Source organism: Rothia sp. P7208, from assembly GCF_048512915.1.
Classification (GTDB): Bacteria; Actinomycetota; Actinomycetes; order Actinomycetales; family Micrococcaceae; genus Rothia.
Genome location: NZ_JBLXXW010000002.1, coordinates 115,343 through 285,913, shown reverse-complemented (window position 1 = coordinate 285,913; position 170,571 = coordinate 115,343). Strand labels below are relative to the sequence as shown.

At 48.1% G+C, this 170,571-nt stretch carries 142 protein-coding genes, 7 tRNA genes, 1 other RNA gene and 3 pseudogenes (1 of these 153 running past the window's edge); 111 read left to right on the top strand and 42 right to left on the bottom strand.

Features of this window, described 5'->3' with window-relative positions; genetic code table 11:
* Nucleotides 1–39 precede the first annotated feature (39 nt).
* Nucleotides 40–552, bottom strand: a complete 513-nt coding sequence (locus tag ACN084_RS04530; protein ID WP_419101540.1) for an Rv3235 family protein — start codon at nt 550–552, stop codon at nt 40–42.
* A gap of 49 nt (nt 553–601) precedes the next feature.
* The gene (locus tag ACN084_RS04525) at nt 602–1,417 is read right to left on the bottom strand and encodes a LysM peptidoglycan-binding domain-containing protein (RefSeq protein WP_419106029.1); all 816 of its coding nucleotides are present in this window, start codon (nt 1,415–1,417) and stop codon (nt 602–604) included.
* Between the two features lie 153 nt (nt 1,418–1,570).
* Here ACN084_RS04525 and ACN084_RS04520 point away from each other — a divergent pair, with 153 nt between their 5' ends.
* Nucleotides 1,571–2,122 (top strand): hypothetical protein, encoded by a 552-nt coding sequence (locus ACN084_RS04520; protein WP_419101538.1) that lies wholly within the window; start codon nt 1,571–1,573, stop codon nt 2,120–2,122.
* Nucleotides 2,123–2,125: 3 nt separating this feature from the next.
* Here the strand turns inward: ACN084_RS04520 and ACN084_RS04515 are convergent, their stop codons facing one another.
* Nucleotides 2,126–2,350, bottom strand: coding sequence for a helix-turn-helix domain-containing protein (locus ACN084_RS04515; RefSeq protein WP_419101537.1), 225 nt, complete (start codon nt 2,348–2,350; stop codon nt 2,126–2,128).
* Between the two features lie 238 nt (nt 2,351–2,588).
* On the opposite strand from ACN084_RS04515, the gene ACN084_RS04510 reads away from it, so the two are divergent.
* The 3 genes from ACN084_RS04510 to ACN084_RS04500 are packed head-to-tail and all read left to right on the top strand — an operon-like array spanning nt 2,589 to nt 6,196.
* Nucleotides 2,589–3,227: an SAF domain-containing protein gene (locus ACN084_RS04510; RefSeq protein ID WP_419106028.1), complete on the top strand. Its 639-nt coding sequence runs from the start codon at nt 2,589–2,591 to the stop codon at nt 3,225–3,227.
* An 8-nt stretch (nt 3,228–3,235) separates the two neighbouring features.
* Nucleotides 3,236–4,606: an AAA family ATPase gene (locus ACN084_RS04505; RefSeq protein WP_419106027.1), complete on the top strand. Its 1,371-nt coding sequence runs from the start codon at nt 3,236–3,238 to the stop codon at nt 4,604–4,606.
* Between the two features lie 60 nt (nt 4,607–4,666).
* Nucleotides 4,667–6,196, top strand: a complete 1,530-nt coding sequence (locus ACN084_RS04500; RefSeq protein ID WP_419106026.1) for a sensor histidine kinase — start codon at nt 4,667–4,669, stop codon at nt 6,194–6,196.
* A 114-nt stretch (nt 6,197–6,310) separates the two neighbouring features.
* Here ACN084_RS04500 and ACN084_RS04495 read toward each other — a convergent pair whose 3' ends face one another.
* Nucleotides 6,311–6,559, bottom strand: a complete 249-nt coding sequence (locus tag ACN084_RS04495) for a WhiB family transcriptional regulator (RefSeq protein WP_419101533.1) — start codon at nt 6,557–6,559, stop codon at nt 6,311–6,313.
* A gap of 264 nt (nt 6,560–6,823) precedes the next feature.
* Here ACN084_RS04495 and ACN084_RS04490 point away from each other — a divergent pair, with 264 nt between their 5' ends.
* Entirely contained in the window at nt 6,824–7,186 is a 363-nt protein-coding gene (locus tag ACN084_RS04490) for a hypothetical protein (protein ID WP_419106025.1), read from the top strand.
* Here the strand turns inward: ACN084_RS04490 and ACN084_RS04485 are convergent.
* The gene (locus ACN084_RS04485) at nt 7,170–10,916 is read right to left on the bottom strand and encodes an FtsK/SpoIIIE domain-containing protein (RefSeq protein ID WP_419106024.1); all 3,747 of its coding nucleotides are present in this window, start codon (nt 10,914–10,916) and stop codon (nt 7,170–7,172) included. The genes ACN084_RS04490 and ACN084_RS04485 overlap by 17 nt on opposite strands.
* Before the next feature lie 364 nt (nt 10,917–11,280).
* Here ACN084_RS04485 and glf point away from each other — a divergent pair, with 364 nt between their 5' ends.
* From glf to ssrA, 15 genes are all read left to right on the top strand, one after another.
* Nucleotides 11,281–12,468, top strand: coding sequence for a UDP-galactopyranose mutase (gene glf / locus ACN084_RS04480; RefSeq protein ID WP_419101530.1), 1,188 nt, complete (start codon nt 11,281–11,283; stop codon nt 12,466–12,468).
* Nucleotides 12,469–12,471: 3 nt separating this feature from the next.
* Entirely contained in the window at nt 12,472–14,487 is a 2,016-nt protein-coding gene (locus tag ACN084_RS04475) for a glycosyltransferase (protein ID WP_419106023.1), read from the top strand.
* Nucleotides 14,484–15,368: an ABC transporter permease gene (locus tag ACN084_RS04470; protein WP_419101528.1), complete on the top strand. Its 885-nt coding sequence runs from the start codon at nt 14,484–14,486 to the stop codon at nt 15,366–15,368. The genes ACN084_RS04475 and ACN084_RS04470 overlap by 4 nt, the downstream gene beginning before the upstream one ends.
* 6 nt (nt 15,369–15,374) lie before the next feature.
* The gene (locus ACN084_RS04465; RefSeq protein WP_419106022.1) at nt 15,375–16,157 is read left to right on the top strand and encodes an ABC transporter ATP-binding protein; all 783 of its coding nucleotides are present in this window, start codon (nt 15,375–15,377) and stop codon (nt 16,155–16,157) included.
* A 346-nt stretch (nt 16,158–16,503) separates the two neighbouring features.
* The gene (locus ACN084_RS04460; RefSeq protein ID WP_419106021.1) at nt 16,504–17,748 is read left to right on the top strand and encodes a CpaF family protein; all 1,245 of its coding nucleotides are present in this window, start codon (nt 16,504–16,506) and stop codon (nt 17,746–17,748) included.
* A gap of 9 nt (nt 17,749–17,757) precedes the next feature.
* Entirely contained in the window at nt 17,758–18,615 is an 858-nt protein-coding gene (locus ACN084_RS04455; protein WP_419106020.1) for a type II secretion system F family protein, read from the top strand.
* Nucleotides 18,612–19,541 carry a type II secretion system F family protein gene (locus ACN084_RS04450; RefSeq protein ID WP_419106019.1) on the top strand — a complete coding sequence of 310 codons (930 nt, stop codon included), beginning with the start codon at nt 18,612–18,614 and terminating at the stop codon, nt 19,539–19,541. The genes ACN084_RS04455 and ACN084_RS04450 overlap by 4 nt, the downstream gene beginning before the upstream one ends.
* Nucleotides 19,542–19,587: 46 nt before the next feature.
* The gene (locus tag ACN084_RS04445) at nt 19,588–19,794 is read left to right on the top strand and encodes a hypothetical protein (RefSeq protein WP_419101523.1); all 207 of its coding nucleotides are present in this window, start codon (nt 19,588–19,590) and stop codon (nt 19,792–19,794) included.
* 16 nt (nt 19,795–19,810) lie between these two features.
* A complete protein-coding gene (locus tag ACN084_RS04440; RefSeq protein ID WP_419106018.1) occupies nt 19,811–20,266 on the top strand; it encodes a TadE/TadG family type IV pilus assembly protein in 456 nt (151 codons plus the stop codon).
* Between the two features lie 3 nt (nt 20,267–20,269).
* Nucleotides 20,270–20,725 carry a pilus assembly protein gene (locus ACN084_RS04435; protein WP_419106017.1) on the top strand — a complete coding sequence of 152 codons (456 nt, stop codon included), beginning with the start codon at nt 20,270–20,272 and terminating at the stop codon, nt 20,723–20,725.
* Entirely contained in the window at nt 20,722–21,198 is a 477-nt protein-coding gene (locus ACN084_RS04430) for a pilus assembly protein TadG-related protein (RefSeq protein WP_419106016.1), read from the top strand. Before ACN084_RS04435 ends, ACN084_RS04430 begins: the two co-directional genes overlap by 4 nt.
* Nucleotides 21,199–21,240: 42 nt before the next feature.
* Nucleotides 21,241–22,353: a peptide chain release factor 2 gene (gene prfB / locus ACN084_RS04425; protein WP_419106015.1), complete on the top strand. Its 1,113-nt coding sequence runs from the start codon at nt 21,241–21,243 to the stop codon at nt 22,351–22,353.
* 15 nt (nt 22,354–22,368) lie between these two features.
* Nucleotides 22,369–22,860, top strand: coding sequence for an SsrA-binding protein SmpB (smpB, locus tag ACN084_RS04420; RefSeq protein WP_419101518.1), 492 nt, complete (start codon nt 22,369–22,371; stop codon nt 22,858–22,860).
* Between the two features lie 36 nt (nt 22,861–22,896).
* Nucleotides 22,897–23,397, top strand: a complete 501-nt coding sequence (locus ACN084_RS04415; protein WP_419103648.1) for a DUF4190 domain-containing protein — start codon at nt 22,897–22,899, stop codon at nt 23,395–23,397.
* 127 nt (nt 23,398–23,524) lie between these two features.
* Nucleotides 23,525–23,899: a transfer-messenger RNA gene (gene ssrA / locus ACN084_RS04410) on the top strand.
* Between the two features lie 1,208 nt (nt 23,900–25,107).
* On the opposite strand, the gene ACN084_RS04405 is transcribed toward ssrA, so the two are convergent.
* The 5 genes from ACN084_RS04405 to ACN084_RS04385 form a co-directional block, all read right to left on the bottom strand.
* Nucleotides 25,108–25,953 (bottom strand): hypothetical protein, encoded by an 846-nt coding sequence (locus ACN084_RS04405; protein WP_419106014.1) that lies wholly within the window; start codon nt 25,951–25,953, stop codon nt 25,108–25,110.
* Nucleotides 25,950–27,377 (bottom strand): AAA family ATPase, encoded by a 1,428-nt coding sequence (locus tag ACN084_RS04400; protein WP_419106013.1) that lies wholly within the window; start codon nt 27,375–27,377, stop codon nt 25,950–25,952. The genes ACN084_RS04405 and ACN084_RS04400 overlap by 4 nt, the downstream gene beginning before the upstream one ends.
* Before the next feature lie 832 nt (nt 27,378–28,209).
* Complete coding sequence (locus ACN084_RS04395) at nt 28,210–29,139, bottom strand: YDG/SRA domain-containing protein (RefSeq protein ID WP_419106012.1); 930 nt, start codon at nt 29,137–29,139, stop codon at nt 28,210–28,212.
* A 1,240-nt stretch (nt 29,140–30,379) separates the two neighbouring features.
* Nucleotides 30,380–31,114 carry an ABC transporter permease gene (locus ACN084_RS04390; RefSeq protein WP_419106011.1) on the bottom strand — a complete coding sequence of 245 codons (735 nt, stop codon included), beginning with the start codon at nt 31,112–31,114 and terminating at the stop codon, nt 30,380–30,382.
* Nucleotides 31,089–31,814, bottom strand: coding sequence for an ABC transporter ATP-binding protein (locus ACN084_RS04385; protein WP_419106010.1), 726 nt, complete (start codon nt 31,812–31,814; stop codon nt 31,089–31,091). Before ACN084_RS04385 ends, ACN084_RS04390 begins: the two co-directional genes overlap by 26 nt.
* A 27-nt stretch (nt 31,815–31,841) precedes the next feature.
* Here ACN084_RS04385 and ACN084_RS04380 point away from each other — a divergent pair, with 27 nt between their 5' ends.
* Nucleotides 31,842–32,069 (top strand): hypothetical protein, encoded by a 228-nt coding sequence (locus ACN084_RS04380; protein WP_419106009.1) that lies wholly within the window; start codon nt 31,842–31,844, stop codon nt 32,067–32,069.
* Nucleotides 32,070–33,060: 991 nt separating this feature from the next.
* Here ACN084_RS04380 and ACN084_RS04375 read toward each other — a convergent pair.
* Together ACN084_RS04375 and ACN084_RS04370 are read right to left on the bottom strand one after the other, a co-directional pair.
* Complete coding sequence (locus ACN084_RS04375; protein WP_419106008.1) at nt 33,061–34,386, bottom strand: type II restriction enzyme; 1,326 nt, start codon at nt 34,384–34,386, stop codon at nt 33,061–33,063.
* Nucleotides 34,379–35,308 carry a DNA adenine methylase gene (locus ACN084_RS04370; protein WP_419106007.1) on the bottom strand — a complete coding sequence of 310 codons (930 nt, stop codon included), beginning with the start codon at nt 35,306–35,308 and terminating at the stop codon, nt 34,379–34,381. Before ACN084_RS04370 ends, ACN084_RS04375 begins: the two co-directional genes overlap by 8 nt.
* Nucleotides 35,309–36,687: 1,379 nt before the next feature.
* Between ACN084_RS04370 and ACN084_RS04365 the strand changes: the two genes are divergently transcribed.
* On the top strand, nt 36,688–37,215 hold the full coding sequence (locus ACN084_RS04365) for a hypothetical protein (protein ID WP_419106006.1): 528 nt from the start codon (nt 36,688–36,690) through the stop codon (nt 37,213–37,215).
* Between the two features lie 106 nt (nt 37,216–37,321).
* Here ACN084_RS04365 and hisN read toward each other — a convergent pair whose 3' ends face one another.
* The 4 genes from hisN to ACN084_RS04345 form a co-directional block, all read right to left on the bottom strand.
* A complete protein-coding gene (hisN, locus tag ACN084_RS04360; RefSeq protein WP_419106005.1) occupies nt 37,322–38,113 on the bottom strand; it encodes a histidinol-phosphatase in 792 nt (263 codons plus the stop codon).
* Between the two features lie 29 nt (nt 38,114–38,142).
* Nucleotides 38,143–39,243: a ribosome small subunit-dependent GTPase A gene (rsgA, locus tag ACN084_RS04355; protein WP_419106004.1), complete on the bottom strand. Its 1,101-nt coding sequence runs from the start codon at nt 39,241–39,243 to the stop codon at nt 38,143–38,145.
* Nucleotides 39,236–40,618 (bottom strand): 3-phosphoshikimate 1-carboxyvinyltransferase, encoded by a 1,383-nt coding sequence (aroA, locus tag ACN084_RS04350; protein WP_419106003.1) that lies wholly within the window; start codon nt 40,616–40,618, stop codon nt 39,236–39,238. Before aroA ends, rsgA begins: the two co-directional genes overlap by 8 nt.
* Before the next feature lie 202 nt (nt 40,619–40,820).
* Nucleotides 40,821–41,333, bottom strand: coding sequence for a DoxX family protein (locus tag ACN084_RS04345; RefSeq protein WP_419101503.1), 513 nt, complete (start codon nt 41,331–41,333; stop codon nt 40,821–40,823).
* Between the two features lie 130 nt (nt 41,334–41,463).
* Here ACN084_RS04345 and ACN084_RS04340 point away from each other — a divergent pair, with 130 nt between their 5' ends.
* A complete protein-coding gene (locus ACN084_RS04340) occupies nt 41,464–42,144 on the top strand; it encodes a sigma-70 family RNA polymerase sigma factor (protein ID WP_419106002.1) in 681 nt (226 codons plus the stop codon).
* Nucleotide 42,145: 1 nt separating this feature from the next.
* On the top strand, nt 42,146–42,415 hold the full coding sequence (gene rsrA / locus ACN084_RS04335) for a mycothiol system anti-sigma-R factor (RefSeq protein ID WP_419101501.1): 270 nt from the start codon (nt 42,146–42,148) through the stop codon (nt 42,413–42,415).
* A gap of 91 nt (nt 42,416–42,506) precedes the next feature.
* Here rsrA and ACN084_RS04330 read toward each other — a convergent pair whose 3' ends face one another.
* The 3 genes from ACN084_RS04330 to ACN084_RS04320 form a co-directional block, all read right to left on the bottom strand.
* Nucleotides 42,507–42,581, bottom strand: coding sequence for a 50S ribosomal protein bL37 (locus ACN084_RS04330; protein ID WP_095343185.1), 75 nt, complete (start codon nt 42,579–42,581; stop codon nt 42,507–42,509).
* A gap of 190 nt (nt 42,582–42,771) precedes the next feature.
* The gene (locus ACN084_RS04325; protein ID WP_419101500.1) at nt 42,772–43,371 is read right to left on the bottom strand and encodes a GDSL-type esterase/lipase family protein; all 600 of its coding nucleotides are present in this window, start codon (nt 43,369–43,371) and stop codon (nt 42,772–42,774) included.
* 234 nt (nt 43,372–43,605) lie between these two features.
* Nucleotides 43,606–47,319: a multifunctional oxoglutarate decarboxylase/oxoglutarate dehydrogenase thiamine pyrophosphate-binding subunit/dihydrolipoyllysine-residue succinyltransferase subunit gene (locus ACN084_RS04320; RefSeq protein ID WP_419106001.1), complete on the bottom strand. Its 3,714-nt coding sequence runs from the start codon at nt 47,317–47,319 to the stop codon at nt 43,606–43,608.
* A gap of 344 nt (nt 47,320–47,663) precedes the next feature.
* Between ACN084_RS04320 and ACN084_RS04315 the strand changes: the two genes are divergently transcribed.
* The 6 genes from ACN084_RS04315 (at nt 47,664) to ACN084_RS04290 (ending at nt 53,231) form a co-directional block, all read left to right on the top strand.
* Entirely contained in the window at nt 47,664–47,810 is a 147-nt protein-coding gene (locus tag ACN084_RS04315) for a hypothetical protein (RefSeq protein ID WP_419101498.1), read from the top strand.
* Nucleotides 47,811–47,812: 2 nt separating this feature from the next.
* Complete coding sequence (locus tag ACN084_RS04310) at nt 47,813–49,159, top strand: hemolysin family protein (RefSeq protein WP_419101497.1); 1,347 nt, start codon at nt 47,813–47,815, stop codon at nt 49,157–49,159.
* The gene (locus ACN084_RS04305; protein ID WP_419106000.1) at nt 49,159–50,235 is read left to right on the top strand and encodes a hemolysin family protein; all 1,077 of its coding nucleotides are present in this window, start codon (nt 49,159–49,161) and stop codon (nt 50,233–50,235) included. Before ACN084_RS04310 ends, ACN084_RS04305 begins: the two co-directional genes overlap by 1 nt.
* Before the next feature lie 179 nt (nt 50,236–50,414).
* Entirely contained in the window at nt 50,415–51,473 is a 1,059-nt protein-coding gene (locus tag ACN084_RS04300; RefSeq protein WP_419105999.1) for a metal ABC transporter solute-binding protein, Zn/Mn family, read from the top strand.
* A 4-nt stretch (nt 51,474–51,477) separates the two neighbouring features.
* Nucleotides 51,478–52,332, top strand: coding sequence for a metal ABC transporter ATP-binding protein (locus ACN084_RS04295; protein WP_419101494.1), 855 nt, complete (start codon nt 51,478–51,480; stop codon nt 52,330–52,332).
* Complete coding sequence (locus ACN084_RS04290) at nt 52,329–53,231, top strand: metal ABC transporter permease (protein ID WP_419101493.1); 903 nt, start codon at nt 52,329–52,331, stop codon at nt 53,229–53,231. Before ACN084_RS04295 ends, ACN084_RS04290 begins: the two co-directional genes overlap by 4 nt.
* Nucleotides 53,232–53,255: 24 nt before the next feature.
* Here the strand turns inward: ACN084_RS04290 and ACN084_RS04285 are convergent, their stop codons facing one another.
* Complete coding sequence (locus ACN084_RS04285) at nt 53,256–53,681, bottom strand: Fur family transcriptional regulator (RefSeq protein WP_419101492.1); 426 nt, start codon at nt 53,679–53,681, stop codon at nt 53,256–53,258.
* A 139-nt stretch (nt 53,682–53,820) separates the two neighbouring features.
* On the opposite strand from ACN084_RS04285, the gene ACN084_RS04280 reads away from it, so the two are divergent.
* The gene (locus ACN084_RS04280; protein ID WP_419105998.1) at nt 53,821–54,474 is read left to right on the top strand and encodes an MBL fold metallo-hydrolase; all 654 of its coding nucleotides are present in this window, start codon (nt 53,821–53,823) and stop codon (nt 54,472–54,474) included.
* A gap of 38 nt (nt 54,475–54,512) precedes the next feature.
* Entirely contained in the window at nt 54,513–54,911 is a 399-nt protein-coding gene (locus tag ACN084_RS04275) for an HIT family protein (protein WP_419105997.1), read from the top strand.
* 88 nt (nt 54,912–54,999) lie between these two features.
* On the opposite strand, the gene hrpA is transcribed toward ACN084_RS04275, so the two are convergent.
* Together hrpA and ACN084_RS04265 are read right to left on the bottom strand one after the other, a co-directional pair.
* Nucleotides 55,000–59,250: an ATP-dependent RNA helicase HrpA gene (gene hrpA / locus ACN084_RS04270; RefSeq protein WP_419105996.1), complete on the bottom strand. Its 4,251-nt coding sequence runs from the start codon at nt 59,248–59,250 to the stop codon at nt 55,000–55,002.
* 142 nt (nt 59,251–59,392) lie between these two features.
* Nucleotides 59,393–59,465 (bottom strand) — tRNA-Arg (locus ACN084_RS04265).
* A 203-nt stretch (nt 59,466–59,668) separates the two neighbouring features.
* Between ACN084_RS04265 and argS the strand changes: the two genes are divergently transcribed.
* The 8 genes from argS to ACN084_RS04225 all read left to right on the top strand — a co-directional run bounded on the left by argS (nt 59,669) and on the right by ACN084_RS04225 (nt 70,897).
* Nucleotides 59,669–61,330 carry an arginine--tRNA ligase gene (gene argS / locus ACN084_RS04260; RefSeq protein WP_419105995.1) on the top strand — a complete coding sequence of 554 codons (1,662 nt, stop codon included), beginning with the start codon at nt 59,669–59,671 and terminating at the stop codon, nt 61,328–61,330.
* Nucleotide 61,331: 1 nt separating this feature from the next.
* A complete protein-coding gene (gene lysA / locus ACN084_RS04255) occupies nt 61,332–62,819 on the top strand; it encodes a diaminopimelate decarboxylase (RefSeq protein ID WP_419105994.1) in 1,488 nt (495 codons plus the stop codon).
* A 187-nt stretch (nt 62,820–63,006) separates the two neighbouring features.
* On the top strand, nt 63,007–64,287 hold the full coding sequence (locus ACN084_RS04250) for a homoserine dehydrogenase (RefSeq protein WP_419106040.1): 1,281 nt from the start codon (nt 63,007–63,009) through the stop codon (nt 64,285–64,287).
* Nucleotides 64,288–64,323: 36 nt separating this feature from the next.
* Nucleotides 64,324–65,337 (top strand): homoserine kinase, encoded by a 1,014-nt coding sequence (gene thrB / locus ACN084_RS04245; protein ID WP_419105993.1) that lies wholly within the window; start codon nt 64,324–64,326, stop codon nt 65,335–65,337.
* A 302-nt stretch (nt 65,338–65,639) separates the two neighbouring features.
* Entirely contained in the window at nt 65,640–67,736 is a 2,097-nt protein-coding gene (gene rho / locus ACN084_RS04240; RefSeq protein ID WP_419106039.1) for a transcription termination factor Rho, read from the top strand.
* Between the two features lie 118 nt (nt 67,737–67,854).
* Nucleotides 67,855–68,934, top strand: coding sequence for a peptide chain release factor 1 (gene prfA / locus ACN084_RS04235; RefSeq protein WP_419101483.1), 1,080 nt, complete (start codon nt 67,855–67,857; stop codon nt 68,932–68,934).
* A 4-nt stretch (nt 68,935–68,938) separates the two neighbouring features.
* Nucleotides 68,939–69,853 carry a peptide chain release factor N(5)-glutamine methyltransferase gene (prmC, locus tag ACN084_RS04230; protein WP_419105992.1) on the top strand — a complete coding sequence of 305 codons (915 nt, stop codon included), beginning with the start codon at nt 68,939–68,941 and terminating at the stop codon, nt 69,851–69,853.
* 45 nt (nt 69,854–69,898) lie between these two features.
* Nucleotides 69,899–70,897, top strand: coding sequence for an L-threonylcarbamoyladenylate synthase (locus ACN084_RS04225; protein WP_419105991.1), 999 nt, complete (start codon nt 69,899–69,901; stop codon nt 70,895–70,897).
* 87 nt (nt 70,898–70,984) lie between these two features.
* Here ACN084_RS04225 and ACN084_RS04220 read toward each other — a convergent pair whose 3' ends face one another.
* Nucleotides 70,985–71,980, bottom strand: coding sequence for an NAD-dependent epimerase/dehydratase family protein (locus tag ACN084_RS04220; protein ID WP_419105990.1), 996 nt, complete (start codon nt 71,978–71,980; stop codon nt 70,985–70,987).
* A gap of 257 nt (nt 71,981–72,237) precedes the next feature.
* Here ACN084_RS04220 and ACN084_RS04215 point away from each other — a divergent pair, with 257 nt between their 5' ends.
* The 13 genes from ACN084_RS04215 (at nt 72,238) to ACN084_RS04155 (ending at nt 84,959) form a co-directional block, all read left to right on the top strand.
* Complete coding sequence (locus ACN084_RS04215; RefSeq protein ID WP_419105989.1) at nt 72,238–74,118, top strand: glycosyltransferase; 1,881 nt, start codon at nt 72,238–72,240, stop codon at nt 74,116–74,118.
* A complete protein-coding gene (locus ACN084_RS04210) occupies nt 74,115–75,965 on the top strand; it encodes a polysaccharide biosynthesis protein (protein ID WP_419105988.1) in 1,851 nt (616 codons plus the stop codon). Before ACN084_RS04215 ends, ACN084_RS04210 begins: the two co-directional genes overlap by 4 nt.
* A 45-nt stretch (nt 75,966–76,010) precedes the next feature.
* The gene (locus ACN084_RS04205) at nt 76,011–77,063 is read left to right on the top strand and encodes an MraY family glycosyltransferase (protein WP_419105987.1); all 1,053 of its coding nucleotides are present in this window, start codon (nt 76,011–76,013) and stop codon (nt 77,061–77,063) included.
* A 28-nt stretch (nt 77,064–77,091) separates the two neighbouring features.
* Nucleotides 77,092–77,457, top strand: coding sequence for a hypothetical protein (locus ACN084_RS04200; protein ID WP_419101476.1), 366 nt, complete (start codon nt 77,092–77,094; stop codon nt 77,455–77,457).
* Between the two features lie 35 nt (nt 77,458–77,492).
* Nucleotides 77,493–77,747, top strand: a complete 255-nt coding sequence (locus tag ACN084_RS04195; RefSeq protein WP_419101475.1) for a hypothetical protein — start codon at nt 77,493–77,495, stop codon at nt 77,745–77,747.
* 94 nt (nt 77,748–77,841) lie between these two features.
* Nucleotides 77,842–78,633, top strand: coding sequence for a F0F1 ATP synthase subunit A (gene atpB / locus ACN084_RS04190; RefSeq protein ID WP_419101474.1), 792 nt, complete (start codon nt 77,842–77,844; stop codon nt 78,631–78,633).
* Nucleotides 78,634–78,762: 129 nt separating this feature from the next.
* Nucleotides 78,763–78,972, top strand: a complete 210-nt coding sequence (gene atpE, locus ACN084_RS04185; protein ID WP_419101473.1) for an ATP synthase F0 subunit C — start codon at nt 78,763–78,765, stop codon at nt 78,970–78,972.
* A gap of 48 nt (nt 78,973–79,020) precedes the next feature.
* Nucleotides 79,021–79,575, top strand: a complete 555-nt coding sequence (locus tag ACN084_RS04180) for a F0F1 ATP synthase subunit B (protein WP_419101472.1) — start codon at nt 79,021–79,023, stop codon at nt 79,573–79,575.
* Complete coding sequence (locus tag ACN084_RS04175; protein ID WP_419105986.1) at nt 79,575–80,390, top strand: F0F1 ATP synthase subunit delta; 816 nt, start codon at nt 79,575–79,577, stop codon at nt 80,388–80,390. The genes ACN084_RS04180 and ACN084_RS04175 overlap by 1 nt, the downstream gene beginning before the upstream one ends.
* 162 nt (nt 80,391–80,552) lie before the next feature.
* A complete protein-coding gene (gene atpA, locus ACN084_RS04170) occupies nt 80,553–82,178 on the top strand; it encodes a F0F1 ATP synthase subunit alpha (RefSeq protein WP_419106038.1) in 1,626 nt (541 codons plus the stop codon).
* A gap of 79 nt (nt 82,179–82,257) precedes the next feature.
* Nucleotides 82,258–83,190 (top strand): F0F1 ATP synthase subunit gamma, encoded by a 933-nt coding sequence (locus ACN084_RS04165; RefSeq protein WP_419105985.1) that lies wholly within the window; start codon nt 82,258–82,260, stop codon nt 83,188–83,190.
* Nucleotides 83,191–83,235: 45 nt separating this feature from the next.
* Entirely contained in the window at nt 83,236–84,699 is a 1,464-nt protein-coding gene (atpD, locus tag ACN084_RS04160; protein WP_419101469.1) for a F0F1 ATP synthase subunit beta, read from the top strand.
* Nucleotides 84,699–84,959 carry a F0F1 ATP synthase subunit epsilon gene (locus tag ACN084_RS04155; RefSeq protein ID WP_419101468.1) on the top strand — a complete coding sequence of 87 codons (261 nt, stop codon included), beginning with the start codon at nt 84,699–84,701 and terminating at the stop codon, nt 84,957–84,959. The genes atpD and ACN084_RS04155 overlap by 1 nt, the downstream gene beginning before the upstream one ends.
* Before the next feature lie 148 nt (nt 84,960–85,107).
* On the opposite strand, the gene nucS is transcribed toward ACN084_RS04155, so the two are convergent.
* Nucleotides 85,108–85,827, bottom strand: a complete 720-nt coding sequence (gene nucS, locus ACN084_RS04150) for an endonuclease NucS (protein WP_419105984.1) — start codon at nt 85,825–85,827, stop codon at nt 85,108–85,110.
* A 92-nt stretch (nt 85,828–85,919) separates the two neighbouring features.
* Between nucS and ACN084_RS04145 the strand changes: the two genes are divergently transcribed.
* A complete protein-coding gene (locus ACN084_RS04145; protein ID WP_419101466.1) occupies nt 85,920–86,252 on the top strand; it encodes an ATP/GTP-binding protein in 333 nt (110 codons plus the stop codon).
* A gap of 93 nt (nt 86,253–86,345) precedes the next feature.
* On the opposite strand, the gene ACN084_RS04140 is transcribed toward ACN084_RS04145, so the two are convergent.
* Complete coding sequence (locus ACN084_RS04140; RefSeq protein ID WP_419105983.1) at nt 86,346–87,614, bottom strand: AI-2E family transporter; 1,269 nt, start codon at nt 87,612–87,614, stop codon at nt 86,346–86,348.
* A 161-nt stretch (nt 87,615–87,775) separates the two neighbouring features.
* Here ACN084_RS04140 and ACN084_RS04135 point away from each other — a divergent pair, with 161 nt between their 5' ends.
* The 6 genes from ACN084_RS04135 (at nt 87,776) to ACN084_RS04110 (ending at nt 95,226) form a co-directional block, all read left to right on the top strand.
* Nucleotides 87,776–88,702 carry a tetratricopeptide repeat protein gene (locus ACN084_RS04135; RefSeq protein ID WP_419105982.1) on the top strand — a complete coding sequence of 309 codons (927 nt, stop codon included), beginning with the start codon at nt 87,776–87,778 and terminating at the stop codon, nt 88,700–88,702.
* Nucleotides 88,703–88,881: 179 nt separating this feature from the next.
* On the top strand, nt 88,882–89,751 hold the full coding sequence (locus ACN084_RS04130) for an ABC transporter ATP-binding protein (protein WP_419105981.1): 870 nt from the start codon (nt 88,882–88,884) through the stop codon (nt 89,749–89,751).
* Nucleotides 89,727–91,322 (top strand): hypothetical protein, encoded by a 1,596-nt coding sequence (locus ACN084_RS04125; protein WP_419105980.1) that lies wholly within the window; start codon nt 89,727–89,729, stop codon nt 91,320–91,322. Before ACN084_RS04130 ends, ACN084_RS04125 begins: the two co-directional genes overlap by 25 nt.
* 60 nt (nt 91,323–91,382) lie before the next feature.
* On the top strand, nt 91,383–91,679 hold the full coding sequence (locus ACN084_RS04120) for a DUF3039 domain-containing protein (protein WP_419101461.1): 297 nt from the start codon (nt 91,383–91,385) through the stop codon (nt 91,677–91,679).
* 178 nt (nt 91,680–91,857) lie between these two features.
* Nucleotides 91,858–93,279, top strand: coding sequence for a hypothetical protein (locus ACN084_RS04115; RefSeq protein ID WP_419105979.1), 1,422 nt, complete (start codon nt 91,858–91,860; stop codon nt 93,277–93,279).
* A gap of 150 nt (nt 93,280–93,429) precedes the next feature.
* Complete coding sequence (locus ACN084_RS04110; protein ID WP_419103896.1) at nt 93,430–95,226, top strand: DEAD/DEAH box helicase; 1,797 nt, start codon at nt 93,430–93,432, stop codon at nt 95,224–95,226.
* A gap of 142 nt (nt 95,227–95,368) precedes the next feature.
* Here the strand turns inward: ACN084_RS04110 and ACN084_RS04105 are convergent, their stop codons facing one another.
* Nucleotides 95,369–95,992, bottom strand: coding sequence for an isochorismatase family protein (locus ACN084_RS04105; RefSeq protein WP_419101458.1), 624 nt, complete (start codon nt 95,990–95,992; stop codon nt 95,369–95,371).
* A gap of 110 nt (nt 95,993–96,102) precedes the next feature.
* On the bottom strand, nt 96,103–97,368 hold the full coding sequence (locus tag ACN084_RS04100; RefSeq protein WP_419106037.1) for a nicotinate phosphoribosyltransferase: 1,266 nt from the start codon (nt 97,366–97,368) through the stop codon (nt 96,103–96,105).
* A 267-nt stretch (nt 97,369–97,635) separates the two neighbouring features.
* On the opposite strand from ACN084_RS04100, the gene clpS reads away from it, so the two are divergent.
* The 7 genes from clpS (at nt 97,636) to ACN084_RS04065 (ending at nt 102,753) form a co-directional block, all read left to right on the top strand.
* Nucleotides 97,636–97,929: an ATP-dependent Clp protease adapter ClpS gene (gene clpS / locus ACN084_RS04095; protein ID WP_419101457.1), complete on the top strand. Its 294-nt coding sequence runs from the start codon at nt 97,636–97,638 to the stop codon at nt 97,927–97,929.
* Nucleotide 97,930: 1 nt separating this feature from the next.
* Nucleotides 97,931–98,494, top strand: coding sequence for a DUF2017 domain-containing protein (locus ACN084_RS04090; protein ID WP_419105978.1), 564 nt, complete (start codon nt 97,931–97,933; stop codon nt 98,492–98,494).
* Between the two features lie 98 nt (nt 98,495–98,592).
* Nucleotides 98,593–99,552 (top strand): glutamate racemase, encoded by a 960-nt coding sequence (murI, locus tag ACN084_RS04085; protein WP_419106036.1) that lies wholly within the window; start codon nt 98,593–98,595, stop codon nt 99,550–99,552.
* Nucleotides 99,553–99,564: 12 nt separating this feature from the next.
* Nucleotides 99,565–100,413: an MBL fold metallo-hydrolase gene (locus ACN084_RS04080; RefSeq protein ID WP_419103894.1), complete on the top strand. Its 849-nt coding sequence runs from the start codon at nt 99,565–99,567 to the stop codon at nt 100,411–100,413.
* Between the two features lie 41 nt (nt 100,414–100,454).
* The gene (gene rph, locus ACN084_RS04075) at nt 100,455–101,183 is read left to right on the top strand and encodes a ribonuclease PH (RefSeq protein WP_419101453.1); all 729 of its coding nucleotides are present in this window, start codon (nt 100,455–100,457) and stop codon (nt 101,181–101,183) included.
* A gap of 2 nt (nt 101,184–101,185) precedes the next feature.
* Nucleotides 101,186–101,839 carry an RdgB/HAM1 family non-canonical purine NTP pyrophosphatase gene (gene rdgB / locus ACN084_RS04070; RefSeq protein WP_419105977.1) on the top strand — a complete coding sequence of 218 codons (654 nt, stop codon included), beginning with the start codon at nt 101,186–101,188 and terminating at the stop codon, nt 101,837–101,839.
* A 32-nt stretch (nt 101,840–101,871) separates the two neighbouring features.
* Entirely contained in the window at nt 101,872–102,753 is an 882-nt protein-coding gene (locus tag ACN084_RS04065; protein ID WP_419105976.1) for a phosphotransferase, read from the top strand.
* A 118-nt stretch (nt 102,754–102,871) separates the two neighbouring features.
* Here ACN084_RS04065 and ACN084_RS04060 read toward each other — a convergent pair whose 3' ends face one another.
* Nucleotides 102,872–104,014 carry an ADP-ribosylglycohydrolase family protein gene (locus ACN084_RS04060; RefSeq protein WP_419105975.1) on the bottom strand — a complete coding sequence of 381 codons (1,143 nt, stop codon included), beginning with the start codon at nt 104,012–104,014 and terminating at the stop codon, nt 102,872–102,874.
* A 92-nt stretch (nt 104,015–104,106) separates the two neighbouring features.
* Between ACN084_RS04060 and ACN084_RS04055 the strand changes: the two genes are divergently transcribed.
* The 3 genes from ACN084_RS04055 to ACN084_RS04045 are packed head-to-tail and all read left to right on the top strand — an operon-like array spanning nt 104,107 to nt 109,773.
* On the top strand, nt 104,107–105,264 hold the full coding sequence (locus ACN084_RS04055) for a metallophosphoesterase family protein (RefSeq protein ID WP_419105974.1): 1,158 nt from the start codon (nt 104,107–104,109) through the stop codon (nt 105,262–105,264).
* Between the two features lie 2 nt (nt 105,265–105,266).
* Nucleotides 105,267–108,440: an AAA family ATPase gene (locus tag ACN084_RS04050; protein WP_419105973.1), complete on the top strand. Its 3,174-nt coding sequence runs from the start codon at nt 105,267–105,269 to the stop codon at nt 108,438–108,440.
* On the top strand, nt 108,421–109,773 hold the full coding sequence (locus tag ACN084_RS04045; protein ID WP_419105972.1) for a hypothetical protein: 1,353 nt from the start codon (nt 108,421–108,423) through the stop codon (nt 109,771–109,773). The genes ACN084_RS04050 and ACN084_RS04045 overlap by 20 nt, the downstream gene beginning before the upstream one ends.
* Before the next feature lie 97 nt (nt 109,774–109,870).
* Here the strand turns inward: ACN084_RS04045 and ACN084_RS04040 are convergent, their stop codons facing one another.
* From ACN084_RS04040 to bcp, 6 genes are all read right to left on the bottom strand, one after another.
* Entirely contained in the window at nt 109,871–110,668 is a 798-nt protein-coding gene (locus ACN084_RS04040; RefSeq protein ID WP_419105971.1) for an alpha/beta fold hydrolase, read from the bottom strand.
* A 114-nt stretch (nt 110,669–110,782) separates the two neighbouring features.
* A complete protein-coding gene (locus ACN084_RS04035; protein ID WP_419105970.1) occupies nt 110,783–111,898 on the bottom strand; it encodes a YihY/virulence factor BrkB family protein in 1,116 nt (371 codons plus the stop codon).
* Between the two features lie 228 nt (nt 111,899–112,126).
* Nucleotides 112,127–113,620: a malate:quinone oxidoreductase gene (locus tag ACN084_RS04030; protein ID WP_419106035.1), complete on the bottom strand. Its 1,494-nt coding sequence runs from the start codon at nt 113,618–113,620 to the stop codon at nt 112,127–112,129.
* A gap of 159 nt (nt 113,621–113,779) precedes the next feature.
* Nucleotides 113,780–115,624, bottom strand: a complete 1,845-nt coding sequence (locus ACN084_RS04025) for an ABC transporter substrate-binding protein (RefSeq protein ID WP_419105969.1) — start codon at nt 115,622–115,624, stop codon at nt 113,780–113,782.
* Nucleotides 115,625–115,737: 113 nt separating this feature from the next.
* A tRNA-Leu gene (locus ACN084_RS04020) sits at nt 115,738–115,819 on the bottom strand.
* Nucleotides 115,820–115,926: 107 nt separating this feature from the next.
* Complete coding sequence (gene bcp, locus ACN084_RS04015; protein WP_419101443.1) at nt 115,927–116,403, bottom strand: thioredoxin-dependent thiol peroxidase; 477 nt, start codon at nt 116,401–116,403, stop codon at nt 115,927–115,929.
* Between the two features lie 341 nt (nt 116,404–116,744).
* On the opposite strand from bcp, the gene ACN084_RS04010 reads away from it, so the two are divergent.
* The 3 genes from ACN084_RS04010 to ACN084_RS04000 all read left to right on the top strand — a co-directional run bounded on the left by ACN084_RS04010 (nt 116,745) and on the right by ACN084_RS04000 (nt 117,770).
* Nucleotides 116,745–117,365, top strand: coding sequence for a MarR family winged helix-turn-helix transcriptional regulator (locus tag ACN084_RS04010; protein WP_419101442.1), 621 nt, complete (start codon nt 116,745–116,747; stop codon nt 117,363–117,365).
* A gap of 98 nt (nt 117,366–117,463) precedes the next feature.
* Nucleotides 117,464–117,539: transfer RNA gene (locus ACN084_RS04005), tRNA-Lys, on the top strand.
* 155 nt (nt 117,540–117,694) lie between these two features.
* Nucleotides 117,695–117,770, top strand: a tRNA-Lys gene (locus ACN084_RS04000).
* Between the two features lie 88 nt (nt 117,771–117,858).
* Here ACN084_RS04000 and ACN084_RS03995 read toward each other — a convergent pair.
* Complete coding sequence (locus tag ACN084_RS03995) at nt 117,859–118,314, bottom strand: hypothetical protein (protein WP_419101441.1); 456 nt, start codon at nt 118,312–118,314, stop codon at nt 117,859–117,861.
* 447 nt (nt 118,315–118,761) lie between these two features.
* Between ACN084_RS03995 and ACN084_RS03990 the strand changes: the two genes are divergently transcribed.
* The 5 genes from ACN084_RS03990 to metG all read left to right on the top strand — a co-directional run bounded on the left by ACN084_RS03990 (nt 118,762) and on the right by metG (nt 125,825).
* On the top strand, nt 118,762–120,594 hold the full coding sequence (locus ACN084_RS03990; RefSeq protein ID WP_419105968.1) for an acetolactate synthase large subunit: 1,833 nt from the start codon (nt 118,762–118,764) through the stop codon (nt 120,592–120,594).
* A gap of 3 nt (nt 120,595–120,597) precedes the next feature.
* Nucleotides 120,598–121,107 carry an acetolactate synthase small subunit gene (ilvN, locus tag ACN084_RS03985; protein WP_419101439.1) on the top strand — a complete coding sequence of 170 codons (510 nt, stop codon included), beginning with the start codon at nt 120,598–120,600 and terminating at the stop codon, nt 121,105–121,107.
* Between the two features lie 101 nt (nt 121,108–121,208).
* Entirely contained in the window at nt 121,209–122,237 is a 1,029-nt protein-coding gene (gene ilvC / locus ACN084_RS03980) for a ketol-acid reductoisomerase (protein WP_419105967.1), read from the top strand.
* 297 nt (nt 122,238–122,534) lie between these two features.
* A complete protein-coding gene (gene serA / locus ACN084_RS03975; protein ID WP_419105966.1) occupies nt 122,535–124,130 on the top strand; it encodes a phosphoglycerate dehydrogenase in 1,596 nt (531 codons plus the stop codon).
* A gap of 156 nt (nt 124,131–124,286) precedes the next feature.
* Nucleotides 124,287–125,825: a methionine--tRNA ligase gene (metG, locus tag ACN084_RS03970; protein WP_419105965.1), complete on the top strand. Its 1,539-nt coding sequence runs from the start codon at nt 124,287–124,289 to the stop codon at nt 125,823–125,825.
* A gap of 86 nt (nt 125,826–125,911) precedes the next feature.
* Here the strand turns inward: metG and ACN084_RS03965 are convergent, their stop codons facing one another.
* Nucleotides 125,912–126,979, bottom strand: coding sequence for a hypothetical protein (locus tag ACN084_RS03965; protein ID WP_419105964.1), 1,068 nt, complete (start codon nt 126,977–126,979; stop codon nt 125,912–125,914).
* Between the two features lie 101 nt (nt 126,980–127,080).
* Between ACN084_RS03965 and ACN084_RS03960 the strand changes: the two genes are divergently transcribed.
* From ACN084_RS03960 to ACN084_RS03940, 5 genes and pseudogenes are all read left to right on the top strand, one after another.
* Nucleotides 127,081–128,055 (top strand): hypothetical protein, encoded by a 975-nt coding sequence (locus ACN084_RS03960; RefSeq protein WP_419105963.1) that lies wholly within the window; start codon nt 127,081–127,083, stop codon nt 128,053–128,055.
* A 103-nt stretch (nt 128,056–128,158) separates the two neighbouring features.
* Nucleotides 128,159–129,598, top strand: a complete 1,440-nt coding sequence (gene thrC, locus ACN084_RS03955) for a threonine synthase (RefSeq protein ID WP_419105962.1) — start codon at nt 128,159–128,161, stop codon at nt 129,596–129,598.
* 108 nt (nt 129,599–129,706) lie between these two features.
* Nucleotides 129,707–130,771 (top strand): 3-isopropylmalate dehydrogenase, encoded by a 1,065-nt coding sequence (locus ACN084_RS03950; protein ID WP_419105961.1) that lies wholly within the window; start codon nt 129,707–129,709, stop codon nt 130,769–130,771.
* A gap of 158 nt (nt 130,772–130,929) precedes the next feature.
* Nucleotides 130,930–132,030 (top strand): branched-chain amino acid aminotransferase, encoded by a 1,101-nt coding sequence (locus tag ACN084_RS03945; protein WP_419105960.1) that lies wholly within the window; start codon nt 130,930–130,932, stop codon nt 132,028–132,030.
* 252 nt (nt 132,031–132,282) lie between these two features.
* A pseudogene (locus tag ACN084_RS03940) lies at nt 132,283–133,365 on the top strand (pentapeptide repeat-containing protein); the annotation flags it as partial.
* On the opposite strand, the pseudogene ACN084_RS03935 reads toward ACN084_RS03940, so the two are convergent.
* A pseudogene (locus ACN084_RS03935) lies at nt 133,303–133,431 on the bottom strand (hypothetical protein); the annotation flags it as partial. The pseudogenes ACN084_RS03940 and ACN084_RS03935 overlap by 63 nt on opposite strands.
* Here ACN084_RS03935 and ACN084_RS03930 point away from each other — a divergent pair.
* From ACN084_RS03930 to ACN084_RS03885, 10 genes and pseudogenes are all read left to right on the top strand, one after another.
* A pseudogene (locus tag ACN084_RS03930) lies at nt 133,378–133,719 on the top strand (pentapeptide repeat-containing protein); the annotation flags it as partial. The pseudogenes ACN084_RS03935 and ACN084_RS03930 overlap by 54 nt on opposite strands.
* 348 nt (nt 133,720–134,067) lie before the next feature.
* Nucleotides 134,068–135,387: a pentapeptide repeat-containing protein gene (locus tag ACN084_RS03925; RefSeq protein WP_419105959.1), complete on the top strand. Its 1,320-nt coding sequence runs from the start codon at nt 134,068–134,070 to the stop codon at nt 135,385–135,387.
* Between the two features lie 40 nt (nt 135,388–135,427).
* The gene (locus ACN084_RS03920; RefSeq protein WP_419105958.1) at nt 135,428–136,201 is read left to right on the top strand and encodes a fumarylacetoacetate hydrolase family protein; all 774 of its coding nucleotides are present in this window, start codon (nt 135,428–135,430) and stop codon (nt 136,199–136,201) included.
* Between the two features lie 64 nt (nt 136,202–136,265).
* Nucleotides 136,266–137,783 (top strand): glutamate--tRNA ligase, encoded by a 1,518-nt coding sequence (gene gltX / locus ACN084_RS03915; RefSeq protein ID WP_419105957.1) that lies wholly within the window; start codon nt 136,266–136,268, stop codon nt 137,781–137,783.
* A gap of 220 nt (nt 137,784–138,003) precedes the next feature.
* A tRNA-Gln gene (locus ACN084_RS03910) sits at nt 138,004–138,075 on the top strand.
* Nucleotides 138,076–138,110: 35 nt separating this feature from the next.
* A tRNA-Glu gene (locus tag ACN084_RS03905) sits at nt 138,111–138,183 on the top strand.
* Between the two features lie 160 nt (nt 138,184–138,343).
* Nucleotides 138,344–138,416 (top strand) — tRNA-Glu (locus ACN084_RS03900).
* Between the two features lie 115 nt (nt 138,417–138,531).
* Nucleotides 138,532–140,289 carry a dynamin family protein gene (locus ACN084_RS03895; protein ID WP_419105956.1) on the top strand — a complete coding sequence of 586 codons (1,758 nt, stop codon included), beginning with the start codon at nt 138,532–138,534 and terminating at the stop codon, nt 140,287–140,289.
* Between the two features lie 3 nt (nt 140,290–140,292).
* Nucleotides 140,293–142,008: a dynamin family protein gene (locus tag ACN084_RS03890; RefSeq protein WP_419105955.1), complete on the top strand. Its 1,716-nt coding sequence runs from the start codon at nt 140,293–140,295 to the stop codon at nt 142,006–142,008.
* Between the two features lie 18 nt (nt 142,009–142,026).
* A complete protein-coding gene (locus ACN084_RS03885) occupies nt 142,027–142,689 on the top strand; it encodes a GNAT family N-acetyltransferase (RefSeq protein ID WP_419105954.1) in 663 nt (220 codons plus the stop codon).
* 118 nt (nt 142,690–142,807) lie between these two features.
* Here the strand turns inward: ACN084_RS03885 and ACN084_RS03880 are convergent, their stop codons facing one another.
* A complete protein-coding gene (locus ACN084_RS03880) occupies nt 142,808–143,545 on the bottom strand; it encodes an IclR family transcriptional regulator (protein ID WP_419101421.1) in 738 nt (245 codons plus the stop codon).
* A gap of 216 nt (nt 143,546–143,761) precedes the next feature.
* Here ACN084_RS03880 and leuC point away from each other — a divergent pair, with 216 nt between their 5' ends.
* The 6 genes from leuC (at nt 143,762) to ACN084_RS03850 (ending at nt 150,569) form a co-directional block, all read left to right on the top strand.
* Complete coding sequence (leuC, locus tag ACN084_RS03875; protein ID WP_419105953.1) at nt 143,762–145,195, top strand: 3-isopropylmalate dehydratase large subunit; 1,434 nt, start codon at nt 143,762–143,764, stop codon at nt 145,193–145,195.
* A gap of 66 nt (nt 145,196–145,261) precedes the next feature.
* Nucleotides 145,262–145,849: a 3-isopropylmalate dehydratase small subunit gene (gene leuD / locus ACN084_RS03870; protein WP_419105952.1), complete on the top strand. Its 588-nt coding sequence runs from the start codon at nt 145,262–145,264 to the stop codon at nt 145,847–145,849.
* A gap of 316 nt (nt 145,850–146,165) precedes the next feature.
* Nucleotides 146,166–147,488, top strand: coding sequence for a UDP-N-acetylglucosamine 1-carboxyvinyltransferase (gene murA / locus ACN084_RS03865; RefSeq protein WP_419105951.1), 1,323 nt, complete (start codon nt 146,166–146,168; stop codon nt 147,486–147,488).
* A gap of 1 nt (nt 147,489) precedes the next feature.
* The gene (locus ACN084_RS03860; protein ID WP_419105950.1) at nt 147,490–148,269 is read left to right on the top strand and encodes a lysophospholipid acyltransferase family protein; all 780 of its coding nucleotides are present in this window, start codon (nt 147,490–147,492) and stop codon (nt 148,267–148,269) included.
* A gap of 7 nt (nt 148,270–148,276) precedes the next feature.
* Nucleotides 148,277–149,362 carry an NAD(P)H-dependent glycerol-3-phosphate dehydrogenase gene (locus ACN084_RS03855; RefSeq protein ID WP_419105949.1) on the top strand — a complete coding sequence of 362 codons (1,086 nt, stop codon included), beginning with the start codon at nt 148,277–148,279 and terminating at the stop codon, nt 149,360–149,362.
* A 55-nt stretch (nt 149,363–149,417) separates the two neighbouring features.
* Nucleotides 149,418–150,569 (top strand): D-alanine--D-alanine ligase family protein, encoded by a 1,152-nt coding sequence (locus tag ACN084_RS03850; protein WP_419101415.1) that lies wholly within the window; start codon nt 149,418–149,420, stop codon nt 150,567–150,569.
* An 87-nt stretch (nt 150,570–150,656) separates the two neighbouring features.
* On the opposite strand, the gene ACN084_RS03845 is transcribed toward ACN084_RS03850, so the two are convergent.
* Entirely contained in the window at nt 150,657–151,184 is a 528-nt protein-coding gene (locus ACN084_RS03845; protein ID WP_419101414.1) for a DUF3515 domain-containing protein, read from the bottom strand.
* Between the two features lie 120 nt (nt 151,185–151,304).
* Between ACN084_RS03845 and ACN084_RS03840 the strand changes: the two genes are divergently transcribed.
* The 10 genes from ACN084_RS03840 (at nt 151,305) to mutM (ending at nt 160,783) form a co-directional block, all read left to right on the top strand.
* On the top strand, nt 151,305–152,375 hold the full coding sequence (locus ACN084_RS03840) for a hypothetical protein (RefSeq protein ID WP_419105948.1): 1,071 nt from the start codon (nt 151,305–151,307) through the stop codon (nt 152,373–152,375).
* Nucleotides 152,372–153,442 (top strand): thiamine-phosphate kinase, encoded by a 1,071-nt coding sequence (locus ACN084_RS03835; RefSeq protein WP_419105947.1) that lies wholly within the window; start codon nt 152,372–152,374, stop codon nt 153,440–153,442. Before ACN084_RS03840 ends, ACN084_RS03835 begins: the two co-directional genes overlap by 4 nt.
* A gap of 96 nt (nt 153,443–153,538) precedes the next feature.
* Nucleotides 153,539–154,420 (top strand): DAK2 domain-containing protein, encoded by an 882-nt coding sequence (locus tag ACN084_RS03830; RefSeq protein WP_419101411.1) that lies wholly within the window; start codon nt 153,539–153,541, stop codon nt 154,418–154,420.
* Nucleotides 154,417–157,029 carry an ATP-dependent DNA helicase RecG gene (locus ACN084_RS03825; RefSeq protein WP_419105946.1) on the top strand — a complete coding sequence of 871 codons (2,613 nt, stop codon included), beginning with the start codon at nt 154,417–154,419 and terminating at the stop codon, nt 157,027–157,029. The genes ACN084_RS03830 and ACN084_RS03825 overlap by 4 nt, the downstream gene beginning before the upstream one ends.
* Before the next feature lie 65 nt (nt 157,030–157,094).
* Complete coding sequence (gene rsmD / locus ACN084_RS03820; RefSeq protein WP_419105945.1) at nt 157,095–157,664, top strand: 16S rRNA (guanine(966)-N(2))-methyltransferase RsmD; 570 nt, start codon at nt 157,095–157,097, stop codon at nt 157,662–157,664.
* A 50-nt stretch (nt 157,665–157,714) separates the two neighbouring features.
* A complete protein-coding gene (coaD, locus tag ACN084_RS03815) occupies nt 157,715–158,200 on the top strand; it encodes a pantetheine-phosphate adenylyltransferase (RefSeq protein WP_419101408.1) in 486 nt (161 codons plus the stop codon).
* Between the two features lie 183 nt (nt 158,201–158,383).
* Nucleotides 158,384–158,863, top strand: a complete 480-nt coding sequence (locus tag ACN084_RS03810; RefSeq protein WP_419101407.1) for a YceD family protein — start codon at nt 158,384–158,386, stop codon at nt 158,861–158,863.
* Between the two features lie 37 nt (nt 158,864–158,900).
* Nucleotides 158,901–159,104: a 50S ribosomal protein L32 gene (gene rpmF, locus ACN084_RS03805; RefSeq protein ID WP_419101406.1), complete on the top strand. Its 204-nt coding sequence runs from the start codon at nt 158,901–158,903 to the stop codon at nt 159,102–159,104.
* A 7-nt stretch (nt 159,105–159,111) separates the two neighbouring features.
* Nucleotides 159,112–159,810: a ribonuclease III gene (gene rnc / locus ACN084_RS03800; RefSeq protein WP_419101405.1), complete on the top strand. Its 699-nt coding sequence runs from the start codon at nt 159,112–159,114 to the stop codon at nt 159,808–159,810.
* A complete protein-coding gene (mutM, locus tag ACN084_RS03795; protein ID WP_419105944.1) occupies nt 159,803–160,783 on the top strand; it encodes a bifunctional DNA-formamidopyrimidine glycosylase/DNA-(apurinic or apyrimidinic site) lyase in 981 nt (326 codons plus the stop codon). The genes rnc and mutM overlap by 8 nt, the downstream gene beginning before the upstream one ends.
* Nucleotides 160,784–160,820: 37 nt before the next feature.
* Here mutM and ACN084_RS03790 read toward each other — a convergent pair whose 3' ends face one another.
* From ACN084_RS03790 to ACN084_RS03780, 3 genes are all read right to left on the bottom strand, one after another.
* Nucleotides 160,821–161,891, bottom strand: a complete 1,071-nt coding sequence (locus ACN084_RS03790; RefSeq protein WP_419105943.1) for an NAD-dependent epimerase/dehydratase family protein — start codon at nt 161,889–161,891, stop codon at nt 160,821–160,823.
* Complete coding sequence (locus ACN084_RS03785; RefSeq protein ID WP_419105942.1) at nt 161,885–164,569, bottom strand: alpha/beta fold hydrolase; 2,685 nt, start codon at nt 164,567–164,569, stop codon at nt 161,885–161,887. Before ACN084_RS03785 ends, ACN084_RS03790 begins: the two co-directional genes overlap by 7 nt.
* 120 nt (nt 164,570–164,689) lie before the next feature.
* Nucleotides 164,690–165,721, bottom strand: coding sequence for a 3-oxoacyl-ACP synthase III (locus tag ACN084_RS03780; RefSeq protein ID WP_419105941.1), 1,032 nt, complete (start codon nt 165,719–165,721; stop codon nt 164,690–164,692).
* A 208-nt stretch (nt 165,722–165,929) separates the two neighbouring features.
* On the opposite strand from ACN084_RS03780, the gene smc reads away from it, so the two are divergent.
* Complete coding sequence (gene smc / locus ACN084_RS03775) at nt 165,930–169,427, top strand: chromosome segregation protein SMC (protein WP_419105940.1); 3,498 nt, start codon at nt 165,930–165,932, stop codon at nt 169,425–169,427.
* A gap of 70 nt (nt 169,428–169,497) precedes the next feature.
* Nucleotides 169,498–170,571, top strand: the 5' portion of a protein-coding gene (locus tag ACN084_RS03770; protein ID WP_419105939.1) for an MFS transporter. It continues 291 nt past the right edge of the window; 1,074 of the gene's 1,365 nt are visible here — the first part of the coding sequence; its start codon is at nt 169,498–169,500; its stop codon lies off the right edge, out of view.

Here is a 170,571-nt window from a genome sequence, read left to right as displayed (position 1 = left end):
TTTTTCGACTTTTTTCTAAAAAACCCCCCACCACTTGTTTTATGCAATTTCTAGAGCTGTGATTTTCCATTTGGAAAAAACTTTTTCCACTTTCATGGCTATGGCTCGTACTCGTGTCAGATCTTCCATGATGAGACACACTTCAAAGGTATCTGTCCGTACTTTTTGTGCTTTAGCACGTCGGGGTTTAGGTAGTTGTGTTTTAGGTGTAGCAAAAGGCTTGATACGTGTTCTGGTGTTCTGCTGCCGTAGGAGCTGTTGGGTGAGCTGCGCTCTTTGCGTCACTCGTTGATAGCATTCTTGGCTAAGCCAGCGCGCAATGTGTTGCGGTGGTCGGCGCCCTGCAAAGACTTCAAGGATTGCAACGCTAATACCTGCACACATAATCTCGATAGCTTTACATTCTGCGTTACTTGGATGAACAGGTTTTTTAGGGCGGAAGTTGATGTTTTCTTCTTGAGCTAAGGCCTGTCGGAAACGTTCGTATTCTTCTGCTGAGATGACGGTAAAGCGTTGTTGGTTTGGCGTGGATTCGGGGTGGTGGATGGCCATGATATGTCCTTATATCGTCGTTGGTATATAGGTGTAAGGTGGGGTGCTTTTAGATGCTGGGAAGAACGAGTATTTCTCCGGGGTATATGGGTGCTTCATAACCGCGTAGGTGTTCTTGATTATGTTGGTAGATGCGGTAGCTATACTCCATGGTGTTACGAGGCGTTGCTTCTTCTCCTAAATATGTTTGTGCAATGCTCCAAAGAGTGTCTCCTTTGCGAACAACATAATCTTTTGAATCGCTTTTAGGTTCTGCATTTCTTGTCGAGGTGGTGACACCAAAGAGCGGTGTGAGCGGGACATACTCTTTTTCTGACGTTGAGAGTACGACATGGTGCAAAGGGCTATTTTGGGTGTGGTGGACAGAAGACGTTTTTTCTGGCGAATAGTGTTGGGAAGTCTTTGAGGTAAAGAGTGTCGTCAACGGTGCACTAACTGGTTCGTGCTCTAGAGGTTTTAGATGGTCTTGTTCTACACAGGTGATAGCGGTTGCTGTCGGGTTGGGGGAATATGCCTGTGCAGGAGTGCATATAATGCTGACACCAAGAAGCGCTAGTGAACAATTTTTGAGACAAGTAGGTATCCACGATGGAAGGTTGAGATACCGTTGATGAGTTTTCTGCTGGATACGGTATGAACGCAGAATACAGAAGATACTGGTGCACCACCAAAGAAGAACTAAACCACTTAGACAAAGGACGAGTTGAAGATATAGATAATCACTGCGTGTTGGCTTTGTCGTGGCTAGTGCTAGAAGAGAACAACAAATACTGCATGCTGCCAGGAGAGGTGTTCCAACGCTCAGAAGGTAATCAGTTTTTGAACAGCTCGTTGGAAGCTTAACTAATGTTCTCGCTTGATACATAAAAACCTCTTATCATGTCGTTTGATGTTGTTTGATACATCTAGATAGAGTATGTACTGTTTTTATGCAAAAAGTAAAGAGTTTTAAATAATTTTTCATAGAAAATAGAAAAATAATCTCATGTAACATCGAAGATGGGATATACAAGTATCAATGGAAAAAATTTTTAGAGATTATGAAGCACAGCTCGACTCTCTGCGACAGCAAGAGCTAGAATCTTCTGCGCATGAATTGCAACGTGCAGAATTTGCGAAAGTCCAGCAACTAGATCGTTTAGCGGCTCAACAAGGAAAAAATATTCGTATTTGCTGCAGCTCATCTATCTCATGGAACGCTGAACTTGAGACTGTCGGTAACGGCTGGGTGCAGCTACGCTCGGGTACAGAAAATATACTCCTGCCCCTGCGTTCTATTATGTGGTGGGAAGGAGGCAACCATCATGCGCAGGTCGATACCGGAACTCTGATGCGGAAACTTAACTTTTCTTATGCGTTTCGAGCGCTCAGCATAGCTAGAACACCCCTACGTATTTTTCATCGCGATTTTGTGACAACAACTGAAGGGACGATTGAAAAAGTAGGACTCGATTTTATCGAGGTAGCCTTACACCCCTTAGACGGGCAATATCGTTCAAGACACATTACAGGTATGCGAACCGTTGGGTTAGAGAATATTGGGGCAGCCTGTTCTCTGCGCAGTGCGTAGGGATTAAAATGATGAGGCTATCTGGTGATGTTCAATAGCTTGTTCAGTCTTCTTATACGCTTGAGCAATATATTCTTCGAGTTTGACGTCTTCGACTCTCCATTGGCCTCGTCCACCAATTTGTATGGCAGGAAGTTCGCCTGAGCGTACGATAGCGCGTGCCTGAGCTAAGGAAATATTGAGGATTTCTCCAACTTCTGTCAGTGTATAAAAACGTTGCTTAACCATAGAAGTATCCTTGTTGACGTTTGAAGAAGGTGATAGTTGTTCATTACTATAACCCCTTATTCGTGTTCTTTGATAGTAAACGTTCAGATATGTTGCCTTTTGACTGACACAAGGAGCTTTATCCACAGTTTCATAGTAAAGAAATGAAACTTTCGCTTTTGAGATGCTAAGAATCTGAAAATTCAGTAGGCTGTTATCCGAATCCCAAAACCTCCTAGAGAACTGATAGAACTCCCGCATGAAAACAGACCCAAAAGCTTCTAAAACACTTACTTCACGCCTACAAAAACCCGGTTTCAAAGACCCGAAGCTGCTGATTGGGCTCTTCCTCATTCTGCTCTCGCTCACAGGAGTTATCGCCGTCGTCAACATATCAAACCAAACAAAGCCCTATTGGGTCACCACCCGAGAAATCTATGTCGGAGAAGAAATCACCGAAAAAGACCTCAAAAAAGTAGACGTTCGCCTCAGCGAAGCATCCTCACAATATCTCTCTACCGACGAAAACGGGTCAGCGCATATCGCAACCCAATTTATTGGTGCTCATCAGCTCGTCCCTAAAAACTCTCTAGGAGAAGCTGAACAAAATGACCGTAAGAAAACAGCCATCGTTCTTGACGCCACCGTCGCATCAGGGTACAAAGCCGGAGATCTAGTAGACGTTTGGGTTTCCTCGAAAAACGAAAACGGTAACGGATACGCAACCCCCGTGCGTCTCATGGAACAAGCTGAAATTGCCCGTATCAATAGTGAAGATTCCGTTCTCGGGTCAACCGGAAAGACTGCACTGCAACTACTTGTGAGCGAAGACGTCTTATCCTCTATCCTTCACGCCACATCTAACGACAGCAAAATATCGTTAGTTCCATCTTTCTAGGAAAAACTATGAATATCCCCGTAGTCGTTTTAGGTGATACCGCTGGACAATACATCCAAGCAATCGAACGTCAACGTGGCGCCATCAGCGTTGTGCGACACGTTCAAGAGCTCAGTGACCTCATCGGCATCGCACACAGCGGTATTGCACGTGTTGCCCTGCTCGTCAGCGGATATGAAGATCTCACCGCATCTTTAGTGCATCAGCTCTCCGAAGCTCAGGTCATCACCCTCATCATCGTAGACCCCGGAGAAAGCCGCCATATTGCCGGGGCGCATACCATCAGCTCTCTAACCGAAACACAAGAACTTCTCAAACATATTGAGCACATCACCTCTACAGAAGACCACAAAACACACAATAACAACCACATAGAGACTGAAAAAACCCAGATAACTTCTCAACACAGAACTGAAGAAGAACCCCAACCACAAGCCTTACACCATGCAAAAATTCTTACCGTCTGGGGTGGAGCAGGCTCACCCGGGCGATCAATAATTGCCACAAACCTCGCAGCCTATGCAACCCAAAAAGAAGAAAAAGTATGTCTTATCGATGCTGACACCTACGCCCCAGCTGTGAGCGCGCTCTTAGGAATGTTAGAAGATTATTCTGGCTTAGCGCAGCTATGTCACCTTGCTGATAGAACAACACTAGAGGCAGAAAATATTCACGAAATCATAAGTACCATCAAAATTGAAGGAGGATACCTCGACGTCGTCACCGGAATTACCCGCAGCGACCGCTGGCCAGAAATCCGCTCTCAAGCTTTTGAACTGTTGCTCACAACCCTGCGCAAGAACTATGACCTCATCATTATTGACACAGGATTCTGCCTAGAAGAAGATGAAGAAATTACCTTTGACGGGGTAGCACCAAGTCGTAACGCCGCAACCCACGTCGCCTTAGAATCTGCAGACAAAATTATTCTGCTTGGTAGCGCTGATGTACTAGGAATCCCCAGACTCTTACGTTCATACGAAGAACTTCAAGACTTCCAACAACGACGGAATCTCGAAACCGCCACCGATATATGGGTCAACAAAGTTCGCTCAACCTCAGTTGGAAATCATCCTGAAGAAAAAATATTACAAGCATGGCAACGATTTGGCCCTGAAAAACCTATCAAAGGTTTCATCCCCTACGAACCGGCTATCGTCGATAAATGCTCTCTCTCCGGAAAAACCGTTGTTGAACTATCCTCACAATCTCCTATAACGCAATCAATACGCACCATGCTATCGGAACTGAGTACACCTGAAGAAAGCTCTAAAAAAGATAAGAATCAGGAAGAACCTACACTAGTCAGTGTTAAGCGCCATGACGACAGTCCCGAACCTCCGAAAAAACGGTGGTGGAGGAAGAAAAACTCCACCTAACAGGTGGTATCGTCATGTGTGTAGATAACCAAGACGAGCTGCACATCAAGGGGCAGAAGAATGCTTAGAGAAGCCACCATCTATTCTGAGAACCTTAGTCCACGAGACTCTGAATGGCTACATTTACTTCTTGGCGACTGGCAGATTATCGCTGATGCTGCACACGGAGACCTCGTCCTGTGGTTACCTCAAAATATAGAACCGCCACATCAATTCATGAGCGTGGCGCAAGTACGTCCCTCCACCGTACATACACTGTTTCACCGCGATATGGTGAACAAAGCAATGTATGAAGACCTCATCCCTCATGCAGAGAAAGCATGGCTTCATAAAACTGTCGAAAAATTTTCTCATGTGCTTCCAGAAACTGGTACGCGAACCAACACCTGTATGGTGCCTCTTGTGCGAGAAGAACGTGTTATCGCCCTATTGACCGTTCACACTGAGCTATTTGATGCGCGTATTCCGCCCAAAGTTGAATTGATGTGTCAAAAGTTTTCTATGGATCTTTTACAAATGGTGACTCGCGGTGCGTGGCCCGAGTTTACAGCCCCCGTAGGAAGTTCTCGTGGCAACCCACGAGTTAGTGACGGGGTGATTACTCTTGATGCCGAAGGAAAAGTACTTTTTGCGTCCCCCAACGCCGCCTCAACCTATAAAAGACTAGGCTTAGAAGAAGAACTAGAAGACACGCGTCTTGTCGATAAAACACGAGAACTCATTCCTTGTAGCGAAAAAGCAGACGAAACTCTTCCCCTAGTGCTGACGGGCAGAATGCCATGGCGTGGTGAGGTACGAGCAAACAATACAAGCGTGACTTTTCGTGCAATTCCGTTCCGGCGTCCTACCGCACTTGGCGAAGAACGATACGGCGCAGTGCTGCTATGCCGTGACGTTACGGAACTGCGCCGGCGTGAATTAGAGATGATGACCAAAGACGCCACCATCCGAGAAATACACCATCGTGTTAAAAATAATCTTCAAACAGTTTCTGCTTTACTCCGTTTGCAATCTCGTCGCATGCACACCGAAGAAGCTAAACAAGGTCTTGAAGAAGCTATGAGACGAGTAGCAACTATCGCGTTAGTACATGAGACTCTTTCTCAAGGGCTGACTCAAAGCGTAGATTTTGATGAACTAATTCAGCGTCAATTTCGTTTTGCCGCAGAACTCGCATCTCCCGGACAAGAAGTACGAACCGTCCTTGAAGGAACTTTTGGAGAACTGCCGAGCCAATTCGCCACCCCACTAGCGCTCATTATCAACGAAATTGTTGCTAACGCTGTTGAACATGGATTAGCTGGTCAGGCGGGAACTGTCACCCTCCGTGGGGAGAGGGGACATAACAAAGCCCATGAAGATACTTTAAAAATTACGATTACTGATGACGGTATTGGTATGGGAGATAGGAGTATTCCAGCCTCAGACAATGCAGGTTCTTTAACGATTAGCAATGATGAGGGACTTGGTATGCAAATTGTTCGTACTCTTGTCGCAAGCGAATTGAACGGATCTATCCGTTGGCGTTCAGCTGAGCCAAGAGGCACTGAGGTCATTATCGATGCAGTCCTTATCGACGCAGGTGCATAGCCTGCCATCGCCCAATGGGGGGGAGCAGTCCTTTGAGATCCTCATAAAAAACGAGGTTTCTTATCTCTAATCAATGATTAGAGATAAGAAACCTCGCTACTAGATGCGGTATGTTTAGGAAGCCCTACGAGCTCGGGCGACACGTCGTTTAATGGCACGGCGCTCGTCTTCGCTTGTTCCACCCCACACACCAGAATCCTGGCTAGTTTCGATGGCCCACTGCAAACAGGTGTCCATAACCGTGCAGTTGCGGCACACCGTTTTAGCTTCTTCAATTTGGAGAAGAGCCGGACCACTATTTCCTACGGGAAAAAAGAGTTCCGGGTCTTTTTCCAAACAAGCAGCACGGCTACGCCAATCCATGAGCACGTTCTCCTTATAGACCTGAAGCACCCAACTAAGAGTTCAATGATGCTTCTACAACAAATCAAGGCCCCTAACGTTAGGGGCCATATCAAACCTCAATAAGGTTCGCACGTAATGAACTCATAGACAAGAGTTTTAACCGGAAAAATGTCAATAAAACTTGAGTGTTCTATCACAGAGCGTAAAAGGGGCTCTTCTGAGGGACCTAAAACTGAGATAGGATATCATCCGGTTAATAGTTCTATAACGCAAGGAGCCCTGATGCTAGAACATCACGCACCAGCAGCTGTTAAAACAGTTTCAGCGCTGGTCTTTTTTCAAGCTCTATGCATCAGCATATACGCCATATTACTGACTGTCTTTGCAACAAACCTTACCATTGGGTTACCTCTGACTCTTTGCTTCATTGCTATTGCAGGGTGCCTTGGATGGAGCGCTTACGCACTTCTACAGGCTCGTAGATATGCTCGTTCGATGATTCTTGTATGGCAACTATTTATCATCATTATTGCGGTTCAAGCCGTTATTGCTTCGGGGCATATCCTCGCTCTTTTAACAGTTCTAACTGCTGGGATAAACACCATCTTATTATTTAGCTCTACGGTGTCTAAGTATCTTCAGTAGCCAGAGGCAACTGGCAACAGAACTGTTGGTAAGGTTCTATAATCACTGCTCTACCTGGAGGTATCTTGCCCTCTGTCATAACGTTATAGGGTAGTCGTAGTTGCGGGTAGAACTGTAGCTCAGCATGTCCCTGCGGCTGTAGAAGTATGCCTTGTTTCGCCGTTTTACACGCTAATGCTAATGGCGTATGAGACCAACGAGGTTCTGCACTATAAACACAGAACATATGCTGAGCTTGAGCACTAAAATCTATCAGTATGTTCTGTGCTTCTGCGCTAAGGTATTGGGCGTCATCAACAAAAAGAATAAGCTGCTTTGGCTCTGATATTTTTTCTAAAAGTTCCTTAACCTCTTGAACAGACCCCACTTTTTGCCCATGAATGAGCAAACTATCATAGTCTCGGTTGCTATTGTGGAGCACCCTGAGCGCATTTGTTTTTCCACTGCGAACACCCCCGACAATAGGAGTGTATTGTCCGGATTCTATTGCAATAGATACAGCATCTTGCGTAGTGCTCATACCAACAGCTAGGTGCTTATTATCTGGATAATGGGAAGAATCCTTGAGACCCTCTTCCCATCGTTCCCAACAGATATGCTCCGGAACCTGCGTAAATAATGGTCTTGCTATAGGAAGTTCTTGTTCTAATTCTTCATAAGAACAATAGGAGGGGTAGAACAACCCTGCTTTGACGTTTTCTGCTCCTTTGATACGGTGCAGTGCTTCGCCTTCTACCGTGAACTGTTCAGAACCTGGTACGGGGTAATGGCGTTGGTGAGCACGTAACGGATCGTGTTCAACAGTGTGTGCCGAATACAAGGACGTACGTGCAATGCTAGAGAATCTGCCCTTTAACATCTGATGTGCAGTGACTAATACTGTACGTTGCGGTGTCTGCTCGAGCAATAGTGCAAGAATGAGATTTTCTAAGGACCGTTCGCGAGTATAATTTTCGAGCCAAAGGTCAAGTGCGTCAAAGAGGATGACTTGCGGACTATCCTGAGGTGGATGTTTCATAAGATATTCGATAATATGGCGCAAAAATTCTGGGTCATAAGGGCTTGTCAAAACTGTAAAACGTGGTGTCGTTCCTTGTCCTTGAAGTGCTTTCATCTTTTCATAAAAGCGTGTATCTGCCGTAAACACGTAGAGTTCAGCACCCATCTGTGCACCTTGTCTGAGGAAAGAATAAAGATGCCTTTCTTTTTCATCAGGTGCTCCGATAAGAGCATAAGTTCCTTCCTCCGAACAAAACTGTAATCTATGGTGTGCCCCTTGAGCAGGGAGCTCTAATATTCCAGCAAAATATTCCTGAGGGCGAGAACTCTTGTAATGCAGACTATGTTTTTCGGGGCTTGGAAGAATGGGGCTAGTGAAAGTTTTCTCATCTTCAAGATTTTTTAGATAGCTACGGAGTATCGTGTCTTCATCATGGCTTTGTTCGGCAGGGAATGGATACTGATATGAAGAGCCAACATATTGAATATGTAGGGGTGGTTTCGGAGCGCTCGCCGGAACGTCAATAGATACCCCTTGAAATGGCAGCAGCTGTTCGTCTGCCTGGTAAATAAACCCTGCACCTGGTGTTGAAGTTGATATTTTTGATGCTGCATCACTATTAATAAGACTCATGGATTCTTGCGCCGACGAAACGCGAAGACACAATGTGGTCGTGATGTTTGCTCGAATATCTGATGCAACACTTCCTTGCGGTCTTTGGGTTGCGAGAATGAGATGAACACCTAAAGAACGCCCAATAGTAGCAAGAGTAACGATATGCGCATGAGCCTCTGGGTGGGCGTCTATGAGCATTTTGTACTCATCAATAACGATGATAAGTTCTGGAAGTAGCTGAGAACTTGGATCATATTGGCCGATGTAATCGCTATAGGAACTAACACCTAACGTTGCAAAGTATTCTTCTCGGCGTTGTAGCTCCGCCCGTATGAAAAGAAATGCTCTTTGCACGCTAGATGAGTCAAGATCTGTTAAAAAAGCTCTTGTATGCGGTATCTGCGCAAACGGGCTAAAAGTACTTCCCCCTTTGAAATCGATGAGGATAAGCCCAAGACGTTCTGGAGCATAGCGGTAGACCATTGATAGGAGCAAAGCCCGCAGCAAATGTGATTTTCCAGAACCTGTGGTTCCTGCAATAAGCCAATGCGGACCATCCTGATTGAGCCCTAGGTAATGTTCTTTTCCGTCAACAACTCCGATAAGTACTTCAATCTCTAAGGGAATTCCTCCCTCAGCTGTTTTATTCGTGGAATTTACCTGTGTAAAGAGAGGGAAAGACTCAATACTGCTAGATGAGATTTGACGTTTATATTGTGTATGTTGTTGCAATTGTCTGCTAATAGAGTTTGCGAAGGACTGGATGCTCATCTGGTTGGCAAGTACTGTTATAGCTTGCTGGTCGTGTTCTGGTAATTGTCGGGAGAAACAGTTCGGGACATATACCGTTAGTAGCGGAGTATAGGGGCTTTCTTGTCGCAGAGTAATGCTTTTTTCTGAGGTATATGGGGTCGGCGAGAGGGTCTTTTCCGTAGTGCAGATGAAGAGATAATTTTTTTCTTTTTGCACACGATACGGTTGTTCTGACGAATAAATTGCAATAACCCACGGTCTATGAGGGGTCTTGGTGTCTGTATCTGCTATCAGCGTCAGTGCTTTTAATAGTGCATATTCTTCAGGATATTCGTGAATAAACTCTGGTGTGAAAACAATGGCGTGTTTGTGTTGAGAGCATATTTGTATGAGTAACGAACGTAGAGTTCCTGCCGCGGTATGCGTATAGATATGGACGGTATCTTCTTCGTGGTATCTCAAAAAGAACCCGATATCATGCATAAAAGGTAAGCGTGTTAGTGGTGCGCTCTTGTGAGTTAGTGCTGCGTAACGCTGAGTTTTTCCGATGCACAAGATTCTTGGCTGATGTTCAGGACGATAACCAGGACATCCTGCATGATGGACATTATTAGATTGTTTTGCATCTTCTTGTGCTTTGTTTTGTATAAATTCACGGTATTGCGTGTTTTCGTGTCTGCTCTTGACCCAATGCACACCCATGAGCACAGAAGTCGCGGCTGAAAAGAGCAGAAAAATCCATGTATGCATTAACCACGCGATGAGTACTCCAATCGCTAATGGCAGGAGAGTCATCAATGCGCGTTGCAGAGTATGCTTGGCAGTTACTGGTGGCGTGATTTCAAGAGGAGCGAGAATCTCGGGTGTGAGAGTACTATGCCTGCACGATAAATCTTGAGTTAGTACACAGAATGAATTACCAATCCGGAACGGGGTATTTAGAGATAACGGGATGGCTGGGCGAGATTGGTTATGAAAAAATAGCTGTGTAGGCGAAATCGTTATTTTCCCGTGATGCGGGGATAGAGCCATATCTTTGATAGTGATATCGCAATCAGAACGTCCTATAATGTATGTGCCACGTGTTAAGGGGTATATCATGCCGCAGTCTGGTCCGTTTTCGACACAAAGATAACAGATAATCTTTGATGGGTGAAGAGTCTTTTCCGGCTGAGTGCCTAGGATAGTTCCAGAAGGCAATGAACTAATATCAGCAACTTTTGAGAGAGCAATATTGTGAAGATATAGTGGCGGTACCTGCGAGAACTGTTCTAGAACGGTTTGTAATGACGCCCCACGTGTGTCTTCGGTAGTTTCAACATAGATAGGGGTATACGTGCCACTGATGTGGTGATATATCAAGAAAAAGCGCTCCATAGGTTCATTAGAGCTGCTGACACCAGAAGGGCTCAATAGCCCATCATAATATGTGGATAACTAAGGTCGTATCGGAGAATTTCCTGAAAGTTTTCCCCAAAAATAAGACACATTTTGATGTACACACCACTTTTTGACGGAATAATCATTTTCAAGTGAATGAACCACTACGCGAACACGAGAGATACAATAGAAATTCAGGTAGTTTGTTTACTGAATGTTTTTGTTGATATGTCTTTTAATAAAAGCATCATAAGAACCACCCGTTGTAGCGCTGTTGAGGGCTACGCCAAGATAATAAAGAAAGCTTGAGCGGCTCATAACTCAAGCGAGAAGTACAGGAGTATTTGTGAACGCTGATCTTGTTGTCGTAGGTTCAGGTCTTTTCGGACTGACAATCGCAGAGCAAGCCGCTACTGAATTGGGACTGAAGGTTGCGCTTCTGGACCGTCGTTCTCACATTGGCGGTAATGCATACAGCGAAAAAGAAGAGCGCACTGGCATTGAAGTACACCGATATGGTGCGCACCTATTCCACACCTCAAATGAACGTGTTTGGGAATACGTCAACCGTTTTACAAAGTTCACGGATTATAAACACCGCGTATACGCACAGCATAAGGGCATCGTTTACCCCCTACCTATCAACCTAGGAACCATCAACCAGTTCTTCAACGCCGCATACTCTCCCACAGAAGCTAAGGCTCTCATCCAAGAACAAGCTGGAGAATTTGCTGGAACAGACCCTCAAAATCTTAACGATAAAGGTATTTCCTTGATTGGCCGCCCTCTATACGAGGCATTTGTTAAGCACTACACTGCAAAACAGTGGCAGACTTCCCCCGAGGAACTCCCCGCGTCTATTATTTCTCGTCTTCCTGTGCGTTATAACTACGATAACCGCTACTTTAGCGATAAATATGAAGGTCTTCCTGTAGACGGTTATGCTGCATGGTTAGAGCGTATGGCAGCACATCCAAATATTGAGGTTCACCTGAACACGGACTTTTTTGAAGACGGACATGAGTACTCCCGTTCAAAAGTTCTTGGGCAGATTCCTGTTGTCTACACTGGCCCTGTCGACCGATATTTCGATTACGCAGAAGGTGATTTGTCCTGGCGTACTATTGATTTGGAAGAAGAAGTCCTCGAAATGGAAGATTTCCAAGGCTGCGCTGTCATGAACTACTCCGATGAAGACGTTCCCTACACCCGTATCCACGAGTTCCGCCACTTCCATCCGGAACGTGACTACACCAAAGATGCAACCGTCATCATGCGTGAATTTTCTCGTTTTGCAGAAAAAGGCGACGAACCGTATTACCCCGTTAATACTGACAACGATCGTCAAAAGCTTCTTGCCTACCGTGATCTCGCTGCGGGGGAGAAGAGCGTACTCTTCGGAGGACGTCTTGGAACTTACAAGTACCTTGATATGCACATGGCTATTGGCTCTGCACTATCCATGTTTGATAACAAAATTAGACCTCACTTCGAAAAAGGCCAGAAGATTGTTTCTGGCGGAGTCGAGGTATAAATGATGAGCACTGAAACTGTAACGATGAAGACCCTACAACGTGTCATCTTCCCAGAACGAGACCAGACCGATACGATTCCGCTATACGTAGATTCTGGTATCGCAACCGGCGTGCAACTTTCACACGTCTCAGGGGCACTTACCTCGAACGATTCCTTAGATACCGTAAAAACAACAGAACGTACCGATTCTGCGCATCTCGGTTCTCAGGTATCAGAAACTCAGATTGAGGATTTTATCGGTCGCGGTTCTACCTTGATTCGTTCTGGAACACGACTTTCTTTCGCCACCTACTTCAATGCTTTCCCCGCTTCTTATTGGAAACGTTGGACGCCTCTGACCTCTGTGCGTTTGCAAACTCGTACGAACGGTACTGGAACTATCGTTGTGTATAAGTCCAATGCACGCGGGTCTATTCAGCGTGTTGATTCAAAGAGCCTTTCTGGTAAAGAAACTACAGAATTCGATTTGACGCTTAAACCCTTTGGTGACGGCGGCTGGTACTGGTTCGAGCTTATTGCTAGCGGTGAAGATAACCTGATTCTTCACTCTGCTCAGTGGTTAGGTGAAGATAACGGTAAAACTGCAGGGAAAATTACTTTGCAGATTACCACTATGAATAAACAAGACTTCTGCCTAGATAACCTACGTCTGCTGGCAAAAAATCCAGAAGTTTTGGAAAACCTTCAAGAAATTCTTATCGTTGACCAAGGTAGCCAAAAACTTCAAGATGCTGAAGGCTTTGAAGAAGTTGCAGCGCAGCTTCCTGGAAAACTGCGCATCATTAATCAAGGTAACTTGGGCGGCTCTGGTGGTTTTGCTCGCGGCATGTATGAAGCAGTAGAAAACGGTAGCGACTACGCCCTTCTACTAGATGACGACGTCGTCGTTGAACCAGAATCTATTATTCGTCTACTCACTTTTGCCGACATGTGCCGTAAACCTACTATTGTGGGTGGACACATGTTTGACCTCTACAACCGTACGGTCTTACACACCTTCGGTGAAGTCGTAAACCGCTACCGTTTCCAACCCTCATTACCTCACGCAGATCAGTTCCTTGGACATGACTTCTTGCACGGTAGCTTACGCAACACCCCATGGTTGCATCGACGAACCGACGTCGATTACAACGGTTGGTGGATGGACCTTATCCCAACGCAAGTCATCAAAGAAATTGGTCTTTCTCTACCCATCTTCATCAAATGGGATGATGTGGAGTACGGTCTAAGAGCTAAAGAAGCTGGATACCACACTGTATCTCTACCTGGTGCAGCTGTTTGGCACGTCTCATGGGCAGATAAAGATGATCTTGTTGGTTGGCAGGCATACTTCCACATTCGTAACCGCATCATCACTTCATTGCTTCACTCACCTTATGAGCGTGGAGGAAAGCTCTTACAAGAATCTTCGTTTGCGGATGTGAAACATCTTATTTCGATGCAGTACTTTACCGAGCATGGAAGAATTATGGCTTTACGCGATATTCTTCAAGGCCCCGAACAGCTACATACGATTTTGTCTGAGCGTCTTCCCCAGATTCGTGAACTTGTACAACAGTACTCGGATGCACAATTCAAAGAAGACATCGAGTCCTTCCCCGAACCAAAGATGCATAAGCCTCCGCGTAACGGCCGCGGTTTTGCGCCACCATCGTATAAGAGCTTAGTTCCTTGGGCTGTTAAAACCCTTGCAAAGCAGATTGTCAAACCGGTTGAAGATACATATAAGAACCGCCCACAGGCACATATTGCTCACCTCGATAACCGTTGGTGGCGTATGTCCCAGTATGATTCTGTTTTGGTTTCTAACGCAGAAGGTTCTGCCGTTTCATGGTATAAACGTGACCCGCAGCAGTTGCGCTCTAAACTTGTTGAATCAACAAAACTGACGGCACAGATTCTTAAGAGCTGGCCTCAGCTACGTCAGCAATACCGCGCAGCTGCTACTGAATTGACTTCTTTTGAGTCATGGAAGAAAACGTTTGATCAACATACTGAATCTGAAATTACTCGATGAAAAAACTTGCTGATATTCCTTTAAGCGTTCCGGGCTCAGGTCGCGGTCTACGCGATATACCATCCCATAAATATCTTCTTAAACTTCTTGTTGATAAGGAGATTCAGGTTCGTTATCGCGGATCTGTGTTAGGTATTTTATGGTCGTACATTAAACCTGCCGTGCAGTTTAGTGTGTTCTATATTGCCCTTGGCGTGTTCTTGGGCCTAGAACGAGGAATGCACAACTACGCCATCTACCTCTTTTCTGGAATGGTGATTATTAACTTCTTCTCCGAGGGGTTTAGTAATGGTGCGCGGGCGCTCATCGCTAATGGTGCTTTGATTAAAAAGATTTACCTACCGCGTGAGTTGTTCTCTGTTTCAACAGTTTGGGTGGCACTAATACATTTTGTTCCGCAAGTGGTAGTGCTTTTAGTAGCCTGTTTTTTTGCAGGCTGGTCACCAGATGTGAAACAGCTCGGCGCGGTTATCGTCGCCACGATTATCATTATGATTTTCTCTTCGGGGCTGGGGCTGATTTTCGGCGTTGCCAATGTTTTCTTTAGAGATTCTGAAAACATCGTTGATATGTTATTGATGATTGCAACGTGGATTTCTCCTGTGCTGTATTCGTGGACGATGGTGCGTGACACTCTTTATCCATGGGTCATTAACCTTTACTTGCTGAACCCTGTGACTATTGCTGTAGAGCTTTATCACTATGCTTTTTGGATGCCAACTCTTGATGAAACAGAGCTGGCATCTTCGGTTGCTGCACAGATTCCACCTCATCTACTGACGTTTTGGACGCCTGTAGCGATTTTAGTGTCGTTGTTCTTCTTGTGGCTGGGAGATATTTTCTTCCGTCGTTGTGAAGGCAACTTCGCTCAGGAGCTCTGATTATTGATGAAAGTTAAAAAGTTTGACTTACCTCCAGTCAACCCTCACGGCACTGTAGTCATCCGCATTGATAGGCTTATCAAACGTTTTGTGCTGCGTCATACGCGTTCCATGAAAGAAGCTTTTATTTGGCTTGTCAGCGGACGTAAAGGTGACCTGAACGAAAAGTTTAATGCCGTCAACGAAGTGACCTTCGATATTCGTGAGGGGGAGCGTGTTGCCTTATTAGGTAAAAACGGTTCTGGAAAATCTACCATGCTTAAGCTGATATCTGGTGTGATGGTTCCTGATTCTGGCCGGGTGCTGACTCGTGGACGTATCGCAGGACTGATTGAAGTAGGCGCAGGTTTTCACCCTGACTTGACCGGACGCGATAACGTCTACTTGAATGCCGCTATCCTTGGTATGAGCAAAGACGAAATTACCGAAAAATTTGCCTCTATTGAAGAGTTCGCAGAAATTGGTGATTTTATGGATACTGAAGTGAAGTTTTATTCTTCAGGCATGTATCTTCGACTTGCTTTTGCGGTAGCAGTACACACAGATCCAGAAATTTTCTTAGTTGATGAGATTCTTGCTGTTGGTGATGAAAAATTCCAGAAGAAGTGTCTGGAACGTATCCGCCAGTTGTGTTTGGCGGGAAAGACTCTCGTTGTGGTGAGCCACGAGCTAGATATGATTTCAAAGATTTGTGATCGTGGCATCATCATGGACGGTGGACATATGGTTTTTGACGGGCCTGTTGACGATGCCGTGAAGATTATGCGCGGTGAGAGTCTCGACTCCTAAACAATAATTTCATCTTGTGATAGATATTCATGCGGGTAACCTCGGGCAGGTTACCCGCATGTTTGCGTTATGGCAAGGGATAACGTTTTATTACTTCTTGTGGGGTGTTCTGTAGACAACTTAACATGTTTATTTCTTGAAAGAACTCTTGACTAGCATTTTCATTAAATGTTTAGTGAAAATTAGTGGGCTATTTGGGTGAAAACATATGCTCCAAGGTGCCCAAAAGTCTTCAACTTATCCACAAAAATAATATTTAGTTGAAATAAAAATGTTGTAGATTTAGATTTTTTATGTCTGAACTGATGTTTAGGCTAACCACTGCCATACAAACGCAAAGAAAACCATGCACCTAACACAACAACGCAACTCAGGGCATCAAATCCTTGAAGACGATGTTCGAGAGCTCATCCGTGAAAGTGGAATTGACCCTCTCAACAACACCCAACAAGCGCATCAACTCATCGATCAAGCTCTTAACGCTTACGAAACACGCATGGTTCGTGGAACTCTCCCACGCATTGAAGACTTGACGAACGCACGACAATGGCTCATCCACCAAATCTGTGGGTTTGGTGCGCTACAGCCATACCTTGAAGACCCCAGCGTTGAAGAAATTTGGATTAACTCTCCCAGCGAAATTTTTGTTGCTCGAGCAGGCGAATCTGAACTAACCGGAATAACACTCAATAGTGAACAAATTCGCTCTCTCGTAGAACGCATGCTCAAAATATCTGGACGCAGGCTAGACCTCAGCACACCCTTCGTCGACGCCTCATTGCCCGACGGTAGCCGCCTGCACGTGGTTATTCCCGACATCACCAAGAAACATTGGAACGTCAACATCCGAAAATTTATTGCGCGCGCTAGAAGCCTCAACGACCTGGTCCGTTTGGGGTCATTGAACGCCGCTGCCGCTCGATTCCTCGATGCGGCTGTCGCCAGCGGACTGAACATTCTCGTCTCCGGTGCAACGCAAGCAGGGAAAACAACCATGCTTAACTGTCTTTGCTCAAGCATTGGAGCACGAGAACGCGTCATCACCTGCGAAGAAATCTTTGAACTCAACGTCCCACTACGAGACGTCGTTGGGATGCAATGTCGGCAAGCTAACCTCGAAGGAAAAGGCGAAATACACCTACGTAGGCTCGTCAAAGAAGCGCTACGTATGCGCCCTGACCGGCTACTCATCGGAGAGGTCCGTGAAGCAGAATCCCTCGACATGCTTATCGCACTAAACTCTGGTCTACCAGGTATGTGTACCATCCACGCTAATTCTGCACGAGATGCCGTCACCAAAATGTGCACTCTACCCCTTCTTGCAGGCGAAAATATCTCCTCGCAATTTGTGGTTCCAACCGTTGCATCCTGTTTTGACCTCGTTGTGCACTGCACAAGAACGCGCCGCGGTCAACGCCACGTTCAAGAAATTATTGCGCTAGGAAATCGCGTAGAAAACGGGATTATCGAAACAAGCACTATTTTTAAACGAGACGGAGAAGACTTCACCTTATACGCATCTGAACTACCTGCAGTAGAAAAGTTTGCTCAACAGGGTTACACCTTTGAGAACGTACTAGGGCAAAGCTAAGGGAGTCTCATGAACATTATTTTGGGTTTGACCTTAGGCATTGGGGTATTCCTCATCTGGCTATCCTGTTGGGAACAACCAGCCAAAGAACCACGAAAAAATACTTTTGACTCAAAAATAAGACTTTTACTTCACCAAGCAGACGTACACCGAGTCTCCGCAAAAATGTTCTACCTTATTAGCATATGCTTTGCACTGTTTCTGGGGCTTGTGATTTTTGCGCTGACTGCACTATATAACCTTGCACTATTGAGCACCTGCCTAGGATGTATAGCACCATGGATGATGATTCGTCAGCGAGCAAAGAAACGTGTAGCTCTCATGCGAGAACTCTGGCCCGACGTCGTAGACCATCTACGCTCTGCCATCCGTGCAGGACTCTCCCTGCCAGAGGCTCTGATGCAACTCCAATACCGTGGACCAGAAGAACTCCGTCCAGCCTTCGAACAATTCTCTGCTGACTATCGTTCTACTGGCGAGTTCGTCGCATCCCTTAACCGACTCAAAGAACGACTCTCAGACCCCACCGCAGATAACATCGTCGAAGCGCTCAAAGTAACACGAGAAGTTGGAGGCACCGACCTCAGCAAACTTCTAGGAACCCTCAGCGAATTCTTACGAGAAAACGCCCGAACCCGATCCGAACTTGAAGCCCGACAGTCATGGACCATCAACGCCGCAAAACTTGCTGTCGCAGCACCCTGGGTCGTACTCTGCCTCATGGCAACCCAACCAGGAACCGTCCATATTTACAATAGCTTTTCTGGATTTATGGTCATGCTTAGTGGGCTTATCATCTCAATTATTGCCTACCGTCTTATGCTCAAACTTGGCGAGCTACCCGAAGAGAAAAGAGTCCTCGTATGAGCATCCTCCTCATACTCAGCCTGATCTTAGCCGCCGGCCTTTGGCTCGTAGGAGATGCACTCTATCGAGGGCGCACAACAGACTTTAGCGATCGTATCGCCCCGCAACTCAAAGCCATCGAGATGAAAACCCAGCACCTCCACGCGAGAAACCAACATCTAGGCCTCATCAGCGGCAGCGTTGAACTCATCCGACCCATATCCCAATCCATACAGCAACGTTTCAACTCGTCAACCGCCAACAGCGTAGCCTTACAAAAACGCCTTATTCACAGTGGCAGTTCCATGGACGTCACAACCTTTAGAGCTGAACAACTCGTATGGGCAACTACGGCACTTTTATTGAGCATACTCATCTTTGGTACGGGTGCATTACGAGGAAATATAGACTTTATCGCAGCCTTCTTGCTCTCCATCTTTTGCGCCATCACCGGATTCCTTGCAAGAGATTGGTGGCTGACTCAAAACATCAAACAACGAGAATCCCAAATGATTGCAGAGTTCCCAGCCCTTGCCGAACTCATGGCACTATCGGTTACCGCAGGAGAATCAGCCCTCGGCGCCATCGAACGAGTCTGCAACTGTTCTTCTGGTGAACTTGCGACAGAGTTCCAAAAGATTCTCTCCCAAATGCGCTCAGGAGACAGCCTCGTGAACGCCCTTCAAGATTTTTCGCAGCGTACTTCTTTACCACCGCTATCACGTTTTGTGGACGGTATCGTCGTCGCCATTGAACGAGGAACACCACTGGCTGATGTTCTTCGAGCACAAGCACAAGACGTACGCGACAACGCAAAAAGAGAGTTAATGGAAATTGCAGGGAAAAAAGAGATTGCCATGATGGCACCCATTATTTTCTTCATTTTGCCATTGACGGTTGTTTTCGCGATTTTCCCAGGACTATCGCTTATCAACCTCAACTTCTAAAAAACACGGGTCTCTACGACCAAAAAACTACCTAAGGAGAATACCCATGAAAGAGCTCATCCAAAAAATTCTTGCCACCGTTACCGCATTTATCTGGACTTTACAAGCTAAAACAGAAGAAGAACGTGGAGACGTCCCCGGCTGGGTGATGATCACGATGATGACCGCAATCCTTGTTGCCGCGCTGCTCGTCGTCGCAAAAGATGCGTTGCTGAACATGTTCAACAACGCTATCGGAATGATTGGTCAATAAGCGTGAGCTTAAGCTGATGAGCACAAAAGAACTCAGATTCTTTCACACCCCGTTGAGGCAGCATCCTTTGTCCAAAGAAAAAATACGCAACACTACAGAAGACGGTAACGCCACCGCAGAATTTGTGATGGTTAGTTCTCTTGCTGTCTTGTTCTTTGCGCTGGTATTGCAAATAACCTTTGCGATTTATACTCGCAATATTTTGATTGATGCTGCCTCAACAGGTGCACGATATGGCGCCCTCCTCGATCGTAACTACTCTGACGGTGCACAACGCACACGAGACATCATCGCCTCTGAACTTCCAACCGCGTACTCATCAGAGGTGAGTTATCAACTCGTTACGGTAGATGGGTATCAGACTCTCGAAATTCGTGTGCATGGTGCCCTGCCGGTCGTAGGTCCTTTCGGGTTTGAACACGGTATTGATGTAGCGGCACACGCAATAGTTCCTACACCAGAAGGAACATAAAAGATGAACGCATCTTCTTGCCTTAAAGCCACCATCACAAAGTTCATTCAAAAGAACACAAGAGAAGACGGCAACGCCTTGATCGAATTCGTGGGATTAAGCGTCATGCTCTTTATCCCTACCGTCTATTTTCTTCTCACCGTCTTTACCCTACATTCTGGTGCTCTAGCAGCCTCTTCCATCTCTGCACAACTGGGGCAGACCATTCATGATGCAGGTGGAAAAGAGCTCAACCCTAGAGCCTTACGCAATATTGCAGAACTTGTAGGGAAAGACTATAACCTCAACGGTGAACAAATACACTTTCAACTAAGTTGTGCGAATGACTGCCACAGCCAACAACGGATTGATGTAACAGCTAGTGTGGACGTCCAACTACCTTTGATGCCCTTACTTGATGTTGGTTCTATTGCAACGATGAATTCCACAAGCTCTGTATGGATAGGAAAATACCGTTGATAAGAAAACCACACGATGCCATTAGCTTCTCTACACCCGCACATAAGGAACAAGAGCAGGGGAGTATCATGCTCTTGCTGATTGGGTTATGTCTAGTCCTTCTACTCATTGCCTCTGTTACTGCTGGAATTAGCGCCGTATATGTAGAACATAAAAAATTGCAAGTTCTTGCGGACCGCACTAGCTCTGCCGCTGCACAAGAGATTAGAGCGTTACATCGTGGTGGGGTAAAACCTCGAGTCCTTCTGAACGACGCCTCTGTGCAAGAGAGTGCACAAAATTTTCTTCGAGAAAGTTCTGCATACACACAATTTGAGGCCTTGATACTCTCCTCACCAACAGGAGCATCTACACCCGAGACCGCCCTTGTGACCTTGCGTGCACGGGTTAAACTCCCTCTTGTGAGCGTTGTCGTCCCTGAAGGAGTAGAAATAAGTGCAACAAGTTCTGCTCGTAGCCGTCTAGAACAGTAAACATACAGCAGAATTATTGTTTTTCAGTTAGGCTTAAGAGTCATGGCTTCATTAGATTTTTCTGCAGAGATTAAAACATTACGCTCAACCTACGCATCAATTGCCGAGGTGAGCGATATTAACGCGCTCAAAAACTCTATCGCAGAGCTATCTGAAGCAGCAGGCGCGCCCGACTTATGGGACTCCCCAGAAAAAGCGCAAAAAGTAACCTCACAATTATCACATAAACAATCTGAACTAGAACGTCTAGAACGTCTTCACTCACGCATCGACGACCTTGAAGCCCTCGTCGAACTTGCTGAAGAAGAAGACGAACCAACTATGCTTGACGACGCGCAAACAGAGCTAGAAGATATTCAACAAAAACTTGCTGATCTCGAAGTCGTCACGCTGCTCTCCGGCGAATACGACCAGCGTGAAGCAGTCGTCACGATTCGCTCCGGCGCAGGAGGAGTAGACGCAGCAGACTTCGCTCAAATGCTTCAACGAATGTACCTTCGCTGGGCTGAGAAAAACGGGTTTACCACCCAAATACTCGACACCTCCTACGCAGAAGAGGCCGGCATCAAATCAACAACGTTTGAAGTGCAAGCACCCTTTGCCTACGGCAAACTCTCGGTAGAAGCAGGTACACACCGACTCGTACGCATCTCCCCATTTGATCACCAAGGACGTCGTCAAACATCGTTCGCCGCGGTAGAAGTTATTCCACTCATCGAACAAACCGACTATATTGACATTCCCGACTCCGACATTAAGATTGATGTATTCCGTAGCTCTGGGCCCGGCGGGCAATCTGTTAACACAACAGACTCCGCTGTTCGCCTCACTCATATCCCTACGGGCATCGTTGTCTCCATGCAAAATGAGAAATCTCAGCTTCAAAACAAAGCTGAAGCTTTACGCGTTCTTCAATCCCGACTCTTGTTACTGAAAAAAGAACAAGAAGACGCAAAGAAGAAAGAACTCGCAGGAGACGTCAAAGCAACATGGGGTGACCAAATGCGCTCCTATGTTCTGAACCCCTTCCAAATGGTCAAAGACCTCAGAACAAACTACGAAGAAGGTAACCCCAGCGCCGTATTCGATGGAAAGTTAGAAGGCTTTATCGATGCGGGTATTCGATGGCGCGCTACCGAACGCGCAGAAGGATAGGAGGTGAACATTTAGATGGCGAAGAAAAAGAAAAGCTCAGGGGCAGACCCAAATAACCATGTCATTGCCTCAAACCGTCGAGCTACACACAACTACAACATCATTGATACTTATGAAGCCGGCATTGTATTGTTAGGTACAGAAGTGAAATCATTGCGTGACGGCGGAGCATCTATTGTCGATGGTTTCTGCCAGATGTACGGCAACGAACTCTGGTTAGAAGGCGTCAACATTGCCGAATACGGACGTGGCTCATGGACGAACCACGCCGCGAAACGGCGACGAAAACTCCTCATGCACCGCAGTGAAATCAACAGAATTGACCAAAAACTTCGTGAAACAGGGTATGCAGTAATTCCACTGAAACTCTACTTCACAAAGGGCAAGGTCAAAGTCTCTATCGCGTTAGCAACCGGTAAACGTGAGTACGACAAACGTCAAGCGCTACGAGAGAAACAAGACAGTCTCGAAGCACGTCGAGCTATGCGATACAAAAACCTCGGATAGCTGAACAAACACATAACAAAAAACGGGAGAACAATTATGTCTGAAAATCCTTATGGCAACACCCCTCAGCCTGAGCAAAACCCACACAACGGGTACAACAACCAAGCACCCCAAGGCGGATACCAGATGCCTCAGCCTAACGCGTACGCACCTATGCCCGGGCAGAAAGTACCCGGCGAAGGAATGTCACTTGCCGCTCTAATTCTCGGTATTCTCGGCTTCTTGAGCGGATGGCTCGTCATCGGCGGTCTACTGGGCCTCATCGCCCTCATCCTAGGTATTATGGCGTTGCGTAAGCTCAAGCCATACCCCATGGCTGGACGCGGCAAAGCAATCGCCGGCATCATCTTGGGTGTGCTCTCTATTCTTGCTGCTATTGTGATGGCATTCTTCTGGAGTGTGGCTATCAACATCGGTTTTGAAGCAGCAGAACACTGCAAAGAATACCAAGACAACCCCACCCAGCTAGAACAGTGCATCACCGATTACACTGATTCAAAGTCCAAAGGCATTGAGGTAGAAATTTCTAACTCCTAAACCTTTGCTAAACACTCAACCTATAGTGTAGGATGGTGTTTCCATGAGTGAATGGTCCTGTAGTGTGATTTAGGCTCACACCAGCAGATAACTTTCACTTCATGGAGTTCTTTGACAAAAGAATATTGGGGATGATCGGTTTCGACGACGTGAGTTGAGACAGGTGAAGCGTGCCGAGGATGTAGCGGATACTCGTTAATACCCGCTGCAAAAAATAAGTGCAAAAACTAATAACCGCACTGACTTCGCACTCGCTGCCTAAGCGCGAGTCCAGTCTGCTAGCCTGAGCTTGCCTTAAGCTCAGAGTTTCTAGTATCAGCTTTATAAGGCCACTGCTTCACTTCCTCGTCGTAGGGGAGTGAAGGACTTTTATACGAATAGGTTTGGCGGTATATGTGTTTACGCAAGTACCGAAGCCGAAAACACCGAAGCGTAAACTGCGCACGGAGAAGCCCTGACAAGGCCACGTCGGACCGGGGTTCGATTCCCCGCATCTCCACTCTAAGCCCTGCTATCGTAATGGTAGCGGGGCTTAAGTCTTTTGGTAGGGTCTCGCGACATTTCCCCTATTTTTTCTGCTTAGTTTAGGTTTTCTTTTGTTATTCTGATGTGTTTGTGCTCTGGAACCCTAGATCCTCATTAACACTAATAAGGTCATTACTGGGTACAAAACACAAAAATAGCTTCTTATGGTGGCATTGTCATGCTGTTATTACCAAACTACCATGCATAGATTATCTCCAATATAAAGAACCATACCTACTTATGTGTCTTCTGAACTCTGCTAATGTTATTTTCATGTAGTATAGCTTGTCTCGGAATCGTTATTAAAGTGAGGTTTCTAGGTTTTTAGAAACTGAGCGTCTTATTCTTAGTTCTTGGTATTGTTGACGAATCTAAGTGAATTTATAAATATCCTTGACTGGATGATAGGTGTGAGTTATGTTTCTGGGGCAGTGCGGCATCTTGGCATTAGGTTTTTTATCATTGAAGCGGTGCATGAAAATATTTGCCACATTTTGAAGATCTTGGCATACGCTTGACCTGATCGGGTGCTCTGACTAATTATCGTGGCTACAAGAAACAATCGGCTTTATTCACCACTACGCTTTGGGTAATGTATGTATTCTCACGCTAAGTGAATACCGTATCAGCTACGGGAGCTTGCTGCGTCAAACTAGCTGGAAACTCAGAACGGCCTGTAAGGCCTTCTAGATACGGTGAGTGTACGTTACCGGACCTGTCTATTCAGAATATCTCCAGCAATTATGTGAAATAAGTCATTATCTACTTATCTCAGTGTTACGGAAACGTTGGGTTGTATCGAGAGGACACCAGCTGATAATAAATCACGTTTGAGAACATGTGATTCCCGTAAGCTTAGCACTTGTCACGTTTACTCTAAAAGGCGCCAGTTTAACTACTACCGATAATTGAATTTATATTCAAAATTTCTTATGCACGTAGTTTTCGTATATTTAAGTTATTAAGGTTTTATCGCGTTATAGAATAATGTTATTCTATTCAATATTTTTTTAATTTTGGTGTTACTGTCTGCTATGAGAGTCCTCGGTGTTTATTAAGTTCTATCCGTTAATAAACTTGATAAGCTCCGAGGAAAGCACTCATTCTGTTATTGGGATATTGTTCATGTAAGCTTAGTCTAAGAAAATGCTAGATTGCCAACCGGTCAACGAAAAATTCGCATCTCTAATGGTGGCTATAGCCTCTCGCCCAGGCTTTAATTTGTGAGAACCAATCCATTTTATCTAACATATCCTTATCAATTTTTTCGATAAAACTATCTTTTAAATCTTTTAATTTGGCGCCTTTTTTTAGAGAAGGTCCTAGAGCCTTAATAATTAGAGAAGATCCTAGAGCATGCATGAAATCATGATCTCCTACAATACTGTAGTGGTCATTATTCTCCAATATTTCGAGTAGTTTATCCTCATGGCAAGACCCAGAATCATGGAGCTTGAGGTGTCGTAGGAGGGACTCTAACGTTAGTGGAGTTTCTATCTGGTAAAAGCATTTGCTGTAAGTTTCTTTATCGGATTGCGGCAATTTATTTTTGCAGGCTATACGGATTACGGCAAGGTGCGCAGCATCAGTCACTGCCTTTTCTCTATATTCAGCCGCCTTATTCATTTTGTCCTGATGGTTTTTTAGATTGCTATCCTCGTCCAGTCTGCATGCAAGTGAATCATCGAATTTCTTACTATATATTCTAAGTATATCCATAAAGATATCGTGCCCTTTACTATAAAATATATTATTTGAAGAAAACGGTAAATCTTTATCACAAATAAAGTCGTAATCACTATCCATTAAAAAACCAAAAGGTCTATCATAATGGATTTGTTCCTTATCCTGAATCATCTTTAGAATTTCTTGTTTACCATTTGCAGCAATAACTTCCATACCTTCCAACTCATGATTGCGAAGTATTTCTACATCCTCTTTGCCTTCAACGAAAAGAAATATTCTTTCTCTCGAATAATCAAACAGAAAATCAAGCTTAGTTAAAATGTTTTCGGGTTTTCTTTCTGTCATCGCACCGTTCCCTTAGGCCCATCCAACCTAATCATGTGCTTACGATAGCCAGAGACTATGTCGGGAGAGTGTGTGGCAATGATAAAATTGAAATTGGCTAAATCAGCAATATGTTTAACATCCTTTACAAATTTTTCTTGCCAAGCGACATGAAGTGAGATTTCAGGCTCGTCTATCAAAACAAGAGAATTTTCTTTTACGTTGAAAAGTAGGTCCGTATAGAGGATGATTTCATGCTGTTCTCCTGACGATAGCGAAGTCAATGGAATCTTGCGGTTCTCTATGGACTGATCCCATATTTCAATGCCTTCTTCTTCTGTGATCTTAATTTTCTTATCGAAGAGTTTGTCTTTGAGTAACTCTCCGAGTAATGTAATTCTGTCAAGTATCGAATCGAATACTGCTAATTTCTTTTCTGTATCCTCTAGGTATAGTGAAATAACATTACGTTGCCATGGCTCCCACTCCGTGCCACTTTTGAGGACATCACTGTCGAGGACAGAAATATCTTCCTTTACTGACATAACTTCGGCAAGCTGATTTCTCTTTGTGTTTTGCTCAGCTATTTTCTTCCGTAATACCTCTTCATTATTTCCAGCGTTCACGCGAACTTGAATATCTAAAATTCGACCCGGAAATTTTCTATCCAGTTCTTGTGTGAGATTGGAACTCTGCTTTTGCGCTTCCAGTATGCGATCTCTAATCGTGTGAGATTGTTGCACAATCTCCATTTGTGAGAGGCTAGAATTACGAGGTGAGAATTTTACAGGACGAGATCTCGATGCATCAATATAATGTAATCGTTGTGTCTTAATGATGTAAACCTCACGATCTTTTAATTCGTCCTTGATATTCTGTAATATCCGGGGGTCGTCAAAAGAACTGCGTAATTCAAGGCTGATGATTCCTTCCTCCTCGAGGAGTTTCTCCAATCGTTTGGAGTAGGGTCTACGCCTCGTAAGGGGACCCTCGGTTATTCTCTCGAATTCTCGAATTTCTCCATCTCTAACATCCTCCCATAGAGATCCATCGATGTGGCGCCAATGACCTGTCTCTGCCACAGAATACACCCGTTCGTGCATATTAGAGCTAGTCTTCAACGGATCCTTGCCTGGTTTAGAGAGTTTTATCTTCAGAGGGCGAAGCTCAAGGCCGTCTGCTGTTTTCATTAGGTCATTTTCTTGTCGAACCACAGTCAGGCAAAGGTCATCGCTATACTTTATAGACACCTCTTCAAAAGGGAGGTAAACTAACTGATCAAGGATCAACTCACTTGTAGCTTTAATGATCTCAAGTACTTTAGTTTTACCGATTCCGTTTTTTCCGTGTATAATTAAGAATCTGTCTTCAATATGGATATCGTAATCCCATTTACCGAATAGCCTTTTGATGCTTACTTGTTGAAATCTTGTTTCTGTACTCATGGAAGATATTATATATCTTTTTACTAAAAAAGTATCTGTTTTGTTGATCTAAGATTCATGCTATAGCCCCGTTGTATTCTACTACAGTAGAACATGTATTCTTCGAATGGATTATCTTTATTCTTGTATTTACTGAATAAGAATGGTCGACTTTAGCGAGATGGATATAGATAATAATTGTAGATATAGTGCAAAGCAAAATACGACTATGACTATCCTTGTATCTCGGATTCTAAAACTGATTAAAATTCTTAGAACTAGAGGGATGTATTGCTGTTAATAGAAAAATTGTATAAGAGGGGTGCGTTTGACGTCTCGTTGTTTGGGTGATATTGCCGCAAACTGGGCGGATCTATTACTGCGTATGAACAGAAGCCTACGAAGAGTCGGGGCAAAATTGTTATTATTATGGGAATAATACCTCATGATAACAATATATTAAGTGGTGGATAACCCCTATGCGCACAGGTATCGACACTTGTCCCCCGTTTCACATAATAGGGAATCGTTAAACTTTTTTAGTAGGGTTTCTCGTTTTGTAAGCATTGTCTAGGTTTTTAGAGGGATTATATTTCCATGTTTAAAGAACCTTGGTGTGATGGTTATATCACCATCACTGATAGAAATTTTGTCTATGAAGTAGCCAAAGAACAGGTCGTGTGTTTTCGTAGAAGACACAGATAATGGTTCCGTTGTTACTATGTCCTCCAAATATGAATTGATAGGAATTGCTAATTCATATAATTAGAAGTAAGATAACCTTAAATCTTAAATTTAGTTTTTTAGAATATCTTGCTAATAATAAACCATTAATTGATCTGCTGTTACTTATCTAAAACTCACGTTTAAACTTATTCTCCTGAAAAACTACCAGTCCCATGCCAACTGATTTTATAAAATTGCAAACATCCTTAGTTGGCAGGTATGGCAAACACACTGTGCAACTCTTCACCTTATCTGAAAGAAACCGGCTATAATCAAGAAGCTGAGCTACCGCTTGGCGCACAGAATTACGATCAGCACTGGATTTCATTTCAAAGAGCTCGCCTTCAGTAATATCGAAGGTGTCAGAGTGTAACTGACCTCTTTCTCCTGGAGGACGAATAGACAGGCGTTTAACCTCGTGGCCTATATTTCTTAAGTAGTTTTCTACATCTTTCATTAAAGAAGCTTCACGTCGAGCACGTAAGCCACTATCTTCTACCGGCATGCTCTCGTAGGCTGATACTTTATTATCCTCAACATCGACAATATTAACTACGCCTGGAAGGATTTTGCCGTTTTTATCCTTTTGCTCTGGCGCAGAGAATAAAGAACCTGCCGAATCTATAGCTACCAAATGAAAAACAATAACTTTTCGAAGGTTTCCTGTGCTATCAGGTACTTTTTCTTCGACGTGATAAGGCTCCGTTTTGTCAATCCTGTATTCCCCAACGTAACGATGCTGCTTCTCTCCTGGTCGTGAGGCATCAACAGTCTCGAAGAGGCGAAGTGCACACCCCTTCTCAATGTGGTTTAAAATCGCCTTATTGCCTCTCGTGAACTTCTGGTCTCCTTGTTGACCTTCGCCTGTGTAGTAGTAAAAATCACCGTCGGCGCCGTCAAAGTTGTAACCGTGTTTCCTTGCGCTAGTAAGGTCACTATAAAGCATAATATTTTTACTTTTTCGAGATGGCTGTATTCCGCCTTGTGTAGCGCCACCGTACTCAGTGGCTACTTCTCTACGCGTAACAATAGTACCTAGTTCTATACTCCATGGCATAAGATAATTGTAACCCATCTGCCTAAAATTACGAGTTGTGTTTCATAAATGAATTTACGGAAGAATAAAGATCAATACCTTATCCGTATCCTAAAATGGGAAGTTTCAACAATTTTATCTAGATATACTTTTAGTTTATACATAAGAGTATAAGAGTGTCTACCTGAAGGCTGTGTATATGCAAGTAAAGACGACTGTATAAGTGCCACATAAAAATGAGTACCAGTGGAGGTACCCTAAAAAAATAATTATTCTATAATAGGATATTAGATATTTTTTATTATTCATGAGGTAAATAGTCTGCATGCTATTTATAGATAATAATTATGCGTGTCAAATATTTCCCGTTCAACCAATTACACCAATTAGATTCTGGTATTATTATACTAATACCTGAATTTTGCGTGGATGGAGATTTATCCTTTGTTTTCAAGACACTTTAGGTGTTTTATTAAAATTAAGCGGGGGGGGGATATTGCTGACTATGGGAGGTTCTTTCAGCCACTTGATCGCCATTTGCTACACCCTTTTCCCACCTCTCTAGGGTTCCGTCTTTCATCCTGTAGACGGTGTCTACCTGCAAATGAGGTATTCATTGTGGGCGACCACGACAATACATGTTGTGGTTTTTGCGATGTGGTCAAATACGTTAGTTGTTCGTTACCGGTGAAGTAGAAAATGAAGTTTGATGATTGCAGGACGAAACTGATGGCTTTGAGCCGGCGTATAATGCCCCTCCCCTCGAGGAAGATTGAGCCGAGTTTGCGATTTTTCTAGTAGATATTCCTCAATGCTCGGATTCTCGTAAGAAACCGGGATCGTCACAAGATCGCACTTGGAAAAGATCTATCAGGTAGTCATTTCGTCGCCATAGATGGAGAGAAACGGATTTAAACTTTATGAGATATTGATCCTTCACTGGATTGGGAGCATTTCATTCTGTTCAATTGTCCAATGAAGGTGGCGGAAACTCCTATCTGAGTGAAGTCAATCGGTTGGGTATTACCCCACCTTGACCCAGCAAATAAAAATCAGGACAAAAAATAACAGCCTGCTGGATAAGAAAGATAAACGCTTCCAATCCCACATCTGTATCACCTCGAAGCGATGGAGGACTTCTCGAATCCGGTAAGCTACGTCCTCCCACCGTAAGGCCTCATACACTCGGCAGATTCTGGTCCTCACTTACAGATACGGACTATCTACCTAACACTTGATGAAGAACCCAACGGAATTAGATTTATGCCTTCCATCGTAGGTATGCGGCAGTTGATATTGCGCCTAGAAGCACCACTAAGACCGCCGCAGACTCCAACAGAACACCACCGGAAACGGCATGAGCCGCTGGATCCCAAGCTGCCCTGAGCAGGAGATTGAGCCGATAGAGCGGGTTTATCTGAGCAATCGTCTTGAGATATTCTGGCATTATTTGCAGAGGAAGCGTGGCATCACTCAAAAGCATCAGGGGAGTAAATATTGCCATGCCTACGGCTGAGAATTTGGCGGTTTCGTCGAATAGCGCTCCGAAGGTGAATCCGAATACCAGGGCAACGATTACTGTTCCAAGGAAAGCTGGAATGAAAGACCACAGCGCTGGAGGGGTAATATCAAAAACAAAATAGGCTAAGAGCAGTATCAGCATGAAAGAGAGCACAGAAACGAGAAATACTTTGAGCACAAGAACACACATCACTCTGAACATACTCACTGGCGTTACTGATAGGCGACGATATATCCCACGCTCTCGTTCTGAAACTACTTGGTTGGCAACGTTGAACACACCGGTAGCAAACAAAATAATGACACAAAACCCTGGAATATAGGCAGTAAAGAAATCTAGGCCGCCATAAGAAGCATCTTTGTAAATTGATCCAAATATTCCGAAGCTTATAGCAGGCATTATCACGCTAAATAAGAGGTAAAGCGGTTGCCGAAGGTAAATTTTCAGTTCAATCTTGAGCTGCTCGAGAAGCATGAGCGGACCTCGATTCCTGTGCGATACGTATGTAGAGACTATTCAAATCTGGTGCGCCGGTTTGCTCAAGGAGAGAATCAATCTGACCCGCGTAACGAAGCTTACCGCGGTCTAAATGTACTAAATGGGTACAATTCTCTTGAACCTCAGACATATAATGCGATGAGACCAGAACCAGTCGCCCGCGGCAGAGGTCACGTAGTGTGGTCCAGAAATCGAGGCGGGCAAGCGGGTCTAGACCTGTAGTGGGTTCGTCAAGAACCACTACGGCGGGGTCATTGAGAAAGGCTAGGGCAAGGTTGACTTTCTGTTGCATACCGCCAGAGAGCGCACCGTATCGTTTATTAATGAACGGACGCATGTCAAGAAGATCAACAAGATCATCAATGGGCAGTACCGGCCCTGAATAGTAAGTGGAGAATAAGCGCAACAGCTCTAAGGCTGTGGCTGATTCGTAGAAGTTGTTTTTCTGTAAGACGACACCAATTTTCTCTTTCAACGGAGCGCTTGATAGTTCTGCAGAGAGGTCAATTTTCCCCTCGCTTGGTTGCTGAATCCCCATTATTATCTCAAGGAGCGTTGTTTTTCCGCTACCGTTATGCCCGATGACCGCGACAGTCGCATCAGTAGGCGTTGAGAAGGAGACTGAGTCCAGTGCTTTGACGGAGCCGAAGCTTTTCGATAGGTTTTGAATGTCCATTCGACCAGTAATCTCTTAGGTGTTGGTTTGCCGACGGAAAAAAGAAGGCAGACCGGACGGTTTGCTGTTGTACCAGCTGTGGATATGAACGTTGCAGGAAGAAATCAAGACTCAGCAAAGCAACTATTGCATAAAGAAAAGCCCGATGAAGCAGCAGCTTCGAAGGGGCGTCATCATCTTGTCAAGTTCTACGACTTCGATACCGGCGAAAGCGTCAGAGGCTCATGGCAGTTTCCTTTAGCTAGATTTGGATAATGCAAAGTGCATTTACCCCTCGGAGGGGTGGCGCTTTCAACCGACTCCGGCAATCTTATAATAGTGCAAAATATCTCATTTTTGTAGTTTTAATCGACTATCTCGGCACTATCTAGTTTTTGAAGTGGCTAGGACCCTCCACGATCCGCCATTGGTACGATGGAGATTCTGAGTGTGTTTCGCACTTGCAATTATCGCTTGGAACGGTCCATTCGGTTTTGCCTTGATTGCCTGTTCTACATACTGGTATCGAATACGGTCGTAAATTCCTAGCTTTACGGCGTCTTTCTGGAACTAGGGGGGATAGTCATAGTGTCTATACTTTGTATTTGTTCTTGCTGAACTTATGTTGACTGGTAGTTAAGGTGTGCTTGAAAAGGGGAATGCCAGTTGTAATATAGCTGATGGCTGTTAGGCGTATGCTTAGAATAAATAGTTTTTCCATAAGTGTCAGAGCATTAATGAGTATCTCCTAGTCTGCCGGAGACTACAGCTTTTTATTTTTCCGAGAGGGTAAATAATGAGCTCGAACACGAGCATAATATTTTAGGAATCGGTGAGATGGATATTCCTTGCAGTGTCCTTTTCTGGATGGTTCCAGTTTCTGAATATATAGGATATTTAAATATAATAATATCTGTGTAAAATAATGTATTTAGTGCTTAGTTGATTTCATTACTAACGCCTAGCGTGAACCGTGTTCAACTTGCTATACCCCAATAGGCAGCGAAAGAATCTTCTGTCAATGCGCTTTAATAAATTTAAATAATCCTGTGGTGTATGATAGTTTACTTAAATTATTGTTTGTGGCAGCTTGGCAAGCTTGCTCTGGAAACATAGATACTTGGGGAATGAAGAGAATACACTCGAAACTTTATTCTTCCTGGAAAAGGTAGTTTGTGCCGAGAAGAGTAAAGTCGATGATAGTATACAAAATATATTATATATTAAGTATGAAAGTCTATGTTATAGGCGGTTCCTACTGGATATTTTATCTATCATCGTTAAGAGATAGTATCCATTCAAGCCAAGAGACCACACTTGAAGCTCTACGAGTAACTGTGCTACTGAAGGGTTCGCAAACATTAAGTTTTATCATGAGATCTTCAATATAAGGTTTATCAGGAACGGTCCCCTTGTTTATAACTACCTTAAATAAATTATGGAATATTTTGTGGCGTAGAATCAAACCTACATAGGCAAGTTGTCTCTCTTTGTAATCTAATTTAAGGATTTTATGAGCAACTTCTGTTAAGTGAATTTTGCCTGGAACTAAACGTTCAAATAGTCCTAGATAAATTCCTGCTGAAGAATAATAATTAGCTTGACGCTGTACTGTTCCCATAAACTCAGTGACTTCATCTGTCGTCATAATATTATTATCAGCGGTATTTAAACGTTCCGCTAAAGCTATAATCCTTTTGAATTTATCTGCTTGGATAAAAGGGATTTGTGTGGTTCTGTGATCGTCGCTAATAGTTGGTTCTGTGTCCTGCCAAGTGCTGATGAGATCTTTCATCGTGATTTTGTTGTCTTTGAAAGTATAGGCTTGAGTATCTACAAGCTCTATAGAGGAAAAAGAGTTGGGATCAGTGAACTTATACTCGTGCAGATAGTATGTCATATTAACATACTGAGAAAACACTAATCTAATAGGTTTTTTTACTATTGACAGATATTTTCTATAAGGGAAATAAAGTTGTCTCACATTAAAATTGTCGTGCTGAATATTTTTAGCTTCCATGATGCAGATAGAATTTTGAGATTCAAATCCTCCATCTATCTCAAGCTGTGCACCATTGATACGGAGGTATTGGCTCTTTGCGACATTCCCTAAACCTTTAAGATTTACGTTAAAACCAAAATTTCCAGTTCCCATGCGCCCATTGAATGTTTGTGTTAGATTCTGTCCTTCTTCTCCCAAGAATCTCTCTAACGTATGAGATGCTAAAAGAGCATTAATAGCATTTGACTCACTTGTAATATTCTCTACACGTAAAGTTTCATAATCTGGTAGAGAAATCGAAACTGGTTTGGTATCTGTTAGTTCAGTAGAAAATTTTTCATATAGATCAAATCTTCCTATAGCATATGAACTTCTAGATAGCGGTAATATATTTAGGCCTCGTTCTTTAAGGGGTTCTGCTACCGACTCAGATGTATCAAATTTCGTCATTAAGCGTGGTTCACGGAATTTTCTTATGTCATCTGCTTTGATCTCGTAAATACCTCCATTTTTGGTATATTTTTCAATTTGAGGGTATTTTTTGAGTATTTCTAACCATGCAGAATCAATTTTACTAATAGTCTTAGCCACTTATTAGCACTTCCTTTACCACACCTCGTTTATCACTACGAGAGTTGATAGCACGTTTTGCATAGACTGTCTCAATAGTAAAATCTTTATATAGTTCTCGAATTGCTTCGCAATCGCTATTCGATTCTAGAAATCCTATGCCCTGGTCTCGTAACTTTAAACATTCATCCCGTAACCGTACTTGCTCATTATAATCAAATCCTCCTTGAGTGTAACTAGTAAAGGAAGAAGTCGCAGTTACGGGCATATACGGAGGATCTAGATATACGAAAGAACCTTCTGGGAGCTCCTTTAAAGAATCTGAAAAATCACCTTGGCGAATATCAATATTGGCTTGGCTTAAATATGAATGTAAAGCACGTATGCCTATTTCATTAACAATATTAGGATTTTTATATTGCCCATAAGGTACATTGAGCTGCCCGGACGCATTTACTCGAAAAAGCCCGTTATAACAAGTCTTATTTAAATAAATCATACGCGCAGCACGCTCTACAGGGGATAACTTTTTAAAGTGAGATGTTCTATCTAATCCACGGATTGAGTAATACCATTCGCTGCCTAAGATAGTGTTTTGTTCTTTATGGTATCTGAGTATTTCAATAATATCGTCTGGGTTATCTCTGATAACTTTATAGACGTTAACCAACTCGTTGTTCCAATCATTAATACGAGCACGCTGTGGTTGCCTATTTAACAGGACTGCTCCACCGCCAACGAATGGTTCAACGTACATTGTATATTTTTTAGGTATCCTTTTGTCTATTTCATCAAGTAGCTGACGTTTACCTCCAACCCATTTCAAGATGGGTTTTACGGATTTATTTTTTTCCAAAGTATCTCTTTCGCCCTGGTGATTGCGGTTACTAACTGTGTGCTTGTAGACTTGAGCTTTCTCCATGATAGTTGAAGTTGTCGCCATGCGTAGATAATATCTGTAAGAGTTTCTCTAGCTATTATGAGTTAGATGCCGTTGGCAGCAGGAGACAGGAAAAAGAACTAAACCAGCAAGACTTATACGCTAAGAATCGAATTCTGCATTTAAGGCCAAAACTTAATTCCTGTTTTGAACAAAAACCTTGTTTTTATTGTATGATTCCCCACTCTCTAGCAAGGGTTCTGTCTTCCATTCTGCAGGTGGTATTTACCTGGTAAGTGAGGCGTCTGCCATGGGTGACCATGATGATGCAGGCGTTGTGTTTTGTGATGGGGTCGAAAAGTGTTAGCTGATTATCAACGGTGAGGTGAGTGATGAGGGCTAACGATTATAGGATGGATCCGACGTTTTGGGTAGGTGTGTTTTCTTTCTAATTGAAGCTGTTGAGCTCTGTGCCTTTGGTATAGACGCCTCCGCCTGTAAGTTGTTGTAATCCCGCAGATAAGGATGAGCAGTATAGATTCGCTGGGGCCGGAGTCGCCAAAGAAAACGATAAATTCTTCTTGGTAGGCGGTGACCTCCACCGGATTGAGCTCGCGAAGACGATAGTACTGGTTTGCTGGTTCGTTGTGCTTGAGCGTGAATGAACCGAGTCGATGAGGCGGTTATGCTTAGTAACTGAAATGATCTATCGGAATCGAAAGAACAGCCTAACGTCTATAAGCCGGTTCTATTTGAGGATAACGAAGAGGACGATGCTATAAATATGTCTACCAAGTAAAATGCATGAGCTTATGTAGGACTAACGTCACTCCTCACGATTCCTAAATGCCAAGAAGTACATGACAGAAGAACATAGACCCATACCTAAAGAAATCATAACAACCTTTGGTAAATGAAGATTCTCTATCTCCTGACTCACTACCAAGAAAAGGCAGGAAAGGGAAAAGACAAGTAAAAAAGCGCCGATGCTCTGAATACGAATACTTTTCACAATAAACCTCTCTGTTTACTGATTGTTCATCTCGACAGGCGTCTGCCTTGACTGCTCCGCCCTGTCTTTAACTAGACCGGTAAAATCCTATATTTGCCAGCAATAACATACCCTTGAAGAGTTTTACCAGGATACGCAGTAAATTCTTGTAGCGTCTTGTTGCTTGTTAGGTATGACGTTCTCAGAACATCATCTGGTTGCCATGTTCTAAATATAGAATATCGTTCCAAGTTTCCAGCCATCAATAGGTATAGCAAAAATCTTGGGGGGGGGGAGAGAGAGGGAGAGAACTGTTATCAGGATTCATCTGACCAGATAAAACTTCGTCTAGTTCTGGTTTGCTGGTTATGGAGTGTGGTTAAATGGTTTCAAAGAAAAATGATTGCTAGACGACTTAGCGTACATGTCGGAAAGCAGGGGAAGGGCACTGATGAACGTAGCTACCGACCAGAACACACCACAACCTGAGAATACTGTTCCACCAGTACCGGTAGAGCCTGTGTATGGTGCACCACGGTTAGGTGATGTGCCCGAAGAATACCAAGTACCAGAACAATACCGGCGCCCCTACGGTGCGCACCCTGCGGACAAGCGCGGAATCTCATACTTTCCGGCCGTAGTATCGCTCACCAGTGGTGTTTTTGCGCTGGTGCTAACCTTTATGCTTCTTGGTGCAAGCGGTCTAGCTTATATTCCGTGCATCGTTGCAACTATCTATGCAACGATTGCGTTTAAACGGTCTAAGCAGCGTCCGCAAACAGCATATTATCGAAGCAAATCAAAACTTTACGCGAACCTTGGGTTAGGGTTCGCCATCCTTTCAGCGATTTGTACGACCATCTTTTTGATTGTCTTCCCAGAGCTAGGAAACCTTGACCCAGACTGCGATAACGTCGAGCCTGGTAGCGTGGACGAAATTATTTGCGAAAGCTATGACGACTCGTCACAAGACCTATAACCTCATATACATAAAGAACACCTGCTGTTCTCCCATCAACGAGAGGGTAACAGCAGGTGTTCTTTTTACCCATGGTGTACATGTGTTAGAACGTATTGTCTAAAGACTATTGTGTACCTAAATATTTCAACGCCTCATCATGTAAGAGAGAGTTCGTCGCCATCGCATTACCACCAAACGGGCCGTCAACACCTTCTAAAGAGGTAAACCGCCCACCAGCTTCTTGCACAATAGGCACAAGCGCCGCCATATCATAGAGGTTGAGTTCTGGTTCGGCAGCAATATCGACAGCGCCCTCGGCAACCATACAATACGACCAAAAATCACCATAAGCGCGGGTACGCCACACCGTATCAGTAAGTTCAAGGAACTTTTCGCGTTTGCCGGCTTCTTTCCACCCCGTCATCGAAGAATACGAGAACGACGCATCGGCAAGAGTCGACACTTGCGACACTTTAATCGGGGTAGCCTTCGCTAACGAACGCCCCGTATACGCACCTGTACCGCGTGCAGCCCACCAGCGTCGTTGCAATGCAGGTGCAGAAACAACACCAACTACCGGTTCACCCTGATCAATCAGAGCAATCAGTGTCGCCCATACTGGCACCCCACGCACAAAGTTCTTTGTCCCATCAATAGGATCAACAACCCACTGGCGAGGAGAAGAACCAGTCTGCCCAAATTCTTCACCCAGAACAGCATCACGAGTGCGCACACGAGAAAGCTGAGAACGAATCAGCTGCTCTGCTTCACGGTCTGCGTCGGTTACCGGTGTAAGGTCAGGTTTTGTCTCAACGGTAAAATCATGAGCCTGAAAACGTGACAGCGTCAACCTATCGACACTATCGGCGAGGATATGCGCTAAACGCAAATCGTCAGTATAAGAAACATTAGCCATAAAAATTCTGTCTTTCTGAGAAGAAACTGTTAGTACACAACACCAAGTTCTTTATCGGCGTTTGCAGAAGAATCTTCTGCAACACCAAGAAGCTTCCGAAGAGACTCAAGGCGAGCCTCACCCGCCTCACCAGCATGCCCCTGTTGGACGTATTCTGCTATAGCGCACTCTGTAGCATCATAACCGTGGGTGCAACCTTTAGGGCAGTGGGCGCTCGCTGGCGATAAATCTTCAAAGGCCGACACAATATTTTCAGCGGGAATATGTGCCAACCCGAAAGAGCGAATACCGGGGGTATCAATAATCCACGTACCTTCTGAAGAATGTGAAGGTCGTAATGCTAAAGCTGAGGATGAGGTATGTCGCCCTCGCCCTGTGACCGCGTTAACATGCCCAGTGTCTCGCTGGGCGCCGGTGAGAGCATTAACAAGTGTAGATTTACCGACACCAGAATGACCCAAAAGCACGGAGACATGTTCGTCTAAAACCTGTGTGAGAGGTTCAATCAACGTTGTATCGAGTCCTTGGGCGTTTTCTTCGCTAGGTGCTAGACCATCAGAAGAGCCTGAAAGCATAATCTTTAATGAGGTGTGAGCGTAGTAGTCAAGAATTTCTTGCGGATGCTTCACATCAGTTTTTGTGATGCACAGGATGGGTGTGATACCTGCATCGAATGCGGCAACAATAGAACGGTCAATAAAGCCTGTGCGAGGTTCGGGGTTTGCTGCTGCAACAACAATAATGAGTTGGGTGGCATTTGCGACCACAACTCGCTCATAGGGGTCTGTGTCGTCTGCGCTACGACGTAGTACGGTGTCGCGTTCTTCAATGCGAACAAGACGTGCGAGTGTCCCTTCACGGCCGGAGGTATCACCGACGAGGGCAACCCTGTCGCCTACAACGATCGCTTGACGGTGTAATTGTTTAGCTCGTACTGCAAGTACTGAACGTTCTTGTGTGGTGCCTTCATCAACTATGGCGGTGTACCGTCCACGGTCTACGGTGATGATACGACCAATCATCGCGTCCTCATATTTGGGGCGTTCTTTGGTACGTGGGCGGGAACCCTTTTTATTGGGGCGGATACGTACCGCATGTTCATCCCAGCTCGTGCGGTAATCTTTAGCCATTGCGCTTCACCTCCTGGGCAAATTCTTCAAGCATGTTGTGCCACATGGACGCAAAGTCGGGGAGTGTTTTTGCTGTGGTCTGGATGTTGTGCACTTGCGTACCTTTAACCGCTAACCCAAAGATTGCGCCGGCTGTTGCCATACGGTGGTCGTCATAGCTGTGGATGAGCGCAGGCTCATGGACGGGTGCGTGGATGCGTATTCCGTCGGGTAGTTCTGTTGCAGAACCACCAGCACGGTTAATTTCGGTGACGAGAGCTGCTAACCGGTCGGTTTCATGACCTCTTAGGTGTGCAATACCGTGTAGCGCGCTTGTTCCCGGACGAAGTGCACACAGCGCGGCAACTGTGGGTGCTAGTTCACCGGCATGTGATAGGTCAATTGTTAGTTCAGAGTGATCGTTGGCAATAAAATGTGGTGTGCCTTGGGCGATGAGGGTGCCTTCCTGAAGCCTTGTTTTTGCACCAAAGAGGGGAAGAATTTCTTGCCAGTGCGCCCCCACTTGGGTCGTTTTGTCAGGCCAATGCGGGATAGCAACCTGTGTGCCGAGAACTGCTGCTGCAGCGAGGAAAGGCCCAGCATTAGAAAGGTCTGGTTCGATGAGAACATCAAAACCTGCAAATGATCCTGCTTTAACAATCCATGTTGCTGGTTCTTGGTATTCGACGTTAACACCAACATTTTTGAGGGTTTCAACGGTCATTTGAATATGAGGTATTGATGGAAGCGAAGCACCGGAGTGTTCAAGACGTAACCCGTGAGCGAAACGGCATGCGACAAGGAGTAATGCGGAGACAAATTGTGAAGAGGAGGAGGCGTCGATACGGAGGTCTTGTTCGTAAATATTTCCGGTAGCGTGCACGGTAAAAGGTAACGCGTTAGTGCCGTTGTCTTCTACTCTGACGCCAAGAGAGCGTAACGCTTCGATAACAGGTGCCATGGGGCGTTTGCGTGCATGCGGGTCACCGTCAAAAGAGAAAGAGCCAGATAGTAGCGCAGCTAATGGTGGAACAAAACGCATGACGGTGCCGGCTAAACCGACATCAATATTTTTGTGGCAGGGTGTAAGGCAAGAAAAGTTGATGGGGGTGACGTGCAAGTCTGGGCCGAAAGGGGAGTCTGTTGCAATTTCTTCGAATTTGGCGCCTAATTGTTCGAGTGCCGCAATCATCAGTGCGGAGTCACGAGAATGAAGGGGCGCTCGAAGAGTGCTGGGGGAGTCTGCTATTGCTGATAGAAGGAGGTAACGGTTGGTAAGAGATTTAGAACCGGGGATGGCAACGGTTGCTTGGGCGTGCGGATGAGAACCACCGTAGGGGGCGTTCCAGATATGAGGAGATTCTGAAGACGTACCGGGGATGTTTTTCTCAGTCACAGACACACTTTCGTTCACAATTGTTGATAGAAGAATAACTCATGCTATCGATGGGGCTGGTGATATTCTTCAAACCTGTCTTCACCATTCTACGCAGGTTCATGCTAAATACCACTGCCTGTTGAACGGGGCGGATGTTCGTTTAACGGAATGTACCTCGCCTACGGTGAGGCGAGGTACATTTTATGAAAAAGTTTAGAGTTTAGTTGTTGAGGAATTCTTCGGTGCGTTCACGAACATCAGCAGAAATCTTTTCAGATTTCTTTGCCATTTTTTCGCTGAGCTGGTTGGCCCGCCATGCGAGGGAGGGGTTACCATCGCGGTCTACTGCTGCAATAGCGATAGCACCAAGAAGAGAACCATTGGTGAGTGCGTGGCGCCGGCGAGAAGCACGTTCTTCTGAAGAGTTTGCTTCTGTTGCTTGGTATTCAACATATGCGTTAAGGATGCCGGTGCCCAGAAGAGTCACGGAGGATAGGCGAGGGAACTTGCCGAGAGCGAAAAGAGTTCCAGCAACAACCTGTGTTCCTGCAATGACCTGTCCAACTAGTTTTTCTTGACCTTTGAATGACTCTAGCTGAGGAACAGCTTTGGAGCTGAGCTCAAGAGCACGGTTGAGGTGTACGGTTGAGTCTGCATCACGTAAACGCTCAACACCGGAGATGATGAAGCTTGATGCCAAAAGTGGGCGTGCAAGGCGACGTACAAAAGACATTTTTCCTCCTTGGAGCGGAATTATTTCCGAGTTTTGCTAAAAGTCTGTCATAACGATACTAAGCACACGAAGTGATATACCTGCTAAATGACGCGCATAAAAATAATGTTCCGTCATAAAGTGACTCGATATGCTAGAAAAGAGACAAAAGAGCAACACACTCAGAAAGTCATTGATGAACACGCCCATAACACCAGAAGCGACAGCTTCTCCACCTCCTCCTAGCGAGGGGAATCTTCAAGAGCATAAGGTACGCTTTGAACGAGAAGCCATGATGTATGTGGACCAGCTGTATGCTGCCGCTTTACGCATGTCACGAAATCCTGCTGACGCTGAAGACCTCGTACAAGAAACGTACGCTAAAGCTTTCTCTTCTTTCCATCAATACGCTGATGGCACCAATCTAAAAGCCTGGTTATATCGTATTCTGACCAATACGTATATTAACTTGTACCGCAAACGCCAGCGTGAACCGTATCAGACGCACAGTGACACTATTGAAGACTGGCAACTTGCAAAGGCTAGCTCTCACCAGTCAACGGGTCTGCTCTCTGCAGAAGCACAAGCTCTAGAACACCTGCCAGATAGTGCCGTGATTACCGCATTACAAAACCTGCCAGAAGATTTTCGTATGGCGGTGTACTACTCCGATGTGGAGGGTTTCTCCTACAAAGAGATATCGGAGATTATGAATACTCCCGTGGGAACAGTGATGTCTCGTTTGCACCGTGGACGTAAACTCCTGCGAGACTCTCTCGCCGAATATGCCCATAGCCAAGGTTTAAAGACCCCCACTCAAAAGGAAGCATAAGATGTCTCACTCTTCTTGTTCCGAAAAACTCACTAGAATTTACGAATACCTTGATGGCGCTCTTTCCTGCGAAGATTTGCAAGAACTGCAAAATCATTTAGCAGAATGCCACGATTGTGCACAAGAATACGATCTTGAGTGCGTGATTCGTTCTGTGGTGAAACGTTCTTGCCGGCAGAGCGCACCGTCTGATTTAAAAGCTCGTATTCTAGGGACTATCAATAACCTCAAACAGGGGCATATCCTTGAATGCTCCGAAAAATCTGAATAGAATCCGCGCGAAAGTGGTATCTGCTGTGTCAGCTTAAACGACAGCTCCTCAGCTTGTAATAAGCTGAGGAGCTGAAAAGTATCAAGGTACCTTATGCGTTGGGGCGCTTACCGTGGTTTGCGCCGCCCTTACGACGGTCCTTGCGCTTACGACCGCGCTTGCTCATGAGAGCCTCCTTATAAAAGTTCAACACAAATGATTTAAGAAAATCTTGTGTTTATGTCCTGTCTCAACAAGAGACACCGTTTTCTATTTTGGCATACTCCACCGCTAAATGCACCTCAGACGAAGAATGTTCTTAAGGAAAAGAACATCACATATTCTCTCAAGAGGCAAAAGCGGGGGTATAACGTGGTTTAGATAGGTTCTGGTAGTTGCAACCAGTTATACCAGCCACGATGGAGGACAAGCCACGCAATAAGACCGTAACCAGACTGCCCGGGGCGCCCGTCATTAGCCGCTAAGTCATTACGCCACTGCTCATGGTGCAAAAGTGGGTTAAAAGTATCAACGTAGACGTGATTGCGGCGGGTCACAACATCAGCATACGCAGCGTTGAGGTCGGCGATACGACGGTTACGTTCAGTATCTAAGGATGGAGGAGGGCCTACAACCAAAACCTTCACATTGTTTTGGGAAGCCATATCTACCATATTTGCCAAGTTCAAACGGCTTCGCGCACTTGTAATATCAAGGTCGATATCGTAGGTAGAAGGTGCAATCACCAAACGGTTATCTGCACCTTGAGCAAAACGACGGCTAGCTTCATCAAACCAACGTGCGTTAAGCAGTTCAGAACCTTCCCCAGGGGCAGCAAGGTTATATGCAGAAACCTTTGCAGTGTGCTGAGGTGTGCGGGCAAGAACACGACCAAACCAGCCCAGCGCACGCGGATCGCCTACGCCAGCTAAGAGGTCGTCACCAACGGCAACTAATCGAATATTTCGCTGATCCACAAGAATCTTTCTGTCAAAACTATGGGCGTAAACCTCTTTAGAGGTTCACTTTCTTGTTACTAAGAATAAACTCTATACGCACTTCTGTGTTCTAAATAGAGGTGAGTTGAGAAAAAGAACCTGAAAAAGAACAAAAATGCCACCAGAAAATACTATTCTGATGGCATTTTTGCTACTTATCCGCAGGCTTCAGAACACACCTTGAGGACGTGTCTCATCGACTGACAGATATGTTTAGCTGTCAAAAACATCTTCGATGAGGCTATCAAGCTCCGCCGTATGGCGTTTACCTGTACCAGCAGCAGGAGCCGCAGCAGCTGGACGAGAAGCCAACCGCATACGATACCCAATCTCTGGCAACAGGTATAACGCTATAAACGGCCATTGACCCTGATTAGCTGGTTCATCTTGAGCCCACACAATATCTTCTGCCTGAGAATACTGAGCTAATTGAGCCTGAATCTCTTCTAACGGCAAAGGATAGAGCTGTTCTACACGAATAATTGCAGTGGTGCGGTCTGCCCGTCGGGCACGTTCTGCTTCAAGATCGTAATAGAGACGTCCACTGACAAACACCACACGCTTAACATCCTGAGGACTCAACCCTGCAGTATCTGCTAAGACCGGCTGGAAGCTACCCTGCGTGAAATCTTCCACCGAAGAGTTCGCTGCCTTGAGACGCAATAGCTGTTTTGGCGTGAAGACAACAAGCGGTTTATGCGGGCGAGATAGTGCATGACGCCGTAATAGGTGGAAGTACGAAGCAGGTGTTGAAGGAATAGCCACCGTCATATTGTTCTCTGCACAAAGTTGCAAATAACGTTCTTGACGTGCCGAAGAATGATCTGGGCCTTGACCTTCAAAACCGTGCGGTAGAAGTAATACGAGTGAAGAACGCTGCGCCCACTTCTGCTCTGCAGAGCTAACAAACTCATCAATAATGGTTTGTGCACCATTAGCGAAGTCACCAAATTGGGCTTCCCAGACTACTAAGGAATCAGGGCGTTCTACCGAATAACCGTACTCAAAACCAAGAACTCCGTATTCGGAGAGCAGAGAATTATAGATGCTAAAACGTCCTTGGGTGCTGGACAGATGCTGTAGTGGGTTCCATTCACTATCGTTGTGCACATCATGTAAGACAGTGTGTCGTTGTACGAAAGTGCCACGCTGAACATCTTGACCAGACATGCGCACATCAACGCCATCTAACAACAATGAACCAAAAGCTGCCAGCTCACCAAAGCCCCAGTTAATACCACCGTCTGTAGCCATCGCTTGACGCTGTTCCATCAGCTTTTTGAGCTTCTTATGAGGGGTGAAACCTTCGGGGAAAGCGACAAAAGACGCACCAATACGTTCAATGACTTCAGTGCTAACAGCGGTTGAGCCCGGTACACGAACATCATCTTCACTTTGTTGAGCGGCGGGGCGTTCAATATTAGATACTGCTGCCGCATCAGCAGTGACCAAAGGCGTTGTGGACGCTAACGCTGCGTGAGTTTCCGTGAAAATTTGTTCGAGAAGGTCTTGATAATCTTTACGTACTCGTTCGGCTTCGTCATGGGAGATATCTCCACGTCCAACAAGAGCTTCTGTGTAGAGTTTACGGGTCGACTCATGAGAATTAATCTCGTGGTAGAGCTTAGGCTGAGTCATTGACGGGTCATCAGCTTCGTTATGTCCACGACGACGGTAACAGATGAGGTCGATAACAACATCTTTATGGAACATCTGGCGGTATTCAAAAGCCATTTGTCCGGCACGAACTACCGCTTCAGGGTCGTCTGCATTGACGTGGAAAATAGGTGCTTGGACCATGCGAGCAATATCCGTTGAGTAGGTGGCAGTACGTCCATCATCAGGCGAGGTGGTAAAACCAATCTGATTATTAACAACGATATGAACCGTGCCGCCTGTGGTATACCCCTGAAGCTGGGACATCTGTAGTGTCTCCATCACAACACCTTGACCAGCAAATGCAGCGTCACCGTGCACGAGAATAGGTAGCACCGGGAAACCTGTGATGCCGTGTTCTTCAAGAACATCTTGTTTTGCTCGGACGATGCCTTCAAGTACCGTATTTGCGGCTTCAAGGTGTGAAGGGTTGGCTGCTAAATAGACTTGCGTTTGGTTACCGTCGTCAGAGCTGAAAATACCTTCGGTGCCGAGGTGATATTTGACGTCACCGGAGCTGCCGCTGAGACGAGGATCAAGCTCCCCATCAAACTCACGGAAAATTTGTGCGTAGGACTTTCCAGCAATATTTGCGAGAACGTTGAGGCGTCCACGGTGTGCCATGCCGATACCAACACCAGAGAGTCCGGCGTTGGCGGCTTCGGAGATGACAGAATCTAGCAGAGGAATGAGTGACTCTCCACCTTCGAGAGAGAAACGCTTCTGCCCAAGGTATTTGGTTTGAAGGAACGTTTCGAATGCTTCTGCTGCGTTGAGCTTCGCAAGAACACGGAACTGTTCTTCTCGTGATGGTTTGGTGTACCCGTGCTCAAGGTGGTCTTGGAACCAATGACGCTCTTGTGGGTTCTCGATGTGCATATACTCAACCGCCATCGTGGAGCAATACGCTTCGCGGAGGAGGTGGAGAATGGTTCGTAGAGTGAGCGAATCCTTGTCGCCAAAACCGCCTGTTGGCCAGATACGGTCAAGATCCCAAAGAGTGAGACCGTAATTTTCGATGCGTAGGTCGGGGTGTGAGAGCATCTCATAGCCGAGCGGGTTAGTTTGGGCGATGAGGTGTCCGCGTACACGGTATGCGTGGATGAGTTGCTGAATACGAGCAACTTTAGATACTTCCGCTGAAGGGTCTACTTGGTTATCTACTGCCCAACGAACTGGTTCAAAGGGGATGCGGAGGTCTTCAAAGATTTGGTCGTAGAATCCGTCTCCGCCGAGCAGATAGTGTTCAATCTGTCGTAGGAATTCACCTGATCCGGCACCTTGAATAACGCGGTGATCATAGGTGGAGGTAAGGGTCAAAATTTTAGAGACGCCGTGTTGGGCGATAGTCTTTTCTGATGAGCCGCGGTACTCGGCAGGGTAATCGAGTGCACCAGCTGCAATAATGCATGCTTGGCCCTTGGAAAGACGTGGCACAGAATGGACTGTTCCAATACCGCCGGGGTTTGTCAATGAGATGGTTGTGCCTTGAAAATCTTGGACGCTTAGTTGCCCGTTACGACCTCGTTTGACGATGTCGTCATAGGCTTCCCAAAATTCGCTGAAGCTAAGTTCTTCGGCGCCTTTGACGTTGGGTACGACGAGGTTTCGTGAGCCGTCAGGGCGAGGAATATCGATGGCTAAACCAAAATTAATATGTGCTGGGTGGATAGCAACAGGCTTACCTTTATCGTTCGTTCCGTAGAGGACGTTCATTGAAGGTAACGCAACAGCGGCTCGGATAACGGCATAACCGATGATGTGCGTGAAAGAAATTTTTCCGCCACGAGTTCTTTTAAGGTACTCGTTAATGGCCAGACGGTTATCAATCAGAAGCTTTGCTGGCACTGCTCGAACCGTCGTTGCAGTTGGGACGCTTAGCGATTCTTCCATCGTGGTGACAACTGCTTTTGCTGGTCCTCGCAAAGGAACTTCTTTGTCCTCTTTGGGGGCGTCGTTTGCAGGTTCAGTTGTTGTCTTATGGGGGAGTTTTTTAGTTGCTTGAGGTGTGGGACGGGAAGCAGCTGGTGCTGGTGTTGTAGCACGTTGTGTGGGGTGAGATGGTGTAGCGGCAGGAGCTTGTGCTACTGGTTTTTGAGTTGTTTGAGCTGGGGTGGTGTTCGTTTGTTCAGCCTGCATTGCCTGAAAAATAGGCCACCAGCTTTGTGATACTGAGTTTTTATCGTGCTGGTATTGTTCAAACAACTCTTCTACGAGCCATTCGTTGCCAGCAAATTCTTCGGGCACGTGGTGCTCTGGCAGTGTGGGCACAGTCTCTACGCCTCTTCCATAAGTGTCATGTTTCATACAGAGCAGCGAGAGCCTCGCGCTAAAACCTCAAAGGTTTTGAAGTGTCAGTGGTGGTTTCTCACTGTTGTATTGTGGGATGCTTACACCACCAAAAACCTTGGCGGTGTGTGCTTCAACTCAGTTTAGTAATTTTTTACCTGAACTTTCCACCTTGACGCTAATCATTTCGCAATAAAATGTGAACTGGTGCATATTGAACGTGTATGTATGCTCTGTTTCCTCAAGTAGATAGCTACCTCTCACTTTGAAACAGAATGGATGTTCTCAACAATCTTAAGACAACTGCTTTGGTAGAATCTTGTGTCATGGACGAACCTTCTAGTTATCGCCATAGATATATGACCGACGTTTTCACGCTGGAATATAACACTATGAGCGACCAATATTTTAAAGCCCATCATCTGGCCCTACTATCTCAAAGCGCCCGTGCAATGAAGCCGGTGGTGCGTTAGAGATGGAGTGGATATTACTCTTACTAGGGCTTCTACTAATCCTTGGTACAGGTTTCTTTGTTGCCGTAGAATTTTCCCTCGTTGCGCTGGACCAATCCACCGTACAAAAAGAAATCGATAGCGGTGATTCTGGAGGCGAAAAAGTACTCCGTTGCCTCAAATCGCTTTCTACACAGCTTTCAAGCTGTCAGATTGGTATCACCATCACGACACTGCTTACCGGTTACACACTTGACTACGCGATGAAGAGCCTCGTTGTTGACACCATTTCATCGTGGGGATTACCTGATAGCCTGGCAAATATTCTCACACTCATTTTTGCGATGGCCATTGCCACCTTACTTTCGATGATTCTCGGCGAACTCATCCCCAAGAACCTCGCCATCGCCGAAGCCTACAAAGTGGCTCGCGCATTAGCCCCCGCACAACTAGTTTTCACCAAAATCATCTCGCCTTTCGTGCGGTTGATGAACGGCTCTGCCAATAAAATTCTTCACCTCTTTGGGATGGAAGCGAAAGAAGAACTTTCTGGCGCTCGCTCACCTGAAGAACTTTCTTCTATGGTGCGACGTTCAGCTGAACAAGGCGTATTGGATTCTGACACTGCGCGATTTGTTGATAAAACTCTTTCATTTGCTGAACTCACCGCTGCAGACGTGATGACACCACGACGTAAAGTCGTCATGCTAGAAGACGTTGCTAGTGTTGCTGACGTCGTCAAAGCTGCACGCGAAACAGGATACTCGCGTTTTCCTCTCTATCGAGGAGACCAAGATAATGTTGTGGGTGTTGTTCACATTAAACGTGCGGTAAGTGTTCCTCTTGAAATTCGTGAAACTCTGCAAGCGGGAACTTTGATGGAAGATATACTTCAAGTTCCTGAGACTGTTCATCTAGATTCTTTACTGTTACAGCTACGCAATGGTGCACTCCAGTTAGCTATCGTCTTAGACGAATATGGGGGAACCGCTGGCATGGCTACCTTAGAAGACCTCATCGAAGAGATCGTTGGAGAAGTATCTGACGAACATGAGCTTCTTGAAACCGAAGACAGACCGCTCATGCTCAGTAACGGAGACTGGTTGTTCTCGGGGCTACTTCGACCGGACGAACTCAACGAGTATATTAACATTCTCCATATCGAGGACGACGCCTCCTACGAAACGATGGGCGGATATGTGATGGATCGTCTGGGGCGTATCCCCAAGGTGGGAGATAGTCTTGCTGTCGAGCAGGGCTCTTTTAAAATTGAGGCGATGGAACAGCGGCGAGTAGACCGGATTCGTTTTATCCCGCAAGATTCCTACCGTGAAACTACTTTGGCAGCTGCTAACGAGGGTAAAAAATAATGAATGATATTACCGCAATGTTGCTTTTAGTACTGCTTCTAGCTGGTAACGCTTTCTTTGTTGCCGGTGAATTTGCGATTATGTCTACCCGTCGTTCTCAGGTAGAGCCCTTAGCGCAAGCTGGTAATAAGCGAGCGCAAACGGTCCTTTATGCGTTAGAAAACGTTTCCTTGATGTTGGCAACCTGTCAGCTGGGTATTACTGTTTGTTCGTTGTTGATTCTTAACGTTTCTGAGCCTGCTTTGCACCATATGGTTGCTGGCCCGTTGGAGCATTGGGGTGTTCCTCTTGCTGTGGCGGATACTTTAGGGTTTTTGCTTGCTTTGGTGTTGGTGACGTTTTTGCATGTGATTCTTGGTGAAATGGTTCCTAAGAATGCTGCGGTGTCGTTGGCGGCTGAGGGGGTAGCTTTGTGGATTGCTCCACCTTTGGTATGGTTTTCAAAGCTTTTTGGGCCTATTGTCTGGTTTTTAAATAGCATTGCAGACCGTGCGCTTAAGGCGATGAAGGTTGAGCCGAAGGACGAGGTATCTTCTACTTTTACGTTGGATGAGTTGCAGAATATTGTTGCAGAGTCGACGGCTGAAGGAACTGTTGCTGACGGTTCGGGTGTGCTTTCTGGGGCGTTAGAGTTTTCTGAGAAGAAGGTTTCGGAGATTATGATTCTGCCTTCTACTGTTGTGACGTTACCTCGTTCGAGTACTCCTGAAGATATTGAGCGCGCTGTTGCTCATACTGGTTATTCTCGGTTTTTGATTGAATCGTCAGAGGGTGGCCCGTATCTGGGGTATGTGCATGTTAAAGATGCGTTGTCAGTGGTGGGGGAGCGCCGTAAGGAGGCTATACCGTGGGGGTCTATTCGGCCGATGTCGGTTGTTCCTCCGTCGATGGAAATTGATGATGCTCTTGCTGTGATGCAACGTAAGAGCTGTCATGTGGCACATGTTGCGACTCCAGATAGGGAGTCGTGTGGTGTGTTGTTCTTGGAAGATGTTTTAGAACAGCTTGTAGGTGAGATTAGAGATACGACTCAGGAACATGTGCGTAAGCGTGATATGTCTTCGCGTCGTTCGTAAGTTGGTATAAAAGTTTAAGGGGTAGACCAGTAGTGGTTTACCCCTTTTGCTATATGTTGGTGAGGGGTGTGGGAGTAAAAGTGATGTAGTACTCGTTGTGATGAGCAATGTTTAGCTGATAATAGAGTATGCTAAATGAGAACCATTTTCAGAGGTTTATAGAGTTTGGAGCTTTCACTATGAAAAAGTTTTTGACAGGAATGGCATTTCTTTCTATTGCGTCACTTAGTTTGAGCGCGTGCTCAAACACCGTCGAAAAGAATGAAGAGTCGGCGAAGAACTCCGAAAAAGGCGTTATTAAAGTTGTGACGAGCACTGATGTGTATGCAAATATTGTTGAGAGTATTGGTGGGGATACTGTCGAGGTAACTCCTCTTATTAACTCAACGAGCGAGGATCCTCATTCTTATGAGGCAACTAGTGCTGACCGTTTGAGTGTTAAAGATGCGCAGTTGGTGGTGCTTAACGGTGGTGGCTACGATCAGTTCCTTGAAAATATGGCTGGTCAAGATGATAAAGATCAGAAAGTGCTGAATGCTGTTGAGATTTCTGGTCTTCATAAAGATGATGAACACGGCGACGACCACGAACACGGCGACGACCACGAACACGGCGATGACCACGCCCACGAACACGGCGACGAGCATGACCACGAACACGGCGACGAGCATGACCACGAACACGGCGACGAGCACGGACACCATCACCACCATCACGGGGACTTTAACGAGCACGTCTGGTATGACTTTGTGGCCATGCAAAAACTTGCGGGAGCTATCGCAGAAGACCTCGCAGAAGAAGCACCCGAGCACGCTGAACAATACCGCCAAGCAGCCGGAAAATTTAAATCAGAGTTGGGAGAACTCATCTCACAAACTCGAGGAATTAATGCTGAAGGCAAAAAATATATTGCAACAGAACCTGTCCCCGGATACCTACTCACCATGGCAGGATTCTCTGACGCAACACCTTCAGAACTAACCTCAGCTGTAGAATCCGGTAGCGACATTGCACCATTAATCATGAACCAGGTTAAAGAAGAACTCCAAGAAAAACAGGTTGGATTCTTCGCCTATAATGAACAGACCTCTTCACCACAAACAGAAGAACTGCTCAAAGACGCTCAGGAAGCACAGATTCCTCATGTATCATTCACCGAAACCCTACCTGAAGGGAAAGACTACCTAGGTTGGATGAAAGAAAACATTGAGAACATCAAAGAATCGCTAACTTCCTAAAAATATGCACAACAACATCACAAAGTCCGCCTCTAAGACTGCTATCACCATTCGCGGAGGCGGACTTTCCTACGGGCAAAGAACTCTCTGGAAAGACCTTGACCTCACAGTTGAACAAGGAGAATACTTTGCAGTACTTGGACCCAACGGCTCCGGAAAATCAACATTCCTCAAAGTTGTTTTGGGACTAGAAATCCTCAGCCAAGGAAAAATCAGCATCCTTGGTTCCCCAGCACGCACCGGACACCCCGGCGTCGGATATATTCCACAACAAAAAATGATGCCGGCACACACCCCGTTACGTGCCCGTGACGTTGTTCGTTTAGGTATCGACGGGCACCGTTGGGGAATACTGACCCACGGGCGGCGAAAAGTACAAGCACGAGTCGAAGAACTTTTAGAAGCTGTCGGCGCAGAAGAATACGCAAACGTTCCCGTAGGATTACTCTCTGGCGGTGAGCAACAACGTATCCGCATAGCCCAAGCACTCGCACATAACCCAAAAATTCTTCTCGCCGATGAAGCCCTACTTTCTCTTGACTTAAACCATCAATACGCTGTTGCTGAACTCATCCACCAATATAATCGCCAACAGCAAGGGACTGTCATTTTCGTAACCCACGAAATAAACCCCATTATTGATCATGTTGATAGGGTCCTCTACCTTGCTAACGGGCGTTTTACGATTGGAACAGTCGAAGAAGTCATGCGCAGTGAAGTGCTGACCAACCTCTATCAGACTCCGGTGAGCGTCATCAAAACAAATGGACGATATATCGTCGTTGGTGGAGAAAACCATGCGCCAGGGGCAACCGTTGAAGAACACACCCATTGCACTAACTCGGGAGAACTTTCATGATCACCACTCTTGCATATAGTTCCTCCCTGTTCTCACAAATCTTTGTTTTCGACAGGTATGGAGAACTGGTTGAACTGCTCATGCCTTCTATTCTGGCAGGTGCAGTACTAGGACTCATTGGAGGGTTTGTTGGCACCTTCGTCATGATGCGTGACCACGCATTCGCCGTTCACGGTATCGCTGAAATGTCATTCGCCGGTGCAGCGCTGTTTCTCCTGCTGGGATATAACGTCGTCACCGGATCTCTTGTTGGCTCAGTGCTCTCTGCCTTATTGATGGGCGTACTCGGTTCGAAAACACATAGTACAAACTCCGTTATTGGTGCATTGATGCCATTTGGGTTAGGAATGGGCATCTTATTTTTGTCCTTATACCCTGGACGTTCTGGTAACAAGTTTTCTCTTCTGACCGGACAAATTGTTTCTGTTGATGAGTCACAACTGAACTACATGATAGTGGGCGCCATCTTTATTATCGGTATTCTTATTGCTATCTGGAGGCCTCTCACCTTTGCTTCTTTAGACCCTGACGTTGCTCGTGCTAAAGGCGTACCACTGCAATTTTTGTCAATGGTTTTTATGCTAGTTTTAGGAGTCGCAGTTGCTCTATCTGTGCAGATTGTAGGGTCTCTACTGGTGCTAGCGCTACTGATTACTCCTGCTGCTGCAGCTTTGCAACTAAGCGCTAACCCGTTAAAAGCGTTAGCATTATCTATTCTTTTTGCCGAGATATCTATTGTTGGTGGCATTATGCTTGCGCTTGCTGGCTCTTTACCGATTAGCCCATACGTTACAAGCATTTCCTTTATCTTGTATCTCGTCAGCCGTGCTATCAGCGCAGTACGCCGCCGTTATAGTGGCTCTGGACGTAGAACCGTGAGCGTACCATCACGGGTATAAATATCGTATAAAACGAGAACTCTGCTAGGGGAGGTCTTTCTTCTGGCATGAGGAACAAACACCGGTTACTTCAATAACATGGTCGATATCTGTATAACCGTATTGTGCACCGACAGCTGTGGCCCAATCCTCAATAGAAGGCGCTTCTAACTCAACTGCAGCGCCGCAACGGCGGCAGAGTAAATGATGATGGTGATGTTCTACTTCGCATTTACGGTAGATAGATTCTCCATCTTCGGTTTTGAGTACGTCCACCTCACCGTATTCTGCTAAAGATTGCAAAATACGGTACGTTGTTGCTAAAGAAACAGACTCTTGACGTGAGACCATGAGCATATGTAATTCTTGCGCTGAGATAAAATCATCTAAGCCCTCTAACGTTGCTTTAACAATGCGACGCTGCTTTGTATTACGCACCTCAGGTTTAGCGGTCTGAGATTCAGCCATCATGCTCTAGCCCTTCATATCACCGAAAATATACTTTCAACACCTTACACTAGGGGATATAGATACGCTATATTACGATATTTATCCCCATCTCTAGAATAATCTGAGAGACTATAAAGCACACTCATATTAGGGTGGATACATGAAACTTACGAAATACACTCATTCTTGTGTTCGTCTTGAACACGAAGGAAAAACACTAGTTCTTGACCCCGGAAACTTCTCGGAAGTACCTGAAGCTCTCGAGGGCGCCGACTATTTATTGATTACCCACGGGCATCCTGACCATTATGACCCTGAACGTGTTGACCCTTATCTTCAAGAACATCCTGAGGTGCGTATCTACGCGCCGGCGCCTGTTGCAGAACAGATGTCTCGCACCCTACCTAACTCCCAGATACAGGCTGTAGCTGGTGCAGAAAGCATCACTCTTGACGGTTTTAATATCAAAACATTTGGTGGTCAGCATGCGTTGATTCATCCGCTCATCCCAATGATTCCCAACGTTGGGTACTTTATCAACGATAACTTATACCACCCCGGTGACAATTTTGTTGTTCCTGATGGAGTCAACGTTAAAACGCTCCTTGTTCCGATCCACGCACCGTGGAATAAAATTGGTGAGGTTATTGACTTTGTGGCTTCAGTACGTGCTCCACGTGCCTACCAAATTCATGATTCTTTGTTAGCAGATTCTGGCCGAACCATGATTGGCACACACACGAAGAACTTTGCCGCACGGTATGGAACAGAATTTTCGTTACTTGAACCCAAAGAGAGTGTAGAAATCTCCTAAAGTTTTGACGAACTGCTCAAAGAAAGGCAGAACACCTGATGACCACCATCTTTACAAAAATTATGACCGGCGAACTACCTGGACACATCGTCTATGAAGATGACCAATGCGCAGCATTTTTGACGATTGAACCAGTGAACCCTGGACATACGCTGGTCGTTCCTCGAGAAGAAATAAACCATTGGGTCGACTTGCCCGATGGTCTACGTAACCATCTTTTTGCTGTGGCACAGAAAATTGCACAAGCTCAACGTACAGTATTTGACTCAGAACGTAGCGCCTTGATGATTGCTGGTTTTGAAGTTCCGCATACTCACCTTCACGTATACCCTGCCAATAGCATGGCAGACTTCTCACCCGAAGCTATCCAACGTGACGTTCCGCCAGAAGAACTAGGACAACATGCACAGTCCTTACGTGAGGCCTTAGCAGAATAACTCACGTCCATATGCTGTGGGGTGTGGGTAAAACTGACACTAGTTTTACCCACACCCCACAGCACGAACCGGTACAACCGTGGATGAGCTAGTTTCGAGAGGATTTTTCTAACGCCTCACGTAAAGCTTTTTTGATACGTTTTTCGGAGACCGTATATGCTGTGCCCAAATTTTGTGCAAAGAAACTGATGCGTAGCTCTTCGGTCATCCAACCAACATCTTTTAACTCTTGGGTAACGTGCGTACCAGCTGGTAAAGATTTAACTGCCTCATCATAGGCATCTTCGAGTTCTTGTACAATGAGCATCTGCTGATGATCTCGATGTAGCTGAGACCCCAACTTTTCAAGACGGCGTGAAATACCTTGAAGATAGCGCGGAATATGCGCTAAATGCTGATACCCCGTTTGAGCGACAAACCCCGGGTAAACAAGATTCTCCTGCTGAGATTTCATATCGCTCACAGCATGGATGACCGATAAAGAGGTAGCCTTCTTTAACATTTTCTGTACAGCAGTAGACTCACGAAGAATATCCGCAACAAGCTTCGTAACCTCAAAGACAGTATCTATTAAATCGGCTCGTACACGATCATAAAGTATCTGATACTCAGCTTTCGTCCATGGCGGGTTTTCTGGGGTGAGATAATCGATAGCAGCTGCTAAACAATCTTGAACCAACTGATCTACCGAACCATGCGGATTCTGGGTAAAAATCAGTTTCTCCTGATGCGAAAGATGATCGCTAACATAACGAACTACCGACGGTAACTCAAGACTTAGAAGCCGTATGACCGCTTGACGTTGTGAGGAGCAGGCCTCCACCTCCTGTGAAAAAATCTGCAAACCAACGCTCTTGTGCTGATCGGTAAGAGCCGGATACCCCGTAACCTGTTGGGTTGCAATAGTGCGAGTTATTGTTCGCGGAAAATCTTCTTCTGGCCAGTGCAACAGACCTGAACGTTCACGAACTGAACTATCAGAAGCTGTCGAATCTCCTTGGCTCTCAGCGCCAGCTTTCTTCTGTGGCGATGGCTTGGGCACTGAAGACTGTGCAACCGTATGAGCCGTTTTGCCTAGAGCAGTAAGTGCCGAAATATCCTCAACACTAGCTCCTAATGACTGGGCTAACGCGTTTCGTACCTGTTCATGAAGAGAGCTTTGCAAAGCAAGAAGATCTTTTCCTTCTCCTACGATAACGTTCTGATGATTACGCACCTGGAACGTGAAACGTAGATGTTCAGGTATCTTCTGCTGATCAAAGTCTTCGGGCTGCACAGGCACTGAACGCAACTGTTTAAGACACCGCGCCACGGACTGGTCAAAAACATCTTCTATCGGAGAAAAATCTTCGTCTAAAAGTTTTATGACCTGGCGAGCAACGTCTGGTGCTGGAACAAAATTCTTGCGAATCTGTTTTGGTAATGAACGAATTAATGCTGTGACGAGTTCTTCACGAAGACCGGGAATAAGCCATTGGAAAGGTTCTGGGGTGAGCTGGTTCAAAAAGAGTAACGGTATCTGCACCGCAATACCATCAGTATGCGCAGATGATGCCGTATCGACGGGGTGAGGGGCGTACTCATATCGTAAATCGAGGTGTAGCTCACCACCGTCTGTGGTAACGGTCCACGTTCGGGGGAACTGGCTTTCATCGTAATCGGCTGCTTCTTGGTCAATGAGGTGGTCAGTCGAAAAATCGAGAAGGTGTTCGTTGCGAGTACGTTCTTCTTTCCACCACCGATCAAAATGTCGTGCTGAGACCACATGGGCAGGAATACGCTGGTTGTAGAAATCAAAGAGAGCTTGGTCATCGACACGTAAATCTCGTCGTCGAAGACGAGTCTCTAACTCTTCAATATCGGCTAAAGCACGCTGATTGCGTTTGAAGAAACGATGTCGTGTCTTCCAGTCGCCTTCAACAAGTGCTGAGCGAATAAATATCTCGCGACATAATTCTGGGTCAATACGAGAGTACTGAACTTTACGGTCAGCAATAATAGGCAACCCCAGTAATGTTACTTTCTCGTGAGCGAGGACGGCACCAGCAGCAGCCGACCAATGAGGGTCATCATATTGTCGTTTAACGAGGTGCGAGCCGACTTCTTCCGCCCATTCTGGGGATATTTTGGCGTTGGTTCGAGCCCATAGTTTTGATGTTTCTACAAGTTCTGCACCAACCACCCATTCTGGTTTTTTTGAGAATAGTGACGAAGCAGGGAAAATATGGAAACGTGTTCCTCTGACTCCACGATATTCTCCGCGTGTGCGCTCATCTTTTAACCCGATATGAGAGAGCAAACCCGAAAGAACACTCTTGTGCAAATTCTCTTCATGCGCTGCCGGCTCAATGATGCGCCCAGCGCTGACCTTAATCTTTGCTTCTTGGGCAATATCGCGTAGCTGCGCAAAGAGATCTTGCCATTCTCGAACTCTTAAAAAGTTGATATGTTCGCGGTGACAAAGCTTTCTAAACTGTGATGAGGAAAGTTCTTCTTGCTGCTCATGCAGATACTGCCATAACAGTAAGAAACTGGAAAAATCAGAGTTATCGTCGACAAAACGGCGGTGGAAAGTATCTGCTTGTGCGCGTTGTTCGTAGGGACGTTCTCGAGGGTCTTGAATGGTCAATGCAGCAGCAAGAACCATCATCTCTTTAGCACATCCACGTTTTTGAGCTTCAACTATCATACGGCTCAAACGCGGGTCTAAAGGAAGCTTAGACATGGCACGCCCAATAGCGGTCAGTGGTGAGGAACCACGACGTCGGCTATGAGAATGTTTCATGCTTAATGCGCCGAGCTCTCTCAATAAGGCGACGCCGTCGTTGATGGCTCGATTCTCAGGTTTCTGCACAAATGGGAAACGCTCAATATCCCCAATGGACTGAACTACACCCATAGCGCTCATATTGAGGATGACGGCGGCGAGGTTAGTGCGTAGAATCTCGGGGTCTGTGAATTCTGGGCGTGAAAGAAAATCCTCTTCAGAGTAGAGACGTATCGCAATACCGGCACTGGTACGGCCACTACGACCAGAACGCTGCCGTGCACTTGCCTGAGAGATTCTTTCAATCGGTAGACGCTGAACTTTGGTGCGTGCTGAGTATCGTGAGATTCTTGCCGTGCCCGTATCAATCACATAGGTGATACCCGGTACTGTTAGCGATGTCTCTGCTACGTTTGTTGCCAGTACAATACGAGGTTTTGAACCGGTACGGAAAATACGATTTTGCTCTGTTAAAGAGAGCCGAGCATATAACGGTAAAACTTCGTAGCGGGGCAGTTGAGGGGTGTTACGGATAAGCTGTTCAATAGCTTCTTGAGCATCTCGAATCTCTCGTTCTCCGGCGAAAAAGATGAGGATATCCCCGTTCCCTTCACGTGATAGCTCAACGATGCCGTCGAGAATACCGTCGATAGGGTCTCTATCTTCTGTTGCTAGGTCTTCGGAGTCTTCGTCAGGGTGTTCTGCCTCTTCCGATAACGGGCGATACCTGATTTCAACAGGGTAGGTTCTTCCCGAGACTTCGATAATTGGTGGCGCATGAGGGGGTAGCTCGTCGTCGGCGCTGAGCTCTTCTGCACAAAAGTGTCGGCTAAAACGTTCTGGGTCAATAGTTGCCGAGGTGATAATCACCTTCAAATCTGGCCGTTTGGGAAGAATCTGTTTGAGATACCCGAGGATAAAATCGATGTTAAGACTACGTTCGTGCGCCTCGTCGATGATGATAACAGAATACTTTGTTAGCAGCTTATCGTGATGTATCTCTGCAAGGAGGATACCGTCAGTCATTAATTTGATGGCAGAAGTATCGCTCACCTGTGAGGTGAAACGTACCTGATAACCGACGGTGTGACCGAGCTCTTCACCTAACTCTTCGGCGATACGCTCTGCTACCGAGCGCGCTGCAATACGTCGTGGTTGAGTATGCCCAATCATGCCGTATTCTGCTAATCCCATTTCTAAACAAATTTTAGGTAGCTGAGTTGTTTTACCTGAACCAGTTTCACCAGCAACAATCACAACTTGGTGAGAGCGAATGGCATCGATGATTTCTTGTCGTTGCGTACAAACTGGAAGGTCTGCAGGGTAGGTGATACTTTCTGATGCAATAACTCGCCGCGGCTTTGGCGGCTGCTTTGCCCCCTGCGATGATGAACGGCGGGAACGCCGTGTATTCTTTGGGGCACCAGATTTACTTGTACCGCGAGATGAACGATGAACGTTCTTGTGTGACTCTTGTGCCGATGAGCTGCTCATACGGGTCGGGGCGTGATGAATAGTAGCGGCAAGAGCGCTTAAAGAAGGGGCTTGAGGCGAAGTTTTTTTCTCAGACATGGGTACGCAACTTTAGGTGATGTTCACAGTGGGGCGGTAGAAGCCGTAATGGCTTTGTTCTTTGTAACCTTGATTCTTTGTAACGATGAATCACGTCGAATAGTTTTTTGTGGTGGCGAGGTATCTTTGGGGAAGAAAAAAGTGCCCCCGAAAGGATTCGAACCTTCGACACCCAGCTCCGGAAACTGGTGCTCTATCCACTGAGCTACGGGGGCACGGTGCTACATCGTCTACGGACGATGGATGCAACGACTATCCACGATACCAGAAGCACCCGAGGAAGACGATATTTGCGATGAACAATTTAGGTGCAATATCAACAACACAAAACATCTAAAAGTGGGGAGGAGACGCCGAATCTACGATTTACCCTATAGAGAAACTTGGCTCACCGATACTTTTAGGTAAACTTATCAGCATGACACCTGAAGAACTCTCAACGGCAATTGCACAAATCCTCTCTAACACCGTTAACGCTGGTGAACTAACCCTCAACGGTGAAGAGCAACTTCCCACTGTTAAAGTGGAACGACCAAAGAACCGTGAACACGGCGACTGGGCGACCAATATCGCTCTGCAACTTGCTAAAAAAGTGGGTAAAAATCCTCGAGAAGTTGCACAGATTCTTGCTCAACCCATATCAGATATTTCAGGTGTCGCATCAGTAGACATCGCAGGCCCTGGATTCTTAAACATTGTCCTCGAAGCAGGTGCCGCAGGAGAACTTGCACGCACCATCGTCACAGCTGGAGAAGCCTTCGGACACAACGACACCCTCGCCGGAAAAACCATTAACCTCGAATATGTTTCCGCTAACCCCACTGGACCTATCCATCTTGGTGGTACCCGTTGGGCTGCGGTAGGAGATTCTCTTGCACGTATTCTTGAAGCTCAAGGCGCAAACGTTGTACGAGAATACTACTTCAACGATCACGGCAACCAGATTAACCGTTTCGCACGTTCCCTTCTTGCTTCCGCACGGAACGAACCTGCACCCGAAGACGGTTACGGTGGAAACTACATCTCTGAAATTGCTCAGGACATTCTCAAAACTCGTCCTCATGCTCTTGAGAGTGAAGACCCCCAAGAAGTGTTCCGCGCTGAAGGCGTCGAACTCATGTTCTCCCAAATCAAACGCTCTCTGAAAGAGTTTGGTGTGGAATTTGATGTGTTCTTCCACGAGAACTCCCTCTTCGAATCTGGAAAAGTCGATGAGCTCCTCGAAAAGCTCAAAGAATCATCAAACCTGTACTTTGCTGATGGTGCATGGTGGCTCAAATCTACCGATTACGGTGACGATAAAGATCGCGTCGTCATCAAATCTGACGGGAACGCCGCCTATATCGCCGGAGATATCGCCTACTTCCAAGATAAGATTCACCGTGCACAAAACCCCGCAGACATCGCCATTTACATGCTTGGTGCAGACCATCACGGGTACACTGCACGTCTTAAAGCTGCTGCCGCCGCACTTGGCGATGATCCACGTCGCGTCGAAGTGATGATTGGTCAGCTCGTCAATCTCGTCAAAGATGGAAAACCTGTACGTATGTCTAAACGTGCCGGAACCATCGTTACCCTTGAAGACCTCGTCGAAGCAGTTGGAGTAGACGCCGCACGCTACACACTGACACGATACTCTGTAGATTCAAACATTGATATTGACCTTGATCTACTCACCAAGCAGAGCAACGAAAACCCCGTATTCTACGTTCAATACGCACACGCTCGTACCTGCGCTGTCGCACGTAACGCAGAACTTGCTGGGGTGAACACCGACCTCTTTGACCCGCAAGCGCTTGACTCTGAACTCGACGCTCAGCTCCTTGGCGTGCTCGGAGAATACGGTAACACCGTCAAAGAAGCAGCGCTCTTCCGCGAACCTCACCGTGTAGCACGTTACGTTGAAACATTGGCTGGAACATACCACCGCTGGTACGGTGCTTCACGTGTCGCACCACGTGGTGACGAAGAAATTACCGCCGTACATAGCAGTCGCTTGCTCCTTAACAACGCCACCGCACAGGTGCTTCACAATGCGTTATACCTGCTGGGTGTAACCGCACCAGAAAGAATGTAACGTGAGCGACCAAACACCTCTCTACGCGCCGTCATGGTTACAAGTGCCCGAACACCCAGAAGTTCTTGAACCTACCATTTGGGAGCAAAACTTTTCACGGGCAGAATCTGGCGAACTACTCGTCGACGGAACACCGGTTGAACAGCTGCGTGAACGTTTTGGCACCCCACAATACGTTTTTTCGGAGTCTGTTTTTCGTCGGCGCGCTCGCACCTTTAGAGTTGCTTTTGAGCAAGCTTTTGAAGCAGTCGGGGCGCCGGTATCTATCTACTATGCTGGTAAGTCTTTTCTATGTAGCGCTGTTGCTCACTGGGCAGATGACGAAGGGCTTTACCTTGATACTGCTTCGGGCGGGGAACTCGCTTTAGCTATCCGTGCCGGTGTGCCGGCACATAAAGTTGCTTTACACGGTAATAACAAGTCTGACGCTGAGATTCGTCGTGCTCTAGAGTACGGTGTTGGTCGTATCGTCGCTGATTCTGTGCCTGAAGTTCAGCAGATTGCTCGGATTGCTGAGTCGATGGGTGTTATTGCGCCGGTACTTTTGCGTTTGACTCCTGGTGTTCATGCCTCAACTCATGATTTCATTGCAACCGCACACGAAGATCAAAAATTTGGTCAGTCGTTGGTGTCTGGGACAGCTGAACTGAGCGGGTTAGATTCGCAGACGTTAACCGGTTTGGGTATCGGTCAAGAAGATTCTTATGCCACGGTTGCAGCGGTGTTAGCTCATCAAAGCCAACACCTTGATTTTCGTGGTGTGCATTGCCATATTGGGTCGCAAATTTTTGAGGCAGATGGTTTTATCGCTGCTGCCACAAAGGTGCTTGAATATATGCAATATCTGAATCAGCATCTAGGTATCAACCTTGCTGAGCTTGACTTAGGTGGTGGTTACGGTATTGGGTACACCTGCTCAGATACTCCGCGTGAAGCTGCACATATTGCTCAAGAACTAGCAGATTCTATTGCGCAAACGTGTGAGCGTCTGTCGATGGCTATTCCTCATATGAGTTTTGAACCGGGACGTTCTATTTCTGGTCCTTCTGGAATGACTTTATACACGGTAGGAACGGTCAAAGACGTTGCTGTTGAAGACGAGAATGGTCAGACGCGTGTCCGCCGGTATGTGTCGGTAGACGGCGGTATGAGTGATAACGCTCGTCCAGTCTTGTATGAAGCAGACTATACGGCAGTTTTAGCGAATCGTGCTCCCATGGGGGAGCAGGTGCTTTCTCGTGTGGTCGGTAAGCATTGCGAATCGGGAGATGTTGTGGTGCGTTATGTTTATCTTCCGCAAGATATCCGTGCCGGCGACATGTTGGCTGTTCCGGCAACTGGCGCGTATTGCTATGCGTTGAGCTCAAACTACAACTATTTGACGCGTCCGCCGGTGGTTTCTACAGCGACTGATCGAGAGCCTTCTGTGATTGTTCGCGGTCAAAGCGAAGATGAGATGCTTTCTTATGATGTAGGAATAACACAATAGTTGATGTTGATTCATATAACGACATAAAAGAACGCACTGCCGTAACGCTTGGATATCTCTAAGCTAAGGCGTGCGTTCTTTTGTAGAACCTGCAAGAATAACGATAGTTGATGAGCGCTTCTCTCCTGTGATGGGGGAAGGAGACGATACACCCCTTATCCATAGAAAGATTGGTGAGTTGTACCCGATGAAAAAGATTAAGGTAGCCCTTTTAGGAGCGGGTACTGTTGGTTCTCAAGTTGCTCGTATTCTTTTAGAGGACGCTGTTTCCTTAGGACAGCGTATCGGCGCTGATATTGAGCTTATTGGTATTGCTGTACGTGACGTAACGAGTTCTCGTGATTGGAATGCTCCTGCATCGTTGTATACAACTGATGCGGAATCATTGATTGACGCTGCGGATGTTGTGATTGAGCTTACCGGCGGTATCGAACCGGCGCGTACTCGTATTCTTCGTGCTCTTAACGCTGGTAAGTCTGTGGTCTCTGGCAACAAGGCTTTATTGGCGCAGCATGGTGCTGAGCTTCAAGCAGCAGCGAAGGCTAGCGGTGCTCAGCTTTCGTATGAGGCAGCTGTTGCTGGTGCTATCCCTATTCTGCGTCCGTTACGTGATTCTCTTGCGGGGGATCAGATTCAACGTGTTTTGGGCATTATGAATGGGACGACTAACTATATTCTTGACCAGATGGATACCACTGGGGCGCAATTTTCTGATGCTTTAGCGCAGGCGCAAAAGCTTGGTTATGCAGAGGCTGATCCGACGGCTGATGTTGAAGGTCTTGATGCTGCTGCTAAGGCTGCAATTGTGGCGTCGTTGGCGTTTCATTCTGAGTTTACGCTGGCAGATGTACATTGTGAGGGTATTAGTGCTATCACTGCGGAGGACGTTCAGGCTGCCGCATTAGATGGGTATGTTATTAAACTTTTGGCTATTTGTGAGCGTCAAGGTGAGGGGATTAATATTCGTGTTAGTCCTACGCTTGTTCCGCGTGAGCATCCCTTAGCGTCTGTGCATGATGCGTATAATGCGGTGTTTGTTCAGGCTCGTGACGCCGGTGAGCTGATGTTTTATGGGCCTGGTGCAGGCGGTGCTCCGACTGCCTCTGCCGTGTTAGGTGATTTTGTGTCGTTAGCGCGACGTATGGTTCTTGGAGGAGCAGGCGTCCCAGAGTCTACCTATGCTGGTTTGTGTGCTGTTGGTATGGACGAGGTGGTGACTCGTTTCGCTATTGGTTTGCGGGTTGAAGATAAGCTCGGTGTTCTGGCTAATGTTTCGCGTATTTTTGCTGAGCATGGGGTTTCGTTGCAGGCTGTGCGTCAGGTGAAAGATCGTTCGGGGGATTCTGCGGTGATTCGTTTGGTTACTCACCGTGCAAGTGATATTTCGGTACGCCGGACGATGGCTGTTGTGGATTCTCTTGAGAGTGTTCGCGAGATTATTTCTGTTGTGGCGGTAGAAGGGGAGTAATTTTTCCTTGTGTGCTGTTGTTTTTGTGGAGAAAGTATGACTTCTATGCCTGTTTCTTCTGGTATTTCACGTGGTTTCGTGGCGGATTATATTCCGGTGGGTCGGCGCGTTAGTGTTCGTGTTCCTGCTACGAGCGCTAACTTGGGCCCGGGCTATGACTCGTTGGGTGTGGCATTGTGTCATTACGATGAGTTGGAGGTGACTCGCATTTCTGAGGGCTTAGAATTTGATATTTGTGGTGCTGGTTCTCAGAGTGTGCCTCGTGATAGTTCTCATCTAGTGGTTCGTGCGATGATGAGGCTGTGGGAGGCTGTCGGTTTAGAGGGGTTGCCTGGCCTTCATCTTCGGGCGCAGAATAATATTCCTCATTCTCGGGGTTTGGGCTCTTCTGCTGCTGCCATTGTTTCTGGTGTGTATGCGGCTAATGCGTTGTTGCCTGAGTCTTTGCGTAAGGGTGCTGCCGAACTTTTGACGATTTGTTCGGATATGGAGGGGCACCCCGATAATGTTGCTCCTTGTTTAGAGGGTAATTTTGCGTTGTCGTATGGAGAGTTGGGGCAGTGGCATACGTTGAATGTTGCTGTGCATGAAGAAATTTTTCCGGTGGCTGCGATTCCAGAGTATGAGGTGTCTACTGCTAGTGTTCGGGTGTTGATTCCGGAGGTTGTGAGCCATCGTGATGCTGCGGTAAATTCTGCGCGTACGGGGTTATTGACTCAATCTTTGCATGCTTATCCGGAGCATCTTTTTGCGGCGACCGAGGATTTGTTGCATCAGCAGTATCGTGCTGATGCGATGCGTCCGTCGTATGAATTGGTGTGTTTTTTGCGTGAGCGTGGGTACTGTGCGGTGATTTCTGGTGCTGGACCAACGGTGATGGTTTTGGGCCGTTCGATGTCGGAGCGTAGCGAGGTGATGGATGCTATTGCTGAGGGCCTTGAGCGTTCTGATATTGGCGAATATGGGTCAGAAAAGCTTTTTTGGCGTGTATTACCTGTAGATATTGATCGAGAAGGTGCTATAGTTACTGGAGAAGAAACCGTTATCTGACCTCTTATGGTGAAGAAAAATGGTGTTTCTTTGACACAAGGCGGGATAGCTAAGAAGCAGCTATTTCGTGTTTTATGTTGTAAAGTGCTGATATTTTGTAATGGAAGACTTTACGATTCGTATGCGTTTTCAAGCATGTGCATAGCCGTGCGCTTGGACGTCTAACTTTCACATGACATTCTCTTGAGAAACTCTTTTCCTTGTTTTCTTGGAATATTGTGTCTGCCCTATCACCAACTTTTTCGATGTCGGTGTGTGGTGTGTGCGGATGCATGTGGGTTAACTATTCACTGGGCTATCTGATGTCTGGTCTGGCACTTATTCTGTTGTGCCGATCATTACCGAATCTTATTTCGAATATCGAGGGGGAAGGAACCTTCTTGGCTGAAACTACCGACCGTACCGCTGGTGCGGAGGAAACTAAATCGCCGTCTTTGAGCACTCTCAAACTTACTCAGCTTCAATCTCTAGCAGTACAGCTAGGTATTACGGGTGCACGACGTATGCGTAAATCTAATCTTGTTGAAGCTATTTCTAACCATCAGCGTGGTGGTGCAATGGCTGAGCGCGAAGAGCAAAGTGCTGAATCTCAAGAGCAGAAACCTGCTAAAGCTCAAAAAACTACTCGTAAGCGTACCGTCCGTGGTGCAAAGAAGGTTGAGGAATCTTCTGCTGCTGAGGTAGAGACTTCTAGCGAAGCGGGTGAAGCAGATTCTGCTCAGCTGTCAAAGAGCGAGAAGAGCGAAAAGAAAACTACACGTCGTCGTTCTTCCAGTAACGCTCAGGAGAAGAGCCTTTCACCGTCTTCTGAAGAATCTTCAGCTCAGGAGCAAGAGAATGGGGAGGCGGGGGAGTCTGAGAAGACTACTCGCCGTACTCGTACTCGTACTGATCGTCGCCGTAAGGGTTCTGAGCAGAAGCATGATGAGAAGAAGAATGTTTCTTCTGAAGAGGTAGAGAATACTTCTGCTGAGGATGTTTCTGTTGCTGATGAGAGTTCAGAACGTTTTGAGGATGATGAGCGTCCTCAGCGTAAGCGTACTCGTAATCGTCATGACCGTAACGACCGTGACCGTGAGCGTGGAGACCGTGACCGTAACGACCGCGGCGAGCGCGAAAATTCACATGGTCCTGATGAAGACCGCCGTGGACGCAACCGAAACAACCGACGCGAACGCCAAAACGAACGTCGCAACCGAAACAACCGACGCCATCACAATGATTACGACGAACCAGAAATCAGCGAAGACGATGTACTCGTTCCTGTCGCCGGTATCTTAGACGTCCTCGAAAACTATGCGTTTGTACGTACCTCCGGATACCTCCCCGGACCTTCCGATGTGTATGTCTCTTTGAACCAAGTCAAACGATACGGGCTACGTAAAGGCGATGCTATCGTCGGTGCTATCCGCGCTCCTCGTGAAAACGATAAGCACAACAACCGTCAAAAGTTTAACGCGCTACTACAGCTGACCTCTATCAACGGTCTTGACCCTGAAACTTCAAAGAACCGTCGTGACTTTAGCAAACTTACCCCGCTATACCCTCAAGAACGTCTACGTCTTGAAACCGATGCGAAGAAACTGGGCACCCGTGTGGTTGACCTCATCGCACCGATTGGTAAAGGCCAGCGTGGATTGATTGTCTCACCTCCTAAAGCAGGTAAGACTCTCATGCTTCAGTCCATCGCTAATGCGATTACGACTAATAACCCTGAAGTTCACTTGATGATGGTGCTTGTTGATGAACGTCCTGAAGAGGTCACCGACATGCAGCGCACTGTCAAGGGTGAAGTGATTGCTTCGACCTTTGACCGTCCCGCAGATGACCACACAACCGTTGCTGAACTCGCTATTGAACGCGCAAAGCGCCTTGTTGAACAGGGCCTGGATGTTGTCGTTCTACTTGACTCGATGACTCGTTTGGGACGTGCATACAACCTTTCAGCGCCGACTTCTGGTCGTATCCTCTCTGGCGGTGTAGACTCTGCGGCACTGTACCCACCTAAGAAATTCTTTGGTGCAGCACGCAACATTGAAGAAGGCGGCTCCTTGACCATTCTTGCCACCGCATTGGTTGAGACTGGTTCTAAGATGGATGAAGTCATCTTCGAAGAGTTCAAAGGTACTGGCAACATGGAGTTACGTCTATCTCGTCAGCTGGCAGATAAGCGAATCTTCCCTGCGGTGGATGTTACCTCTTCGGGTACTCGCCGTGAAGAGAATCTTCTTTCACCAGAAGAAATTAAGATTATGTGGCGTTTGCGTCGTGTTCTTGCTGGTCTGGAACAAGAGCAGGCTCTTGGCGTGCTCACCTCAAAGCTACGCGAAACCCAATCAAATGTTGAGTTCCTTTTGACCGTTCAAAAGTCCGGTTTGGGAACGAATACAGGAGACTAGAGATAGTTGGTGTGTGCCGTCTTTCGATGAGACGGCACACACGTATCATATCGACCACTATTATTTGCACTAAAAGTCGAGGGATGGACGCTCTCGCGGATAGTAAAGAAGGCATATTTTGTACGAAATTCAGTCTCTGCTTGATGAGCATGCTGATCTTCAGAAACAACTAGCAGACCCAGCAGTTCACGCAGATCAGGGTAAAGCCCGTAAACTGGGGCGACGCTATTCTGAGTTGAACGGTATCGTTGAGGCTTATCATCGTGTCAACACTTTGACTGAAGACTTGCAAGCAGCTCAAGAAATGGCTTCCGAAGACCCAGACTTCGCTGAAGAAGTCCCTGTTCTACAACAACAACTTGACGAGGCCTCCGAAAAATTACACCGTCTTCTCATTCCTCGTGACCCTGACGATGGACGTAACGTCATCCTTGAAGTCAAAGGCGGAGAAGGCGGAGACGAAGCAAGTCTTTTCGCTGCAGACTTGTTACGCATGTATTCTCGTTATGCTGAGTCTAAGGGTTGGAAGACAGAGATTATTTCTTCGACGAGCACCGACGTCGGCGGTTATAAAGATGTTCAGGTTGCTATTAAAGGGCAGTCAACAGACCCTGCAGAGGGCGTTTGGGCACATCTCAAGTACGAAGGCGGTGTGCACCGTGTTCAGCGTGTTCCCGCTACTGAGTCTCAAGGACGTATTCACACTTCAGCTGCCGGTGTTTTGGTATTCCCTGAAGTGGATGAGCCTGAAGAAATTGAGATTAACCAGAATGATTTGAAGATTGACGTGTATCGTTCTTCTGGTCCTGGTGGTCAGTCAGTGAACACAACAGACTCTGCTGTGCGTATTACTCACTTGCCTACTGGCATTGTGGTAGCTATGCAGAATGAGAAGTCTCAGATTCAAAACCGTGAAGCGGCGATGCGTGTGTTGCGTGCTCGTCTTCTGGCATGGCAGCAAGAACAGATTGATGCTGAGAATGCTGAAAAGCGTCATTCTCAGGTGCGTACCATGGATCGTTCTGAACGTATCCGCACCTATAACTTCCCTGAGAACCGTATTGCTGATCACCGTACTGGATATAAGTCCTATAACCTTGATGCGGTACTTAACGGAGACCTCGAAGCGGTAGTTCAGTCTGCTATTGCCATGGACGAGGCGGCTCGTTTGGAGCAGTTAGGTCAGGAAGAGAACTAGATTCTTGAGTTCAGAGTTTATGCTTATGCCCGATGAGGAGCTTGATTCCGCTCTTCGTCGGGCATCGGCGCACTTAGCAGAAGCTGGAATTGATCAGGCTGAGGCTGATGCTCAGCTACTTGTAGCGCATCTTCTGGAACAAGAAACCGGAGAGGTTATTTCTCGCGGGAGAGTTCAAGCCTTAGCGTTAGTGGGTGCGTCTGTTCCTGTCGGATACGAGAAACTGGTGTCTTTACGGGCTGAGCGGATTCCGTTGCAGCATCTTACCGGTGTTGCGTATTTCCGTTCTCTTAAATTGTCTGTTGGGCCTGGTGTTTTTATTCCTCGTCCTGAAACAGAACTTCTTGTCGAACACGCTTTAGGGCGTGTGGATAGGTTACGTTCTGTTATAGATTCTCCTATCCGTATTCTTGATTTGTGTACTGGTTCTGGTGCTATTGCGGCGGCTTTGGCAACAGAACGACATCATGTAGATGTGACAGCTGTTGAGCTGAGCGATTTGGCGTATGCTTGGGCGGAGCGTAATCTTCAAGGAACGGGCGTTCGCTTGGTGCAAGCTGATGCCAGAGATGCTCTCGAGGGAGAAGAGGGGAGTTACGATATTGTTGTTAGTAATCCTCCGTATATCCCTGAGAACGCTATTCCGTGTGATGTGGAAGTCCGTGAACACGACCCTCATATGGCGCTTTATGGTGGTAGTGAGGACGGTATGAGAATTCCGCGGGCTATTGCCTCTCGGGCTTTTGAACTTCTGAAGCCTGGTGGGTATTGCATCATGGAGCATGCTCAGACTCAGCGTGAGGTGATGGTTGAGACTTTTGAGTCTTTAGGGTTCAACGCTATTGAATCTATTGACGATTTAGCCTCTCGTGCACGACATACTGCCGGTGAGAAACCGAATTATTCGCAGAATAATTAAGAGAATATCCGTAGAGTTCTTTGAGAACATGAGAGAATAAACCACGTGAAAGCTACCCTGTATTCAACCGATACCGAACAGAACCGTACTGAGGCGCTTGCTGCTGCTCAGAAAGCTATTAAAGAGAAGAAAACGATTGTTCTTCCTACCGATACCGTGTATGGTATCGGTGCTGATGCGTTTTCTCCTGAAGCGGTTACTAAGTTACTCTCTGCTAAGGGGCGTTCACGGCGTATGCCTCCGCCGGTGTTGATTTATAGTTCTTCTGTTTTACCTGGCCTTGCTGATGAGCTCTCTGCTAATGCTTCTGCTTTGGCAGAAGCGTTTTGGCCCGGTGCACTCACCATTATTTGTTACTCTCAGCCGTCTTTGAACTGGGATTTGGGGGATACTCAAGGAACTGTCGCTCTTCGTGTTCCTGACGATGAGGTTGCTATTGATGTGCTTCGTTTAACGGGCCCGTTAGCGGTGTCTTCTGCGAATAAGACAGGTCGTCCTGCCGCGGTGGACGCGCAAGAAGCTTTAGACCAGTTAGGTGACGATGTTGAGCTAATTCTTGATGCTGGTTCTCGTGCTCTTAACAGTGAGGGTGCTGAGCATACTGTTCCGGTGGCTTCTACTATTGTGGATTGCACGGGGGAGCAGGCTGTCGTTGTTCGTGAGGGTGCTATTTCTCTTGATGCTTTACGTGAAGTTGTTCCGGAGATTGTCACGAAAGCTGAGTTAGAGTCTCGTAGCCAGTTGAAAGATCCTCAGGAGAATCATGATGAATTCTCTGAACTTGATGATGACTTTTTAGAGCCTGATGAGTCGTCGGATACTCCTAGTTATCGTCAAGCACCAGTGCCGGCTTCGGGTAGTTTACATGAACGTCTTGTTTCGGAGTCTTCACCGGTATCTGGTATTGATCAGCGTCGTTCTTTGGCTCAGCCGGTGCGTTCTGTCCGTCAGCCGTTAGATACAACTGTGACGAAGCCGTTGAGTACTGCTCAGGCTCATTCGTTGGTGTTTGACGGTGTCGAAGACGAGGATTCAACAGAATAATCTGTTGTACTTATAAAAGTATGGGGGGCTTCTCACCAAGGTAACCAAGGTGAGAAGCCCCCCCATACTTATGGGTTTTTATGGCATTTAAGAGGAGTGGTATTTTCGGTCCTTTTTACGTCCGAGGGCAAGATGAGCGCTTCTGAGGACTTCTTGGATTCTTGGTTCTGGAAGGAGCCCATGATTTCGTGCCCAAGAGTCATCTATTCTTTGTCCGAACCACATGACTTCTACACGGCGTACAGTGCCTTGAAAACGGTCGTCTAAAAGGCGTGAGAAAGCGTAGCCGCTTCTAATGATGCCTTGGCATAGTTGATGAGGTAGGGTGAATGGGCGTCGTCGACCAGCATCAATGAGAACGGAGGAGCAGGTGCTTCCTTCCCACGGCTGAACAACGATTGCTGGTAGTCGTTGAGGGAATTGACCGACCATGGACACGAATTCTGCTAATGCGTAGGATGATGAAACAGGTGAGGATTGCTGACCTGTTCCGGCAACTGAGCCGAGGAATGAAGACGCAATTTTTGCAAAGGATTCTGTGGTTTTACGTCCTGAGCCTTGCACACTGGTTGCACGGATAATACATATTTCTGGTGTGCGAGCGTGTTGTTGTGATTCTTCTAAGAGCATGAGGAGTACTTTTTCTCCGAGTGCTTTTGAGAAAGAATATGCCGAGAAGGGTGAGGTTTTGATTTCGTTGTTGAGTACGGGGGAGGAACCTTGTACTGCGGCAGATGACATGTGAAGTATTCTTTTGACACCGGTACGTTGGGCTGCAATAGCGATAACTGCTGGTAGCAGGGCGTTGGCTCCGATGAGAGGTGCTAACTCTTGTTGGTGTGGGGCAGCTAATCCTGATGCGTTAATGACGACGTCTGCTCCAGCAAAAGAATCAGCCAGAGAGTTGATGATTCCTTCGAGCCTATAGGCTTCTTTGATGAGTGCTTGCGGATTTGTCTGTGATGTTGCAAGACGAGGAGCTTCGATAGGGTCGCTGTCGATACCGTCTGCTTGTAGACGTGCAATAATAGACGACCCGACGAATCCGCTTGCTCCAATAACTTTCCAGCTTGCCTCAGCCACAATGTCCCCTTTCTAGACCCGTCGATAAGGTTAATGACGGGCTGATATACCTAACATAATCATAAGTGGTGCAAAATCACTAACAGACACAGCAACCTTTTAGGTATCTTATGGGTGATAAAAGGGGTATCACCGTCTGATGTTCAGTAAACTAGCTAGAGTTGTTCAATACTGATAAGTAGAGGGCATCGACGATTTGAGCTCTTAGCAGGTGCTTAGAGTTGTATGAATCCTAGAAAGGTTATGGTCTAGAGGTAATGTCGCATCTTCATAGCTCCCAACGAGTACCTAACTCAGCGACGAGTTCTCAGGACCATATTGTAGCGGTCGTTGTGACCTATAACAGGTTGGATCTTCTGCGTATGACCATGGAGGGAATACGACAGGGTGCTTGCCGTCCTGATTGTGTTGTGGTGGTAAATAATGATTCTACTGATGGGACGGCTGCATATTTAGATAACCTTGAATATGACATTCCTTTAGATATTATTCATTTATCTAAAAATACTGGTGGCGCTGGTGGCTTTGCTGTTGGTATTGATCGTGCGTTGTTTACTCATCAGGCAGATTTGGTGTGGGTGATGGACGACGATACTCAGCCTTTAGAAAATACTCTTTTAGCCAGTTATCGTGCGTGGCGTGATTATTCGGTGATTCGTTCGGAACGCCCTGCTTTTGTTGCTTCTCGTGTGGTGTGGAAGAACGGTCTTGACCATCCGATGAATACGATGCGTACCATGTTTGGGGCTACTCGTCGTCAACATCAGTTGGCGCAAAAAGTGGGTGGGCGTCCAATTCGTTCTGGGTCTTTTGTGTCGTTGCTCATGGACGCTGCTGTGATGCGTCGTGTGGGGTTGCCTTGGGCTGATTTTTTCATCTGGAATGATGATTTTGAGTATTCTACGCGTTTGGCTCATCATCGGCATGCTATTGCTGTGGCTGATTCTGTGGTGGTTCACCATACTAAGACTTTCGGCACAACAGATGCTGACCCCGGGAAACGTTTTTATAATGATGTGCGTAATAAGATATGGGTGTTTACACGTTGTCGTACGCTCACTCCTTTAGAAAAAGTGCTGTACAGCGGTTCTACGGTAAGACTATGGTGTAGTACTTTATTGCGTACTTCAAAGAAAAAAAAGTACGCCGGCTATTTCTATCATGGTATTAAAAGTTCTTTGAAGCCTTTTCGTTCTAATCAGGACGTGCTTGCTGGGGCGTATGATTTTTCAGATGTTCGTCAGCAGTGTGTGTCGTGTTCTTCGCCTGAGCAGAAGTTTTCGGTGTTGATGAGCACTTATTCTCGTGATGATGCACGTTTCCTTGACTGTGCTATTGCCTCAAATACGATTGAGCAGAATCGAGCTCCTGATGAGTTTGTTTTGGTCAAAGATGGTGTTCTAACACCTGAGCTAGATGAGGTAATTGAGCGTTGGTGTGCTCGTTCTCGAAAAGGTGAGGTGTGTCCGATTAAGGTGGTTTCCTTACCTCGTAATGCGGGTCTTGCAAATGCTTTGAATGAGGGGCTTAAAGAGTGTTCCTATGATGTAGTGGCTCGTGCTGATGCTGACGATATTTCTTTACCGCATCGTTTTGAACGTCAGCTTCCTGAGTTGGTTGGCAAGAATGTTGCGGTGCTTGGTTCGTCGATGTTTGAAGTATCTTTGGATGCTTCTTATATTGAGTCTGAACGGCATGCTGTTCTTGGTTCTGAGCAGATTCGTTCTGCTTTTGCTCATCGAAATCCGATGTTTCATCCTACGGTGATTTTTCGTAAGTCTGCAGTGGAGGCTGTTGGGGGTTATGAGGAAGTCCCCGGAGCTGAGGATTATTGGTTATGGAGCCGTATGAATGCTGCTGGCTTTGTGTTCCAGAATATTGCTGATTCTTTGGTGAAATATCGTACTGGTGCTGGTGTATATACCCGTCGTGGTGGTGTGGGTGCTTTTACTAAGGATGTGAAAGTGCAACAGACTCTTTATAACGGCGGTATGATTAACAAGACTGATTTTGTGACGAATTTAGGTGTTCGTCTAGTGTATCGTTTTGTTCCTGTTGGATTACGTAAAAAGGCTTTTCGGTCGTTGATTGGTAGCGGGCAGGCTGATAATAACCTGCGGAAGGAAAAATGTTCATGACGGATATGTCCAGTGATATGGTGCATGATTCTTCTGCATGCCTTGAGCACGCCCATAAACAGCGGTGGATTTATTACCGTATGGCCTTGGACGCTGGTGCTTGGATTGCTGCTTTATTCATTGGGTTCTTCTTGAGGTATGGAAGTTTTGAGCTGATTAACCCATTCGGTTTTTCTGTCGTTGCTGTGATAGCTCTAAGTATTCAGCTTGGATTTGGGTATGCCGTTGGTTTGTACAGTAATCGTTTACCGTATGGTTCTTTTGCAGAGACGAAGCTTCTGGGGTATACCGTTTTATCTGCTGTGGTAGTTATTCAGGCTGTTCTTATTCAGTTTTCGTGGCATATTGGTGTGCCTCGCTCAGCAATATTAATTGTTGCGCCTTTTGCTCTGATTATTATGTCAGTGTTCCGTTATTTTAAGAGGATGCTTCAGGAATATCAGAATCGTTCGCCTGTTGATAAGGCAGTTCCTGTGATTGTGTATGGTGCAGGTTTTCTTGGGCAACAATTAGTGACGAACCTGTTATCGGACCCGAGCTCTCTCTACCATCCTGTTGCACTTGTTGATGATGATCCTTCGTTACGTAATCATCGTATTCAGGGTATTCCTATTCGAGGAACCCGTGAAGATCTTCGTCATTTGGTGACGAGGCTTGGCGCATCTGCCGTTATTTGTGCAAAGAAAGAATTGCCGCTGGGGTATCAGACGGTTGCGGAGGAGATGCGAAGTTTGGGTGTGGATTTTTTGCATTATGCTGGAGTGACGGCTGGAATGAATGGGAATCTCCATTATGAATACCCTTTAATGAGAAATCCTGAGCTTGAAATAGATCGTAGAATTATTGAGTCTGTACGCGGAAAAGTTGATTATAACGTTGATCGCCAGGACATTTTTCAATATTTACAGGGTAAGCGTGTTCTTGTAACTGGTGCTGGCGGGTCTATTGGATCTGAGCTGTGCCGTCAGATTATGGAGTATGAGCCAGAAAAATTAATCATGCTCGATCGTGATGAGACGTTGCTTTTAGAGGCCCTTTATGGAATTAAATATTCTGGTTCTCTAGCTGATGACGGTATCGTGATTGCTGATATTCGTGACGTTGAGGCTGTGAACAAGGCTTTTGAAGAACATCGTCCACATGTGGTTTTTCATGTTGCTGCGTTGAAGCATGTGGCTGCTCTTGAGTCGAATCCGAAAGAGGGCTGGAAGACTAACGTTCAAGGAACACTTAACATTCTTGAAGCTGCATCTAAAGTAGAGGTTGATGTTTTTGTGAATATCTCTACTGATAAAGCTGCTGACCCGAAGAGTGCTTTGGGACAGTCTAAGCGTACAGCTGAAAGACTGTGTAGCTGGTACGGGAAAACTACCGGAAAAAAATATGTTTCCGTTCGTTTTGGAAATGTTTTTGGTTCCAGAGGTTCTGTTAAACCGCTATTTATGAAACAGATTTGTAATAGTAAGCCTTTAACGGTGACAGACCCTAAAGCCACCCGATTTTTCATGTTGGTTGATGACGCATGTGCGTTGGTCCTTCTTGCTGGTGCCTTGGGCAATAGTGGCGAAGTTCTCGTTCTGGATATGGGACAGCCTGTTCCCATCGAGAAAATTGCTCGGCAAATACTTGATGTGTATAAGCGCCCTGATCTTGATATTCAATACACCGGGTTGCGGGACGGCGAAAAGTTAGAGGAAGTTCTTTTTAGTAAAGAAGAGAAAAACGTTTCGAACGAGAAGAACAAACATATTTCTCATGCTCATGTTCCGCCGTTTGCACCAGCAGATTTAGACTATGCGCAATGGTGTCAAAACTATATTGATCACCGTGGGTATGGGCGAAAATAGGATGACCTGTTATCCTCTCGTGCCTTTTCAGAATGGGGTGTTGTCGTGGAAAACATTATGATGTGGGTTCCTGCCTTCGTCGCTTTTATGGTGAGTCTTTTCTTGCCACGGGCAATTATTCCTTTGCTGAAAAAATGGAACATGGTGGATATTCCAACTGAACGTTCTTCGCATCACCGTCAGACATTGAGGGGGATGGGTATTGCCGCTGCTGCTGGCACCTGTATCGCTTATACTCTCGCGATTGTTTTCGGCATGATTTCTATCGACCGTTCTGTTGCACTTTCTGTTTTGGCGGGAATGCTTGGTTCAGTAATTCTTGGTTGGCTCGAAGATTATCGAGGCGTTCCTATTCTTTGGCGTTTTGGTATTCAACTTGCTATCGGCGTGGTAGTGACATCTTTGCTGACCTATTCTTTGCATACATCGTGGGTGTGGGTTCCTCTAGCGGTTTTGGCCATTGCCGCTTATATCAACGTTGCAAACTTTATGGACGGCCTGAACGGTATTTCTGGGTTGCACGGTTTTATTGTTGGCGGATTTTATGCTTATGCCGGTTGGGTGAATGATCTCAATTGGTTGTTTATTGGTGGGTCTGCTTTATCACTGGCGTATTTAGCATTTTTACCGTGGAATCTTAGAAGTGTAAATAATGTTTTCTTGGGGGATTCTGGTTCTTACTTTTTAGGTGGTTCTATTGCGTCAATGGCTGTTGGCGCTTTTCTCTCTGGAGTGTATTTAGAGTATTTGTTATCTCCTGTTTTGGTGTATTTGGTAGATACGGGTGTGACTCTTTGGTTGCGTATCTATCGTAGAGAGAAGTGGTATTGCCCTCACCGTCAGCATGCTTATCAGCGTTTAACGGATGTTGGGTTGTCTCATGTTCAGAGTGCTTTAGTCGTTTCGTTGTTGACTATTTTTATTTCAGTGCTTGCTATTGTGACGTTGCCGTATGAAACTCAGGAAGCTATCTGGGCTGGTTTGTTGACTTTTGTGTTGCTTGGTGTGTATTTGTTTTCTCCGCAGTTGATTAGGAAGTTTAAAAAAGAATCTCGTGAGGAGATTCAAGAGCAGGGTTCTGTTCATGAACAAAAGTAGCTCTGTCTGGAAAAACATTTTCTTTTCGGTGAGTAAAATTGTTATTCCAGTAACGATCACAGGTATTATGGTGGGAGCACTTATTCAAGGGCGCTGGGGTTTTCTAGCTTTTTTGGTAGGTAGTCTCATCGTTCATATATGGTTTAGCGTAGATGTTCTTGTGGCTCATCGTGCTGAACGTGTTTCGATGGCAAACGTGGCACGCCAAATGGTGGTGTGTTACGTCATTAAAGTAATGATTGGTGCAATGTTGCTACTGGTTGTTCCTTTGCCGCAAACGATGACGAATGGTTGGATGTTATCTGGCGCTTTGATGGTTACGTTGGTGTGGTTAGTGATGACAATGAAGAGCATTATGGCAATGCGCATTTTGTATTTTGCTGATCATGATTGAGGTAAATGTCGGAATAAGTGTGAAGGAAATGAAGAGTGAGTAAGGCACAGAATCCTTGGTGGCGTGGCGATAAAAAGCTTCGTACTACGGGAGAGCTTGTTGCAGGTGGCGGAATTGCTGGGGCAATCATGACTTTGCTCTATGTCATATTGGGTATTGCTATCTGGAGTTTGGTAGGCTTTGTGCTGGATCACTTTTTAGGAACTCGATGGTTAGTTTTTGCTGGTGCCTTGGTAGGTGCTTCCGGAGGGTTCTACCTCGTTTGGTATCACATGACGAACCGTGGCTAGCTACCTCATTGAGTCACACATTATTTTTCAATAACATAATTTATATGTACACGGTCATTTTGACTAAATACTTTGATGCAAGAAAGGACTTGCCTTGATCGTAAACGGGCTTGTTACCGCCGCGGGATATGTTCCTCCCACGGTTGAAGATACTCATCTTCCCGATATTTTCACGATTGGTTCGTTTGGTTTCGGCAAGCAGATGCTGCTGGTGATACTTTCCGTTGTCATCGTTGCAGCATTTTTTATGCATGCAGGTCGCAAGCGTGCGATGGTTCCTGGACGTGAACAATTCATTGCAGAGAGTGGTTATCTTTTTATTCGGAACTCTCTAGCAAAAGAACTCATCGGTGCTCAGGCATATAAGCCCTTTGTTCCTTTGCTTTTTACTGCTTTTTTCTTCATCTTAGTTAATAACCTGTTTGGTTCTATTCCTGGTATTCAGCTACCTCCGATGTCTCACGCCGGTGCAGCCTATGTGATGGCAGGCTTCGCATGGTTTACATGGGTTGGTGTAGGTATTAAGCGCAAGGGCTTTGGGGCTTTCTTTAAAGATCTCACCATGCCTTCTGGTGTTCCTCCCATTCTTTATATCATTCTTGTGCCGATTGAGTTCCTCTCAAATCTTCTGATTCGTCCTGTTACACACGCGCTTCGTCTTTTTGCGACGATGTTCGGTGGGCATATGGCAATTTTGGTTGCTGCTTCTTTGACTCAGTACCTCATTGTTGAGGTGGGGGGATTTGGTTCTCTTGCAGCTATCGGTTCTGGTGCTCTTGGTTTGTTCTTCTACTTCCTTGAATTGATGATTCAGTGCATTCAGGCGTACATCTTCACGTTGCTTCTAGCTGTCTATCTTCAGGGTTCAGTTTCAGAAGGACACTAAAAAAGTTTTCTCAAGTTCATCAAGAGCTTGAAGGATATAGCATCCCGTAACATGCGGGTAATCACCACATAATCAAAACTCTGCTCGTTGAAACAAGAACACAAACGAGCACTGTTGAAAGGAAACAACATGGCAATCGCAGGCTCCCTGAGTGTTATCGGCTACGGTCTTGCATCTATCGGTGGCGGTATTGGCGTTGGTCTAATCTTCGCTGCTTACATGACTAGCGTTGCTCGTCAGCCTGAGTCACAGCGCACTCTTCAGCCAATGCTCTTCATGGGCTTCGCTTTGGTTGAAGCACTTGCAGTTTTGGGTCTCATTCTCGCGTTCATTATGTAATAAAGGCTCACGCCTTATTCTCTAATCTATAGAACAGGAATTTTCCCTATGTCATATTTGATGGCTGCTGGAGAGGAGCACAGCGTTAGCCCTCTCTTCCCGAGCGTTTGGGAAATGGTCATTGTCTTCATCGGGTTCCTGATCCTCCTCCTCATCGTTACCAAATACGTTATCCCGATGTTCGAAGAGATCTATCAGGAACGTAAAGAGGCTATTGAGGGCGGTCTTGCTAAAGCTGAAAAAGCTCAGGCAGAAGCGGCCGCAGCACGCGAAGAGTACAACCAACAGCTTGAAAGCGCTCGTTTGGAAGCACAGAAGATTCGCGAAGAAGCTCGTACTGAGGGTGAAGCAATTCTTGCTGAGTTCAAAGAACGTGCAACTGTTGAGGCTCAGCGCATTACCGATAATGCACAGAAGACTATCGAAGCCGAACGTGTAGCTGCTCTAGTTTCTCTTCGCTCTGAGGTAGGAACTTTGGCAACATCTTTGGCTGGCAAAATTGTTGGCGAATCCCTTAACGATGATGAGCGATCAGCTCGTGTAGTAGATCGTTTTCTTGCTGACCTTGAAACCGAGCAGCAGAACGCAGGTGTAGCTCGGTAATGGCAGGAGTATCTACTGAATCACTGAAGAAGGTGGAAGCGGTTCTTACTGCACAGCGTGCAGTAAGTCCTGACTATCTTGCTAAAGAGCTGTTTGCTGTTGTTGACGTCTTAGACGCTGATGGCGGTCTGCGACGCGCTCTGACCGACCCTTCTCGTAGTGAACAAGCACGCGAAGGAATTGTTCAGAAAGTATTTCGCGGTAAGGTCTCAGAGTCAGCACTGAACGTTTTTGTAGCGGCTGCAACTGCACGTTGGTCTGCTGAACGTGATTTAGCTGATGCTCTCGAGCATGTGGCTGTTGATGCAACAGCTCAAGCTGCAGAGGTACGCGCAGGCGCCAACACTTTGGAGACGGTTCTTGATGAACTACTCACTTTCATCAACACTTTGAATTCTTCTGCACAAGCACAGATCGCTCTTACCGACGACCGTGCACTACCAGAAGCAAAGAAAAAACTTGCCCTCACTCTTGCTGGTTCTCCAGCAACAGCTGAAGGCCAGTTGTTGATTGAACGTGTGAGCGTCGCACCTCGCGGAATGACACCTGCACGTTTGGCAGAAAAATTCGTTGAAATTATCGTCAAACGTCAAAAACGCTCGGTTGCACGTGTTGTATCAGCCCGACCTCTAACCGACGCACACATCGAAAAGTTGCGCCGTGGGCTTTCACAAGCCTATGGACAAGAACTGAAGCTAGACATCACCGTTGATCCTCAGGTAATAGGTGGACTCAAGGTTCAAGTTGGAGACGAGATTCTTGACGGCACCGTCCAGTCACGTCTGAACGAGCTCAACCGCTCTATCGTTGCCTAAGACTACGGATTGCATACGCAATAGTGATTTAGCAGATACAGATGGAAGGTGCGTTTCTTCTCACCATGGTGGTTAGAAGAACGTGCCAACCGTAAAGCAAGTTTCGGTTTTCACCCACAACCTGTGGGGGAGAACCACACATTAGGAGAGCAGGGACAAAAGATGGCCGATTTGACCATCAACGCCGACGACGTCCGTAACGCGCTAAACGAGTTTGCAGCGTCTTACGAACCCGGCAAAGTAGAACGAGTAGAGGTGGGTCGAGTATCGTCAGCATCTGACGGTATCGCCCGCATTGAGGGTCTTCCCTCCGTCATGGCTAATGAGTTGCTTCGTTTTGAAGACGGCACTCTTGGCTTGGCGCAGAACCTAGACACCCGCGATATTGGTGCTATTATCCTTGGCGATTTCACCGGTATCGAAGAAGGACAAGAAGTACACCGCACCGGTGAAGTTCTTTCCGTACCCGTAGGCGACGCATACCTTGGTCGTGTTGTTGATCCTCTGGGTAACCCCATCGACGACATGGGACCTATCGAAGCTGAAGGTCGCCGTGCGCTAGAACTACAGGCACCTGGTGTTACCCAGCGTAAGTCTGTGCACGAACCATTGCAGACCGGTCTTAAGGCTATTGACGCAATGATTCCTATCGGTCGCGGACAGCGTCAGCTCATCATTGGTGACCGCCAGACCGGTAAGACCGCTATCGCCGTCGACACCATTTTGAACCAGAAAGCTAACTGGGAATCTGGCGATCCTCAAAAGCAGGTTCGTTGTATCTATGTAGCTGTCGGTCAGAAAGCATCGACTATCGCTGCAGTACGTAGCACCCTTGAAGCACGCGGCGCTTTGGAATATACCACGATCGTTGCTTCTCCTGCATCTGATGCAGCAGGCTTCAAGTACCTAGCACCTTACACCGGTTCTGCTATTGGTCAGCACTGGATGTACGGTGGCAAGCACGTTTTGATTATCTTTGACGACTTGTCAAAGCAGGCAGAAGCATACCGTTCTGTTTCCTTGCTTCTACGCCGCCCACCAGGACGTGAAGCATACCCCGGCGACGTCTTCTACTTGCACTCTCGTTTGCTCGAGCGTTGCGCAAAGCTCTCTGACGAGCTAGGCGCTGGTTCGATGACTGGTTTCCCCATCATCGAAACCAAAGCAAATGACGTCTCCGCGTTCATTCCTACGAACGTTATTTCCATTACCGACGGACAGATCTTCTTGCAGTCTGACCTCTTCAACGCAAACCAGCGTCCTGCAGTTGACGTAGGTATCTCGGTTTCTCGTGTGGGTGGTGCCGCACAGACCAAGGCCATGAAGAAAGTCTCCGGTACTCTCAAACTCGACCTTGCACAGTTCCGCGCAATGGAAGCTTTCGCAATGTTCGCTTCTGACTTGGACGATGCGTCCAAACAGCAGCTCACTCGCGGTGCTCGTTTGACGGAGCTTTTGCGTCAGCCTCAGTACACCCCGTACGCGGTTGAAGAGCAGGTTGTTTCTATCTGGGCAGGTACGAACGGATACCTTGATGACGTTGAGGTCTCTGACGTACTCCGTTTTGAGAAAGAGTTCATCGACTACCTCCGTCGTTCCACTGGCGTCTTGACCGCTATTAGCGAGTCCGGAAAGCTTGAAGACGGCACTGTAGCTGCATTGAAGAATGCGGTTGCTGAGGTCAAGCGTAACTTTTCCTCTGAAGGTACTAGCCACCTCGTAGACGCTGGTCATGAGGAGCATAAGCCAGTATCTGATGCGGACGTATCTCAGGAAACCATCGGTTAGCGATAATCCTGATGTGGTTGTGCTGTTCTGAGCCTAACAGCGTAGAACAGCACAACTGTTAGGACTGAAAGGAAGCTCTATGGGAGCCCAAATTAGGGTTTACCGCCAGAAGATTAATTCGACGTCGTCGATGAAAAAAATCTTCAAGGCGATGGAGATGATCGCGACCTCTCGTATCAATAAGGCACGTAAGAGCGCAGATGCTGCAAGCCCTTATGCTGCTGCTTTGACAAAGGCTGTTACTGCTATTGCTACTCAGCACCCCATTCAACACCCGTTGTTGACTGATACGTCTGTTAAGCATCGTCGTTCAGCTATTTTGGTGATGACGAGTGACCGTGGCTTAGCTGGATCATACTCTTCATCCGTTTTGAAAAAAGCGGAGGGTCTGATTGAGAAGTTGCGTAGCGAAGGTCGCGAGGTTCAGCTTTACCTTGTTGGCCGTAAAGCAAAATCATATTTTGAATTCCGTGAACGCCCGTATGAGCGTGCATGGGAGGGTAACACTGATAACCCTAACGTCGAAATGGCTGTTGAAATGCGTGAAGCTTTGCTTGATGCATATTCACGTCCTTTTGAAGAGGGCGGCGTCGATGAATTGCATATCGTGTACACCGAATTTTTGTCGATGGTAACTCAGGAAACAAAGATTCTTCGTCTACTACCGATTGCTGTTAAAGAAGCACGTCGTATGGGTGAAGAAATTGTTCCAGGTGTTCGCCTTGATGAAGAGCAATTTGAACAGGATGCTATGTTCGAGTTTGAACCTAGCCCTCAGGAAGTGCTGGACGCGTTGATGCCTCGTTATGTGGCGTCTCGTCTGTACGCCTGCTTATTGCAAGCTGCTGCTAGTGAACTTGCTTCTCGCCAGCGTGCGATGAAGTCTGCTGGTGATAACGCAGATGAACTTGTCAAGAAGTACACTCGTTTGATGAACAACGCTCGTCAGGCTGAGATTACTAACGAGATTTCTGAGATTGTCGGTGGCGCTGACGCCCTCGCCGCATCTTAGCAGAAGACCAACCAATAACTTTCTCTTATTAGGTAAGTGAGAACTATGACCTCCACTGTAAATGAATCGGCAGCTACGCCGACTCAGGGCGCTACTGGCCGCATCGTGCGCGTCATCGGCCCTGTTGTCGACGTTGAGTTTCCTGCCGGTCAGGTACCGGATATTTACAATGCGCTCACCGCTGATTTAACTCTCGGTGGCACTACTACTACGATTACTTTCGAGACCGCTCAGCACTTGGGCGACTCTATTATCCGCGCAATTTCTTTGAAGCAGACCGACGGTTTGGTGCGTGGACAGGCTGTTGTTGACACTGGAGCACCTATTTCTGTTCCTGTGGGTGACGGTGTGAAAGGACACATCTTCAACGTTCTCGGTGACGCTCTTGACGTCGATAACTCCGAGATTAAGGCTGACACTTACTGGCCTATTCACCGTACTGCTCCTGGCTTCGCAGAACTTGAAGGTTCTACCGAAATGCTTGAGACCGGTATTAAGTCCATTGACTTGCTGACCCCTTATATTAAGGGCGGTAAGATTGGTCTGTTCGGTGGTGCGGGCGTTGGTAAGACCGTTTTGATTCAGGAAATGATTACCCGTGTGGCTCGTAACTTCGGTGGTACTTCTGTATTCACCGGTGTGGGTGAGCGTACTCGTGAGGGTAACGACCTCTGGGTTGAGATGGAAGAAGCCGGCGTTCTTAAAGACACCGCGCTTGTGTTCGGTCAGATGGATGAGCCTCCGGGAACTCGTCTTCGTGTGGCTTTGACTGGTTTGACCATGGCGGAATACTTCCGCGATGTGAAGAATCAGGACGTTCTGCTCTTCATCGACAACATCTTCCGTTTCACTCAGGCAGGTTCTGAGGTATCCACCCTTCTCGGTCGTATGCCTTCTGCTGTGGGTTACCAGCCTAACCTTGCTGATGAGATGGGCTTGTTGCAGGAGCGTATTACCTCAACTCGTGGTCACTCTATTACCTCTATGCAGGCTATTTATGTTCCTGCGGATGACTACACTGACCCTGCTCCAGCGACAACCTTCGCTCACTTGGATGCAACAACTGAGCTTTCTCGTGAGATTGCTTCTCGTGGTCTGTACCCTGCTATTGACCCGCTTTCTTCAACCTCACGTATTTTGGATCCGCAGTACATCGGTAACGAACACTACGATACTGCTATCCGTGTGAAGGCTATTCTTCAGGAGAACAAGGAACTTCAGGACATCATCGCGATTCTTGGTGTGGACGAACTTTCTGAAGAGCAGAAGGTTGTTGTTTCTCGTGCACGCCGTATTGAGCAGTTCCTCTCTCAGAACACTTACACTGCGAAGCAGTTTACTGGTGTTGAGGGTTCAACTGTTCCTTTGAAGGACACCATTGAGTCCTTCCAGATGATTTGCAACGGCGATGTAGACCACATCCCTGAGCAGGCGTTCTACAACATTGGTGGTATGGACGATGTCTTCCGCCGCTACGAGGAAATCAAGGCACAGACTGGAGCCAAGTAATGACGGCACTAAAAGTCGAGGTTGTATCTCGTGAACACCGTGTGTGGGAGGGCGAGGCGAAATATGTTCGTGCTCGCACTGTCACCGGTGATTTGGGTATCCTTCCGGGGCATATCCCGACGTGTGTTCTTCTTGCTGAAGATGGTGAGCTGTACATTGAGCCGGTTTCTGGTGAGCCGATGACGACCACTCTTCAAGAGGGGTTTTTGACGGTTTCTAATGACCGCGTCACTATTGCTGCTAAGCACGCGAAGGTCTAAATAAACCTCATATGAGAAGAGGTGTTTGTTTCTTCTCCTTCTGTTCAGAAGGGTGAAGAAGCAAACACCTCTTGTTTTTAATGGTGGTGCTCTAACACTGTGAGTCTAAGAGCATGATGAATTTTTATATGGTGTTATATTTTGGGGTTTAGAAGAGTCGGTTTTCTGATTGGTCTACTCCGCGCATGGCGTCGTAGTCGAGGCTGATACAGCGGATACCGCGGTCTTCTGCGAGGGTTCTCGCTTGCGGTTTGATGCGTTGAGCTGCGAATACACCTTTGACGGGGGCAAGTAGCGGGTCACGATTGAGTAGTTCGAGGTATCGGGTGAGCTGTTCAACACCGTCGATGTCGCCTACACGTTTGAGTTCTACGGCAATGGATGCGCCGTTGGCGTCTCGTGCCATGATGTCAACAGGGCCGATAGCGGTGGGGTATTCTCTGCGGACGAGAGTATATCCGGCACCGAGGGTTTCGATTTGTTCGGCAAGGAGGCGTTGTAGATCGGATTCGACGCCGTCTTTGACGAGTCCGGGGTCGATGCCGAGGTCGTGGGAGAGTTCTCCGATGACCTCGTAGATTTTGATGAGAAGACGGTCGTCGCTTTTGGCTGCTTGTACCGTCCATAATTGTTGTATTTCGGGGTCTGCCAGTTCGGTGAATTGGCTGCTTTGGGTGAGTTTTTCTCCCTCTAGGACGTGCATATTGACCGGTGGGTTCATCCAGTTCAGGGGCTTATAGGAGCCTCCGTCGGAGTGGATGAGTACCGAGCCGTCATTTTTGAGCATGAGTAGGCGTGTGGCACGGGGGAGGTGGGCACGTAATCTGCCCTCATAATCTACGGAACATTCTGCTATAACAAGTCGCACGCACATAACTCTAACAGTTTGTGTGGGCGCTGGGTGTCGATTCTGTGGGCGTGTATTTGAGTGTGAGCCGGATATGTACGATAGTAGTATTTATGTCCCGCAATTCTTCTCGTCGCCGTAATGGCAATTCTGGCCGTGCTCCTAGTAAGTGGCAGCGTGCCGCTGTTTCTTCTGGCCGTGATATTTCGAGGATTCTTGATCCGTCTCCGACGGTTGAGGTCGCTTCAGATGGTCACTGGTATGTGCAGTATATGCCTGCGGTAAATGCTCGCAAGAATTATATTTGTCCTGAATGTGGGCGAACTATTAGCCCCGGTGTTGCACATTTGGTGGTGTGGCAAGAAAATCATCTTTTTGGTAAGGCTCAGGCTATTGCTGAGCGTCGGCATTGGCATCAGCGGTGTTGGCAGACTCGTCGCCGTTGATATTTTAGGTGTAATCCTGCAATAGAACGGGGTGTGGGGTATGAAGAATCGTTCTTCATACCCCACACCCCGTTGTATTGGTGTTATACGGTTTTAGTTTTTGTCTTGTCTCGGTACGAGTATTTCTTGAACGAGGATGAGACAAGACGCCGCAACAGGGATGCCGATGAGTGCACCGAGTACGCTCCAGAGGCTTCCGCCTGCAGCCACTGCAATGATGGCGATACCGCCGGGGACTGCAACAGCTTTAGACATGATGCGCGGTGAGATGAAGTACGCTTCAACTTGTAGGTAGATGAAGTAGCAGATAGCGAATGCTAGAGAGACTTGCCATCCAGCGGTGAGCGAGAATACGGAGACGATAATTCCTGCGGAGACTCCACCAATAAGGGGGATAAAGGCAAGGATGACGACGATGAGTGAGAAAAGCTCGGGGAAAGGAACCCCTACGATGAGCATGACGGTTAGCGCAAAAGTGCCGTTGAGTAAGGCTACGGCTGCTTGCCCGAGAACATAGTTACCAACGGATTCGGTGATTTTGTCGGTGAGTTTGCTGACGGTTTCACGTTTTGAGGCGGGAGTGAGTCGAACAAACCATGCTTTCATCAGGGGTAGTGATGAGAGGAAGTAGAGGCTCAAGAAGAGCACAATAATTGTTCCGGTAAGAATGTTGGCAACGGTTGAGCCAGCGTTGACGAGGGTGTTGAAGAAGGAACTGACAACGTTGGAGTCTGAGGTGAGTCCTTGGAATGTTTTTGATACTTCGTTTGTGACCCAGTTACGTATACCAAATTTTTCGTCGATGGAGGTGAAAAATGGTGAGTTGAGGAAGTCTGCGAAGTCGTTGGGGAAAGAATTGACGAATTGGATGGTCTGTCGCGCAATTTTTGGGACGACCCATGAGATGAGTCCGACAACGATGAGGGCGAAGGTGACGACGACGGCGGGTACGGCGGCTGCACGTGGAAGGCCGAGACTTTCTAGCTTGCGTACGGCGGGGTCGAGTCCGAGGGCGATAAAGAGCGCCCCAACAATCCAGCCGGCGAGTGGACCGATATTGGTGAGGAAGTAGAGTGCTAGTAGTGCTGCACCGACACCGACGGTTAGGAGGAAGCCGACACGAACAGGGTTAGCGATAGCGATAGCGGGCGCTTCGAAGGTGTTGGGTGAAGAGTCGGTTTCTTCTGCCGTGTTTTCGATGGTGTCGATGCTAGTTTCTTCTGTTAACGTTTCGGGTTCTTCTGGTGGTTCAAAGCGTGGGCGAGGTTGTGGGCTGGGTAAGCCTACGCATTTATTTTTGCATTGGTTGAGTTTTTCTTTGAGATGTTTGAAAGTTTTCTCGACTGCAGATTCTTTGGTCATAATTTTTTTATTTTCATCTTGATATACGGTGTATCTGAGACAACTTTATACCTTATTCCTGAGAGTAGGATTCAGCCGACGGCTAGAAACACTGCTTTATGACGAGAAAAAACGGTAGATTTTAGATAACGCAACATTCTTTTATTTGTAGGAGGTAAGCTGTGGCTTCTTCTCATGAACCTTTTATTCCGTCCTCGGTACGTCGTGCACCTGACTTATCTCAGTTGGCTCAGCAACCGGCTTCTGCTGAGTCTTCTGCACCTGCTGGTGATACTGCGGTGAGTTACCGGTATGAGGTTACCAGTGGCGAGGATTTTCAGAAGTATGTTCAGATGTCTTCGCAAGGTGCTGTTATTTTTGTGCTGTGGTCTGCACAGTCTGCCGCTTCGGAGCAGACGTTGCGTGCCGTTGAGGAGGTTGTAAATTCTGCTGGCGGTAATTTGTTGTTGGCGTCGGTGGATGTGGGTGCTCACCCTGAGATTGCTCAGGCGTTTCAGGTGCAGAGCGTTCCGGCAGGTGTAGCAGTTCTTGCGGGGCGTCCGGCACCTTTGTTTAACGCTCCGATTGATACCGCGCAGGCGACAGAGCTGTTACAACAGGTTCTTCAGATTGCTGCAGAGCACCAGTTACCGGGTGGTTTCGCTCCTTCGGCGGGTGAGGTTGCCGAGAAGCCTTTACCTCCGTTACATCAAGAGGCGTTAGATGCTATTGATCGTGGTGATTATGCTTCTGCTCAGCAAGCGTATCAGCGTGCTTTAGCCGAGAACCCAGGGGATAAGGACGCTAAGCTGGGGTTGTCTCAGGTGAATCTGCTATCGCGGGTGTCTGCTTATGATACGGTGCAGGTGCGTGCTCAGGCGGCGCAAGAGCCGTTGAATGTTGATGCGGCGTTGGCTGTTGCTGACCTTGATATTTCGGGTGGGCATGTTGAGGATGCGTTTAACCGTCTTATTAACGTGTTTAAACAGGTGGATGCCTCTGCTCAGAACACGGTGCGTGAGCGTCTGGTAGAGCTTTTTGATGTGGTTGGTTCTGCTGATCCTCGTGTGGTTAAAGCGCGCACTGCTTTAATGACCGCCCTCTTCTAAAAGAGAGCGCCACACACCGCCTAACCGCTTGCACTGGTATGGTGTTGGGCACATAGTATAAGCGACGAATATTTGCTGTGGTTGACAAGAACACCTAGACTGTGAACCACAGCATTTATTATTTTAACTGTTAGATGATGTGCCGAAATAGTATGCGCTCGCAACGAGAGGAACGCTTCATGACAGATCAGATTCCGTGGAATACACCTTCTCAACCAGACACCGAAGAACGCGACCTTGCCCAAGTGAGTGAACAGATTCCAACACCAGAGCATTCTGCTCCGTCACAGTCCATGGCGTTGAGCTTACGCCATCTGGTCAAAGAATACCGAGACAAGGTGGCTGTAGACGGTATTAATCTGGACGTTCCTCGTGGCTCTTTCTTTGGGCTGGTGGGACGTAACGGTGCTGGTAAAACGACCACTCTGAACATGGCAACAGGGTTGTTGCGTCCTACCGCTGGAACAGCGCATATTGGCACAATAAACATTTGGGAAGACCCTATTGCCGCTAAAAAGCAGGTGGGTGTTCTTCCTGATGGTGTGCGTCTTTTTGATAAGCTCACCGGCGAACAACTTTTATATTATGCGGGCATGCTACATGGGTTAGACCGTCAGACGGTTAAAGAACGTAGTGCCGACCTGTTGAACGTCCTTGAAATGGGTGATGCTGGTGGGCGTCGCGTATGCGATTATTCTGCTGGTATGACAAAGAAAATTGGGTTAGGGTGCGCGCTGATTCACGCCCCTTCACTTCTGATTCTTGATGAGCCGTTTGAGGCGGTAGACCCTGTTTCTGCGTCGAACATTCAGGATATTTTGCGCGGGTATATCCAATCGGGTGGAACGATTGTGCTCTCGTCACATGTGATGGATTTGGTGGGTCGCCTATGCGACCATGTGGCAGTGATGAACGAGGGACGTATCGTTGCCTCTGGCACGTTAGATGATGTGTGTGCTGGCAAGACTTTAGAAGAGCGGTTCATTGAACTAGTTGGTGGACGTGTTGTTTCGGAGGGAATCTCATGGTTAAAGTCCTCCTCAAACTAAAATGGGCAGATTTTCTTGCCTCTTTTAAACGTAATACGTGGGCTATCGTTGGCACCGTTATTGCCTTGCTCTATGGGTCTGGTCTTCTTGCCTTATGGGCTTTTGCGTCACTGACAGCCGGCACAGAATCACCCCAACAGCAGATATGGGCGCTGTGCTTTGGTGTGGTGTTTAGCCTTATCTGGCTGGTGGTGCCCTTGTTCTTTGCATGGGTTGATAATGCGCTTGACCTCGATAAGCTTGCCCCGTACCCGTTGTCGGCACGAGATATTCAATGGGCGCAACTGTGGGGCAACCTCATAGGTGTTCCCGGCTTTTTAACGGCTCTTGCCACGCTCGTAACTGCTGGTGCTTTCATTCATCAGCCGTTAGTGTTGGTCAGCTATATTTTGTGTGCTCCGGTGGGGCTACTGTTGATGATGATGATTTCTCGCCTGATTAATATGGTGGGTCAGCGTATTTACCAGAATCGTATGCTGCGTAACGTGATGTCGGTAGTCACGGTTATTCTGATGATTTGTTTAGTCCCGTTTCTTATGCTGATTGCTGGTGCTGTGGCGTCTATCTGGGATTATCTTCCGACCATTTTTAACATTTTGGCGTGGAGCCCGCTGGGCGTTATATGGGCTGTTCCTGGTGATGTTCTTGACGGCGCATGGGGGATAGCTGCCGGTCGTTGTGCTCTGACTGCTGTGTATGTTGTGGCTGGTTGGACGCTGTGGAATAAGTTACTCACCCATGAGATGGAATATTTGGGTGCTTCAACAGCGCAAACCGGTACGCGCACTAAAGAAGCAGGTAATATCGGTATTTTTGCGCATTTTCCAGCTCATGCACGTTGGGCTGTTGCTGCTCGCACCATACATTCTTTCTTCACCGATTCTCGCATGAGTGCATTTTTGGTGATTCCGCCTGCATTCTATGTGTTGATGACTTTTGGTGAAGCGTTCTCAGCTTCTGCCGGCAGGGATAGTGGCGCTTTTTCTGATATTGGGCCATTGTTTATTACGTTGATGATAGGCTCTACGTTCTATTATTTGGTGGCGTATGATGATTCTGCATTGGCCACGCATCTTATTTCTCCACTGAGCGGAAAAGATGACCGCTGGGGCCGTTTCTATGGTTTGAGCGTTCTCTTCTTACCGATTCTGCTCTTCTGTTTAACATTTTTCTTATGGTATCGTGGCGCTAGTTTTGTGGAGTTCTTTGCTCTTGCTGGTGGTTCTGTTGGTGCTTTTTGTACGGCTGCTGCTATTAGCTCATTATTTGATGTGACGTTGCCGCCGCCGACTCCGCCACCTGGTTCTGGTCCGTTCAAAACACCGCAGAATACGGGTGGTGCTGGTTTGGTTCTGGCACGTTTAGGTGTCTCGTTATTGACTTTTGCGGCGCTGATACCAACCTTTGTGCTGTACGGTGTCTACTTGTTAACGGGGCAGGAGGTATGGGCATGGTGCACGGGCGCAGTGTCACTGGTGTATGGTGCGCTATGCGTGTGGTGTGTGATGAGTGTGAGCGCTCGCCGGTATGAGCGTCATGCTCCTGAGTGTTTTGCTCAGTTGAAGCGGTAACATACTTTTCTTTTGTGTAGTATGTGGTTATTGATGTATTGCTGTTTGTGAGGAGGAGAGATGTCTTCTATTCCTGGAGTTGAAGATCCTTTTGCGCCGGATACGCGTGGTGGCACTGCGTTGTTGGAGCGTGAGCTGACGGAGACTGTTGAGCCGGGTGACCATGAGCGTTTTAGCCATTATGTGCGTAAAGAGAAGATTATGGAGTCTGCTCTGACGGGTAATCCTGTGCGTGCGTTGTGCGGTAAGGTGTGGACTCCGGGGCGTGACCCTGAGAAGTTTCCGGTGTGCCCGCAGTGTCAGGAAATTTATGATGGTTTGCGTCCGGGTAAGGACGATGGCGACGGCGAGAATTAGCTGAAGCTGTGAGGTGACCCTATCTAGCTATGTGGCTGGGTAGGGTCATTTTTGTGTGTGCGCTTTTGTGACGAAGTGTAGGTGCTAAAAATTTTAGTTCAGCTTATAATAAGGCTGGTTAGGTGGAGGCGGTGCGTTCTCTGTACTCTTGTAATATTTGATGGTTAAAGGTTCTAGTATGAGTAAGACTGATGTGCAATACAAACAATATCGCTGGTGGATAGGTGGTCTAGCACTATTTAGTGTAGTCGATCTTTTTATAATTCTTTTTCTTTCGGGTAATTGTTTAAAAGGTTTAGATAAAGATATCCATTTAGTGTTGTATCTTTTGTTTTATTTTTTCAATGTTATATTTCTTGTTTTCTTAAGAGAATTATCAATCCATATGATTGAAGATGGTGAAATAAATAATAAATTTAATCTTTCTATTGCTAAGAGGCTCCTCTTTGTTTCTCTTATTAAGATAATACCTGTTATTTCTAGATGTAAATCAAAGAAGTATAAGTTCTCACGCGGTTTAGAACAATATTGTGCTGAAGATTACATGGAAGAAACTTCTGTGAAAATCAGAGAGGTCAAGAGAAGGAATCACAGGCTACTCCTTAATGATTTGGAGCTTAAATATGTTGGATATAGGAGGCGTACGGCTTCTTGTGTTGTAAATATAAAAAGTATTTTTATGTTTTTAAATAACGTGTTTATGCTGATATCGCGTGCATGGTTAGTAATGGCAATATTGACGTTTGTAATATTCTTATTATTGACACTGTTGATGACTGAAGGTAATGTGCTTATTGTCTTTATGTTGTATATGCAAGATTCCATTAATGAAGGCAATGAATGGTATACCTATATTTTTATAGTCTCTGGAATGTTATTCTTTGCACTTATTTTTCTTGCTGTTCCTAGAATTCTTGTATTTGGAAAAGTAATTCTATTAGTATTAGTTTCTAGTATTTTTATAGCTAATAACTATTTTGTTGACCTGTATGATAAATTAAAATATAATGGTTTTTTTATTATTATATTAATATTGAGTGTCACCTTTTTGTTAAATATCTTTAGGAGGGAACGCAAGGAACGGCATCCATTAGAGAATTTATTTTCCTCGTACATTTATGTTCTTATGTCTGGATTTGCGGCTTCTTATTCTGCTCAAGTGGGAATTTTATTGTCTAAGTCGCCAGTGTCAAAATCAATACACTTGCTAACGTCAGATCCAGTATTGGTAGATCCAAAACCAACATTATTTCTAGCGTCAACGACTCCGTCGAAAACGCAAATATATAGTGCTTACAATGGGGGATGGCTCTCTCTGGTGCAAGATTCAGCTGTGGAAGTTTTCCATGGCTATGTGAACAATCCTTGGCTACTCTTTAGTAGTTTTGTAATGTTGTTTATTGTATGGTATTTAATGTATCAGATATTTCTATTGTTTCCTGGTGCTTCTTATTATGAAAATAAAGAAAAGGAAAATGCTAAGAGATGTTATGAGATATTAAACTCTCCTGAATTTAATAAACGGTATGTGCAAGACGTGCAAGTAAAAAATTCTGGGAAATCATTCTTGGCGAAGATAAAACAACTGATAAGAAAATAACTCTATCTAAGAAGAGTGTTCCTCCTGTCTTGTGATGTACGTGAACTCGTGCGCAAGTAGAGAAAACAAGCCAAGCGCACTAAACTCAACAGAGCACCCACGCACACAAAGCACACGGGCGCCACCACAAACACAGGGGGAGAGAACACCATGAGCGAAAACAACGAACAAGAATCACTATTCGACGCACATAACACACCCAACACCGAACTCTCACCCGCATACCCCAACCGTGCAGCATGGGGCACCGCCACCAAACTACGCGCATGGCAGGCAGAAGCCATGAACAAATACTTCAGCGAAAACCCGCGCGACTTCATGGCAGTAGCAACCCCCGGCGCAGGTAAAACCACCTTCGCACTCACCGTCGCCAAAGAACTCTTCAACCGCGGAGTCATCAACCGGCTCACCGTCGTCGCCCCCACAGACCACCTCAAAAAACAATGGGCAGACGCCGCCGCAAAAGTACACATCGCCATCGACCCCAACTACAAAAACTCCGACGGCTCACACGGCGAAGAATACCAAGGCGTAGCACTCACCTACTCACAAGTAGCACACAAACCCCTACTACACCGTGCCCGCACCGAAAACGGGCGCACCCTCGTCATCATGGACGAAATCCACCACGCCGGCGACGCCCTCTCATGGGGAGACGGGCTACGCGAAGCATTCGAACCCGCCACACGCCGACTCGCCCTCACCGGCACACCCTTCCGCTCTGACGACTCACCCATCCCATTCGTCCGCTACGAAGAAGACCAAGACGGCATACGACGCTCCGCATCCGACTACTCCTACGGATACGGCCCAGCACTCAAAGACCACGTCGTGCGCCCCGTCATCTTCATGGCATACTCCGGCAAAATGCAATGGCGCACCTCCGCCGGCGAAGAAATGGCGGCACAACTCGGTGAAGGCTTCACCAAAGACGTCACCGCACAAGCATGGCGCACCGCACTCGACCCACAAGGGCAATGGATACCCACCGTGCTCACCGCCGCCGACAAACGCCTCACCGAAGTACGCCGAACCGTACCCGACGCCGGCGGACTCGTCATCGCCACAGACCACCAAGACGCACGCGCCTACGCCGAAAAACTCCACGCCATCACCGGCGAAAAACCCACCGTCGTACTCTCCGACGACAAAACCGCATCCGAAAAAATTGACCAATTCTCCGCCGGAAACCAACGCTGGATGGTCGCCGTGCGCATGGTATCCGAAGGCGTCGACGTACCCCGCCTCGCCGTCGGTGTTTACGCAACATCAACCAGCACCCCGCTCTTCTTCGCACAAGCCGTCGGACGTTTTGTGCGTGCACGCAAACGAGGAGAAACCGCCTCGGTGTTCCTCCCATCAGTACCGCAACTGATGATTCTCGCCAACGAAATGGAAACCGAACGAGACCACGCACTCGACAGAAAAACCGCAAACACACCCGCCGACCCGCTCAACGAAGGACTCGACGACCACCTCATCGACGAAGCCAACCGTGAAGACCGCGCCAGCGAACAACTCACCCGCGGAAAATTTGAGGCACTCGGCTCTGAAGCGTCTTTTCATGGGGTGCTCTACGACGGCGCAGAATACAGCACCGGCGGTGTAGCACTCGGCTCCGAAGAAGAACAAGACTTCCTCGGCATCCCCGGGCTACTAGACGCCGAACAAGTCAGTACGCTACTTCAAGCACGCCAAAAAGAACACGCTGCACGTAAACCACAAGGCAGCACACCCACCGTGGTTGATCACCGGCAGCTCAAAAACCTCAGAAATCAGTTAGCGAAGAATGTTTCTGCCTACGCTATTCGTTCTGGAAAAGCGCACGGGGTGATTCATAACGAGTTGCGTCGCGCCTGTGGCGGGCCAGCGGTTGCGCAGGCAACTGCCGACCAAATTAGGGCACGCATCGATAAGCTGGCTGACTGGTTTATTGGAAGAAAATAACAACACACACTAGGCGGGTATAAGTGTAGAGCGACCATAAAACATTAAAGAAAATACGGTGAGCGTACTACACACCACCCTATGTGGGGTGCGTAGTACTCTCACCGTAAAAGCCTCTAACGGCAGAAAAAGCGGGGGAGTGCTAGTCTTCTACGACGGTAACGCCCGCGTCCTCTAACTGCTCAACAGCATCAGACAAACCCTGCTCACTCACAGGTGCTGTCAAACCCAACAGAACACGAGTGTCATAGCCGGCATCAATAGCGTCAAGCGCCGTAGCCTTCACACAAAAATCGGTGGCAATACCCACCACATCAACCTCAGCAATCTCATGCTCTTGAAGCCAATCATCAAGAGAGACCTTCGGCGAATCATCCACCTGCTGAGCCTGAGCATCACGCTCACCGGTCATCACAGTATCCTCCGGTGCAAGAAGCCCCTCAAAACCAGAATAAGCAGCCTCAAACGCACCCTTACGGAAATACCCGTCAATATAATCAGTATCAAGGTTAGGGTGAGTCTGCGCGCCCTCACTATCGGCAACACAATGCACCGGCCACGACACCTGATAATCAGGAGTATCACTAAAATGCTCACCAGGGGAGATATGCCAATCCAAGGTCGCCACAATCGTGCTGTACTTATGATGATTGTTCTCCACATACTCACTAATGAGAGACGCAACCTCCGCACCAGACTCAGTAGCTAAAGAACCACCCTGACAAAAATCGTTCTGAACATCGACAATAATCAACGCTTTAGACATGGTATAAACCCGTTTCTTTCTAGACATCTATGCTGTGTGTACATGTTGCCTCACCACACAACCAGCCGGCTACGAGGTGAGGCAACACCATATCAAAAAAGAGCAAAACCCTATTTCTGGTCAATAAACTCGGTAGGAATCACCGGATCACCAGCAGAAAGACGATGCGCCGTATACGGAAGCTCCTGAATAGAACGCTGATGACGCTCCGCCGCACGACGCACACCCTCAGCACCCACAAAACCAGGCAGAAGCTGCCCGTCCTTGACGAACTCGACAAGTAGCTCACGAGAACTCTCAACCTTCAACGGGGTCGGCCCAACACCAATCAGCTCCGCCGTAGCAACACCACGAGAATTCAACTGGCGTACAGCAGACTTACGCCCACCATGAGAACCCTTACCCCGAGAAGCCTTAGCAACAGGCTCCATCACACCATCACTATTCTCGCGGGCAACAACCTTATACACCATTGAGGAGGTAGGAGCACCAGAACCAGTCACCAGCTTAGTGCCCACACCATACGAATCAACAGGGGCAGCAGCTAAGGACGCAATAGCGTACTCATCTAAATCACTGGTGACCGTAATCTTCGTGTTCGTATTTCCTAAAGAGTCAAGAAGTTCGCGCACCCAACGCGCCTGAACCACCAAATCGCCAGAATCGAGACGAACACCGCCAAGCTCCTGACCAGCAAGATCAACCGCTAAACGAACAGCTTTCTCCACATCATAGGTATCCACCAAAAGAGTGGTCTTATTACCAAGAGAAGCTAACTGTGCGCGGAACGCCTCCTCTTCGCTATCGTGCAAAAGCGTGAAAGAATGAGCGCTCGTACCAATCGTATGCAAACCGTAGCGTCTGCCTGCCTCAAGGTTAGACGTCCCTTCAAAACCGGCAATGACGGCGGCACGAGCAGCCGCCACCGCCGCCTGTTCATGGGCGCGTCGGCTACCCATCTCAAGACACGGGCGGTCGTTCGCTGTAACAGACATGCGAGACGCCGCCGAAGCCACCGCAGAATCATAATTCAAAATAGACAGCAGATACGTCTCTAAAATGCAGGCCTCAGCAAAAGTGCCCTCCACCTGCAACACTGGAGAATGAGGGAAAAACACCTCACCCTCAGCATAACCATAGATGTTTCCGCTAAAACGAAAATTCTCTAAATACGAGAGCGTCTCATCATTGACCACCTGCGCATCCGCTAAATAATCTAGCTCTGCGGTGGTAAAACGAAAATCTGCAAGGCCCTCTAAGAAACGTCCTGTACCGGCAAGAACACCGTAGCGTCTGCCTGCAGGAAGACGGCGAGTAAAGACCTCAAAAACACTATGACGGTGCGCCGTACCAGACTTAAGCGCTGCCTGAAGCATCGTCAATTCATAATGGTCAGTTAATAAAGCTGTTGAAGTAGACACGACACTAACTTTACTGCCTGAAAGAACGTTATATAACCTCCAGCACGAACTTTATGCTAAATACATAAGGTAAAATTGCACGTAAGTAGATTGCTGGACACAAAACAACACCACACTCCACACCACACTGGCCAAAGACAGCTCAACCGATAGGATAGACCAGTAGCTACCGACCACCCATCCACACGAGAGCTCACCCACCCCAGGACGTAAGGAGCAACCATGTCAATTGCCCCACAAGAAGCCCCACACCAAGAGGCCAGCACCCACCAACAACCAGACACCCCCTGGAACGTCATCGTCTGGAACGACCCCGTCAACCTGATGAGCTACGTAACATACGTCTTCAAAGTACACTTCGGCTACAGCACCAACAAAGCCAAAACCCTCATGCTACAAGTACACAACGACGGAAAAGCCATCGTCTACACCGGCACCAAAGAAACCGCCGAAAAACACACCCAAGCACTACACAGCTGGGGACTCTGGGCAACCTTCGAAAGGGCAGAAAACTAACATGGCACAAGGATTCAAAGCCACACCACGCGGATACACCGCACAATTCTCCGCCACCGAAGCAGAACTACTCGGCAAACTCTTCAACGACGTAGCCACCGCACTCACCCCCGACGAACAACCAGAAAAAGACCCCCTCGCCGCGCTCATCGGCATCACCGAAAACACCGACATCCCCGAAGACCCAGCCGTCGCACGCATGCTCCCCGTCGCATCCGACGACCCAGAAGTAGCCGACGAATACCGACGCTACACCGAACTCTCACTACGCCAACACAAAATAGGCAACCTCAAACTTGCACACATGCAAGTACAACACCACAACATCACCCTCAACGACGAACACGCACAAGCATGGGCCTCCGCACTCAACGACGTACGTCTCACCCTCGGCGAAAGACTCAACATCCACAGTGAAGAACAAGCCGAGAAAATCGGCGAATACACCAACAACAACACCGTTGAAACCGTCGAAGAATACATGTCCTTCGTCTACAACTTCATCACATGGCTCCAAGACACCCTCATGGAAGCAATGCTCAGCCAACTACCCGACGAAAACTAACACACCTCACACCACAGCGTGAGATTTATCCTCTTTCCCACAACATAACACTCAGGAACACCACAACAACACCCACACACAGTATTCTCGAAAACACCATGACCGACCAAAAACACACCACCATACAAACAAGTTGGGGAACGCACATACCAGCAACCCCCACCTCCAACGCACCCATCGGAGTCTTCGACTCCGGAGTCGGCGGACTCACCGTCGCACGCGCAGTAATGGACCAGCTCCCACACGAAAACATCATCTACGTCGGAGACACCGCAAACGGCCCATACGGGCCACTGACCATCGCACAAGTACGCGCCAACGCCCTACGCATCATGGACGAACTCGTAGACTCCGGCGTCAAAATGCTCGTCATCGCATGCAACACCGCATCAGCAGCAGTACTACGCGACGCACGCGAACGCTACACCAAAAAATACGGAATACCCGTCGTAGAAGTCATCCAACCAGCAGCACGCCGAGCAGTCTCAGCAACACGCAACGGAAAAATAGGCGTTATCGCCACCGAAGCAACCGTCAACTCACGAGCCTACGAAGACACCTTCGCCGTGAGCACCTGCGACATCTACTCCGTACCCTGCCCACGATTCGTCGAATTCGTCGAAAACGGTATCACCTCCGGCGAAGAACTCCTCGCCACCGCACAAAAATACCTCGCACCCCTCAAAGAAGCCGGCGTCGACACCCTCGTCCTAGGATGCACACACTACCCGCTACTGACCGGCGTCATCTCATACATCATGGGGGAGGACGTCACCCTCGTCTCATCCTCAGAAGAATCAGCAAAAGACGTCTACCGTGCACTCGTACAACACGGCATGGAACGAGAAGCAGGGCTGAGCACCTCCCACGAATTCCTTGCCACCGGCGAAACAGAATCCTTCGAAAAACTTGCCCGACGCTTCCTCGGCCCAGAAGTCACCAGCGTCCAACACACAGAATCCATCGCACACCAATACCCCACCGGCTCACTAGCAGTGATGACACCAGAAACCCCGCGTATCAGCGTCTCACCTGCCATCAACGAGCACAACAAATAAGGTTCATCATCTATGCGTTTGACCGTCATCGGCTGCTCCGGCTCATTCCCTAGCGCCACCTCACCAGCGTCCTGCTACATGATCTCAGCAACAGACCTCAACGGCAAAACCTGGCGAATACTCGTAGACATGGGCAACGGGGCATTAGGCGTCCTCCAACGTCACGTCAAACTCGAAGACATCGACGCAATCCTCATCTCCCACCTCCACCCAGACCACTGCATCGACCTCTCCGGCGTACACGTCGCCGTCAAATGGGACCCCCGCGGATGGAACAAACCACCCATCCCACTCTACGCACCCGAAGGCATCCACGAATACCTCCTCAACACACACGGACTGACCATGGAAACCAGCATGGACACCGAATTCACCTTCCACGAATGGCAAGCCGAACAACCCGTCAACATCGGCCCATTCACCGTCACACCCTATGATGTTGTACACCCCGTCGTAGCACCCTACGCGCTACGTATCGAATGCGACTCAGACCAAGGGCACACCATCATCGCATACTCTGGAGACACAGACTCCTGCCCCGGACTCGTCAAAGCCGCACACCAAGCAGACCTCTTCCTCTGCGAAGCCGCCTACCAAGAAGGACGAGACGACCACCTACGCGGCATCCACCTCACCGGAAAACGCGCAGCAGAAGCCGCCAAAGAAGCCGGCGCACGCAACCTCCTCCTCACGCACCTACCCGTATGGAACGACCCCGAAACCATACGCGCCGAAGCAGAAACCGTATACGACGGCGGAATCGGAATAGCAGAAGCCAGCGCAACCTACGTCGTACACCCCAGACCACAACACATACCAGCACACACCACCACCCTCAAAGTCATCGGAAAACGACTCTAAAAAACCGCACACCAACCACCTACAAGAAAAGAGAACAACTCATGACAACACGCAAAGACGGACGCGCACACAACGAACTACGCCCCATCACCATCACCCGCGGATGGTCACAAAACGCAGAAGGCTCAGCCCTCATCGAATGCGGAAACACCCGCGTCCTCTGCACAGCATCCTTCACCGAAGGCGTACCACGCTGGCTCAAAGGACAAGGCAAAGGATGGGTCACCGCAGAATACGCAATGCTGCCACGCGCCACCAACAGCCGTTCCACCCGCGAATCCGTCAAAGGCAAAATTGGTGGACGCACCCACGAAATCTCACGACTGATCGGACGCTCCCTACGCGCCGTCATCGACACCCAAGCACTCGGCGAAAACACCATCGTCCTCGACTGCGACGTACTCCAAGCAGACGGCGGAACACGCACCGCCGCCATCACCGGCGCATACATCGCCCTCGTACAAGCTATCGAATGGGCTAAAAAAGAACGCATTATCAACCGCAACGCACAACCCATCACCGGAAGCGTCTGCGCAACATCCGTCGGCATCATCGACGGAACACCCATGCTTGACCTACCCTACGAAGAAGACGTCCGCGCCGAAACCGACATGAATATTGTTGTCACCGGTGACGGAAAATTCATCGAAGTACAAGGAACCGCAGAAGGCGCGCCCTTCGACAGAGACGAACTTAACGCACTCCTTGACCTAGCATTAGAAGGAACAGCAGAACTCACCCGTATTCAGCGTGAAACACTAGGAGAATAAACATGCCAGCCCGCATCGTCCTCGCCTCACACAACACCGGAAAACTACGCGAACTACGAGAGATTCTGCGCGACAAAATTAGCGGACTCAACGTCGACGAAGACGTCGTCGACGCCTCAACCATAGGTGCTGTTGACGTCGTCGAAGACGGCGTAACCTTCGCAGAAAACTCCCTCAAAAAAGCACGCGCCGTTGCAGCGGCAACAGGGCTTATCGCCATCGCAGACGACTCCGGACTAAGCGTTGACGTGCTCGGCGGTGCCCCCGGTATCTTCTCGGCACGCTGGTGCGGACACCACGGCGACGACACCGCAAACCTCAACCTACTACTTGCCCAACTATCCGATATTGACGACGAACACCGTGGCGCACAATTCTGCTGTGCCGCAAGCGTCGTCACACCCACCGGCGAAGAACACGTCGAACACGGGTACATGCGCGGAACGCTCTTACGCGAACCACGCGGAGAAGGAGGCTTCGGATACGACCCCATTCTCGTACCCGAAGACCTCGAAGCACCATACGTGGGGCAAAGCTGCGCAGAAATACCACGCGAGGTCAAAAACACGATGAGTCACCGCGCTCGCGCATTTGAAGCGCTGATTCCTCACCTGATTGCACTGTTATCTGACGAACACGGTTCAGACGAACAATAGTTCTTCAGATGTTAGCGGCGTAGGAGTAAACGATGACACCACATCACGGGTATCTAGAGCAGGCACAATACCTGCCAGTGGTTCAAGCTGTGATGGCTCAAGCCGGTCTGAATATCTCACAAGATCGGTGGGATATTCGCACCAGCGGCTCCGCCCATATTGTGATTAATATGGGTGGAGAACTGAGTGTTCGCGTGGCAAAAAGTGACCAAGTTGCCCGCCATGTGGCGCGTCGTACAGAAGTGCTTCGCCGTTTACCGCACCATTTTTCTTTTGAAGTTCCTCGCCCCATCACTCGAACCATCACCCGCCAAGGCTTTACCGCAGTAGGGCTACGGTGGATTAAAGGCGAACCAAGAAACCCCGGCCCAGCACCAGCAAAATATTTAGCGCAAATCGTCCGCGAAATACACCGTGTTGATTATGAGGGGATGGAACCATACCTTGATTCTGCACACCAGCACTGGGGCGGAGAAGACGGGCTGAGTGCCCTCGAACACGATGTGCTTCCGCGTCTTCTCAAAACGAACCGTTCAACAGCGCAGAAAATTATTCAACAAGTACATGACCTTCCCGAGGTTGAACCCGTACTCATCCATAATGACCTTGCAGGGCATAACATCCTCTGGAACGGGGATAAACTTACTGGCGTCATCGACTGGGACCACGCAACTCTTGCCGACCCCGCCTACGATTACGCGTCCTTAGGGAACTGGTACGGGTGGGACTGCCTCAGCTCATTCTTAGGAGAAGATGAGATTCATCGGGCACAAATTATCTCTCGTCTGGTGGCGTTAGAAGCGGTAGCGTACGCCATTCATAACGGTAAAGGCGGCGGTATTATCCGTTTAGCCGTCGAAAGAGCCGACCACTGGTTACAAACGCACCGTCAAAGCCTCATACAACAGAACTAAACCTCACAAAACATCAGAACCTACGTACATAGAGCCGTTCACTATGAAAATAGTGGCTTGTCGATGAGACAAACCCACAAACAAGCCACTATCAACTCAAAAATATGAGAACCGTAATCTAGCTCTTCTGCTGAACAGCAGAACCACCCAACTGGGCACACCAACGATTGAGCGCCTCATCTATCACATCAAGCACTTCAAGACGCGAGGTAAACTCTGGCGAAAAAATACTCGAACCATAACCAGCACCCAAAAGAGCGCCCGTAATCGTTGCAGAAGAATCAGACACCAACGGCACACGCACCGCATGAGCAATCGCGTCAAGAGCAGAAACTTCTTCACGATTCTCAGCAACCAAAGCAGACAACACGCCACGACCGAGCACCGCAGAAGAAACCTGCTCATGACGAAACGCCTCGTCTAAAAGATGTGTTGGAACTTCCTGCTCAGATAATGCTTTTGCCTGGCGTAACACACAACGAATCTTCTCACCGTCAGAGGGAATACCGCGCTGCGGAAGAGAATCAATCCATTCCAAGACCGAAAGAACCGCCTGCCGAATGGGTTGCTCCACCACGTCACGATACGCAATGGCATAACGAATTAACAATGCATACGCAATAGAAGAAACTATTGTTTCGGGGTGCCCGTGGGTAAGAGCTGCAGCTCGTGCACTCAACGAGATGACAGTACTTTCTTGCTCAATCGGAAGAAAACCAAAAACAGCAGAAGGTGCTAACGCACCGGTGGTTTGCTCATCGGGGCAAACATGCTTGTCTACAGTTTGCATCTGACCGGTATTCAAAGAACGAGAAATAGCAGGGTCAATAGCATGAGCTTTTTGTAAGGCTGGGTGGCTATCAATCTCACGTGGTAAAGATACCGGCGCCTCAGACTCGAGAACATGTCCGGTACCACGATACCACCGCAAATACGCTAACCACAGGCACGCTAGTTCATCCGCTGAAGAACCCTCATTATTCCATTCAAGAACTTCTGTAAGAGCATCTAATGTGACAAGAGTCAACTGAGTATCTTGAGAGATAGTAAAACAGGTGATGTGATGCGAGAAGAGTGAACGTAAAATCTCATGACGAACCACCGCATCTTCTAAAATGTCCTCTTCTGAAGAAGACTCGGGGGAGAGAACCTGCCTACCAGCGTAATCTCCTAGAGCGGTACCCCATAAAACACCTCGAAGAGAATCTCGATACGTAGGCGACTCGGGGCTAGGGGCAATAATACCTTCTGCAGAAATCATAACTGCCATTCTAAACTCTAGATAACTCAACAGTGAACTACTTTGAAGAAAAACTTCTGCAGTGTTAAGCGCCAATAGGTAAACTAGGGGATATGCGTATTCTGCACACCTCTGACTGGCATCTTGGACGTTCATTCCACGGGTTCTCCCTAGAAGAACACACCCAAGAACTTCTGAAAGAACTGATAGATACTATCCGCACCGAATCTATCGACGTGCTTCTTATCAGTGGAGATGTCTACGATCAGGCTCAGCCACGTGTGAATACCGTCAAAATGCTGTCGCAAACCCTCGAAACTATTAACGCTTTAGGGTGCGCTATCGTCATTTCTAGCGGTAACCACGACTCCTCTATCCGTTTAGGGTTTGGAACAAAAATTCTTGAACGCTCCGAAGTTTACATGCGCACCAGTATCGACAACATTGACCAGCCGGTCATCATTGAACGTGACAACCAAAAAGTAGCTATCTACGCTATCCCATACCTCGAACCACGAAGCGCCGGCGCACGCTTTGAGGTGGAACCAACCCACGCGCACGTTCTCGAATATGCTAGTAAACAAGCCAAAAAAAATCTACAAAAACAACAAAACATCACTGCCTCTATCATGATGGCGCACTGTTTTGTGACCAGCGCAGAACCCTCAGAATCAGAACGCAATATTCACATTGGTGGGTTAGGCACTGTAGGCGCTCAAACCTTTGAAGGGTTCAGCTACACGGCATTAGGGCATCTACACCGCCCCCAAAAAATTACCGACACCATCCGTTATAGCGGATCATTATTGGCGTACTCCTACTCAGAGGAAAAACATCGTAAAGGGGCGTGGATTCTCGACATTACTGACGACGGGGCACTAAACATCCAAGAACATCACTGGCGCACAACAGTTAACCTCAAAACCCTTCGAGGCACACTACACGAACTACTCAACAACCCCGAATACAGCGCCTACTATGAGCACTATTGCAGAATCTACATCACCGACACACCCCGCCCCACTGGTGCTCTTGAACAACTACGCCAAAAATATCAGAGTATCGCTGAGCTCCATTTTGAACCAGAACAACGCAGCGAAACAGAACCAAAAACATACCGCGAACGTATCAAAAAAAGTCACGACGTCGTTGCGACCTGCACCGAATTCTTCGAACACGTCCGACAAAATCCACTGACCGAAACAGAAAAAACATACGTCAACGGCATCGTCCAACAAGCACAACGCGAACTCGAAGCGAAAGAAGGCTAACGATGAGACTGCATCGACTAGAAATGACCGCCTTTGGGCCGTTTGCGCACACCGTCAGCATCGACTACGAAAAACTTAACGAAAGCGGACTCTTCCTCCTCACCGGGCCCACCGGATCAGGAAAAACCACTATCTTTGACGCTATCTGCTTCGCCCTATACGGAAAAACCTCTAGTGCAAGAGCAGACCTCAAAAGCCACTTCGCCACACCAGAAGCCATTCCCTCCGTCGAACTAGAATGCACCATCAGCAACACTCGACTAAAAATCTGGCGTAGCCCCGAATGGCAAAACCCGCAGAAAAAAACAAAAAACCATCACCGAGTTCACGTCCAACAATTCAACACCACCACACAACAATGGGACACCCTCGCCGAACGAATCAGCGACGCCGCCACCTATATCACCGGACTCATCGGACTCGACGAAAAACAATTCACCCAAATCATGCTCCTACCACAGGGCGAATTTGCGAAGTTTCTCAACGCAAAATCAGCAGAAAGAGAAACCCTCCTCAAAAAGCTATTCCCCATCGACACCTTCGAAAAAGTACAAGAACTCCTCAAAGAACAAGCACAGCAAGCTAACGAACACACCACACAGATAACGGAACAACTCCGCCACCTTGAGGAACAATTCTTCAACACCTACCAACGCTGTCGTATCGAACACCTCGAAGAAGAACTCAACCACGCTGCACAAAACCTCATAGACGAACTCCCCGAAGAACAACACCACACTTACCTACAACAGCTCAAACAACTCACCCAACAACACACCCCAACCACCCCAAAAGATGACGACACATACACTCTTGACCAACGTCAAGAACACATGGAACAACACCACACCATCATCCAACGCATACCGCCACTATTACGCCAACTACACCAAAACATTGCAGAAGAACTAGAACGCAACCACGAACACAAAACCCAGCTCCAACGCCGTATAGAACACCACCACCATTACACCCAGCTACAAGAACAACAACAGCAACTTAGCGCACAAACCAGTCACATCAACGAACAACGCCAAAAAGTGCGCCGTGCACAAGAAGCACAACAACTCCTACCTCTCTACCGTCGCTTCATCGACACCCAACAGCAACAAGAGCACAACACCCAACATCAACAAAAACTCGCCCAACATATACAACAACTCTGCACCGAACACCACCAACACATCCACCACAACCCTCAAAGCATTGAACTGCCCCTCATCACAGAACTCTGCGAACGCCCACTAAAACACAACACCAACCTCAAAAAATATGGTGAACAACTCCCACACCTACTCCAAACACTGCACGAACTCGCACGAGAAGAAGAACAACTCAACCACGCCAAAAAACACTACCAACAGCTACTCACCCGCCAAAAAACACTGAGCGTAGCCGTTGAACAAACCCAACAACAACACGAAAAAACACAACAACGCTACGAAGAACTCAACGAACAATACCAACAACTAGCAGACACCGAAGAAGAACTCGTACACGCCCAACAGGCATACGCCCAAGCACAAAACATCCTTGCGCTATCCCAAGAACACGAAAAAGAACAAGAACACCTCAACAAAGAACAAGAACACTACAAAACCTACGAAACACAACGACGAAAAGACGCACAACAGCTCGAAAAACTACAACAACTACGCTACAACCAAGCCGCCTATAGCCTCGCAATCAACCTCACACCCAACGAACCCTGCCCCGTCTGTGGATCCTGCGAACACCCCGCACCAGCACACCACAACGCCACCGAAGAACTCGTCGAACAACGAGACATTGACCAAGCACAACAACAACTAAACCACTCCACCGAAAACACCAAAAACAGCCACCAAAACGTTCAACGTATCACCCAACACCTCGAAGAACTCACCCGCAACGGCGCACTACCCATCCACCAAGCCCACGAAAACCTCACCACACACCGCGAACAACAAGACCAAGCAGAACAACGCCAACACCAACGCAACACCCTCAAAGAACAACTCAACTCCCTAGAACACCAGCTTCAAGAACTCAAAGAACAAGCCATCCAACACCACACCAGCTACGAAGAACACCAAAAAACTCTCAACGAACAACACCAACACATCACCACCCAAGAAAACACCCTCAAACAACACCACACCGACTACACCTTGAATGAAAGAATACAAAACCTCAACAAACTCAACAGTATTCTCGATGAACTCAAAATCGCCCATGCACAAGCACAAAACATCAGCGAACAACACCAAAAAAATCAGGATGAATGGCACCAAAAACTAGAAGAATCATCCTTCACCAGCATCCACACAATACAAGACGCCACCATACCCACCACACAACTACAACAATGGGAAGAAGACATCGCAAACCACGATGCAAACACCCACTACATTACACAAGCCCTCACCCACGAACACATGGTTGCCGTCGCCAACGAACTAGCACAAGGACACCAACCACCAAGCACCAAAGACCTCGAACACCAACAACACAAAACCAAAAACCTGAGCAGCTATAAAGACGTCCTCCTCGGACACACCCTCACCTTTGAACAAGCCCAAAACACCACCACACAACTCCTCGCACAATACCGAGAACACCGTGCAACATGCGAAGAGCTCACATCTCAAGCACAGATGAAACAAGAACTCGCTAAAATTGCGCACGCAACATCTACCGACAACACCCTCAAAATGCAGCTGACCACCTACATCCTTGCTGCACAACTTGAAGACATCACACAAGCAGCCAGCGAACACCTCCAAGCCATGACACACGGAAGATACCAACTCCAACACAGCGACCACAAAACACAGAGCAAATCTGGTCTAGGATTAGCCGTATACGACCACTGGCACGACAGACAACGCTCACCCGAAACACTCTCAGGAGGAGAAACCTTCATGGCATCACTCTCCCTCGCACTCGGACTAGCCGACGTCGTACAACACCGACACGGAGGAATAGAAATAGACACCCTCTTCGTCGACGAAGGATTTGGTACCTTAGACGAAGACACTCTCAACAACGTCATGGAAACACTCGACGGACTACGCGAACAAGGACGCGTCATCGGACTCATCTCACACGTGAACGAACTCAAAACCCGAATACCAGAACACATCACCTTGGTCAGCTCACCAGAAGGGTCAGATATTGTCACCCAAATATCCTAAACAGACCGAAACACCGAGCTACACCAGAACACTGCGTATACGACACTCCGTACGCTACCTGCAAAACCGCCTCATCTACCTCACCTCAATTGTCGGCAAAAAATTTATCATCTTCTCACTTTTTGGACGGCTTCCCACCTACATGGTGGCGCTCGCGGTGCTCATTAGTATGGGAACACGTACGAGCGAGATTACTCTTGGCGCGTATGCGGCGGGGCTTATCACCATGAGCTCAGCGGTGATGCAAAGAACTCACCGGCGTGTGGCTCAACGTTTTGGCTACCGCTCGGTGGTGTGTATTACGGCAACATTGAATATTCCGGCCGTAGCGTTCTTGATGGTGCAAACGGTGCAATTTGCTCCTAACCGTGCCAGCGGATCAATACCTATCTTCTTGATAGCTTCTGCATTAGCAGGGGCAACTACCATCCCCTTGAGCGCTGCGATGCGCAGTTATTGGAGTGAACGTTATACGGCTACTCAAGATCGTAGGCTTCTAAACTCTGCTATCGCTTTAGAATCTATGCTTGATGTTATTGCGTTGCCTCTGGCTGCAGCAAGTGTGGGCGCTATTGCTATTTTTTCGGGAGCATTATCGTCACTGTATGCTGTTATCTTCATCGACGTCTTCGCCATCTTCTTTATTCTATGGTTTCCTAAAGCCATCGTAACGCTCAAATTTTCGCACCCCTCCATTGAGACGACACCTATTACTGTACGTAATCCACCTCCTTTGGGGGCTTTGCCGATGCTTGGTATCGCCTGCATTGGTACAGCAATCGGCTCGACACAGACCGCATTGGTGATTCGTGGTCTACATTCTGACACCCTCGAATTTGTGGGGTTTTATATTGGCATGATGGGAACTGCTGGCGCTTGTACCTGCGTTATTTTGACGGTTCTACGGTTACGTTTAGGCACATGGCAGGGCTGGCTCTTAGACGCTCATCTACTGTTATTGGTGGGTTTGATTCTGTCTATCCCACAATCTCAATTCTGGATTACTGTTGTTCTTGCCATCTACGGTGGACTACTTGGCGCATCACTGATGTGCATGGAGTCGATTATGACTGCTATTGCGGCGCGTGCCAACGTGGGCTTAGCCTTATCTGCAATACAAACCACCTATATTGGTGGGCTTGCTTTAGGGTATGTGTGGGCGGCAACCGTGGGTGAGAGTTTAGGGCAACAATCAGCGATGCTTATTCCGCTATTTGCTGCTGTTCTTTTTGCGCTCTTATCTCACGTATATGGTGCCAAATGGAGAGCAACCTACGAAGAACGTCTTCCACTCTTAGAAGATTTTGACCCTCCGTCGTCGACAACCTCATAAGGCTCTTCCCCCTAAAATATGGGTGTGCCCCTGCTGAGCTTTTCTGTTCGGCAGGGGCACACCCATGTTTCTTGTACTAAGAGATAGAGAATCTGCTCTAGATGATAAAGGCTTCTTCGCTTTCTTGAACGAGCGCTAACACACGTTTTTTAAAGACTCCGCTGGTAAGAGCATTGACGTGGTTACGTCCGTCTAAGATGAGCTGTTCATAGGGAACGTGAGCTTCGGTCAGAGCCTCAGTAAGCCACGAATAATCACCGGCTACGCTATCTTCACTGCCGCGCACGAGCAGAATAGGGCAGAGCGGGTGTAAAAGTGTTGGGTCAAAATCAAAAGCTAACGGCAAACACGCAAAATGTTTGAGTGATGATTCTCGTATGAGCGAATGATTGATGACGGCGGGGAATGTCGGATTAATATTTTCTTGCTCTAAGGAACCTAAAAGATATTGTGCGATGAGCGGTAGATGATCGTGCTGAGGTAGCCCACCGATACTTGTAGAGAGCACGTTATGACCTGCGTAGGAGCTAGCTTCCCACGCGATACGGGCACCAGCGCTAAACCCTACAAGGTGGGCAGGGGAGTCGAGGTCGTCAATAAATTGTGCCACGGCGTGAGCTGCTGATACGAAGAATCCGTGTTCTTCAGATAATGGAATATCATCCGTATAGGTTAGTGATGGGTCTGGATTTTTGAGGTCTTCATTGCTGTGATACGGCAAATCAACGATGATGCAAGGATACCCTTCAGCGGTGAACCGTTTGACCCATCCGGTGCGCACCCATAATTGTTCTCCGGTTGCGGCGAAGCCGTGTAAAAAGATGATAGGGGAATGTTCTGGGCTGTTTTGTGTAGCAGGGAATATCCGATACGAAAGAGGAGGAAAAATAGTCACCAGTCCACTGTAGTGCGCACCGCTATAGGTGACCAAAGAAAATGAGGAAGATAACGTTCTGCCCTCATACACCCCATCCCTCTATCAGGGTGTACGAGGGCAGAAAATAAGCACCTATTGTTGAGGTGAAGATTTCTCTTTCTCAAGTTTTTGAGCGAGCGCCTGATAATCTAAACCGTTTTGGGATAGGCGAATCGCTTTCCCCTCAGCAATAAATTTCTCTTTTGTCTCAATAATTTTGATGGCTTGAGTATTATCGCGTGGGCGAAGCTGAACGAATTCTTCTGCCGAAATACCGGCACGTAGTTCGCGCATACGTTCAATTTCTGCGTCAATTTCTGCACCGAGAAGTAGTACATTGTTCATAATCCAGATGAATAAAAGCATGACGATGACAGCGCCGATTAGACCATAGGTGGCGTTATATTTACCGAAGTTTGATACGTAGAATGAGAAGCCTAAACCGGCAAGTCCCATAGAGACAAGTGCGAAGGTTGCACCAGCAGAGAAGAGCCGTAATTTGGGTTGTTTGATATTGGGCGTGCCGTGGTAGAGCAATGCTACGAGTGCAACGGCGAGGCAGAGGATAATAGGCCAACGGAACCAGAGCCATACACTGGTAAAGGCGGTGAGGTCGAGCCCTGGGACGCTATCTGATATGAAGGTGAGGACTCCACCACTCATGAGCAGTACCATGAGCATGAGAACAAGCATGAAGACGAGAATTGTAGTGACTAAGAGATTTTGCGGTCGGAGTTTCCAGATGGGACGGCCTTCAACTACGCCATAAAGCCTGTTGAGTGCACGTCCAAAAGCGCCGATATATCCGGAAGCTGTCCAGAGCGCACCGACAACACCAGTGATTAGAGCTAAACCAGCTGCACTAGAAGATGTGAGCTGTGAAATGGGTCCTTCAACGATAGAAAGAACTTCTGCTGGTGCGATACCACTGATGAAATCGATAATAGCGTGTGTGGTTTCTTGTCCACGTCCGAAGACACCGAGGAGAGAAACTACTGCTAGTAGAGCAGGGAAGATAGAGAGCACTGCATGGTAGGTGAGCGCTGCTGCCATATCGGTACAACCGTCAGTGCCAAATTTGTTAAAGGCGCGTTTGATGACGTACCCCCAGTTAAATTTGGTGACTTCTTTGATGGTGTAGCGTTTATGAACTTTTTCTGGTGCGGGGGCTTCTTGAGCGCGAGTGATTGTTTGTTCCTCTAAAGACATCCGAACTCCTAGTCGACGCGAATGAGTTGCTACGTAAGCTTAACATGTTTGTTCAGTGTGCTTCTAGAACTCTTGGGCTTTAGCTGTTAGCTTCCCTCAAAAATACTGGGATACTGTATTTTTATGTTGATAAGGGTTATGACAAGTGGCAATAGAGTAGAAGGCGTGCAAAAAATCTTTGCACGCCTTCTACTCTGATATACATGGATCGTCTGTATCTTGTGGGTGTTAGTACGAGAGTCCTAGAACCTTTGAGGTGTGTTCTAGTACTTCGTCGGCAAGTTCTGGTGTTTCGTTGAGTCGAACGCCGAAAGCCGGAATCAGTTCACGGATACGAGACTCCCATGCTGGGAACTGTTCTTTGAAACATTGTTGCAGTAGGTTCAACATGATAGGAACAGCTGTAGATGCACCGGGGGAAGCGCCAAGAAGCGCAGCAAGAGAGCCATCGTGAGCAGAAATGAGTTCTGTACCAAATTGGAGGATGCCGCCTTTAGCGCTGTCACGTTTCATGACTTGTACACGCTGACCTGCTTGAATTAGTTCCCATTCGTCGGCTTGAGCTAACGGATAATATTCGTGTAGCGCGTCAATACGGCTTGACTGATTCTTTGCAAGTTCCCCTACAAGGTATTTTACGAGAGAGAGGTTATCGAGCCCTGCACGAATCATGGGGTAGAGGTTATCGGGGCGTACCGATAGCGGAAGATCTAAAAATGATCCTTGTTTTAAAAAGTTTGTGCTAAAACCGGCGTAAGGCCCAAAGAGTAGGGAACGTTGCCCGCGAACATAGCGGGTGTCAAGGTGCGGCACCGACATAGGTGGGGCGCCGACAGAAGCTTGACCGTACACTTTGGCGCAATGTTCTGTTGCGGTGGCTTCGTTGGTGTTTCTTAAGAATAGGCCAGATACGGGGAACCCTCCGTAGCCTTTTCCTTCTGGGATACCAGATTTTTGGAGGAGTTTTAATGCTCCACCGCCAGCACCTAAGAACACAAAACGAGTATTAACCACAAGGTGTTCTTCGGAGTTCAAACGGTTTTTGACTGTAATCTTCCACTGTCCGTTAGTGTTTTGGGCAAGGTGAGTCACTTGGTGACCGTATCGTACGCTTACTCCCTGTGAGGTGAGATAATCGGTGAGCTGTTCGGTCAAGTACCCAAAATCGACGTCTGTTCCTTCGGGGGACCAGTTTGCTGCTACTCTTTGTTCAGCATGACGTCCTTGCATGGTCAGTGGCGCCCACTGGTGTATTTCTTGGTGGTCTGTAGAGAACTGCATTCTCTCAAAGAGCTTTTCGCGACGGAACGCCTCAAAACGTGCTTTGAGGTAGGCGCTGTGTTCTTCACCAAAGACTAAGGACATATGCGGTACAGAGTTGATGAAGGAGGCGTCTGTGAGTTTTCCTTCTGTGACGAGTGAGGCCCATAGTTGTCGAGAAGTGTAAAACTGTTCGTTAATGCCTAATGCTTTTGCGGTAGAGACGGTACCATCTGCACCTGCTGGTGCGTAATTGAGTTCGCATAGTGCAGCATGTCCGGTGCCGGCATTATTCCACGGGCTAGAAGATTCTTGACCTACGCGGTCTAGACGCTCAAACATGATGATGTTCCATGATGGCTCTAATTCTTTGAGCAACACACCAAGGGTTGCGCTCATAATGCCACCACCGACGAGTACGACGTCAGTCGATTCCGTTGTAGCCACGGTCATTACTCCCAAGAGATGATAAGTCAATACGAGGTAAGTCTTCTTTGACTTACCACAAAGATTTTTGAGGCATATGGTGATGCACAAAAACCTCTGAGCTTTAGACTAACTTATTCGGTGCCTTCAACGGTGAACCCTTTTGCTTGCAACCTGAAAAAGACACGATAATTTTTAGGAATGAGCCTTTGCCGACGCAAAATTTGCGATGCCTGTGGCACTGAGTGGATAATAATCGACGCGTGGGCCAAGAGCTACCGAAGAAATAGGGTACGCGATAGGGATAGCAGGCATTAATAATGCGATGTGCAGATTAATTGCTTGGTATGCGATACGGCGTTTATCAACGTCGTTGATTTGGTCTGCTGCTCTCATCGCGCTGAGAATTTGTGGATAGGTTATTTTTTCTCGCGGTAATTCTGCCAGTGAAGTGCTATCTGGTGCAGGGGCGTCGTCTTTTTCTGTTGTTGGAGCTTCTGTATCGTCTTTGGGTTGTTCGTCAGTTGGTGCGTCGAGTTTGTGGTTGTCGGGTGCTGGTTCTTCGAGGATTTCTAATTCGCCGTTTTCGATATAGGTGGCTTCGCTGTGTTCGGCTGAATGCACGATTTCTGAGGTGGGTGCTAGGACCCTTGAGATAAAGGCGTTTGGGTCGCGGTAGGAGCCTACGAACCCGGTCAATGCTAGGGCACGTTCTGTGCTGTGTTGACTAATAACGTCGAGGTACCCTTCGTTCCATGGGACGGGCATTGGTTTGATGTTGAGACCAATAGAGACGAGATTTGCGGCTAAAGAGGCATAGATGGCTTCGGGAGATTCCATGGTTGCTAAAGAAACACCTGTGGGGTAGTAGAAGGTGAGTTCTTCGCCGTTGTATCCACTTGCTTCGAGTTGTTCTTTGGCGCGGTTTTTATCGTAGTTATAGTAGGCGCGTGTGTCATCATTTTTCATCATGAATAGCGCTGGTAAAAAGTCGTTTGCGACGTTTGTTCCTTGAGGAAAGTTATTGCGTACCACTTCGTGGCGGTCGAGGGCGTGAGCTATGGCTTGACGCATGAGCGCCTTGCTGAGGACGGGGTGATCCGTGTTAATGCTGATATAGCAGATGGCGTAAGGGTCTCGTGGTTGGATGAGGTTGCCAGAGCGTGCTAGCGGAACATAGTTGTCGATGGCTACGAGGTCGTAGGCGTCGATGTCTCCGTTGCGTAGAGCATAGTAGCGTTTATCAGAATCGGAGATGGTGCTGATGATGAGCCGTTCAATAACAGGTGCTGTTCCCCAATAGGTGGGGGAAGCTTCGAGGGTTGCTGTGGACCCGTCCCATTCTTTGAGGGTGTATGCGCCTGTTCCTACGGGTAGTTTTTTGAAATGGTATTCGTCATTGAGTGAGGCGGGGGAGGCAATGCCAAATGCTGGTTGGGTGAGTGCCTTAATAAAAGATGTTGAGGGGCGTGAAAGTGTGAAGATAACTTTTTCGTCGACGGCTTTGCAGTCTGTGACTAGCGGTGTTCTTTGGTCTGGTGCGGTGACTCCACTGAAAAGTTGTAGGTAATCGGTGTGGGAGTATGCTGTGGTGTCGGCTGCTGCGTGTACCCATCGTTGATAGTTTTTGAGGACGGCATCTGCGTTGAAGGGTGTTCCGTCGTGGAATGTGACGTTGTTTCGTAGGGTGAAGGTGTAGCTGAGTCTGTCTGAGGATACGTCCCATTTGGTTGCAAGGGATGCTTCGGGTAATCCGGTGTCGACGTTTGCTCTGAGGAGGGGCTCAAGAACTTGTGCTGAGATGCGTGCTGTTTCAAGTGTTCCGCTGGTGGCGACATCTAATGATGAGGTGGGTGCTGCGTTTGCGAATCGAAGAGTGACCGGCTGGTGTTTGGTGGGTGTGGGGGAGGTACTTGTGTCGTTGGTGTGTGGTGTTGTGGTGTCTTGGTGCTCTTGTGCAGAACAGGCGCTGAATGCTGTTGCGGCAGCAAAGAGTGACCCGTAGCGGAAAAGTTTGCGGCGGTTGAGACCAGAAGACACAGAAACACACTTCCCTTGTGAGCGGTAAGGTCGACGAAAGAGCTGTATTGCCCTGTAGATATAGATAAAGCCCAGTATATACCGGGCTTTATCTTTTCTGTGATGTTATGCAGTGCGCAAGGAGGGACTTGAACCCTCACGCCCGAAGGCACAGGAACCTAAATCCTGCGTGTCTGCCAATTTCACCACTCGCGCATGTTCAGCTGAGCGAACTCTAGAAATAGTACACGATATATTTTGGCTGTGCAAATCGGCAGAGAAAATAATGCAGAATTTTTGAGATGAGGGCGCTGGAATGTGTGTTAGCTTGGGTCAATGCCGAGGTCGCGGCGTAGTTTTGCAACGTGTCCTTTAGCTCTCACATTGTATTGAGCGAGGCTGATGTTTCCGTTTTCGTCGATGACGAAGGTGCTGCGAATAAGCCCAATATAGGTTTTTCCATAGTTCTTTTTCTCTCCCCATGCACCATAAGACTCCGCTACAGTGTGGTCCTCATCTGATAGGAGTTCGAAGTTGAGTTCTTGTTTTTGGGTGAAGTTCTGGAGTGCTTGAGGGGAATCGGGGGATACTCCGAGTACGACGTATCCGTGGCTTTGTAGTGAGGTGATGTTGTCACGAAAGTCGCAGGCTTGGTTGGTGCAGCCGGGAGTATTTGCTTTGGGGTAGAAATAGAGTACGACTTTTTGTCCGGAGAATTGTTCTAAGGAGACGGTTTCTCCGTTGCTGTTTTTGAGTGAGAATGCTGGTGCTGGTGTTCCAATGTCGAGGCGTTCTGCCATGATTGAATGCTCCTACTATTTATAGGGGGTGGGTGTTGTTTAGGGGTCTATCTTATCGGGTGGCAGATGTTTTGCACTAGGTGCGCGTGGGTGATTGTTTAGGGTGGTGGAGTCACTAAAACCAAACCTGTGTCCAATATGTGAAACGCTTAGGTGTGATGTTCTCATCTCTTGAGGCTCTACGGTTTTTCTTGGTGTTCTGAGAGCGTTCTTAAAAACCTGAGGTTTGCTTGATGAAACTATGTGTACGGGCTGTGTGTGAGGTCTGAATGTGATTATTCTTTGCTTGCCAAAGTATAGATTCCGTCAAAATATGTAAAGACTTTACCTATACTGGATACATGCCTGATATTGGTAATTGGTCAATTAATCGTTTGTTATCTACGTCCGCTCGTATGCTTGAACATAGCTGGAATAACCGCCTGCGTGAGTTGGGATTAACTCACGCCGGAGTTACTGCTCTTGGTGTCATTGCTCGTGAAGGAAAAACTTCACAAGTTCGTATCGCCTCCATTGTTGGAGTGCAAGCTCAAACCATGGGAAAGACTTTATCCCGTCTAGAGTCTCATCACTATGTTTATAGGGTGCGCAACGCCAATGATCGGCGTAGCTATCTTTTAGATATTACTGACGAGGGACGAGACGTGCTTGCACGCGCTGAAAAAATTGATAAGAATCTCGCCTCCTTGGGTGCATTAGCTAACCCTGAATTTCGTGAGATGCTCGTCGATATTGTACGTAAACTCTCGGAAGAAGAAGGTAACGATATCGTTCTTCACGGTGCTCACGAAGAACATCGTGCCGCCGTAGGGCTTGCCGACTTCACCGGAGACATTGAACCCGTACAACCTGAAGGGGAAGCTCCTGTCGAGGTGTCTCAAGTTGTTGGCCCAACAACTGCGGTGCTTGACATTGTTACCCCTGAACTTCTTGACGCTGCTCGTGCTCAACGAGAAAAGTAAACCCCATCAACTGTGTTTTATGCAACATTGAGAGTGTAGGGTTTGCTATATCTTCATAATGTCGGATATAGTTTACTCGTTGCTTCGGCAACGAGAATGCGCCTCTAGCTCAATTGGCAGAGCAATTGACTCTTAATCAATGGGTTGTGGGTTCAAGTCCCACGGGGCGCACCATATAATATTGAGGGTCTGACTCGAATGAGTCAGACCCTCAATGCTTTAACGCTGACTCACCCGGCGCGCGGTGTGCCGCATATCTCTTGTCTGAAAATTTGCGTCTTCCTCCTCACCGAGGTATAGTTTTTATTCGTTGCTTCGGCAACGAGAATGCGCCTCTAGCTCAATTGGCAGAGCAATTGACTCTTAATCAATGGGTTGTGGGTTCAAGTCCCACGGGGCGCACCACACAAAAAGGGTGGTTACCAACAAAAACGGTAACCACCCTTTTCTACATCTGTAGAGTGTATCAACACGCAGAAAGCATCAAAAAATATTAGTCCTCAAGCCACGACTCACTCAGAAAACTCTGAAAATCATGAATATCACTAGACTGCTCTAATACACCCGAACCATTCTCTAAAACAATCTCAATACTCTGAGGAATCGTCAAAATAAAAGACGTACCCGTCGTAGACTCCAAACCAAAAGTATTTTCATTCAAACTATAGGCACGAATCGCGTTTGTATTATCAATAGAGGTAGGAGTCCCCGCCGGTAAAGCCTGCGGCAAAAGTACGGGAGCCACAATGACCTCTCGCGGAGTGTCACGATACCCAATAATGAAATACTCTTGAGAATCCTGCTGCTGAATAGCAATATCAGGATTGCGATACAACGCATGACCTGTAGCAAAAATAAGGTTATAAGCACCATAGTTGATAATCTGCTCATCAAATACTGGGTGCAAAGCTGCCGTAATGAACTCGCTAGAAAGCGTATGTGTGGTCATGAACCCCAGTCTAGGGTAAACGCCCCTCTAACGCGACTATTAAAACATTATTGATGTTTTGCACGTCATATTTAACATTAAGGTCACGCTCGTTAAAAGACGACATAAACAGCGCATAATCCGCCCAAAAAGACGAAAGACTTCACAATAACGTGTCGGATGATGAGATGTCTTTGACTTTTACCGCCCATCACGACAAATATTATAGCTATGCAAATGCAACGCAGTTCACAACACATTATTAGCCTTTTAGTCGTCAGATAGGGCGCGCTAGCCTAGGCAAAACTTTGTTGTGTTCCATGCATGCGTACCCTTCGCTCCACTCAGGCGGAGGGTTTTTTCGTATCAGGAAAACACCAAAACCTCCTACGAACATGATCGGCAGACACACCCGTCAACGACCATGAAAAGCATCACCACCACTAAAACGTCAAAGGGCAAAAGAAAATGACCACGGGTCCATCGATGACACCAGCTGTACTCGCTCAAAACGTTGGCAAACACAACGACAGCACCGCAACCGAAACCCACACCGAACGCATGACCGGTTCACAAGCGATCATCCGCAGCCTCGAAAAACTCGGCGTAACCGACATCTTCGGCCTACCCGGAGGAGCCATCCTCCCCACCTACGACCCACTCTTTGACTCCACCCAAATTCGCCACATCCTCGTACGCCACGAACAAGGCGCAGGACACGCAGCCCAAGGATACGCACTATCCACCGGAAAAGTAGGAGTCTGCCTCGCCACCTCAGGCCCCGGAGCCACCAACCTCCTCACACCCATCGCCGACGCAAACATGGACTCCGTACCCATCGTCGCCATCACCGGACAAGTCTCAAGCTCCGTCATCGGCACCGACGCCTTCCAAGAAGCAGACATCGTCGGCATGACCATGCCCATCACCAAACACAGCTTCATGGTCCGTGACCCCCAAGAAATCCCACGCTGTATCGCCACCGCCTTCCACATCGCCTCCACCGGACGCCCCGGCCCCGTGCTCGTAGACATCACCAAAGACGCACAACAAGGCATGATGGACTTCTCATGGCCACCCACCGTCGAAATCCGCGGATACACACCCGTCACCCGCGGACACTCCAAACAAATCCGTGAAGCAGCAAAACTGCTCGCACAAGCACAACGCCCCGTACTCTACGTCGGCGGGGGAATGGTACGCGCCAACGCACCAGAAGAACTGCAACGCCTTGCAAAAAACACCCATGCACCCGTCGTCACCACACTCACCGCACGCGGCGCATACCCCGACTCCGACCCACAAAACCTCGGAATGCCCGGTATGCACGGCACCGTACCAGCTGTTACCGCACTCCAAAAAGCTGACGTACTGCTCTCACTCGGAGCGCGCTTCGACGACCGCGTCACCGGCGTCCTCTCATCCTTCGCACCCGAAGCGAAAGTCATTCATATCGACATCGACCCCGCCGAAATCTCAAAAATTCGTTACGCAGACGTACCCATCGTAGGAGACCTCGCACAAGTACTACCCGAACTCAACAGCCTCCTCGAAACCGACTACGCAACAGAACTCAGCACACTAGAACCCTGGTGGCAAACCCTCAACGCCCTCAAAGAAAACTACCCACTGGGATACACCACCACCGACGACGGACTCGGCTCACCCCAATACGCCATCGAACGCATATCAGCGTTGAGCGGACCCGACGCCTACTACGTTGCCGGTGTTGGGCAACACCAAATGTGGAGTGCCCACTTCCTCAAACACGAAAAACCCCGCCACTTCATCAATTCGGCAGGCCTCGGCACCATGGGCTACTCCGTGCCCGCCGCCATGGGCGTACAAGTAGCACACCCCGACGCAATCGTCTGGTCCATCGACGGAGACGGTTGCTTCCAAATGACCAACCAAGAACTAGCCACCTGCGCACAAAACAACATCCCCATCAAAGTTGCTATTATCAACAACTCCTCACTGGGCATGGTGCGCCAATGGCAAAACCTCTTCTACGACGGACGCTACTCGCACACCCACCTCAACACAGGCGCCGGCACCGTACGCATCCCAGACTTCGTCAAACTAGCAGAAGCCTACGGTTGCGCCGGACTACGCTGCGAATCAGACGCCGATGTTGATGCAACTATCCAACAGGCGCTTGACATCAACGACCGCCCCGTCGTCGTAGACTTTACCGTCAGCCCCGACGCCATGGTCTGGCCCATGGTGCCCACCGGAGTCTCCAACGACCTCATCCAAATCGCCAAAGACACCTCACCCATCTTTGAAAGAGAGGACTAAGCCATGAGCCGCCACACTTTCTCCGTCTTAGTTGAAGACAAACCCGGCGTGCTGGCACGAGTCTCCGGACTCTTCGCCCGAAGAATGTTCAACATTGAGTCCCTCGCCGTTGGTAATACAGAAGTTCCCGGCATCTCACGTATTACCATTGTGGTAGACGCCGAAGGAAACCTATTAGAGCAAGTGACCAAACAGCTCAATAAACTCATTCACGTCCTCAAAATTGTTGAACTCACACCAGAAACCTCAGTGCAACGAGACCACATCATGGTCAAAGTTAAAGCTGATGCGCAAACACGTCTGCAAGTCACCCAAGCAGCAGACCTCTTCCGCGCCCAAGTGGTTGACGTCTCTACAGAGTCCGTCATCATTGAAGCAACCGGATCCGCCGAAAAACTCGGTGCCCTACTCGACGTACTCGAACCTTTCGGCATTCGAGAAATTATCCGAGCCGGAACACTCGGACTCGCACGTGGGCCACGTTCCATGAGCGAAAAAGCCCTCAGAAGCTAAACCGCTCACCACCACGGGGCACACCCCGACATAAGTTTTTAGATACGACTGCTCAACACCAGAACAGTCACCACACACTAACACCAAGGAGAACACCTCTCATGGCAGCAAAAATCTTCTACAACGATGACGCAGACCTATCCATCATCCAAGGACGCTCCGTCGCCATCATCGGCTACGGCTCCCAAGGCCAAGCACACGCACAAAACCTGCGCGACTCCGGCGTCGACGTACGCATCGGACTCGCAGAAGGCTCCAAATCACGAGCCAAAGCAGAAGCAGAAGGCTTCACCGTCATGACCGTTGCAGAAGCAACCGCAGACGCAGACGTCATCATGATCCTCACCCCAGACCAAGTACAAGCACAGGTCTACACCCAAGACATCGAACCCAACCTCGAAGAAGGCGACGCACTCTTCTTCGCACACGGATTCAACATCCGATTCGGCTACATCCAAGCACCACAAGGCGTCGACGTCGCCATGGTCGCGCCCAAAGGCCCCGGACACACCGTACGCCGCGAATACGAAACCGGACGTGGCGTACCAGCACTCGTAGCCGTTGAAGTCAACGCATCCGGAACCGCCCAAGAACTAGCACTATCCTACGCAAAAGGCCTCGGCGCAACCCGTGCAGGCGTCATCGAAACCACCTTCACCGAAGAAACCGAAACCGACCTCTTCGGCGAACAAGCAGTACTCTGCGGCGGCGTATCACAACTGATCCAATACGGTTTTGAAACCCTCACCGAAGCCGGATACCAACCAGAAATCGCCTACTTTGAGGTCTGCCACGAACTCAAACTCATCGTTGACCTCATCAACGAAGGCGGAATCACCAAACAACGCTGGTCCTGCTCCGACACCGCAGAATACGGCGACTACGTCTCCGGCCCACGCGTCGTCACACCAGAAACCAAAGAACACATGAAAGCGGTGCTCAACGACATCCAAAACGGAACCTTCGCACAACGCTTCATGGACGACCAAGCCAACGGCGCACAAGAATTCCTCGAACTACGCGCCAAAGGCGAAGCTCACCCCATCGAAGCAACCGGACGTGAACTACGCAAACTCTTCTCATGGAACAAAGTCCAAGACGACTACACCGACGGAAGCACCCAACGCTAACACACCATAAACACCCCCAAAAGTAGAGCCGATGAGAGCCACCGCCCTCATCGGCTCTACTCATGGTCTTGGCAACATCCCACGTAACGGCTAAGACACAGTAGCACCATCAAGAAACTCAACGGTAAGATAGTCTACTAACCGGCGCTGTTGGCCGTCAGGGTGAACTGACAGCACCGCCTCCACAACAAACATGAGCGTAAAAGCTCACCAACATACCATGAGCGTTACCGCCGTATCGGGTGAACGGTACCGCCCCTTCAAGACTGCCTTGAATACCCCTTAAGGAACATTTTCGTGACTCATAAACCCGTCGTTCTCATCGCAGAAGAACTCTCCCCAGCAACCATCGAAGCACTCGGCCCCGACTTCAACATCCGAACCGTCGATGGAACCAACCGCCCTGAACTACTCAAAGCACTAGCCGACGTTGACGCCATCCTCATCCGCTCAGCAACCCACGTCGACGCCGAAGCCATCGCCGCCGGAAAACACCTCAAAGTGATTGCACGCGCCGGAGTAGGACTCGACAACGTCGACATCAAAGCAGCAACAGCCGCCGGCGTAATGGTCGTCAACGCACCCACCTCAAACGTCATCTCCGCCGCAGAACTCACCGTCGGACACATCCTCGGACTAGCACGCAACATCGCACCAGCGTCTGCCTCCATGAAAGAAGGCCAATGGAAGCGCTCGCAATATGCTGGTGTAGAACTTTACGAAAAGACCATTGGCATTATTGGTTTGGGACGTATCGGCAGTCTGGTTGCAGAACGTCTTAAAGGTTTTGGCACCGAATTAATCGCGTACGATCCATTTGTGACCTCTTCTCGTGCAGCAACAATGGGTGTTGAACTGGTTGAGCTAGATGAACTATTAGAGCGTGCTGACTTTTTGACGATTCACATGCCACGTACACCAGAGACTATGGGCATGATTAATGAGCAGTCTTTTAAGAAGATGAAGAACACCGCCTACGTCATTAACGTTGCTCGTGGTGGGCTTATTGATGAGGCTGCGTTAGATGCTGCCTTGCGTTCTGGTCAGATTGCTGGTGCCGCTATTGACGTGTTCGTGAAAGAACCTGCAAAGAACGTTCCGTTTATTGAGTTGCCGAACGTGGTGTGTACCCCGCATTTGGGTGCGTCTACCGCTGAGGCTCAAGAAAAAGCTGGTGTGTCGGTGGCTCGTTCGGTGCGTCTTGCGCTTGAAGGTGACCTTGTGCCTGACGCTGTTAACGTTGCCGGTGGCGCTATTGATAAGGATGTGCGCCCAGGTGTGCCTTTGGCTGAGAAGCTTGGGCGTATTGTGACGGCGCTTAGCAGTGGTGAGGCGATGACTCATGTTGAGGTTAAGATTGCTGGAGAAATTGCTACAAAAGATGTGACTTCGTTGAAGCTTTCGGCGTTGAAGGGTGTCTTCACTGATGTTGTTTCGGAGAAGGTGTCTTATGTGAATGCGCCGATGATTGCTCAACAACGTGGTATTGAGGTGGAGCTTACTACTACGGAGGAGACAGAATACTTCCGTAATGAGACGATTCTTTCGGCGGTACTTGCATCAGGTAGCACTGTTAAAGTTTCGGGTACGGTTACTGGTCCTAAACTTGTTGAGAAGCTGACAAATATTGGTGGCTATGACCTTGAGATTCCGATTACGGATTATATGCTCATCCTTGAGTATGAAGATCGCCCAGGCATGATTGCTGCGATGGGTACGCTTTTGGGTACGGCGTCAATCAATATTGCTGGTATGCAGGTCTCTCGTGGGGATAAGGGTGATCAGGCGGTGGCTGTGTTGGCGCTTGATTCTGCTCCTAGTGCAGAAGTGGTCAATAGCATTAAGAATATTGTGAATGCTTCACGTGCTGCGTGTGTGAACCTTGCACAATAGCTAAGCGTTAGCAGTAGAAGGGGGTGGGCACCATTTTGGGTGTTCACCCCTTCTTTGTGTTGGTGCTGTTTTATATTGATGTGAATTATGGGCTATTTATGGATAAAGACTGTGAAAAGTTCCGTTTTATCTGTAGCGCCATATAAAGTAATGGGTATGAGTTCAACCCCGTATTACATCACCACTGCTATTGCTTACCCGAATGGTGACCCTCATATTGGTCACGCATACGAACATATTGCTACTGACGCCATGGCGCGTTTTAAACGTCTTGACGGTTATGACGTCCGTTTTTTGACTGGTACTGATGAGCACGGTCAGAAGATGCAGACTACTGCAGCTAAGCTTGGTATGAGCGCTAAAGAGCTTGCTGATCAGAACGCTATTCGTTTCCGTGCGATGGACGATATGATGGGCATTTCGTATGACCGTTATATTCGTACTACTGACGCAGACCATTATGAGGCTTCACAGGCTATTTGGAAGCGTATGGAAGCAAATGGCGATATTTATCTTGATAAATATGCTGGCTGGTATTCTGTGCGTGATGAAGCCTATTATGCGGAGGACGAGACGGAGCTTCGTGACGGTCAGCGTTATGCGAAGACGACTGGCACTGAGGTGGAGTGGACGGAAGAAGAGTCGTATTTCTTCCGCTTGTCTAAGTATCAGGATCGTTTGCTTGAACTATATGAGAATGAAGGTTTTATTTATCCTGAGACTCGTCGTAATGAGCTAGCAAGCTTTATTCGTGGGGGATTGAACGATCTTTCTATTTCTCGTACAACTTTTGACTGGGGTGTTCCTGTCCCCGGTAATGATCGACATGTGATGTATGTGTGGGTTGACGCTCTCACCAACTATTTGACGGGTGTAGGTTTCCCCGATGTTGATAGTGAGATGTTCACAAAGTATTGGCCTGCTAACGTTCACATGATTGGTAAGGACATTTCTCGTTTCCACGCTATTTATTGGCCTGCTTTCTTGTGGTCTGCTGGTATTGAGCTACCACAGCGTGTCTTTGCGCACGGGTTCTTGCTCGTTGATGGTGAGAAAATGTCGAAGTCTGTTGGTAATGTGGTTGGTCCAGCTGATTTGGTGAAGACGTTTGGTCTTGACCCGTTCCGTTTCTTCTTGTTGCGTGAGGTGTCTTTCGGTCAGGACGGCTCGTATTCTCCTGAGGCGATTAAGAACCGTATTAACGCTGATTTGGCGAATGATTTAGGAAACTTGGCGCAGCGTTCTTTGTCGATGATTGCAAAGAATTGTGGCGGTTGTGTTCCTGAATTTGGTGAGTTCTCGGATACTGACCAGAAGATGCTTGATGATGCTGCTGCTTTGTATGAGAGTGTGCGTGCTGATTTTGAGGAGCAGGCTTTCCACCGTGCGTTGGAGAGTATCTGGAAAGTTGTTGCTGATTGTAACCGTTATTTCACTGCTGAAGAGCCGTGGAAGTTGAAGAAGACTGACCCTCAACGCATGAACACTGTTTTGTATGTGACTGCTGAGACGTTGCGTCGTGTGGCGTTGTTGGTTCAGCCGGTGATGCCAGAGTCGATGTCTAAAATGCTTGACCTTTTGGGTGTTGCTGAGTCGGAGCGTACTTTTAGTTTCTTTGATCAGGCGCTGGTTGCTGGTGCGCAGTTGCCGAAGCCTTCTCCTGTGTTCCCTCGTTACGAGGATGATAAAGAGTAAAGTGCTGGCGATAGAAAGCTCGTAGAAAGTATGGTGTCTCTCATGTTCTAGAACATGAGAGACACCATACTTTTAATATGTGGGGTTTAGGCGCTAAACCATTTGAGTTCGGTGACTACAGCTTGAATTTGTCGGGCTAATGCGAGATAGCCCCAGCCGTTGAGGTGAATACCGTCGGTGGCGTAGAGGGAGCGGGGGAGTCTGCCTTGTTGGTAGTCGTCGGCGTCTTCTTTGGTGTTCCACACCCCAGAGCCGTTCAAGTCGCCGTAGCGTAGCCATGGTTGTTGGGTGACTTCTCGTAGGTATTCTTGGGGGTTGATGAATGCGTTACCGTAGGTTTGACGTCCCCACTCGTTGTATGCGCGAACTGCTTTGGCTCGCCCTGAGTCGGGGCCGTCTCCATCTACCGCGAAATGCCCGAGAATGATGGTGCGTTCTGGTGCCATATCAACAGCGAGTTGGGTGTGTTCTTTGATGCGGTCGAGTTCGGTGATGTTGTTGCGTCCTATTTGCACAAGGTGGTGTGATGAATAAGAAATCATCTGCTGGTAGGAGGAAAATACTGAGGCTTTAGCTACTGTTGCGGGTGCGTAGCGTGGTTCTCCGGCGATGGTGCGTGTGAACGTATATGAGCCGGGTGCGCCTTTGATGGCTTGTAGTGTGCCGGGGATGTCTTGAACATAGCCGGGGTAGTAGGAGGCGTCATTCCATTCGATGGCGGTAGATTCTGTTTGTTGTACGGTGACGGAACCTTCTGCGGGGATGAGGTCTTCAGGGAATTTGAGTGTCATGGTGAACTGTGGTGAACCTCGACGCGCCAGAATGTTGGTGGAGGTTTCGGATCCTTGACCAAAGTTGAGGACGGGTACTTGAAGGTATCGGGTGAGTAGGGTGCTCAGGCGCACGTCGTAACCGGCAACAACACCTTCTGTGGCTCGTGCCCCCTCAATAGAGGAGCTACCCCATAACGCTAAGGAGGGTCCTGCAATAGCCGGATAGATGAACTTCTCAGGGAAGTTGTGTGCCGTAGGTGCAGCTTGTGCGGGTGCAACGCTGCGGGCTGTGAGAACAGTTGCCCCAGCGACAGCACCGCCTAGTGCGCCCATACGGAACAAACCTCGACGAGAGGACGAAAAATCTGGTGTATTGTGCATAAGTATTGCCTAAAGCACCCTTTCTATGGGTGTGAGTAGTATATTTCTGAATGAGTTTGTCACTATACTAAGATAGTAAAAATTTTTGAGAGTGAGTGAGCGTGTCCCAAAAACCTAAGACTTCACAACGAAGCCTTATCATCCTGTCTACTATTGTACTAACGGTTTTAACTGGTTGTACACCGCCACCACAAAATTTTGAAGAACTGAAATATACTCCAGCTCAAGAAGAACACCTCAACGAACTTAAAGAGTGGATTTTCCCTCCTCAAGAAGCAGAACAGGCACGCCGTAAATTTACGGCACGATGCGTGCAAGCACGTGGCGGAGTATACGAAGAACCAGCACGAGAATACCAACTTAAAATATCTTTTGCTGGGGGACTGACCGCACAAGAAATTAGCGAACGTGGCTACCGTCCAAGCTCACAAGAATTAGCGCAAGCACACTATGATACGGCTGGTAAAGCAGCATTCTTTGGGGACGCTCAAAATGGTACGGTTAGCACCGATTTTATGGATTATCACAGTGGGGATATTCCTCGTGATGGGTGCATGGCGCAAAGCTACCAGTATATTTATGGCACTGTTCAAGATGGCATGAATGTTGCCTTATTAGCACCTACTTTTGCGCAGACTATTCGTGATGATGTCCATCAGGATAAGGACTATCAAAAACTGGTGGAACAGTGGTCTGCGTGCATGGAAAAAGCTGGGTATGCTGATTTGCATACGGTAGAGGCTGCAGAAGATGTAGCGTCTTCTAGTACTGAGCAGCAACAAAAAGATATTGCGCAAGCTGACGCCCGATGCCGTACTGATATTAGTTATGATCAGAAAACTCATGATATTGAGAATGGGTATTATGAGGCGGTGTATCAGCGTCTTAAGCAGGTGTCTTCTCAGATTAAAAAGATTCACCAGCGAGCGTTAGAGAATGTTGCTCATGACCGTGAGAATCCTCAGAACTCTTCTCCGATTGAACAGCCTTCTCCAACGCCAAGTAGCAGCATGACAGATACTACGGCACAGCCTGATACTGCCTCAGCGGGCGCTTCTGCTACTGCACATGGTTAGCATCTCTTGTGAGGGCGTGTAACCTCACGACATGCAACGCAATATCTCACTGATAGAGATAAGAGAACCCATAAACCTGATAAAAACCCCTAGACTTGAGATTATGCAGTACATATCGACGCGAGATACCACTCGAACTCCTGCCCGTTTTACCGATATTCTTCTTAGCGGGCTAGCACCTGATGGTGGGCTTTACCTACCCACCGAATACCCACAGCTTGATGATGCCACCTTGACTCGTTGGCGTACCGTCCTTAACGCTGAAGGGTATGCGGCACTTGCTGCTGAGGTGCTTCTACTGTTTGTGGACGATATTCCTGCCAAGGATCTTCGTGCTATCACAGCCCGCGCCTACACGTATCCTAAGTTTTCTGATGAGCAGATTGTTCCTGTCTCCACGTTAGAAGACGGTATTTTCTTGGGGCATTTGTCTCAGGGGCCAACGGCGGCGTTTAAAGATATGGCAATGCAACTTTTGGGTGAGCTTTTTGAATATGAGCTTGCACGCCGTGGCGAACGCATGAGCATTGTGGGCGCAACCTCGGGGGATACGGGTTCTTCTGCCGAGTATGCGATGCGTGGGCGTGAGAACATTAACGTTTTTATGCTGACTCCTGCTGGACGTATGACAGAGTTTCAGCAGGCTCAAATGTTTGGTCTTGATGAGCCGAACATTTTTAATATTGCGCTCGATGGTGTTTTTGATGATTGTCAGGATATTGTCAAAGCAATTTCTGCTGACGCACCGTTCAAAGAGAAGTACCGTATTGGTGCGGTCAATTCGATTAACTGGGCTCGTCTTCTGGCTCAGATTGTGTACTACGTTTCGTGTTGGATTCGCCTCACCGACCAGAACACTGAGCGTGTTTCGTTCTGTGTACCAACCGGTAATTTTGGTGATATTTGTGCCGGTCATATTGCCCGTCAGATGGGGCTACCTATTGACCGCCTTATCGTTGCAACCAACGAGAATGACGTATTAGACGAGTTTTTCCGTACGGGGCAGTACCGTGTGCGTTCTTCGGCTGATACGTATAAGACCTCTAGCCCGTCGATGGATATTTCTCGGGCATCAAACTTTGAGCGTTTCATCTTTGACGTGTTGGGCCGTGACGCGGCAAGGGTCGGGGAATTATTTGGTACGGCTGTTGCTTCTGGCGGCTTCTGCCTTGCTGATGATGAGGCGTTCTCTGAGGTGAGTGGCCGTTATGGTTTCCTTTCTGGGAAGTCTACTCATGAGGATCGTATTGCGGTGATTCGTGATTGTTATGAACGCTACGGTGTGCTGCTTGACCCTCATACGGCAGACGGTGTGAAGGTTGCTCGCGGGCTTCGTGAGCAGGTGCCTACTCCGATTGTGTGCCTTGAGACGGCGTTGCCGGTGAAGTTTGCTGAAACGATTTATGAGGCGACTGGTACGGAGCCGGAGGTTCCTGAACGTTTTGCCTCTATTCTTGAGGCTGAGCGTCGCGTGAAGGATATGCCGTGTAGCGTTCAGGCGGTGCAGGAGTATATTGTGCAGTGTATTGGTACTGATTTTTAGGGTGTAGTTTTTACTTCGTGTGGGTGCGCCGGTTCGTGCTGTTTCATATTATGAAACGTTGGGTGGGTATTCTGCCATGCTACGAACCGGCGTACTACTTTAAGTAGTATGACTGAACAACGCACCCTCAACCTTGCGATTATTCCGGGCGACGGTATCGGCCCAGAAATTGTGGCACAAGCAGAACGCGTCCTTGACGCTGTTGCTACACGAGACGGTTTTGCCCTCACCAAAACTACGTATTCTTTAGGTGCAGAGCATTGGCTCGCCACCGGCGAAACTCTCACTGATGAGACGTTGACGCAACTAGGTGGGCATGATGCGATTCTTTTTGGTGCGGTAGGTGCCGACCCTCGTTCTGCTCAGGTGCCTTCTGGGCTGATTGAACGTGAGATTCTCCTAAAATTACGGTTTTCGTTTGACCATTTTATTAATCTGCGCCCTTCACGACTATTTGCGGGTGTGAGCTCTCCTTTAGCTGACCCTGGTGACATTGATTTTGTGGTGGTACGTGAAGGCACTGAAGGCCCGTATGTGGGTAATGGTGGTGTGATTCGTGCTGGTACGGATGCTGAGATTGCAACCGAAGTGTCGGTAAATACGGCGTATGGTGTGCAACGGCTAATGCGTTATGCCTTTGAACTGGCGACACGGCGTGAACGCAAGAAGCTGACGCTGGTGCATAAGAATAATGTGCTGGTGCATGCTGGCGGTTTATACACTCGCACTTTAGAACAGTTGAGTGCCGAATACCCGCAGGTGAGCGTGGATTATTGCCATGTGGATGCGGCAACTATCTTTTTGACAACTGACCCGTCACGTTTTGATGTGATAGTAACCGATAACCTTTTTGGTGATATTTTGACTGATCAGGCTGGTGCTATTACCGGCGGTATTGGGTATGCTGCGTGCGGAAATATTAATGCTTCGGGGCAGTACCCGTCCATGTTTGAGCCGGTGCATGGTTCTGCACCAGATATTGCGGGGCAGAATGTTGCGAACCCTACGGCAACGATTCTTGCTGCTGCCATGTTGTTACGCCATGTTGGGTTAGAGGATTCTGCGGTGCGTATTGAACGGGCAGTGGAGCATGACTTGGCAGAACATGCTGGTCGGGCCCGTAGCACGGATGTGATTGGTGCAGATATTGTGACGGCTTTAGAGAAAATCTAGTGTTGAGTAGGTGCGGTGTGCTTTGATAGAGAGAACACACCGTATGTGAGGCACTTCGCACAGGGCGTCCTCCGCTTGTGAAGAACTTACAACCCCTCACACGAGCAGGCTAACTGCCGGTGTGGCATGAAGAATAATTTGAGAGAAGAGAAATGACGATGTCTTTAACTTTTAGTGTTGAACCCAACCCTTCACCAGCTACCGAAGCTGACCGCGAAAAAGTCTTCGCTAACCCTGGTTTTGGTGACTTTTTCTCTGACCACATGGTCAGCATTGACTGGAAAGGCACATATGCTGACGGCGGCGAGTGGTCTAACGCGCGGGTGAGCGCGTACGAGCCGTTGAGCCTTGACCCTGCTTCTTGTGTGTTGCATTATGGGCAAGAAATTTTTGAGGGTGTTAAAGCGTACCGTCATGCGGATGGTTCTATTTGGACGTTCCGCCCGCAAGTTAATGCTCAGCGTTTGCAGCGTTCTGCTCGTCGCCTTGCCATGCCAGAACTGCCCGAAGAGCTTTTTGTAGAGTCTTTGAAACAGTTGGTGAGTATTGACCGTGAGTGGGTTCCTCGCGGTGAGGGCGAGGCGTTTTATTTGCGTCCGTTCATGATTTCTACCGAGGCGTATTTGGGTGTTCGCCCTGCCCATGAGGTGAAGTATTTGGTGATTGGCTCTCCGGTGGGTAACTATTTTGGTACGGTTGCGCCGGTTGATATTTGGTTGTCTACCGAGTATGCGCGTGCTGGTGTGGGTGGTACGGGTGCTGCTAAGTGTGGCGGTAACTATGCTGCGTCGTTGATTGCTCAGCTTGAGGGTGAACAGCATGGTTGCAAGCAGGTCATTTTTAAAGATTCTCACCGTGATGATGCGATTGAGGAGCTGGGTGGCATGAACGTGTTCTTTGTTTTTGGTGATGAGAATAAGCTGGTGACCCCTGAGCTGACGGGCACCATTCTTGAGGGTGTGACTCGTCAGTCGATTATTCAGTTGGCGAAGGACCGTGGCATGACGGTGGAGGAGCGTAAGTTTACTCTTGATCAGTGGCGTGAGGGTGTTGCTTCTGGCGCTATTTCTGAGATTTTTGCGTGTGGTACTGCTGCGGTGATTTCTCCTGTGGGTGCGTTGAAGTCTGCTGATGGTGTGATTGCTGCCCCTGGTGATGGTGCTGCTGGTGAGGTGACGTTGAGTTTGCGTCAGGAGCTGGTGGGTATTCAGACTGGTGTGGTTGAGGACCGTCATGGTTGGTTAACACGTTTGGTGTAACACCCAAAAAATAGTAGTAGCATCCTTCTTCTTGGGGAGGGTGTTGTGTGAGGTTTGTGGTGTGTTCTTGTGACTGAAGGGGTGGCAAGGGCACACCACATTTTTATGCGTCATATTGGTGAAAATATGTGGTGTTTTTGCTGGTGGTGGGCGATAATTATTTCTAGTTCATAATTTTGATAATAAATACATCTGTAGCATTGGTTTGTCTGGACTAGTGCTTGGAAAGAAGTAACTACGAGAGACATACATATGAGTAAAGAGTCAAAACAAACTAAGGATATAAAAAACCAGAAGAAGCAAAATATACCTTTTGCTTATCTTCTTATATCTATTAATACTGCTCTATTTTTAGTGTTTATTATTTCATGTTTTTCAAAAAAAATATTTTGGGAACTTGATTATAACGATAAAAATAATTTCATATACCTAATAATGGTAGGAGCTACGTCTTTCCTATTTTCTTATCTTCATTTTCTCATTATTACCTGTCTATCTTGTAAAAGAGTCTCGGGAAAGATGTTTTACGTTTATATCCCTGTGATAATGTCTATTTTTAATTCGTTCTTTATTTTGACTAACTTCACTGTGCTGGGTTCTATGGTTACTATGTTGGGTACTATATATCCTATAATTGAACTGATTTATAAACATCTAGGTTTGGAGGATAAAAAAAATACAGAACAAGGACGAATGGAATCTGAATACAAGATAGAACAAGGACGAAATGAAATAGAGAACGCTCGGCGCGATAACGAGACGATTAAAGATCTCAATGAGCGTTTGCATGAGATTCTAAAAAATAGGCATAGCACCGATGAGAATGTGCGCACTTCAAGCTACTTCCAGTTAGCTGGGCTGTACAAAAACTGGGGGTTACTGGGTGAGAACTCTGAAATTATTGAGGCTCAGCGGAAGGTTCAGCAGAAAAATATTTTGAAGCTGATTTTTGGTACAGTTTCGCAGAGGGAAGAACAAGAGCAAAAGAAGAATGCTCGTTCTTTTCTTGAAATAACGACTTTGAATTCTGTTATTGCTGATATTTTCCCGAAGGTCAGTGATACTGATGAGTATAAGGAGTCTTTTGAGCCTTTTGACTTACAGTATGCTGATTTGTCGGGGTTGAACTTTGATGGTGTGGTTTTTCCTGTGGGGTCTAATTTATCTTATGCAGATTTAACTAGCGCAAACTTTTCTGGGGCGCACCTTTCTGGGGCAAGCTTTCAGACCGCAAACCTTCAGACCGCAAACCTTCAGGCCGCAAACCTTCAGACCGCAAACCTTCAGACCGCAAACCTTCAGGCCGCAAACCTTCAGCATGCAGACCTTCAGCATGCAGACCTTCAGCATGCAGACCTTCAACACGCAAAACTTTGGGGCACAAACCTCTGGCGCGCACACCTTCAGGGTGCAAGACTTCAGGGTGCAGGCCTTCAGAACGCAAACCTTCAGAGTGTAAGACTTCAGTACGCAGACCTTCAGGGCGCAAATCTTCAGGGCGCAAATCTTCATAAGGCAGAAAAACTTACTGCTGAGCAACTTGCGCAAGCGCAGAATATCGAATCTATCAAATCTATCGAAACGCGAGAATGGAATGTGTTGACTGGCGAATACGGCAAAGAGGACCAAGCTCTCAAAAACCTCATTCAAGAAGCCTTAGAAATCCAAAAACAACATAAAAATATTTAGAACTAATACCTACAGGAAAACTCTAATATGAATGCTAAAACTTCTAGAAAAAATATCTATAAAAGTAGAAAAAATTCTTCTCGTTATCTAAGATTTTTTTATCTGGTTCTATTTCTTATAGGAGGAATATGGGTATTCTCTAGTAGGGGTGGAGAAGTTCTAAAGTGGTGGTCTGACCTGGTGTTTTGGTTTATTGACAATAGTATTTGGATGTTTATTGCTGTATGTCTTGTAGCGCTAACGTTAATACTTCGTAAGTTCATTTTATTTCTTAAGAAAAGATTATCATCATCCGATGTTTTTTATTCGGTTCTATCCTGTGTTAATGGAATTCTTATAGGGGGAATATTGGTATTCTCTAATAGGGGTGGAGAAGGTCGAAATCTATGGCTTGGCTGGGTTGTTGTTGGGGTCTTTGCTGCTATAGGAATTGCAGTGCAACTGGTTTTGATTTTATGTATTAAAGACCAAATAATTAATTATATCGGTAAAATTATTTACCATATAGTTCCTCTGTTCACTTTTATTATTTCTATCGGTATTTGGGTGCTCATTTGGGCAACCGCTGAAGGCAATGAACAGTGGCGTGACGTGCGCCAAGGGATTCTTACTGTATTTGCTGGTCTTATCGGCGTTATCGGTGCTTTTGCAACCCTCGCTGTAAACTACGAAAACCACGAACAAAACCGAAACATCATAACTGTTAAAGACCTCAATGAGCGTTTGCATGAAATTCTCAAAAATAGGCATAATAGTGAGGATAATAATGCGCGTGCTTCGAGCTACTTTCAACTAGCTGGGCTGTATAAAGACTGGGGGCTATTGGGGGAGAATTCTGAAATTATTAAGAAGCAACGGAATACTCAGCAGAAGTACATTCTCAAGCTGATTTTTGGTACTGTTCCACAGAAAGAACAAGAACAAAAGAAGAGCACTCGTTCTCTTCTTGAAATAACGACTTTGAACTCTGTTATTGCTGATATTTTTCCGAGGGTCAGTGATACTGATGAGCACAAGAAGTCTTTTGAGTCTTTTGATTTGCAGTATGCGGATTTATCGGGGCTGACCTTCGATGGTGTGTTTTTTCCTAAGTATTCTAATTTATCTCATGCGGATTTAACTAGAGCAAACCTTCAGAACGCATACCTTCAGAACGCATACCTTCAGCACGCATACCTTCAGCACGCAAAACTTCAGGAAGCAGACCTCTGGGGCGCAAACCTTCAGAACGCAGACCTTCAGAACGCATACCTTCAGCACGCATACCTTCAGCACGCAAAACTTCAGCACGCAAACCTTCAGACAGCAAACCTCTGGGGTGCAAACCTTCAGACAGCAAACCTCTGGGGCGCAAACCTTCAGAACGCAAAGCTTTTGGAGACAAACCTTCAGAACGCAAACCTTCAGAACGCAAACCTTCAGAACGCAAACCTTCGGTACGCAGACCTTCAGCACGCAATACTTCAGAACGCACACCTCTATGGAAGGGCAGAACAACTTACCTCTAAACGGCTCGCGCAAGCTCGGAGCGTCGAATCTATCGAAATACGAGAATGCGATTGGCATACCAACAAATACGGCAAAGAAGACCACGCTCTCAAAAACCTCATCCAAGAAGCCCTAAAAATTCAAGAAGAACAGAAGAATAATCCTCCTCAAAACTCGTAGCACTATGCGCACGCGCCCCAAACGCGGTAGCCTATAAACTATGCGCATTGCTCGATACACCAAAGAAGACCAACTACACTTCGGCGTCGTAGAAGGCGCCGAAGGAGAAGAAACCATCACCGAACTCCTCGGAGACCCGTTCTACCGCGGAATCGAACGCTCTAACACCAGCTACCCGCTTCAAGACGTTCGCCTACTCTCACCCATCATTCCGCGTTCCAAAATCATCGGCGCCGCCCGAAACTGGCACGACCACGCCACCGAACTCGGCAACAACACCCCCACCAGCCCTCAATTCTTCCTCAAGCCCAATACTTCCGTCATTGGCCCTTCAGACCCCATCACCTTGCCAGAATGGTCCGAAGACGTCTCCTACGAAGGGGAGCTCGCCATCATCATTGGGCGTATCGCCAAATCTGTCACCCCAGAACGTGTACGTGACGTCATCTTCGGATACACCGTCGCTAACGACCTCACCGCACGCGACGTACAACAAACCGACCTGCAATGGGTGCGCGCCAAAGGATTCGACGGCTCCTGCCCACTCGGCCCATGGATCGAAACCGACCTCGACCCAGACGCACTCTCCATCAAAACGTGGATTGACGGAGACCTCAAACAAGACGGCACCACCGCAGACATGATTTTCTCAGCCACAGAACTCGTCTGCGCAGCATCCGAAATGTTCACGCTCCTACCCGGCGACGTCATCCTCAGCGGAACACCCGAAGGAGTTGGCACCTTGCACGAAGGAAACGAAATTGAGATTGAAGTCGAAGGTATCGGCTCACTGATTAACATCGTTCGCCGCTAACACGCACTGTTCGCGGTATATTCACCATCTTGTATCGACTAAGAAAGAACTGTAAAAACACCCCATGACAGATATGACCGTCAAACTCAACAACCCCGCCGAAACCCGCGTACGATTCTGCCCCTCACCAACAGGCACACCGCACGTCGGCATGGTACGCACCGCACTATTCAACTGGGCGTACGCACGCCACACCGGCGGTAAACTTATCTTCCGTATCGAAGACACCGACGCCGCACGCGACTCCGAAGAATCCTTCAACCAAGTACTCGAATCCTTGCACTGGCTCGGAATCGAATGGGACGAAGGCGTTGGTGTCGGTGGCCCGCACGCACCCTACCGTCAGTCCGAACGCGGAGAACTCTACCAAGACGTCATCAAAAAACTCGTAGACGGCGGATACGTTTATGAAGACTTCTCCACCCCAGAAGAAGTAGAAGAACGTCGCCGTTCACGCGGTGAAGACCCAAAACTTGGGTACGACAACTTCGACCGCAACCTCACCGAAGAACAAAAAGAACAATACCGTGCCGAAGGGCGCCAGCCCGTTCTGCGTTTGCGTATGCCCGATGAAGACATCACCTTCAACGACCTCGTACGTGGCGAAATCACGTTCAAAGCCGGCACCGTACCCGACTATGTGGTGGTTCGCGCCAACGGTAAACCGCTCTACACTCTCGTTAACCCTGTTGATGACGCTCTTATGGGTATTACTCATGTGCTTCGTGGTGAAGACTTGCTTTCTTCCACACCGCGTCAGATTGCGCTTTATCGTGCGCTCGTGCAGGTTGGTGTGGCACAGTTTATCCCCGAATTTGGGCACCTTCCATACGTGATGGGTCAAGGCAATAAGAAACTCTCTAAACGAGACCCAGAGTCAAACCTGTTCTTGCTACGCGATAGCGGCTTCATCAAAGAAGGCCTGCTCAACTATCTCGCCCTGCTCGGTTGGTCGCTCTCACACGATGAAGACATTTTCACTATTAATCAGCTCGTAGAACACTTCGACGTTAAAGATGTTCTCGCTAACCCGGCACGTTTTGACGTGAAAAAGGCTGAGTCCATTAACGGTACGCATATTCGCCGTCTTGACGCCGAAGACTTCTGCCACCGACTCGTCCCATACCTACACGCTGGGGGAGTACTACCCGTTGAAACGTTTGCAGAGCTTTCAGCAGAACAGCAGAACATTTTGACCGAAGCTGCACCACTGGTTCAAGAGCGTATGCAGCTGCTCGGTGAAGCACCCGGTATGCTCGGGTTCTTGTTCATTGCTGATGAGCAGGTCACTATTGCTGAGGACGCTCGTAAACAGCTCAAAGAGTCTGCCCCCACCGTGTTGCAGGCTGCGCTAGATGTGCTCGAACCTCTCGAAGATTTTACGGCTGAGAACATTCAGCAGGTGCTTCGTGAAGCCATTGTTGAGGGCCTTGAGATTAAGCCTCGTTTGGCGTTTGGTCCGTTGCGTACTGCCATTTCGGGTGCGCGTGTTAGCCCACCATTGTTTGAGTCAATGGTGATTCTTGGTAAAGAATCTTCGTTGAATCGTTTGCGTGCTTTGCACACAGACCTCAGCGCATAAAAACACAACCGCACCTATTGCACAGCACAGCGAATAAGTGCGGGTAATAGGGGAGTGCCCTCATGCCTACGTTGGCATGAGGGCGCTCCTGTTATGAGGGGCTGTTCACCTTCACCGCTAAAATGTGACACATGTCTATGTTCTTTAATTTGCGTGAGTAGAAAAACTCGTATAGAGTTATTACTCGTTGCGAAGATGAGTTCATCTGAGTAGCACATAATGGGATATGGTGTAATTGGCAACACTACGGTTTCTGGTACCGTCATTCTAGGTTCGAGTCCTGGTATCCCAGCGATGTTTTCTCTCCTTGCAGAAGAAAATATTTTCGGCCCCATCGTATAGCGGCCTAGTACTCCGCCCTCTCACGGCGGCAACACCGGTTCAAATCCGGTTGGGGTCACAGGCTAAAACCCTCCAATGTTCTCATTGGAGGGTTTTTCTATACCCTAAAAACAGCACGCCTCACAACACCTAACATCTTGTGACGTGGTTCATGAGGGTTTGAGTTGTAGCAAACACAAAACACCTAGTAGACTACACAGGTAGGTCACAGACCATACGGCCCCATCGTATAGCGGCCTAGTACTCCGCCCTCTCACGGCGGCAACACCGGTTCAAATCCGGTTGGGGTCACACACTAAAACCCTCCAACCCTATGGTTGGAGGGTTTTTCTTATATGTTTTAACAAACAAAAAACCTCCACCCAAGAACCACAGCAGAACACCCAACAGCCGGTAAGATAAAGCTGTGGAAAAAACAAACACAACACCTCGCACCGCACCAAACATCACCGCAGAACTCGACGCCATGCGCCGAGCACGAGACACCCTCGAAAACATCACACTGCCACTAGAAACCACCGAAATCGACGAACACCGTGCACTACTGAAAAAAACACGCACCCAACTCGACGACTACGTACTACCACGCCTCGCCACACTCGACGCACCACTAACCGTCGTCGTAGGCGGCTCCACAGGCGCCGGCAAATCAACACTAGTTAACACCCTCCTTGGGCAGGCCATCACACGCTCCGGCGCAATACGCCCCACCACACGCCAACCAGTCCTCATCCACCGCGAAGAAGACGCCCCAGCACTGGCCCCAGAGCGTATCCTGCCACACCTCGAACGCATCCAAACCCACGACGGAAAACTCGTCGGAGCAGACCCAACACTCACCGACCAAATCTACACCGTCCAAACACAGAACATACCCGCCGGTATTGCCCTCATCGACGCACCCGACGTAGACTCCGTCAGCGAAGACAACCGCCGACTCGCAAAACAACTGCTCTCTGCCGCAGACCTCTGGCTCTTTGTCACCACCGCAAACCGCTACGCCGACGCCGTACCCTGGGAATTACTCACCGAAGCCGCTGCACGCGACATCACTATCGCGGTCGTACTCAACCGTGTACCAGAAGGCGCGGAACAAGAAATTGAAGAAGACCTCCGCCACATGCTACAACGTGCCGGAATCACCCCAGCACACCTACTAACCGTCAACGAACAAGAACGCGACGAACAGGGCATGCTCTCACGCATGAGCATCACCTCACTGATTTACTGGCTCAGCGAACTCGGCGCAAACTCCGAAGAACGCACCCGCATCGCACAACAAACCCTCGAAGGAGCAATACGAACAGCCGCCACCCGTATCGAAGCCCTCGCACACGCCCAAGAACAACAACACGACACTGCTCAACGACTCACCTACGCCGTTGAAGACTCCTATATTCAAGCCGTCAAAAACGTTATCGAATCAACACAAGACGGCGCGCTCCTACGCGGAGAAGTCCTCTCACGCTGGCAAGACTTCGTTGGTACCGGAGAATTCTTCCGCAACATCGAAACCAGTATCGGACGACTGCGCGACAGAGTCTCAGGGTTCTTCAGAGGAAAACCCAGCCAAGCCATCGTCGTTGAACAAGCACTCGAAGTCGGCTTGCACTCAGTGATCGTAGAACAGAGCGCACAAGCGGCAGAAAACGTGCAACGCCGCTGGAACGAAGAACGCGCAGGGCGAGCACTCCTTGCCGGAGAAGACCTCGGAAAACTCCCTGAAGACCTCCCCGCAACTGTTGCCGAAGAAATCCGCCAATGGCAACAAGACATCATGAAAATGATGACAGAAGAAGGCGCAGGCAAACGACAACGCGCCCGCTTCCTCTCACTTGGAATCAACGCCGCAGCCGTTATTCTCATGGTTGCTGTCTTCTCTATGACCGGCGGACTGACCGGAATTGAAGCCGGTATTGCCGGCGGTTCTGGCGTGGTTGGCACTAAACTCCTCGAAGCAGTCTTCGGAGAAGACGCCGTACGACGTATGGCTCAAGGGGCACGTAAAAACCTCGAACTACGTATCCAAAAAATCTTCTCAGAACACGCCACCACCTTCATCCAAAAAATTGATGAGAACCACCTCGGAGCATCCACCAACGAAGTGCAAGAAGCCGCACGCACTGTTGCGCAGGTTGCTCAACAACTCAAAAGGGGACGCTAAACGATGCCCGCAACACGAGAAAACCACATGACCACACTCTCCGCTAGAGTTGACGCACTCAACCATGCTGTAGAACAAGGCACCGGAAGGGTCGCCCCCGAAACGCTCACCTACGCCCAAGACGTTCTCGACCGCACTAAACGCCGCCGAGAACTCTCCTCAGAACACACCGTCATTGGGTTCTTTGGGGCAACAGGTTCGGGAAAGTCATCCCTTTTCAATGCCGTCATTGGTGAAGATATTGCCCGTAGTGCAGCACGACGCCCCACCACCTCCACCGCGCAAGCAGCTATCTGGGGTGAAGAAGGCAGCGAACAACTACTGAACTGGCTAGAAGTAGAACACCGTGTCGTGATGGACACCCACCCCGAACACGCTGTGCAAGCACTCAACCAAGCTGATATTCCGCTATCGCACGGGCTGTGGAATAAAGTGCGCTCTGCCATCGGTAAAAGTGCCACCGAAAAACGCTCTGGCGGGCTCATCCTCCTTGACCTACCAGACTTTGACTCCGTCGAAAAAGCGAACCGCCGTATCGTGGAACGTATGGCAGGGTGCGTGGACGTGCTCGTCTGGGTTTTTGATCCACAAAAATATGCTGACGCCGTCATTCACCACGAGTTCATTGCACCCATGGCAGAACACGGTGCGGTCATGATGGCTGTGATGAACCAGTCCGATAAGCTACATGCTGAAGAAATACCTGCTGTTCTCGACTCTCTCGAACGTCTACTTGCAGAAGACGGGCTGAGCCGTTCACTCTTGAGCAAACCCCTGGCAGTCTCGGCACGAACCGGTTATGGTATCGAATCGTTACGCGGAGCGCTTGGGCGAGTTGCCGCCGAAAAATCAGCGGCTCTAGAACGTATCGACGCAGACCTCGACACCGTCCACCAAAAACTTGGTGAATATGACGGCGGAGGATACCCCGACGGTGTGACCGGCACTGGTGTGCGTCTGCTAGATCATGCGCTCTACGAAGCTAGTGGTGCACCTGCTGTTGTGAAAGTTGCTGAAAAATCTTATCGACTGCACGCAAGCGCACATACCGGTTGGATTGCAACCCGTTGGATGCTCAAATTCAAACCAGACCCTCTCAAACGACTCAACTTGCATCGTGCTGGTGAAGAGAAAACGCTCACCCGTTCATCGTTGCCACCGATGAATGAGACGCAAAAGTCAGTGATGAGTTCGGGGATTCGCCGTTTTGCAGATGGTGTCTCGGAAGGGGTTGGGCAGCCGTGGAGTCATAGTATTCGTGAAGCGGCTCGCTCCCGTCAAGAAGAACTTCCTCAAGCGCTTGAACGGTGTATTGCCACTACCGACTATCAGGCTCAGAAAAAACAATGGTGGTGGCATCTGCTGAACATAGTGCAGTGGCTTGCGCTCTTTAGCGCGGTTGCTGGTCTGCTATGGCTTACCGTTTTAGCGTGTGCCGGATATTTTCAGCTACGCTTACCAGCCCCACCCTATGTAGAAGGGTTCCCGTTCCCGCTCCCCACATTATTAGTGTTGACCGGTATTGGTTTGGGTTTGTGTGTTGGGTTATTGGGGCGTTTCTTCTCGTGGATAGGGCAGAAGTTCTATGCGCGAAAAGTGTCTCGTCAGATTGCTGGTAACATTGCCCATGTCTCTGAAGAGTACATTGTTGATCCTGTACGTTCGGAAGTCAGCAGACATGCCTTGTTCTGTGAATCTTTAGAGCAGGGGCAACGCTAAAAATATTGAGGAGCCGTCGTGCCTGAACAAGAGATAACGTTACCGAAGGAGCTTTCTATCCGCTTATATGAAGAGCGTGATGAGCTTTCTTGGGTGCGTTGTCGTCTCCTCTCCTTTTTAGATTGCAGTTATTTTGACGACGTACACCGCTACCGTGAACTCTACGAAAACCCTGCCGTCTGTGTGGTTGCCACTTGCGACGAACAGGTCGTGGGATTTTTAGATATTGAGTATGAAGAAGTCGCTGGGCAAGTGTGTAGCACCGAGGGGGAGCGTGGCGGTGTAATGTGGCATCTTGGTGTTTTGCCAGAATACCGTCAGATGGGTGTTGCCACGAAAATGTTTGAGTTCGCGTGTGAACGTTTACGCGCTGTCGGCGTTTTTCGTATTCAAGCGTGGACTCAAGACGATGTTCCCGCGAACTCTTGGTATCGTGCTCAAGGATTTGAACAATTTACCGCGCATTTGAATGTGTTTGCGCGAGGCCTTATAAGCAAGGGACAGATGAGTGACTTGCTACCTGGTATTGAAGATTCGTGGAAGTATCTTCCGCATATTCGTTCGCTGAACTTTGAGGCCCCTTGTGAAGCGCGTGAAGAGTTAGAGCGGCTCAGCTACCGTATCCATGAGGTGCGTGGCTATGAGTTGAATCTACAACCTGAGACTTCACCGAATATGTAGAGGTGTGCTAAAACTTTTTGATAACGCTACGGCCCCCTGTTGGCGTGTATTTTCCTTTGTGAAAGTTTCTTGGAAGATACACCCTTGGGGGTGCCGTAGTTTTTTGTCTCGTAGTGTTTTAGGAGGCGTTGCGTAGCGCGTCAGTTAGTTGTGCTGCGGCTTGGCAGACAACTTCTGCGTGGAGTCGCCCCGGCTGACGGGTGAGACGTTCAATGGGGCCAGAGATAGAGATAGCGGCGATGACTTTACCGGTTGGTCCGTGTACAGGTGCCGAAACTGAGGCTGTGCCGCGTTCTCTTTCTCCTACGGATTGTGCCCAGCCACGTCTACGAACTGCCGCTAACATGGTGGCGGTAAAGCGTGCGTTGCGTAGGCCTTCAAGAAGTCGAGAGTGATCTTCCCATGCGGTGAGTATTTGTGCGGCGGAGCCTGCCTTCATGGAAAGTTGTGTTCCTACGGGGATGGTGTCGCGTAGTCCGATGGGGCGTTCTGCTGAGGCGACGCATACACGCCAGTCTCCTTGACGGCGGTACACCTGAGAACTTTCGCCGGTAACGTTTCTGAGGTTGTTGAGGATAGGGCCGGCGGCACTAATGAGTCGGTCTTCGCCGGAGGCGGAGGAGAGCTCGCCAATACGTGGGCCGAGGGCGAATCGTCCTTGGGAGTCTCGTGAGACGAGCCGGTGGTGGACGAGTGCTACTGCTAGGCGGTGTGCGGTAGGGCGAGCGAGCGCGGTTGCTTCAACGAGTTGGGAGAGGGATGCAGGGCCAGACTCGAGTCGGTTGAGGATGGCTGCTGCTTTGTCGAGAACTCCTACCCCTGAGGATGTTTTGAGTTCTGGTTTGTCGTTGGTCATGGATTCCTCCAAGTGTGTAGCGTGGGGGGGGGGGGGGGGCCGCTTGATAGGTGCTTCATAGGTAGATGCTACTTAATCAGCACCATGATAGATATTTATGCATGTGTAGGTAAAATTATTACATTCTCAATATGTGATATGCAAGTTCATTTTATGGAAAGTTCCACTCTTTCTCGACAAAATATAAACAACATCACCACAGCACAAGGAAAAACCATGAAAGAAAGCACCCCAGACGCCCACATACACACACCCCGCACCCTCGCCGAAAAAGTATGGCAAGCCCACACCGTCGTCACCGGAGACAACGGAAAACCAGACCTACTCTACATCGACCTCCACCTCGTCCACGAAGTCACCTCACCCCAAGCATTCGAAGGCCTACGACTCGAACAACGCCCCCTACGGAGACTCGACCTCACCATCGCCACCGAAGACCACAACACACCCACCGAAAACATCTTCACCACCATCGCCGACCTCACCTCACGCACCCAAATCGAAACACTCCGCAAAAACGCCCAAGAATTCGGCGTACGCATCCACTCACTCGGAGACATCGAACAAGGCATCGTCCACGTCGTCGGCCCCCAACTCGGACTCACCATGCCCGGAATGACCATCGTCTGCGGAGACTCCCACACCTCCACCCACGGAGCATTCGGCGCACTCGCCTTCGGCATCGGAACCTCAGAAGTTGAACACGTCATGGCAACACAAACACTGCCACTAGCACCCTTCAAAACCATGGCCATCAACGTCGAAGGCACCCTCAAACCAGGAGTCACCGCCAAAGACATCATCCTCGCCGTCATCGCCGAAATCGGCACCGGCGGAGGACAAGGCTACGTCCTCGAATACCGCGGCTCCGCCATCCGCTCACTCTCGATGGAAGGACGCATGACCATGTGCAACATGTCCATCGAAGCCGGAGCACGCGCCGGAATGGTCGCCCCCGACGAAACCACCTTCGAATACGTCAAAGGACGCGAACACGCCCCCACCGGAAAAAACTGGGAAGAAGCGCTCGCCTACTGGAAAACCCTACCCACCGACGAAGGAGCTGTCTTTGACCGAGAAATCTTCATCAACGCAGACGAACTAGAACCCTTCGTCACCTGGGGAACCAACCCCGGACAAGGCGTACCACTATCACACAACGTGCCACACCCCGAAGACTTCGCAGAAGAAAACGACAAAGTAGCCGCAGCGAAAGCCCTCGAATATATGGGACTCACCGCAGGCACCCCCATGAAAGACATCCCCGTAGACGTCGTCTTCCTCGGCTCCTGCACCAACTCCCGCATCGAAGACCTACGCGCCGCAGCAGACATCATTAACGGACAAAAAATTGCCCCCGGTGTGCGTATGATGGTCGTCCCCGGCTCCCAAAAAGTACGTGCACAAGCAGAAGCAGAAGGACTCGACAAAATCTTCCAAGACTTCGGTGCAGACTGGCGTTTTGCCGGATGCTCCATGTGCCTCGGCATGAACCCCGACCAACTCGCACCAGGGGAGCGCTGCGCCTCCACCTCCAACCGCAACTTTGAAGGACGCCAAGGCAAAGGTGGACGCACCCACCTCGTCTCACCATTAGTCGCAGCAGCCACCGCCATCCGCGGCACACTCAGCTGCCCCAGCGACCTCTAACCCCAACACCACACAACTAAGCCACCCAACACACAAGGAACACAACACACAAGGAACACAACACCGATGGAACCCATCATCAAACACACCGGAATCGGAGTACCACTACACGCCTCCAACGTAGACACCGACCAAATCATCCCCGCCGTCTACCTCAAACGCGTCACCAAAACAGGATTCGACGACGCACTCTTTGCCAACTGGCGCAAAGACGAAAACTTCATCCTCAACCAAGAACCCTACAAACACGGCAGCGTACTAGTTGCAGGCCCCGACTTTGGCACTGGTTCTTCCCGTGAACACGCCGTATGGGCACTCAAAGACTACGGATTCAAAGTCGTTATCTCCGCACGCTTTGCCGACATCTTCCGCGGAAACTCCGGAAAACAAGGACTGGTCGCCGCCCAAGTACGTCAAGATGACGTTGAACTCCTCTGGAAAACCCTCGATAACGAACCCGGTACAGAAATTACCGTAGATCTCGAAACTAAAACCATTACTTGCGGGGCACTGACCGTACCTTTCCACATCGACGACTACGTCCGTTGGCGTCTCATGGAAGGACTCGACGATATCGGGCTCACACTCCAACACGAGGACGCCATCACCGAATACGAAAAAAACCGTCCAGCATGGCTACCTAAAACCCAATAAAATATGTAACACCATTTTGTGCCAACATAAAAGGGGACAACCTTTACCCTCTTGATAAAGTTCACAGTGTACCGAATAGCACCCAAAACCCCTAAAAACCCGTGAAAAAATGTCATGAGAACCGCTTTTTGATATTGAACACTCAAACTAAACACAAAGACAGGGCTCTCATGACTTATTGTTAAGTAAAGTTCACTGTAGTTTTATGTGGACGACTCTTTATACGAGAGTCCAAAAACATAGGCACAGCACCAAGCTATGCCGGATCGCTCGCACATAAAGAACATCCGGTTCTTACTTATACGATTGGAAGCATATGATCAGCGCACTGCGAATTGAAGGTGGAACCCCACTAGTAGGTGAAGTGAAAGTACGCGGAGCTAAAAACCTCGTACCTAAAGCAATGGTTGCTGCTCTCTTAGGCAGCTCACCTTCTCTATTGCGCAATGTTCCAGAAATCAAAGACGTCAAGGTCGTTACCGACCTCGTAGAACTACACGGCGTCACCGTCGAACACAACCGCGAAACCGGTGAACTAACACTCGACCCAAGCAACGTCTCCCGCGCCGAAAACGCAGACATCCACGCACACGCAGGAGATTCCCGCATCCCCATCCTGCTCTGCGGACCACTACTACACACCCTCGGCGAAGCTTTCATTCCAGACCTCGGTGGCTGCCGTATCGGTGACCGCCCCGTAGACTTTCACTTCAAAGTGCTTCAAGACTTCGGCGCAAAAATCGATAAGCAAGAAAACGGCATTTCGATTAAAGCGCCTAAAGACGGCCTCAAAGGTAACACCATTGAACTCAGCTACCCATCTGTAGGTACCACCGAGCAAGTTCTGCTCACTGCAGTCCTCGCACAAGGTAAAACGGAGCTTAAAAACGCTGCTGTTGAGCCTGAAATCATGGATCTTATTGCCGTCTTACAGAAAATGGGCGCGGTCATCACCGTCGAAACAGACCGCCAAATTATCATTGAAGGCACCGACCGCCTCGAAGGCTACACACACGATGCACTACCAGACCGTAACGAAGCAGCATCATGGGCATCTGCAGCTCTTGCAACCGGTGGAGACATCTTCGTACGTGGTGCAAACCAAAAAGACATGAGCACCTACCTCAACGTCTTCCGTAAAATGGGTGGCGGTCTCGACATCCGCACCGACGGTATCCGTTTCTATCACCCCGGTACTGAGCTTAACCCGCTTGTTCTGGAAACTAACGTTCACCCCGGCTTCATGACAGACTGGCAACAGCCCCTCGTCGTCGCGATGACCCAAGCACAAGGTGTCTCTGTTCTTCACGAAACCGTCTACGAAAACCGTTTCGGCTTCACCGACGCACTCATTAAGATGGGCGCAACCGTACAAGTTCACCGCGACTGCCTTGGCCCTACCGAATGCCGTTTCGGAAATAAGAACTTCCGCCACTCCGCAATCATCACCGGAAAATCAAAACTTCGTGGCGCAGACATCAACGTCCCAGACCTACGTGGTGGCTTCTCTCACGTTATCGCTGCACTTGCTGCAGAAGGCACCTCAAACGTCACCGGAGTATCTGTTATCTCCCGCGGTTACGAACACTTTGGTGACAAGCTCACAGCCCTTGGCGCAAAATTTGAGGTTATCGACTAACATGACAGGTTCACAGCCACGGCAAGCATTGACAGGACTTAAACCCACTCCTTCTGGTGACGCACTATACCGCGTACTAGGACACAGTGCACGAGTGCTCTACCACTGCTTAATGGGACTGAAAATCGAGGGAATTGAAAAACTCCCACGAGACCGCGGATACCTCGTCGTCTCTAACCACCTTTCAGAAGTAGACCCCATTACGATTGCCTACCCTGTGTTCCTCACCGGAACTTTACCCAGATTCCTCGCAAAAGAATCACTCTTTAGAGCACCCGTCATCGGCTGGATTCTTCGCAAACTTGCTCACATCCCCGTGGCACGAGGATCCATCGACGCGCGTAAATCATTAGAGACCGCGCAAAACGTGCTCGAATCTGGGGGAGCTGTGGTCATCTACCCTGAAGGAACTCTCTCCGAAGACCCTCAAGGGTGGATGATTGCAGCACGAACCGGCGCCGCACGACTCGCCTTCGCAACAGGAGTTCCGGTTTACCCCATCGCCCACTGGGGAGACCAAGAATTTCTATCCCCAACAGGTAAGTTCCGCCCTTTCCCTCGTAAAAAAGTGCAGGTTAAAATCGGTGACCCTATCGACTTCTCTGACCTTCAAGGAAGCAGCCCAGCAGCGGCACCCACTAGAGAAGACCTCACCACTGCCACAGAGCGTATGGTCTCAGCCATTACCGCACTATTAGAAGACATCCGAGGTGAAAAAGAGCCAGAAGGGCGCTGGAACCCCATCACCAGACGGCGCGAACTACCCGGAGAAAAACATTAGGAGAACCATGAGCGTTGCCCCAGCTACCACAGCCCAAAACACCAACAACATCCGCAAAATTGCTGTTCTTGGCGCCGGTAGCTGGGGCACTGCTTTTGCTAAAATCACCGCAGACACCGCACGCGAAAAGAACAGCGGAATACAAACCATCCTCTGGGGACGAAACCCCGAACGTATGGAACAATGCCGTGCTACACGGATGAACACCGCATACTTTCCACAGCTCGTGTTGCCGGAGAACCTAGAGTACACCTCCAACATCTTGGAAGCCTTAGCCGGCGCCGACATCATTGTGCTAGCAATACCAGCACAATCATTGCGTGAACAGTTCAAAAACTTCATCACACACATCCCTCCACATGCGATTCTGATATCACTTGCTAAAGGGTTAGAACAAAACACTGGGCTAAGAATGTCCGAAGTGATTGTTCAAGTTCTTGAAGAAGCTGGAGACCCGCACGCCATCGAACGCGTAGCTGTGCTCTCAGGCCCCAACCTCGCCCGAGAAATTGTTGCAGAACAACCAACAGCTTCTGTTATCGCCGCACACCACGAAACTACTGCAGCGCTACTGGCTGAACTATGCAACTGCTCATATTTTCGCCCCTACACAGGAACCGATATTATTGGTGTAGAAATAGGCGGAATTGTCAAAAACATTATCGCCTTATGCGTGGGAATCTGCGAAGGAAAAGACTACGGAGATAACTCCAAAGCATCAGTGATGACCCGTGGCCTTGCCGAGACTACCCGCTTAGCAGTAGCACTCGGCGCAGACCCCCAAACATTGAGCGGACTAGCCGGCATGGGCGACCTCATCGCAACCTGTTCCTCTTCTCTCTCACGAAACCACACCGCCGGGCGACTACTGGCTGAGGGAGTACGACCAGAACAACTCAATGAAGTGATGACACAAACTGCAGAATCTATCAAGTCGGCTGCAGCCGTCGTCGAACTTGCCCATCAACACCACGTTGAAATGCCTATCTGTGAAGCTGTCGTGGCAGTATTGAACGGAACCCTGACCGTTGAAACTCTTGCCCCACGACTTCTTGGCAGAACCCTCAAACACGAAAACCATACACAACGCTAGAATAAGTGTTGTTACTTTTCCCCGACACCCCTAAAAGAGACTTTGAGAGAGTTACATGTCTAATAGCACCGTTACCAAACCCACCGTTGCAGTACTTGCCGGTGGAACATCTTCAGAACATTCCGTGTCTCTTGTGAGCGCATCGGGTGTACTCAACGCCATTGATACTCAAACCTACGATGTTGTCGTTATCGGCATCACCGAAGAAGGCCGCTGGTATTTAAGCTCTCCTGAAGAAATCAACAAACTCGTGAACGAAGCGGCACAAGAAACAGCTCAAACAGGCAAAGAAGTCAAAGCATACTTCCGCGGTTCACAAGAACAAGTTTTCCTTCCCCTCGGTGAAGGCGACTCAAAACTTCGTCTATGCTCAGAAGGCGCTACAGAATTTCGTCTAGGCCCTAGCATCGACGTCGTATTCCCCGTACTGCACGGACCCTTTGGCGAAGACGGAACGGTGCAAGGTCTCCTCGAAAGTGCAGGCCTCAAATACGTTGGATGTGGTGTTGCATCTTCTGCTATCGGTATGGATAAGCACTTCATGAAAGTTGCGTTTGAATCTGCTGGACTGGATGTTGGACCCTACGTCGTCGTCACACACCGCCAATGGAAAATGAACCCTGAACAAGCTCGACAAGAGATTAACAAACTCGGATACCCCGTGTTCGTCAAACCAGCGCGTGCTGGTTCCTCCTACGGAATTAGCAAAGTTGAATGTGAAGCAGACCTAGACGCCGCTATTGCCGAAGCACAAAAACACGACCCCAAAATTATTATTGAAGCAGGTATTGACGGTCGCGAACTCGAATGTGCCGTACTTGAAGTGTCTTCTACGGAACTTCCCATCAGCTCATATGTTGGTGAAATTATCAATGAGGACCAAAAATTCTATGACAGCACAGAAAAATATGATCCTAAGAGCAAGACCAAAACAGTTTGTCCTGCCACATTAGATGAAGACACCCATACACGTCTTCGTGCTCTAGCAGTTCAGGCTTTCCTCTCCCTAGACTGCGAAGGTCTTGCTCGTGCAGACTTCTTCTACACTCAAGAAGGAAAGCTCGTTATCAACGAAGTGAACACGATGCCTGGCTTTACTCCTATCAGCATGTATAAAACAATGTGGGAGAAAACTGGACTCAAATACACAGATCTCGTAGATCGTCTTATTGCATTGGCCCTTGAGCGCCCACTAGGCTTGCGCTAAAACCTAAGAATGCCTCTCATCATGGCAACAAGCTTTTAATCAGGAGTTTGGCTAACACAGAGACGTTAGCCAAACTCCTGATGATGTTTAAGAATCTAAACGGAGCTCGTCACTAAGGTTCGTGCACACCTTAGTCTGGGGGAGCTGTTTCACCGCCGAACTAAGGTGAACTAATAACGTCGAGGAAGAAATTTTTTCGGCGTCAAAAGTGACACGTATGGCTGGAGAACGTCCAAAAGTTGTAGCATCCCACGTTCCTGTTGGCTGCTGAACCGACTGCTGAGCCTGTTCTTGTTCTTTTGAAGGTTTAAGAATCCAATCTACGCCATTGACAGAAACACAAGGGTCTGACACCGGCTCCTGTACACTCACCCCGCATTTGAGAACCACAACACTTGGATTCCCCCACGCTGTTGTCGCTTGAGCGGTAGTCTCCCGTTGAGAAAAACCACCAAGTTCTTGAGGCATCGCCACCATCGCATACGCACAACGTGGGTTCGCTGCATCTTCTGCAGGGGTCAGGTACACCGCACCAGCACCACATCCGCTGAGCGGCATAGTCGCTAGGCAGAGTGCAGAGGTGACACGAACAGAGGTTTTCTTCAAGATACTCACGTTCTCATTCTATCGTCGTACTCACGAAAATACCTCTTCACACTACTCGCGTACCCTCCCAGACACCTGATAGTGTGGGTAAAAGCTTGAGAACTTATCAAGAGAGTGAAGGAGGTTCACATGTCTAAACAACATAACATTGTTATGGTCAGCGCCGGTACTTTATGCGCATTAGCTATGTCTTTTATGACGTTCCCAGCAGACGCCCAAGACGCTTTACCTCCTACCACTGAACCGACAGCCTCTCCAACGGCGCTACCATCGACTCCGCTCAATCCTCCTACCACGCAAACACCAACGGCAGAACCTACCGTGCCAGCGGACCGAGAAGAACCTACACCACCCATAAATTCTGAGCCTACAACAACACCATCTGCCCCCGCTGAGGGAGGGGGTATTCTTCCTTCACCCAGTCCCTCCTCATCACCAGCACCCACACCTTCCGCCTCATCAGAGCCTAGTGCACCTCAAACACCAACACCTGAGACGACTCAACCTAGTGAACCAACAGAACCTAGCCCATCTCAAGATCCAACACCCAAAAAGCCTGATGAGGGAATTGGCGCTGGCGCCAACACTACTCCTGCGCCACCTCAAACATCAGAACCGACAGCTGCCCCATCACCAGCACCAACAACACCTGAACGTGAAAACTCACCTGCAACTGGGCAAGAAGGAAATACCACAGCTGACCGTGAAGAAACTTATCAGCAACTTCACCAATACGAGACCGTTACACCCGAACTTCCTAACAACACACCTCAAAACGAGCTACCTGAAGAAGCTACTCAAGATAGAACCTTCTCTATGCAAGAACAGCTCAATAGCTTAGGAACACCACTAGAGCCATCCTCTTTCGCAGAGACAAACTCTACGGGAAACAACTCACCCAACTTCGCCAATAATGACCGAAAAAACGCTCAACCTAATACTGCAGAATGGGTGGAAGACTACCTCAATAACAGTCATAAAACTGCTCATACTGAAAAGAACGCTCAACGTTTAGGCGTATTCGGCACTGAATCTGCAGAACATAGCTCAAATACGGTGACTGCTTCAAGTGCACGCACCCGCGGTAAAGCCATCATCGAAGGATATATACCCACCGTCCTATTCTCTCTTTTTGGGCTTGGCGGAATCTTCTACGTCATCCGTCAATTTATGCGCGAATCAACAGCTAAAGACCTATGAACCTTACCTCGCACGTCAAAGACTTTAACGAAGAACAACTCTTAGAAATATTCTTACCCATCTTTGAAGAACACAATCAACGTGTTGCACAAAGACTCGAAAAGGTTCACAAACCGAACCCCTGTATTCTTGGTGCAGGAGATGACAGCGCCATTTTCTCTTTTAACCAGGGGCTAACCGTGATGAGTATTGATACTCAAACAGAGAATCAAGACTTTCGCACCCAATGGGTGAGTGGCCACCAAAGTAGCGGATACGATGTCGGCTGGAAACTCGTCACCCAAAACATTGCAGATATTGTGGCCATGCGTGCAGTACCTCAAACGCTATTGATAAGTCTTAGCCTTCCACCACAGACACCTTGCCAATGGCTACAAGACTGCGCACACGGAGTTGTCGATGCCTTATCCCATAACGAAGCTCAAGAATGCACAATCTCTGGGGGAGACCTTGGCGCATCAACAGAAATATCTATTACCGTCACCGCGGTAGGACGATGCCTAAGCGAACCGGTACGACGTAATAACGCACGTCCTACCGACATTATCGCCGTTGCCGGTGAACTTGGCACTGCCGCGGCGGGGTTTGCCCTCCTTGATAGTCCCGAATTTTTAGGGGTTAATAACCCTGAATTATTAGACCTTGTATATACCCAAAAACGTCCCAGCACGCCTCTAACACTTGGGTTATCTGCAGAAACTGCTCATTCCATGATGGACATTTCAGATGGGCTTATACGTGACGGGCAACGTATCGCCAAAGCGTCAAAAGTCTCGATGGATTTCTCTCTTCACCTTCTAGAAAAAGACCTGAAGAAGCTTCTCCCCGCCGCCCAGTGGCTCTGCCAACATACTCAAAAATACGCAACATCCACCCCCGAGCACCTGGCGAAACAATGGGTTCTATACGGGGGAGAAAACCACTCTATGCTGGCAACTTTTTCATCGTCAGAAAAGCTCCCTCAAGGTTTTAGAGCCGTTGGCACATGCACTATTGCCACCTCCACGCCACAACTTTTTATTAATCACGAACCTGCAACAGAATACGGGTGGGATCACTTCTCATAACCTTGCACCTTATGCGAAATAAAGATTATGGTTCTGCCTGATACGTTTCTATAATGTCTCTTAGATAACGCACCACCCACACATGAGGAAGAGTCAATGAGCGCGATGAAGAACACTCTCAACGTCATATCTGTGTGGCCTCAATGGTGTCAAGAATCTACACAAATATTGAGCAAATACTGCCAACAACTCAACGACATTAATTTCTTCCCCGTCCCTGATAGCGATACTGGTTCTAACCTACTAGCTACCTGCCGTACTCTTTGCGAACATCTACACAACGGATGCGACCCCACTGACGCAGCACAAGAAACCTTACGGACAAGCCGCGGCAACTCCGGAACATTACTCTCAGCATGGTTCAACGCTCTGACCCGCTCACTAGGAAACGACGGAGAACTCACCCCCGAAGCGTTGCACCTTGGATTATTTATCGCTCAAGAACACGCCCATGCCACCATGATAGAACCTGCCGAAGCAACTATGCTCACGGTCATGTCGGATATTGCGCGGGCACCTATTACAACCTCGCATACTGAAGAACACATGTTCTTCCTCGCCGAATGTGCCTATCAGAGCGCCGCCTCAACCCGCCACGTACACGGTAGTGCAGATGCTGGGGCAGTCGGACTGTTCTTGGTCATCAACGCGCTCAGTAGCGTGTTAAACGGAAAAAGCATCGACGAGACAACGACGAACGACCTGTTTCAAATACCTGCCGAACTACTCGGTGAGCCGGATACACCGCCTGATGAACTGCGCGAACTCCTTTGCGAAATAGCGTTACCTCTAGAAAAAATGATGTTTTTGCGTTCACAATTAGAAGTATCTGGTCAGAGTCTAGCTGTCGCTATGATTGATCAAACAGCGGACATCCCTCATTGGCGTATCCACATTCACGTGAAAGACCCACAACAAGTGAAAGAACTTCTCGAACAATACGGCACCGTTGAGAACCTCGAAATCCTAGCACTATGACCAAAACACCCAAAGACCAAACACTTTTCGACGCTGTTGCAGAAACACAGAAAACAACCTCATCAACACCAAAACGTTCACAAACATCGGCTACAACACCCAAGAAAAGCACCAAAAAACCGGCGAAAAAAACACCTAAGACTCGTCGAACACCCCAAAATACGGCTCAAACCGCCACCGAACATCAAGAACTCACCCAAAAAATTCACCAAAAATACCACCAAGAAGCACGCCTCGAGAACACAAAACTTAGCGTCTACCTCGGAAAAACTCTTGCCGCGCAATTATCAAAACACCTTGGCGTGCACACCGTTGAAGAACTGCTCAACTACCACCCCAAAAAATACCTCCCACGAGGCAAACTCACGCCCTTCTCCGAACTAGAATACGAACAAGACGTCACACTCATGGCACAAGTGGTCGACGTCCGTACCCGATCCATGCGTTCTCGTCGAGGTTCTATCACCGAAATTATTATTAGTGACCAACTCTCTGACGAAGAAGACCATAACGACGAAGCGCCCCTTGGCACCGTCTACAGTTACCGAACCCAAAAACCCAGCCATCCGCTACTCACAGGTTCTGCCAGCGGATACTCTGACAGCTACGGTACGTTACCCTCACCGGCACACCAACTACACGGATACGCTCACCCCAGTAACGCCCACCGTATGACCCTCACCTTCTTCAACGCGTGGTCTGCAGCACGAGACATGCAAACAGGAGATCATGTCCTCTTCTCTGGAAAAGTAGGTGCCTACAAAGGAGAACTGACCCTCACTAACCCCCACTATGCTGTGATCGGCGAATATCATCGTGCTACCGGAGACAACGTCTCATCACACGCCTACACTCAAGCACACGCACCCATTCCCGTCTACCGCGCAAACGCTAAATTTCCAACCGATAGAATCAGCGCCGCTATCGCAGAACTCCTTGACCACGCGCCATTATCTGAACTAGAAGACCCACTCCCACCAGAAACACGACACAAACGAAAAATACCGACACTGGCATGGACGTACCGTGCTCTACATACCCCCGATAGTGACGACACCTGGAAACAAGCTCAACATTCCTTACGCTATCGAGAAGCTTTCATCCTCCAAAGCGCGCTGGCTCGTATCCGCGCTCAACGCGCAGAACACACCACCGACTCGTGGCCATACCTCAAAAACGGGTACGCACAACGTCTTCTCGAACTCTTGCCCTACCAACTAACAGACGGACAAAAAAATGTAGGAGAAGAAATACGTCAAGACCTCAGCCAACGCACCCCCATGAATCGCCTATTACAAGGCGACGTCGGCTCCGGAAAAACCGTTGTGGCGCTACGAGCCATGCTTCAAGTCATAGACTCCGGCGGACAAGCCGCAATGCTTGCCCCCACCGAAGTCCTTGCCGAACAACATTACCAATCGGTGTGCGAAATCCTACGCCCGCTCACCAGCCACAACGACGATGAACCACCTGTATGCGTGCGTCTGCTCAAAGCGTCCATGCCCGCTTCGGAGAAAAAACAGGTTCTTCTTGACATCGCATCTGGTGCAGCTGATATCGTCATCGGCACTCACGCGCTACTAAGTTCTGACGTGAACTTTGCGCGCCTCGGTTTAGCTGTCGTTGACGAACAACACCGTTTCGGCGTTGAACAACGTGATAGCTTACGCAACGCAGACGGAGAACTGCCGCACCGTTTAGTCATGACAGCAACACCCATTCCGCGTACCGTCGCTATGACAGTTTTTGGCGACCTCGATATTTCTGTACTCGACCAACTACCAGCAGGTCGCCAAAAAATTAAAAGTATTGTTGTTCCTCTAGCAGAACACCCACACTGGGAGCACCGTCTTTGGGAACGCGCTCGCGAAGAAATCGATGCGGGGCATCAGGTGTATGTCGTTGTTCCTAAAGTTGGTGAGGATATCTCAGAAGATGAGGTGTCTTCTGAGGCCGAACATCTTTTCTCGACAGATCAGGGTAGTTCTCAGAAGAAGCTTCATTCGGCGATAGAAGTTCTCGAGAGACTTTCTCATATGCCGGTGCTTTCTGGTGTGCGTATCGATATGCTTCATGGGCGTTTGGATACTCAGACAAAAGCTCACGTGATGCAGAGCTTTAGCGAAGGTGATATTCAGCTTTTAGTGTGTACTACTGTTGTTGAAGTTGGTGTTAACGTCCCGAACGCAACGCTTATGATGATTCTAGATGCGGATCGTTTTGGTATTTCTGGTTTGCATCAGCTTCGCGGTCGTATTGGGCGTGGGCAGCTTCCGGGAACGTGTCTTTTGGTCACGGAGCAAGAGCAGGGGAGCCCTTCACGAGATCGTTTAGACGCGGTAGCTTCTACAACAGATGGGTTTGAGCTTTCAAGGATTGATTTACGTCAGCGCCGTGAGGGAGATATTCTTGGTGCTGCCCAATCGGGCAAAAAGAGCACCCTTAAATTGTTAAGAGCGATTGATGACGCCGACATTATTGAAAAGGCCCGTGAAGATGCTCGTCTTCTCATTGAAGAAGACCCCACGTTAGGTAAACATCCTGATGTGGCGAGATGGATTGAACGTTTTGTGGGTGCTGAACATGAACAATTCCTCTCACGAGGATAACTTACGAGGGTTTTATATGATGGTTGATGTACGTCTACGGTTTAAGTTATGGAGGGCAGAAGAACATGAGCAGAATTATTGCCGGTCAATGCGGTAGTTTGCCCTTGTCTCATGTGCCAGGGAATAAGACGCGCCCAACAACAGACCGCGTCAAAGAGTCTTTATTCTCTCGTTTGGAGGGGTACGAGGTGTTATCGCAGGGGCGTGTACTTGATTTATTTGGTGGTTCTGGTGCTTTAGGGTGTGAGTCTTTGAGCCGTGGTGCTCGCCATGTTGATTTTGTAGATTCGTCTTCGACGGCTATTGCGACGATTCGTGAGAATGTGGCGCGTGTTTCTCAAGGGTTGAGTTCTGCTGCGTCCACCATGATTTATACATCGGATGCCCAACGTTTTTTGGAGCGTTATCAGGGGGAGCCGTGGGATGTTGTCTTTGTGGATCCTCCTTATGATATGCCTAATGAGCAGGTGCACACGCTGTTAATCCTCCTAAAAGAACATTTGAATGATGACGCTGTGGTAGTTCTGGAGCGTTCTTCTCGTATGGAGCCGGTAGAAATTCCTTCTGGTTTGGAACAGTTCCGTCAGAAAAAATATGGTGAGACTATCCTGTACTATGTGCAGTTAGTGTCGTAGAGAGTTTCTGGATACTATTTATGGGTGCTTCCACTGTTAGGCTATAGGGTATGCAGCTAGTTATTTGTCCTGGTTCTTACGACCCTATTCATAATGGGCATGTTGATGTGATTACTCGTGCCGCCAAACTTTATGGCAACGTGATTGTTGCTGTTGCTCGTAACTCGGCGAAGACCTATCTTTTTAGTGATGAGGAGCGTGTTGCGCTCGTTCAAGAGACTTTTGGTTTTTTGGACGGCGTGAGCGTGGAGTTGATGCCGTCTATGTTACTTGCTGATTACGCGAAGTCTCGTGGCGCGCATTTAATCGTTAAAGGTGTCCGTAATTCTTTAGATTGGCAGTATGAATCGCAGATGGCTGTGATGAATCGTCATCTTAGTGGTGTGGAGACAAGTTTCTTGGTCTCGGATTCGCGGTATTCTCAGCTGTCGTCGACGCTCGTTCGTGATGTTGCCCGTTATGGGGGACAGCTTGATTCTTTTGTGCCTGTGCCTGTGCAACGTGCTTTAACACAGAAAATATCACGCGAAAAGTGAGCTTAACAGCACATTAACGGTGCTTGAATAGAATACGTGAAGCTGGAATAGTTGCTATGTAGCCGAACTGCAACTAGAGTTTGTAGTTGGTCAAAACTTATCATAAGGGAGTTCGTCATTTCACGAAAAGATTCATCGCCCCTGAAGGTTTCTGTTCGGAACCTGAGTCATCAACCTGGGACCATGGAAACCCTCGATAAAGTGATACCAGCGCCAAAGGATTTTGGCAATGCTCTGATCGGAGCGGAAGAAGGTTCGGACATTGAACTCAATCTCCGGCTAGAATCCGTTGTAGATGGTATTCTGGTTAGTGGCACTGCAACCGCCGACATGAGCGGTGACTGCAGTTTATGCCTTGATCCGGTTTCTGAAACCGTGTCAGCAGATATTCAAGAGCTCTTCGTCTTTGAGAAGGCACCCGCTGGTGGCCCAGAAGACGAAGAAGATGAGCAGTACACGGTAGAGGACGATTATATCGACCTTGAACCGGCTCTACGGGACGCAGTCATTTTACAACTGCCGTTCCAGCCCCTTTGTAAGGACTCTTGTCAGGGATTGTGTTCCGAATGTGGAATCCGCCTGGAAGAAGAGCCGGGGCATCACCATGAGGTGCTTGATCCGCGCTGGAGTGCTTTAACCGGCATATTCAACGAGGATAAATAAACTTAATAACCGTATTTTCTAGAGAAGAGAGATAGCTGTGGCTGTTCCCAAGCGGAAAATGTCCCGTGCTAACACCCGCGCACGCCGTTCCCAGTGGAAGGCGTCCGTACCTCAGCTGGTTAAGACCGTTGAAAACGGTCGTGTAACCTATTCTTTGCCTCACCAGGCAAAGCTAGTTACTGACTCTGCAGGTAACGCCTTGTTCTACGAGTACAAGGGTCGCAAGGTAGCTGACGCGTAAAGTTAGTATGAATAACTCTGATTCATCAGAATTGTTGAAACGTCTCGGTCTCAATATTGATACCGAGACGTTTCAGCAAGCACTCGTGCACCGTTCCTACTCCTTTGAGAACCCTGGAACACCCCACAACGAAAGACTAGAGTTCCTCGGTGACTCCGTGCTTTCACTGGCTATTGCCGAAGACGTTTACCGTCGTTTCCCCAACGAGCCTGAAGGGGAACTCGTACGCCGACACCATGTTGTTGTCTCATCATGGGCACTAGCAAAAGTTGCACGAACCCTAAACCTCGGCGCTTACCTCTGGTTAGGAAAAGGCGAAGAAAAAACTGGCGGAGCAGATAAAGACTCCATTCTCGCCGACACCCTCGAAGCCATCTTCGGAATGTGTTATATCACCCTCGGCCGTGACCGTGCCCGTGACCTCGTCCTCGAACTTATCGCCCCCATGCTCGATGACCAAGAAATCCTTGACGCCGGACGAGACTGGAAAACCGAACTTCAAGAAATCGTACAATCCCAAAAACTTGGGGACATCCGCTACGAAGTATCCGTCTCGGGGCCTGAACACGCCCCCGAATACACTGCTACCGTTCATATCGCTAACACCACCTATCACCAAGGTGTTGCAAGCTCCAAAAAAGAATCAGAACGTTTAGCAGCCCAAAAAACGTGTAAAGAACTACAATCACACCATCAGGATGCCTGAACTACCTGAAGTTGAAGTCGTACGCCGTGGAATGCTCACACACGCGCTGGGCAAACGTATTACAGGCGTGAACGTTCACGATACCCGCTCTATCCGCCGTAGCGAGAATACGCCTGAAGAGTTTGCACACACCCTCAAAGATACGACAATTATTGACGTCGTACGACGCGGAAAATACCTCTGGAGCATCCTCGAAAACGCTGATGGTACCCGTCTTGAAACAGCTCTTGTCATACACCTAGGGATGAGCGGTCAAGTCCTTTTTAAAACCTCAAAGTTCCCGCCAGAAAAACACCTCAAAATCACGGTAACTCTAGGGAATCAAGACCATCACTCCACAGCAGAACCTGCTGCTGAACAGCTACGTTTTGTGGATCAAAGAATTTTTGGTGGAATGTACCTTGATACGCTTATTCCCGTATCGGATACACGACAACACCCTGTATCCGCATCTAGCGCAAGCACATTATCGTTACCGTATATTCCGCAAAGTCTGAACCATATTGCACGAGATCCTTTAGATACGAATTTTGATATTGACGAGTTTCGACAGAAAATGCTCAAAACATCCAGCGCCATCAAACGTCTACTACTGGACCAATCAACTATTTCAGGAGTCGGCAATATTTACGCTGACGAAGCGCTATGGCGAGCGCGTCTTCACTACGCGAAACCAGCGAAAACTATGAGCATGGCAAAGACCCGAGAACTCGTTCACTCAATACAAGAGGTCTTCTCACAGGCTTTAGAAGCTGGAGGAACAAGCTTTGACGCCCTCTATGTCAACGTTAACGGGGAATCTGGGTATTTTGATCGTTCTTTGAACGCTTATGGGCGTGAAGGGCAGCTGTGCTACCGGTGCCAAGAAAATGGGGTAGAGAGTACCATCATTCGTGAGGTGATGATGAAACGGAGCTGTTATCGTTGCCCGAGATGCCAACGTGCCCCGCGTCAAAAGAAAACTTCATCGTAGAGAAGTGCCCTGAAGCAGATACGCTTCAGGGCACTTTTTAGTGTCGGTATCGGTCTTGATAGAACTGCGCTAACCGTTCGTATCCTTCTTCTAACGATACTTTGGGCGCCCAATCGAGGAGTTCTTGGGTTCGTCGTTGGTCAAACCAATGAGCAGTTGATAACTGTTCTGCTAAGAAACGTGTCATGGGTGGTTCGTCTTCTCCAGGGTATTTTTCCCATACTTTCTCGATGACGCTACCGAGGGCGCGGGCTAATGTTGCTGGTACAGAGCGTTTGGGCGGTTCAATACCCACGGCCGTGCACATGTGGTGGATTATTTCTGCCACCGGTCGCGGCTGTCCGTTAGTAATCACGAGTGCTTGTCCCTGAATATTCTCTAACCGTTCATATCCGGTTACGATAGCGTCTACCGCATTGTCAATATAGGTGGTGTCAATGAGTGCTGTACCGTCGTTCAGCAGGGGAAGCCTTCCTGCTGCAGCTCGTTCTAAGACACGTTCAACAAGTTGTGTATCGGATGGGCCCCACACAATATGCGGTCGTAGCGCTGCCGTGTGGAAGCGTTCACTATTTTCTGCGAGTACGAGGTGTTCGGCAATAGCTTTTGACCTCGCATAATATCCTCTGGTGTGTTCGGGTGCTGCAGCAGTATTATCTGCACCCATAAAAGACACCCCAGTATGAGCTACGGAGGGCGAAGAAATATACAAAAAACGGGTGATTGAGTGATGTGTCGCGGCTTGAAGAAGGTTCTGTGTGCCTTGAACGTTCGTCTGATAAAACTCTTCCCAGCTTCCAGCGAAAGATACTTTAGCAGCTAGATGAACGACCCCATCACAACCGTCAACAGCTTCTTCTAAACGGTTCTTGTCACCTAAGTCGGCGCGTATCTGGGAAAGGTTTTGAGCTAAAGCCGGTGGTAATATCTTCTGAAGTTGTGCATCGCGGCGTTGAACAAGACGCACTTGATATCCGCGTCGTAAAAAGTCGAGGGCAACTTCTCGACCTAACAACCCTGAAGCGCCGGTCACAAGGACCCGTTCTTGTCGCTCTCGAATCGGTGCAATGTGTGGTAAGGGACGTAAAGAAACCGGTGTTTTTACCACGATACTTTCGCTTTCTCTCCAGAGAGAACTTTCTCTGCCCACTGTGCCAGTAACGTACGGTCAATTTTTGAATTATGACGGATATCGGTTGGGTGCTCTTTCACGGCAAGTACCGCGCAGAGGCTAATTCCGGTTTCCTCAAACACTTGGTTACGAATTTTTTGTGTCAGCTTTACACTGGCAAGACCATTTTTACGGGTCTGTGGGTCTGTTTCAACCACCGCAACAGCTTGAGCACAACCGGCAGGGCCAACATGGACGACCGCTGCACGTCGTACGCCCATAATTTTTTCGGCGGTATGCTCAGCCGCTACAGGGGTGTATATTCCTTGAGCACCCAAAATAATATGTGAGAGTCTTCCTTCAACCCATAGTCTGCCGTGCTCATCTAAATGCCCCACATCTCCAGTATGATGCCAGCCGGGTGTGGCTATTGATTGGTGCTCTGTGACCCACAGCCTGTCATAACGGTCTTTGACGTGAGGTGCACGCACCAGAATCTCACCGGTCACACCGGGAATCTGATGATGTTCTACCCCCGCTACACCGTTTTTGTCTAGCGGCGCTATACTCACCTGTGCACCCGCTATCGGCGTTCCAACACAGACACCATTTCCTGCACCTAAAACATTTTTAGATACAGCGTCAGCAGCTGCTTCTTGTATCTGTTCATAGGATATATCTGTGATGGGTAGAGCCTCTGTCATACCATAGGGAGTGTGGATGCTTGCGTGCGGAAGAATCGCATGAACAGCTTCTAACAGCGAGGTGCTCAATGGGGCACCTGCAGAAAGTACGGTGCGTACCTGAGCTAAAGCATGTTTTTCTTGCTCTGCTAATACTGCGGAGGTTTTGACCACATTCATGAGTGCGGCAGGGGAGAGAAACACCGTTTGTGCGGAAATTGCTTCTACCGCGTGGGCTAATGCTGAGGCGGTAAGAGTTTTAGGTTGGGTCACATCCATTGTTGGGGTAACACTTGTTACGCCAAGGGCTGGTCCTAATAAGGCAAAGGGTGCGAATCCTGCAACAAGTCCCGTATTTTGGTGCAGATGATAGGTGCTCATAATGGCATCTCGCATCGCGCTCAGCTGTTGTTGAGTGTAGAGCACTCCCTTAGCTGGCCCTGTTGAACCCGAAGTGTATAGCACTGCTGCATGCTCTTGAGCATCTCGAACGGGGCGAGACCGAACACTAGTATCGGTAAAATCTGCCAGAGTCGCTTTAACACCAAGAACTTTTTTCATCACACCGGTGAGTGGCTCCGCCGATATTCTGAACCCTGGCCAGCCGAAAGCCTTTGCTGCTGCTAATGCTTGAGGGATACCAATCAGATAATCTGGTCTTGCCCCCTTCAGCGCTCGAGTCAGGCCTTTGGCTCCAAGACCAGTATCAGCAACAACAACGATAGCCCCAATTTTTAGACACGCATACATACATGTTGTCAGTAGTGCGCCGGGGGGAATCATCAAATTCACTCGTGATTGAGGTCGAACACCTAAATCTTCAAGCCCATTAGCAACACGTTCTACGTTTTGAGCAAGTTCTGCCCACGTATAGTGGCGTGCTATGCGCGTAGAATCTTTGGGATGCATATCGACAACAGCTAGCGTCTTTTCTTCACGCCGTTGTTCAAGTTGTGCACCCATGGGAACGAAACTCTTACTATGAACGTTCTTTGCACGACGCTGAACATGCTGCTGACGTAATGTGTGTTCTTGCATGAAATGTTCATGAAGCCATTCAAAAAATGGGGTAGCAACATCTTGGTCTTCCATCACTAAATGTGAAGAATTCTCATAACAATGAACATCTGCATGCGGCATTCTGCGCATCAAGTCTGCTAAATAGCGACGGGTAAAGACAGGGTCTTGAACACCCCACTGAAAAAAAGCTGGCACTTGAAGGTGACGGATGCCCTCTGCAATGTTCTGCATCATTGCATAGGAAGGGCTCTGAGGCGTTGCGGGTATATCAGCAACAAAATTGCGGATACCTTCACGAAGGTTCGACGACGTATAAGGCGAACGATACGCGGCACGAACCTGTTGAGATAATCGGTTTTGCCCCACCAAAGATAAGGTCACATCTAAGAATGCGGTACTTTTTTGTGTACCCCAACGGTGTACCCCAGGGGCAAGGGCAACCTGTAATGGTGCTGGAATAGCTGAACCTTCAGCATGAAAGACTGCAGTATTTGTTAATAAGATTCCGCTCAAAATATTTTGGTGTTCTAAAGCCCATCCCAAAGAGACTAACCCGCCCCAGTCATGGGCAAGAGTCACTACCGGTTGTGTACTATCATCTAATCCGATTGTTTTCGTAAAATCTGATAAGTCCTGCACTCGATCTTCAAGACGGCGCACCGTGCCGGTACGCTCTGAATACCCCATATCTAGCTGGTCAACAGCAATAACACGCCACCTATTCTCAGGGTGAGCACCCGCTTGAAGAATATTTCTCCAAATATATGACCACGTCGGGTTTCCATGGACGGCAAGAATCGTGCCCACCGGCTCCAAAGAATTCTTCTCCAACGTTGGAAGATTATCCAGATAACTCCACGAACGACGCTGTCCAGCATCTACAGCGCTCGTAGAACACACTTCAAGACGATGCAACCAATGAGGGTCAACACCGGGCCATTGTGCGGCAGAAGAAAAAAGGGAATGAGTCACTGCAACGGAACCTTTCATGGAGTTTCTTCACCCCAGCTATGTAGGGAAAGAGGAACCTTCTCACGGGGGAGAAGGATAGAAACTATTATTCTTTTTTTGAGATACAAGAACAGGGCAGAACTACCAGAGAATCTCCATCAGCGACGTATTCAAACCAGAACCAACCCCCATACATAAAATACGATCCCCAACACGATATGTTGGGGCTTCTTGCGCTAATGTCATGGGCAAAGCCGCCGCCGCAACATTACCCCAATAGGGGAAAGTCATCGGGATCTTTTCCGAATCAATACCAACAGCTTCAATAATGGCGTTCGTGTGAGCATTAGAAATCTGATGTGTCACATAAGAATTCATATCAGTCCAATCCCACCCTCGATGATGAGCCTCTTCCCATGTCTGAGCAACCAACTCTAAACCATGTTTTAACAGGCCTGCAGCATCGGTGTTCATCCCCTCAGCGGCATTTCCACCGATACAAAGATGACGATGCTCCGTACCTGCACGCGAGACAGAACCTACCAGCCGATGCCCTTGCGGGTGCAAACTATGGCGACCTAAAACAGCTGCCGCCGCCCCCGAACCAAGGGTTAACGTTGCAAATTGTGCTAACACATCATCACGTGTGGTTTCAGGCTTGTCGAGGATACGTAATGCCGTCTCATGCCACGGTGAAGGATCTTCCCCCGCAACTACCAACGCATAATCAATAGCATGAGCATCAATCATGGTAGCGGCAACTGTCATCGCGTTAACAAACCCTAAACACGCATTGGTCATATCGAACTCTAAGGTGTGTGCCGGAAGCCCTAAACGATCATGAATGCCCACAGCAACGGCTGGTTCAAAATGACTTCGAGTGACAGAAGCATTAATCATCAAACCAATACGATCGCCAGAAATACCGGCAGCATCTAACGCCTTTTGCGCCGCAGATACGGCACCATCTTCAAAGGTCATTTGCGCACCCCATGAACGACGTTCAGAAATGCCTGCTAAACGTTCTAACAGACCTTTAGGCAGCCTCAGCCTTTGATATGTTTGAGCGAGTTTTTCATCAAAATAGGTTGATGTGACAACCTCAGAAGGGATTTCATGTTCAATGGATAATAACGCCACATCAGAATGACGGATATCAGAGTTAGCGGTCAATGCGATACTTGCTTTCGTCCACGTTCGGGGTGTATGTCTTAGACTTATCTATTGAGAGAACATCTCATAAACCCAACACAAACACCAGGGGAGAGGAAACCCTTGATGGCAACCTATGAGAACATTCTAGGTGCCAAAAACACCTCTAGTACATATTTAGCTCAAGGGATAATCTCACACTATATGTGCTAGTAAAGAATCAAATTTTTTGGCTACCACCAACCTACAGCACCTTGGAGAAAGGAATCCTGTGCGCCTCATCTCTATGACCTTACGTGGATTCAAATCCTTCGCCTCAACCACGGTCTTCGACTTTAACGACGGTATCAACGCCATCATCGGACCTAACGGCTCAGGTAAATCCAACGTCGTAGACGCACTCCTATGGGTGTTAGGAGAACAAGGAAGCAAAAACCTCCGTGGATCAGCCATGCAAGACGTCATTTTTGCCGGAACTTCCCACAAAAGTCCACTAGGACGAGCGAAAGTAACCCTCGTGCTCGACAATTCAGAGCACGAACTCCCTTTACCTCATAGCACCGTCGAAATATCACGAACCCTCTTCCGCGGAGGCGGCTCAGAATACGAAATTAACGGTACTACCGTACGACTAAGCGACGTTCAAGAACTTTTTAACACGGCGTCCATCGCTAAAGGAGAACACTCCATCATTGGGCAAGGACACATCGACAAAGTCCTCCAATCTTCAGCTACCGAACGACGAGCCCTCATCGAACAAGCCGCCGGAATCCTCACTTACCGTCGTCGAGCAGAAAAAACAGAACGTAAACTCCACGCGATGAAAGCCGACCTCAACCGTCTCGAAGACCTCAACAAAGAACTCACCAACCAACTCAAACCACTCGGCGAACAAGCCACAAACGCCCGCACCGCTTACGAAATCCAAGCACAGATACGAGAACTACGCGAAAAACTTCTCGCACATGAAGCACTCACACAACACCAAGAACACACCCAAGACGAAGACCTCTACCAAAAAACACAGATCCAACACCGAAAACTTACCGAGACTCTCAACACCTGCCACAACAAGAAAACACAACACCACGCTCTGCAAACACAACTTGACCAACGCCGTCAAGAACAGCACGAGAACCTTCAAGAACTCGAAAAAATCATGGCAGCAACACAATCTCTTAGAGCACTAGCACAGGAGAGAACCCGCCTCACCGAAAAAAATAACTCTCTTGAAAGCTACCAACAGCATCTTCACCGTACCGAAGATTCCATCACCCAAGAAAAAGCAGAAGAACAACAACTCCGCGAACAATGCGAAGACCTGACCCACACTCTGCAAGACCTCACCCTACGATACGAGCAACAACACCAAAAAATAGAACGCTGCCAAGAACAGATACAACAACAGCAACACCGCCGCAAAGAACATCAAGAACGCCTAACCCAAAGCATTACCGAACGAGCCAGTCTGCGCGCCAAATATGAAAGAATCCGCGCTGAACACCAACGCTACCGAGAAGAACTTAAAAACGCTCAAACACAACACCAAAACTACGCCCAGAATCTTGACCAGCTCACCCACACCCTGCAAGAGCACACAAAAACTCTGCAACACGAAGAACAACAACAGCAACAGCTACGCCTAAAACACGAAGAATACGCCCGCAAGAGCGAACACAGTAGAAACATCTGCACACAACGAGCCATCGCCGTACACACCCTACAAGCAAGCATTACAAGCCTTAAACAGCTCCTTCAAACACCTGAAGAGAACACCCCAGAACACACCGGCAACCCTCTTCACCGTCTCATTCAGATTCAGCAAGGAAAAGAACGAGCCATAGCGCACGCACTAGGAAAATATGCGCAAAGCTACCTCTACGAAAAACCTACCTACAACACCTCCCACAACACACTCTTCGCTCCACACAACACCCCAACAACTCACACCGAAAACATTAACGGGCTTACCCCAGCAATACACTGTGTTAGCACAGAACACCCCAACGCACAACAAATACTTCAACAAGCCCTAGCCCACATCTACTTCACCCCAGAATTCACAGAAGACCAACACCATCTTCTAGAACAACATCCACACATCGTCATCTACGATTCGCAGGGACGACGCTACACCAACTACAGCTACAACACCGCAGAACCCGAAGATAACCACCTCGAAATAGCGGCACAGATTAGCGCACTCACCCAAGAACTCACCTACGCAGAAACGCTAGAACAAGAAGCCCAAAAACAACACGACCGCCACACCCAAAAACTTGCTCAAATCAAAGAACAAGAACACGAAACAGCACGTCACATAGGAAAAATACAAAAAACTATCCACCGTTTAGAAACAGAACACGCCCAACTCACCACACAACACCGCCACGAACAAGAACAACACCAATACCAACAGAAAAAACTCGCACGATACCGCACCGAAGAACAAGAACACGCACAACTACTAGAACACCTCAACCAAACCATCACCACCCTACAAAAACAACAACCCCCTGAAAACCCACAACAGCTCCAAGAACATAACACCCTTAAAGAAGAACTAGAGCACCTCTCACACCAACGCACCATCGCCCAAAACTCACTCACACACACCCAACAATACCTACAGCTAAACCAAGAAAAACTTCAAGAACTAGAAACCCACCTCAACACACTTCAAGAACACACCGCACAAGAACAACAACACGAACAACAACGCCTACTCCAACAACAACGCGCTAACACTGTGGCACAATGCGCCCAAAAACTCCTAGAAACACTCACCCAAGAACACTCTCAACAACAGCAGCACTACCGTGCCCTCAGCGAAGAATTCAGCACCCTCAACCACACCTGCCAGAACATCGAAGACGAACTAGCAGACATCACACACCAACATCAAACACTGACCAACACCTTACAAAAACTCAGCCTCAAAAAAGCTCAGAGCAGTATCCGCTACGAAAACCTCAACCAACGTCTTAACGAAGAACTCGGCTGCACCATTGAAGAACTTCTCGAAACCCACCAAAACTACCTCCAGAACAACACACCCCACCGTGCCGAACTCGAAAAAAACCTGCACCAAGAACAACAACGACTCAAAGCACTAGGAACCGTCAACCCTCTAGCCTTAGAAGAATACCAAGCCCTAGACGAACGCCAACAATACCTGCACACCCAAATCACTGATCTGAAGAAATCCAGAGCCTCAATGCGCTCGCTGATGGCAGAGTTAAACCGCCATATGAAAACTGCTTTTGTTGAGGCATTTGAGCAGACTAAAGACGCCTTTGAACGAATCTTTGCAGAACTTTTCCCCGGCGGAGAAGGTACCTTAGCGCTAACTGATGACGAAGATTTACTCAATTGCGGAATTGAAATTCATGCGCGACCTGCAGACAAAAAAGTACAAAGGCTCTCTTTGCTCTCTGGCGGGGAACGTGCGTTAGCATCTTTAGCGTTAGTGACTGCAATTTTTGAGGCTAGACCTGCACCGTTTTATGTACTTGATGAAGTCGAAGCTGCTTTAGACGACCGTAACCTCTCACGTGTCCTACCAGTCTTTGAACGTCTAGGTCAGACGAGTCAGCTGCTGATTATTACGCATAAACCTCGCACCATGGAAATCGCCCAGACTCTCTACGGCATTACGATGTTTCAGGGGGTTAGCAACGTCATCAGCCAAGACGCCCAATCTATTCGTGATGCTTTAGAATCCTAGAGAGAAGACCTGTTGTCTTATCACTATCACATCACCCTAAACACTTTTGAGGAGAGTAAGATAAAGAACCATGTCTGATTCCTATCAACGCAATAATCATCTTGATACCGGCGCTATCCCTATTACGGCGGCACACCCGACAGCAGCTCGACAATATCAGAATCTTTCTGAAACTGGCACTTCCCAGAAACGTTCAAAAACTCCCATCCCGGGGCCTTTGAAAGTTCTTATTCTTGCTGCTTTTGTGATTGCGTTAGGTTTTGGGCTCATCGCTCCCGTTCTTCCTCGATACGCTGCAAGTTTTAATGTGGGTGTACAAGCCGCTTCTGCTGTGGTGAGCATGTTCGCTGCCACCCGTTTACTATTTGCTCCGGCTTCTGGAAAACTTGTTGCTCGCTGGGGTGAACGCCCCATCTATATGGCAGGGTTGATCATTGTTGCCTTAGGCTCTCTCGGCGTTGCCATCTCATGGAATTATCCTGTCCTGATGGCTTTTCGTGCATTAGGCGGTATCGGCTCTGTGATGTTTACCGTCTCTGCTATGGGACTATTAGTGCGTTATTCTCCTGCGCATTTGCGTGGAAAAATTTCTGGGTACTACGCAACAGCCTTCCTTCTTGGCAATATTTTAGGGCCAGTGGTAGGTTCCCTCATGGTGGGGTTAGGGATGCGTCTACCTTTCGTGATTTACGCGGTAGCATTGCTGATTGCATGTATTCTGGTGTTCTTCTACCTCAAAGAAGCTCAATATGCTGGTTCCATTCCGCCTAAAACACAACCTGAACTATCGCTTAAAAATGCGTGGAAGTTTACAAACTTCCGTGCCGGTCTAGGCACAAACTTTGCTATTGGATGGGCAGCTTTGGGCTTACGTGTGGCGTTAATGCCTCTTGCTGCCGTAGCCCTTTTAGCGAGCTATCATCACGGTGAAAACTACGACCCAAATAACGGTGGGATTGTTTTAGCCGGTTTAGCGATGGCCTTCTACGCCGGCGGTAACGCTATTACCCAAAACATTTCGGGGCGTTTTTCTGATAAGCATGGCCGCCGAAACCTCATTTTCTATGGTCTACTTCTTGCCGGTGTTTCTACTATTTTGGTGGGCGTTTCTGGTTCACCCATGCTCTTTATTATTTTCTCTATT

What these genes read in the sequence shown, in the direction of transcription:
- ACN084_RS04490 (WP_419106025.1), top strand. Translation starts at nt 6,824, where the DNA reads ATGCTAGAACATCACGCACCAGCAGCTGTTAAAACAGTTTCAGCGCTG.
- rho (WP_419106039.1), top strand. Translation starts at nt 65,640, where the DNA reads ATGTCTGGTCTGGCACTTATTCTGTTGTGCCGATCATTACCGAATCTT.
- thrC (WP_419105962.1), top strand. Translation starts at nt 128,159, where the DNA reads ATGCAGTACATATCGACGCGAGATACCACTCGAACTCCTGCCCGTTTT.
- gltX (WP_419105957.1), top strand. Translation starts at nt 136,266, where the DNA reads ATGACAGATATGACCGTCAAACTCAACAACCCCGCCGAAACCCGCGTA.
- argS (WP_419105995.1), top strand. Translation starts at nt 59,669, where the DNA reads ATGACACCTGAAGAACTCTCAACGGCAATTGCACAAATCCTCTCTAAC.
- ACN084_RS04215 (WP_419105989.1), top strand. Translation starts at nt 72,238, where the DNA reads ATGTCGCATCTTCATAGCTCCCAACGAGTACCTAACTCAGCGACGAGT.
- ACN084_RS04090 (WP_419105978.1), top strand. Translation starts at nt 97,931, where the DNA reads ATGGCACAAGGATTCAAAGCCACACCACGCGGATACACCGCACAATTC.
- ACN084_RS04460 (WP_419106021.1), top strand. Translation starts at nt 16,504, where the DNA reads ATGCACCTAACACAACAACGCAACTCAGGGCATCAAATCCTTGAAGAC.
- ACN084_RS03850 (WP_419101415.1), top strand. Translation starts at nt 149,418, where the DNA reads ATGTCTAATAGCACCGTTACCAAACCCACCGTTGCAGTACTTGCCGGT.
- ACN084_RS04370 (WP_419106007.1), bottom strand. Translation starts at nt 35,308, where the DNA reads ATGGCGACAACTTCAACTATCATGGAGAAAGCTCAAGTCTACAAGCAC.
- ACN084_RS03965 (WP_419105964.1), bottom strand. Translation starts at nt 126,979, where the DNA reads ATGCACAATACACCAGATTTTTCGTCCTCTCGTCGAGGTTTGTTCCGT.
- hrpA (WP_419105996.1), bottom strand. Translation starts at nt 59,250, where the DNA reads ATGTCTGAGAAAAAAACTTCGCCTCAAGCCCCTTCTTTAAGCGCTCTT.
- ACN084_RS04400 (WP_419106013.1), bottom strand. Translation starts at nt 27,377, where the DNA reads ATGAGTACAGAAACAAGATTTCAACAAGTAAGCATCAAAAGGCTATTC.
- ilvN (WP_419101439.1), top strand. Translation starts at nt 120,598, where the DNA reads ATGAGCCGCCACACTTTCTCCGTCTTAGTTGAAGACAAACCCGGCGTG.
- ACN084_RS03950 (WP_419105961.1), top strand. Translation starts at nt 129,707, where the DNA reads ATGACTGAACAACGCACCCTCAACCTTGCGATTATTCCGGGCGACGGT.
- ACN084_RS04295 (WP_419101494.1), top strand. Translation starts at nt 51,478, where the DNA reads ATGCACAACAACATCACAAAGTCCGCCTCTAAGACTGCTATCACCATT.
- ACN084_RS04405 (WP_419106014.1), bottom strand. Translation starts at nt 25,953, where the DNA reads ATGACAGAAAGAAAACCCGAAAACATTTTAACTAAGCTTGATTTTCTG.
- ACN084_RS03920 (WP_419105958.1), top strand. Translation starts at nt 135,428, where the DNA reads ATGCGCATTGCTCGATACACCAAAGAAGACCAACTACACTTCGGCGTC.
- ACN084_RS04390 (WP_419106011.1), bottom strand. Translation starts at nt 31,114, where the DNA reads ATGCTTCTCGAGCAGCTCAAGATTGAACTGAAAATTTACCTTCGGCAA.
- ACN084_RS04110 (WP_419103896.1), top strand. Translation starts at nt 93,430, where the DNA reads ATGAGCGAAAACAACGAACAAGAATCACTATTCGACGCACATAACACA.
- leuD (WP_419105952.1), top strand. Translation starts at nt 145,262, where the DNA reads ATGGAACCCATCATCAAACACACCGGAATCGGAGTACCACTACACGCC.
- ACN084_RS04525 (WP_419106029.1), bottom strand. Translation starts at nt 1,417, where the DNA reads ATGTATCAAGCGAGAACATTAGTTAAGCTTCCAACGAGCTGTTCAAAA.
- ACN084_RS04530 (WP_419101540.1), bottom strand. Translation starts at nt 552, where the DNA reads ATGGCCATCCACCACCCCGAATCCACGCCAAACCAACAACGCTTTACC.
- atpD (WP_419101469.1), top strand. Translation starts at nt 83,236, where the DNA reads ATGACCTCCACTGTAAATGAATCGGCAGCTACGCCGACTCAGGGCGCT.
- thrB (WP_419105993.1), top strand. Translation starts at nt 64,324, where the DNA reads ATGACTTCTATGCCTGTTTCTTCTGGTATTTCACGTGGTTTCGTGGCG.
- ilvC (WP_419105967.1), top strand. Translation starts at nt 121,209, where the DNA reads ATGGCAGCAAAAATCTTCTACAACGATGACGCAGACCTATCCATCATC.
- ACN084_RS04365 (WP_419106006.1), top strand. Translation starts at nt 36,688, where the DNA reads ATGAACGTAGCTACCGACCAGAACACACCACAACCTGAGAATACTGTT.
- ACN084_RS04290 (WP_419101493.1), top strand. Translation starts at nt 52,329, where the DNA reads ATGATCACCACTCTTGCATATAGTTCCTCCCTGTTCTCACAAATCTTT.
- ACN084_RS03835 (WP_419105947.1), top strand. Translation starts at nt 152,372, where the DNA reads ATGAACCTTACCTCGCACGTCAAAGACTTTAACGAAGAACAACTCTTA.
- ACN084_RS04180 (WP_419101472.1), top strand. Translation starts at nt 79,021, where the DNA reads ATGTCATATTTGATGGCTGCTGGAGAGGAGCACAGCGTTAGCCCTCTC.
- rdgB (WP_419105977.1), top strand. Translation starts at nt 101,186, where the DNA reads ATGCCAGCCCGCATCGTCCTCGCCTCACACAACACCGGAAAACTACGC.
- ACN084_RS04470 (WP_419101528.1), top strand. Translation starts at nt 14,484, where the DNA reads ATGAAAAAACTTGCTGATATTCCTTTAAGCGTTCCGGGCTCAGGTCGC.
- ACN084_RS03810 (WP_419101407.1), top strand. Translation starts at nt 158,384, where the DNA reads ATGGAAACCCTCGATAAAGTGATACCAGCGCCAAAGGATTTTGGCAAT.
- ACN084_RS04455 (WP_419106020.1), top strand. Translation starts at nt 17,758, where the DNA reads ATGAACATTATTTTGGGTTTGACCTTAGGCATTGGGGTATTCCTCATC.
- ACN084_RS03825 (WP_419105946.1), top strand. Translation starts at nt 154,417, where the DNA reads ATGACCAAAACACCCAAAGACCAAACACTTTTCGACGCTGTTGCAGAA.
- ACN084_RS04345 (WP_419101503.1), bottom strand. Translation starts at nt 41,333, where the DNA reads ATGTCTTTTGTACGTCGCCTTGCACGCCCACTTTTGGCATCAAGCTTC.
- rsrA (WP_419101501.1), top strand. Translation starts at nt 42,146, where the DNA reads ATGTCTCACTCTTCTTGTTCCGAAAAACTCACTAGAATTTACGAATAC.
- mutM (WP_419105944.1), top strand. Translation starts at nt 159,803, where the DNA reads ATGCCTGAACTACCTGAAGTTGAAGTCGTACGCCGTGGAATGCTCACA.
- ACN084_RS04155 (WP_419101468.1), top strand. Translation starts at nt 84,699, where the DNA reads ATGACGGCACTAAAAGTCGAGGTTGTATCTCGTGAACACCGTGTGTGG.
- ACN084_RS04515 (WP_419101537.1), bottom strand. Translation starts at nt 2,350, where the DNA reads ATGGTTAAGCAACGTTTTTATACACTGACAGAAGTTGGAGAAATCCTC.
- ACN084_RS04010 (WP_419101442.1), top strand. Translation starts at nt 116,745, where the DNA reads ATGCCTGATATTGGTAATTGGTCAATTAATCGTTTGTTATCTACGTCC.
- ACN084_RS04500 (WP_419106026.1), top strand. Translation starts at nt 4,667, where the DNA reads ATGCTTAGAGAAGCCACCATCTATTCTGAGAACCTTAGTCCACGAGAC.
- ACN084_RS04435 (WP_419106017.1), top strand. Translation starts at nt 20,270, where the DNA reads ATGAACGCATCTTCTTGCCTTAAAGCCACCATCACAAAGTTCATTCAA.
- ACN084_RS03830 (WP_419101411.1), top strand. Translation starts at nt 153,539, where the DNA reads ATGAGCGCGATGAAGAACACTCTCAACGTCATATCTGTGTGGCCTCAA.
- ACN084_RS04275 (WP_419105997.1), top strand. Translation starts at nt 54,513, where the DNA reads ATGACCACCATCTTTACAAAAATTATGACCGGCGAACTACCTGGACAC.
- murA (WP_419105951.1), top strand. Translation starts at nt 146,166, where the DNA reads ATGATCAGCGCACTGCGAATTGAAGGTGGAACCCCACTAGTAGGTGAA.
- ACN084_RS04055 (WP_419105974.1), top strand. Translation starts at nt 104,107, where the DNA reads ATGCGTATTCTGCACACCTCTGACTGGCATCTTGGACGTTCATTCCAC.
- ACN084_RS04385 (WP_419106010.1), bottom strand. Translation starts at nt 31,814, where the DNA reads ATGGACATTCAAAACCTATCGAAAAGCTTCGGCTCCGTCAAAGCACTG.
- ACN084_RS04130 (WP_419105981.1), top strand. Translation starts at nt 88,882, where the DNA reads ATGACAGATCAGATTCCGTGGAATACACCTTCTCAACCAGACACCGAA.
- ACN084_RS04285 (WP_419101492.1), bottom strand. Translation starts at nt 53,681, where the DNA reads ATGATGGCTGAATCTCAGACCGCTAAACCTGAGGTGCGTAATACAAAG.
- ACN084_RS04105 (WP_419101458.1), bottom strand. Translation starts at nt 95,992, where the DNA reads ATGTCTAAAGCGTTGATTATTGTCGATGTTCAGAACGATTTTTGTCAG.
- ACN084_RS04050 (WP_419105973.1), top strand. Translation starts at nt 105,267, where the DNA reads ATGAGACTGCATCGACTAGAAATGACCGCCTTTGGGCCGTTTGCGCAC.
- rph (WP_419101453.1), top strand. Translation starts at nt 100,455, where the DNA reads ATGACAACACGCAAAGACGGACGCGCACACAACGAACTACGCCCCATC.
- ACN084_RS04115 (WP_419105979.1), top strand. Translation starts at nt 91,858, where the DNA reads ATGAGTAAGACTGATGTGCAATACAAACAATATCGCTGGTGGATAGGT.
- ACN084_RS04125 (WP_419105980.1), top strand. Translation starts at nt 89,727, where the DNA reads ATGGTTAAAGTCCTCCTCAAACTAAAATGGGCAGATTTTCTTGCCTCT.
- ACN084_RS04310 (WP_419101497.1), top strand. Translation starts at nt 47,813, where the DNA reads ATGGAGTGGATATTACTCTTACTAGGGCTTCTACTAATCCTTGGTACA.
- ACN084_RS04415 (WP_419103648.1), top strand. Translation starts at nt 22,897, where the DNA reads ATGTCTGAAAATCCTTATGGCAACACCCCTCAGCCTGAGCAAAACCCA.
- ACN084_RS03995 (WP_419101441.1), bottom strand. Translation starts at nt 118,314, where the DNA reads ATGACCACACATACGCTTTCTAGCGAGTTCATTACGGCAGCTTTGCAC.
- coaD (WP_419101408.1), top strand. Translation starts at nt 157,715, where the DNA reads ATGCAGCTAGTTATTTGTCCTGGTTCTTACGACCCTATTCATAATGGG.
- ACN084_RS04280 (WP_419105998.1), top strand. Translation starts at nt 53,821, where the DNA reads ATGAAACTTACGAAATACACTCATTCTTGTGTTCGTCTTGAACACGAA.
- clpS (WP_419101457.1), top strand. Translation starts at nt 97,636, where the DNA reads ATGTCAATTGCCCCACAAGAAGCCCCACACCAAGAGGCCAGCACCCAC.
- ACN084_RS04450 (WP_419106019.1), top strand. Translation starts at nt 18,612, where the DNA reads ATGAGCATCCTCCTCATACTCAGCCTGATCTTAGCCGCCGGCCTTTGG.
- ACN084_RS04065 (WP_419105976.1), top strand. Translation starts at nt 101,872, where the DNA reads ATGACACCACATCACGGGTATCTAGAGCAGGCACAATACCTGCCAGTG.
- rsmD (WP_419105945.1), top strand. Translation starts at nt 157,095, where the DNA reads ATGAGCAGAATTATTGCCGGTCAATGCGGTAGTTTGCCCTTGTCTCAT.
- ACN084_RS04035 (WP_419105970.1), bottom strand. Translation starts at nt 111,898, where the DNA reads ATGTCTTTAGAGGAACAAACAATCACTCGCGCTCAAGAAGCCCCCGCA.
- atpE (WP_419101473.1), top strand. Translation starts at nt 78,763, where the DNA reads ATGGCAATCGCAGGCTCCCTGAGTGTTATCGGCTACGGTCTTGCATCT.
- hisN (WP_419106005.1), bottom strand. Translation starts at nt 38,113, where the DNA reads ATGGCTAATGTTTCTTATACTGACGATTTGCGTTTAGCGCATATCCTC.
- ACN084_RS04120 (WP_419101461.1), top strand. Translation starts at nt 91,383, where the DNA reads ATGTCTTCTATTCCTGGAGTTGAAGATCCTTTTGCGCCGGATACGCGT.
- ACN084_RS04445 (WP_419101523.1), top strand. Translation starts at nt 19,588, where the DNA reads ATGAAAGAGCTCATCCAAAAAATTCTTGCCACCGTTACCGCATTTATC.
- leuC (WP_419105953.1), top strand. Translation starts at nt 143,762, where the DNA reads ATGAAAGAAAGCACCCCAGACGCCCACATACACACACCCCGCACCCTC.
- ACN084_RS03990 (WP_419105968.1), top strand. Translation starts at nt 118,762, where the DNA reads ATGACCACGGGTCCATCGATGACACCAGCTGTACTCGCTCAAAACGTT.
- ACN084_RS04060 (WP_419105975.1), bottom strand. Translation starts at nt 104,014, where the DNA reads ATGATTTCTGCAGAAGGTATTATTGCCCCTAGCCCCGAGTCGCCTACG.
- prfB (WP_419106015.1), top strand. Translation starts at nt 21,241, where the DNA reads ATGGCTTCATTAGATTTTTCTGCAGAGATTAAAACATTACGCTCAACC.
- ACN084_RS04495 (WP_419101533.1), bottom strand. Translation starts at nt 6,559, where the DNA reads ATGGATTGGCGTAGCCGTGCTGCTTGTTTGGAAAAAGACCCGGAACTC.
- ACN084_RS03855 (WP_419105949.1), top strand. Translation starts at nt 148,277, where the DNA reads ATGAGCGTTGCCCCAGCTACCACAGCCCAAAACACCAACAACATCCGC.
- atpA (WP_419106038.1), top strand. Translation starts at nt 80,553, where the DNA reads ATGGCCGATTTGACCATCAACGCCGACGACGTCCGTAACGCGCTAAAC.
- ACN084_RS04465 (WP_419106022.1), top strand. Translation starts at nt 15,375, where the DNA reads ATGAAAGTTAAAAAGTTTGACTTACCTCCAGTCAACCCTCACGGCACT.
- ACN084_RS04210 (WP_419105988.1), top strand. Translation starts at nt 74,115, where the DNA reads ATGACGGATATGTCCAGTGATATGGTGCATGATTCTTCTGCATGCCTT.
- ACN084_RS04315 (WP_419101498.1), top strand. Translation starts at nt 47,664, where the DNA reads ATGGACGAACCTTCTAGTTATCGCCATAGATATATGACCGACGTTTTC.
- ACN084_RS04440 (WP_419106018.1), top strand. Translation starts at nt 19,811, where the DNA reads ATGAGCACAAAAGAACTCAGATTCTTTCACACCCCGTTGAGGCAGCAT.
- ACN084_RS04340 (WP_419106002.1), top strand. Translation starts at nt 41,464, where the DNA reads ATGCTAGAAAAGAGACAAAAGAGCAACACACTCAGAAAGTCATTGATG.
- ACN084_RS03860 (WP_419105950.1), top strand. Translation starts at nt 147,490, where the DNA reads ATGACAGGTTCACAGCCACGGCAAGCATTGACAGGACTTAAACCCACT.
- ACN084_RS03890 (WP_419105955.1), top strand. Translation starts at nt 140,293, where the DNA reads ATGCCCGCAACACGAGAAAACCACATGACCACACTCTCCGCTAGAGTT.
- ACN084_RS04305 (WP_419106000.1), top strand. Translation starts at nt 49,159, where the DNA reads ATGAATGATATTACCGCAATGTTGCTTTTAGTACTGCTTCTAGCTGGT.
- ACN084_RS03880 (WP_419101421.1), bottom strand. Translation starts at nt 143,545, where the DNA reads ATGACCAACGACAAACCAGAACTCAAAACATCCTCAGGGGTAGGAGTT.
- ACN084_RS04165 (WP_419105985.1), top strand. Translation starts at nt 82,258, where the DNA reads ATGGGAGCCCAAATTAGGGTTTACCGCCAGAAGATTAATTCGACGTCG.
- bcp (WP_419101443.1), bottom strand. Translation starts at nt 116,403, where the DNA reads ATGGCAGAACGCCTCGACATTGGAACACCAGCACCAGCATTCTCACTC.
- ACN084_RS04145 (WP_419101466.1), top strand. Translation starts at nt 85,920, where the DNA reads ATGTCCCGCAATTCTTCTCGTCGCCGTAATGGCAATTCTGGCCGTGCT.
- metG (WP_419105965.1), top strand. Translation starts at nt 124,287, where the DNA reads ATGAGTTCAACCCCGTATTACATCACCACTGCTATTGCTTACCCGAAT.
- smpB (WP_419101518.1), top strand. Translation starts at nt 22,369, where the DNA reads ATGGCGAAGAAAAAGAAAAGCTCAGGGGCAGACCCAAATAACCATGTC.
- ACN084_RS04080 (WP_419103894.1), top strand. Translation starts at nt 99,565, where the DNA reads ATGCGTTTGACCGTCATCGGCTGCTCCGGCTCATTCCCTAGCGCCACC.
- ACN084_RS04520 (WP_419101538.1), top strand. Translation starts at nt 1,571, where the DNA reads ATGGAAAAAATTTTTAGAGATTATGAAGCACAGCTCGACTCTCTGCGA.
- ACN084_RS04175 (WP_419105986.1), top strand. Translation starts at nt 79,575, where the DNA reads ATGGCAGGAGTATCTACTGAATCACTGAAGAAGGTGGAAGCGGTTCTT.
- ACN084_RS04475 (WP_419106023.1), top strand. Translation starts at nt 12,472, where the DNA reads ATGAGCACTGAAACTGTAACGATGAAGACCCTACAACGTGTCATCTTC.
- ACN084_RS03840 (WP_419105948.1), top strand. Translation starts at nt 151,305, where the DNA reads ATGTCTAAACAACATAACATTGTTATGGTCAGCGCCGGTACTTTATGC.
- ACN084_RS04505 (WP_419106027.1), top strand. Translation starts at nt 3,236, where the DNA reads ATGAATATCCCCGTAGTCGTTTTAGGTGATACCGCTGGACAATACATC.
- ACN084_RS04300 (WP_419105999.1), top strand. Translation starts at nt 50,415, where the DNA reads ATGAAAAAGTTTTTGACAGGAATGGCATTTCTTTCTATTGCGTCACTT.
- ACN084_RS04395 (WP_419106012.1), bottom strand. Translation starts at nt 29,139, where the DNA reads ATGCCATGGAGTATAGAACTAGGTACTATTGTTACGCGTAGAGAAGTA.
- rnc (WP_419101405.1), top strand. Translation starts at nt 159,112, where the DNA reads ATGAATAACTCTGATTCATCAGAATTGTTGAAACGTCTCGGTCTCAAT.
- ACN084_RS03945 (WP_419105960.1), top strand. Translation starts at nt 130,930, where the DNA reads ATGTCTTTAACTTTTAGTGTTGAACCCAACCCTTCACCAGCTACCGAA.
- ACN084_RS04510 (WP_419106028.1), top strand. Translation starts at nt 2,589, where the DNA reads ATGAAAACAGACCCAAAAGCTTCTAAAACACTTACTTCACGCCTACAA.
- ACN084_RS04250 (WP_419106040.1), top strand. Translation starts at nt 63,007, where the DNA reads ATGAAAAAGATTAAGGTAGCCCTTTTAGGAGCGGGTACTGTTGGTTCT.
- ACN084_RS04140 (WP_419105983.1), bottom strand. Translation starts at nt 87,614, where the DNA reads ATGACCAAAGAATCTGCAGTCGAGAAAACTTTCAAACATCTCAAAGAA.
- rsgA (WP_419106004.1), bottom strand. Translation starts at nt 39,243, where the DNA reads ATGGCTAAAGATTACCGCACGAGCTGGGATGAACATGCGGTACGTATC.
- ACN084_RS04100 (WP_419106037.1), bottom strand. Translation starts at nt 97,368, where the DNA reads ATGCTTCAGGCAGCGCTTAAGTCTGGTACGGCGCACCGTCATAGTGTT.
- murI (WP_419106036.1), top strand. Translation starts at nt 98,593, where the DNA reads ATGACCGACCAAAAACACACCACCATACAAACAAGTTGGGGAACGCAC.